This window comes from Allobosea sp. WAO (assembly GCF_001509835.1).
In the GTDB taxonomy this organism is placed as follows: domain Bacteria; phylum Pseudomonadota; class Alphaproteobacteria; order Rhizobiales; family Beijerinckiaceae; genus Allobosea.
This window is the reverse complement of sequence record NZ_JXTJ01000006.1, coordinates 552,098-727,190: the sequence shown is the minus strand read 5'-3', so window position 1 is coordinate 727,190 and position 175,093 is coordinate 552,098. Positions and strand designations below refer to the sequence as shown.

Below are 175,093 nucleotides of genomic sequence, written 5' to 3'. Positions count from 1 at the left end.
GGTCACGGTGATCACCCGAAAGGCCTTTGGCGGCGCCTATGACGTGATGGCGTCGAAGCATATCGGCGCCGACGTCAACTATGCCTGGCCCTCGGCCCAGATCGCGGTGATGGGCGCCAAGGGCGCGGTCGAGATCATCTTCCGGGGTGGCGAGCCTGAGACCATCGCGCGCCAGACCAAGGAATATGAAGACCGCTTCATGAGCCCCTTCGTCGCGGCCGAGCGCGGCTATATCGACGAGGTGATCATGCCGCACTCGACGAGGCGGCGCATCGCCCGCGCCCTCGCCATGCTCCGCACCAAGAGCCTCGAGCGACCCTGGCGCAAACACGACAATATCCCCCTGTGACAGGGGCTGACGCGGGCGGCCCGCCCGCGGCCATCTCTACCCAAGTATTTAATTAGAATATTTCTGAAGTAAAATCCTGCGCTTGCTGCGGCATTGCAGCACGCTTGCGCATTTCGACCATCGGCTTATTGAGCGTGGCGCACCCGAACATTGGCGCCATCAAGCATTGCCCCGTTTCACGACCATAGCCGTCTTTGCCGCCACGCTCGCTTTGTGGTGGCTCGCCAGCCGGCTCGGCTGGGTCAGCCCCTTCCTGCTGCCGGGGCCCGGCACGGTCGCCGAGACGATGGGCGAGCTGGCGGCTTCGGGCGAGCTTCTGCGCCACACCCTGGTCAGCCTGAAGCGCGTCCTGCTCGGCTACCTCTTCGCCATCGCCTTCGCAGTGCCGCTTGCGCTCGCCTTCGTCTTGAGCCGGCCGCTGCGCGCCACCTTCGAGCCGCTGCTCGAATTCCTGCGCCAGATTCCGCCGCTGGCGCTGATGCCGCTCTTGATGCTCTGGCTCGGCATCGGCGAGACGCAGAAGGTCGGGATCATCATCCTCTCCTGCTTCTTCCCGATCTTCCTCGGCGTGCGCGGTGGCTTCGACTCGGTCGACCGCAAGCTGATCGATGTCGGCACGGTCTGCGGCTTCTCGCGGCCGGAGATCATGCTGCGCATCGTCCTGCCCTCGGCCCTGCCGGCGATCGTCGTCGGCCTCCGGATCGGCCTCGGCTATAGCTGGCGCGCCCTGGTCGGCGCCGAGCTGATCGCCTCCTCGGCCGGGCTCGGCTACCTGATCGTCGACGCCGAGAACCTCGCCCGCACCGACATCGTGCTGGCCGGCATCCTGGTCATCGGCGTGCTCGGCCTTCTCGCAGACCATCTGCTGCGCTTCGCCATCCGCCGCAGCGCGCCCTGGCTCTCCGGCGATCTGGAGATGGCCCGTGCTTGAGCTTTCCGGCATCGGCCGGCGCTACCGCGTCGGCTCAGGCGAGGTCACGGCCCTCGCCGATATCGATCTTTCCTTTCCGACAGGCTCGTTCACGACGCTGGTTGGCCGCAGCGGCTGCGGCAAGACCACGCTGCTGCGCATCCTCGCCGGCCTCGAACGGCCGAGCGAGGGCGAGATCCGGCGTGGCGGCGACGGCAAGCTGCGCACGGCGGTCGTCTTCCAGGAGGCGAGGCTGATGCCCTGGCTCGACGTTGCCGGCAATGTCGGCTTCGGGCTGCGGGGCCGGGTCCCGCGCGCCGAAGCCGCCGAGCGCTGCGCCGCCACGATCGAGCTCGTCGGACTCTCGGCCTTCGCCGGCGCCATGCCGGCGCAGCTCTCCGGTGGCATGGCGCAGCGTGTCGCAATCGCGCGCGCCCTCGTGCAGGAGCCGGACCTGCTCCTGCTCGACGAGCCTTTCGCCGCGCTCGACGCCTTCACCCGCCGGACCATGCAGAACGAGCTCGTCTCGATCTGGCAGCGGCGGCGCCCGACCATCGTCTTCGTCACCCATGACGTCGAGGAGGCAGTGCTGCTCGGCGAGCGGGCGCTGGAGATGCAAGGCGGCCGCATCGTCGGCCGCGAGGCGATCGCCCTGCCCTATCCGCGCGATCCGACCGACCCCGAAGTCAACCTCCATCGCCGGGCGATCCTTTCCCGGCTGATGGCGACGCCCGCGCCTGTCCCGGCCTGAATTCCGACCCAGGAGACCACCATGAAGAAGTCCCTCGCCTCTTTGAGCCTCGCGCTCGCACTGCTGCTGCCGGCCGCTCACGCCCAGGCGCAGACGGCGGAAAAGCCCAAGACCGTCCGCATCACCTATGTGACCGCGCCGTTCAACGTCCCCTCCATCGTCATGCGCGAGAAGGGCTTCCTTGACGAGGCCTTCGCGGCGAAGGGCATCAAGGTCGAGAACCCTGTCATCACGTCCGGCGCGCAGCAGACCCAGGCGATCGCGGCCGGCGAGATCGACATCGCCAGCGTGCTCGGCGGCACTTCCGCCATCCTCGCTGCCGCGAACGGCGTGCCGCTCAAGGTCGTCGCCGCCTATGCGCGCTCGCCGAAGGCCTATTTCCTGATGACCCGCGCCGACGGCCCGGCCAAGCTCGCCGACCTCAAGGGCAAGAAGATCGCCGGTCCGAAGGGCACGGTGCTGAACCAGCTCCTCGTCGCCGCGCTCGCCTCGCAGAACCTGAAGCTCAGCGATGTCGAGTACATCAACATGGACCTGCCGGCCGCCCGCGCCGCGCTGCTCGCCGGCCAGGTCGACGTCGCGACGCTCGCCGGCGCCAACGTCACCCAGGTCGAGAAGGCCGGCGGCCGCGCTTTGACCAGCGGCGAGGGCCTGATCAAGCCGACGACCGTGATCGGCGCCAACGCCGCGTTCCTCGAGAAGCACCCGGACCTCGTCGCCGCCTACTTCGCCGCCCATCACAAGGCGCTCGACTTCATGGCGAAGAACCCGGAGGAGGCGCTGGCGATCGCCGCCAAGGAGCAGAAGATCACGATCGAGGACGCCCGCGCCCAGCTGCCGCTCTACGACTTCACCCCGGTGATGACCGAGGCCGACGTCGCCAACCTCACCGAGGACCAGGCCTTCATGATCGAAGCCGGCATGCTGCCCAAGGCCAAGGCGATCGACATCAAGGCGACGCTGATCGCCCCCTCCGCCTTCAAGCTCAACTGACAAGATATCGGAGCGCCGCCGCGCGGCGGCGCTCCGGCCAGCGGATATCGCCCCATGAAGCTCTCCCTCCTCGATCCTCTCGTCGTGCCCAAGGGCCAGACCTCCGGCGGCGCCCTGCGCACCGCCATGGCCATGGCGAAGGAGGTCGAGCGCCTCGGCTTCGTCCGTTACTGGATCGTCGAGCATCACGACGTCGCCTTCGAGGCCAACCCGGCGCCGGAGGTCTTCGCCGCCGCGCTCGCCGGCGCGACCTCCAGAATCCGCATCGGCGTCGGCGGCGTGCTGCTGAACCACTACAGCCCCTACAAGGTCGCCGAGGCGCTGCGGACGCTGGGCGCGCTCTTTCCCGGGCGCATCGATGTCGGTATCGGCCGCGCCACCGCCGGCCCGCTCGCCGACCGGGCGCTGAAGCGCCTGCGCGACGCCGAGATCCCGGACGATCACGCCGCGAATGTCGAAGAGCTGATCGGCTGGCTCGGCAACGACCTGCCTGACACCTCACCCTTCCACACGATCGGCATCATGCGCGACGAGCCGGCCGGGCCCCTGCCCTGGGTCCTCGCGGTCAGCGAAGGCAGCGCGCGCCGCGCCGCCGAGCTCGGCCTCGGCCTCGCCTGCAGCGCCTTCCACCAGCCCGAGCAGGCGCCGCACTCCTATGCCGCCTATCAATCGGCCTTCCGGCCCTCGCGCCATGCCGCCGGCATCGAAGCGCCGCAGGCCTTCATCGCCGTGCGCGCCATCATCGGCGAGACGCAGGAGGAGGCGGAACGCCTCGCCATGCCGGTCCGCGCCGTCTTCCGCCAGCGCCGCAAGCCGGAGCGGATCATGCTCGAGCGCCTGCCGGAGCTAGACGACGCTGTCGCGATCATGGGCGGCATGGTGCCGGCCGACGAGACCGATTGGCCGAACTTTATCGTCGGCACGCCGGAGCGCGTTGCCGGCAGGCTGCGCCGCATGGCGGCGATCACCGGCGCGGACGAGTTCATGATCCAGGACTTCCTCGACGATCCCGCTCTCAGGTTGCGCAATTACGAATTGCTGCTGCGCGCGTTGGCCTGAGCGCCCCGGACGCCCTCAGCTCCAGCGCCTGAACACCACGCTGGCATTGACACCGCCGAAGCCGAAGCCGTTCGAGATGGCGTGCTCCATCGGAAGCGGCCGGGCCGCCTTCGCAACGAGGTCGAGCCCGGACGCCGCCTCGTCCGGGTTCTCGAGATTGAGCGTCGGCGGCGCGATCTGGTCACGCAGTGCAAGGATCGTGAAGACCGCCTCCAACCCGCCGGCCGCGCCGAGCAGATGACCGGTCGCAGATTTCGTCGCGCTGATCGCGATGCCGCCCCCTTCGCCGAACACGGCCTTCACCGCTGCGAGCTCGCCGCGATCGCCGACCGGCGTCGAGGTCGAATGCGCGTTGAGGTGGCCGACATCGCCCGGATTCAGCCCGGCCTGCTTCAGCGCCGTCTCCATCGCACGGCGCGCGCCTGAGCCATCCTCGGGGCCGGAGGTGATGTGGTAGGCGTCGGCGCTGGTGCCGTAGCCGGTGAGCTCGGCGAGGATCGTCGCGCCGCGCGCCTGCGCATGTTCCAGCGCCTCGATCACCAGGATCCCGGCCCCCTCGCCCATGACGAAGCCGTCGCGATCGCGGTCGAACGGCCGCGAGGCCTTCGCCGGCTCGTCGTTGAAGCCGGTCGACAGCGCGCGCGCCGCAGCGAAGCCGCCGAGCGCCACGAGATCGACGCAGGCCTCGCTGCCGCCGCAGAGCGCGATATCGGCCTCGCCGGCCCGGATCATCCGCGCCGCATCGCCGATCGCCTGCACGCCGGCTGCGCAGGCCGTCACCGGCGCGCCGATCGGCCCCTTGAAGCCATGATCGATCGAGACATGGCCGGCGGCGAGATTGACCAGGAAGGACGGCACGGTGAAGGGTGAAAGTCGGCGCACGCCGCGCTGGTCGGTTATCCGCACCGCCTCGGCGATGGCCGGAAAGCCGCCGATGCCCGAGGCGATTACCGTCGCGGTGCGCTCGCGCCCGGCCTCGTCCTGCGGCTGCCAGCCGGCCTGCGCCAGCGCCTCCTTGGCGGCGACCAGCGCGAATTGGATGAAACGGTCCATCTTGCGCTGATCCTTCGGCGCAATCGCCACATCGGGATCAAAACCGCCCTCATTGTCCTCCGCCTTGCCAGGCACGAGCCCAGCGACCTTGGCCGGCAGGGTCTCGGCGATCGCGTCCGGCAGACGGCGCAGGCCCGATCGGCCCGCAAGCAGCCGCTGCCAGGCGAGTTCGGTGCCGCAGCCCAAGGGCGAGACCACGCCCAGTCCGGTGACGACGATGCGACGCATGGGAGGCTCCTAATTTGCTTTCGCACGCGCCGCGGTAGCGAGGCGCTCGCGCATGCCGGCACTGGCGCGCGGCCCGGCAATGATGTCGACATTGTCGACGGTGATCGGTTGCAAGGTCGCGGCGTCGACGACAGCCGGAATGACCGGCGCTCCGCTCCCGCGCTCTGCCAGCAGCAACGAGGCGCCTTCGGGCGCGAGATGCCGGTTGGCGTAGCCGATCAGCGCGGTGACGACGGGGAAGAAGTCCCGCCCCTTCTCGGTCAGGACGTATTCGTAGCGCTTCGGCCGCTCGCTATAGAGCCGCCGTTCGAACAGCCCGCTCTCGGCGAGATGCTTCAGCCGGCGCGCCAGCATGTTCGGCGCGATGCCGAGGCTGCGTTCGAACTCGTCGAAACGGGTCAGCCCCCGCAACAGCGCATCGCGCAGGATCAGGATGCTCCACCACTCGCCGACGGTCTCGACCGCGCGGGCGCAGGGGCATTCGGTGAGCGGAGCGAGCTTGGGCTGCATGGTCGAGGCTCGCTACAGAAGTTACTATCTTTTTGCAAGCTACAATTCCACGCAGAGCGTGTGCCCGCTTCAGTCCAGCGTGCTCCGGAACCGCATCAACGCAATCCCGGCATAGAGCGGCACGAAGGCAGTCAGCCAGAAAACCTCGGTACCGATGTCGCCGAGATCGGCGCCCTTCAGCATGATCGCACGGACCACGCGCAGGAAATGCGTCAGCGGAAAGATCTCTCCGAGCCCCTGGGCCCAGAGCGGCATGCCGGCGAAGGGGAACATGAAGCCGGAGAGCAGCAGCGAGGGCAGGAAGAAGAAGAAGGTCAGCTGCATCGCCTGCAGCTGCGTGCGCGCCATGGTCGAGATCGTGTAGCCGAGCAGCACCAGCGCCAGCACGAAAACGGTGACGCAGGCGAGCAGCAAAGTCAGGCTGCCGAGGAAGGGCACGCCGAAGAGCAGCTTCGCCGCCGAGAGCACGACCGCCACCTGGACGCTGCCGACCGCGAGATAGGGCAAAACCTTGCCGAGCATGATCTCGCCCGCCGTCGCCGGCATGGCGAGCAGGTTCTCCATGGTGCCGCGCTCGATCTCGCGGGTCAGCGCCATCGCCGTCATCATCACCATGGTCATCTGCAAGATGACGCCGAGCAGGCCGGGCACGATGTTGTACTGGGTGATGCCCTCGGGATTGTAGCGCCGGTGCACGACGAAGGAGAGCGCGCTCTCGCTCTGCTGCCGGGCCTGGTCCTCGGTGCCGAGCTCCCGTGTCAGCGCCCTGCCGGCGATGGTCTGCAGCGCTCCGACCGCATTGCTGGAGGCGGCGGGGTCTGTCGCATCGGCCTCGACCAGGATGCGCGGCTCGTCGCCGCGCTCGACCCGCATGCCGAAATCGCTGGGAATGGTGACGAGGAAGGAGATCGCGCCGCGCGCCATCAGGCTCTCGGCCTCGGCCGCGCTCTCAGGCCGCCTGCCGAAGCGGTAATAGCCGGAGACCTCCAGCGCCGCGACCACCGAGCGGGTGTAGCGATCCTGCCCCAGCGCCAGAACCGCCGCCGGCAAGCCTTTGGGATCGTTGTTGATCGCATACCCGAACAGCAGGAGCTGGATGATCGGCACCACCAGCATCATCGCGAAGGTGATACGGTCGCGCCGCATCTGCACGAATTCCTTGGCGAGGATGGCGCCGAGCCGCCCCGCGGAAAGCGCGAGGGCGCTCATGCCGCCCGCCCCTCGGCCTGGGCCTTGCCCATGAACTGGATGAAGACATCCTCCAGGCTGGTCTCGCCGGGCTCGATGCGAATGTCCGGGCGCTGCTTCAGCGGCGCCAGCGCCGCCTCGAGCTTGTCCCTGTCGGTGCCGACGACATGCAGCGTCGCCCCGAAGGGCGCGACCTGCTCGACGCCGTCGGTCTTCGCGAGGTCGGCGATCTCCGCCGGCTTCAGCACGCCATGGACGACATAGGTCGAAAGACCGGAGCCCTGCACCACCTCCTCGACCGTCCCAGTCGCCAGCATCCGGCCATAGGCGATGTAGCCGATGCGGTGGCAGCGCTCGGCCTCGTCCATGTAATGGGTGGAGACCAGCACGGTCAGGCCTTCGCCGGCGAGCCGGTGGATCTCGTCCCAGAACTCGCGCCGCGCCTTGGGGTCGACGCCGGCGGTCGGCTCGTCGAGCAGCAGCAGCTTCGGCTCGTGCATGATGCAGGCGGCGAGCGCGAGCCGCTGCTTCCAGCCGCCCGAGAGCGTGCCGGCGAGCTGGTCCTTGCGCGAGGTCAGGCCGAGACCGTCGAGCGTCTTCGCCACGGCTTCCCCGACCGGCTTCAGCCCGTAGAGCCGGGCGACGAAGCTCAGGTTCTCCTCGATCGTCAGGTCCTCGTAGAACGAGAACTTCTGGGTCATGTAGCCGACATGCAGCTTGATCTGCGCACTCTGGCTGCGCACGTCGAGACCGAGCACCGTGCCCTCGCCAGCATCGGGCGTCAGCAGCCCGCAGATCAGCCGGATCGTCGTGGTCTTGCCGGAGCCGTTCGGGCCGAGGAAGCCGACGATCTCGCCCTGGCGCACGGTGAGGTCGACATTGTCGACCACGGTGCGCGTGCCGAAGCGCTTGGTCAGCCCGCGCACGGCGATGACGTTCTCAGCGCTCATCGCCGGCCCTGCATGACGACGTCGACGATCTGGCCGGGCTGCAGCTTCGCCGCCGGCCCGCCCTCCGGCCGCGCCTCGACGAGATAGACCAGCTTCTGGCGCGTCTCGGCCGAGAAGATCACCGGCGGTGTAAACTCCGGCTCCTGCGAGACATAGGAGACGGTGGCGGCGAGTCCCGGTGGGCAGCCATTGCAGCGCACGTCGAGGCGGGTGCCGACCACCGTGCCTGACAGCAGCGCCTCCGGCACATAGAGCATCAGCTTGACCGCCCCGTCCGGCAGCAGGGTCAGCGCCGGCGCCGTCGGTCCGGCGAGCTCGCCGGGATGGCGCACGATATCGGTGACGATGCCGGCGGCCGGCGCGGTCAATGTCCGCTGCGACAGGCGCCATTTCGCCTGGTCGAGCGCAGCCTTCGCCTGCGCCACCTGGTTCTGCGCCGCCTTGATCTCCTCCTCGCGTGCCGCCAGCCGCGCCACCGCGAGATTGGCCGCGCTCTGGCGGACATTCGCCGCCGCGACATCGCGCGCCGTCTGGGCCTGGTCGAGATCGGCCTGGGTCGAGACGCCACGCCGGAAGAGGTCCTGCCTGCGTTCCAGCGCCCGGTCCGCCTCGCGATGCTGCGCCTGGGCGGAGGCCGCATTCGCCTCGATCACCGCGATCTCCTCGGGGCGCTTGCCGCTGAGCAGATTGGCGAGCTGCGCCTGCGCCTGCACCAGTCGCGCCTCACTCTCGGCGACGGCGTTCTGGGCATCGTCCTTCTGCAATTCAGCGACAACGGCGCCCGATGCCACCCGCTCGCCGCGGCGGACCGCGACGCTGTCGATCCGCGCGACATCGATCGGCCCGAGGCGGACATATTCGCCCTCGACATAGCCGGCGACCCGGACGGTCGGCGGCGCGCAGATACCGAGCGAGGCGGCCAGGGCGAAGGAGCAGATGAAGCCGAGGATCATGACGCCTCTCCCCTGCAGGCGAGGATGCTCGCCCGTACCGAACGCCGGATCGTCTCGCCGATGAGGCGTGCCTCATCGGGGCCGATCCCGCCCCAGCCGAGCCGCCGCGTCACCGCCGGCCGCGCAATGCGGAAATAGAAGACCTGGCCGATCGCCGCGAAGACCGCGAGCTTTGTGCCTGGCGCGTCCGGCTCCATGCCGGTCGCCGCGGCCCAAACCTGGCAGACCCGGCGATGCACCGGCTCGAACAGCCCGCCATAGAGCGTCTCGAAGGCAGGGCTCGGCGTCAGCATCTCGCGCACCACGAAACGGGCGACGACCTCGCTCTCCGGCACCGTCGTCAGGAACGCGACGACCCGGTCGATCAGGGCGAGCAACTGCTCGGCGGCGATATCTCTATCGCTCGCCTCGAGCGCCATCGAAACCGCCGGTGCCCCGCCCGCCAGCACGCCCTGCATCCGGGCGATGATCGCCTCGGCGCAGGCCTGCCGGAGTCCGTCCTTGCCGCCGAAATGATAGGCGATGCCGGCGCTGTTGACGCCGGCCGCCTGCGCGATCTCGCGTGTCGAGGTCGCGTCGAAGCCGTTGCGGCCGAACAGGTCGAGCCCGGCCCGGGCAAGAGCCTGCCGCGTGCCCTCAGCGTCCTTGAGGATGGATGCGCGTGCCATGCCGAGAGTGTAGCGCCATCCAATTAGTCAATCAATCGATTGATTGAATGACGCAATAAGTCGCAACGAGCGATGGCCATTCGAATGCGATCCGCTGGCGGCACAGGAGCGACACAGCCGGCTCTTTTGGGTCAGGCACCGCGCCGCTGGAGACATGAGGCAGGCCGCTCGGCCGCTCTGGCATGCCGGTTGCTAGCTCCCCCGGCAGATCCGCGCGAACCAACGCCGGGCTGCACAGGGGAGCATGATCATGTCGTCGAAGACTTTTACGCGCGCCGGACTGCTGGCGCTGGGGATTTCAACCGCACTCGGTACTGCAGCCCTCGCGCAGGAAAAGATCCTGCGCATCGGCATGACCGCCGCCGACATTCCGCGTACCCACGGCCAGCCGGACCAGGGCTTCGAGGGCAATCGCTTCACTGGCATCCCGATGTATGACGGGCTGACCAACTGGGACCTGTCCTCGGCCGATAAGGCGAGCGTCGTCATTCCCGGGCTCGCCACCGAATGGGCTGTCGACGCTGCCGACAAGACCAAATGGGTGTTCAAGCTGCGCCCCGGCGTGAAATTCCAGGACGGCTCGGCCTTCGATGCCGCAGCGGTAGTCTGGAACGTCGAAAAGGTGCTCAACAAAGAGGCAGCGCATTTCGCTGCCGATCAGGTGGGCGTTACGGTCTCGCGCATGCCGACGCTGAAGTCGGCGAAGGTCGTCGATCCTTTGACCGTCGAGCTCACCACCTCAGAGCCCGACGCCTTCCTGCCGATCAACCTGACCAATCTCTACATGGCCTCGCCAGCGCACTGGGCGGCCAAGCTCGCGGCGGTTCCGGCCTCGGTCACTGATGCCGGCGAGCGCGCCAAGCAGGCCTGGGCCGCCTTCTCGGCCGATCCTTCGGGCACGGGGCCGTTCAAGGGCGTGCGGCTCGTGCCGCGCGAGCGCTTCGAGATGGTCGCCAACAAGGACTACTGGGACAAGGCGCGCGTGCCGAAGGTCGACCGGGTCGTCCTGCTGCCGCTGCCGGAGGCGAATGCCCGGACCGCGGCGCTCCTCGCCGGCCAGGTCGACTGGATCGAGGCGCCGGCGCCGGACGCCGTGCCGCAGATCAAGCAGCGCGGCTTCTCCGTCTACACCAACGCCCAGCCGCATGTCTGGCCCTGGCAACTCTCCTTCGCCGAAGGCTCGATCTGGCTCGACAAGAAGGTCCGCCACGCGGCCAATCTCTGCATCAACCGGACCGAGCTCAAGGAACTGCTCGGTGGGCTGATGGAAATCCCGAAAGGGACCGTGCCGCCCGGCCATCCCTGGTGGGGCAATCCGAAGTTCGAGATCAAATACGACCTCGAAGCCGCCAAGAAGCTGATGACCGAGGCCGGTTTCTCCGCCGCCAAGCCGGCCAAGGTGAAGGTGCTGACCTCGGCCTCGGGCTCCGGCCAGATGCAGCCGCTGCCCATGAACGAGTTCATGCAGCAGGCGCTGAAGGACTGCTATTTCGACGTCGCGCTCGAGGTCGGTGAATGGAACGCGGTCTTCACCAACTGGCGCGAAGGCGCCAAGCACGCCAATGCCCGCGGCGCCAACGCCACCAACGTCACCTATGCGGCGATGGACCCGTTCTTCGCCATGGTCCGCTTCGTCTCGACCAAGACCTTCCCGCCAGTCTCCAACAACTGGGGCTATTTCGGCAATGACGAGTTCGACAAGCTGATCGCCGACGCACGCACCTCGTTCGACGGCACCGCGCGCGACGCGGCGCTGGCCAAGCTCCATGCCCGCATCGTCGAGGAAGCGCCCTTCGTCTGGGTGGCGCACGATGTCGGACCGCGCGCGATGAGCGCCAAGGTCAAGGGCGTGATCCAGCCGAAGAGCTGGTTTATCGACCTCGCGCCGATGTCGATGGAGTGACGCGGCCGTAGGCTTCACGCGCTCCGCGATGGTCGGGCTCGTCCCGACCATCCACGGCTTCGCTTCGCCAGCCAAAAGCCGTGTCCAGGACAATGCTCGCCACCAGGGCGAGCACGACGGCGAGGCTCCAAGACCCTTCCCCCCGGATCGCATGGCATGGCGCTTGCTACGCCGGATCAGGAACTCTTCCAGCTCAAAGGTGCACGATGGTCCGTTCCGCTCTCGCCTGGTCGCTCGCCGCCGGCGTCGCTCTCTTCGCCCAGCAGGCCTTCGCGCAGGGCACCTTGCGCATCGGCATGACCGCCTCGGACATTCCGCTGACGACAGGCCAGACCGACCAGGGCGGCGAAGGCATGCGCTTCATGGGCTATACGGTCTACGACGCGCTGATCAACTGGGACCTTTCCAGCGCCGACAAGCCCTCGGACCTGAAGCCCGGCCTCGCCACCGCCTGGACGGTCGACGCCAGCGACAAGACGAAATGGGTCTTCACCCTGCGCGAGGGCGTGAAGTTCCATGACGGCTCCGAATTCACCGCCGAGGCGGTGGTCTGGAACCTCGACAAGCTCCTGAAGAACGACAGCCCGCAATTCGACCAGCGTCAGGCGGCGCAGGGGCGTTCGCGCATTCCAGCCGTCGCCAGCTACAAGGCGCTCGACAAGTACAAGGTCGAGATCACCACCAAATCGCCCGACGCGACGCTGCCCTACCAGATCGCCTGGGTGATGATGTCCTCGCCCACGCAATGGGAGAAGCTCGGCAAGAGCTGGGAAGCCTTCGCCAAGACCCCGTCCGGCACCGGCCCCTGGCAGCTCACCGCCTTCCAGCCGCGCGAGCGGGCCGAGCTCGCGCCGTTCAAGGACTACTGGGACAAGGCGCGCGTGCCCAAGCTCGACAAGCTCGTGCTGCTGCCGCTGCCGGAGCCGAATGCGCGCGCCGCGGCGCTGCGCTCCGGCCAGGTCGACTGGATCGAGGCGCCGTCCCCGGACCTGCTGGCCTCGCTGAAGGGGGCCGGCTTCAAGATCGTCACCAACGCCTATCCGCACAACTGGACCTGGCATCTCTCGCGCATCGAGGGTTCGCCCTGGAACGACATCCGCGTACGCAAGGCCGCCAATCTCGCCATCGACCGCGAAGGCCTAAAGGAACTGCTCGGCGGCATGATGATCCCGGCCGAAGGCTTCTACCCGCCCGGCCATCAGTGGTTCGGCAATCCGAAGTTCAAGCTGAAGCTCGACCAGGCCGAGGCGAAGAAGCTGCTCGCCGAGGCCGGCTACTCGCCGGCGAAGCCGCTCCAGACCAGGATCCTGATCTCACCCTCCGGCTCGGGCCAGATGCAGCCGCTGCCGATGAACGAGTTCGTCCAGCAGAATCTCGCCGAGGTCGGCATCAAGGTCGATTTCGAAGTTGTCGAGTGGAACACGCTGATCAACATCTGGCGGGCCGGCGCGAACCACGACTCCTCCCGCAAAGGCACCGGGATGAACTACACCTACTTCATCCAGGACCCGTTCACCGGCTTCATCCGCCATCTGCAATGCGATCTGAAGCCGCCGGCAGGCACCAATTGGGGCATCTATTGCGACCCCGAGATGGACAAGCTCTTCGACCAGATCCGCACCACCTTCGATCCGGCCGAGCAGACCAAGATCCTGCAGAAGACACATGAGAAATACGTCGACGACGCGCTCTTCCTGATGGTGACACACGACGTCAACCCGCGCGCCATGTCGCCGAAGGTCAAGGGCTTCGTGCAGGCGCAGAACTGGTTCCAGGACTTCTCGCCGATCACGATGGACAAGTGAGGCTGAAGATGCGGGAACGGGCCGAGAGCACCCTTCTGCGGCCTCGCGGCGCCGAAGCCGCGATCGCGTCGCAGTCCTTGCCGTCATGGTCGGGCTTGTCCCGACCATCCACGCCTGCGCTGGTCGAGGACCGTGGCAAAGACGTGGATGCTCGCCACAAGGGCGAGCATGACGGCTTGGAGACCGCCGCAGCTCTCGCTTGGTCGACGCGGTCGAGGCTCGGATGCTGACCTATCTCGCCAAGCGTATCCTTTACGTCCTGCCGGTGGCGCTCGGCGTCAGCCTGTTCTGCTTCCTGCTCGTCCATATCGCGCCCGGCGACCCGCTGACCTCGGTGCTGCCTCCCGATGCTTCCCAGCAGATGCAGGAGGAGATCAGGAAGCTCTACGGCTTCGATCGCCCGCTGCCGGTGCAGTTCGGCCTCTGGCTGTGGAAGGCGGTCCAGGGCGATCTCGGCACCTCGATCGCGACCGGGCGGCCGGTCGCCGCCGAGGTCTGGCGCGCGGTCGGCAACACCTTGCTGATCGCCTGCCTCGCCACCGTGATCGGCTTCGTGCTCGGCTGCTTCTTCGGCTTCGTCGCCGGCTATTTCCGCGGCTCCTTCCTCGACAAGTTCGCTTCGATGCTGGCTGTGCTCGGCGTTTCCGTGCCGCATTACTGGCTCGGCATGGTGCTGGTCATCGTCTTCTCGGTGCAGCTCGGCTGGCTGCCGCCGGGCGGGGCCGGCCCTGGCGGCTCGGCCGCCTGGAAATGGGACTGGGAGCATGTCAGCCACATGATCCTGCCGGCGGTCACCATGTCGGTGATCCCGATGGGCATCATCTCGCGCACCGTGCGCGCACTCGTTGCCGACATCCTGAACCAGGAGTTCGTGCCGGCGCTCAGGGCCAAGGGCCTGATGGATTTCGGCGTCTTCCGCCATGTCGTGAAGAACGCCGCGCCGACCGCGCTGGCCGTGATGGGCCTCCAGCTCGGCTATTTGCTCGGCGGCTCGATCCTGATCGAGACGGTGTTCTCCTGGCCGGGCACCGGCTTCCTGCTCGGCAACGCCATCTTCCAACGCGACCTGCCGCTGCTGCAGGGCACGATCCTCGTGCTGGCGATGTTCTTCGTCGGCCTCAACGTGCTCGTCGACATCGTCCAGGGCCTGCTCGACCCACGTGTGAGGAGGCGCTGAGATGAGTGCGGTCACCGCGGCGAGCGTCCCCGCAACCACCAGCGCGCCGACGCCGGCGCGCTCGCCGGGCTACTGGTCGGGCGTCTTCAGGCGCTTCCGGCGCGACAAGGTCGCGGTCGGGGCCGGCATAGTCGTCCTGCTGATCATCCTGATGGCGATCTTCGCCGACCAGATCGCCCCGGCCGATCCTACCCGCTCCTCGATGCTCCGGCGCCTGCGCCCGATCGGCACGCCCGGCTACCCGCTCGGCGCCGACGAGCTCGGCCGCGACATGCTCTCGCGCCTGATCCACGGCGCCAGGCTCTCGCTGTTCATGGGCGTGGTGCCGGTCTTCATCGCCTTCGTGTTCGGCTCGCTGATCGGCGTCTCCGCCGGCTTCTTCGGCGGCAAGTACAACACGATCACGATGCGCACCGTCGACATCTTCTACGCCTTCCCCTCGGTACTGCTGGCGATCGCCCTCTCCGGGGCGCTGGGCGCCGGCATCTTCAACTCGCTGCTGTCGCTGACCATCGTCTTCATCCCGCCGATCGCGCGCATCGCCGAGAGCGTGACGACGCAGGTGCGCTCGATGGACTATGTCGAAGCGGCCAGGGCGAGCGGCGCAGGCCCGGGCACGATCATCCGCGTCCATGTCCTCGGCAATGTGCTCGGCCCGATCTTCGTCTACGCGACGAGCCTGATCTCGGTCTCGATGATCCTGGCCTCGGGCCTCTCCTTCCTCGGCCTCGGCACCAAGCCGCCGACCCCGGAATGGGGGCTGATGCTGAACACGCTGCGCACCGCGATCTATGTCCAGCCCTGGGTCGCGGCCCTGCCGGGCGTCGCGATCTTCATCACCTCGATCTCGTTCAACCTGCTCTCGGACGGGCTGCGCTCGGCCATGGATGTGAAAGGCTGACCATGTCGCTGGCACTCTACGTCGAGGACGGGTCGGATCGCGGCGGCGCCGGCACGCCATTGCTGGAAGCCCGCGCGCTGACGAAGCACTTCCCGCTCGGGCGCGGCGCCGTGGTGCGTGCCGTGGACGGCGTCGATTTCCAGGTGCTGAAGGGCGAGACGCTCGGCGTCGTCGGCGAATCCGGCTGCGGCAAGTCGACCACTGCTCGCGTTGTGATGCAGCTCATCCCGCAGGATGCCGGCCAGATGCTGTTCGATGGCGAGGCGGTCGGCAGCGCGGCGCTCTCGCTCAAGGACTATCGGCGCCAGGCGCAGATGGTCTTCCAGGACAGCTACGCCTCGCTCAACCCGCGACTGACCATCGAGGATTCGATCGCCTTCGGCCCGACCGTCCATGGCGTCGCAAAGACTGGCGCCATTGCCCGCGCTCGTGACCTGCTCGCCCGCGTCGGGCTCGATCCGGAGCGCTTCGCGGCGCGCTATCCGCATGAGCTCTCCGGCGGCCAGCGCCAGCGCGTCAACATCGCCCGCGCGCTCGCGCTCGGACCGCGCCTCGTCATCCTCGACGAGGCCGTCTCGGCGCTCGACAAATCGGTCGAGGCGCAGGTGCTCAACCTGCTGATGGATCTGCGCGAGGAGTTCGGGCTGACCTACATCTTCATCAGCCACGACCTCAACGTCGTCCGCTTCATCAGCGACCGCGTCATGGTGATGTATCTCGGCGAGGTCGTGGAGATCGGCCCGGTCGACGAACTCTACGAGGATCCGCGCCACCCCTATACCCGCGCGCTGCTCTCGGCGATGCCGTCCATGGACCCGGACAACCGAACGATGGAGGCCCCGCTCGCCGGCGACCCGCCGAACCCGATCAACCCGCCCGAGGGCTGCCGCTTCCACCCGCGCTGCCCGCAAGCGCAGACCGTCTGCGCCAAGGCGAAGCCGGCGCTGACCCCGACCGGCACGGGGGCGAGGCTCGCCGCCTGCCATATGGAGATTCCCGGCTCGGGCCATAGCCGCGCGCCGGCGCTGGAGGACGCGGCATGAACTCATCTTTACCAGGCGCGCCCCTCGTCGCGATGGAGAACGTCACGGTGCGCTTCCGCGGCGCCCAGACCGTCCATGCCGTCAACGGTGTGACGCTCACGCTGGAGCCCGGCAAGGTGCTCGGCATCCTCGGTGAATCCGGCTCGGGCAAGAGCGTGACGCTGAAGACGCTGCTCCGGCTGCTGCCGGAGAGTCGCACCGATATCGGCGGCTCCGTCATGGTCGACGGCAGGGACGTGCTGGCGCTCGGCCCGCAGAAGCTCGCCGATTATCGCGGCCGCGTCACCTCGATGATCTTCCAGGACCCGATGCTGGCGCTCGACCCGGTCTACACGGTCGGCGAGCAGATCGCCGAGGCGATCACGCGCCATGAGAAGATCGGCCGGCGCGAGGCGATGCAGCGCGCGCTCGAGCTGCTGCAGCTCGTCCGCATTCCCTCGCCGGTGCGGCGGCTCAAGGCTTATCCGCACGAAATGTCGGGCGGCATGCGCCAGCGCGCGATGATCGCGCTGGCGCTCGCGGCCCGGCCGAAGCTGCTGCTCGCCGACGAGCCGACGACCGCGCTCGACGCCACCGTGCAGATCCAGATCCTGCTGCTGCTGCGCCAGCTCCAGCGCGATCTCGGCATGGGCGTGATCTTCGTCACCCACGACATCGGCGTCGCAGTCGAGGTCTCGGACCGGCTCGCCGTGATGTATGCCGGCCAGATCGTCGAGACCGGGACGGTGCGGGAGCTGATCAGCAACCCGCAGCACCCCTATACCAAGGGGCTGCTCGCCGCGAACCTGCACGGCGCCAGGAAGGGCGAGCGGCTCGAGGCCATTCCCGGCGCGCCGCCGGCGCTGAACGAGGCGCCGTCCTCCTGCTCGTTCGCGCCGCGCTGCCGGCAGGCCGTCGAAGCCTGCCAGAACAGCTTGCCGCCGGCGGTGACGCTGGGCGAAGGTCGCATCGTGCGCTGCGTCCAGACCGAGGCTGCGCTGCAGCCGGCCTGAGCACGATCATCAGAGCCTCTCCGGGAGCTTCCTTGCGCATCCTCGTCCTCAATCCCAACACCAGCCCGGAGATGACCGCGCTGGTGATGCGCGTGCTCGCGCCCCTGACGCCGGCCGGTGTCGAGCTGCGCCCGGCGACCGGCCGCTTCGGCGCGCGCTACATCTCCAGCCGCAGCGCCGGCGCGATCGCCGGCCATGCGGCGCTCGACGCCTATGCCGAGAATGGCGGCGATTGCGACGCGGTCTATCTCGCCTGCTTCGGCGATCCCGGGCTGATGGCGCTCAAGGAACTGGCGAGCGTCCCGGTGGTCGGCATGGCCGAGGCGGCCTGCCGTCAGGCGACCGAGCGCGGCGGGCGCTTCTCGATCGTGACCGGGGGCGAGCGCTGGGGGCCGATCCTCACCGAGTTCGTTGCCTCGCTTCGCCTCGGCGCCAGCCTCGCCGCCGTCGAGACGGTGGCGCCGACCGGTGGCGACATCGCCAACGACCCGGAAGGCTCGATCGCGCTTCTGGCGCAGGCCTGCCGGCGCACCGCGGAGCGGGATGGCGCCGGCGCGGTCATCCTCGGCGGCGCCGGCCTCGCTGGGCTTGCGGAACGCGTGCAGCCCCATGTCGACGTCCCGGTGATCTGCTCGACGAAAGCCGGTTTTGCCGCCGTGCTCGAAGCCGCGCGGAACCCATCGCCGAAGCCATCTGCCGGGGATCTCGCGCTGCCGGCGCCCGTCACGAGCACCGGCCTCTCCGATGCCCTCGGCCGCCTTTTGGGATAGGGCGAACATCACCCCTCGCCATTTCACGACCGGAAGCAGAGATCGGACGAGCGCAGCGGCGCGCGCGCAGGCTACCGCGCTATCGCGCTCGAACTACTCCCGCAGCTTCGAAAATCAGTAGCCGAAGGCGGTCTCCAGCGGCCCTTTCGGCAGCGGGACCAGGAACCAAACCTCGAACATCATGAAATTCACGATCGCGAGGCCAAGCGAGACCGCAAGGGCCTTCCACACCGGGAACTTGCCGAAGAACACCATGAAGGTCCCGACATAGATCGCGGCCGAGACGTAGATGCCGATATAGTTCGTCGCGAACACGAAGAGGACGGCGGGGACGAAGATCGCCGCCATGCGCATGATGCCGGGGACGGTCGTCGCGGTCTTCTCGCCGCCCGGCGTCCGCGGCAGTGCCTGGGCCAGGTTGACGAGGGACGCGATGCCCATGGCGAGGACGATGTAGAAGGGAAAGAGACCCGGGCGCGGTCCCTCATTCGGCTTCCAGGTGATCCCGAGGCGAAGGCTGTCGACCATGACGATCGCGCAGACGACAAGGAAGAATAGCGCGACTGCGATATCCAGCGTGCGGTAACTGAAGAGCGGGCGACCTTCGGCTTCTTCGTTGCTGCTCATTGTGTTGCTCCTCGCTGGCTCCAGCCCCGGAACGTCAGCTCTGTGATGATTGGCCGATCGGAGCGCGATCGCTTGCGCCGCGCTCCGATGTTGTCGAACTTACTGCGTCGCGAGGAAGCCGTTCTTCTTCATCAGATCCGCATGCAGCGCTTCGGCGCTGGTCAGCCACTTTTCGAATTCAGGGCCGGTCATGAAGGTCTGGTTGAAGGCGCCCTTCTCCATGAACTCCTTCCAGTCCGGCGTCGCCATCACCTTCTGAAGCAGGTCGACATAGAAGGCGACCTGCTCGGGCTTGGCGTTCTTGGTGGTGAAGATGCCGCGCAGCATCTGGTACTCGACAGGCAGACCCGTTTCCTTGCAGGTCGGGATGTCGCTCCAGGCTTCCTTCTCGGTGACCTTGTTGGTGTAGGTCGAGCGCTTCGCATCGAAGATGCAGAGCGGGCGCAGCTGCCCGGCCCGCCATTGGCCGACAGCCTCGATGGGGTTGTTCACCGTCGAGTCGACGTGGTTGCCGACGAGCTGCACCGCGACTTGTCCGCCGCCGGCATAAGGTACGTAAGTGAACTTCTTGCCGCCGGTCTGCTCCTCGATCGCCGCCGTGACGATCTGGTCTTCCTGCTTCGAGCCAGTGCCGCCCATCTTGAACGAGCGGTCCTCGCCAGCCTTCACCGCGTCGACATAATCCTTCGTCGTCTTGTAGGGCTTCTCGCTGTTCGTCCACAGGATGAACTGGTCGAGCGCCAGCATCGCGACCGGCTTCATGTCCTTCCAGTTGAAGGGCGAACCGGTGCCGAGCGGGGTCGTGAACAGGTTCGACAGGGTGATGGTGATCTTGTGCGGATCGTTCGCGCTGGACTTCATCTCCAGGAAGCCTTCGGCGCCCGCGCCACCGGCCTTGTTGATCACGATCAGCGGCTGCTTCATCAGATTGTGCTTCTGGACGACGCCCTGGATGAAGCGCGCCATCTGGTCGGCGCCGCCGCCGGTGCCCGCCGGGATCACCAGCGTCACGGGCTTGGTCGGCTCCCACTTCTGCGCCCAGGCCGGCGCTGCCAGGCAGGCGCTTGCGGCCAGCGCTGCCGCTATTGTCTTAGGCTTCGACACTCCCCTCCGGATCATCACGCTTCCTCCCTTTATTGGCGGCTTTGGCGCCGCGTTGGTAAAGTCACGAAGGCGAATATGAATATGTTGTGAGAGCCGCGCCGGACGGCGTCAGGCCGTGCGGGCGACAGCGCCGTTGCCCGAGAACTTGGCGCGCAGGGCCTGCAGCGCCGGCCAGAAGGCCATCACCATGCCGAGCGTCATGATGCCGCCGCACAGCCAGTTCGACCAGAAGATGCCGACATGGCCCTGCGAGACCAGCATGGCCTGGCGGAAGGAGCTCTCCGCCTGATCTCCCAGGACCAGCGCGAGAACCAGCGGCGGCAGCGGGTAGCGCAGCTTGTTGAACAGGTAGCCCAGCACACCAAAGGCCAGCATCATCCAGACGTCGAACATCGCGTTGTTCACAGTGTAGGCACCGATGGCGCAGATGAAGACGATGGACGGCGCGATGATCGAGAAGGGCACGCGCAGGATCGCGGCGAACAGCGGCACGCAGGTCAGCACCATGACGAGGCCGACGACATTGCCGAGATACATCGAGGCGATCAGGCCCCAGACGAACTCCTTCTGCTCGACGAAGAGCAGCGGGCCAGGCTGCAGCCCCCAGATCAGGAGACCGCCGAGCAGCACGGCTGCGGTCGGCGAGCCGGGGATGCCGAGAGTCAGCATCGGCAGCAGCGCGCTGGTGCCGGCGGCATGGGCCGCGGTCTCCGGCGCGACCACGCCCTCTAGTTCGCCCTTGCCGAAATTGTCGCCGCGCTTCGACAGGCGCTTGGCGATGCCGTAGCCCATGAAGGAGGCTGGCGTCGCGCCGCCCGGCGTGATGCCCATCCAGCAGCCGACGATGCAGCTGCGCAGGAAGGTCAGCCACATCCTCGGCAATTGCTTCCAGGTACGGATCACCGCGTCCATGCGCAGTTTGGCGGCGGCGCCGTTGAATTTCAGGCCGTCCTCCATCGAGCAGAGGATCTCGCCGATACCGAACAGGCCGATGACGGCGACCAGGAACTTGAAGCCGTTCAGGAGTTCGTCCTGTCCAAATGTCATCCGCAGCGTGCCGGTCACGCCGTCGAGGCCGACGGTGGCCAGCGCGAAGCCGAGGCACATCGAGGCGACAGTCTTGAACGCTGAGCCACGCCCCATTCCGATGAAGCTGGCGAATGTCAGGAATTGAACCGCGAAGAACTCTGCTGGCCCGAATTTCAAGGCGAATTTCGCGACCACCGGCGCGAGAAACGTAATCAGCACGACGGCGAAGATCGCGCCGACGAAAGAGGCGGTGAAGGCACCGACCAGCGCTTCGTCGGCCTTGCCGTTCTGCGCCATCGGATGGCCGTCGAAGGTCGTCGCCACCGACCATGGCTCGCCCGGGATATTGAAGAGGATCGAGGTGATGGCGCCGCCGAACAGCGCGCCCCAGTAGATGCTCGTCAGCAGAATGATCGCCGCAGTCGGCGGCATGCTGAAGGTCAGCGGCAGAAGAATGGCGACACCGTTGGCCCCACCCAGCCCTGGCAGAACGCCGATGACGACACCGAGCGTGATGCCGATCACCATGAGCATGAGGTGGTAGGCGGAGAGGGCAACGGCGAATCCGCCGAACAAGGCGTTCAGTTCATCCATAGCGCTTCGTCCCCACAGATTGGCCGTGTTCTGGGACCGCGCAATGACCAACGCAGAACCGACTGGCCTTGTTTGAGTTAGCCTAGGATGAAACTTGGTGGCATGCAATATGCCATATTTGGATGCGCTGCAGCATAATAGTTGCGGGATTTGCGCCGTTGCGCGACCATTTCTTTCATTATATGGTATGCCAGAAACCACCGCTTCGGGTCGCACACTCTGCGTGACGGCGCCCGAGCAAGGCAGCACGGAAATCGACTTCGTCATGGTCAAGGCACAGCTTGAAATTCAGCCCATCGAGGAGGTGCAGAGCCTCAAGAGCCGCACCTATGAGGCGCTGAAAGCCGCGATCGGAGCGATGAAGATCTATGATGCCGGCGCCGAGCTGCGGCTCGACGAACGCGCGCTCTCGCTGCAGTTCGGCGTCAGCCGCACGCCGCTGCGCGAGGCCCTCGCCCAGCTCGAGCAGGAGGGCCTGGTCAGGATCGCCCCGCGCCGCGGCATCTTCATCGTGCGCAAGACCAAGGCCGAGATCCTCGAGATGATCACGGTCTGGGCCGCGCTCGAGAGCATGGCCGCGCGGCTCGCCACCGAAGTCGCCTCCGACGAGGAGATCTCGGGGCTGCACGGCCTCGTCGACACCTTTGACAGCGACGCGATCGAAGAGCACATGGGCGAGTATTCCGACGCCAATATCCGCTTTCACGCGGCGATCATCGCGCTCTCGGGCTGCAAGCTCATCGCCGAGATCACCAACGGCCTGTTCACGCATGTGCGCGCCATCCGCCAGCGCACGATCTTCGAGCGGGACCGGGCCCGCCGCTCCATCGTCGATCACAAGGAGATCATCGAGGCGCTGGAAACGCGCAACGGGGAACGCGCCGAGCGTCTCGTCCGCGAGCACACGCTCAAGCTGAGACAGCATGTCGAGCAATTCGTCCTGCTCGATTGAGCAGGACCGAGGCAACAGCAAAATATCCAATAAAAAACAATAGACTAGGGAGGAAGCGGGATGTCCGCAGTCGTACAAAGCATCTCTTCTGCCGCGCCTGAAGCAGCGCGCGAGCTGACCGACGGCTTCAATCTCATCATCGATGCGCTGAAGCTCAACGGCCTCGACACCATTTATGGCGTGCCGGGCATCCCGATCACCGATTTCGGCCGCATGGCGCAGGCGGCCGGCATCCGCGTGCTCTCGTTCCGCCATGAGCAGAACGCCGGCTACGCGGCCTCGATTGCCGGCTTCCTCACCAAGAAGCCTGGCATCTGCCTCACCGTCTCGGCCCCCGGCTTCCTCAACGGCCTGACCGCGCTCGCGCATGCGACGACGAACTGCTTCCCGATGATCCTGATCTCCGGCTCGTCGGAACGCGAGATCGTCGACCTGCAGCAGGGCGACTATGAGGAGATGGACCAGCTCGCCGTCGCCAAGCCCCTCTGCAAGGCGGCGTTCCGCGTCCTGCACGCGCAGGACATCGGCATCGGCCTCGCGCGAGCGATCCGCGCCGCGGTCTCAGGCCGGCCCGGCGGCGTCTATCTCGACCTGCCGGCCAAGCTGTTCGGCCAGGTGATGGACGCCGAAGAGGGCCGCAAATCGCTGGTCAAGGTGATCGACGCCGCTCCGGCGCAGTTGCCGGCGCCGGAATCGATCCAGCGCGCGCTCGCCGTGCTGAAGGGCGCCAAGCGGCCGCTGATCATTCTCGGCAAGGGCGCGGCCTACGCCCAGGCGGACGACGAGATCCGCCAGCTCGTCGAGAAGAGCGGCATTCCCTTCCTGCCGATGAGCATGGCCAAGGGGCTGTTGCCGGATCTCCACCCGCAATGCGCGGGTGCGGCGCGCTCGACCGTGCTGAAGGATTCCGACGTCGTCATGCTGATCGGCGCGCGGCTCAACTGGCTGCTGTCGCACGGCAAGGGCAAGAGCTGGGGCGATCAGCCCAAGAAGTTCATCCAGATCGACATCGAGCCCAAGGAAATGGACTCCAATGTCGAGATCGTCGCCCCCGTGGTCGGCGATATCGGCTCCTGCGTTTCGGCCCTGCTCGCGGGCATGGGCGGCACCTGGCAGGCGCCCCCAGCCGAGTGGACGCAGGCCGTCGCCAAGAAGCGCGACGAGAACGTCGCCAAGATGGCGCCGCGCCTGATGAACAACAACGTCCCGATGGACTATCACGGTGCGCTCGGCGTGCTGCGCACCATCATCGCGGAGCGCCCTGACGCGATTCTGATCAACGAAGGCGCCAACACGCTCGATCTCGCGCGCGGCGTCATCGACATGCACCAGCCGCGCAAGCGCCTCGACGTCGGCACCTGGGGCGTGATGGGCATCGGCATGGGCTACGCCATCGCCGCCGCCGTCGAGACCGGCAAGCCGGTGCTGGCGGTCGAGGGCGATTCGGCCTTCGGCTTCTCCGGCATGGAGGTGGAGACGATCTGCCGGTACAACCTGCCGGTCTGCGTCGTCATCTTCAACAATAACGGCATCTACCGCGGCACCGACGTCAACACAGCCGGCGACGACCCAGCCACGACCGTGTTCGTCAGGGATGCTCGCTACGACCGCATGATGGAGGCGTTCGGCGGTGTCGGCGTCAACGCGATCTCGCCCGACGAGCTGAAACGCGCCGTCAACGCCGCGATGGACAGCGGCAAGCCGACCTTGATCAACGCGGTGATCGACCCGACCGCCGGCAGCGAGAGCGGCCGCATCGGCAATCTCAATCCGCAAAGCGCACTCAAGAAGAAATAAGGGAGGGAGCAGACATGAAAGCGCTAGAAGGCGTCAAGGTTCTCGATTTCACCCATGTCCAGTCCGGGCCGACCTGCACGCAGCTCCTCGCCTGGTTCGGCGCCGACGTCATCAAGGTCGAAAGGCCGGGCACCGGTGACATCACGCGCGGCCAGCTCTGCGACGTGCCGGATGCGGACAGCCTCTACTTCACGATGCTGAACCACAACAAGCGCTCGATCACGCTCGACACCAAGAATCCCAGGGGCATGGAGGTGCTCTGGGAGATGGTGAAGGTCTGCGACGTCATGGTCGAGAACTTCGCCCCTGGCGTGCTCGACCGCATGGGCCTGACCTGGGCGAAGGTGCACGAGGTCAACCCACGCATGATCGTCGCCTCGATCAAGGGCTTCGGCGCGGGCCCCTATGAAGACTGCAAGGTCTACGAGAACGTCGCCCAGTGCGCCGGCGGCGCGGCCTCGACCACCGGCTTCCGCGATGGCGTACCGCTCGTCACAGGCGCCCAGATCGGCGATTCGGGAACCGGCCTGCATCTGGCGCTCGGCATCGTCACCGCGCTCTACCATCGCACCCATTCCGGCCTCGGCCAGAAGGTCGATTGTGCGATGCAAGATGGCGTGCTCAATCTCTGCCGCGTCAAGCTGCGCGACCAGCAGCGGCTCGATCACGGCCCGCTCAAGGAATACAGCCAGTTCGGCGAGGGCGTGCCCTTCGGCGACGCCGTGCCGCGCGCCGGCAATGATTCCGGCGGCGGCCAGCCCGGCCGCATCCTGAAATGCAAGGGCTGGGAGACCGACCCCAACGCCTACATCTATTTCATCACCCAGGCCCCGGTCTGGGAGAAGATCTGCGATGTCATCGGCGAGCCCACCTGGAAAACCGATCCGAACTACGCCAAGCCGCCGGCACGCCTGCCCAGGCTGAACGAGATCTTCGGGCGGATCGAAGAGTGGACCATGACCAAGACCAAGTTCGAGGCCATGGACATCCTCAACGAATACGACATCCCCTGCGGGCCGATCCTTTCGATGAAGGAGATCGCCGAGGAGAAGTCGTTGCGCGAGACCGGTACGGTGGTCGAGGTCGACCATCCCAAGCGCGGCAAGTACCTCTCGGTCGGCAACCCGATCAAGCTCTCCAATAGCCCGTCCGAGGTCAAGCGCTCGCCGCTGCTCGGCGAACACACCGACGAGGTGCTGCGCGACGTGCTGAAGCTCGACGAGGCTCGGATCGCGGCGATCGTCGAATCCGGCGCCACGGGGGCGGTGACGCGCGCCGCGGCGGAATAGTCCAGACCCAGATCAAATCGCGATAGGGGGGCGGCGCCTCGGCAACGAGGCCCGCCCCTTTTTCATGCGCGAAGCCTCGCCGCGGACGCAGCAACGGCGCAACTCGCGCCGCAGCGCCCGCACCTGATCGCGCCAAGCGCCAAAAGGAGAAAGGCGGCGGAGCTCCCTCCGCCGCCTTTCTCCGTTCTATTCATGCTTGTGCGAAGGGACGCCGCGCCGTGTCGCCAGCCCTCGGCTCAGCTCCGCCCGCCCCTACTCGGCCGCCGTGGTCAGTGCCTGATCGACCGGAAGCGCCCTGACCGCGCAGAACTTGAACTCGGGAATCTTCCCGAACGGGTCGAGCGCCGGATTGGTCAGGAGGTTCGCCGCCGCCTCGGCATAGCAGAACGGCAGGAAGACCATGTTCTGCGGCACGTCCCGGTCGGAGCGCACCTTGACCGCGACGGCGCCGCGGCGCGTCTCCAGCCTGACGAAGCCGCCGGGCACGATGCCGAGGCGCCCGAGATCGCGCGGCGACATCAGCGCCACCGCCTCCGGCTCGAGATCGTCGAGCACGCCGGCCCGCCGCGTCATCGAGCCGGTATGCCAGTGCTCGAGCACGCGCCCGGTGGACAGCACCATCGGATACTCGTCATCCGGCACTTCGTCCGGCGCGACGATCTTCGCCGGCACGATCCTGGCCCGCCCGCTCTCGGTCGGGAAGCCGCGGGCGAAGATGATCTCGTTGCCGGGCTGGTCGGGACCGTCGACCGGATAGGTCACCGCCCCCTCGCGCTCCAGCCGCTCCCAGGTGATGTTGCGGAAGGACGGCATGACCAGCGCCATCTCGGCGAAGACATCGGCTGGGCCATCATAGTTCCAGCCGCAGCCCATCCGGCGGGCGACTTCCTGGATGATCCACCAGTCCTGCCGGGCATCGCCCGGCGGGCGCAGGACCTGCCGGGCGATCTGGACCCGCCTGTCGGTGTTGGTGAAGGTACCGACCTTCTCGGCGAAGGCGGAGGCCGGCAGCACGACATCGGCGTGGAAGGCGGTCTCGGTCAGGAACAGGTCCTGCACGACGAGATGGTCGAGCATCGCCAGCGCCTCGCGGGCATGATTGAGGTCGGGATCCGACATGGCCGGGTTCTCGCCCTCGATATACATGCCGTTGATCTGCCCGGCATGGATCGCGTCCATGATCTCGACAACGGTGAGACCGCGCTTCGGATCGAGCGACTGGCCCCAGAGATCCTCGAAGATCGCGCGCACCGCATCCTTCTCGACCGATTGATAGTCCGGATAGACCATCGGGATCAGGCCGGCATCGGAGGCGCCCTGGACATTGTTCTGGCCGCGCAGCGGATGCAGGCCGGTGCCCGGCCGGCCGATCTGGCCGGTGACCATGGCAAGCGCGATCAGACAACGGGCATTGTCGGTGCCGTGGATGTGCTGGCTGACGCCCATCCCCCAGAAGATGATCGAGGCGCGCGAGCGGGCATAGGCGCGCGCGACCTCCTTCAGCGTCTCGGCGGGAATGCCGCAGACCGCCTCCATCTTCTCCGGCGGGAAAGCCTGGATGCTCTCCTTCAGCCGCTCATAGCCTTCGGTGTAGCCGGCGATGTACTGCTCGTCGGTCAATCCCTCGGTGATGATGGTGTGCAGCAGCGCGTTCAGCATCGCAACGTCGCTGCCCGGCTTGAAGGCGAGATGCTTCCAGGCATGGCGCGAGAGCGTCTGGCGCCGCGGGTCCATGACGACGAGCTTGGTGCCCTTCTTGGCGGCGTTCTTGATAAAGGTCGCCGCCACCGGATGGTTCACCGTCGGATTGGCGCCGATGACGATGATCACCTCGGCGTCGAGCGCCGCCGCGAACGGCGCGGTGACCGCGCCGGAATTGACGCCCTCCATCAGGGCCGCGACCGAGGAGGCGTGGCAGAGCCTGGTGCAATGGTCGACATTGTTGGAGCCGAAGCCGGTGCGCACCAGCTTCTGGAAGAGATAGGCCTCCTCGTTCGAGCCCTTGGCCGAGCCGAAGCCGGCGAGTGCCTTGCGGCCCTTCTCGTCGCGGATGCGGTTGAGCCCCTGCGCCGCGAGATCGAGCGCCTCCTCCCAGGAGGCCTCGCGGAAATGCGTCCAGGGATTGGCCGGATCGACCTGGTCGCGCGCATCCTTCGGCATGTTAGGCAGCCGCACCAGCGGCTTGGTCAGCCGGTGCGGATGGTGGATGTAGTCGAAGCCGAAGCGGCCCTTGACGCAGAGCCGGTTATGGTTGGCCGGCCCGTCGCGCCCTTCCGCGTAGACGATCTCCTCGTCCTTGACGTTGTAGGTCACCTGGCAGCCGACGCCGCAATAGGGGCAGAGCGAATCGACCTTCCTGTCGGGCCAGACGGTGCGCGTCTGGTTCGCGTCGAGGAAGGCCGCGGGCATCAGCGCCCCCGTCGGGCAGGCCTGCACGCATTCGCCGCAAGCGACGCAGCTCGACTGGCCCATCGGGTCGTCGAAATCGAAGACGATCTTGGCGCCGGCACTGCGATAGGCCATGCCGATCACGTCGTTGACCTGAACCTCGCGGCAGGCCCGCACGCACAGACCGCACTGGATGCAGGCGTCGAGATTGACGCTCATCGCGGTGTGGCTGACATCCGAGCTCCAGCGCGCCACGGCCGGGAAGCGGCTTTCGGTGACGCCGGTCCGCTCGGCCCAGTTCCAGAACTTCGAGGTCGGATCATGGGAGGTCTCGCGCGCCGGCTGGTCGGCCACGAGCAACTCCATCACCATCTTGCGGGCCTTCTCGGCCCGCTCGGTCCCGGTGTGGACCTTCATGCCGACGGTAGGCTTGCGCATGCAGGAGGCGGCGAGCACGCGCTCGCCCTCGATTTCGACCATGCAGGCGCGACAATTGCCGTCGGCCCGGTAATCGGGCTCCGGCGAATAGCAGAGATGCGGAATCGCGGTGCCGAGGCGCTGCGCCACCTGCCAGATCGTCTCGCCATAGGCGGCCTCGACGCGCTCGCCATTCAGTTCGAAGCTGATGCCTTGGGTCATTCTGCGGCATCCCTCGTCATGAATTCCTCGGGGAAGTAACGCATCACGCAGGACAGCGGGTTCGAGGCCGCCTGGCCGAGCCCGCAGATCGAGGCGTCGCGCATCGCTTGCGAAAGCTCGCCGAGCAGCTCCTGGTCCCAGACAGGGCGTTGCATCAGCATCACCGCCTTCTGCGTGCCGGCACGGCAGGGCGTGCACTGGCCGCAGCTCTCGTCCTCGAAGAAGCGCATCAGGTTGAGCGCGGCGCCGCGCATGTCGTCCTGGTCGGAAAGCACGACGACGGCGGCCGAGCCGATGAAGCAGCCATGCTTCTCCAGCGTGCCGAAATCGAGCGGGATGTCGTCCATCCGCGCCGGCAGGATGCCGCCGGAGGCGCCACCCGGCAGATAGGCGTGGAAGCGGTGGCCGTCCTGCATGCCGCCGCAGAACTCGTCGATCAGCTCGCGGATCGTCACGCCCGCCGGGGCGAGCTTGACGCCGGGCTCCTTGACCCTGCCGGAGACCGAATAGCTGCGCAGGCCGGTGCGGCCGTTGCGGCCATGGGAATTCCACCAGCCATTGCCCTTCTCGACGATGTCGCGGATCCAGTAGAGCGTCTCGACATTGTTGATCAGCGTCGGCTGGCCGAAGAGCCCGACCTGGAAGGGATAGGGCGGCTTGTGCCGCGGCAGCCCGCGCTTGCCCTCGATGCTCTCGAGCAAGGACGATTCCTCGCCGCAGATATAGGCCCCTGCCCCGCGGCGCATATGGATCGCCGGGCCGCCCGACGGCAGCTTGGCGATCTCGCGCGTCAAGATCTCGCGCGCCAGCGGGTATTCGTCGCGTAGGTAGATGTAGACGTCTGTGGCCGCGACGACATGGGCGCCGATCAGCATGCCCTCGAGGAAGCGGTGCGGATCGGTATTGAGATAGTGCCGGTCCTTGAAGGTGCCGGGCTCGCCCTCGTCGCCATTGATCGCCATCAGGCGCGGCCCCGGCTCACCGAGCACGGCGCGCCATTTGCGCCCCGTCGGGAAGCCCGCACCGCCGAGCCCGCGCAGCCCGGAATCGTCGAGGACGGCGAGGATCGAATCGACGCTGCGCTCGCCGGAGCGCAGGCTGTCGAGCAGCTGATAGCCGCCGCCCGAACGATAGGCGTCGTAGTCGACGTATTCGGCCATGTGCGGGTGGGTGTCGCCCGCCTCGATCGCGGCGAGGACGCTCTGCTTGGTCGCCGCATGCAGGAAATGATGGCCGACTTCCGCCACGGGAGCCTTGTCGCAGAGGCCGAGACAAGGCGCCCGGACGACCCGGAAGCTCGGCCCGGCGGCGTGGCTCAGGCTCGCGAGCAGCTCTTCCGAGCGATGCATTGCGCAGGTAAGGCTGTCGCAGACGCGCACCGTCAGCGGCGGGAGCGTCGGCTCGCCTTCCTTCACGATGTCGAAATGAGCGTAGAAGGTCGCGGTCTCGAAGACCTCGGCGAAGGACAGCCGCATCTCATCCGCCAGCGCCGCCAGATGCGCCGCCGAGATCTGGTGATAGCGGTCCTGGATCAGATGGAGGTGCTCGATCAGAAGGTCGCGCCGGCGCGGGCGCTCGCCGAGCAGTTCCGCGATCTCCTGCAGAGCGCGAGGCTCGACCTGCCGGCCCTTGGGCGTCGATCGGGCACGTTTCCGGCCGAGGCCGGGATGCTCGAAAGCATGGACATTGTGGCTATGCTGCCCGCTCATCGGCCGAACCGTCCTCCCACCGGGCACCAGGGCCCCGTTTTGCCCCGTGCCGTTGTCCCGGCACTTGCAGCAAAGCACGAGGTTATCTGAAAGATTCTAAGGTGCCAACCTCTGGCATGCATAATGCCAGATTAGAAATCGCTTCCCAGGAAGCATCCACGCTCACCTCCTCGTCTCACGGATTCCGGTCGCCGATCCCCTCTTGACAGCGACGCGAATTGGCATGCCAAATACCAATCAAGATCCCGAACCAGGCGGACGCACCGAAAAACGGGCAGCCCGACGAGGATCGGCAAAAGAAGATTCCAAGGGAGGAAGTGCATCATGGCGACGCAGGCTGCCCTCAAGATCAAACCCGGTGAAACAGCAGGAGACCAGGCGACCGTCCGCAAGGTCCTGGACGGGGTCAAGGCGGATGGCCGCACCGGCCTGACCGCCCCCGAGGCCAAGCTCGTCTGCGACGCCTACGATATCCCGCTGCCCAAGGAAGGCCTCGCCAAATCGGCCGACGACGCCGTCAAGCTCGCGAGCGGCATGGGCTACCCGGTCGTGATGAAGATCGTGTCCGCCGACATCCTGCACAAGACCGATGCCGGCGGCGTGATCGTCGGCGTCAAGAGCGACGCCGAAGCCCGCTCCGCCCATGACACGATCCTGGCCAATGCGAAGAAGTACAAGGCCGACGCCAAGATCGAGGGCATCCAGGTCCAGCAAATGCTGCCCTCGGGCGCAACCGAGACGCTGGTCGGCGCGATCACCGACCCCTCCTTCGGCAAGCTCGTGGCGTTCGGTCTTGGTGGCATCCTCGTCGAGGTGCTGAAAGACCTGACCTTCCGCCTGGCGCCGGTCAACGAGGCGCAGGCGCTCGACATGATCGGCTCGATCAAGGCCAAGGAAATGCTCGACGGCGTGCGCGGCGGCGATCCGGTCGACCGCAATGCCCTCGCCGCCATCCTCGTCCAGGTCTCGGCGCTGCTCGACGATTTCCCGGAGATCGAGGAACTCGACCTCAATCCCGTCTTCGCGACGAAATCCGGCGCGACCGCGGTCGATGCCCGCATCGTCTGCAATTTCGAGGCGCGCAAGGAGCGCTTCCGCCCGGACCAGGACGCCATCGTCACGGCGATGAACCGCATCTTCCATCCGAAGGCCGTGGCGGTGATCGGTGCTTCCAACGAAGCCGGCAAGATCGGCAATTCGGTGATGAAGAACCTGATCAATGGCGGCTACAAGGGCACCATCGTTCCGGTGCACCCGAAGGCCGACACGATCGAAGGCATCAAGGCCTACAAGTCGATCCTCGACTATGACGGGGTGGTCGACGTCGCGGTCTTCGCCGTGCCGGCGAAGCTCTGCAACGGCGCCATGGACGAAGTCGGCCGCAAGGGCGTGCCCGGCGCGGTGATGATCCCCTCCGGCTTTGCGGAATCCGGCGAGCCCGAGCTGCAGGAAGAGCTGCTGGCGACGGCCCGCAAGCACAATGTCCGGATCATGGGGCCGAACATCTACGGCTTCTACTATACGCCGGAGAACCTCTGCGCGACCTTCTGCACGGCCTTCGACGTCAAGGGCAAGGCGGCCCTGTCCTCGCAGTCCGGAGGCGTCGGTATGTCGATCATCGGTTTCGCCCGCTCGACCAAGATGGGCGTCTCCTCGATCGTCGGCCTCGGCAACAAGTCGGACCTCGACGAGGACGATCTCCTGACCTTCTTCGAGCAGGACCCGAACACCTCGGTCATCGCGATGCACTGCGAGGACCTGAAGGATGGCCGCGCCTTCTCCGAAGTCGCCGAGCGCGTCTCCAAGAAGAAGCCGGTGATCGTGCTGAAGGCGGGCCGCACCGCCTATGGCGCTAAGGCCGCCGCGTCCCATACCGGCGCGCTCGCCGGCAACGACAAGATCTATGACGACATCCTCAAGGCGTCCGGCGTCATCCGCGCGCCCTCGCTGCGCGGCATGCTCGAATATGCGCGCGGCGTGCAGGTCCTGCCGGCGCCGAAGGGCGAGAACGTCCTGATCATCACCGGCGCCGGCGGCTCCGGCGTGCTGCTCTCGGACGCCTGCTTCGACAACGGCCTGACGCTGATGAAGATGCCGGACGATCTCGACGCAGCCTTCCGCAAGTTCATCCCGCCCTTCGGCGCGGCCGGCAACCCGGTCGACATCACCGGCGGCGAGCCGCCGCTGACCTACCAGAACACTGTCCGGCTCGGCCTCAACGACGAGCGCATCCACGCGCTGATCCTCGGCTACTGGCACACGATCGTGACCCCGCCGCTGGTCTTCGCCGACAAGATGATCGAGGTCGTCACCGAGGCGCGCGCCAAAGGCATCGACAAGCCGATCGTCGCCTCGCTGGTCGGTGACGTCGAGGTCGAGAAGGCCTGCGAGAAGCTCTACGACCATGGCATCGTGGCCTATCCGTACACCACGGAAACGCCGGTCGAAGTGCTCGGCGCCAAGTACAAGTGGGCGCGCGCCGCCGGCCTGATCAAGGGCTGAGCGCCAGGCTCCCGCTTCCGCCGACGCCCGGACTCCGTCCGCCGCCGGCCGCACGCTCCGCGTGACCGCCGCTCCCTTCCCGCTGGAGGGGAGCGGCGCCCCATACAACGTTCAAGGCTTGTGTTCCGAATGGCCGGCGCCTCGGAAAGGCCCGGTCGCTCTCCCCGACATTCGAGAGAGATCGCGATGAACATCCATGAATACCAGGCGAAGGGGTTACTGAGGGAATTCGGCGTACCCGTCCCGGACGGCTTCCCGGTGCTCTCGGCCGAGGATGCCGAGACGGCTGCGAAGCGCCTGCGCGGGCCGGTCTGGGTGGTGAAGTCCCAGATCCATGCCGGCGGCCGCGGCAAGGGCAGTTTCAAGGAGCCGGAAGCCGGCGAAAAGGGCGGCGTGCGCCTGGCGAAGTCGATCGAGGAAGCGAAGACCTTCGTCCAGCAGATGCTCGGCAACACGCTGGTGACGGTGCAGACCGGCCCGGCCGGCAAGCAGGTCAACCGGCTCTATATCGAAGACGGCTCGCAGATCGACCGCGAATTCTACCTCTCCATGCTGGTCGACCGCGAGACCTCGCGCGTCTCCTTCGTCGTCTCGACCGAGGGCGGCATGGATATCGAGGCGGTCGCCCACGACACGCCCGAGAAGATCAAGACTTTCTCGGTCGACCCGGCCTCCGGCATCATGCCGCTGCACGGCCGCACCGTCGCCGAGGCGCTCGGCCTTTCCGGCGATCTCGCCAAGCAGGCCGAGGATCTGACGGCGAAGCTCTATGCGGCCTTCATCGCCAAGGACATGGCGATGCTCGAGATCAACCCGCTGATCGTCACCAAGGACGGCAAGCTGCGCTGCCTCGATGCCAAGATCTCCTTCGACGACAACGCGCTCTACCGCCACCCGGACGTCTACAACCTGCGTGACGAGACCGAGGAGGACGCCAAGGAGATCGAGGCGTCGAAGTATGACCTCGCCTATATCGCGCTCGACGGCACGATCGGCTGCATGGTCAACGGCGCCGGCCTCGCCATGGCGACGCTCGACATCATCCAGCTCTACGGCGAGAGCCCGGCGAACTTCCTGGATGTCGGCGGCGGCGCCTCGGAAGAGAAGGTCACGGCGGCCTTCAAGATCATCACCGCCGATCCCAATGTGAAGGGCATCCTGGTCAACATCTTCGGCGGCATCATGAAATGCGACGTCATCGCCCGCGGCGTGATCGCGGCGGTGAAGACGGTCGGGCTCGAAGTGCCCCTGGTCGTGCGGCTGGAGGGAACGAATGTCGAGGAAGGCAAGGCGATCATCCGCTCCTCCGGCCTCAACGTCATTCCGGCCGACGACCTCGACGATGCCGCCCAGAAGATCGTCGCCGCCGTGCGCAAGGCGTGAGGGGGAACAAGCATGTCCATCCTGATCGACAAGAACACCAAGGTCATCTGCCAGGGCTTCACCGGCAAGAACGGCACCTTCCACTCCGAGCAGGCGATGGCCTACGGCACCAAGATGGTGGGTGGCGTCGCCCCCGGAAAAGGCGGCCAGAACCATCTCGGCCTGCCGGTCTTCAACACTGTGGCGGAAGCCAGGGCCAGGACGGACGCGACGGCGTCCGTCATCTATGTGCCGCCGCCGGGCGCGGCCGACGCGATCTGCGAGGCGATCGACGCAGAGGTGCCGCTGATCGTCTGCATCACCGAGGGCATCCCGGTGATCGACATGATCAAGGTCAAGCGCATGCTGAGCGGCTCGAAGTCGCGGCTGATCGGGCCGAACTGCCCGGGCGTCGTCACCGCCGGCCAAAGCAAGATCGGCATCATGCCGGCGAACATCTTCAAGCCCGGCTCGGTCGGCATCGTCTCGCGCTCGGGCACGCTGACCTATGAGGCGGTGTTCCAGACCTCGTGCGAGGGGCTCGGCCAGACCACGGCCGTCGGCATCGGCGGCGACCCGGTCAAGGGCACCGAGTTCATCGACATGCTCGAAATGTTCCTCGCCGATCCCGCGACCGAGACGATCATCATGATCGGCGAGATCGGCGGCTCGGCCGAGGAGGACGCGGCCCAGTTCATCAGGGACGAAGCCAAGCGCGGGCGATCCAAGCCGATGGTCGGCTTCATCGCCGGCCGCACGGCGCCTCCGGGCCGCCGCATGGGCCATGCCGGCGCGATCATCTCCGGCGGCAAGGGCGGCGCGGAAGACAAGATCGCCGCCATGGAAGCCGCCGGCATCCGGGTCTCGCCCTCGCCGGCACGGCTCGGCAAGACGCTGGTGGAGCTGCTCAACGGCGAGGTCGGCGTCAAGAAGCGCTGCGCCGAGATCGAGTGGTCCTTCTGACTCTCGACGGCCTTCACCGCAGTCAAGGCAAACCGTCACAGCCGTCGGGCAGCCGGCGGATCCGGCCTCCTCCTGACTGAGAGCCCGTGTCCACTCAGGTGCGGGCCTCATTTTTGACTGCCGCAGCGGCAGCCAACCTCACCTCCTGCATGGACGTGGCGCGCCCACGGCGTTATGCGCTGCAGCGATGCAGGAGCCGCGACCGTGAAAGCCCCCAGCGCAAACACCAATCTCGCCGCCGCGACGCAGGGCCTCGCGCTCAAGCGCTTCGCGCCCGAGGAGACCTTCAAGACCAAGGTCTACACGGCGCTGAAGCAGGCGATCATCAACATGGACATCTACGCCTCGCCCGAGCCGACCTGGATCGACGAGCGCCAGCTCTCCGAGCAGCTCGGCGTCAGCCGCACACCGGTGCGCGAGGCCGTGGCCATGCTGGAGCAGGAAGGGCTGGTGAAGTCGATGCCGCGGCGCGGCATCATGGTCCTGAAGAAGACCAAGAACGAGATCGTCGAGATGATCCAGGCCTGGGCGGCGCTGGAGAGCATGGCCGCGCGCCTCGCCGTGGAGCGGGCCAGCGATGCCGAGATCGCGAAGCTCCGCACACTGTTCAAGGCGTTCGACGAGGCACACAGGCCGTCCGACCATGTCGGCGAGTACTCCTCGGCCAACATCGTCTTCCACCAGACCCTGATCGGCCTCAGCAAGTCGCAGCTTCTCGTCGAGATGACCGACAATCTGCTGCTGCATGTGCGCGGCATCCGCCAGATGACGATCGGGCGCGAAGACCGCGCCAGCCGCTCCATCGTCGACCATCTGCAGATCATCGAGGCGCTCGAACAGCGCGACGTCGCTCTCGCCGAACGCCTGTCGCGCGAGCACACGCTGGGCCTTGCGGCCTTCGTCGACCAGCACGCCGACATCTTCGACTAAGTGCGTTTTCGCGCGAAGTGGACGCCGGTTCGCGCGAAGAAAACGCGGCAAGATATGGGAATCGTCGGTCAGCCGCCCTGCACGAAGGTGTTGGTCAGCGTGCCAATGCCGTCGATCACCACCTCGACCCGGTTGACCGGGTCCTTCATGGTGCCGACGCCGAGCGAGGTGCCGCAGCAGATCAGGTCCCCCGGCAGCAGCGTCATGTCGTGGGAGAGCCGGCTGACCAGCTCGTGCGGCTGGAAGATCATGTCGGCGACCGGGTAGTTCTGGCGCTCCTGGCCGTTCAGCAGCGTGCGGACCGTCAGTTCGCGCGGGTCGAGACCGCTCGTCACCACCGGCCCGAAGGGGCCGAAACCATCGAAACTCTTGGCCCGTACCCATTGCGAGAAGGTCGGGTCGGCGGCGATCAGGTCGAGCGCCGTGACGTCGTTGACGCAGGTATAGCCGAAGATGAAGGCGCCGGCCTCCAGTGGGCTGACCGCGCTGCAGCGGCGGCCGATGACGATGCCGAGCTCGCCCTCATAAACCACCTTGCCCGCATAGGATGGCGGCCGCGCGATCGTCGCGCCCGGCGCCGCCACGCAGGACGGCGCCTTCATCAGATAAAGCGGCTCCGCCGGCACGGGATTGGACAGCTTGGCCGCGAGCGCGTGGAAGTTGTTCCAGAGCGCGATGATCTTGGACGGCACGGTCGGCGCCAGCAGCGCGACTTCGGCGAGCGGCACGGTCTCGCCCGTCGGCTGGGCGGCCGCGAACAGGTCGCCGCTGTGGATGGCGACCTCTTGCCCGTCCAGCCGGCCGAAGCCCTCGCGCCCGCTATGCGCGAAGCGCACCCACTGCACCGGCGCGATGCCGGGCCTTGCCTGCGCCGCCTGCCGTACTGCCGCGATCGTCGTCATCGCTTCCATCTCCCCTCGCCTCAGGACGCCGCCAGCTCGCGCTGCGGCATCGCCGGCATTTCCTGCGAGGCCGTCGACACACCGAAGGCCTCGGGCGGGAATGTCGGATAGAGCCCCTTCACGCTCGCCGCCTGCTGCACCAGCCCGAGCACGGCGTCGATATAGGGCGTCGGGATCTCGACCAGGCGCCCCATCTCCTGCACGGCACCGAGCAGGGCATCGATCTCGAGCGGGCGCCCCTTCTCCAGATCCTGGAGCATGGAGGTGCGATGGGCGCCGACGCCGGCCGCGCCGTCGATCCGGCGCTCAACATCGACACGGAAGCGGGCGCCGAGCCTTTCGCCGATCTGCTTGCCCTCCAGCATCATCTTGCGGGCGAGCGAGCGCGTGCCGGGATCGGTCGCCACGATGTCGAGCGTCGCGTGGGTCAGCGCCGAGATCGGGTTGAAGCAAAGATTGCCCCAGAGCTTGAGCCAGATATCGTCCCGGATATCAGTGAAGAGCCTCGGCTTCATGCCACCGGCGGCGAGCGCATCGGCGAAGCGCGTCAGCCGCTCGCTTTCCTGGCGGTTGGGCTCGCCGAGGCCGAACTGATCGCCATAGATGTGCCTGACCACGCCGGGCTCGGTGATCTCGGTCGCCGGGTAGACGGTGCAGCCGATGACGCGCTCCGGCCCGATCGCGTTCCATTGCCGGTCGCCGGGGTCGACGCTGCGCAGGCGCAGATCGGCATAGGGGCGGTCGAGCCCGTAGAAATACCACCACGGCACGCCGTTCTGGGCGGTAACGACGGCGGTGTCCGGACCGAGCAGCGGCGTCAGATCCTCCGCCGATTCCCAGGCCTGGTGAGCCTTGAGCGCGACGATCACGACGTCCTGAAGGCCGAGATCGCGCGGATCCCGGCTTGCCGGCATCCGCTCGGTGATCGTCTCGGTCTTGGTGACGAGGGTCAGGCCCCTGGCCTTGATCGCCTCCAGATGCGCGCCGCGCGCCACGAGCGAGACATCGAGCCCGCCGCGCTTCAGCATCACGCCCATATAGCCGCCGATCGCGCCGGCACCGTAGATGCAGATCTTCATGGGCCTCCCCTTCCTTGGCTATGAACTCGCGACCTCGTGGTTCGCCATGATCTCCAGCGCCCGCACCATGGCCGAATGGTCCCAGTCCTTGCCGCCATGGGCGGCGCAGGCGTTGAACAGCTCCTGGGCCGTCGCGGTGTTCGGCAACGACAGGCCGAGCGCGCGCGCGCTCTGCAGGGCGAGGTTCAGATCCTTCTGGTGCAGGCCGATGCGGAAGCCGGGGTTGAAGGTCCGCTTGATCATCCGCTCGCCGTGAACCTCCAGGATCCTCGACGAAGCGAACCCGCCCATCAGCGCCTGGCGCACCTTGGCCGGGTCGGCGCCGGCCTTGGACGCAAACAGCAGCGCCTCGCCGACCGCCTCGATGGTCAGCGCGACGATGATCTGGTTGGCGACCTTGGTGGTCTGGCCGTCGCCATTGCCGCCAACCAGCGTGATGTTCTTGCCCATCAGCTCGAAGAGGGGCTTCACCCGGGCGAAGGCCGCCTCCGGCCCGCCGACCATGATCGTCAGGCTGGCAGCCTTGGCGCCGACCTCGCCGCCGGAGACGGGTGCGTCGAGGTAAAGGCCCCCGGCCTTCTCGACGCGCTGCGCGAAGCCCTTGGTCGCCATCGGCGAGATCGAGCTCATGTCGACGACGATTGCGCCCTTGTTCAGGCCGCACGCGACGCCGTTGGCACCGAACAGCACCTCCTCGACCTCAGGGGTATCCGGCAGCATCAGGATGACGATCTCGCTTGCGGACGCGACCGCGTTCGGCGTCGGGTGGACCGTGATCGCCTTCGCCTGCAACGCAGCGTCCGGCGCCTTGTGATGGCTGGACAGGTGCAGCTTGTGCCCGCCCGCGAGCAGATGCTCCGCCATCGGGCGCCCCATGATCCCCAGCCCGATGAAGCCGATATCCGCCATCTCGCCACCTGCCGTTTCGCGCGTCGTTCGTCGGTGTTCTGGTCAGGCGGCGAGCGTCGTCGCGGGCAGCCAGGACAGGCCCTCGCGCGTCTCGCGCGCCGGCTTGTACTCGCAGCCGACCCAGCCGGCGTAGCCGATGGCGTCGAGATGCCGGTACAGGAAGGGGAAGTTGATCTCGCCGGTTCCGGGCTCGTTGCGGCCGGGGTTGTCGGCGATCTGGATATGGCCGATCCGGTCGAGATTGCTCTCGATCGTCCGGGCCAGATCGCCCTCCATGACCTGCATGTGATAGACGTCGTATTGCAGGAAGACGTTGGTGGAATCGACGTCGTCGAGCAGCTTCAGCCCCTGCGCGGTGCTGCTCAGGAAGAAGCCGGGCATGTCGCGCGTGTTGATCGGCTCGACCAGGAGCGCGATGCCCTCCTGCGCCAGTTCATGGGCGGCAAAGCGCAGATTGTTGACCAGTGTCTCGTGGAGCCGCGCGGTCTCGATGCCTTGCGGCGCGATGCCGGCGAGGCAATTGACCTGCCGGCAGCCAAGCTTGATGGCGTAGTCGATCGCCTGGAACAGGCCGTGCTGGAATTCGCTGACCCGGCCCGGCAGGATCGCGATGCCACGCTCCCCGGCGGCCCAGTCGCCGGCGGGCAGATTGTGCAGCACCTGCGTCAGCTGCCAGCGCTCCAGCCGATCGGCCAGCTCGTATTTGTCGTAGCCGTAGGGGAAAAGATACTCGACGCCGTGGAAGCCGGCTTCGGCCGCCGCCTGGAAGCGCTCCAGGAAGGGCAGCTCGTTGAAGAGCATCGTCAGATTGGCGGCGAAGCGAGGCATGGTTCTCTTCCCTGCTGGCGTGGACCGATCGGCCTATTGGGCCGGCTGCAGTTCGGGCTCGGGCAGAGGCAGGTCGAGCACCTCCTCGAACTCCACGACATTGTCGATCTCGGTGCCCATCGCGATGTTGGTGACGCGTTCGAGGATGAACTCCATCACCACCGGCACCCGATGCTCCGCGAGCCAGGCCCTGGCCTGGGCGAAGGCGGCCTTGAACTCGCTGGGGCTCTTCACGCGGATCGCCTTGCAGCCGAGCCCCTCAGCGACCGCGACATGGTCGACGCCATAGCCGTCGAGCTCGGGCGCGTTGATGTTCTCGAAGGCGAGCCCGACCTGGTAATCCATGTCGAAGCCGCGCTGGGCCTGGCGGATCAGGCCGAGATAGGAGTTGTTCACGACGATGTGGATGTAAGGCAGCTTGAACTGCGCCCCGACGGCCAGCTCCTCAATCAGGAACTGGAAGTCATAGTCGCCTGACAGCGCCACGATCTCGCGCTCGGGATCCGCCGCACGCACGCCGAGCGCCGCCGGCAAGGTCCAGCCAAGCGGCCCGGCCTGGCCGCAATTGATCCAGTGGCGCGGATTGTTGACCCGCAGGAACTGCGCGCCGGCAATCTGCGACAGGCCGATGGTCGAGACATAGCAGACATCGCGGCCGAAGGCCTCGTTCATAGCCTCGTAGACCCGCTGCGGCTTCAGCGGCACGGTATCGAAATCGCTTCGGCGCAGCATGGTCGCGCGCCTGTCGCGGCATTCCCGCGCCCAGCCAGTGCGGTTCTTCAAGAACCCCTTGCCTTCCCGCTCGCGCGCCACGTCGACGAAGAGCTCGAGCGCCGCCTTCGCATCGGAAACGATGCCGTAATCGGGATTGAAGACACGACCGATCTGGGTCGGCTCGATGTCGACATGCACGAATGTGCGGCCCTTGGTGTAGGTCTCGACCGAGCCCGTATGACGGTTGGCCCAGCGGTTGCCGATGCCGAGCACGAAGTCTGAGGCGAGCATCGTCGCATTGCCGTAGCGATGGCTGGTCTGCAGCCCGACCATGCCGGCCATCAGCGGGTGGTCGTCGGGAATGGCGCCCCAGCCCATCAGCGTCGGCACGACCGGAACGCCCGTCAGCTCGGCAAACTCGGCCAGAAGCTCGCAGGCATCGGCGTTGATGACGCCGCCGCCGGCGACGATCAGCGGCCGCTCCGCCCCGTCCAGCATCGCCATCGCCTTCTCGATCTGGCGGCGCGAGGCGGCCGGCTTGTAGACCGGGAGCGGCTCGTAGGTCTCGTCGTCGAACTCGATCTCGGCCATCTGGACATCGACCGGCAGGTCGATCAGCACCGGGCCAGGCCGGCCCGAGCGCATGATGTGGAAGGCCTGCTGAAAGACGCGCGGCACCAGAGCCGGCTCGCGCACCGTCACCGCCCATTTGGTCACCGGCTTGGCGATCGCCTCGATGTCGACGGCCTGGAAATCCTCCTTGTAGAGCCGGGCGCGCGGCGCCTGGCCGGTGATGCACAGGATCGGGATGGAATCGGCCCCGGCCGAATAGAGTCCGGTGATCATGTCGGTGCCGGCCGGGCCGGAGGTGCCGATGCAGACGCCGATATTGCCGGCTTTGGCCCGGGTGTAGCCCTCTGCCATATGCGAGGCGCCCTCTACATGGCGCGCCAGGATGTGATGGATCGAGCCCCGGCTCTTCAGCGCGGCATAGAGCGGGTTGATTGCCGCGCCGGGAACGCCGAAAGCCTGGGTCACGCCTTCGCACTCAAGAACCCTGACCGCTGCCTCGACAGCTCGCATTTTCGGCATGCCCGTTCTCCCGCGAGAAATCCGTTATTGGCATACCAAATGCCAGACACGCGCCTCCGTCAATTTATTTCAGAAATATTTTTCATACTGCCCTAAATAATATCTCTCTGTTTTATTTCCGTACCTTACCTTTATCCGATTCAGACATTCCGGCGGTTGCGCAAAATTATTCCGCTTTGAATTGGCAATAGCGATCATCCGTGTTCTGCTGCCTCGGCACGGCAGACACGGAGGGCGCATGGGCGCGATCGAGCAACGCAAGGGGCGCGGGCGGCCGCGCTCGCTGAAGGCGGCGATCACCGGCGGCGCGGTGCAGGCGCTCGATCGGGGGCTATCGCTGCTCGAGATCCTGGCCGAGGAGGACGGCCTCACGCTCAGCGAGCTCAGCCGGCGCTCGGGCGTCTCGGCCTCGACGGTGCATCGCATCCTGCTGACGCTGGAGAGCCGCGCCTACGTCCAGCACGACATGGAACGCGGCCTCTGGCTGGTCGGGGTCGGCGCCTTCAAGACTGGCTCGGCCTTCCTGCGCAACCGCCGCGTCGCGAACATGGGCCGCGCCACCATGCATGGGCTGATGGAGGCCAGCGGCGAAACCGTCAATCTCGGCATCGAGGACAATGGCGAGGTGGTCTTCATCTCGCAGGTCGAGAGTCACGACACCTTGAGGGCCTTCTTCCGCGCCGGCAGCCGAGGCGCGATGCATGCCTCGGGCGTCGGCAAGGCGCTGCTGGCCGAGTTCCCCGAGCATCGCGTGCGGCAGATCTGCGCCTTTCGGCGACTCGAGCGTTTCACCGAGCACACGATCACCGATCTCGGCGCGCTGCTGCAGGAACTCGCCGAGGGGCGCCGGAATGGCTGGGCGCTCGATGACGAGGAGCGTTCGCTGGGGATGCGCTGCGTCGCCGCGCCGATCTTCAACGAGCACGCCGAGGCGATCGCCGGCGTTTCGGTATCGGGGCCGACGGTGCGCGTGACGCCGCGCAAGCTCGACGATTTCGGCCCGATGGTGCGCCGCGCCGCCGACGAGATCACCCGCTCGATCGGCGGGAGGTTGCCGGGGCGGGATGGGGCTTGAGCCAGCGTGTTGCGGATCGCTGCGGCACAGGGGAAGGTGGTGACGCTGCCGGATGGACCCCGTCCCACAGGTCCGCCGAACCCGCTCCGATATCGGAGCCGTTCCTTCAAAAGAGGCCGGTATGAGCACCGATGAAAACAAGTTGCTGGTGCGCGATTTCGTCGGGCGGGTCATCAACGACCGGGACCTCGACGCGGCGCACACCTATGTCGCCGAGGATGTCGTCGAACAGGTACCGTTTCCGGGCCAAGGGCCCGGCCTTTCCGGGCTGAAGGACGTATTGCGCGGGCTGTTCGTCGCCTTCCCGGACATGCATTGGACCATCGACGAGCAGATGGCCGAAGCCGACAAGGTCCTGACGCGCTTCACGTGGACCGGCACCCATGATGGCGAGTTCTTCGGCGTTCCTGCCTCCGGCCGGACGGTATCGGTCTGGGGCATGGTGATCGATCGGATTGAGCACGGCCGGATAAAGGACACGCGGATCCTGATGGATGCGCTCGGGCTGATGCGGCAGGTCGGGGCCTGAGGCGAGGTCACCCTCGCCCCGCCAGCGCCTGCCTGACGGTCTCGCCGACGAGATGGGCGCTCGGCGCGATCCGCACGCCGGCCGCCTCCAGCGCCCTGATCTTGCCGGCGGCATCGCCCTTGCCGCTGAGCGCGAACGCACCGGCATGGCCCATGCGGCGCTCGATCGGCGCCTCGCGGCCGACGATCAGCGCGACGATTGGCTTCGAGGTCCGGACGTCGGCGAGATAGTCGGCGACCTCCTCCTCCTGCGTGCCGCCGATCTCGCCGATCAGCACGACACATTCGGTTTCGGCGTCCTCCAGCAGGAGCGCGAGGCATTCGCGCATGCCGATGCCATGGACCGGATCGCCCCCGACCCCGATCGTCGCCGACTGGCCGAGCCCCGCAGCGGTGACCTGCGCCACGACCTCGCTGGTCAGCGAGGCCGAGCGCGAGACGATGCCGACGCCGCCCGGGCGCTCGCTGCCGGTCGCCATCACGCCGAGCTTGCCGACGCCCGGCACCAGAATGCCCTGCGAATTCGCGCCGACCAGGGTGGTCCGCCCGCCCTTCAGGGCCGCCTTCACCCGCACCATGTCTAGCACCGGCACGCGCTCCGTCACGGTGACGACCAGCGGCATCTCGGCCTCGATCGCCTCGATCATCGCGGCGGCGGCATTGGCCGGCGGCACGAAGACGATGCTGGCATTGGCGCCGGTCTCGCGCCGCGCTTCTGCAACGCGCTCATGGACGGGCAAATTCAGGTGCGAGCGGCCGCCCTTGCCCGGCGTCACGCCGCCAACGACCTGGGTGCCGTATTCCATCATCCGCGCGACGTGATGAGTGCCGGCCCAACCGGTCATGCCCTGGCAGAGGACGCGGGTCTCACGGTTCAGAAAGACGGCCATGGCTCAGGCTCCCCTCTGCGCCAGCACGACAGCCTGCGAGGCGGCGGACCACATGTCGGGACAATCGATCACGGCGCAGCCGAAGTTCTGCAGGCGTGACCGGGCGAAATCGGCGTTGTTGCCGGCCAGCCGCACGACCAGCGGCAAGGACCGCCCGCTGCGCCGCAAGGCGATGCCGAGCCCTTCGGCGATGGTATCGCAGGGCTGCATGCCGCCGCCATGAACGTTGACCACGATCGCGCGTGTCGCCGGATTGTCGAGCAGCAGCCCGAAGCCATGGGCGATGTCGAGACTCTTCGCCGTGGTCCGGATATCCATGAAATTGGCCGGCCGGCCCTTGGCAGCGACGAGCATGTCGAGCGTCGCGAGGCCGAGCCCCGCCCCGTTCGCCACCATGCCGATATCGCCGTCGAGCTGGACATAGTTCAGCTGGTGGCGCTGCGCCTGCAATTCGGCGGCGCTGCCATCGTCTTCGTCGCGCAGCGCCGCCAACTCCGGATGCCGGAACAGCGCGTTGTCGTCGAGCACCATCTTGACGTCGAGAGCGACGAGAGCGCCCGCCGCCGTCACCGCCAGCGGGTTGATCTCGATCAGGCTGGCATCGAGCTCGAGGAATGCACGGCGCAGGCCATCGACGAGTGCGCAGCCCTGTTCGTGCATCGCGCCGTCGAGCCCGAGCGCCGCGACGAAGGCCGCGACCTCCTTGCCACGCGCCTCGCTGCCGTCGCCGAGGCTGAGCCAGTTGAGCCGGATGTCGCCGCGCGCCGCCTGCTCCTCGACATCGACGCCGCCCTTGGCGCTGCCCATAAGCATCAGCTCGCCGGAGGAGGCATCGATCAGCAAGGCGAGATGCAGCTCGCGCACCGCGGCGACCGCGGTCTCGACGAGGACGCGCCTGATCCTATGGCCGGCCGGCCCGGTCTGCGCGGTGACCAGCGAGGTACCGAGCAGGCCATCCGCAGCTGCTTCGGCGGCGGCAGGGTCGTCCGCCTGCCGGATGCCGCCGGCGCGCTGGCGCCCGCCGGCATGGATCTGCGCCTTGACCACCGTGGGGCTGCCGAGCCGCCGGGCGATCTCGCCGGCCTCGCGGCCCGCGATCGCGACGCTGCCGTCCGGCACTTTCAGCCCGTAGCCTGCCAAGAGACGCTTCGCCTGGAACTCATGGATTCGCATGACCCGGTTCCTCCGCCGGGGCGCAGTTCAGCGGCGCCCAATCTGGCATACGTTATGCCAGAACCAGAAAGGCGGCAACTGCTCGATGGCGAACAGCAGATTGCCGGGGCAGCAACGGTCGTTTCCGGAGCTGGAACGCCTTGTCTCCAGCGGACCTTGAAGGCTTCGTACAGCACGCCCGCCGGGTGGCGATCGACGCCGGCGCGCCTTACCGCCCCGCGAACCAGAGCGGTCGTGGCCGCCTCGCGCCGGTTCAGAGCTGGCGCAGGCCGATATGCTCGATCAGGGGCACGAGCTCGTCGCGCGCCGCCACGCGGTGGGCACGGGCGAGCCGGTGCGCCGCCTCGGTATCGCCGCCCCGCACGGCGGCGGCGATCAGGCGATGCGCCCCTGCCGAACCGGCCGGCCGCGCGCGCAGCTTCAGGGTCAGCATGCGGGCGCGATGGGCCTGGTCCGTCACGGTCTGGGCGATGCGGCGCAAGCGGCCATTGCCGCAGCGCTCGACCATCAGGCGGTGGAACAGCTCGTCAGCCTCGGCCCAGCCGGCAAGATCATCCGCCGCCAGCGCCTGCTCCATCGCCGCCGTCGCGGCCTCGAGCTCGTCTGCCACGGCCGCGCGATCCTTGTCCGGCAGCGCAGCCAGCAGCTCAGCGGCCATCGACTCGACCGCGATGACGACTTCATAGATCTCGCGAATGTCCTGCGGCGCCAGCGGGCAGATCAGCACGCCGCGCTTCGGCAGCACCCGCACCAGCCCGTCCTCCTGCAGGCGGATGATCGCCTCGTGCACCGGGGTCCGGCTCATGCCGAGACGCACCGCGATCTCCTGCTCCGAGCCCTGATAGCCCGGCGCGAAGACGGTATCGCGGATCGCCTGCTTCAAGGCGGCATAGGCCTCGTCGACCAGCGAACCGCGCCTGGCCCCATCCCCCGAAATTTCCGCCCGCGCAAGCTCGGCCATCGCCACCTCCAGCACCGATTGAGTATGCGGCGTTACTTCCATGCAAGCAAGAATGGAAGCTTGACAACGCGGGCTCGAGCGGGAACGCTACAAGCATGCAAACTTCCATGGAACATAAATGGGAGAGCAGTCGAGGCGCCGCATGACGGCGCCGGCACAGGGAGAGACGCAATGAAGCGAATGCTGTTGGCGCTGGCGCTCGGGCTGGCTGCGACGACCTCGGCGACGGCGCAGACCGGCTATCCGACGCGCTCGATCACCATGGTGGTGCCCTTTGCGGCCGGTGGCACCACCGACATCGTCGCCCGGATGATGGCGGACCATATGAGCCGGACGCTCGGCCAGTCGATCGTGGTCGAGAATGTCGCCGGTGCCGGCGGCACCACTGGCGCGACCCGCGTCGCCAAGGCGACGCCGGACGGCTACACGCTGCTGATGGGCAATCTCGGTACGCAGGCCGCCAGCGTCGGGCTCTATCCCAAGCTCGCCTATGACCCGCGCACCGATTTCGAGCCGATCATGAACTCGGCCTCGACGCCGATGCTGGTGGTCGCCAAGAAGGATCTGCCGGTCAAGGATTTCCGCGAGTTCGTCGCCTATCTCAAGGAGAACGCCGCGAAGATGAACTACGGCTCCGGCGGCGTCGGCTCGACCTCGCATCTGACCTGCCTTTACCTCGACTCGCTGCTCGGCACCAAGCCCTCGCATGTCCCCTTCCGCGGCTCGGGACCGGCGCTGAACGCGCTGCTCGGCGGCCAGGTCGACTATGTCTGCGACCAGACGGTCGCCATCGTCCCCACCGTGCAGGCGAAGGAGGGCAAGGGCCTCGTCGTCGCGGTCAAGGATCGTCTCGCCGTCATCCCCGACGTGCCGACCGCCGCCGAGCAAGGCTTGCCGCAGTTCCAGGCCACCGGCTGGAACGCGATGTTCGCGCCCAAGGGCACGCCGAAGGAGATCGTCGACCGGCTGAACACCGCCGCCCGCGCCGCCCTCAACGACCCGACCACGCGCAAGCGCTTCCTCGATCTCGGCGCCGAGCTGCCCGACGAGGCCGGCCAGACACCGGCAGCGCTCGGCGAGCTCGTGCGCAGCGAGATCGAGAAATGGGTGCCGGTCATCCGCAATGCCGGCGTGACGGCACAGTAACCACCAGGGCGGCGCCCACATCGGGCGTCGCCCCCTCACCACAGCAGCACCAGAGCATCGGACGAAGAGCATGCGCACGCACAGGATCGCCGCCATCGGAGGGGACGGCATCGGCCCCGAGGTCATCGCCGCCGGGCTCCAGGCCCTGGAGGTCTGCGCCGAGCGCGATGGCGGCTTCAGTCTCGATGTCCGCTCCTTCGACTGGGGCTCGGATTATTATCGCAAGCATGGCGTGATGATGCCGGCCGACGGTGCCGAGCAGCTGCGCGCCTTCGATGCGATCTATTTTGGAGCGGTCGGGGCGCCCGACATTCCCGACCATCTGACCCTCTGGGGCCTCAGGCTCGCGATCTGCCAGCCGCTCGACCAATACGCCAATGTCCGCCCGACGCGCATCCTTCCCGGGATCGTCAGCCCGCTGCGCCATGTCTCCGGCCCGGAGCTCGACTGGGTGATCGTGCGCGAGAACTCGGAGGGCGAATATGCCGGCGTCGGCGGGCGCGTGCACAAGGGCCTGCCCGAGGAGGTCGCGACCGATGTCTCGATGTTCACCCGCGCCGGCGTCACCCGCATCATCCGCTACGCCTTCGAGATCGCCCGCTCGCGGCCGCGCAAGCTCCTGACCGTCGTCACCAAGTCGAACGCCCAGCGTCACGGCATGGTGATGTGGGACGAGATCGCCGCCGAGGTCGCGGCAAACTTCCCGGACGTGACCTGGGACAAGATGCTGGTCGACGCGATGACCATGCGCATGACGCTGAAGCCGGAGACGCTCGACACCATCGTCGCGACCAATCTCCACGCCGATATCCTCTCCGACCTCGCCGCGGCGCTCGCCGGCTCGCTCGGCATCGCGCCCACCGCCAATCTCAATCCGGAGCGCAAGACGCCTTCGATGTTCGAGCCGATCCATGGCTCGGCCTTCGACATCACCGGCAAGGGTATCGCCAACCCAGTCGCGACCTTCTGGACGGGAGCGATGATGCTCGAGCATCTCGGCGAGAAGGCAGCGGCCGCCCGGCTGATGCGCGCCGTCGAGCGCGTCACCGCCGACCCTGCCCTGCACACGCCCGATCTCGGCGGCCAGGCGACGACGGCGCGGGTGACGCAGGCCGTCTGCGAGGCCCTGCGCGGCGACAATATCTGAAGTAAAGGGCGGGCTGCGACGCCGACGAGCCCACGCCCGCCCATGACAGCGCGACGATAATCGTCTAAGGCGGCCCTCTCCCGCCGCCCGCTCGCGCCCGATGCTGTTCAACTCCTTCGTCTTCCTGCTCGGTTTCCTGCCGCTCGCCCTCGCCCTGCATTGGCTGGTCGAGCGCTTCGCGCCGGCTTGGCGGCTACCGCTCCTGGCCGGACTGTCCTTCGCCTTCTACGGCTATTGGGACTGGCGCTTCGTGCCGCTGCTCGGCTTCTCGATCCTGCTCAACTGGCTGATCGCCGAGGCCTTCCAGAAGACCAAGGCGGGCGCGCTGATCACGCTCGCCATCGTCGGCAACCTCGCCGTGCTGGCGCTGTTCAAATACTTCAACTTCTTCGCCGATCTTGCTGGGATGATTCCGGGATTGTCGGCACCGAAGCTCGACATCGCCCTGCCGCTCGGCATTTCCTTCTTCACCTTCCACCATGTGATGTATCTGACCGATCTGCGCCGGGGCGAAGCGCCGCGCTACGATCTGGTGCGCTATGCGCTCTACATCGCCTTCTTCCCGCAGGTGCTGGCCGGGCCGCTGGTGCGCTGGCGCGAGATCATGCACCAGTTCGACGAGCGCCCCTATCTGCGCTCCGACGCCGCCGAACGCATCGCCCGCGGCCTGATCCTGCTGACCATCGGCCTCGCCAAGAAGGTCCTGCTCGGCGACCCGCTGGCGGAATACGCCAATCCGGTCTTCGCAGCGGCAGCGCAAGGCAATGCGATCGCTTTCGGCGAGGCCTGGCAGGCGACGCTCGCCTTCACCTTCCAGATCTATTTCGACTTTTCCGGCTACACCGACATGGCGCTCGGCCTCGCGCTGCTTTTCGGCGTGGTGCTGCCGCAGAACTTCGATACGCCCTACCGATCTGTCAGCCTGCAGGACTTCTGGCGGCGCTGGCACATGACGCTGTCGCGCTTCCTGCGCGACTATCTCTACATTCCGCTCGGCGGCTCGCGCCACGGCCTGCCGCTGCAGCTCTGGGCGCTCTTCGCCACCATGGCGCTCGGTGGCCTCTGGCATGGCGCCGGGCTCAACTTCGTCGCCTGGGGCGCCGCCCATGGCGTGGTGCTGGCGAGCGGCGTGCTCTGGCGCCGCGCCGGACTACCGATGCCGCAGCTGCTCGGCTGGGCCCTCACCTTCCTGTTCGTCGCCTTCTCCTGGGTGCTGTTCCGCGCCACCTCGTTCGATGCGGCACTCGCCATCTACAAGGGTCTGCTCGGCCTGAACCCCGGCGGCGCCGGCTTCAAATGGCGGGCGCTGCTGCCGGCCGCCGCCGTGGCGATCATCGGCCCGACAGCCTGGGCGCTGGCCTGGAAGCTGCCCCCGGCCCGCTGGCTCGCCGTCGCGACCGCGATCCTCTTCGTGCTGGTGCTGTTCAAGATCGGCGACGACGCCAATTATGAGTTCATCTACTTCCAGTTCTGAGGCGCGCTGGCGCGGCTTCACGGCCGCCTTCGCGCTGGCGGCGGCCGGGCTCGCCCTGGCGCTGCTGGCGCTCGCCTTTTTGATCGATCCCTATGACAGCGGTCGTTCGCCCCTGACGCTGAAGGCCGGCGTCAGTCCGCAGGGGCCGCGCACCGCCGCCGCCAGCCGCGGCCGCGATCCGGAGTTCCGCGGCGCGATCTTCGGCAACTCGCATATCCAACTCGTCTCGCCGGAGGCACTGAAGCAGCAGACCGGCATCCCCTTCGTCTCGCTGATCGCCCCGGCGACCGGCCCGCGCGAGAGCCTCGTCCTGCTCGACTGGTTCCTGCGCCATCGCAAGGAGCCGGCCGCCGCGCTCGTGGTCGGCATCGACGTGCGCTGGTGTACGCCCGACGCCGCCCTGCCGGTCGACAAGCCCTTCCCGTTCTGGCTGTTCGAGCGCTCGCCGACGGCCTATTTCGCCGGGCTGCTGCGCTTCGACGTGCTTGAGGAATTGCCACGCCGGCTGCGTTACCAGACGGCGAAGGCACCGCAGCGCGCCCGCCCGGACGGTTTCTGGAACTACGAGGAAGGCTACGAGGTCCAGGGCTTCCACAGCGATCCGGCCCGCCGTGCCCGCCTGCTGGAGCCGATCCAGACCGGCGGCGGCAACGCCACCGGTCCTTTCCCGGCGGCAGAGCAACTACGCGCCCTGCTCGCCCGCCTGGCTCCCGATGTGCCGGTCGTGCTGTTGCGCCCACCGAACTTCGTCAGCGCCCTGCCGGTCCCCGGCAGCGCCGATGCCGCGGCCGACGCCGCCTGCCGCAACGCCTTCGCCGAGCTCGCCGCGAGCCGCCCGCGCACCGCCCTGATCGACTGGCGCGTCGACCGCAAGGAGAATCGCGAGCCGGACAATTATTTCGACCACAGCCACTACAGGCTGGGGATAGCGCGGCTGGTCGAGGCCGACATCGCCGCCGCCATCGCCGGTTTTCTCTGACTTTACGGTTACTTGCCGCGCCGATCACGGCTACGCGAAAGCAGATTGTTACGAAGGAGACCAATCGCTATAAGGGCGCCAAATCGGCGGCCCCCACGGCAATGCCGGAGGGGGTCGTCGAGCAGCGTGAATTGAGAAAGCCTGCACATGTCGAAGCAGACCACCCTCGATCCCGACTACAAGCCGTCAGAAAAAGAACCGTTCATGAACGAACGGCAGCGTGAGTATTTCCGCAGCAAGCTGCTGGCCTGGAAGGAGGAGATCCTGAAGGAGGCCAAGGAAACCCTGGTCACCCTGCAGAGCGAAAGCGAAAACCACCCCGACATCGCCGATCGCGCCTCGTCCGAAACGGACCGTGCCATCGAGCTTCGGGCCCGCGACCGCCAGCGCAAGCTGATCTCCAAGATCGAATCGGCAGTCGCCCGCATCGATGACGGCACCTATGGCTTTTGCGAGGATACCGGCGAGCCGATCTCGTTGAAGCGCCTGGAAGCCCGTCCGATCGCGACGCTTTCGCTCGAAGCCCAGGAGCGCCACGAGCGCAACGAGCGCGTCTTCCGCGACGACTGAGACGCGGCAGCGATACCACCTCCACCGAAAAGGCCCCGCAGCGGCGCTGCGGGGCCTTTTTCGCATTCAGTGCGAAAGCCGTTCGGCCCGGCTGCCGCTGATCGCGGCGGCCGGGCAAACCCTTCATAATCAGGCGACGTCGAAGCGGTCGAGGTTCATCACCTTGGTCCAGGCTGCGACGAAGTCCTTGACGAACTTCCCCTTGGCGTCCTGGCTGGCATAGACCTCGGCCAGGGCGCGCAGGATCGAGTTCGAGCCGAAGACGAGGTCGACACGCGTGCCGGTCCACTTGGCGGCGCCGGTCTTGCGATCGGTGCCCTCGAACACGTCCTTGGCGTCGGAGATCGCCTTCCACTGCGTGCCCATGTCGAGCAGGTTGACGAAGAAGTCGTTCGTCAGCACACCCGGACGCTCGGTCAGGACACCGTGCTTGCTGCCATCGGCATTGATGTCGATGGCGCGCAGGCCACCGATCAGCACCGTGAGCTCCGGCGCGGTCAGGGTCAGCAGCTGCGCCCGGTCGATCAGCGCCACCTCGGCCGGCACCTTGGCGCCCGGCTTCTGGTAGTTGCGGAAGCCATCGGCCACCGGCTCCATCACGTCGAAGGAGTGGATGTCGGTCTGCTCCTGCTTGGCGTCGGTGCGGCCCGGCGTGAACGGCACGCTGACATCATGACCGGCAGCCTCGGCCGCCTGCTCGACGCCGACATTGCCGGCCAGCACGATCAGATCGGCCAGCGAGACCTTCTGGTCGCCATCGACCTCCTTGTTGAACTGGCGGCGAATGCCGTCCAGCGCCGCGATCACCTTGGCGAGCTGCGCCGGCTGGTTGACCTCCCAGTCCTTCTGGGGGGCGAGGCGAACGCGCGCGCCATTGGCGCCACCGCGCTTGTCGCCACCGCGGAACGTCGCGGCCGAGGCCCAGGCGGTGCCGACCAGCTCGGAGACAGCAAGGCCCGAAGCCTTGATCTTCTCCTTGAGCGCGGCGACGTCGGCAGCATTGACCAGCGGGTGGTCGACGGCCGGCACGACATCCTGCCAGATCAGCTCTTCCTTCGGCACTTCCGGGCCGAGATAGCGCGAGCGCGGCCCGAGATCGCGATGGGTCAGCTTGAACCAGGCGCGGGCGAAGGCCTCGGCGAAGGCCTGCGGGTTCTCGAGGAAGCGGCGCGAGATCTTCTCATAGGCCGGGTCCATGCGCAGCGACAGGTCGGTCGTCAGCATGGTCGGCTTGATCTTCTTCAAGGGATCATGAGCGTGCGGGATGACCGCCTCGGCGTCCTTCGCCTCCCACTGGATCGCGCCGCCGGGGCTGCGGCTCTGCACCCATTCGTATTTGAACAGGTTCTCGAAGAAGAAGTTGCTCCACTGCGCCGGTGTCTGCGTCCAGGTGACCTCGATGCCGCTGCCGACCGCATCGGCGCCATGGCCGGTGCCGAAATTGCTGGCCCAGCCGAGACCTTGCGCCTCCAGATCGGCCCCTTCCGGGTCCGCGCCCTTATGCGATTCCGGCGCCGCGCCATGGGTCTTGCCGAAGGTATGGCCGCCGCCGATCAGCGCGACCGTCTCCTCGTCGTTCATCGCCATGCGGGCGAAGGTCTCGCGGATGAAATGCGCCGCCGAGATCGGGTCGCCATTGGCGCCCGGCCCTTCCGGGTTGACGTAGATCAGGCCCATTTCGGTCGCGCTCAGCGGCGCGTCGAACTTGTCGAGCGGGCGATGGGTCAGCCATTCGGTCTCGGTGCCCCAGCTCACGTCATGGTCGGGTTCCCAGCTGTCCTCGCGGCCGGCGGCGAAGCCGAAGGTTCGGAAGCCCATGGTCTCCAGCGCGACGTTGCCGGTGAGGATCATCAGGTCGGCCCAGGAGATGGCCTGGCCGTATTTCTGCTTGATCGGCCAGAGCAGGCGGCGCGACTTGTCGATGTTGACATTGTCCGGCCAGCTGTTGAGCGGGGCGAAGCGCTGCTGGCCACGGCCGCCACCGCCGCGACCGTCGGCGAGACGATAGGTGCCGGCCGCATGCCAGGACATGCGCACGAACTGCGGGCCGTAATGGCCGAAATCCGCCGGCCACCAGTCCTGCGAGTCGGTCATCAGCTTGCGCAGGTCGTTCTTCAGCGCCTCGTAGTCGAGCTTCTCGAACGCCTCGCGGTAGCTGAAGCTCTGGTCCAGCGGGTCGGACTTGGCCGAGTGCTGGTTCAGCATGTCGACGGGCAGCTGCTTGGGCCACCAGTCGCGGTTCTGACGGGCGCCGCCACCATGGGCGACGGGGCACTTGCCCGTGCTGTCCTCAGTTTTCGCGTTCATCTCTCTCTCCGAGCTTGTCTGGTGGTTTGGCATGCGTCTTAGCAAAGCTGTTTCATTATTTTAATTCCGATTTTCTGATCACGACGATAAGTTGGGATTATGACAAATCTGACTTTCAAGCAGCTCCGCTATTTCGAGGCCCTGGCGCAGCACGGCCATTTCGGCCGGGCGGCGGAAGCCTGCGCCATCTCGCAGCCCGCACTGTCGCAGCAGATCAAGGCGCTGGAGGAGGAACTGGGTGCCGAGCTCTTCGAAAGGGACAGGCGCCAGGTCCGGCTGACCAGCTTCGGCGAGGAGATCGGGGCGCGGGCCTGGGACATCCTGCGCGCGCTCGACGAACTCGAAAGCTATGCGCACGCCTCCCGGGATGGGCAGCTGACGCGCCTGCGCATCGGCGTGATTCCGACGGTCGCGCCCTATCTGCTGCCAGGCCTGATCGGCGACCTGACCCGGATGCATGACGGCCTCGACCTCAATGTCCGCGAGACGCTGACCCCAAAACTGGTCCAGGAGCTGAACGAGGGCCGGCTCGACATGGCGATCGTCGCCCTGCCCGTCTCCGAACCCTCGCTCACCGAGGTCGCGCTGTTCACCGAGCGCTTCGTCCTGGTGCGGCCGCGCGAGGACGAAGGCAAGCCTCCCCCCGCTCCCGAGGCGCTCAGCGAGATGCGGCTGCTGCTGCTCGAAGAAGGCCACTGCTTTCGCGAGCAGGCGCTTTCGTTCTGCAATGCCAAGCCGCGCACGATAGCCTCGCGCGATCTTCTGGATGCCAGTTCCCTCTCGACGCTCGTGCAGATGGTCGATGCCGGACTAGGCGTCACGCTGATCCCGGAGATGGCCGTGTCGGTCGAGACGCGCTCGGCCTCGGTCTCGGTCACCCATTTCGGCACGCCGGAACCCTCGCGGACCATCGGTATGGTCTGGCGCAAGACCAGCCCGCTGGCGCGGCAACTGCTCGAGATCTCCGAGATGGTCCGCCAGTCCGCCGGCGCGCTGCGGCAGGCACGCGGAAACTCTGCTGCCATCACCGACATGGAGGCGTGAGGCGACGCTTCACCGGTCTTGGGCCTGCGAGCGCCGGCGTAGGCAGCCACGCTGCATGCCCTCCGCGGCGATTGAATCCGAGCGCCTGCACTCCCAAGTGAGCCCGGCTGCCCCGCCACGAGAACGGTCCCGATGAAGCAGGCTGAACGCAAACGCGCCCTTGTTCTGCGCAACCCGAAGGCGCGGCGCGGGCAGGAATCGCTCGACGGTCCCTTCAGGCAGCTGGAGCAGGCCGGGGTCGACGTCACGATCGAGACCTTCGAGGCCCTGCCGGAGATCGCGCGCGACATCGTGCGGCTGCGCAGCATCGCCGATCTGATCGTGATCTGCGGCGGCGACGGCTCGATCTCCTCCGGCGCGATGGCCGTGATGGAGAGCGGCCTGCCGCTCGGCATCATGCCGATGGGGACGGCGAACGACCTCGCCCGGACGCTTGCGATCCCGATGGATCTGACCGCGGCTGCGCGGGTGATCGCCGAAGGGCAGACGCGCCGCATCGACATGGGCACGGTCAACGGCCACGCCTTCTTCAACGTCGCCAGCATCGGCCTGAGCAGCGAGCTCGCGCAAGGCCTCGATCCGACGCTGAAGAAGCGCTTCGGGCGCCTCGGCTATGCGCTCGCCGCCTCGAAGGTGCTGACCAAGGCCTCGCGCTTTCACGCCACGATCACCGAGAAGGGCCGGACGACCGAGGTCGACACCTTCCAGATCGCGATCGGCAACGGCAGGCATTATGGCGGCGGAAATGTCGTCCGGGACGACGCCGAGATCGATGACGGCCATCTCGATCTCTACAGCCTCGAACTCAAGAACCTCTGGAAGCTGGCGCTGATGTTGCGGTCTTTCAGGTCGGGCACGCACGGAGCCTGGCAGGAAGTGCGCACCGCGCGCTGCGTCGAGTTCGACATCCTGACCAAGCGGCCGATGCCGGTGAACACCGACGGCGAGATCGTCACGGCGACGCCCGCCCATTTCAAGGTTCATCCGGGGGCCGTCGCGATCTTCGCGCCCGAGCCCGATCCTCGCGCGGGGCCAATTCCAATGCCCCTGTTCCACAGATGAGCTTGGATAGGGCGAGATGACCGCGAAAGGCGCGGCCATCTGTGCTAGCCACCGGGTCGGCCGTCGGGCAGTGCGTCGATGTCAGCGATAGGCGGGCGTCGGCATGAACGGGATTGTGCCGCCGAGCTTCTGCTTTCGACCCGTCGCGGACCTTTGAGGAGGCGAAACGAGCCGATGCCGCGCCACCGAGTCGACGGGTTCGGCCATAGGCCTGTGACGGCATGGAAGCCAACACTGATGCGGCCACAGCATTGCCATACCCTACGGAGGAAACTAAGAAGGGTCGCGTCTGTCTGAACGACGCATGGGAAGTGTCCATGTTAGAGCTTGTGAGAATCCGCTGACCGTCTCGAATTGACGAGACATGTCGAAGCATTCGGGAGGGATCTGCGCGCAGCGTAGAGCCCAATGCTGATGCTTGTCATGGATTCTATCACAGGCTCACCAGAATGAACATTTCGCGGAGCGAGCAGCGCGTGCTTCACGTGCTCGCCCAAGGCGGCTTCATCCGTCATCAACGTTGCGACAACGGCAGGATTTCTCATATCGAGTGCTTCACGCGAGACGGTCACCTGCTGACCGACTGCACGCTTGAGGTCTTCGCAAGACTGCATCGCAAACGCCTGATCGAGTCCCGAGCTTCCAGTCCTTACCGCGTCTCGCGGCGAGGCCGGGAAGCTGTGCGCTCGCAAACTGACAATCGCTGAACAACGATAGGAGACTTCCATGCAAATCCGTTTGGAGTGCCCAGAAGACACCGACACGATCCGAAGCCTGACAGCTGCCGCATTCAAGGACATGCTCCATAGCAGTCAGACCGAGGCCGCGATCGTCGAGGCTTTGCGGAAAGCAGGAGCGTTGACCGTTTCCCTCGTCGCCATCATGGACGGCGAGATCGTCGGCCATGTTGCGTTCTCGCCAGTTAAGGTCAACGGCACGGCGAAGGGCTGGTATGGCCTTGGCCCGGTCTCGATCTGGCCCAATCAGCAGCGGAAAGGCATCGGCCAGGCCTTAATCCGCGATGGCCTTGACCGACTTAGACGCTTGAACGCGCAAGGCTGCGTCGTCCTCGGCGACCCCGCCTACTACAGCCGCTTCGGGTTCATGAGTGATCCTGAACTCCGGTATGGTGACGTGCCGCCCGAGTATTTCCAGCGATTGGTGTTCACGGCCATTGCGCCAAAGGGCGAAGTCGCATTCCACGCCGGGTTCGACGCGACCTAAGAGAAGAGGGCGGTCTTTGCGATACGCGAAGACCGCTCTCCACCCAACTGAGACATTCGTCACATCAGGCGGCTTGTCGTGTCCTTGCGAACAAGAACTTCAACGGCTGAACGGGCGGCGGATTGTGATGTCGTCTCGGGGCCGATCAGATCGATCGCCCGAGGCCCGTCGGGCGGCCAAGTCTCGCCAGCCTGCCGAGCGCCCGCACCATGCCAATGGTCGGCGTGACGAAATCGGGACACCGCTGCGCTGGCAACGAGGGATGTCGGTCCCGTCGGATTGGCGAGGCGGTCGCCGTGTTGGTCCGCAGCAGCCGTCCGACGTTAGCAGGTCACGCCACGAGCGCACCTGCTGGCGCTACGTCGGGCGGGAGTTCTGAGGCAAGCACCATTCGCAGTCCGGCGCATACCCGGCCCGCATGCCTCGCGGACCTGCATGACAATCCCGTCCGGCTGTTGGAGTGGGGCCAGCGGCATCGCCTGCGCCGACGACGCCAAGACGAATGCGAAGGCAACGGCGAACAACTTGATCATTGTTACTCTCCTGTTGAAGTCGCCGAAAACAGAGTTGTTATTCTTGGGCGCGCATCAGCCCACATCTGGGCTCGGAGGTGCTTGATCCAGCTCGATGAGTATAGTCCTCCGCGTCGGGTTGTACAAACGGCCTACTGGCCGGAAAAGCCTCGCTCTATGCCCTGGGCTCGGATCGAACCGGTCCGAGGCACGATCTCGAGAGCGCCAGCGAGGCAAGCAAGTACGAGCAGTTGATTGGGTCGACAACCTCTTTCACGTACGTCCGCTTTCGGGCGAAGTCAGACGACCGCTATTCGCGCGCGCTCGTCAGGTTGTCCTTGTTTGATGAACGTCGGCTTTCGAGCCGTTGCGGGCACGTTCACGCAGTACGCTTGTTGACGACCGTGAGCGTGAGGCCCGTCAGCACGAGACCGACGCCGAAGATGAAGAGTGGCCCGAGCTGATCGCCGAACATCAGCGCGGAGACCGCAACGCCCACGATCGGCTGGAGATACTGGACGCTCGCAGCCACTCGGGCGGGAAGCGTTCGCAGCAAATAGAGCCAGAGAAACAGGCCGGCTACGGTCACCATCACGCCGAGGTACAGGGCGGAGCCGATGCCGACCGCCGTCAGGGCGAACGGGGTGTTCAATGCCTCCCAAACGGCGAATGGCGCCAGCGCCAGGAAACCGAACAAGGTGCTCCATGCCGCGACGACGACGGTCCCATAGCGTTCGGAAAGCTCGACGCTCCAGACATAGTAGAAGGCAATCGTCAGGGTCGAGAGCAGCACCAGGCCTGCACCAGCCAGGCTGGTTTGGGTTGCAGCCGAATTGCCGTCGCCGCGACCGGCGGCGACGAGAGCAATGCCTCCAAACGCGGCGACGATGCCGATGCCCTGGATCAGCGTGACGGGCTGGCGCAGGCGTATGGCGGCGAAGACGACGACGAAGGCGGGAATCGCAGCCGAGATCGTCGTTCCGATTGAAGCGGAGGTCCCGGCCACGCCGAAGCTCTGGGCCACCTGCCCGATGCCGATACCGAGGACGCCGAGCGCGGCGACCCGCGGGAAAGCCCTGAGCGGAAGGCCTTGCCTGCCCACGGCAAGCAGAAACATCAGCGGAACGGCGATCAGGAAGCGCAGTCCGGTCAAGGTGAGAGGCGGGATCGTCAGCAAGCCGAGCTTGGTGACGGGGATCGAAACGCCCCACATCACCGCAAGAAACAATGCAGCGGCAAAGTTCCCGACGGAAACGCCATTCGGTCCAGCAGTTTGGGTCATTGCGCCGCCATGATGAGCAGCGGCGAGCCTTAGATTACGCGCGCTGGCTCGACAACCTGCGTGTCCGCTGGCGGCCCAACCTGGGCATTTCGCCATCACTTCTCGCGTGAGAAAAGCCCCGCGCGGGAGGGCGCGGGGCTTCTGGCCGCCAGCCGGATAGCTTGGGGAGCGTGGCGGGCGGCCGGGAGGATCGGCGGCTCGGGAGAGACCGCCGGCCGGCGCGGGGCGTGGACGTGGGGAGCGTCGCCGTCGCGCCGGGAACTCGGATGGTTGTGCTTTTCGCTTATCCCGTCTCGGAGAGCCGGTTTCCACTTGTCCGGGAGAGGTCCTCAGAACGGCAGCAGGATATCCATCACCTGCTGGCCGTAGCGCGGCTGCTGCACATCGGTGATCTGGCCGCGGCCGCCATAGGCGATGCGGGCCTGGGCGATCTTGGCCGACTCGATGGTGTTGTCGGATTCGATGTCCTCCGGCCGGATCACGCCGGCGACGATCAGCTCGCGCACCTCGAAATTGACCCGGATCTCCTGCTTGCCCTCGACCACGAGATTGCCGTTCGGCAGCGTCTGCGTGACGACGGCGGCGACATTGGTGGCGAGCTGCTCGGCCCGGCGCACCGAGCCCGAGCCCTCGCTGGAGCCTTCGGAGTCGAGCTTGAGGAGTTCACCGGCGCTGGAGCCGTTGGGCAGGAACTTGTCGAGCTTGTTCTCGAACCCCATGATCCGGGCGGCGCCGAAATCCTCGCCGTTCTTCCGGCTGCGCTTGGTGGTGTTGTCGAGCTGGGCCCGGTCGGTGACCTTGACCTTGACGGTGACGAGGTCGCCGACCTGCCGGGCGCGCTGGTCCTTGAAGAAGGCGCGCGAGCCGGTCCGCCACAGCGAGTTCGGCGCATAGGAGGCGTGCTCCATCGCCGGCATCGGCATCTGCACCGGCTTATAGCCCTTGCTCGCCGTCGGGTCCTCGATCGGCGAGAGCGCGGGCGCCTGGCCAACATTGGCGAGCCTGTCGGCGGCGCCGCAGGCGCCGAGCAGCAGGCCGAGGCCAAGGACGGCAGGGAGAGCGATCGGGTTGTTCCGGGTCATGATCTTGATCCGCACTTTGAAATTCAGGGTTCAGCGCGCCGCGGCGACATGGCCGCCGCCGGGAGGGCTGACATTGATGCGGCCGGGCCCACTGACGGTCCCCTGCAGCACCCGCTTCGAATTGGGGTTGGTGACGGAGATCACGTCGCCCATCGCGCCGGCCTCGTTAGCCCGGCCGCGCATGCTGATCAGCACGCCGCCCGCCTCGTAGACCAGCGTCACCATCTCGCCGCGGCCGACGATCTCCTCGCGCTGGACGTCACCGCCGCGCAGCACGACGCCGGCGAGCAGCGAGCGTTTGGCGACCTTGCCGATCGCCGCCCGCATCTCGCTGATCTGGTCGTTCGTGCCGGCATCCCGCGGGCGCCGCTCGACCATGACGTCGCCGGCCGTGAGCGTCTCGCCGCGGGCGATCGGACGCATCGGCACCACCACGTCCACGGTCTCGACCAGGAGCCCGGAGACCCTGACCGGCTTCAGCCGCGTCGCGGCGCTCCCGGGTACGGCGAGCCGCCCGATCACCCGCCTGGCGCGGGCATCATAGGTCAGTTCGAGCGCCACCATCTCGCCGGATAGCTCGGGCTCGACCGCGACCGACGGCGCACCGCCGTCGAAGACCAGCGCGAAGGCGCGCGCATCGAAGCCGAAGCGCTCGAGCAGAGCTGTCTTCACCGCCGACTCGATGTCCTGCCCGGTGATCCGCCGCGCCGCGCGCGTCACCACGACCTGGGCCAGGCCCTGGCTGTCGAGGTCGAGCGCCTCGCGCAGAATGCCGTTCTTGAGGGCCGCCTCGAGAATGCGGGCGACCTGGATCGTGCCGGTCTCGCCGAGCGCCGGAGCGCGGAAGGCCGGCAGCGCACCATCCTGCGGCGACAGGCCGGCGATCAGGTCGCCGAAGCTGACGATATCGCGGCTGAGCGTCAGGTCGGGCCGCAGGCGCAGCTTGCCGGCCACGGCCTGCGGAGCGGCGGCGGGCGCGGCGGCCTGGGCGGCAGAGCCCTGCGCGGCGGGCTCGGCGTTCGCAAGTTCGACGCCGAAGCCGACGGCCGCAAGAAGGAGAATGGAGCGCATCATGGCGGCAATCCCTCGCGCTAGCGGATGATCTGGGTGGTGGACTGCATCATCTGGTCCGCCGCCGAGATAATCTTGGAGTTCATTTCGTAGGCGCGCTGCGCCGCGATCAGCGAGGAGAGCTCGGTTACCGCCTGGACGTTGCCTTCCTCGAGATAGTTCTGCTGCAGCGTGCCGAAGCCTTCGCCACCGCCGACGCCGTCGATCGCCGGACCGGAACCGGCGGTCTCGATGAACAGGTTGTCGCCCAGCGATTCCAGGCCGACCTTGTTGACGAAGCGGGCGAGCTGGAGCTGGCCGAGCTGCTGCGGCGCCGTCTGGCCGGGCATGGTCGCCTCGACGGTGCCCTGGGCGTTGATGCTGACGCTGGTCGCGTTGTTCGGAATGGTGATGCCCGGCTCGACCTGATAGCCGTCGCGGGTGACGAGCTGGCCCTGCGCATCGAGATCGAACGAGCCGTCGCGCGAATAGGCGGTGCGGCCGTCCGGCATGCGGATGCGGAAGAAGCCCTCGCCGCGGATCGCGACGTCGTACTGCTTCTCGGTCGGCGTCATGTTGCCCTGGGTCATCACCCGGCCGGTCGAGACCGTCTTGACACCCGAGCCGATCGAGATGCCGGCGGGAACCATGGTGTTCTGCTCGGAGGTCGCCGAGCCGGCGCGGCGGTGGTGCTCGTAGAGCAGGTCCTGGAAGTGCACGCGCTGGCGCTTGTAGCCGGTGGTGCGCACGTTTGCGATGTTGTTGGAGATGACCTGGACGTTGAGTTCCTGGGCCATCATGCCGGTGGCGGCGGTGTGAAGGGCGCGCATGGGCTTGTCTCCGTTCCGCGTCAGGCTTGCTGGTCGGCGAGGCGCGAGATCGCCTTGCCACGCAGTTCATCGGTCTTGGCGAGCAGGGCCGACATGTTCTGATAGGCGCGCTGGACCTCGACCAGGCGGGTCATCTCGGCGACCGCCTTGACGTTGGAGCGCTCGAACGCCCCCGTCTCGAGGCGGGCGAGCGGCCCGGCCGGCTGCGCCGCGGCGGTCGAGGAGAAGACGTTGTCGCCCTCGCTCTGCAGCGCGCGGGGATTGTCGAAACGCACCTGGCGGATCTTGCCGCGCTGGCCTTGGTCGGAGGAGACGGTGCCGTCGGCGGCGATGCGCGGATTGCTCTCGCTCTCGCCGAAGACGATCGGGCCGCCATCGCCGAGCACCGGCTGGCCGGACTGGGTGACGAGCTGGCCGCGGGCGTTGATGTCGAGCGAGCCGGCGCGGGTGTAGCGCTCGCCCTGCGGCGTCTGGACGACGAGGTAGTTGTCGGCCTGGAGCGCGATGTCGAGCGGGTTGCCGGTGCGCTCGAGCGCGCCGGTGGAGAGGTCGATCGGCGAGCCGCGGTCGATCACATAGGAGAGGCGGCGATCCGACGACGGAAAGGTGTCCGCGCGGGCGCCGGGCGAGATGAACTCGGCAAAGCGCGCCGAACGGACCTTGAAGCCGTTCGTTCCGACATTCGCCACGTTGTTGGCGATGACATCGAGCTCCCGCGCCAGAGCCATCTGGCGCGACAGGCCGACGAGAAGCGCGTTTTCCACGGCCCCTGCTCCCGATCTTTCCCGCGATCGCCTCGACGCTCCCCAGCGCGGCAATCGCAGCCAAGAGGTCAGCAACCGCCGTGCCAACATAGTTAACCGCGATCAAGTCATTGATATAATTTGAGTAATAGGATAGCGGCGACGCGCCGCGCGGCGGCATGAAACGGCCTGCGCGGCAGAAACGACCCGGCAGATTTTGCCTGTCTTAACGAGGTATTAACCGTAATTCGTCAGGTTGCTGGGAAGGGATCGGCCGCTGCGCGCGCCACCTTCCAAGCAGGCGGGCCGCAATGTCGAAGAAGCCGAAGAAGGGCGAAGAGCAAGGCGAGGCCGGAGCCGAAGGCGCGCCGAAGCCCGGCAAGAAGAAGCTCTTCATGATCGTCGGCGCCGTCGCGCTGCTGGCGCTCGGCGGCGGCGGCTGGTTCTTCTTCCTGAAGAAGCCTTCGGCAGAGCAGATCGCGGCAGCCGAAGCCGCGGCAGCCGCCAAGAAGCCCGTCGCCTTCGTCGATATGAAGGACATGATGATCGGCATCTCGGCCGGCGGCCAGCAGGACCGCCAGCCCATCGTCAAGATCAAGGTCGTGCTCGAAATCGCCGACGCCAAGGCCGCCGAGCAGATCAAGCCGCTGCTGCCGCGGGTCGAGGACGCCTTCCAGGTCTTCATGCGCGAGCTCCGGCCCTCCGATCTCGAAGGCTCGGCCGGCATGTACCGCCTCAAGGAAGAGCTGCTGCGGCGCGTCAACGTCACGGTCCACCCGGCCAAGATCGACGCCGTGCTCTTCAAGGAACTGCTGGTCCAGTAGCCCGCCCCTCGCGCAAGCACTCTGCAAAGCGACCTCGTACATGGCCTCCGACGATCTCGACCTCGACAACCCCGCCAAGGAAAACCTTCCGCTGACGCCTGAAGGCATGGCCGCGGAATGGGCGGCCATGCCCGACATCGCTCCCGACGAGAGCGAACCGGAAGCCCATATCGACCGCCTGATGTCTCAGGACGAGATCGATACGATGCTCGGTTTCTCCGCCGGCGAGGACGGCAAGGGTGGCCGCAACGGCATCCAGGCGATCGTCGATTCCGGTTCGGTCACCTATGAACGCCTGCCGATGCTCGAGATCATCTTCGAGCGTCTCGTCCGCCTGCTCTCCACCAGCCTGCGCAACCTGTTCAGCGACAATGTCGAGGTCACGCTGGAGGGTATCCGCTCGGTACGCTTCGGCGACTATATGAACTCGATCTCGCTGCCGGCGATGCTCGCTGTCTTCAAGGCCGAGGAATGGGACAATTTCGGCCTCGTCACCATCGAATCCGCCCTGACCTATTCCGTGCTCGACACCATGCTCGGCGGCAAGCGCGGCCAGGCGGCGGCGCGCGTCGACGGCCGGCCCTTCACCTCGATCGAGATGAGCCTGCTGCGGCGCGTGATCGCTGTCGTCCTGGGCGATGCCGAGGCTGCCTTCCGCCCGCTCTCGCCGGTGACCTTCAAGGTCGACCGGATCGAATCGAACCCGCGCTTCGTCTCGATCTCGCGTCCGGCCAACGCCGCGATCCGGGTCGAGCTGCGCTTCGACATGGAAGGGCGCGGCGGTTCGCTGCACGTGCTCCTGCCCTACGCCACCATCGAGCCGATCCGTGAGCTGCTCCTCGAGAGCTTCATGGGTGAGAAGCTCGGCCGCGACCCGATCTGGGAAAACCATCTCGCCACCGAGGTCTGGCAGGCGGACGTCGCGGTCAAATGCGTGCTGCACGAATGCACCATGCCGCTGAAGCGGGTGATGAAGCTCGAGATCGGCGACACGCTGATGTTCGACGCCCGTCCGGAATCGGTCGCCTCGCTGCGCTGCGGCGAGTTCATCGTCAGCGAGGGCCGGATCGGCCGCGTCGACGACAAGATTGCCGTCCAGGTCGTCAGCCCGCTGCGCCGCTCCAAGACCACGATGGCGGCCTTCGACACCAGCCATCTCAACCCGACAGCCTGAAGCGGGAGCCAGTCGCCATGACCCTGACCCTGATTGCCGACGCGCTGGTCGCCTGCCTGCTCGTCGCCACGATCATCACCTGCTACGTCCTCGCCAAGAGAATCGAACGCCTGAAGGCTGATGAAAGCTCGATGCGACAGACCATCGGCGCGCTGATCGCCGCCACCGACACTGCCGAGCGCGCCATCGCCGGGCTGAAGCTGACCCTCGGCGATTGCGACCGCACGCTTGCCGAGCGCCTGCGCACGGCCGAGCGCTATGCCGCCGACCTCGCCGCCCAGATCGAGGCCGGCCAGGGCGTGATGGACCGCATCGGCCAGATCGTCGGCGCCGCCACCCTGGTCGCGCCCAAGGCCGAGCCGCTTCCCGTCGAGAAGCCCGCCGTCTCGCGTATGGCGAGCGCGGCTGACGCCGCCGCCGCGATCCGTGCCCGCGCCGCGCGCCGGCTCGAAGGCCAGGCTGCGTGATCCAGTCGCCCCGCCTCATCCCTGCGGTCATCCTCGGCGCCATGGGTCTCCTGGCGCTGAAGGTGCTCGCCTGGACGGCGGAGCCATCTCCCGGTCATATTCCGGCCAGCGCCCCGCCTTTCGCGCAAGCGCCCCAGGCGCCGGCAGAGAAGGAGGTCTGGGGCCTCGCCAAGATCATCGCCCGCGCCCATGCGCCGGACACTTTCCTCGACCCGATGGTCACCGGCACGATCGATCCGCCGACGCCCAAGCTCTCCCCGGAGGAGCAGGCCAAGCGCGACGCGGCCGCGGCCGGCAACCCGAACAACAAGGCCGGGGTGATGAACGGCACGGCGCAGCCGATCTCGCCGGCGGAACGCGCCTTGCTGGAGCGTCTCGGCCAGCGTCGCGAAGAGATCGAGGCGCGCATGCGCGAGCTCGACATGCGCGAGAAGCTGCTCGACAACGCCGAGAAGAAGCTCGGTGGCCGCGTCGACGACCTCAAGGTGCTCGAGGAAAAGGTCGAGGGACCGAAGAAGAAGGATACCGAGGAGAGCCAGGCGATCAAGAACCTGGTGATCATGTACGAGACGATGAAGCCGAAGGATGCTGCCCGCGTCTTCGATCGGCTGTCGCTCGACGTTCTCGTCCCGGTGGTGCAGCAGATGAACCCGCGCAAGATGTCGGATGTGCTCGCCGCGATGTCGCCGGAGGCCGCCGAGCGCCTGACTGTCGCGCTCTCCCTGCGCGGCCGCGCCGCCAGCACCGAGCGCACTGCAGCCGTCGCGCCCGCCGGCCCGGCTGGCAACGAATTGCCGGCGATCGAGCCGGCCCGCCGGCGCTGAGCGCTAGGCTCGCCCCTCTGCCGAATGCAGCCCTCGACGCTGCTGCCTACTGCTGAACGGTAATCCCGTTCTCCTTGATGATCGTCGCATAGGTCGAGACATAGCGGTCGATCACGGCCTCGAATTCGGCCCCGGGCCGGGCCAGCACGGTGAAGCTCAGGGCCTGCAGTCGCTCCTTGACGTCCGGCCTCGCAAGCGTCGCGAGCCAGGCACGCTCCAACGCCGCGCGCGCCGCAGGAGGGGTATCGCGGCGCACGACGATGCCGAACCAGCTATCCGAGAGAAGATCGGGCAGGCCGAGCTCCGCGAAGGTCGGGACATCGGGAAGCTCGGGCACGCGCTTGTCGGCGGTGACGGCGAGCGCCGTGAGCTTGCCTTCCGCGATAGGCTGGACGACGTCAGGCAGATTGCTAAGCGCGAAGTCGATTCGGCCGGCATAGAGGTCGACGAAGAGCTGCGAGGTGCCGTTATAGGGAACATGGGCCGCCTTGCCGCCGGCGAGCCGCAGCAGATGCTCGGCGCCGAGATGCGGCGAGGTCCCGATTCCCGGCGAGCCATAGGTCACCGGGGTGCCGCCGTCGCGCAGGCGCTTGGCGAAGCCTTGCCAATCGACCTTCATCGATGGCGCCACCGTCAGCACGTGCGGCACCACGGTCGCCTGAACGAGGGGGGCGAAGGCGCGTTGCCAGTCGGCGGTCCGCGTCCGCAGGGTGATGTTTGCCGCAAAGCTGTTGGCGATCATCAGCATGGTGTGGCCGTCCGGCGGAGACTTCAGCGTCTCGGCGCCTGCGATTACGGTGGCCGCACCGGCGATGTTCTCGACGACGACGGTCTGGCCGAGCGCGTCCTTGAGCCCCTCCTGAGCCAGCCGCGCCACCGGATCCATCGAGGTACCCGCCGTGAACGGCAGGATCAGCCGCACCGGCTTCGTCGGCTTCCAGTCGGATTGCGCCCTGGCGATGGTCGGCAGGGCCAGCCCCGCCAGAAGAAGCGCACGTCGATCAAGCAACATCGGTTTTCTCCGGGCTGAGCCTCGTCAGGAAATGCGCCCCTGCGACCTCCCCTTCGGTCGCGCGGGGCATTTGATCCTGCGATGGCAAGGCGCGGTCGCCTCCCCCTCGCAGCAACCGCTCCGGCCGATGCGTTCCCGATCCGGCAACGCAGCTGGCCGGACCGGGTCTTCAGGCTTGCGTATCGATCACCACGTCCCGCGACAGGCCGCGCACATCCATCTCGTAGTCGAGCACGGCGACCGGCGGCCGCGAGAAGTGCCAGACCAGATCGGCGCCGTTCCCGGTGACCGGGGCCAGCACGTCCGCCAGGAGCGGGCGAATGTTCTGGACCGTGTAGACGTTCACCGTCGTGGCATCGCGCCAGTCGCGCCCGAGGCCGGCGAGCCGCCGCCCCATCTCGCCCATCACCCATTCCGCCTTGGCGCGGACGCCCTCGTCGGAGACATCGCCCAGCCGGATCGTGCCTTCCGCATAGCTCGCAGCGCCTTCCGGGGCCTCGCCGCTGCCGGCGACGATGAAGCTCGGGCGCGCCGAAGCATCGGCGACGGTGTAGCTGAAGGCGTGGAGCGACACGGTCTCAGGCTTGCCGAGCTCCGGGCAGATATTCGTCCGGGCGATCGGATTGATCTTGCCCTGGAGCAGCCCCCACTGCTCGAGCCGCGAAGCATAGACCTTGTTCAGCGCCGCAAAGCCGGCCTCGGAGAACGGCTCGGGCGAACGCAGCTCACAGGAGCAGAACGCGGTCAGCGGCCTGCCGATCCGCTTCAGATGGGCCTCGATCGCCGCAAGGCCCTGCTCCAGCGGAACCGGCGCGGACAGCCGCGCCCGCTCGATCTGGAAGCCCGGCTCGGCCACGACGCCGCCGGAATACTGGAAAACCGCCGGGATGAACCGGAAGCTGCCGTCTTGACTGAGTTGGGTCGCATACATCGGATCGGCTCCTCGCCACGTTCTGTCGATATTTTTAGAGGGCGCCTCGGCCGGGCAGCCAGATCGGAATCGCAGAACGAACGTTGCCGCTTTGGCAACACTGGGCTAGCTTTCGGAGCGGCCGACGGTCAGGCCGCGAGGCGCTTTCCGATGTCGCTTACCCGCTACAGGTACTTTGCCGCGGTCGCCGATCAGGGCTCGGTACGCGAGGCCGCGGACGCCCTGCGCGTCGCCCCATCGGCGATCAGCCGCCAGATCGCCGGGCTCGAAGAGGAGTACGGCACGGCCTTGTTCGAACGCAGGGCACGCGGCATGCGACTGACCACGGCCGGGGCTGCTGTGCTCGAGTCCGCGCGCACCATCCTCGACTGCGTCCAGCATGCGCGCTCCACCATCGAGGAGCTGCAAGGCGTGAAGCGCGGGCATGTCCGCGCCTGGACCGTCGAAGGTGCGATCGACGACTTCCTCTATCCTGCGCTCGCCGGCTTCTCGGCCGCCCATCCCGCGGTGAGCTTCGAGGTGATGATCGCCAGCTCCGACCAGCTCGTGCAGCGCCTGCTCGACGACGAGGCAGATGTGGCTGTGGCCTTCAACCCGATCCTCCACCGCAACATCCTGTCGCTGGCGGAAGTCCCCGACCCGCTCGTCGTCGTCGCGCATCCCGGCCACGGCTTCGCGACGCGGCAGTCGGCGACCATCGCCGAGCTCGCCGAGATGCAGCTCGCCCTGCCCGACCGGACCTTCGGCCTGCGGCGCCTCATCGACGATGTCGCGACGACGACAGGGGTCGCGCTCAAGCCGGCTGTGGTCACGAACTCGATCGCGTCACTGCGCTCCTTCGCGCGGGCCGGCATGGGCGTCAGCGTGTTGACCACCTTTGCGAGCCGGCGCGATGTCGCCGAAGGACACCTGATCGCGGTGCCGATGCTCGGCCGCAACCTGCAGAAGGCCTGCGTCAAGATCTGCGTGCGCAAGGACCGGCGCCTGTCGCCGGCGGCCGGCGCGCTCGCCCAGCATCTCGCCCGCAGCGCGCGCAAATATGGCTATACCCGCTACAAGGCCGCGACTAGCCCCTCTTAACGCGCTGTTATCCTTGACGGGCTAGCGTCCCCATGGATGGAAGCGGCGTCGTGCCGCCCGTCCTGTCGCGTCGGATTGAGTAGCGTCTTGCGTATCCTGCGATCCCTCAGCTTCGGCATCGGCCTGGCGGCGATGAGCCTGGCGCTCGGACATGCCCTGCCGGCCCTGGCCGCCAATGCCGAATTGCGCGGCGAAGCGATGCAGGCCGGCTTCGGCCGCCTCGCCTTCACCTTCGACGAGCCGGTGACGACACGGGTGCGCGTTTCCAATGGCGTGCTGGTCGTCGGCTTCAGCCAGCCGGTGAAGGTCGACCCGAGCCGCATTTCCCGGGAACTTCCCGCCTATGTCTCGCTGGCGCGGATCGACCCCGATGGCCGGGGCCTGCGCTTCGCGCTCGCCAAGACTTATCGCGCCAACCTGCTCGAAGCTGGCGACCGCGCCTTCGTCGACCTCTTGCCCGAGAACTGGGTCGGGCAGCTGCCGGGCCTGCCGCCCGAAGTCCTCGCCGAGTTGACCAAGCGCCTGCGCCTCGCCGAGTCGCGGGCTCGGGACATCGCCCGTGCCCCGGCGCCGGAGCCGAAGCCTCTCGGCTTCCGCAGCGTGCGCCTGCCGACGCTAGACCGGCTGATCTTCACGGCGCCCGCCGAGGCTCAACTGACTCCGAAGCTCGAAGACGACCGGCTGACGCTCGCCTTCGACCAGCCCATGCAGATCGAAGCGGGCAAGATCCGCTCGCTGCTGCCGGCGGACTTCACACTCGAAAGCGCCAAGAGCGAGGGCGATCGCACCGAGTTCGTCTTCACCGTGCCGAAGGAGCGCGAGCTGCGCAGCTTCCGCGACGAGTCCGGCTGGACCGTCGACCTCGCCCGCGCCACGAAAGCCGGAGCGCTGACGCTGGCAGGTCTCGAGGCCGGCCTAGCCCAGCCGGCATCGAAGCCGGCCGGAGCGCAGCCCGCGACAGCGGTGCCGAAGCCCGATTCAGCCGGTACGCCGGCAGCCGCCGTCCCGCAGGTGGCCGCGCCGACCGCGCAGGCCACGCCGGCACCGGTAGCAACGCCGGCCGTGATCGATCCGACGCCGAGGGACATCCTCGTCAGCTCTGTCGCCGACGGCGATGGCGGCCGCATCGACTTTCGCTTCCCACGCCCGACGGGGGCAGCCGCCTTCGCGGAGCCAGGCCTCGTCACGCTGGTCTTCGACACCCGCGACACGCTCGATCCCGACCGGCTGAAGGGCGTGCTGCCCGGGCTCGTCCAGGACGTTACCGTCATCCGCGAGACGAAAGTCACCGTGCTTCGCCTGAAGACCGGCCGACGGCAGGTCACGCGCCTTTCCGACGATGGTTCGACCTGGTCGCTCTCCTTCGGCGAAAAGCTCGGCAAGCCTGCCGCCGCATTGGCCCCGCGCCGTGACGCCGACGAGCGCGGCCAGACCGTGGTCGCCGTCCCCGTCTCCGCGATGACCGGGGTGCACTGGCTGGAGAACCTCGACGGCGGCGCGCCGATGGCCGTCGTGACCGCGCTCGGCCCGACCCGGGCCGTCTCCAAACCCTACCGCTTCGTCGAGTTCGGCCTGCCCCAGACCGCCCATGGCGTCGCCGTCACCGCCCTCGCCGACGATATCGTCGTGCGGGCCGGCACGGACGAGGCCCTGATCGGCCGCAGTGCCGGACTGGTCGTCAGCCTCGACGCCTCCAAACCGAACGAACCTGAGAAGACCGTCGGCGACAGCGCCGCCACACCGCTCATCGACGCGCAACGCTGGTCGAGCCTGCACACCGACGCCGTGCGGGAGCGGACTCAGGAGCTGCTGCGCGACGTCGCCGATGCCTCGCGCGGCCGCAAATCCGAGGCGCGGCTGGCCCTGGCCCGCTTCCTCGTCGCCAATGCGATGCTGCCGGAGGCGGCCGGACCGCTCAACGCCCTGCTCGCCGACGACCCCACCATGCGCGGCAACCGCCAGGCCCTGTTCCTGAAAGGCGTGATCGCCGCGCAGATGCATCGCCATGCCGAGGCGCTGAAGGCCTTCGAGGCCGCCCCGATCAAGGAGGAGGCCGAGATCGGGCTCTGGCGGGCGCTGGCCGAGCAGCGGCTCGGCCGCAACGCCCCGGCCCTCGCCGGCTTCCGGCGGGCCGAGACGGTGCTCGACCGCTACCCGCCGGACCTCCAGGCGCAGTTTCGCCCGGCCATGGCCCGCGCCGCGCTCGCCATGCAGGACACGCTGGTTGCCGAACGCCAGATCGCCCATCTCGCCGAGCTGCCGGCGAGCCTCGTCCCGGCAGAGGACCTCGCGCTGCTGAGCGCCATGCTCGACGATGCCAGCGGCCGGCCGGAAGTGGCGCTCAACGGCTACCGCCCGCTTTTCGACGCCGTCAGCCGGCCCGTCGCCGCCGAGGCGCAATTGCGCGCAGTCAAGCTCGCCCGCAACGAGAAGCGCAAGGAGCTCTCGATCGACGAGGCGGCGGCCCGGCTGGAAACCGTCTCGGCTATCTGGCGCGGCGGCGAGATCGAGATCTCGGCACTGGCCGAGCTCGGGCGCATCTATGCCCAGCAACAGCGCTGGCGCGACGCCTTCCAGGTCGCGCGGCGAGCGAACGAGAACTTCCCCGATCATCCCGCGACGCGCCTGCTGCATGACGAAACCGCCCAGCGCTTCGAGGCTCTGTTCAGCGATCCCGACCTCGAAAAGCTGCCGCGCCTCGAGGCGCTGGCGCTGTTCTACGATTTCAAGGAGTTCCTGCCGGTCGGCCGGCGCGGCGACGAGATCACCCGGCTTCTCGCCGACCGCTTGGTGGAGCTCGACCTGCTCGACCAGGGCGGCGACATCCTGCGCTATCAGATGGAGAAGCGGCTGACCGGCGCCGCCCGCTCCACCGTCGCGGCCCGCCTCGCCATGATCCAGCTGATGAACCGCAAGCCCGCCGACGCACTGCAGGCGCTGGTCTCGACGCGCCTCGCCGAGCTGCCGGGCGACGTCAAGCGGGCCCGGCTGCTGCTGGAGGCCAAGGCGCTCTCCGATCTCTCGCGCACCGACCAGGCGCTCGATCTGCTGGAAGGAGAGAGTGGGCCGGAGGTCGACCGGCTCCACGCCGACATCCTGTGGAACGGCCGCCGCTGGCGCGAGGCTGGCGAGGCGCTCGAACGCATCCTCGGCGAGAGCTGGCGTGGCGAGGCGCCGCTGCGCGACGGCGAGCGCAGCGACACGATGCGCGCCGCGATTGCCTATGCGATGTCGGACGAGGCACTCTCGCTCGACCGGCTGCGCACCAAATTCGCCGGCAAGATGGCCCAAAGCACCGATGCGCGCCTGTTCGCCTTCGTCACGGGCGCCAGCCGCGCCAGCGCCGCCGATATACGCGAGGTCGCACGCTCGGCCGCCGGCTCCGACACGATGCAGGACTTCCTCAACGCCTATCGCAAGCGCTATCCGGCCTTTTCCAGCGCGGTTCGCGAAAAGCCGCAGGCGGACGACCCGGACGCGCTGCCACCACCCCGACCGGGCCAGGGCTGAACGCGGCTCCACTGGAACGCCAGCGCGCGTCATTCCGGGACTTCGCGTCAGCGAAGGGCCCGGAACCCGTGAACACCGTGTTTCAACAAAGAGGCGCGTGACACCAAAGCGCATTCTGGGAGCCGTCGTGTTCATTCGTTCCGGGCTCGCCCTGCGGACGCCCCGGAATGACGGCATGGTTCGGGCGCGAATCGAAAGAGCGCCCGACCGAACCGATCAACTCCCGTAACTCTTCACCAGCGAGCCGGCGACCAACCCCCAGCCATCGACCAGCACGAAGAAGATCAGCTTGAAAGGCAACGCCACCGTCACCGGCGGCAGCATCATCATGCCGACCGACATCAGCACCGAGGCGACCACGAGGTCGATGATCAGGAACGGCACGAACAGCAGGAAGCCGATCTCGAAGGCGCGCCGGAGCTCGGAGATCATGAAGGCCGGGACCAGGACCTGAATCTGGATGTCTTCAGCCCTCTCCGGCCGCGGCTCGCGCGACATTTCCAGGAACAGGGTCAGGTCCTTCTCGCGGACATGCTTCAGCATGAATTCGCGGAACGGCACGATGCCTCGGTTGAAGGCCTCCTGCGGCTGGATCTGCCCAGCGATCAGCGGCGCTCCCGCGACGCGATAGGCCTCCTTCAGCGTCGGCGTCATCACGAAGCCGGTCAGGAACAGCGCGAGTCCGATGATCACCGCATTGGGCGGCGCGGTCTGGGTGCCGATCGCCGAGCGTAGCAGCGACAGCACCACCGCGATCCGGGTGAACGAGGTCACCATGATCAGGATCGACGGCGCCAGCGACAGCACCGTGATCACAGCGATCAGCTGCAGGGCCCGCTCGGTCGTGCCGCCGCCCTGGCCGAGATCGAGCGAGAGCGACTGCGCCAGTGCCGGCGCGGACAGGCCCAGGCCGAGCAACACGGTAGCGAGCAGTGCCGGGGCCAGCGCGGCCATGCCGGCCCGCCGCCATGCTCTCGACCTTCCAGGTTTCGTATCGTGCATGCGCCTTCCCTGCCCGAATCAAGGCGCGGGCCGGGAAAACGCTAGTGCATGCTCCGGGCCGCCGCGAAGCGCTTTCGGCCCGTCATCCCCTGCGGTTTGGCCGGCTCTCGCCGGCCGACCGCTCAGCCCTTCGATTTCGGGTCGCGCCCGAGCAGGCGCGCGAATTCCGCTTCGATCGCGTCGACGGAGAACGGATCGGCTTCGTCCGGCTTCGCTTCGGCAGGCTTAGGCTCGTTGGCCTTGGCCTCGTTCGGCTTAGCTTCCGCGCCCTTGGCCTCGGCGGGCTTGGATTCGCCAGCCCTGGCCTCGGCGGTGCCAAGCTGCTCGGCCTTGGTGGCTTCAGCCTTCGCTTCCGGCGCCTTGGGTCCGGCTTCCTTGGCTTCCGCGGGCTTGGACTCGGGCGCTTTGACTTCAGCCGGCTTCGCTTCCGAGGCCCCTGCACCGCCCTTCACTTCGCCGCCGAGCACCGCCTCGAAGCTCGGCACCGCGATCTCCTGCGGCTTGGCGGCCGGCTCGGGCTTGGATTCGGGCTGGCCGCCCGGCTGGCTGTCGGATGCCGGCTTCGGCGCCTCCATCCTGGCCGGCTCCGGCTTGACGGGCTCCGGCCTTGCCGGGACCGGCTGCGGCTTGCGTTCCGGCGCCGCGAACACCGGCGGCACCACCATCGGCGCCTCGGCCGGGCGAGCCGGGCCGGGCTTCAGACCCAAGGCCATTTCGAGCTCGGCCTCCATGTCCAGGGCCGGCAGCGCCGAGGCCGGGATGCCGGGGGCCGGCACCACGGGCTTCTGCTCATTGGCCGAGACCGGCGGCGCGACCCTGGCAGCCGGCGCCACCGGTGGGACCGGCGGCTTCACAGCCTCCGGCTCGGTACGGGCCCCGCCCGATGACGGACGCACGGCGGAGAACGGGCGCTTCAGCGCCTCCTCGAGCTGGCGCGCCATGTCGCCCAGCTCGACCTGGCTGGCAGCGGCGGCTTCGCGCGCGCTCTGGGCGACCGCGGCCGAGGCGGCGACGGCAGCAGCTGCAACCGGCGGCACCACGGGCTGCGGCGCGGGACGCACAGGCGGAGCCGGAGGCAGCGGCTGACCGGTCGGGCGCGGCGGCGGGGCGAGCGGCTGCTGGCGCGGAGGCGGCGCCGGCATGGAAGGCGCCGGAGCAGGCGGCACGGGCATGGGCGCGGTGATGGGAGCTGACACGGGCATCGACGCAGGCTCGGGCAGCGGGGGCACGCGACGCGGCTCTTCGACTGGCTCGGGGCGCAGCGGCAGATCGGGCAGCGCCGTCGGCTCGAAGGCCAGCGGCCGCTCGGGTGCGCCCTCGCTCGGAGCCGGCGCCGCGACGCGGGCTCCGCTGCGCATGATGTTGGTCTCGATCACGACGTCCGAGGCGCCGCCGATCATCACGAGATGTTCGACATTGTCGCGCCGCACCAGAATGAGCTGACGCTGCCGGTCGAGGTCGTGGATATCGACCACGCCGAGCCGCGGCTGGCGGGTCCTGCCGCTGCCCTGCCCCTTGAACTTGAGCCGCCCCCCAGAAATCCGCCGCAGGAAGAAGGCGAGGAGCGCCACCAGCACCAGCACGATCGCGAAGGCGATGATCCAGCGCAGGCCGGTCGAGAGTTCGAAGCCAAACAAAGTCTGCAAGGGGTTGCCTCATGAAGCGACGCGACAGCCACGCGCAGCCTCACTTTTAAAGGCTGCCCGGGGATGAACCTGCTGGCTATACCATAACGCCCGCGAATTCGGGAGACATGGTTACCGGATGGTTAACCGGATTGTCACCATTCGCCGATCTTAACGCGCCGTTAACCATGGACCCGGCAATAATTGCCCAGTTTCGCGCAGTTGCGGCGCGCCTCGGGAGCCGGAGATCGGAGCCATGTCGAACAACGGCCTGAACCTCATGAGCGCCCTCAAGACACGCATGCACTGGCACCAGAGCCGCCAGAAACTGCTGGCCGAGAATGTTTCCAATGCCGATACGCCGCGTTTCAAGCCGCACGACCTCAAGGCCCCCTCGCCCGCCGGCGGAAGCGTCGTGCTGGCCCAGACCTCGCCGCTCCATCTCGGCCCGGCCGGAAGCAGCAATGGCTTCGACCCGCGCGATCCCAAGCGATTCGAGACGACGCCGAGCGGCAACAGCGTCAATCTCGAGGACGAGATGCTGAAGGTCGCCCAGAACCAGTCCGACTATCAGCTCGCCGCCTCCCTCTACAGCAAGGGGCTCGGGCTGATGAAGATCGCCATCGGCAAGGGCCGCTGAGAACCGAGCCGCTGAGGAGACACCCCATGGACCTGCTCAAGAGCATCGCGGTTGCGGCATCGGGCCTGCGTGGCCAGGCCGGGCGCATGCGCGTCATCGCCGAGAACCTCGCCAACGCCGATTCGACGCCGGATCGCGCCGGCGTCGACCCCTATCGCCGCAAGATCGTCACCTTCCAGGGCCGGCTCGACCGCGAGCTCGACGCCCAGGTGGTCGAGCTCGGCCGGGTCGAACGCGATCGCGGCGCCTTCCGCACCAAGCTCGACCCCGGCCATCCGGCTGCCGACGCCGCCGGCCAGGTGCGGATGCCGAACGTCAATTCGCTGATCGAGAGCATGGACATGCGCGAGGCCCAGCGCAGCTACGAGGCCAACCTCAACGTGATCTCGTCGACGCGCCGCATGCTCCAGCGCACCATCGACATCCTGCGCGCCTGACCCCTTAGAGCCGAAGCGGAACGCCAGCCATGACCACGTCCAGTTTCGCCGCCGGAGCCTACGCCTCGATGCAGGGCATCGGCGGAGGCGGATTGCTGAAGAAGCCCGCCAGCGCCGGCCTTGCCGGCGGCGCCGCAACCGGTATGCCGGACTTCTCCTCGCTGCTCGGCAAGGCGCTCGATTCGACCACCCAGGCGGCCCGCGCCGCCGACGTGCAGACGGCCAGCGTCGCCGCCGGCCGCTCCGACATCGTCGATGTCGTGACCGCGGTCGCCGAAAGCGAGGCGGCTATCGAGACGCTGGTCGCGGTCCGCGACCGGGTCATCGCGGCCTATGAGGAAATCATGCGGATGCCGGTCTGACCGCAGCATCCCCATCCTGAAAGCACCTGCGGAACCTGCCCCATGACCTCCGGAGCCATCCTCGACGTCGCCCGCGACGGCATCGTCGTCTTCCTCAAGGCCGGTGCGCCGCTGATGCTGATCGCGCTCGCGGTCGGCCTCGTCGTCTCGCTCTTCCAGGCGCTGACCCAGATCCAGGAGCAGACCCTGGTCTACGTCCCGAAGATCCTCGCGGTCTTCGGCGCGCTGCTGCTGTTTTTGCCGTTCATGGGAGACGCGCTGGCAGGCTATATGGGCAGGGTCGCCGTCCGAATCGCCACGGGCGAATGATTCTCGCGCCTGCCTGCCGCGCCCTTCCCGGGCCGGACCAGGGCAGCCGCAATCTCTGGCGCGGGAAGCTGGACCGCCAGATGCAGATCGCCATCCTGCCGGAGATCAGCGCTCTGTTCGTGCTGGTCTTCGCGCGCGTCGGCACGCTGGTGATGCTGATGCCCGGCATCGGCGAGCGTTTCATCCTGTCCCGCGCGCGGCTTTCTTTGGCCTTCTTCGTTGCCCTCGTCATGCTGCCGATGGCCCGCGGCACGATCACCTTGCCGACCGACCCAGCCGTAATGGGCGGCCTTTTGATTAGTGAGATCCTGATCGGGCTCGCGCTCGGCTCCTGCGTGCGCCTGCTGATGGGTGCGCTGCAAACCGCCGGCCTGATCGTCGCCCAGACCATGGGCCTCGGCTTCGCCATGACCGTCGACCCGAGCGGCGGCATGCAGAACCCCTCGATCGGCAACTTTCTCTCGATGCTCGGCATCACCCTGATCCTCGCCTCCGACCTGCACCATGTTGCGCTGGTCGCGGTCCATGAGAGCTACCGGCTGCTGCCGCCCGGCGGCTTCCCCGAGGTCAGCGACGTGCTCGGGCTCGCGGTCAAGGCGATGTCCCGCGGCTTTGCGCTCGCGGTGCAGATCTCGGCGCCCTTCATCGTCTTCGGCCTGCTGTTCAATCTCGGCCTGGGCGTGCTCGCGCGCCTGATGCCACAGATGCAGGTGTTCTTCCTGGCGATCCCGGCCTCGATCCTCGGCGGCATGCTGGTGCTGCTCGCGGCGGTCGGCGTCATGATGGGCGTCTTCCTCGAAGACCTCGGCGCCTTCCTGCGCCAGCTCACCGGCATCTGAGCGGAGGCGTAAATGTCTGATGAACCGGACAAGGACGACCGCACAGAGGAGCCGACACAGCGAAAGCTCGAGCAGGCGGTCGAGAAGGGCGACGTCGCCCGTTCGCAGGAGATCGGCACCTTCTTCGTGCTCTGCGGCTTCACGCTCGCGCTGCTGATCGCCGCCGGCTCGTCCGCTCGCGAGGCGACGCTGCAATTGCGTTCCTTCCTGATGAACGCCCACCAGGTGCCCTCCGGTGGCGATGCACTCTTCCACGTCACCGCCAAGGGCGTGATGACCGGCTTTGCGGCGCTCGCCTTGCCGCTCGGCTTCATCCTCGTTGCAGCTCTCGCCGGCGCGCTGATCCAGCACAAGCCGCTCTGGACCACAGAGCCGCTGATGCCGAAGTTCAACCGGATTTCGCCCATGGCCGGCGCCAAGCGCATTTTCGGCAAGGAGGCCTGGGTCAATTTCGCCAAGGGCCTGGCCAAGATCATGCTGGTCGGCGTCGGCGTCTGGATGGTGCTCTGGGGCGAGCGCGACCGGCTGCAGAGCTTCGCGCAGATGGATGTCAGCGCCCTACTGCCGGCCGTGCTGGTGCTGACGATCAAGCTGATGGCCGGGGTACTTTCGATCTTCGCGGTCATCGCCATCGGCGATTTCGGCTACCAACGCTTCAGCTGGTACCAGCGCCAGCGCATGACCCGGCAGGAACTCAAGGACGAGTACAAGAACAGCGAAGGCAATCCCGAGGTGAAGGCCAAGCTGCGCCAGCTCCGGGCCCAGCGCGCCCGGTCGCGCATGATGGCGCAGGTCCCGAAAGCGACGGTGATCATCACCAACCCGACCCACTTCGCCGTCGCGCTGCAATACGAGAACGGCCAGGGCGCCCCGGTCTGCCTCGCCAAGGGCGTCGATGCCATCGCGCTGAAGATCCGCGAGGTCGCCGGCGCGCACGACATTCCGATCGTCGAGAACCCGCCACTGGCGCGCGCGCTCTATGCCACGGTAGAGATCGACGAAGAAATTCCTGTCGAACACTACCAGGCGGTGGCCGAAGTCGTCGGTTACGTCTTGCGCCTGAAGCGTCGGCGCGCCTAACTCGCGGGCTGGCGCGCGATTACAAGCCCATCGCGTCCACTGCCCGCATGGAGCGGGCGGATTGAAGGAAATGGACCTGCCGCAATGACCGCAAGCACGGCGACGACCGCGATCGATCGTTCCGACAGGCCGGGCCATGTCGGCATCATCCTCCTGGTGGCGGGGCTGCTCGTCGGCGCCGCGATCGCGCTCGGCTTCATCGCCAATGAATGGGCCCAGCCGCTGATTCTCGGCCTGCTGGCGCTGCTCTCGGTCGTCGGCGTGTTCTGCCTCTTCGCCTTCGCGATCGGCCTGCTGCAGTTCTCCGGCCGCGCCGCCCGCAACGATTTGACCAAGATCATCGTCGACGGGGCCGAGGACGGTGTCGTCGTCACCGAGGGCGACGACCGCATCGTCTATGCCAACGAGACCTATCTGACGCTCGCCGGCGCCCGCAACGCCAGCGAGATCGCCCCGGTCGAGCGCCTGTTCAAGGGCCGCGCCGAAGTCTCGGAAGCGATCTACCGGCTGGCGACCGCGGCGCGCGCCGGCCGGCGGCTCTCCGAGGAGATCCGGCTCGAGCCTGCCCTGAACGAACGCTCGGCGGTCGGCTGGTACCGCGTCCGCGTCACGCCGATCACCCGCGCCGGACGACCGGCCTCGCTCTGGACGGTGTCGGACGTGACGCCGGAGCGCGAGCGCCAGGAGAACGCCTTCCAGGAACTCCAGCACGCCATCGACTATCTCGACCACGCTCCGGCCGGCTTCCTCTCGATGAACGCCGATGGCGAAGTGCCCTATCTCAACGCCACCCTCTCCGGCTGGCTCGACTATGATCTCGCCCGCTTCGGCTCGGGCGGCCTGCATCTCGAGGACATCGCCTCGCCCAACGCCGCCGCCCTGATCCAGGCCATTCGCGGCCAGCCCGGCGATGTCCGCATCGAGGTGCTCGACGTCGACCTGCGCCGCCGCAACGGCCAGTCGCTGCCGGTCAGGCTCCATCATCAGGTCGCCTTCGGCCAGGACGGACGGGCCGGCGCCTCGCGTACCTTGGTGCTGAACCGCGCCGCCGGCGAGGCCGGTGCCGATGCGCGCAGCGATGCCGAGGCGCGTTTCGCCCGCTTCTTCCACTCGACGCCGATGGCGATCGCCACCGTCGACCGCAACGGCGCGATCCTGCGCTCCAACGCGGCCTTCACGCGCCTGACGCCGCAGGGCGTCCAGCCGGCGACGATCCAGGAAATGGTCAACGGCAACGGCGCCTTGGGCGAAGCCTTCGAGGCGGCGCTTGCCGGCAAGGGCGAGATCGCCCCGCTCGACCTGACGCTGGCGGGCGAGGACGGTCGCTCGGCGAGGCTCTACCTCTCCCCCGTCCCGGCGACCGAGGACACCGATGGCGAACGCGCCATCGTCTACGCGCTTGAGACCACGGCCGAGCGCAAGCTCAAGGACAATATGGACCAGGCCGGCAAGATGCAGGCGGTCGGGCAGCTCGCAGGCGGCATCGCGCACGACTTCAACAACGTGCTGCAGGTCATCATCAACGCCTCCGAGTTCCTGCTCGCCAGCCACAAGCCGACCGATCCGTCTTTCCCGGACATCATGCAAATCAAGCAGAACGCCTATCGGGCGGCTGCGCTGGTCCGGCAGCTGCTCGCCTTCTCGCGCCGGCAGACGCTGCGCCCGCAGGTTCTGGCGCTCGGCGACGTGCTCTCCGATCTCTCGCTGATGCTGAAGCGTGTCGTCGCCGACAAGATCGCGCTGGACGTCCGCCAGGGCCGCGACCTCTGGCCCGTCAAGGCCGATCTCGGCCAGCTCGAGCAGGTCGTCGTCAACCTAGCGGTCAATGCCCGCGACGCCATGCAGGACGGCGGCAAGCTCCAGGTCCGCACCCGCAATGTCGCGGCCGAGGAGGTTCCCGGGCTCGGCCACGCCGCCCTGCCCGCTGCCGATTACGTCTTGCTGGAAGTCGAGGACAGCGGCACCGGCATCCCGCAGGAGCACCTGGAGAAGATCTTCGAGCCCTTCTTCACCACCAAGGAGGTCGGCAAGGGCACCGGCCTCGGCCTCTCCATGGTCTACGGCATCGTCAAGCAGACCGGCGGCTTCGTCTTCTGCGACTCCGTCATGGGCCGCGGCACGAACTTCAAGATTTTCCTGCCGCGCTACATTCCGAGCGAGGAGGACCTCGCCGCCGAGGCTGCCGCCAAGGAAGCTCCGAAGAAGGCGGCCGCCGATCACACCGGCGCCGGCGTCATCCTGCTGGTCGAGGACGAGGACGCGGTGCGCGCCCTCAACGCCCGCATGCTGGTCTCGCGCGGCTACACCGTCCACGAGGCGGCTTCGGGCGTCGAGGCGCTCGACATCTTCCTGCGCCATGAGGGCAAGATCGATCTCGTCATCTCCGACGTCGTCATGCCGGAAATGGATGGCCCGACCCTGCTCGGCGAGCTGCGCCAGCGCAACCCCGAGACCAAGGTCGTCTTCGTCTCCGGCTACGCAGAGGAAGCCTTCCGCAAGAACCTGCCCGAGGGCGAGGAATTCCACTTCCTGCCCAAGCCCTTCACGATGAAGCAGCTCGTCGAGACGGTGAAGGCGACTATGGGTTGAACCGGCAGCGGCGCCCGACGATCTGGCGCCTTTGCGAAAAGCACCACAAACCTGCGGCTATTGCGGCTGTTCTGGAATTCGCCCAAGCGAGGTAGTCGAGATTCCCGCTAGCGAGCGTTGACCAAGCCCGTATACTGGCACTCCATCCTGGCTGGACTGGATGCCGAAAGTGCGGATTTCTTCGTGCTTCCTGCTTCGTCTGCTTGCGCTCGCACTGGTCTTCGCCGGTGCGCTCGGCATAGCTGCGGCCAATGAGCCGAAGGAGCGCCGCGTCGCGCTCGTTATCGGCAACGCCGCCTATCGCGCCGCCCCTGCCCTCCCGAACCCCGGCAATGACGCGCAGGACATGGCCGCGGCCCTCAAGGCACTCGGCTTCGAGGTGATCGACGGCAATGACCTCGACCGTCGTGGCATGGGCGAGGCGCTCGGCCGCTTCGCCCGCGCCGCCAACGGTGCCGATGCGGCCCTGGTCTTCTATGCCGGCCACGGCCTCCAGTTTCGCGGCGAGAACTTTCTGCTGCCCGTCGACGCCGCTCCGAGCGACGAGTTCGCCATCCCCTATGAGACGACCCGCGTCGCCGACGTCGTCGATGCCCTGCAGAACGCGAAGGGCATCCGCATCCTCATCCTCGACGCCTGCCGCAACAATCCGCTGGCGGACCGGATCGCCAGCTCCGGTCGCAGCCGCGACAGCTCGATCGGCCGCGGCCTCGCTCGCATGGCCCAGAGCTCAGGCATGGTCGTCGCCTATGCCACGCAGGCCAACGACGTGGCTGCGGACGGGACCGGCCGCAACAGCCCGTTCAGCGCGGCCATGCTCGAGCATCTCAGCGAACCCGGCCTCGAGATCGGGCAGATGTTCCGGCGCGTCGCGGTCAGCGTCAACCAGCGCACCAAGGGCCGGCAAACGCCGGAACTCTCCCTGTCCCTGCTCGGGGATTTTTACTTCAACCGCGCCGAGACCGATCTCCAGGCCTGGTCCAAGGTACGCGACAGCAACGAGGCTCCGGCCCTGCGCGGCTTCATCGAGCGCTTTCCGAGGAGCTATCTCGCCGATGCCGCAAGGGCCCGGATCGATGCGGTCGAGCGCGCCAAGCGCGAGGACACGCTGCGCCGACAGCTCGCGGGCTACGAGGAGGAGCGACGCCGGGCGGCGCAGGCGGCCGAGACGACCCGGCAGGCAGAAGCACAGCGTCTGGCAGCCGAAAGGACCGAGCGCGACCGCTTGGCGGCCGCCCAGGCCGAAACAAGGCGCAAGGCCGAGGAGGAAGCCGCGCGGCAGCAGGCCGAGCAGCGCCGCCGCCTCGACCAGCGCCTCGCCGAGCTCGAAGCCGAAAACCGCAAGGTCCAGGCCGAGCTCGCCTCCCGCGCCGAGGAGCAGGCTCGCCGCGCCCGTGACGACAGAGAGCGCGAAACCCAGGCCCGCGAGCGCGAGCGACTATCGGCTGCGCAGACCGACCGGCTGAAGACGGCCGAGGCCGAGGCAAACCGCCAGAAGCAAGAGGAGGAGCGCCGCATCGCCGAAAGGCTGGCGAAGCTGGAGGAGGAGAACCGTCGCGCTTCCGCCGACCTCGCGGAGCGCTTCAAGGCCGAAGCGGCCATTCGCCAGGCCGTCGAGCGGGACCGGTCACGGCTGGACGGCGAGCTCGAGGCCGAGCGCCGGCGCGCGGCGGAGGAATTGCAGCGCGTCCAGCGCGAGGCCGCTACCGCCCGGGAAAAGGCGGGCGCAGCCGCGGCTGGCGCGGTGCATGTCGCCAGCCTGCCGCAGGATGGCGCTGCGGCGCCCGTGCCACCGCCCGCCGCCAATCTCGACCTCGCCGGCCTGACCAAGACAATCAACATCGAGCTCGGGCGCATCGGCTGCTATCGCGGCAAGCCCGAGGGCGAATGGTCGAGCCGGCCGACCAGCCGCGCCGTCCAGGAGTTCGCACGACTCGCCCGGATCAGCCCACCGGACGCTCCGAGCACCGAGTTCCTCGACCTGCTGAAAGGCCAGAGCGGCCGGGTCTGCCCGCTGCAGTGCTCAGCCCGCCAGATCGAGCGCGACGGTGCCTGCGTCGCCAAGTCCTGCCCGAGCGGCCAGCGGCTCGATGCCGAGGGCGATTGCGTCGCACCGAAACCGAAGCGGCTCGCCCAGCCCGCCGCCGAGCCACGGCAGAAGCCGCGCCCGGCTCCGGCGGCGCCCCGCGGCGGCCGGTGTTTCAGCTTCAACGGCCAATCCTTCTGCGAGTGACCGTTACATAGATCAGCGACATTCGGAGCACAGCACTATGCGCCTTGCTAGCTCGCTTCTTCCGACATCGCTGCTCTCGGCCCTGTTGGTCCCGTCCGCAGCCGATGCGGAGGCCAGGTTTCGCGTCACGGCATCCTGGGTCGAGAATCAGATCGAGCCCGAAGAGCGGACGAGAAACATGCACTTCACCTATCTGATCACGCTCGGAAGCGACAAGAAGGTGCGTGAGATCAGTCAGATGCACCTGGAAAGGCGGCGCGCCGGCCCCGCCGATCAGTCCCGTGAAGCCCAGCTGGGCGAGACCGGCGGTGGCAGGGCGCTCACGCAATGGAAAGTCGTCAACGAGTCCACGCTGGTCCGACTGACCGGCTGGCCATCTCATACATTTGCGATCTGGCTCCGCACTCAGGGCGACCGATCATGCACCGCCTCACTCGAATGGCGCCTGAAACCGGGCTTCAACATCTACGAAAGCTGGTCGTCGATACGTGGCCAGTATCGCAAGTTCACCGAGCCGGCCTGGCCGCGCGCGACATGCGAAGTGCTGTGAACCTTGCCACACCTTCCATTGCTTCAGGGCGCCCGCCGCCGGCTCTCCGCGACCGGGACGGCGGATGGTTTGCCTGCCTGCCGCTGGTCGGAGCGCTGCTCCTTTCCGTGCCTTTCGCCTCGGCCGCGCATGCGGAGGCTCGGTTCCGCCTCTCGCTGGCCTGGGTGACGCCGATTGTCGAGCCGCGCCCGCACGACCGCGTGGTGCAGACGAGCTTCATCGTGACCCTCGCCGACAAGGGAAAGGTGACCGAAGCGGTGACCCGGACGACGGGCCGCCGGCGCCAGTCGGTCTCGATGCAGGAGCGGGAAGCCGATCTCGGGGACGAGCTCGGCGGCCGCTCCGGCGCCCAATGGCGGGTCCTCAACGAGAGCACGCTGGTGCGGGTGGCGGCCCGGCCTTCCCATACCTTCGCGATCTGGCTGCGCACCGATGGCAGCCGCTCCTGCACAGTCTCGCTGGAATGGCGCCTGAAGCCGGGCTTCACCGTCTTCGAAGGCAGGTCGCGGCGAGGCAGGGAGCCGAGATTCTTCACGCAGCCGAGAGTGGAGGCGGCCACCTGCGAAGTGCTCTGACCGGCAGAGCCCGGCTTGAGCCCCGAAGGTTCAGGCCCCTCTGGTCCGCAACCGGCTGGCGAACTCCAGCCCGAACACCGCCAGCGCGAACAACAGCCAGAGCGGGTCGGCCCGGTTCAGGAAGAACGATTCCAGCATGCCGACATAGGTCATGAAGATCACGATCATCAGGAACAGGTCGGCGAGCCTGCGCCGCGTCGGGTCGCGCTCGGCCCGCAGATAGTTCCGCAGCGGCAGGACCATCAGACAGAAGATCACCAGCACCGCGCCGGGAATCCCGAACATCAGCATGGCGTCGAGATAGCTGTTATGGCCCGAGCCGATGCCGCGGACGTCCCAGTTCGCCTCGAAATTCTCCTCCAGCGTGGTGACCACCGGCGTCTGCCAGAAGCTGAGATAGCCATAGCCCAGCCATGGCCGGTCAGCGATCCGCGCGCTGGCGAAGCGCCAGATGTCGTCACGGCCGGTGAAGGTCGGATCGGAGATCAGCCCGGTCACCAGGCCGCGCAAGGTCGGCGAAAGCACCGTGCCGACCGTCAGTGCCGCGATCAGCAGCACGAGCCCGCCATGCGCCATGAGGATCAGGCGCGGCCGGCCGATCGCCCGGCCGAGCAGGACGAGCCCGACCGCCACGGGCAGGAAGCCCATCGTCGTCTTCGAGCCGCTGTTGAGGACGAACAGCGTGCCGAGGCCGATGATCGCAAGGCCACGCAGCCGCAAGCCCATGCGCCAGCAATAGATGCCGAACATGGTGAGGATCGAGAACATGGGCGCGGCGAGGTTCTTGTGGGTGAGATGCCCGCGCCAGTCGCCGGCATGGCCGCCTTCGACGCCCTCCGAGCCATGGATCGCCAGTTGTGGCGCCAAGAGGAGCGCCGCGTAGACCAGGAGCAGCACAGCCAGCGTCGCCGTCGCCACTGCGCCGGCGAAGTCGCGCTCGCGCCGAGGCAGGACGAGGATGCCGACGACGACGACCATGGCGAAGCCGGTCAGCAGCAGCCCGCGCAGCGAGGCATCGGGCTCCTGCGCCCAGCCGGACGAGAGCGCGGCGACCATGAAGACGATGATCCAGCTGCTCGTGCGGAGTTGCGCCAGCACCGCGCGCTCGCTCAGGCGCAGCATCGCGGCGAGATAGACCATCGCCAGGCTGACATAGCCGATCTGGTTGACGAGGTTGCCGGTCGACCCTCCCGGTTCGGGAGTATCCGGCACGCCGGCGAAGGGTTGGAAGGTCAGCACGATGATGAACAGGCCGAAGCCGCCGAGCAGCGCGGCAGCCAGGCGCGCGCTGTCGACCGGGGCGCCCGCCGCCCCGGCGGCAGCGCCGCTCCCCGTCTCGCCGATGCCGACCGTCATGCCGTTCCTGACCAGATCCCGTTGCCCGGCCCGCAGAGCGGGCTGCGGTTCGCGCGGAGTATGGACCGGCAAGCTTAAGAGCCTGTAGCCAGCGGCGAGATGAATTGCAGCCTGAGACGGGAAGTCCCGCAGCGAAGGTTGGCTGCGAATGGCGGCCCAAGCCGGGTTGCGCGCGGGATCAGGGGCACGCCCGCCCCTCCATCACTTCGCCGCCGCGGCGCGCGACCAGGCGCCGGCATAGTTTGGCGCGCGCCGCGCCAGCCAGGCGTCGAGCCCCTGGCGCAGGTCGAAGGTCGGTGCCATCCGGGCGAACTGCTCGCTCTCGATCAGCAAGCCCTCGCCGATGCTGGCGTTTATGCCGCGCGTCACCGCCGTCAGGATGCTGGCCGCCGCGAGCGGCGAATGCCGCATGATCCGCTGCGCCAGCGCCCTTGCCGCCGGCAGCAGATCGTCATCTGGCACGATCTGATTGATCAGCCCCATCTCGAGCGCCCGCTCCGGCGTGAACGGGTCGCCGGTCAGCAGCAGTTCCAGCGCCCGCTTGCGTCCGGCAAGGCGCGGCAGGCGCTGCGTGCCGCCGAAGGTCGGCGGCATGCCGAGATTGATCTCCGGCTTGGCGAAGATCGCACGCTCGCTGGCGATCGCGAGATGGGCCGCTTCCGTGACCTCGCAGCCGCCGCCATAGGCGAGCCCGTTCACCGCCGCGATCACAGGCTTCGGGAAGGCCTCGATCCGCGCCGTCAGGGCCTGGCCGCGGCGCACGAAATCCCGCACCGCATAATCGGGCCCGGCGGCGACGCTGCGCGAGAATTCGGCGATGTCGCCGCCGGCCGAGAAGGCGCGCTCGCCCGCCCCGGTCAGGATCACGGCGCGAATGGCAGGATCGGTCTCGATCCGATCCAGCAGCAGAAGCAGGCGGTCGATCAGCGCATAGTTCAGCGCATTCAGCTTGGCGGGGCGGTTGAGCGTCAGCGTCGCGATGCCCTCCCGGCATTGCATGAGGACGGTGTCGATCTCGGACATGGCCATGGGCTCCAGCGGTTTGGGTGCCGCCACGCTGCCTCGCCAGTCCATTTACGTATACTACCTATACGGTATACATAACGGCATGACCGAACCCGAAAGCCCGACGCGCAAGCGCATCGTCGACGCCGCGAGCAAGCTCTTCTACGCCGAGGGCATCCGCGCGGTCAGCGTCGATGCCGTCGCCGAGAAGGCCGGCCTGACCAAGCGCACGCTCTACTACCATTTCGAGAGCAAGGACGAGCTCGTCGCCGCCTATCTCGAAGCGCGCGACCAGCCCAATCTCAAGCTGATGGCTGGCTGGTTCGATGCCGCCGGGGGCGGGCTGCCGGAGAAGGTCGAGGCGATCTTCCAGAATCTCGCGCGGGCCGCACGCAATCCGCGCTGGAAGGGCTGCGGCTTCCTGCGCACCGCCGCCGAACTCGCCGCCCTGCCCGGCCATCCCGCCATCAAGATCGGCGTCCGCCACAAGGCCGGCTTCGAGAGCTGGCTTGCCAGCGCCTGCGCGGCGCACGGCATTGCTGCCCCCAAGGAGCTGGCGCGCCAGATCGTGCTGCTGATGGACGGCGCCTTCGCTATCATGCTGATCCACCGCGACCCGGCCTATGTCGAGGCAGCCGGTCGCGCCGCCGCGGCGTTGGCAGGCGCGGCCTTGCGCGAAACCGCCGTTTGATCGCCTCCCGGCCAATGACTAGTTTGCCGCCATGACCGCACGGCCGCGCCTCGCCTATGGCATCCTGCTCCTGCTGCAGACCATCTGCGCCGCGCTGCTGCTCTTCTACATCCACATGGCGTTCCGGATCGTCACCGAGAAGCCCGGCGAGCTGCACAGCCTGCCGGCTTCGATCCTGCTGCAGGTCGTCATCGCCATCCTGATCGGCCAGAGCTGCTACTGGACGCGCCTGCGGCAGCTCCCGGTGCCTGACGGCATCTACAGCCCGGTGCTAGGCCATCTCCTCGCCTTTGCCGGCCGCCTCTCCTCGATTTTCGGCGGAGCGCTCTTCTCGATCTATTTCCTGCGCCAGTTGCCGGCGATCCAGCAGCTCAGCCTCGACGCCGGGCTGCTCTGGCGCTGCATCCTGGTCTTCATCATCCTGTTCTCGGTCTACTGTTACACGCTGGAGCTGGAACGCCTCGGCGCAGCCTGGCAGAAGGTACCGGAACCGGCCGGCCCGGAGCCGCCCGGGAAATCGGCGGGCTAGGCACCTCCCCTCGCCTCAGCCCGATTTCCCTCCCCTTTGCCGCCGGGCCCGCAGCCATCCGAGCCAGGAGCGCGCCCGCTCCCGCACCGCGTGGCCCAGCACCACGGCGCGTTGCCAGACCGCCGAGGCCTTGACCCGCTCGAAGACGATCTTCCTGATCCGGTCGAGCCATTCCATGCAGCGCGCGAACCAGCCGATCGTCAGCAATTGCGCGCGCCCGGCATGATAAACCCGCTCGACCAAAAGGAAGCTCGTGAGATGGCCGACCGCCATCAGCGCGATGCCGCCGAACCAGGCACCGCGCGCCAGCAGGAGGAGCGAGAGCAGCTTCAGCGGTTCGGCCACCGCGAAGGGCACCGCCAGCAGGGCGAGCACGCCATAGGGCGGCAGGCGCCCGATCGCCGCCTCGATCCGGGCGACGATCCGGAACGAGCTGAACCAGGCAAGCAGCGGCCGGTAGAGTGGCCGCGCCAGCTCGTCGAGCACGATGATCAGGCCGACGACGAGGTCGACCGGGATAAGCAGGAGGCGAAGAAGCCGGGTGCGCATGAAGGGCCCGATCCGCGGGGGAAGCACGGACGGCATAGCACGTCGCTGCTTCGATCGCCGTGCTGCAATGCCAACACCGCACCGTTCGACCCTTCGGCTCCCTTCTATGCCGGCGGCGCGCGATAGGGCCGCCGGCAAAGGGCGAAGATGCCGAAGGCGATCAGCTGGCCGGCGACGAGCACGAAGGACCAGGTGAAGCTCCCCGTCCGGCCGGCGACGATGGCAAAGAGCAGCGGCCCGCAGATCGAGCCTATGAAGCCGAACAGGCTGGCGCCGGAGGTCACCTCGCCGATCAGCGCGACCGGTGAAGCCCGCGCCAGCTCGGCCATGTGGACGCCGTTCCAGCCCATCGAGGTCGCGCCGACCAGCACCATGCAGCCATAAATCAGCCAGGGGCTGGCAGGTGCGGACCAGACCAGCAGCAGCACTGTCCCGCCCGCTCCCAATGCCAGCACGGAGAGCAGGGTGAGGCCCGAGCCCAGCCTGTCCGCCAGCCAGCCGAAGAAGATGCGGGCCACCGTGCTCGCCGCGAGCAGCATCGACATGTAGAGCCCGGCCTGCGCCAGGCTCTGCCCACGCTCGGTAACCATGTAGGTCGCCGTGAACGCAGTGATGCAGGCCTGCGTGATCGAAAACGCCACCCCCATCGCGGTCAGCATCGGCAGGCTCGGATGGGAATTGAGAACCCGCGCCGCCCTGGTCAGGGAGGATGGCGACAGGAACAGGCGCGGCCAGCCCGGGTTGCGCGGCCCCTTCTCCGCATCGAGCCGCCGCTGGAAGAGCTGGGCCAGCAGGGCGCAGACGAGCACGATGGCGACCAGCGCCGCGACCGCGCCGGTGAAGCCGAATGCCAGCACAAGCGGCGCGACCACGATGCCGGCGATCGCGCCTCCGAGCGGTACGCCCGCCTGCTTGACCGAGAAGATCAGCGTGCGGTGTTCTGGCGGCGAGGCACGCATCAGCACCTGGCTGCCGGCGGGCGTGTTCGGCGCCAGTCCCAGGCCGACGAGCAGCGCGCCGACGAGGCCGAGCGCGCCGAGCGGCTGCGCCAGCAGCGCAAGGCCAACGGCGACGAAGACCAGACCGAGCTGCAATGTACGGATCGGCCCGTAATGATCGAGCATCGGCCCGCCGCAGGCCAGGAACCAGCATATCCCGACCGAGACCACGGCCGAGACATAGCCGATATCCTCGGGCGCCAGGCCCCAGCGCAGTGTCAGGATCGGTCCCAGAAGCGGAATCGCGGCAGCGGCGAACGAGCTTGCGACTTGCACGAGGAGAGTCGCGCTGAGAGCGCTCCCCCACAATGGCAGCTTCACACCAGTTCCCCCCCGGGCCTCGCCGCCACCGGACCTCGTACTGTCCGGCATCGAGGCCGGGTCGATATGCGCTGTGGCGGCGTTGACCCGGTCTTCCTGCAACCCGCCTCCCCGGTCGAGGCCGGTCATGTGCGGACGGCCCTGCGCCGGGCGCATGCGATGCCAAAGACCGGTCGGCGGGCCTCGCCACGCGCCCTCCGACGCAGCCGGCGCGCGAGCCTGTCTGCGGCCTGAGGTCGGCGTCGAGCCCGGCCTGCTGGACCTAAGAAAGCGCCACTTCATCGAGAACAAAAAAAGAACTTGCACACGAGAACAAACAGTGACCATAGTTGGTGATCGGCGCGATTGAGATGTCCACGCGCCCCTGCCATAAGGAGCGCACGTCGTGAATCAGGCGAATCTCAAGCTCGTGGAAGGCTCTTCGATGGACAAGGCTAAGGCGCTCGACGCGGCGCTCTCGCAGATCGAACGGGCCTTCGGCAAGGGCTCGATCATGCGCCTGGGCAAGAACCAGCAGGCGATCGAGATCGAGACCATTTCGACCGGCTCGCTCGGCCTCGACATTGCGCTCGGCGTCGGCGGCCTGCCCAAGGGCCGCGTCATCGAGATCTACGGGCCGGAATCGTCCGGCAAGACCACGCTGGCGCTGCACACCATCGCCGAGGCCCAGAAGAAGGGCGGCGTCTGCGCCTTCGTCGATGCCGAGCATGCGCTCGACCCGGTCTATGCCCGCAAGCTCGGCGTCAATCTCGACGACCTCCTGATCTCGCAGCCCGACACCGGCGAGCAGGCGCTCGAGATCACCGATACGCTCGTCCGCTCCGGCGCCATCGACGTGCTCGTGGTCGACTCGGTCGCCGCGCTGACGCCGCGCGCCGAGATCGAGGGCGAGATGGGCGACGTGCAGCCCGGCCTGCAGGCCCGCCTGATGAGCCAGGCGCTGCGCAAGCTGACGGCGTCGATCTCGCGCTCGAACTGCATGGTCATCTTCATCAACCAGATCCGCATGAAGATCGGCGTGATGTACGGCTCGCCGGAGACCACCACCGGCGGCAACGCCCTGAAGTTCTATGCCTCGGTGCGCCTCGACATTCGCCGTGTCTCGACGCTGAAGGAGCGCGACGAGGCGACCGGCAACCAGGTTCGCGTCAAGGTCGTCAAGAACAAGGTCGCGCCGCCCTTCAAGCAGGTCGAGTTCGACATCATGTTCGGCGAAGGCATCTCGAAGGTCGGTGAACTCATCGATCTCGGCGTCAAGGCCGGCATGGTCGAGAAGTCGGGCTCCTGGTTCTCCTTCGACAGCCAGCGCCTCGGCCAGGGCCGCGAGAACGCCAAGGCCTTCCTCAAGGCCAATCCGGACGTGGCAGGCCGGATCGAGGCGACCATCCGCCAGAATTCCGGCCTCGTCGCCGACCGTATCCTCGATCAGGCCGATCCGACGGCCGAGGATCTCGACGAGGGCGAGGCCTGAGACGGCCGCTGCTCCGACGCGTTTGGCGGGACGATACGAGACGGGCGGCGCGAGCCGTCCGTTTCTTTTTGACTCCAACCCCTTATCGGGGGCATTGCCGGCGATGGCGTTTCTGGACAGTGACGACGGTGCTGACTAGAACCTTTCACCCTTTCCGGCTGCGCCGGTCCCTTGCCAGAGAACCAGAGCCAAGATTGCGATGAGCGGCGTCAACGAGATCCGGTCTACCTTCCTCGACTACTTCAAGGGCCAGGGCCATGAGGTCGTGCCGTCGAGCCCGCTCGTGCCGCGCAACGACCCGACGCTTATGTTCGCCAATTCCGGCATGGTGCAGTTCAAGAACGTCTTCACCGGCCAGGAGAAGCGTCCCTATGTCCGCGCCACCACCGCGCAGAAATGCGTGCGCGCCGGCGGCAAGCACAACGACCTCGACAATGTCGGCTACACCGCCCGCCATCACACCTTCTTCGAGATGCTGGGGAACTTCTCCTTCGGCGACTATTTCAAGGAACAGGCGATCAACCACGCCTGGACCCTGGTCACGCGCGAATTCGGCCTGCCCAAGGAGAAGCTGACGGTCACCGTCTACTCCGAGGACGACGAGGCCCACAGCCTCTGGAAGAAGATCGCCGGCCTGCCGGAGTCCCGGATCATCCGGATCTCGACCTCCGACAATTTCTGGCGCATGGGCGATACCGGCCCCTGCGGCCCCTGCTCCGAGATCTTCTACGACCATGGCGACCACATCCCCGGCGGCCCTCCGGGCTCGCCCGACGAGGATGGCGACCGCTTCATCGAGATCTGGAACCTCGTCTTCATGCAGTACGAAGAGGCGGCCGGCGGCATCAGGACGAACCTGCCGCGGCCCTCGATCGACACCGGCATGGGACTGGAGCGCATCGCCGCCGTGCTTCAGGGCACGCATGACAATTACTCGATCGATCTCTTCGCCGCGCTGATCCGCGCCGTTGCCGATCTGACCAACGTCCCGTCCGATGGGCCGATGGCCGCGAGCCACCGCGTCATCGCCGACCATCTGCGCTGCTCCGCCTTCCTGATCGCCGATGGCGTGCTGCCCTCGAACGAAGGCCGCGGCTATGTGCTGCGCCGCATCATGCGCCGCGGCATGCGCCATGCGCAGCTGCTCGGCGCCAAGGATCCGTTGCTGCACAAGCTGGTGCCGGTGCTGACCCGCGAGATGGGCCGGGCCTATCCCGAGCTCATCCGCGCCGAGGCGCTGATCACCGAGACGCTGAAGCTCGAGGAGACCCGTTTCCGCACCACCCTGGCGCGCGGCCTCTCGATCCTCGACCAGGAATCGCAGGGCCTCGGCTCCGGCGACAAGCTACGCGGTGATGTCGCCTTCACCCTCTACGACACCTATGGCTTCCCGCTCGACCTGACGCAGGACGCGCTCCGCGCCCGCGGCGTCGGCGTCGATGTCGAGGGCTTCGATGCTGCCATGCAGCAGCAGAAGGCCAAGGCCCGCGCGGCCTGGGCCGGCACCGGCGAGGCTGCGACCGAGAAGCTCTGGTTCCCGTTGCGCGAGCGCATCGGCGCCACCGAGTTCCTCGGCTACGACACCGAGAGCGCCGAGGGCGTCGTCACCGCCCTGGTCCGCGACAATGCCGAAGTCGAGGTGCTGAAGGCCGGCGAGAGCGGCCTCGTCGTCCTGAACCAGACCCCGTTCTACGGCGAGTCCGGCGGCCAGGTCGGCGATACCGGCACGATCTCCGGCCCCGGCTTCAGCGCCGAGGTCTCGGACGTCCAGAAGAAGCTGGGCGAGGTCTTCGCCCATGCCGTGAAGGTCACCTCCGGCGAGATCAAGCTCGGCGCGCCTGCCGAGCTGACCGTCGACCATGCCCGCCGCACCGCGATCCGTGCCAACCATTCGGCGACGCATCTGCTGCACGAGGCGTTGCGGCTCGTGCTCGGCGACCATGTCGCGCAGAAGGGCTCGCTCGTCTCGGCCGACCGGCTGCGCTTCGACTTTTCGCATCCCAAGCCGATCTCCGAGGAGGAGCTGGCACGGGTCGAGGAGCTCGCCAATGCCATCGTGCTGCGCAACGAGCCGGTGACGACGCGGCTGATGAGCGTAGACGAGGCGATCGCCTCGGGCGCCCGCGCGCTCTTCGGCGAGAAATATGGCGACGAGGTCCGTGTCGTCTCGATGGGCACCAATGAGGACGGCAAGGCCTATTCGGTCGAGCTCTGCGGCGGCACCCATGCCGCCCGCACCGGCGATATCGGCCTGGTCAGCGTCACCGGCGAGGGCGCGGTCGCGGCCGGCGTACGCCGGCTCGAGGCGATGACCGGGGCCGGCGCACGCCGCCAGCTCAATGCCGATTCCCGCCGCCTGCGCGATCTCGCCGGCCTGCTCAAAGTGCCGGCCGGCGAGGCGGAAGCCCGCCTTTCCGCCCTGATCGAGGAACGCCGCAAGCTCGAGCGCGAACTGACCGAGGCCCGCAAGAAGCTCGCAATGGGCGGCGGCGGCGAGGCCCAGGATCCGGCCCGTGAGGTCGCCGGCACCAAGCTCCTCGCGCGCGCCGTCACCGGCGTCGAGATGAAGGATCTGAAGAGCCTGGTCGACGAGGCCAAGACCAAGCTCGGCTCCGGCGTCGTTGCCATTGTCGGCGTCGCCGAGGACGGCAAGGCCGGCGTCGTCGTCGGCGTCACGCCCGACCTGACCGAGCGCTTCGACGCGGTCGCGCTCGTCCGCTCCGCCTCCGAGGCGCTGGGCGGCAAGGGCGGCGGCGGCCGCCGCGACATGGCCCAGGCCGGTGGCCCCGACGGAGCCCAGGCACAGGCGGCGCTCGAAGCCGTCGCCGCCGCGATGGGCTGAGGCGCAAGATGGCGCCCGTCCCGCAGCCTGGCATGAGCTGGCGGCGGCGGGCGCATCTGATCATCGACAAGGGCGCCGGAGACGATCTCTCCGTGCGCCTCGTCCATGGCGGGCTCGTCCTGCTGATCATCGTCAATGTCGCGGCGCTGGTGCTGGAGTCGGTACCGAGCCTCGCGGCCTCCCACGGCCGGCTGTTCTTCTGGATCGAGCTCGTCTCGGTCGTGATCTTCACCCTCGAATACGGCCTGCGCCTGTGGACCGCCCCGGAGCATGCCCGCTATCGCGGGCTGAGCGACGGCGCCGCACGCCGCGCCTATGCGCTTTCGGGCCCGGCCATCGTCGATTTCCTGGCGACCGTGCCGCTCTACACCGCGCTCCTCGGCTATAACGACCTCAAGATCCTGCTGCTGTTCAGGCTGCTGCGCTTCTTCAAGCTCGGCCGCTACTCGCCCGGCATGGCCTCGCTCGCCGCCGCGCTGGCAGCGGAGCGCAAGGCGCTGGTCGCCTGTTTCGTCATCCTGATCGGCGTGATGCTGCTGGCGGCGACCGCGATGCATTTCGCCGAGCACGACGTCCAGCCGGAGAAATTCGCCACCATCCCCGATGCGATGTGGTGGGCGATCATCACCCTGACCACGGTCGGCTATGGCGACGTCTTTCCGACGAGCCCGCTCGGCAAGGTCGTCGCCTCGTTCACCGCGGTGATGGGACTCGTCATGCTGGCGCTCCCGGTCGGCATCATCGCCACCGCCTTCGCGCAGGAGATCCACCGCCGCGAATTCGTAGTGACCTGGAGCATGATCGCCAGGGTGCCGCTGTTCAGCGGCCTCAATGCCGCCGAGATCGCCGAGATCATGCGGGTTCTGCGGGCACAGAGCGTGCGCGGCGGCGCCGTCATCCTGCGGCCCGAGGAACCGGCACAGGCGCTCTACTTCGTCGCCAGCGGCGAGGTCGAGGTCATGCGCGAGGAGGCGAGCGAGACCTTGGAAGAAGGCTGCCATTTCGGCGAACTGCCATTCGAGACGCCCGGCGCGCGCGCCCGGCTCGCCGCGCGCGCCAAGGTGCCGAGCAAACTCCTAGTGCTCGACCCCATCGATTTCCGGGCGCTGACCAGCCGCTATCCGGACCTCGCCGCGCATCTGCAGCGCCTCGCGCCATGATCCTGCACCGCCGTCACCTCCTGCTGGCCCTGGCCGGGCTCGCCGCGCCCGCCTTCGCCCAGCCGCCGAAATCGGCCCGCCCGGCCCAGGGCCCGTCCCTGTCGGCGCCGCGCTCGCTGATGGCGGGCGCGATGGCGAGCGCCTTCGTCAGCCGCGCCCCCGCCGGCGCCCGGCTCGCCATCGCGCGGCCGAGCGATCCGCCTGAGGCCGCCATCGTCGCCGCCCCGCTCGGTTCAGCCTCGGTGCTCGCCCTGCCCGCCCCCGGCGAGACCGGCAGCTTCGAGTTGCGCTTGCTCGGCGAGACCGATGGCAAGCCGGTGATCCTGCTGCGCCAGACACTGACCACGACGGTTCCGGAGGCGACGCTAGCCGCACCCCGCCGCGTCGGGCGTTCGCAGGCGCTGCCTATTCGCGGCATCGGCCCCAATGGCGACCGCGACCGGGTCGTGCTGGTCAAGCCCGGCGAACCGGCCGAAGCCGAGGGGCCGAGCTTCTACCCGGCCGAGAATGTCGAGGACACGCTCGAGGCACCGGCGGAGGCCGGCTTGTACGAGCTGCGCTACGTCATGAACGCGCCGCTCAGCGGGCCGCGCATCCTCGCCCGCCAGGAACTCGTCGTGGAGTGAGATCGTCGTGCAGTGAGGCAGCGCCTGCCGAATTTCCCGCGCAACATCGGGAACCTTAATTCGCCACATTGCGTTGCTAGATACGATGCGTCGACCAGAAGAGTTCGGCTGGCTCCAGTCCTCGAGATCGAGAGACGAGCCCTTTCGCCGCGGCAAACTCAGAAGTTTGATCGCTGCCTGGTGCAGCGAACCGCTCCTCCTGCGTTCGACTTTTCCACCCTGACTAACGCCCGGCCCAGCCGGGCGCCGATATGGATTCCAATGAAAAAGCACACTGAGATCAACACCAAGAATAACCAGACCCAGCACAACGCCACGATCGCCATGACGCCGCGTAGAGCCCATCCCGACTGGAAGCCGCAGCCCTGCGGCCTGAGCCGCGAGGAACTCCGCAAGATCGTCGCGGAGATCCTTGGATAAAGGAGGCAGCGATGAACGATCGCCGCCCGAGAACCCAGATGTCCCGCCCTGCCCCGCGGCCTCAGCGCGGCAGCCTCGGCCCGGCAGCCATGCGCCAGGCCTATGAGCGCTGCCTCACGCTGGCGCAGGCCGCGGCGCTGGCGGGCGACCGCATCGAAGCGGAACGCCATTACCAGCAGGCCGAGCATTACCTGCGTTCACTCGCCGAGGAACGCGCCGCCTGAGCGACGCCCCTCAGGTGTCGTGGTCGGGATGCTGGCGCGAGCGATACTCCGGCAGCCCCGGCGGAATATCGTCCTCAGTACGCGAGCCTTCGAGCCGGCAGAGTTCGTCGAACCAGGCCGGCCTGCCCTCGATGCTGTAGGCATGGCTCGGTTGGAACGCCGCGGCATCGTCGAGGCTTCCGACCGAGACCGAGAGCGAGCCTAGGCCCGGATAGCTGAAAGTCAGCGGCGTGCCGCAATCGCGGCAGAAGCCGCGTTCGGCGACCTCCGACGAGTTGAAGATCGCCGGCCGGCCGCGCGTCCACTCGACCTCGCCGATGCGCGAGCTGGCGAAGGCGCCGAAGTAGCTGCCGGCCGCCTTCTGGCACATCCGGCAGAAGCAGACCGAAACCTCATGCGGCGGCGTCTTCAGACGGTAGCGCACGGCGCCGCACTGACAGCCGCCGGTCAGGATGGTCGACATCGCGGACATGGCTTCCCTCGTTTGCGGGCGGTGACCATACATCCCTGCCACGACAGCAGGAGTCAGGAACGCGCCATCGAGATCGGGGACGGCCCGACAGCCAGACGCGGCAAGAACTGCGAACTGCATTCGCCGGCCATCAAAGGCACGACGGGGCGTTCTATTCGCGCGCGCTTCGCGCGACTGAACCGATCAGCAGCCCCGTCAGGATCAGGTGCAGAATGACCACCGGCCACAGGAATGGCCCCATCGCGGCGCCGGTGAAGCCGAGCCACGCGAGGTAGAGCGCGACGGCGGTGCTGTAGATCAGCATGCCGGCAGCGGGCGGGCCGGGCCAGCACGCCATCCCCAGGCCGATCAGGGCAAACCCCGCGACGCGGGCAACCGGCAGTGCGACATCGGGCATTGGCCCGCCGAGCAGCAGTGACGCGACGAAGGACGGCGCGAACAGCAGCGCGACGCCCGTCAGGATTTCGCCGAGCGCGGCGACAGTCAGCACGTGCCTCATCGCGGCCATGGCCGGCGCGTTCGCGCTCTTGCTGGGTCGACAGTCAACACGGGCCACAGCCACGACATCCCATCCGTCATTGCAGGGGCTCGAGCTTGAAGGTCAGCCTGTTGAGCTTGCCGGTGAACTTGAACGGCGGCTCGTAGCTGTGCTCCAGCAGGGCAACGCCGGTGCGCGTATCCTGGCCGACATCGAAGCTCTCATCCTCCGGGAAAGTGATCGGCGTCGTGTGCTCCAGCGTATTGCTGGCCACCTCCTTGCCGTCCACGGAAAGCACGCCCTTGCCGCCCTTGCCGAGACCGGGGCCGTCGGACCTGAAGTCGAAGACGATGCTATGCTTGCCCGGGCCGAGCTCCGGCCCTTCCCAGATTGTGCGCTTGAGATCGAGCAGGTTGTAGAGGAATACCGGCTTGCCGCGGCCGAAGCCGAATTCGCCCTTGCTGAGGAAGAGCGCGTAGCCGCCGAAGCGCCCGCCATCGGTGACGATCACGCCCTCGGCGCCGTCATCGGGGACCGTGACCTCGGCGGTGATCGTGTAGGACTTGTTCAGGATGCTGGGGGCTCCGCTATTGGGCACGCCGGTCAGGCCCCCGGTATAGGTGAAGAGCGTTCGCCCGGCCGTCAGGCTCGGGCGCTGGGTAGTGAACCGCGCGAGCGTCGAGTTGTCGAGCGGCAGCACGTCGTACTTCCTGGCTTCCGAATAGAAGAGATCCTGCAACTGCTTCAGCTTCGCCGGCTGCTGGCTGGCGAGATCGTTCGACTGGGTCGGATCGGCCACGACGTCATAGAGCTCCCAATTGTAGCCGGTGATCACGTCGGGCGGCGTCCCGGTGCTCGGCGCCCATGGCAGGTTCGCCGGCGTCGTCGCCGCGACCCAGCCCTCATGGTAGATCGCGCGATTGCCGAGCATCTCGAAATACTGCGTGCTCCGCCGCGACGGCGCAACGGCATTCGCCTTGTCCCAGCTGTATTTCATGCTGACGCCGTCCATCGGACGCTGCCTGATGCCGTCGATCGTCTCGGGCAGCGGGATGCCGGTGACTTCGAGGATCGTCGGCGCGATGTCGATGACATGGTGGAACTGGCGGCGGATGCCGCCGACATCGGTGATATGGCCCGGCCATGACATGGCCATGCCCTGCGCGGTCCCGCCGAAATGCGACGCCACCTGCTTCACCCATTTGAAGGGCGTGCTCATCGCCCAGGCCCAATTGGCCGAGAAGTGCGGGAAGGTCCGCTCCGAACCCCAGAACGGATACCAGAGAAACTGGTCCTTCACCGGCACCTGGACGCCGTTGAAGAAGGTGAACTCGTTCGGCGTGCCGTTGAGCATGCCCTCGGCGCTCGCGCCGTTGTCCCCGCTGATATAGATCACCAGCGTGTTGTCGAGCTGGCCGAGGTCTTCGACCGCCTGCACGACACGGCCGATCTCGTTGTCGGTATAGGCCAGATACGCCCCGTAGACGTCCATCTGCCTGATGAAGAGCTTCTTCTCCTCGAGGCCGAGCGACGTCCATTCCGGCAGCTCCTTCGGCCAAGGCGTTAGCCTGGCACCGGCCGGCATGATGCCGAGCCGCTTCTGGTTGGCGAAGATCGTCTCGCGCAGCGTGTTCCAGCCCTCGTCGAAGAGCCGCATCTCGCTGATCTTCTTGATCCATTCCGGCCGGGGGTGGTGCGGCGCATGCGTGCCGCCCGGGACGTAGTAGACGAGGAACGGCTTTTCCGGCGCGACCGCCTTGAGGTCCCGCATGTACTGGATCGCCTCGTCGGCCATGGCCGTCGTCAGGTTCCAGTCCGCCTTGCCCTCGAACGGATAGATCGCCGAGGTGTTGCGGTAGAGGTTCGGCTGCCATTGGCTGGCATCGCCGCCGACGAAGCCATAGAAGTACTCGAAGCCCATGCCGTTCGGCCATTGATCGAACGGGCCGGCCTGCGTCGCCTGGTAGAAGGGCGTGTTGTGGTTCTTGCCGAACCACGAGGTCGCGTAGCCATTCGCCTTCAGGATCGCCCCGATGGTTCCGTTCTCGCGGCGGATCACCGAGTCGTAGCCCGGAAAGCCGGTCGCCGCCTCCCCCACCACCCCGAAGCCGGCGACATGGTGGTTGCGCCCGGTGATCAGCGCCGCCCGCGTCGGCGAGCACAGCGAGGTCGAGTGGAAATTCGTGTAGCGCAGGCCGCTGTTCGCGATGCGGTCGAGCGCCGGGGTCGGAATGACCCCGCCGAAGGTCGAGGGCGCGCCGAAGCCGACATCGTCGGTCATGATCAGCAGGACATTGGGCGCGCCCTTCGGCGGCACGATGCGCGGCGCCCACCAGGGCTTCGACTCCGAAGCCTTCTGGTTGATCACGCCGCCAAAACTCGGATCGGGCGGCGGCAGCTGCTTGCCGGCAAGCGTCGTGGTCGCGCCGGGAGCGCCCGGCGCCTGCTGGGCCCCACACGGCAGACATGACAGTGCGAGAAAGGCGGTGCCTGCAAGCAGGCCGAGACCGGACTTTGCCATTTCAAGCTCCCGTGGCCAGCAAGGTGGATCGGTGCATCTTGGCGAAAGCGTATCGGCGAAGGACGCGCCCAAACGCGATGGCGGTCAAGCGCCAAGCCTGGGCGGGACCGGATTGCCCGCGGTGCAAATGGGTATGCGGGGCCGATCTGGCGCACTCGCCCTCGATCGCCGGAAGCTGGGGCTTTGAGCCGGTTATGGGCAGTCAAAGAAAAAGCCCGGCCAAAGCGGCCGGGCTTTCCGTTTGCGAACGGGGCTGAACCGCTTACGCGGCCATCGCCTTGCGCAGGTTCTCGCTGACCTTGTCGAGGAAGCCGGTGGTCGAGAGGAATTTCTGGTCGGGGCCGACCAGCAGCGCGAGGTCCTTGGTCATGTCGCCGGCCTCGACGGTGTCGACCGTGACCTTCTCGAGCAGGGCCGCGAACTTGGCGAGCTCGGCATTGTTGTCGAGCTTGGCGCGATGGGCGAGACCGCGGGTCCAGGCGAAGATCGAGGCGATCGAGTTGGTCGAGGTCTCCTTGCCCTTCTGGTGCTCGCGATAGTGGCGAGTCACCGTGCCGTGCGCGGCCTCGGCCTCGACTGTCTTGCCATCCGGCGTCATCAGCACCGAGGTCATCAGGCCGAGCGAGCCGAAGCCCTGCGCGACGGTGTCCGACTGCACGTCGCCGTCGTAGTTCTTGCAGGCCCAGACATAGCCACCCGACCACTTCATCGCCGAAGCGACCATGTCGTCGATCAGGCGGTGCTCATAAGTGATGCCGAGCTTCTCGAACTCCGCCTTGAACTCGGCCTCGTAGATCTCCTGGAAGATGTCCTTGAAGCGCCCGTCATAGGTCTTGAGGATGGTGTTCTTGGTCGAGAGATAGACCGGGTACTTGCGCATCAGGCCGTAGTTCAGCGAAGCGCGGGCGAAGTCCTTGATCGACTCGTCGAGGTTGTACATCGCCATGGCGACGCCGGCCTCAGGAGCCTTGAAGACCTCCTTCTCGATGACGTTGCCGTCCTCGCCGACGAACTTGATCGAGAGCGTGCCCTTGCCCGGGAACTTGAAATCGGTGGCGCGGTACTGGTCGCCGAAGGCATGGCGGCCGATGACGATCGGCTGGGTCCAGCCCGGCACCAGGCGCGGCACGTTCTTGCAGATGATCGGCTCGCGGAAGATCACGCCGCCGAGGATGTTGCGGATCGTGCCGTTCGGCGACTTCCACATCGACTTGAGATTGAATTCCTTCACGCGCGCCTCGTCCGGCGTGATCGTCGCGCACTTCACGGCGACGCCGTGCTTCTTGGTGGCGTTGGCGGCGTCGATCGTGACCTGGTCGTCGGTCTTGTCGCGGTTCTCGACCGAGAGGTCGTAATAGTCGAGTTCGAGGTCGAGATAGGGGAAGATCAGCGTGTCCTTGATCTTCTGCCAGATGATGCGGGTCATCTCGTCGCCGTCCATGTCGACGACCGGGTTGGCGACCTTGATCTTGCTCATGTGATACGACCCCTGCTTCTGGCCAGTCTGGAACGGTCCCGAACTGCGGCTTTGGCGCCGCAGCAGGCTCGCGCGCTTCCTAGCGGGTTACGGCCGCAGGGGGAAGCAGGCCTTTTGTGGCAGAGCGGCGGAATATCCGCGAAATGCCGTGCCGGCCGCACGAAGCCCGGCTCGATCCGCCTTATGTTGCACTGCCGCATTATGAGCACGATCGGCCGGCACAATGGCTTGCTTCGTCATCCGCTCCGCGATCCGATGCATTGACCAGCATATTCTCGACAGCCTCCGCCGGCCTGCTCTGCGCCTTCCTCTCCGTGCTCGCAGCCCCAGCGACTGCCCGCGAGCAGCCCTCCGGCGCCAGCGCGATAGCGATCCTCGCTCAATACGAGATGACCAGTCTGCCGAACGAGCCCTTCTGGGAAGACCCGGAGCAGGAGGAGGAGCAGGATCCCGTTCTCGCAATCCCGACCCTGCTCGCGCCGACACTGGACAAGAGCACTGCCTATCGCGAGCGGGCGCGGCGCTCGGGCCTCGCCCGGCCCGAGGTCGAGACCGCCACGATACGCCGAGGCCTGGGCACGGTTTCGCGCGGACCCTATACGCCGACGGAGCGCGCCGTCGGCTTCAGGATCGGTCCGCAGCCTCTTTCGTTCGAGACCGCTATCGTCAGCGGCACCGGAACCTGGCAGGGCTCGGATACGCGCCTCGACTGGTCGCTGGCGCGGCGCTCGACCACGGCGGGCGACGGGCTGCTCTGGCGCCTGTCCACCGGCGGCGGTTTCGGGATGGCCGGCAGCGGCAGCCACAACGTCAACGCCATGCTGGGCTATCGCTATTCCCTGTTCGACAACGTCACCCTGATCTCCGAGATCGCCCTCGCAAGCAACTACGCCTTCGCCAGCCAGGCCATGCCCGAGGCGACGCTGACGCCGCAGCTCCAGCTCGTCACCGATCTCGGCCTCGCGCCAGGCACACCCTGGAAGACGACGCTCGACGTCAAGATGAACCGCGAGCGGCAGCTGGGCGGCGGCGATATCAAGGGTGGCGGCTCGGCGATGCTGCGCTTCGAACTCGGGCCACGGTGACCGCTGGCGCTGCGGGCCAGACCCTCGGCGCAAGGCGATCAGGCGAAGGCAAGGGAGCCGGCCGCTTCCCCCGCAGCAGCGCTCCCGTCTAGATTACGCCCTTATTCGATTAGCCCATGGCCGACACGCCCAAGGGCCGCCAGCCTATGAAGAGCAGCCAGCCCATGACCGACACCCAGAAACTCGCACTCGTCACCGGCGGCACCCGCGGCATCGGCGCCGGCGCCGCGCTCGCCCTCGCCGAGGCCGGCTACCGCGTCCTCGCCACCGGCCTCACCGACGAGGAGGTCGCCGCCAAGCCGGCCCATGCCGCGATCCGCCATGCCAGGCTCGACGTCACCAAGGACGATCAGGTCGCCGCCATCATCGCCGGCTGCGAGCGGATCGACGCGCTGGTCAATTGTGCCGGCATGATCCAGCGCGGCGGCAAGGAGTTCGAGATCGAGGCCTTCCGCCTCACCGTCGAGGTCAACCTCACCGGGACCATGCGCATGTGCATCGCCGCCAGGGGCAAGCTCGCGGCGAGCCAGGGCGCCATCGTCAACACCGCCTCGATGCTGACCTTCCACGGCTCGCCCTTCGCACCCGGCTATGCCGCCTCGAAGGGTGGCGTCGGGCAGCTCACCAAGTCGCTCGCCGCCGCCTGGGCGACGGACGGCATTCGCGTCAATGCGGTCGCGCCGGGCTGGATCGCGACCGAGCTGACGCGGCCGCTGGTCGAGGATGCCGAGCGCTCGGCCCCGATCCTGGCGCGCACGCCGATGCAGCGCTGGGGCGAGCCGGCCGATGTCGGCGGCGCCATCGTCTTCCTGCTCTCGGATGCGGCACGCTTCGTCACCGGAACCGTCCTGCCCGTGGACGGCGGCTATCTCGCGATCTGAGCGCCAGCCCGCCGAGCGCTTCAGCCGGGCGACGAAACGCCGCCCGATCAATGACATGGCCCGCTTTCCGGATTCAGTCTAGGAAGGGCCTGAATCGAAAACTCAAGGATGGAAACGAGCCATGGACAAGGTCAGCCCGATCCCGGTCGCCGCCACGAACGCCGAGCGCTGGACCCCCTATCGCCATCCGCAGCCCAAGGAATCGCCGCCGGAGCTGGTGATCGCCAACGTCATCCCCGAGGATGAGCGCGTCTGGGTCCCGGTCGACGACAATGTCTGGTTCCGCCCGCTCTGCCTCTCGGCGACGCGCGGCTACTGGATGAACCTGCTCAAGGTCCGGCGCGCCGGCGTGCTCTCGCGCCATCGCCACCCCCAGCCGGTGCATGGCTACGTGCTCAAGGGCAAGTGGCGCTATCTCGAGCATGACTGGGTCGCGACCGAAGGCGGCTATGTCTACGAGGCGCCCGGCGAGACCCACACCCTGGTGGTCGATCCCGATGTCGAGGAGATGATCACCATGTTCCAGGTCAACGGCGCGATGATCTATGTCGACCCCGACGGCAAGTGCCTCGGCTATGACGACGTCTTCACCCGCATCGACAAGTGCCGGGCGCATTACGCCGCCAACGGACTCGGCGCCGACTTCGTCGACCAGTTCATCCGCTAAGGGCGTTCGCTCACCCGTTCCGGCCGCGCCCAAGCGGCTCGGCCGGACACCATTGCTGAACGATTTTCCGCGCAGTCTGCGGCCCGTGTCGTAGCGGCATGATGCTGCCGACCGGAGAACCGTCTATGCGCCTTGCTATTGCTCTCATCCTATCACTTTCGGCTGCCAGCTTGGCGCGGCCGGCGCATGCGCAATCAGGTTTCTACACGGCCCCGCCGGGCGAGATCGCCGCGGGCAAGCCGGGCTCGCTCATCCGGACGGAGCCGATGCACGGCGCACCGGGCAACGCCCGCGCCTATCGAATGCTCTATCGGTCGGTAGGCCTCGACGGAAAGCCGATCGCCGTTTCCGGCGTTGCGGTCGTTCCGGCCGGCACAGCCCCGCCAGGCGGGCGGCCGGTGGTGGCCTGGGCCCACCCCACCAGTGGGGTGCAACCGCAATGCGCTCCCTCTCTCTCCGGCGGCGTCTTCCAAACCGTCCAGGGCCTGAGCGACATGCTCGCCCGGGGCTATATCGTCACGGCGACGGATTATCCCGGCCTGGGAACGCCCGGCCCCCATCCCTACCTCGTCGGCGCCAGCGCCGGCCGCTCGGTCGTCGATTCCGTCAGGGCCGTCCAGCAACTTCCCGACGCCGCCGCGAGCCGCAGCTTCGCCGTCTGGGGTCACTCGCAGGGCGGCCACGCCGCGCTCTTCACAGGACTGCTCGCCAGGAGCATCGCGCCCGAGCTGAAGCTTGTCGGCGTCGCGGCGGCGGCCCCGGCGACCGAACTCGCCACACTGCTCGCCGACGACATCGACACCGATGGCGGCCGCAACCTGACGGCGATGACGCTCTGGTCCTGGTCGCGCGTCTACGGCGCACCGATGGCGCAGATCGTCAATGAACAGGCGACGCCGATCGTCAACGATCTCGCCGCCGATTGCGTCGAGAGCCTGCGGGACGTCGTGCTACGGCTGTGGCCGACGCGGCAGCTCGCGCGTCGCTTCCTGACGGATGAGAATTTCGGCGCGCGCGAGCCGTGGCGCACCCTGCTTGCACGCAACACACCCGGCGTGACGCCACGCGGCATGCCGGTCTACATCGCCCAGGGCACGAGCGACACGCTTGTGCGCCCGCAGGTCACCCGCGCCTATGCGCAGACGCTGTGCCGTGCCGGCCGTGCCGTCCAGTTCGATGCATTGCAAGGGATCGGCCATCTGCTCGCCGCACGCGACAGCGCCGCAACCGCCGTCGACTGGATGGACCAGCGCTTCCGGGGCGAGCCCGCGCCGAACAATTGCGCGTCGTTAAAGTAAGCGCGGCGGCGCCGGGACTTTCCCGTCCCGGCGCCATCGTCTGCCAGCACACGGCATCGGCGTTTAGATCCCTCATGAAAGCAGACTTGGATATCGGAACCGTGAGCTGGCGATCCGTTACCGCCCCCATCTGGGTTTTCGCGTGGCTTTGCCTGGCCTCGTTTGGCCCATGCCAGGCGGCGGAACTCGAGCAATTGCTACAGAAGGGCCACGTCCCCGGCCTCTCGTTCGCTGTCATCAGGGACGGAAAGATTGCCGAGCTCGGGGCGCTCGGCACCCGCGACAGCGCGACCGGGATGCCGGTCGACGAAAACACGGTCTTTGAAGCCGCGTCGCTATCGAAACCGGTTTTCGCATACGCCGTACTGCAACTCATAGACTCCGGCGTCCTGACGCTGGACACGCCACTGGCGAAACACGTTCCCGACTACGTCAGGAACGACCCGCTCGCTGCCTTGGTCACCGTGCGAGACGTCCTCGCCCAAACCTCCGGCTTGCCGAACTGGAGCGGCTGGACGACACCGCTGAAAGTGAATTTCCCGCCCGGCAGTCACTTCAGCTATTCTGGGGAAGGGTTTCTCTGGCTCCAGCGCGTGGTTGAGGCGACCACCGGCGAGAACTTGAACGCTGTTATGACCCGTCTGGTCTTCGACCCGCTCGGAATGAAGCGAACGAGCTACGTCTGGCGTGCTGATTTTGAAACAGACCATGCCGTTCCACATCAGGGAGCTGTGCCGCGCGCCAAATCGCGGCCGACGACCCCTGTGGCGGCTTACACCCTGCACACGACGGCAGCCGACTACGCAAGCTTCCTGCGGGCCGTCCTGACTGGAACGCGCCTCAAGCGCTCCACTGCGAAACAGTGGCTATCCCCACAGGTCGAGCTTTTCCAACGTTGTATCGAATGCTTGACCTCCCGCGCGACGAAAGTCGATCAGCACGTCGCCTGGGGTCTGGGCTGGGGACTTGAGCCCAAGCAAGGCGCTTTCTTTCACTGGGGCGACAATGGCGAATTCAAAGCATTCGCGACAGGCTCGTTCGCCAAGCGCTCTGCCGTCGTCGTCCTCACGAACGGCTCCAACGGAATGGCGATCATGCCGGAGATCATCGATCACCTGCTGCCGGGAGAACATCCAGCCTTCGCTTGGCTCAATTACGACCGCAGTACACCGTCCGGAGGCTGGTTGGATTGGATCAGACTGCGCTCTGACTGAACCGCCATTCCGGACAAGCCGCGGCTGCAGCGCCGCTCGGAAATCCATCATAGGGCGCGGCGCCCTGCGATGACTTCCGACATTAGGCGGCGCAGATCATCAACGCCCGAGCTTCGCCAGCTCCACCGCAGCCCGCAGCTCGATATGCGCCAGAACCTCGTCGAGGCGCGGATCGTCAGTGTTTTCACGCCGCGTCGACAGCATCGCCTTTAGCCGCTCCAGCTCGACGAGTTGCACCCGGCCGGAGAGCAGTGCCGCCTTCAGTCGGTCGAGCCCGTCGAGCAGATCGTGGCCGCGGCGCGCCTGGCGGCGACGGCGCTCCTGGCCGCCCTCCTCCTCCTGCACCAGCAGCAGGCCGTCGAGCGGGCCGGCATGGCTGACGGCGGAAGATTGCGTGCTCGTAGCCGCCTCGCGCCCCGGCAGGCTGAAGCTGGTGCCGCTCGCGGCCTTGCCGCGGCTTGCCGCTCCGGTCGAGGTGATGGCTGCGCGCTGGTCGATGCGGATCATGGCGCTCTCGGGATCGGTGAAAAATGGCGGCTCTTCGGCCCCGCCCGCCCCTGCCTCCTTCTTGCCGGCGGCATGGTTAACGAGCGGTAAACGACCCGGCAGGAATTGCCGCGCCCGGCAGGTTTGGACAGGTCCCTGCCCTGCCGGCGATCAAGCCGGAGATCTTTAAACTTCTGATTAAGAACGGTTTTTGCTTTTTCCGGAACTGGCACGCGGTTCGCAAGGGGTCTGTTGTCCGACGAAGATCGAAACCGGTGGCCGCATGTTCGCCCTCTTCCCCATCCGCCATTTGCTGACGCAGGCCGCCGCATCGCTGCTGCTCGTCGCGACGGCGTGGGCGGCCGACCTGGCGCCCGCACCGATGGCGCCAGGCCAGGCGCGCGGCGGCGCGGCGGCGAAGCTCGCCCCGGCCTCGTTCGGCGGCACGCATGGCACCTCCCCCGGCATCGGCGGCGCGCTCTCGCGCATCAAGGACCTCGCCTCGGTCGAAGGCGTCCGCTCCAACCAGATCCTCGGCTACGGCATCGTCGTCGGCCTCAACGGTACCGGCGACACGCTGAACAACGCCCCCTTCACCAAGCAGTCGCTGCAGGCGATGCTGGAACGGCTCGGCGTCAACACCCGCGGCGCCAATATGCGCACCGCCAACGTCGCCGCCGTGATGGTGACCGCGAACCTGCCGCCCTTCGCCACGCAGGGCACGCGGCTCGACGTCACCGTTTCGGCGCTGGGCGACGCCAAGTCGCTGCAGGGCGGCACGCTGCTCGCGACGCCGCTGCTCGGCGCCGATGGCGAGGTCTATGCGGTTTCGCAGGGGCCGGTCGCGATCTCCGGCTTCTCGGCCGAGGCCGAGGCCGCCAAGATCACCCGCGGCGTGCCGACCGTCGGGCGCATCGCCAATGGCGGCCTGGTCGAGCGCGAGATCGACTTCGCCCTCAACAAGCTCAAGACGCTGCGCCTCTCGCTGCGCAATCCCGATCTCACGACCGCTCGGCGCGTCGCGGCCGCGATCAACGACTTCATCGGCGGCGATTCCGCCGAGCCGACCGACCCTTCGACGATCGTGCTGCAGATCCCGCCGCGCTTCCAGGGCAACATGATCCGGCTGCTGACCGATATCGAGCAGCTGCGGGTCGAGCCCGACCAGGGCGCGAGGGTCATCATCGACGAGCGTTCGGGCATCATCGTGATGGGCCGCGACGTGCGGGTCTCCACCGTCGCCGTCGCCCAGGGCAACCTGACGGTGACGATCTCCGAGGAGCCCCAGGTCAGCCAGCCCAACGAGTTCGGCAACGGCCGCACGGTCGTCGTCCCGCGCAGCAACGTCAAGGTCGACACCGAAGGCACCAACAAGCTCGCCCTCGTCAAGGAGAGCGTCACGCTGCGCGAGCTCGTCGACGGCCTCAACGCGCTCGGCATTGGCCCGCGTGACCTGATCTCCATCCTGCAAGCCATCAAGGCAGCCGGCGCGCTGCAAGCTGAAATCGAGGTGATGTAATGAGTGCTGCCCTCGCCATCCCCGCCGCCAAGCTCGCGCTCGGCGCCGCCGCCAACATCGCCCATGGCATCGCCAGCGCCTTCGACGGCAGCAAGGCCGCCAAGGCCAAGAAGACGGCCGACGAATTCGAGACCGTATTCCTCGAGAACTTCACCAAGAGCGTGATGGATTCCGCCGGCACCGAGGGACCGCTCGGCGAGAACGGCACGGGCGGCGACGTCTATCGCTCGATGCTGACCCAGGAATATGCCCGCCACCTGCAGAAGGCCGGCGGGCTCGGCCTCTCCGACCAGATCATGCGCGACCTGATCCAGATCCAGGCCAAGACCTCGGGCACCAACGCCGGAGGCGGCAATGCTGGCTAGGCCGCCCGTCATAGACGAGCGCCCGCGCGTCGGCAACGCCATCGAGGCCGAAGGTCTGATCGAGGCGGTGATCGAGGCGCTCGGCTCGCTGTCGCATGTCGTCGGCGAGGAAACCGCGCTGGTCAAGGCCGGCAGGCTGAAGGACGCGATGGAACGCGAGCCGCGCAAATCCGAGCTCGCCGGCATCTATATGAAGGGCGTCGAGCAGATCAAATTGAATGCCGTGGCGCTCGCCCGCTTCGTGCCCGAGAAAGTCAAGCGCTTGAAGGCGGCGCATCTCGCCTTCCAGGAGCTGATCGAGACCAACCAAGCCGTGTTGGCGACGGCGCGGGCGGTGTCGGAATCGATCGTGCGGGACCTAGCAGCCGATGCCAACCGGCCGATGAAGGCTGCGGGCTACGGTCCGGCGGCGACGGTCGGTGCCGGCGTCTTCGCCCGGCCGAATTCCGGGCCGATGGTGATCTCGAAGAGCCTTTAGCGCTCAGGCGGGCCTGGCCGGTCGAATCCGCGCCGGGTCCGGGCCGAACCACCCGAAAATTCCTTAACCAAACGCGGCTCTTAGCAGCCAATCCTTCACAATTTACCAATTTCCCTAACGGCAGATTCAACTTTCCCCGCCATTCTCGCTACCATGAACTGAGTCCGTCTCAGGCAAGAGGAGTCCAGAATGGATTTCGGCGGGGCACCCAGAATGATCGCCACCGGCGCCGCACAGGCAACGGTTCGGACCGATATTGCGATTCAGCCAGACAGCGCGCCGGTCGAGCTTCCGGCCGAGAAGACCGTGCAGTCAGCCGCGGCTGGCGAGGCCGTGAAGCTCGACATCCGTGCCCGCGCCGACGAGAAGCGCCAGGAACAGGCGCAGCATCGCCAGAGCCAGGACGATGCCGTCAACCGCGAGCGCACCGAGGCGGCCTATCAGAAGCAGGAGCGGCGCGAGGCCGTCGACCGGCGCTTGGTGATCGACACGAAGACCCACAGCATCGTGCTCCAAAAGACGGATCCCGACACCGGCGAGACCGTCGAGCAATTGCCCGACGAGACCATGCTGAAGCTGCGGGCCCTCTCCCGCGACCTGATGGAGCGCGCGCGAGAGACGGCTGCTTCCTCCCCGCACGCCGTCGAACGCACGGCCTGAACCAGACCGCCGACCGCCAGGCTTCCCATCGCCCGCCGTCGCTCGCCCCAAGGCCGAGCCGGCGGGCGGTGGCGTTTCGGCCCCGCCACATCGGCGCTCTGGCCTTGCCCCAGCCGCTTCACCCGCAGTTAACCACGCGCCGGTTTTGCCCAATTCCCGGGCAATTCGCCGGGCTGAATTTACCGCTTGTTACGAGATGGCGCCCGATGGTCGCCCGGTCCTGGCCAGAACGGCCTGGGCGCCAGAAGGCATCATACCAGAAGGGTATTCTACGATGGCTACCGTCTCGCTTTCTTCCGGCGTGCGCAGCGCGCTCTCCTCGCTCGGCTCCACCAAGACCGACGCCCAGCAGGCCCAGTTCCGTCTCGCCACCGGCAAGAAGGTCAACTCGGCCGTCGACAACCCCGTCAACTTCTTCACCGCTTCGAGCCTGAACGACCGCGCCGGCCAGCTGACCGGCCTGCTCGACGGCATCTCGAACGGCATCCAGACCATCCAGGCCGCTTCGAAGGGCCTCGACTCGATCACCAACCTGGTCAAGTCGCTGCAGTCGACGGTCAAGCAGGCTCAGAACGATGCCGCCTCGAACCGTCCGAAAGTCGCCAGCACTGTCGATCTCGGCTCGGCCAACGCTGCCTTCCCCCCGACCGGCAGCAAGCTCGACATCGCCCTGAACAAGACCTTGGTCGGCGCTGCAGCCGTTGACGCCCGGGCCGACGATCCGTCGACGGGCGGCACCAATGAAGCCACCAACGGCAGCGTCGGCATTGCCGCCGGCACGCCGGGCACCAACACCAATGCGGTCCGGATTCAGGCTGGCAGCACCACCTATACCTTCGAGTTCAGCGCATCTGCGACTGTTCGCGACCTGGTCAACGGCATCAACGGCTCCGGCATTGCCACCGCCTCGGTCGGCAGCGACGGCAAGCTCACCGTGACCGGTACTGGCTCGGACGCTCTGACCATCGAGACCGGCCTGACTGACGACACCACCGGTGCGTTCACGGCCAACGCGACGACGGACGCGGCTCGCCTCTTCGGTACGGCCGACAATACCGCTGTCACCTCGGCCTCCAACTCCGCTGTCCGCTCGAATCTCGTCAAGCAGTTCAACGACCTGCGCGACCAGATCGACGGCCTTGCTCGCGACACCGGCTTCAACGGCATCAACCTGCTCGGCGGCGACAAGCTGTCGATCACCTTCAACGAGAAGACCGGCTCCAACAAGAACAAGCTCGACATCCAGGGCCAGACCATCACTTCGGCGAATCTGGGCATCGGCAGCGCCGTCGACGGCACCGCGACGACCGCTGGCGACTACAACATCCAGAACGACACCGACCTCGGCAAGGCCGCGGACGCCCTGACCAACGTGCTGACCTCGCTGCGTTCCACCGCTTCGCAGCTCGGCTCGCAGCTGTCGGTCGTCGAGACCCGTCAGAGCTTCACCAAGGACATGGTGAACACCCTGAGCCAGGGCGCCGACAACCTGGTCCTCGCCGACACCAACGAGGAAGGCGCCAAGCTGCTCGCCCTGCAGACCCGCCAGCAGCTGTCGCAGACGGCGCTGTCGCTGTCGAACCAGGCCGACCAGGCAGTCCTGCGTCTGTTCTGATCCTTCGTCCGCAGAAGCGGGCAAGCCCACAGGATGTGGGCCGAAGTCACGGAAACGGCGGGGCGAAAGCTCCGCCGTTTTCGCATTAATGGCCGGCGCCGGCCTTTAACCAATTCTTAGCCTTAACAAATCATGGTCGGTCGAAACCAAACCGAATAGCGCCGAATCGCGCTTTCAGGGGACCGAAGATGGCGAACACGATTCTCACGGCTGGCGTCCGGCAGAACCTCCTGACCCTGCAGCAGACCACTGCCGAGCAGGGCGCGATCCAGAACCGTCTCGCCACCGGCCGCAAGGTCAATTCGGCCATCGACAATCCCGTCAACTATTTCACCTCGCTCGGCCTGAACGATCGCGCCGGCCAGCTGACCGACCTGCTCGACGGCATCTCGAACGGCATCCAGACCATCCAGGCCGCCTCGAAGGGCGTCGACTCGATCACCAACCTGGTCAAGTCGCTCCAGTCGACGATCAAGCAGGCCCAGAACGATGCCGCGGCGAACCGTCCGAAGATCGCCGGCACGAACGATCTCGGCGCGGTGGACGCCGCTTTCCCGCCGAACGGCGGCAAGCTGGACATCGCCCTCAACAAGACCCTGATCGGTGGCGCGACAACGCCGGTCCCGGCGCGCGCGGACGATCCGAGCACAGCCGGAACGAACGAGGCGACGAACGGTCATCTCGGCGTCACGGCCGCCGCGGCCGGCTCAACCAAGGCGGTTCGGATCCAGGCCGGCAGCACCACCTACACGTTCGAGTTCAGCGCCACTGCCACGGTGCGCGACCTCGTTAACGGCATCAACGCCTCGGGCATCGCCAATGCCTCTGTCGGCAGCGACGGCAAGCTCACGGTGACCGGCACGGGCTCCGACGCCTTGACCCTGGAAGTCGGCTCGACGCTCGACACGACAGGCGCCTTCACGGCGTCGGCGGCCGCCACCGATACGACGAATCTCTTCGGCTCCGCCGACAACACCGATGTCTCCTCGGCCGGAAACTCGACCGTCCGCTCGAACCTGGTGAAGCAGTTCAACGACCTGCGCGATCAGATCGATGGTCTTGCCCGCGACGCCGGCTTCAATGGCATCAACCTGCTCGGCGGCGACATGCTGTCGATCACCTTCAACGAGAAGACCGGCGCCAACAAGAACAAGCTCGATATCCAGGGCCCGACGATCACCGCCGGCAACCTCGGTATCCTGACCGCCGTCGATCTCGCAACCCCGACGTCCAGCCAGTTCAACATCCAGAACGACAACGACCTGAACAAGGTCTCGGACGCCCTGACCAACGTGCTGACCTCGCTGCGCTCCACCGCCTCGCAGCTCGGCTCGCAGCTCTCAGTGGTCCAGACCCGTCAGGACTTCACCAAGAACATGGTCAACACGCTGACCGTCGGCGCCGACAAGCTGGTGCTCGCCGACTCCAACGAGGAAGGCGCCAAGCTGCTCGCGCTCAACACGCGCCAGCAGCTCTCGCAGACGGCGCTGTCGCTGGCCTCGCAGGCCGACCAGGGCGTGCTGCGTCTCTTCGGCTGATCCCGAAGGGCGCCGCCCTCCCCCCAGCCAGAAGGCAGGAACGACAATGGCCCTCAAGGTCGAGCTCAAGCCGAACGAGCGCATCATCATCGGCTCGGTCGTCATCCGCAACGACGAGCAGCGCACGCGCTTCTTCATCGAGGGCGACGCACCGATCCTGCGCGAGAAGGACATCCTCACCGCGGCCAGCGCCGACACTCCGGCCAAGAAGATCTATCTCGCGATCCAGCTGATGTATCTGGAGCAGGATCCGACGCACGAGCACGAGGTGTTCTTCGAGCTCGTGCGCGACTTCCTGCAGGCTGCGCCCAGCGCTCTGCCGCATGTTCACGAGATCAATAACTGCATCTTAAGCAGCGAGCTCTACAAAGCTCTGAAGGCAGCCAAGAAGCTGATCGCCTACGAAGCGGAACTCATCGAGAATGCAAAACGCGTATAATGCGTATGCCGCTGCCGCCAGATCGGCCCAGACTACCGCCTCCCCGCGCGAACTCGAAGCGTCCCTGCTGATCAAGGCAGCCACACGACTGCAGGGCGTCGCCGACGACTGGACCGGCCGACAGACCGAGCTCGACGGCGCGCTCACCTACAATCGCAAGCTCTGGACCTTGCTGGTCTCGGCGGTGATCAAGGAGGACAATCCTCTCCCGGTCGAGATCAAGCGCGGCGTGCTAGGCCTCGCCAACTTCGTCTTCAACCACACCTTCAAGGTCGCCGCAGCGCCGGCACCGGAGCAACTCGGGGTGCTGGTCAGTATCAATCGCGACCTCGCAGCGGGCTTGCGCGGGCGCTGAGCCCCGATCCGGGCCCCCCTCGCCCCCTGGCTTGACCGAACCAAAACGAAAACGCCGCCCGAGTTCCGGGCGGCGTTTTCGTTCGTGGCGCCCCAAAGGCAAGACAAAGGCGGCGCTGAGCGCCGCCTTTGTCGGTTACAGATAGTTGGTGAGGCTGAGCTTGGAGAGGATCGAGGTGGTCTGGTAGCTCGCCTGCAGCTGGTTCTGCAGCGCGAGGATCTGCACCGCCACCTCTTCGGTGGTGACGTTCTCGATACCGTCCAGCGTCGTAGTCAGATAGTTCTTGGTCGCGGTGTGGCGTTCCTTGGCCTGTGCCAAAGCCGTCTGCGCCGTGCCGAACTCGACGATGATCTCGGAAGGATTCTGGACGCCGGGCGGGAAGCCGAGCGCATCGCGGGCCCGCTCGGTCATCGCCTCGTAGCGCGCCTCGGAATTGGGGTCGCTCGCCGGGAAGGTCTCGGCTGCCAGCACCGCGAACTGCGCGAGACCGGTCCGGAAGGCCTCCTCGTTGGCCCGCGCGCCGGTCGCGACGAGCTGGCTCTGATCAGCCTGGACGCTGGAGGTGGCGCGCGCTGAGCCGGCCGCGTCGTCGCCCCTGTACCAGATCACCGTATTGGCGTCGGTTCCAGGCGCCGGCGCCGTGCTCGCGGCGTCGAAGGGCGGGCCGGGAACACGCAGCGGCGGATTGCTCAGGCTCGCGTTGAAGAAGTCATTGGCTGTCACCTGAGCCGAGGCCGCCGAAAGGGTGGTATTCGCCTCACGCTTCACCGCCTCGGCGATCGTGGCGCGCAGATTCGTTGCCGTAGCGTTGTTGTCCGCGCCGATCACGAAGCTGCCATATGCAGTGCCGTCCGTGCCCTCGGCACGCGCGGTCAGCGTGATCTCCTCCTTCGTGCCATCGGGCAGTTCGAGCTTGATCGTCAGCGTCTCGCCCGGCAGCGGCGTCCCGACCACGTTGACCGAGATGTCGGCCGGCGGGCCGGCAGTGTAACCCACAGTCAGCGCCGCCGAATTGGTCGAGGCACCGGTGAGGTCGAAGCCATAGGGCGGATCGCCCGCCTCCTTGGTGATCGTCGCCGTGGTGCCCGCTCCACCCGTCGTCAGCCGGCCGAGCCCGTTGGCGCCGAGATCCGCCTGGCGGCGCTCGGAGATCAGCTGCTTAAGCCCGGCCTTGTTGGCGCCGTCCCCGTTCATGATCAGCGAATAATCGACGACCGGCGCGGTATCGGCAGTGCGGCCGGAGAACAGATAGCGGCCGTTGACGTTGGTGTTGAGCAGGTCGAGCGTCTGCTTGAACTTCTCCTCGGCGAGGACCTGCGGCGCGGAGCGCCCGGTCGAGCTCGGCAGATAGCTGCCGGCGCGGGTGTCGCTCACCGTCTCGCGAGTCATCTTCGCGAAGTTCTCGACCGCCGTGGAAGCGAGCTTCAGGTTGACCTCGGAGCGCTGGATTCCGGTCAGATAGCCTTCGAGCGTCGAGAGCTTGTTGTTGAGGTCGAGGCTCCGGCTCCGGTCCATGCCGAGGCCGGCGAAGGTGTCGCTCTTCTTCTTGGTGGCGAGCTGGCGCTGCAGGTCGTCGAATTGCGCGCGGCTGGAGACGAACTGGTTCGGCTTGGCCGAGCGATAGGCGCCGGTGCCGGTGGCGGTGATGGTCATGGCGCGGTTTCCTTACAGTCTCAACAGCACGTCGAGCAGCTCCTTGACGGTCGAGATCACCCGCGCATTGGCGGCGTAAGCCGACTGGAGCTCGATCAGGGTCGACATTTCCTGGTCGACATTGACCTGTGAATCCTCGAGGAAGCGGCTCTGCACGGCCGCGAGCGCGACCTGCTGGCCCTCGTCCAGCCGCTTCGCCGCAGCGCTCGCCTGCCCCTGCCCGGCGACGACGCGCTGGACGAAGTTCGCCATCGTCATCGAAGACGTGGCGCCCGAGCCGTCGAAGCCGGTGGCGTTGGTGAAGCTGCGCTGGCTCGTGGTCAGGCGGTCGAGCAGGAATTGCGGCCGGGTGGTGTCGCCCTGCGGTGTCGTCGCGGTGAGGAGCACCAGGGACTTGGGGTCGCTCACGAGATTGGGGTTGACGGTAATCCGGGAGGCGAAGCCGACCGACTGGGCCCCCCCTTCGTAGGAACCGGTGTAGGGGGTGTTGTTGCGGCCGGGATCGACGAAGAAAGGCAGCTCGGCCGTGCCGCCGGTCAGCGAGTCCTGGGTCGGGCGTGCGGTCAGGCCGACGACGTCGCGGGTGCCGCCCGCCCCGTCATCGACGATGCGCAGCACCGAGCCGGTGTTCGAGATGGTGAAGCCTGGGCCGACGGCCGCCTGCATCTGCGCCGCGACCGAAGCCGGGCCACCGGAGAAATCGATGCCGATGACGCGGTTGTTGGCATCGCCCTGTGCCGAAGCCGGCAGCGGCAGCGAAGCGGCGGAATCGACACGCACGAAGGTGTAGCGCTGCGTCTGCCCGCCGGGCGTGACCTTGTAATCGAGCGTCACCGTATTGCCGGCCTTCAGGCCGTTGAGGTCGACGTCGAAGCCGGTCGCCGCGCCGGCAGTGGCAGCCGTCCCCGCGACTTCGCGATCGGACAGTGCGCTCGCAAGCTGGGCGGCGATCTCGTCGAGCTGCGCCTGCGCCTGTACGAGCGTCTTGTCGCGCAGCTCCAGCAGCGCGCCGATCTCGCCGGAGCGGAAGGTGTTGTTGGCGATGGCGTCGAAGCCGTTGCCGGAGAGATCCCGGGCGACGATCGTGCCGACGCCGCGCTGCGCCGGGTCCGTACTCCATTGCGAGTTCGGGCCGATAGCGCTGCGCTGGTCGAACTCGAATCGCACGGTCGGGCGGCCATCGAACAGCTGCGTCCCGGAGGCGGCGGTGATGGTGATGCCGCCGCTCGGCTGCTCCTGCGTCCGGATGTCGAGATATTGCGAGAGTTCCGAGACGATCCGGTCGCGCTGGTCGCGCAGATCGGCCGTGCCGGAGCTCGCCTCGCCATTGACGATGCGGGCGTTGACGTTGGTCAGCGAGTCCAGGAGTTCGTTGACCCGGCCCACCGCATTGCCGATGCCGGCCTCGGCCTGGTTGCGCAGGGTCTGCACGCCCTCGGAGACCGTGCGCAGCCTGTTGGCAAGCTGGCTCGCCGCATCGAGCACCGCCGTGCGGTTGGTATAGGAGGACGGGTCGTTCCGCAGCGCCTGCAGCGAGCTGGTGAAGCTGCTGAACATCGAATCGAGCGCGGTCTTGCTGCCCGGCGCGCCATAGAGCTGGTCGAGTCCGGCAAAGGCCTCGGCCCGCGTCGCCGTATAGGCGGCGCCGGAGGTCTCCTGCCAAAGCTGGTGCTGGACGATCCGGTCGAGCAGGCGCTGAACGTTCGGATTGCCCGCGCCGACATTGCGCCCGGCATTGGTATCGACATTCGAGACCGTGCGCCGGACATAGCCGGCGGTGCCGACATTGGCGACGTTCTGCGAGATGACGCCGATGCCGACCTGCGTGCCGCGCAGGCCGGAAATGGCGGTGTCGAGAGCGGTTCCGAGCCCCATCGTCAACTCCTGTCGTCTCGCCCCGGCCCTCCTGGACCGTCAGGCTCCGGCTGCCCGGTCGTCCTCAGCGGATGATATTGAAGACGTCGCGCAGCATCTCCTGCGCCGTCGAGATCACCTTGGTGTTGGCCGAATAGGCCTGCTGGGTGACGATCATCTTCGAGAACTCGTCGGCGATGTCGGTATTGGACTGTTCGACATTGCCACCGATCAGCGCCGCGGTGCCGAGGCCGACGATCGGCGCACCGGACTCGATCGTCTCCTCGAAGGCGCCGCCATCGAGACGCTTCAGCGCGTTGCCGGCGTTGAAGCGGGCGACCGCGATCTGCGCCAGCGCAACGACCTGACCGTTGCTGAAGGTGCCGATCACCTGGCCCTCGTTCGAGATCGAGACCCGGTCGAGCGTGCCGGCGGTGTAGCCGTTCTGGCGGATGCTGCGGGCGTCGATCTGGCCGCTGGTGTCGCCGTTCTGGGTCAGGCTGGTGCCGTTGGTGACGATCGTGATCGGAGCGGCTGCGGGCGAGATCGCAGTGCCACCGATCGTCATCGGCGGGATGACGATGTTGCCGTTGGCCGGCAGCGTCATCTTGCCGGTCGAGTCGAAGGTGATGTTCTGATTGATGTTCCGGTAGGCGACCGCCGCGCCGGTCGCGCCGGTATTCTCGGCGACGAACAGGTTCCAGGTGTCGGCGACGGCCGGCGGGCCTGCCGTCGCGTTGGAAATCTTGGCCCAGCGCAGCTCGACGCTCGTCGCCTTGCCGAGCGTGTCGTAGACCGTGACCGAACCGCCCGGGATCGAGCGGTTGAGGAAAGTGGTGAGGTCGCTGCCGACCACGGTGCCGGTACCGCCCGGCGTGATGCTGGGGTTGGTGCCGAAGCCCGTGCCGGCATTGAGCAGCTCGGATCCAAGTGTCGTCGAAACGGCGCTGTTGGTCTTCGGATAGGCCGGGATGTTGGCGCTGTATTCGATCTGCGTCGTCGCCTTGGCCGGGAACTGGTCCTTGGTGATGCGCAGCACATCGGGCTGGCTGCCGATCACCTGGCCGGTGACGGGGTCGATCTTCTGGCCCTTGAGATAGTAGCCGGCGCCGTTGACGAGATAGCCGTCGGCATCGAAATCGAAGTCGCCGCGGCGGGTGTAGAGATTGGTGTTGGCGAACTGGGTCGAGGCGCCGACACCGCTCTGGCGCTGGTCGACCACGAAGAAGCCGTCGCCATTGATGGCCGCATTGGTGTCGATGCGGGTCGCGTTGAGGTCGCCCTGGATCGTGTTGGTCGCACGGCTATAGGAAGCGACCGAGCCGGCGATCTGCCGGTTCAGCGCTGAATCCGGCACCAGGTCCGAGAAGCTGGTATCGACCCGCTTGAAGCCGGCGGTACGCGAGTTCGCAATGTTGCCGGAGATATTCTCGAGGGCATAGGACTGGGCCTGCATGCCCGTCACCGCCGTCGTCAGCGCACTGAAAACACCCATCGCAACCTCACCTGGTCATCAGACCCGGACAGCGCCCCCCATGGGCGGCATGTCGAACCGCAGGTGAGTTTGCACGGCCCGTGCCACAGCCAGGGCTGAGATATTTCAAGAGCTTGGATGGTTTTCAGAACCTTTCCCGACGCTTCCGACCGGGCAGATTCATCCAGCGCCGGCAAATTCTGCCGAGTGCGATCGTCATTGCAGGCGCGAAACGCAGTGCCGCCCGGACCGACGGGAAAGGCTCAACCGTCCTTGCCGCCCCAGCCCGAAAGATCGCCCGCCACGTCGGAAAGCCCCGGCGGCTGCGCCTCGACGAAGGGCAGAGGCCGGCAGACCGCGATCGCGGCAAGGCCGATACGGGCCGTCAGCAGCCCGTTCAGCACGCCCTCGCCGAGCTTGGCCGAAAGCCTCGCTGCCAGCCCCTGACCGAGCACCTGCTGGATCACCGCATCGCCGGCCGCGATGCCGCCGGTGACGACGAGATGGCCGAGCACCTGCCGCGCCAGCCTGAGCAGGCCGAGCGTCCCCGGCCGCCCGGCATAGACACCGGCGACCGCCCGCAGCAATCTTGCGCAGGCGACGAGCACGAAGACGACATCGATCAGCGCTCGGGGGCTGACGGCTGTAACCAGCGAGACCCGCCGCGCCGCCTGCGCAACTTGCGCCTGGGCCAGAGCATCGAGCGGGGCCATCAGGCTGCGCTCGGCAACGGTGAGGAGATCCCGCGCCGCCAGCAGTTGCGGCGTATGGGCGGCAAGCTCGGCCCGCCCCTTCGCCGTCTCCGCCCGCCCGGAATACAGCCGTTCGAGATCGGCAGTGACGGCGCGAGCCTTGGCAAGGTCGCTTTCGGCGAGCGCCGCGACGGCGCGCTCACGCAAGGCCTCGACCCGGCGCTCGCGCAGGATGTCGCGCAGCACGCGGGCGAGCATGACGAGGAGGGCCAGCGCCGCGAGGCCAGCGCAGACTAGCGCCGCGATGCCGACGGCCGGGTTGAGCGCCAGCAGCCACCTGATCGTCTGCTCGGCCCAGATCGCGGCGGACAGCGCCAACAGGCCCGAGAGCGCCGCGACGAACAGGCTACCCCAGCTGAAGCCGCGGCGACGCGGCACCGGTGCGGCGGGCCCCGCTTCCGGCTCGATCGGCTCGTGCTCCGGCACGACAGCGACATCGCCGCCAGCAAAGACCGGCTCGGACAGGTCGGCCTCGGCCCCGGGCTGGTCGAGACGGATCGCTCGTGGCGCCTTGCTCACCCTTGCCCTCCCCTCATGCCAGCCGGTCGCCGATCAGGAATTCGAGCGCACGGTCGAGGCGGATCTGCGGCGGTGGCGAAAGCCTGCCGCCGGCATCGGGCTTGACCAGCGGCGGCCGGAAGCGCGGCGCGCGCACCTGCCAGCGCGGCGTCGCCGGGTCGAAGATGGCTTCGGGACGCTGCGGCAACTCGCCGGGGAAGATCGCGGCCTCGGTCTGGCCGTCGAAGACCTCGCCGTCGACGACCTCGCCGGCCTCGGGTACCCCGGCGATCGCCGGCAGCTCCTCGCGCCCCTCGCGGATGCGGACCTCGCGCGTGGCGCGGATCGCGGCGAAGGCCATCGCCTCGACCTTCGCGCCGGCCCCTTGCGCCTTGCTCGCGGCACGCGCCACCAGATGCGACATCACATTGGCGAGCCGGTCATGGCTGGTGTGGTGGATATGGTCGGCCTTGGTCGCGGCGAAGAGCACTTTTTCGATGCGCGGCGCGAACAGGCTGGAGAGCCAGGAATTGCGGCCGACCGAGAAGGCCGAGAGCGCCTGGCCGAGCGCCGTCTCGAGATCGGCGAGCGCCGCCGGGCCGGCATCGAGCGCCGCCAGCGCATCGACCAGCACGATCTGCCGGTCGAGCCTGGCGAAATGCTCGCGAAAGAACGGCACGACCACGACCCGCTTATAGGCCTCGAAGCGCTCCGCCATCAGCCCGGCGAGCGTGCCCGGCGCCGGCTGGACACCGGGCGGAAGGTCGAGCGGCGCGAAGGTCAGCGCAGGCGAGCCATCGAGATCCCCCGGCATCAGGAAGCGACCGGGCGGCGTCACCGCGACCGCTTCCGGATCGGCCCGCAGTGCCGCGAGATAGGCCTTGAAGCGCTCGCTCGCCGCCTCCGCCGCCATTTCGTCAACCGGACCCGCCGGGTCGCGCCCCTTCAGGTCTTCGAGCCAGGGCGTCGCCACGGACAGGCGATGCGGCTTGCGCGCATCGGCGACCGCCTGGGCCGACCAGCCGGCATAGTCCTGATTGATCAGAGCAAGGTCGAGCAGCCATTCGCCGGGATAGTCGACGATGTCGAGCGTCAGCGTCGCCGGCCCCTTGAACCAGCCCTGCGCCCGCTCATAGTCGATCTCCAGCCGCAGCTCGGAAATCCGCCGGGTCGATTCCGGCCAGCGCCGGTCCGGCCCCGACAGCGCGGCGCGGTGCGCCTCATAGGGAAACCGCGGAATATCGGGATCGGGCTGCGGCACCAGCCGCACGCGGGCAATGCGCCCTTCCGCCGAAGCCTTCAGCACCGGCAGCCTGGCGCCCTCGACCAGGTTCTGGATCAGCGCCGTGGTGAAGACGGTCTTGCCCGAGCGCGACAGGCCGGTGACGCCGATGCGCAGCCGCGGCCGCGCCAGACCGAGCAGGCTATCGCCGAAAGCCAGCGCCGCATCGCGGGCCTCGTCGAGATAGGAGGCCGACGCCATCAGGCCGGGCGCCTCACTCGTCCGGCCCCTCGCCCAGCGAGGCGGGCGTGACGAAGCGGTCGAGCCGGCCGGAACGGGGCGCGAGGTCGCGCCAGTCCTCGATGTCGAAATCGATCACAGCGAGCCCGGCCGTCGGATACTTCTGAGACATGCGTGCCGCCGCATAGCGGTCGCCATGACTGGTGAGCTTTGAGGCGAGCTCCTCGAAGCCGGGATTGTGGCCGATCATCAGCAGGGTCCGGACCGACGGCTCGACCTCCTGCACCACCTTCAGCAAGCGCTCGGACGGCGATTCGTAGATCCGCGGCTCGAACTGCGTCGCCGGCTTTTCCGGCAGCATCGGCCGCACCAGCTCCCAGGTCTCGACCGTGCGCTTGGCCGGCGAGATCAGGACGAGGTCGGGAAACAGCAATTCCTCGGCAAGGTAGCGCCCCATCACCGGGGCGGCCTCGCGTCCGCGCACGGCGAGCGGCCGGTCGCGGTCGGCGGTGTTGGCGGGCCAGCTCGACTTGGCATGGCGCAGAAGCATCAGGCGGCGCATGGCCGCCATCTAACCATGCCCGCGGGGATTTGCGAGGGTCATGCGCCGATATCGCTCCGTCTCTGGCGCACGGCACTGACGAGCAGCTGCACGAGCTGCTCAGAATAGAGCTTGAGCAGGCGCTCGCGCCCGCCGGGCTGGGCCTCGAAAGGGCTAAGCTGCCCGTCGACCAGCATGGTCGAAAACCCATGCGTCAGCGACCAGACGAAGAGGATCGTGCCGAGATCGGCATCCGCAGAGAAACTGGATGGCAGCCGCGTCAGCAGGGCGCCCTCCTCCTGCCGCCCCAGCGCCAGCTTGGTCTCGCGCACCAGGATGCCGAAGGCCCGAACCGCGGCGCGTGCCAGCGCCTCGTCGCCGTGCTTGAGACCGAGACGACCGAAGATCACGCGGAAACGGCCCGGCCGCGCCAGGGCAACCGCTAGATAAGCATCCGCGATCGCCGCAAGACGATCGCCGCCAGTCGCGACAGCCTCCGCGACGGCTGCCTCCATCGCATTCGAAAGCTCGTCGAAGCCGAGCGTCGCCACGGCGGTCAGCAATCCCACCAGATTGCCGAAATGATGCGCCGGCGCTGCCGGCGAAACCCCGGCGCGCCGCGCGCATTCGCGCAGGGTGAAGCCGTCAACGCCCTTCTCGGCCAGCACCGCTTCGGCCGCCTCGATCATCGCCTGGCGCAAATCGCCATGATGATAACCGCCGCGCCCCGCTACCCCCATCGCCATTGCCGGCCTCACATCTTTACAGCGTCAAAATTGAACTTGACGGCGTCAAGATAGCGCAATAGGCCAAAGCGACAACTTAACAGCGTCAAGATCAGAGTTTGCGATGCCGAGCTTTTTCGATGACGCCTTCGCCCTTGCCGGCCGTCTCGCTATCATCGGCTGGCTTTCGCTGCTCCTGCTGCCGCGCTGGCGCGGGGTCTCGGCGGCACTCGCAGGGTGGATCATTCCGGCCTTGCTCTCCCTCGGATATCTCGTTCTGATCCTCGTCTACTGGCATGGTGCCGAAGGAGGCTTCGGCTCGCTCGATGCGGTCGCCAGCCTGTTCGCTTCAAAGCCGCTGCTGCTGGCTGGCTGGGTGCACTACCTCGCCTTCGACCTCTTCCTCGGGAACTGGATCCTCAGGCGTTCCCAGGAGGAGGCGATCCCGCACTGGCTGATGGTGCCGGTGCTGATCCTGACTTTTCTGTTCGGTCCTGCCGGCTATCTCGCCTGGCTGCTCATCTGCACGTCGTTCCGCCTTGCCAGCGAGGACCGGATCGCCCGCTTCCAGGCCCGGCTGCCGCGCTGGCTGCGCGATATCGAGATCGAACCGCGCCTCGCGGCAGTGGCCTTCGCCATGACCGCGCTGGCGCTGCCGACCATGCTCGCCCTGGGCCTCGACGAACGCCAATTCGGAGGCGTCGACACCTGGGTGAAGCCGCTGAAATTCGAACTCTCGGTCGCCTTCTACCTGCTGACGCTCGCGGCCTTCCTACCCCTGACCAGCGAGCGCTTCCGCGCCTCGCTCGCCGGGCGTTACATGATCTGGCCGGTGATCGTGCCGATCGTGCTCGAAGTGCTCTACATCGCCTGGCGCGCCTCCAGGCTAGAAGCCTCGCACTACAACGCCACCCCGCTCGGCACCGCGCTCTACGTGCTGATGGGCATCGGCGCCGTGATGTTCACGCTTGCACCGGGCTTCCTCGCCTATGGCCTCGCCCGGCGCGACGCCGCGCCGATGCCGCCGGTGCTGCGCTGGTCGCTGGTGATCGGCCTCGCCCTGACCTGCGTTCTCGGTTTGCTGAGCGGCATCGTGCTCGGCCGGAACCCCGGCGGCCACTTCGTCGGCACGCTTCCCGCGCTGCATCCGACGATCCCGCTTCTGGGCTGGTCGCTCAGCATCGGGGATCTGCGCCTTGCACATTTCCTCGGGCTGCACGCGCTGCAGATAATCCCTACCTTCGGGCTCCTGATCTGGCTGGCGATCCGCCGGACCGGGCCGGGCATGGTCACGCTCGGGGCCGTCTCGGCCGCCTATACCGGCCTCACCGTGATGGCGCTGCTGGCAGCGCTCGATGCCAGGCCGCTATTGGGCCTCGGTTGAGCCGCAGGCTCAGGCCTCGTCGCCCTCGCCCGCCATGATCGGCCCCTCCGGCCTCGGCTCGTAGCGCAGCAGGTCGCCGGGCTGGCAGTCGAGCACCGCGCAGATCCTGGTGAGCGTATCGAAGCGCATGCCCCGGACCTTGCCGGATTTCAGCTGGGAGACCTGCTGCTCGGTCAGGCCGATGCGCTGGGCCAGTTCCTTCGAGCGCATCTTGCGACGCGCCAGCATGACATCGAGTTCGACGATGATCGGCATCGCCAAGCTCCTACACGAAACTCTGATTCTCGTCCGCGAGGCGCACCGCTTCCTTGAGCACGAGCCCGAAAGCGACCAGCGCAGCCCCCGCCGCCAACGCGCCGAACATGCCCGGATCGAGCGTGATCGCCAGCTGCTTGTGACCTGACGGGTTGTCGAAGGTCAGCGCCACGCTCTGCAATCCGCGGGCGAGCGGCGTCGCCAGACCCATCGCCGTCAGCAGCCAGCCGACCCGTGTGAGGCGCTCCGCATTCGCCTCCTCCAGCACCTGACCGCGGCTGAAGCGGCCGAACAGGCCGGCGAGGCGCAGCATCGCCGCGACGAAGAGACCCGCCGGCACGAGGCCAACCGCAAGCGCGATCCAGTAGCCGCGCACAGAGAGCGGGCCGATCGGCGCACTCACCCCGACCGTACCGCGAGCATAGGCGGCGAGCTGCTCAGGATCGCGCCAGAGCCAAACAGCACCGAAGGCCATCAGGGCAGCCGCCGCGAAGCAGGCGAAACGGGCGATCATGCTGACGCGGCGCAGCCTCTTCATCGCGGCGAGGCCTTGGGGCGAGCTTAGAGAGGGCGTCATATTGCTTCGCTCCATGATTGACAAAATTAAACTAAGAGCTGAATTTCTGAATGTCAAAATCATTCAACCGAGAGCCACCATGCGCATCGCCCTGCCCGCCAAACTGCTGCTTGTCAGCGTCCTCGCCGGTTGCGGCCACGTTCCGCTGGCCTCTCTGCCGAAACTGTCGAAGGTCGATATCAAGACGACGAACCTCGCCGAACTGCGCGCCGGCATCAGCCTTCCCGCCGACATCCGCACGCTGCCCGGCGGCGTCACCATGACGCTCGTCGCCCTCCCGAAGGATGGCGGACGCCATGAGCGGAAGGTCGTGCTGGAGGAGGTTCGCGACGCGGCCGAACTCGCGAAGCTGCCGGCAATGGCGGCGCCCGGCCGGCGCTTCACGCTGTTCAAGCTGGGTACGCGCGATGCCGCCCGCCTCGGCGCCTTCCGCGAGGAGATGTTCGCCGGGCCGCAGAACAGCGGCAATCGCGGCAGCCTGTCGCTGGAGGCGAACAAGGCCTGCCGGCTCGGCGAACTCACGGGCAAGCCGATCGCGATGAGCGGCTACCTCAGAACGTCGGAAACGCAGGACTATGTCCTGCTGATGCGCGATTTCGATCTCAGGCAGGCCGTCCGCGAGATCGATCCGAAAGTCGATCTCGCAACTGCCATCCCGCCTTGCGACGAGGTCCCGCCGGTGAAGCTCAGCGGCTCTCGCGCCGAACCATGAAGGCGAGCTTCTCGAACAGCGAGACGTCCTGCTCGTTCTTCAGGAGCGCGCCGTGCAGCGGCGGGATCAGCTTGCGTGGATCGCGTTCGCGCAGCACCTCTGGGCCGATATCCTCGGAGACGAGCAGCTTCAGCCAGTCGAGCAATTCGGAGGTTGAGGGCTTCTTCTTGATCCCCGGCACCTCGCGGACCTCGAAGAACAGGCGCAGCGCCTCCTCCATCAGCCGCTTCTTGATGCCCGGGAAATGCACCTCGATGATCGCCTGCATCGTCTCGGCGTCGGGGAAGCGGATATAGTGGAAGAAGCAGCGGCGCAGGAAGGCGTCCGGCAGCTCCTTCTCATTGTTGGAGGTGATGATCATCACCGGGCGCTGCGCGGCGCGGATGGTCTCGCCGGTCTCGTAGACATGGAACTCCATGCGATCGAGCTCGAGCAGGAGGTCGTTCGGAAACTCGATATCGGCCTTGTCGATCTCGTCGATCAACAGCACCGGCCTGACCGGCGAGGCGAAGGCCTCCCAGAGCTTGCCGCGCTTGATGTAGTTCGCGATGTCGGAGACGCGGGCATCGCCGAGCTGGCTGTCGCGCAGGCGGCTGACCGCGTCGTATTCGTAGAGCCCTTGCTGCGCCTTGGTGGTCGACTTGACGTGCCAGGTGATCAAAGGCGCACCGAGCGCAGCGGCGATCTCCTCCGCCAGGACCGTCTTGCCCGTGCCGGGCTCGCCCTTGACCAGCAGCGGCCGCTCCAGCCGGATCGCGGCATTGACGGCGACGGTGAGATCCTCGGTGGCGACGTAAGAAGCGGTGCCGGTGAAGCGCATGCGTAACCCTTCGCGTGATCGGCGGCCGGAAAGCCGCTTCCTTCGGACCCGCATCGCCGCGAGCTTGACCGAGGTCTAGTCGGCCACTTCCGGGCGAGCAAGTTTTCGCGAGGTAGCCTCTTGATTTTGTTGTGCTGCCGCGGCGCAGCACGCAAAATTCGACATCAGCTGAATCGCCTGTTCGCTTCGAGGGGCATGTGGCCGCAACGATCGACCCCTCCACCTATCGAGACGCCGTGGTCGTGCTGGCGACGGCCGGCGTCATCGTGCCTTTCGCCAAGCGCTTCCGCGTCAACTCGGTCGTCGCCTTCATCGCCTGCGGCGCCTTGCTGGGACCGTTCGGGCTCGGCGGCCTCGTCGCCCAGGTACCACTCCTGCGCACCATCACGGTCTCCAATGCCGAGGCGCTGGCCGGCCCGGCAGAGCTCGGCATCGCCTTCCTGCTCTTCGTCATCGGGCTCGAGCTCTCCTATGACCGGTTGATGACGATGCGCCGGCTGGTCTTCGGGCTCGGCCTCGGCCAGATCGGCTTCTCCGCAGGCGTCATCGGCGCGGTCGCCTACGCTTTCGGCCAGCCTGCGACAGCGGCGCTGATCATCGGCACGGCGCTGGCGCTGTCCTCGACGGCGATGGTGGTGGAACTGCTCTCGGCCCACCGCCGCATCACCTCCTCGGCCGGCCGCGCCAGTTTCGCGATCCTGCTCTGCCAGGACCTTGCCGTCATTCCCTTGCTCTTCCTGATCAGCGTGCTCGGCTCGCAGGAGAACGGCTCGCTGCTCGCGGGCCTCGCCCAGGCCCTGCTGCAGGCGGCCGCCGCGATCGCGGCGATCATCGTCATCGGGCGCTTCGCCATGCGTCCCCTGTTCCGGCTCGTCGCCTCGACCGATTCCTCCGAAAGCTTCCTGGCGGCGACTCTTCTGGTCGCGCTCGGCACCGGGCTGATCGCCGCCGCCGCCGGCCTTTCCATGGGGCTCGGCGCCTTCATCGCCGGGCTGCTCCTGGCCGAAACCGAGTATCGCCGCGCCATCGAGGTCACGATCGAGCCGTTCAAGGCACTGCTGATCGGCGTGTTCTTCCTCACCGTCGGGATGAGCGTGAACCCGGCGGCACTTGCCGCCCAGCCTCTGGCGATCGTCGCGATTGCGGCGGGGCTTTTTCTCGCCAAGGCGACGATCACCTATCTGCTGGCGCGCTTCTTCCGGCTCGGGCGGGCGACCGCGCTGGAGAGCGCGATCATGATCGGCCCCGGCGGAGAGTTCGCCTTCGTCCTGCTCAGCGCCTCGGTCGCCGCCGGGCTCGTCGAGCGCCCGGCTTCGAGCCTCGTTCTGGCGGCGGTGTCATTAACCATGATCTCCCTGCCGCTGGCCGCCCGGCTGGCGCGCACGCTGGCGACGCGTTTCGCGCCGACAGTGCAGCTGCCGGACGAGGCGCACATCCTGCCGCCGGCCGATCATGCCGCCCGCGCCCTCGTCGTCGGCTGCGGCCGCGTCGGCCGCCTGGTCGGCGAGATGCTGGAGCAGCACAAGGCTCCCTTCCTGGTGGTCGATGCCGATCCCGCCCTGGTCGCGAGCCAGCGCCGGGCCGGGCGCCCCGCCTTCTACGGCGATGCCACCAAGCCGGAATTCCTGCGCCTCTGCGGCTTGCAGGAGGCGACCGCGCTGATCGTGACGATCGACAATCAGCGGGCCGTCGACGAGATCGTCAGGGTCGCGCGCGCGATGCGGCCCGAGCTCGTGATCGTCGCCCGCGCCCGCGACGCCAAGCATGCCCGCCATCTCTACGAGATCGGCGTCAACGACGCCGTGCCCGAGACGATCGAGGCCAGCCTGCAATTGTCGGAAGCCGCCCTCGTCGGGCTCGGCGTGCCGATGGGCCTCGTCATCGCCTCGGTACATCAGCGCCGCGACGATTTCCGCAGCGAGCTTAAGCCGGCGAGCGCGCCCGCCCGCTCGCTTCCGCGCCACGCGCGCTCGCGAAGGCTGTGACGTTCTGCACTGGCACCGGCCGCGCTGCCGCCTCCTGCGCCGCCCGGCGGATATGACCGTAGAACTGTTCGGCGCTGCTCTGCCAGCTATGGTGCGCCGCGAGCTCCGGTCCGGCCTCGCGTGACAGCCTGAGCGCCGAGAGCGCCGCCTGTCGCAGATCCTCGTGCAGCACCGCCGCATGGCTGCCGGCGAAGACGTCGCTCGGCCCCTGCACCGGGAAGGCTGCGACCGGCAGGCCGCTCGCCGCCGCCTCGAGCAGGACGATGCCGAAGGTGTCGGTCAGGCTCGGGAAGACGAAGACGTCCGAGGAGGCATAGATCGCCGCGAGGTCCTCGCCCTCGCGCGAGCCCAGGAAATGGGCCTCCGGAAAGGCCCGCTTCAGGTCTGCCAGTGCCGGGCCGTCACCGACCACGACCTTGCTGCCCGGCAGGCGCAGCGACAGGAACGCCTCGAGGTTCTTCTCGACCGCGACCCGGCCGACGCTGAGGAAGATCGGCCGCGGCAGGTCGAGCACGCTCGTGGCCCGCGGATGAAACAGGGAAAGATCGACGCCGCGGCCCCAGCGCAGGATGTGCTCGAAGCCATGCTCGCGCAGCTCGGCCTCGACCGTCGCCGTCGAGACCATCACCCCCGCCGCCGGTGCGTGGAATCGGCGCAGGAAACGGTAGCTCCAGCTTTCGGGGATCGGCCAGCGGGCCGCGACATATTGCGGGAAGCGGGTGTGGTAGCTCGTCGTGAAGGTCCGCTTCTGAGCGAGGCAGACCGCGCGGGTCAGCCAGCCGATCGGCCCCTCGGTCGCGATGTGGATATGGTCGGGGCCGAATTCCGCGATGCGCCTTGCGACCTGCTGCTGGCTGGCGAGGGCGATGCGAATATCCGGATAGGACGGCAGGCCGACCTGCCGAAAACCCTCCGGCGTCAGCATCTGCGCCGTCACGCCGAAATCGGGTGCGGCCTCGAACATCCGCTCCAGCGAGCGCACGACGCCGTTGATCTGCGGCCGCCAGGCGTCGGTGGCGATCAGGACACGCATCAGGCAGCCTCACCGACCAGAACCGGCGCCGGCCGCTGCGGGGCGGACACGGCCAACAGGCCCGGATTCTCGCCCCTGAAGCGGTGCTGCGGCCAGCGGATGATCTCGAAGCGGCCGTCGTCATGCTCGACGACCGCCGTGCAGCTCTCAACCCAGTCGCCGGTGTTGATGTAGGTCAGCCCGTCGATCTGGCGCTGCGTCGCATGGTGGATATGGCCGCAGATCACGCCGTCAGCCTTGTGCCGCCGCGCCTCGTCGGCCAGGCACTGCTCGAACTCGCCGATATAGTTGACCGCGTTCTTGACCTTGTGCTTCGCCCAGGCCGAGAGCGACCAGTGCGGCAGGCGCAGGGTCCGGCGCACCTTGTTGATCCCGTGGTTCAGGACGAGGGCGACGGTGTAGGCCCAGTCGCCGAGCAGCGCGAGCCATTTGGCGTTGCGCACGACGAGGTCGAACAGGTCGCCATGGATCACCAGCATCCGCCGGCCATCGGCGGCCTCGTGGATGATCTCGTCGACCAGCGTGATGCCTCCGAACTGCAGCCCGGTGTAGTCGCGCAGGAAGTCGTCGTGATTGCCGGTGACGTAGACCAGCTTCGAGCCCTTGCGCACCTTGCGCAGCAGCTTCTGCACGACGTCGTTATGGGCCTGCGGGAAGTACCAGCCGTTCTTCAGCCGCCAGCCGTCGATAATGTCGCCGACCAGATAGATCTGCGGCGCATCATAGGCCCGCAGGAACTCCAGAACGAGGTCCGCCTGCGCCCCGCGCGTACCCAGATGCAGGTCGGAGATGAAGATGCTGCGAACCTGCTTGGCGTCGCTGTCGTCGCTCATGTGCCGCCAGCCCATCCTGTTGCAATGCGAGAGCCGGTCCGCTCGGATTGGAACAATCTGGGCGGTGAATCCGTCTCTCAACCCAAGTTCGAGACCACATTTCCGACCGGTTGCTTTGCAGCCGGTCGGAGCGGGCTCACCGGCGTTTCCCTGATTTGCGCTACGCTTTGATGACGCGGCGGGAAAACCGTGCTTTGGCTGCGGCACTGGAAATTCGGAGGAACACCATGGATCTGGGAATCGCCGGCCGCACCGCCATCGTCTGCGCCTCGAGCAAGGGGCTCGGCCGCGGCTGCGCTCAGGCACTGGCCGAGGCCGGCTGCACCGTCGTCGTCAACGGGCGCGACGCCAAGACCCTGGAAGAGACCGCGAGCGCGATCCGCGCCAGCACCGGCGCGACGATCATCGCAGTCGTCGCCGACGTCTCGACCAGGGCCGGCCAGGACGCGCTGCTCGCCGCATCGCCCGAGGTCGACATCCTCGTCAACAACAATGGCGGTCCGCCGCCGAAGCCCTTCCGCGAGGTGACGCGCGAGGCGCTGCTCGAGGGCGTCGCGCAGAACATGGCGACGCCGCTCGAGCTGACCCAACGCGTGGTCGACGGCATGATCGAGCGCGGCTTCGGCCGCATCGTCAACATCACCTCAGCGAGCGTGCTGACGCCGCTGACCGGGCTCGACGTCTCCTCCGCCGCCCGCGCCGGCCTCACCGCCTTCCTCGCCGGCGTGGCGCGCGAGATCGCCCATGCCAACGTCACCATCAACAACATCCTGCCCGGCGTCTTCGCCACCGACCGCCTGACCACCTCGACCAAGCGCGTCGCGGCGATGAAAGGCATTTCGGAAGAGGAAGTGATGAAGCTGCGCCGCGCCGAGATCCCAGCCGGCCGCTTCGGCGAGGCCGAGGAGTTCGGCAAGCTCTGCGCCTTCCTCGCCAGCGCCCATGCCGGCTACATCACCGGCCAGAACTTCCTGATGGACGGCGGCTCGTTCCGGACCAATTTCTGACGCCAGGAATACGACCCTCATCCTGAGGAGCCATGTCGTACGACATGGCGTCTCGAAGGATGCTCCAGGAGGCTCCGGAACCATCTGGAGCATCCTTCGAGACGGCCCTTTCGGGCCTCCTCAGGATGAGGTCGAGAACCTCCGTATAGCACCGCATGCCAACTCGGCCGCCATGACGATCACCTATCGAAAAGCCGTCCCCGAAGACACGCCCGACTGCATCGTCCTGCGCGGCATGACGCGTGAGAACGCCTTCTCGGTTGCGGAACTTAGGGAGCGCGGCATCACGCTGGAGAGCTGGCGCGACGCCATCGCCGATGGCAGCCTGCCCGGCCATGTCGCGACCGAAGACGGCAAGATCGTCGGCTACTGCTTCGGGCATGCCGACAGCGGCGAGATCGCCGTCCTCGCTCTGCTGCCGGGCCAGGAAGGCAAGGGCATCGGCAAGAAGCTGCTTTCGCTGATGGTCGAGGAACTCGGGAAGTTCGGCTTCGAGCGGCTCTTCCTCGGCTGCTCCACCGATCCCGAGGTGCGCTCCTACGGCTTCTATCGGCATCTCGGCTGGCGCTCGACCGGCAGCTTCGACGAGGCCGGCGACGAGGTGCTGGAATACGCGCTTCGTTGAAGCCGCCTGCGAGGAAATGCGCCTTGCCGATGGCTGCCGCGTCCCGCGCCCTGCCGGTCGGCCCTGCAAGATCGACGCTTTGAACGACTCCAGGCTCGTGGTCTAAGGGGGTGGTCCTCTACAAGACTCCTCCCCCGCGCCCCGAACTTCGCTTTGTCCCCTCTTCTCGGCATCAGCTTCAAGCTGCTCTCGGCTTTGTCCTTCACGCTGATGTCGGCGGCGATCAAACTGCTCGCCGCGCGCTATCCGACGGGCGAGCTGGTATTCTTCCGCTCCTTCTTCGCCCTGATCCCGCTGGTGATCTGGCTTTCCTGGCGCAGCGAGTTCCCGAGCGCCCTCAAGACCAGCAATCTGCGCGGCCACATGAAGCGCGGCATCATCGGCTCGACCGGCATGTTCCTCGGCTTCGCCGCCCTGCATCTGCTGCCGCTCTCGGATGCGGTCGCGATCGGCTATGCCGCCCCATTGATCCTGGTGGCGCTGGCAGCGCTGATCCTGAAGGAAAAGGTCCGGGTCTATCGCTGGACCGCCGTCTGCATCGGCTTCCTAGGCGTGCTCCTGATGCTCTCCCCGCATATGAAGCCGGATGCGTTCGCGCAGGGCCTGTCGGGAGGCCCCGCCATTGGCGCACTGCTGGCGCTCGGCGGCGCCTTCTGCTCCGCCTTCGCCTCGGTCGAGGTGCGCATGCTCACCCGCACCGAGAAGACCGGCGCCATCGTCTTCTACTTCATGTCGCTGACCTCGCTGCTCGGTCTGCTGACCATTTTCCTCGGCTGGACCATGCCGAACTGGCAGGAATTCCTGCTGCTGGTGACGATCGGCGTGCTCGGCGGCCTCGGCCAGATCCTGCTGGTCCAGGCCTATCGCTATGGTGATGCCTCGCTGGTCGCGCCCTTCGAGTATTCGACCATGATCTGGGCGACTGCGCTCGGCTGGTTCGTCTTCGGCGAATGGCCGGCCATGGCGGTCGTCGCCGGTTCGCTGATCGTCATCGCCTCGGGGATCTATGTGATCCTGCGCGAGAAGCAGCTCGGCCTGCTGAAGCGCGAAACCCGGGAAGTCGGCCCCTCGCGCTCCACCTGACGCGCAAGCCTTTGCTTGCCGCTTGGAGCAATCCGAGGCATTGTCCGCCAATACAAACGATCGTTCGCTTTCCCAAACGAGCGGTAAAGCGATGAGGCAAGGACCTATGGGCATCGAAACCAGAGAACGTGGCGGCCGCGAGATGGAATCGGGCGCGCAGGTGATCTCCGGTCAGCTCGGCAAGACGATCCAGCGGCTGCGCAAGGCCTATAATCTCTCGCTCTCGGAACTCGCCGAGCAGTCCGGCGTCGCCAAGTCGATCATCAGCCAGATCGAGCGCAACGAGACCAATCCGACGCTCGCGACGATCTGGCGGCTGTCGCAGGCGCTCGACGTCTCGATCGAGCGCGTGCTCTCTTCGAATGAGGAAGAGGCCTTCATCGAGAAGATCGCCCGCCCGGACACGCCGATCCTCGTCTCGGAGGACGGCAAGCTCCGCCTCGCCATCATCGGCTGGATCAAGACCGTCGAATGGCTGCAATGGTACGAGGTCAGCGCCGAGCCGGGCGGCGAGCTCGATTCAGAAGGTCACCAGCGCGGCTCGATCGAGTCGCTCTCGGTCAGCGCCGGCGAATTCGAGGTCGAGGTCGGCGGCGTCACCCAGCGCGCCAAGGCCGGCGAGACCCTGCGCTATCGCTGCGACCGCCAGCATGTCGTGCGCTGCGTCGGCGACAAGCCGGGCACCGCCCTGATGGTCTGCATCCTCAAAGCGGCGGTGATGGACTAGCGCATTTCCGCGATCCTATGAATCGCGGAAATGCTCTATCTCTTTGTTTTATCGCATTTTCTTCACACGAACCGGTATCCACTTCGCTCGAAAATGCTCTGGCGCGGACCATCCCGCCCGATCAGGCCACCTGCCCGACTCCAGCCGGCCTCGCCAGCGCGAAGCGTATCGCGGCGCCGCACGATGGACTACGGCCAGAGAAGCCGCGACTTCGTTGAACCATGAGGCTTTCTCACATGCCGTCTTCAGCCGTTTCGGCTCGCCTGGCGATGCTCGCCGCCCTGGCCCTGCCGATGACACTCGCGCCGCTGCGCATCGAAGCCGCTGAAACGAGGACCTTCAACGCGCAGGACGGAAGCTACAGCTTCGAATACCCGCTGGACTTCTCCCTGGATCATCTCTTCGCGGATGGAACAGGCGATGTGGCGGGCGTCAAGGCGTCTTCGCCGACCAATGGTGATGTGCGTATCACCTTCCTGGGGCCCCGCGATGCCGGCGAACTCCAGGAGGTGAGCGAGCGGACGCGTCAATCCATCGCCAACGCCTTCACCAAGGCAATCGCGGTTCGCCCCTCGATCGAGCTCAAATCGGCGACCATGACGACCCTGCTCGGCCGGCCGGCCGTCGACATGGTCTTCTCCAACGGGCGGCTGCCTTTCAGCAAGGAGCATCCCCAGATCAAGCGCTATGTTTTCACGGCGATCGGCGAGAAGGCCTATAATTTCGAGTGCATTTATCGCGCAGACAAGGCCGAGCAATTCGCGCCGGCCTGCGATCTGGCCGTTTCGACCGTAAGATTGCGCGATCCCGCGGCGAAGGCGGGCGCCCCTGCAAGCACCGGTGACGACAAGGCGGCAACAGGATCTGCAGGCCGCTGCACCAAGCTGGAGCTGAACAGGCGCGCCGGGCTGGTCAGGGACATGACATCTAGCTTGCTGATGAAGGACCAATCCCCCGCGACGATCGAACGGCTGAGGAAGGCCCATGCGGCGATGCAGGCGGTCGACGATCGGGCGGGCGACAAACCGTCCGAGCGGGACTGCAAGGACATCGACGCTATCGGCGCGTCCCTGAAATAGCTCCCGGCTGACGGAAAAGACGCCGCGGTCCCGTGCCTCAGCCGCCCGCTGCGGGCTTGGGCGGCCGCGGCGGGCCCTGCACTGCCGGCAGCGACTTCAGATATTCCGCCATCGCCAGCCGGTCGGCCTCCGGGAGCTGCGCGGTATTGCGCACCACTGCCGCCATCGAGCCGCCGACGCTGTCGAACTCCGGGGTGAAGCCCGATTTCAGCAGTTCCGCGATCTCGGACTTGGACCACTTGCCGAGCCCGTCCTCGGACTGCGTGATGTTCGGCACCCAGCCCTTGCCCTCCGGGTCCGGTCCGCCGGCATAACGCGTCGCCTGGACGATCGCGCCGAGGCTGTTGCGCGCGGAATGGCATTCGGCGCAATGGCCGGGCCCCTGCACCAGATAGGCACCACGGTTCCATTCGTCGCTTTTCGTCGGATCGGGCTTGAACGGCGCCCCGTCGAAGAAGAGCAGCTTCCAGCCGCCGACCATGCGCCGGATGTTGAAGGGGAACGGCAGCTCATGCGGCGGCGCCCTGCCCTCGACTGCCGGCAAGGTGCGGATATAGGCCAAGAGGTCGGCCAGCGCCTTCGGCGTCATCAGCCGATAGGAGGTGTAGGGGAAGGACGGATAGAGATGCTGCCCTGCGGGCGAGACGCCGGCCGCCATCGCCTGGATGAAATCGGCCGTGCCCCAGTTGCCGATGCCGTCGCGCGTATGCGGCGAGATGTTCGGGACGTGGAACTTGCCGAAGGGCGAGCCGAGTTCGAGCCCGCCGCCGAGCCGCGTCTTGTCGTCCTGTCCCGGCGTCGCATGGCAGGAGGCGCAGCCGCCCGCGGCGAAGAGCAGCTTGCCGTTCTCGACATCGGGCTGCGGCAGCGTGCCGATTTCGGGTCCCGGCGAGACCACGCGCGGATCGGTGAGGACGAAGAAGCCGGCGATACCCGCCAAAGCGAAGACCAGGAGGGTTATCAGCAGGCGGCGCATCGGTTCCTCATCTGTGGCCCGTCATGTCCAAGGCAGTTTCGGCCAAGAACGTGCGGCCGAAAAGCCCGTCGGACAAAGAGGCCGCCATATCGCATGGCAAACGCCGTCATTCCGGCCGCAGCGACGCGGAGCGCCGGAATGACGGGTGAAGGGATCTGGTGGCCTGTTCGGCTCACTTCTTGATGCGGTAGACCTCGTGGCAGCTGCCGCAATTCTTGGTGGCATCGCCGAAGGCCGCGCGGAAGGAAGCGAGGTCAGTCGCGGCAGCACCCTTGGCCGCATCGGCCTCGAACTTGGCGAAGGCGGTCTTGAAGCCGGCTTGGTCATCCCAGACCTTCGGGGCGGCCGTGGTTTCGCCGCCGGTCTTGGAATTGTCCGGGAACAGGGCCGGGACCTTCTTGGCCGCGTCGCTGTAGACCTTGAAGATGCCCTGCACCTTGGCCGCATCGAACGGCGCCTCGCCCTTGGCGATGGCCGCGCCTTCACGGGTCGCCGCACCGACGCTCTTCATCGCGTCCTTGCGCTCTGCGATCGGGTTCGACTGAGCGACGACGGCAGAGACGCCGATGGCGAGGCCAAGGGCGACGAGAACGGGACGGATCATACGCTGTATCCTCTGGAAGGCTGGCGCCGGAACCGGCGCTGTTTGGAACACTTCCAGATCAACCGATGACGATGACGCCGCCAAGTCGCATTCGCGTGAAATTGTTTGCGCGAATGCAAACCCGATCTTGCATCAACCGCCGTACCCGGCGCCCTTCAGCGCCGCGAACACCTTGACCGGCGTCGCCGGCATGTCGATCGCCTTGATGCCCGCAGCGCGGTTGAGCGCATCGACCATGGCGTTCATCACCGCAGGGCAGGCACCGATCGCCCCGGCCTCACCCGCGCCCTTCACGCCGAGCGCGTTGGTGACGCACGGCACGTTGCGCGTCTCGAAATGGAAGTTCGGGATGTCGATCGCACGCGGCAGGGCGTAGTCCATGAAGGTCGCGGTCAGCAGCTGGCCGGACGAGTCGAAGCGGATCTCCTCCATCAGCGCCTGGCCGATGCCTTGCGCCGCACCGCCATGGACCTGGCCCTGCAGCATGATCGGGTTCAACGTCACGCCGAAATCGTCGACCACGACATAGTTCTGGATCTCCGTGCCGCCAGTCGCCGGATCGACTTCCAGTTCCACGACATGGGTGCCGTTCGGATAGGTCGCTTCCGGCGGCGTCCAACTTTGATGAACGCTGAGCTGCTCGGCCTTGGCGCCGGGCAGATTGGCGATCGCCTTGAGGTCGAGCTTCTTGTCGGTGCCGACGATGCGCACGGCGCCGTCGACGATCTCGAGATCGGCCGAGGCGGCTTCGAGCACGTCCGAGGCAAGGCTCTTGAGATTGTCGGCAAGGATGCCGGTCGCCGCGTTCAGCGCCGCACCGCCGACCGGGATCGAGCGCGAGCCGCCAGTGCCGGAGCCGGTCGCGACCTTGTCGGTGTCGCCCTGGACCACCTTGATGCGGTCGAGCGGGATGTCGAGATGCTGGGCGACCAGCTGCGAATAGGCGGTCTCGTGGCCCTGCCCGTTCGACTGGGTGCCGATCAGGACGGTTACCGTGCCGTCCTTCTCCAGGATCACGGTCGAGCTCTCCGGCCCGCCGCCGCCGCAGGCCTCGATATAGCAGGCGAGGCCGATGCCGCGGATCTTGCCAGCCTTCTGCGAGGCCTTCAGGCGCCCCTTGAAGCCCTTCCAGTCCGCCACCTCCATGGCGCGGCGCATATGGCCCTCGAACTCGCCGGAATCATAGACCGGGCCGGTCTGCGTCTTGTGCGGCATCTCGCTCGGCTTGACGAAGTTGAGGGCGCGCACCGCATCCGGCGTCTTTCCGGTCTCGCGCGCGATCGCATCGACCAGCCGCTCGATCAGATAGGCCGCCTCGGGCCGCCCGGCGCCGCGATAGGCATCGACCGGCGTGGTGTTGGTGAAGACGCCGCGGAAACGGACATGCACCGCCGGGATGCTGTAGCAGCCCGGCGTCATCGTCGTGCCGACCCAGGGGATGAAGGGCCCATACTGCGAGAGATAGGCGCCCATATCGGCAGCGAGATCGACCTTGAGGCCGATGAACTTGCCGCGCTTGTCGAGCGCCATCGTCGCCGTCGTCAGATTGGCGCGGCCATGGGTGTCGGCGAGGAAATGCTCGGTCCGGTCGGCGACCCAGCGCACCGGCCGCTTCAACTTCTCGGCCGCGACCATGGTCAGCGGGTATTCGCGGTACATGAAGATCTTGGTGCCGAAGCCGCCGCCGACATCGGGGGTGATCACCCGGATGCGGGACTGCGGGACCTTGAGGATGTAGTCGGCGAGGATCTCGCGCGTGCCATGGCTGCCCTGGCTGCCGAGCGTCAGGGTCCAGCGCTTGCTCGCCTTGTCGTATTCGGCGATGCAGGCGCGCGTCTCCATATAGTTGGAGGCGAGGCGGTTGTTGACGATTGTGACCGAGACCGTCCGGTCGGCCTTGGCGAAGGCGTCTTCCGTTTTCTTGCGATTGCCCTGCTCGGCCTCGAAGGCGACATTGCCGTCGCGATCCGGCCAGACCTGCGGCGCGTCCGGCTCGAGCGATGCGGCGATGCCGGTGGTCGAGGGCAGCGTCTCGAACGCGATCTCGATCGCCTCGGCAGCATTCCGCGCCTGGTCGAGCGTCTCGGCGACGACGAAGGCGATCGCCTCGCCGACATGGCGCACCGTGTCGACCGGCAGAACCGGCACCGGGTTGGGCTGCACGTCCTCGCCCGAGATTTCCTTGATCAGTCCCTTGCAGGGGATGTCGCCGAGATGGGCGACGTCCTCGCCGGTCAGGATCAGCTTGACGCCCTTGAGCTTCAGCGCCGCCTGCTTGTCGACGATCCTGAACGTCGCGTGCGCATGCGGCGAGCGCAGCACATAGGCGTGCAGCGCGCCCTCGACGGCGGTGTCGTCGGTATAGCGGCCCGTACCGGTGGTCAGGCGCTGATCCTCGACCCGGCGAACCGGCTGGCCTACTCCGAACTTCATGGGTCGCATGGCGGTGTCCTCGGAATTATTCGAAGTCGAGTCTGGAACAGGGCCGGCTTGCAGTCAGCCCCCGGCTGGAGGCCTTCCGCATTGCACGCAGCGCAGGCCGGTCGCGCCCTTGCGGGGAAGACCGGCCGTGGCTCGTCAGCGTGCCATCCGCACCGCGGTGTCGGCGAGCGAAACCATCGTATTATAGTTGGTGATCAGCCAGTTGGCGTCATTGGCCGCGCCCTTGCGGACATCGCCTTTCGACGTGCCGAGCTTCTCGCGGAAGTCCCTGACCTTGCCGAGCCAGGAGCTCGCCTGCGATTCGATGAAGGGCACGCCCTTGGGCTCGCGCTCCTTGAAATTGTCCATCTCGCGCACCGCCGCGGCATAGCCGGCAACCGCGACGTCGAACGCCTTGAGATCGACGATCGGGCTTTCATTGCTAGGCATCAGGTCGACGATGGCGCGGGCGTTGATCATGATGTTGCGAACCTGCCAGCGAGCCGACTTGCCTTCGCGCGCCTCGATCGCCGCCAGCTCCTTGGCGTCGAGATCGCGCTTGAAGACGCGCATCTGCTGATCGAGCGTCGCTCGCTCCTGCAGGAAGGTTTTCGCGGCCGGCACCATCTGCTCGTGCAGCTTGCGCCCTTCCGCAGCGCCGTCGTCGCGATAGTCCTTGCGCTCGTAGTAGCGCTCGGCCCGGGTGATCAGCGGCGCCAGCGCCTGATAGGCCGCGATATAGCGCCGGATCGTCTGGTCGATCTCGGGCAGCGCCGGCTCGCGCACCGTCGCCTGCTCGGCGGCCGCGATCTCGCTGTTGACGTCGTAGAGACTGTAGAGCCCGTAGGTGATGTAGCGCTCCTTGCCGGTCGGGCCCTTCTTCATGTCGACCCAGCTCGCATAGCGCTCCCAGGACTGGTTGGCGCGCAGCGTCCGGTTCATCAGGGCCGTATAGGCGTTCGATTTCGAGATCGCGGCCTGGAGGCCGGCATCGCCCGCCGGGGTCGCGGCCGGAGCGGCGGCGCCCTGAGCCAGGGCGGGTGCGGGGGCAAGGGCCATCAACCCGGGCGTCATCAGCGCGAGCGCCATGGCGGCGGAGCGAAGGTAGGCTTTAGGCGGCATTCTGCGTCCCTGATCGTGCCGACCGGCATCGCAGCCGGCGGAGATTGAACTCACTTGGTCCAGAGGGCGGCTCAGCGCTCGACCGGCTCCCCATGCATGACCCAGTCCTTGAAGCCGCCAATATAATGGCTGTCGACATCGAGGCCAGCCGATTGGGCGAATTCCATGGCCCGCAGCGAGCGCACGCCGGCTGCACAGGACAGGACGAGGCGCTTGCCCGGCTCGTTCGGCAGGTTGGCCGGGTTGAACTGCGAGAGCGGGCGCGACACAGAGCCCGGAATATGGCCGGCCGCGAATTCATGCGGCTCGCGCACATCGACGATCAGGATCGAATTCGCGGCGAGCCCCGCCTTGATGTCGTCGATGTCGAGGTCGTTCACGATCATGCCCGTCGCTCCGGCAGCTTGAAGCATTTTCGAGCGAAGTGGATACCGGTTCGCGTGAAGAAAATGCGATAGAACAAAGAGCTGGAGCATCTGCGCGATTCAGGGAATCGCGGAAATGCGCTAGTTCAGGAGCTTCACCAGATAGAGCGTCAGGGCCGGGAATGCCACGATGATGCCGAGACGGATGAGGTCGGAGGCGACGAAGGGCAAGACGCCGCGATAAATTCGTGTGATCGGCACGTCGCGCGCCAGCGAGGCGACAACGAAGACGTTGAGGCCGATCGGCGGGCAGGTCATGCCGATGCCGACGACGATCAGGACGAGAATGCCGAACCAGATCGCGATGTCGTCGGTCGGCATGCCGAAATCGAGCGCCGTGACGATCGGGAAGAACACCGGCAGTGTGAGCAGGATCATGGCGAGCTCGTCCATGACACCGCCGAGCACGATGTAGAACAGCAGGAGCCCGACCAGCACCGTATAGGGCTGCCAGCCCGAGGCCGCGATCAACTCGGCCGCTGCAGTCGGCACCTGCGTCAGGGCGAGGAAGGCGTTGAAGACCTCGGCCCCGAGCAGGATCGCGAAGATCATCGCGGAGGTTTCGGCCGTCTGGATGATCGCCTGCTTGATACCTTCGAGGCCGAGCGTGCGGCGGAACAGGCCGATCGCCAGCATGATGAAGGCCCCCACCGAGGCGCCCTCGGTCGGCGTGAAGACGCCGCCATAGATGCCGCCGACCACGATCACCGCGACCGCCAGCGCCGGGATCACACCGATGAGCAGCGGCCAGCGCGCACGCCAGGGCGTGCGCTCATGCGCCGGGCCGAGCGTGCCGTCGCGCCGCGTCATGATCCAGATGGTCAGGCAGTAGAACGCCGTCGCCATCAGCCCGGGGATCAGCGCCGCCTGGAACAGCTTGGCGATGTTCTGCTCAGTCGAGATCGCATAGACGACGAGGATCACCGAGGGCGGAATCAGGATGCCGAGCGTGCCGCCGACCGCGGTGACGCCGCAAGCGAAGCCCGGATCATAGCGATAACCGCGCAATTGCGGCAGCGCCGCGCGGGCGAAGGTCGCGGTGGTCGCGACCGAGGAGCCGCAGATCGCGCCAAAACCGGTGCAGGCGCCGATCATCGCCATGCCGAGGCCGCCGCGGCGGTGGCCGATGAAGGCCGAGGCCGCCTTGAACAGGTCGCCGGCCAGCCCCGAGCGTTCGGCGAAGGCGCCCATCAGCACGAAGAGCGGGATCACCGAGAGCGTATAATTGGCGAAGATCTGGTAGGGCGTCGTGCGGATATAGTTCAGGAACGGGTCGAGCCCGTTGAGCTGGACATAGCCGGCGCTGCCGACGACCAGCATGGCGAGCCCGATCGGCAGGCGCAGCGCCATCAGCGCCAGCATCACGCCGAACCCGGTCAGTGCGAGCGAAAAGCCGCTCATCGCGGCTGCCTCACGAGACGGCTCGCACTGACGAAGGCGGCGACGGCGACGAACCCCGCGAGCACCGCACAGATCGCGATCGGCAGATAGCTCGGCAGCTGCAGCACCATGGTGTTCTCGCCGCTGGCGAAGGCGGAGCGCGCGCCGACGCCGAGCCGCCAGGCGATCAGCGCCATGGCGAGCCCGTAGACCACGTCCCAGAGCGCATCGAGCCCGTCGCGCCAGCGTTGCGGCAGCTTCAGAGTGAAGGTGTCGACGAAGATGTTGCCGCGCCGGAGCTGGCAGAGCGGCAGGAAGCAGAAGGCGGCTACGGCGGTCGCCATCTGCACGAGTTCGAAATCGCCGGGCACGCCGGCACCGCCGATGAGATCGCTGCGCAGGGTGACGCTGACCACAACCATGGTCGCCAGCCCGACCAGCAGCGCTCCACCGATGAGCGCCACCGCCTCCGCCACCGCGTCGATCCGCGATGGCGGTCTATCGCCCACCCCGTCCGCCATCCCTCAGGTCAGGCCGCGTTCTGATGCTTGGCGAGGGCGGCGCGGGCGGCGGCGAGCAGCTTGTCCCCGTCGAGCCCCTTCTCCTTCGCCGTCTTCAGCCAGCCCTCGATCACCGGCTCGGTGGTCTTGCGCCAGCGCGCCGCCTCGGCCTCCTCGATCGTGATGATGTTGTTGCCGCGCTTCTTCACCATCTCGGCGACGACGACGGCCTGCTCGTCCCAGACCTTGCCGGCCATCGCCGCCGCGGCGGCACCGGCGTTCTTGTCGATGATCGCCTTCAGGTCGGGCGCGAGCCCGTCATATTTGGCGCGGTTCATCGCCAGCACGAAGGTCGCGACATAGAAGGTCGGCGAGCCCGGGATCTCGGTGTGGTTCTTGACCAGCTCCTGCACCTTGATCGAGGGCACGACCTCCCAGGGCACGACGCAGCCGTCGATGACGCGCTGGGCCAGCGATTCCGGCACCTGCGGGATCGGCATGCCGATCGCGTTGGCGCCGAGCGCCCGCAGCGCCTCGCCGGCGAGCCGGGTCGGGAAGCGCAGCTTCAGACCCTTCAGGTCCTCCATCGTCTTCACCGGCTTGTTGGCGTGGATCAGCCCGTGATCATGCGCCCAGAAGCAGATCGGCTTGATGTCTTTGAATTCGTCCTTGAGGTTCTGCTCGGCATAGTCGGTCAGCGCCAGCGAGTTCACCAAGGCGCGCTTGTTCGCCACGAAAGGCAGCTCGAACGCCTCGATGCCGGTGAAGCGGCCGGGCGTGTTGCCGGGCAGGGTCCAGACGATGTCGACGACGCCGTCGCGCGCCTGGTCGAAGAGCTGCGGCGGCGTGCCGCCGAGCTGCATCGACGGGAAGATGTCGATCTTGATGCGGCCGTTCGATTCGGCACCGACCTTGTCGGCCCAGGGCTTCAGGAACTTGGCATGCCCGTTCGAAACCGGCGGCAGGAAGTGGTGCATGCGCAGCGTCACTTCCTGGGCGTTCGCCCGCGTGGCACGCAGCACCGCCGGCGCGGCCACGGCCGAACCGGTCAGCATCAAGAACTTGCGACGGTCAAAATTCATCGGTCCCCTCCCCGGGATCGCGCTCGTTTCGTCTGCCCCTCGCGGGGCTTTTCCGCGCCCATGCCGGCCGCGTGCCCCGTCTCGTCCTGTCACATGACGGCCAAATCCGACGCGAAGCAAGCCCGGTCCCGTAGGGAACCAGGCGTGCTCGACCAATTGGCTATGAAGCTGCTCAGGCCTGCGGCGGGATACGCAGCACCCAGCCCGGCATGATCAGGTCGGGATCCTTGACCGGCGGCGTATTGGCCTTGACGATCTCGGTGTACTTGGCGCCCTGGCCCTTGCCGTAATGCACCTCGGCGATCTTCCAGAGTGTGTCGCCCTTCTTCACCGTGTAGAACACGGCGGCGGGCGCCTCCTTGTTGACGATCAGCTCCGATTCCACGGAGGCGACGCCGGTGGTGTTGCCGAGCGCCAGGATGATCTTCTCGGCCTCCTCGGTCGAGACCGCGTTGCCGCTGACCTTGACCTTGTCGCCCTCGACCTTGACCTCGACGCCGGCCGGCAGGCCATGGCTCGCGAGCTCCTTTTGCAGCTCCTCGGAGGTCGCCGCCTTGGCTGGGCTCGAACCGAAAATCTTCGATCCGGCTTCCTTGATGAAACTGAACAGACCCATGGGGCATCCTCCTGTGGCTGGATGCCCATGAAGCCCCCTCAGCGTCACAAGTTCAAGACGGAACTCTCGACCTCGCTCCAATCGGGGGAGCGCTTCCGCACGGCGCAGAAGACTGGCAGAAGCGTTGGAGGTGCCGGACCGGCGCCGGAGCGCGCTCGCCCTCGCGAGCCCTCCGTCCACAGGGGATACGCTATGACCATGCTCACTCTCGATCAGGCCCGCACCATCGTCGACGGCGCGCTGAAGCATGCGCGCGAGCAGGGCTTCAAGCCGCTCGCCATCGCCGTACTTGATGCCCGCGGCGCCCAGAAGCTCTTCCTGGCGCAGGACGGCACCAGCCTGAAGCGTGGCGAGATCGCGCTCGGCAAGGCCAATGGCGCGGTCGCGCTCGGCGTCGGGCCGCGCACCCTCAACAAGATGGCGCTGGAGCGCCCGCATTTCATTAACGGCGCGTCGCTCGCCATCGGCGGCTCGCTCGTGCCGGTCCCCGGCGGCGCGCTGATCCGCGATACGGAGGGCGCCCTGCTCGGCGTCATCGGCATTTCCGGCGACACCTCCGACAATGACGAGGCCGCGGCGCTGGCCGGCATCGCCGCCGCCGGCCTTGTCGGCGACACCGGCGCCTGAATCGCGCCGCTTCGGCGGGGAGCCATGCAGCGGTGCGACGGCCGGGCTACGGCGTGTCGCATTGCCTTGCCGCCGATTTTGCGGCAACGGAGGGCGCCTGAGGCGAGGGCGCGCCTCCGCCAGCCTCTACAGGGATTGCATCATGACCGCCGCGACCGCCAACGAGAACCTGCCCGCCAGCGAGATCATCGAGACCGATGCGCTGATCATCGGCGCCGGCCCCTGCGGCCTGTTCACCGTGTTCGAGCTCGGCCTGCTCGACATCAAGGCCCATCTCGTCGACATCCTGCCGAAGGTCGGCGGGCAGTGCGCGGAACTCTATCCCGAGAAGCCGATCTACGACATTCCCGGCTTCCCGCTCGTCACCGGCCAGCAGCTGGTCGACAATCTGATGGAACAGATTCGGCCGTTCGGGCCGACCTTCCATCTCAACCAGATGATCGAGGCGGTCGAGGTCCTGGGCACGCCCGAGGCCCCGCGCTTCCGCCTGCGCACCGACGCCGGCACGGTCTTCGACGCCAAGACTGTGCTGATCGCCGCCGGCGGCGGCTCGTTCCTGCCGAAGAAGCCGCCGATCCCCGGCATCGAGGCCTATGAGAACCGCAGCGACGGCAGCGGCGTCTACTACGCCGTGCGCAGGATGGAGATGTTCCGCGACCGCGAGATACTGATCGTCGGTGGCGGCGATTCGGCCCTCGACTGGACGCTGAACCTGCAGCCGATTGCCAAGCGCGTCACGCTGATGCACCGCCGCGACGATTTCCGCGCCGCGCCGCACTCTGTCGAGCAGATGCGCGCCCTCGTCGCCTCCGGCGCCATGGACCTGAAGATCGGCCAGATCACCGGGCTGCGTGGCGATGGCACGACGCTCGAGGCCGCGATCTGCCGCGACAACGCCAATGCCAGCTTCGAGGTTTCCTGCGGAACGTTGCTGCCCTTCTTCGGCCTGACCATGAAGCTCGGGCCGATCGCCGATTGGGGCCTGAACCTCCACGAGAATCTGATCCCGGTCGACACCGAGAAGTTCGAGACCAACGTCCCCGGCATCTTCGCCGTCGGCGACATCAACAGCTATCCGGGCAAGCTGAAGCTGATCCTCTCCGGCTTCCACGAGGCTGCCCTCGCCGCCCAGAAGGTCCACCGCTACGTCTATCCGGAGAAGCGGCTGACCTTCCAGTACACGACCTCGTCGAGCTCGCTGCAGAAGAAGCTCGGCGTCGCCTGAAGGCCGCTTGGCGGCGGAGCCGGCACCGCCGGCTTCACGCCGTCCGTGGATCGGGCAGCCCCAGCTCACGGCTGGTGACCACATGCCTGAAATGGTGGCGCCATAGCCGCACGCCGAGTTCGCCCGAGCGATCCAGCGAGGAGCCGACGGTCAGATCGCTGATCAGCGTCGGCGTCAGCCCGGCATCGAACAGCGCGAAGCCGGCGGCAAGCACGCAGGTATCGGTCTGGATGCCGCAGACCAGCACACGCTCCGGCTTGAGCCCCTTCAGATAGCTCAGCGTCTCGGCAGCCGGGACATAGCCGTGCTTCACATGGACGAGGTCCGCGGCAATCAGGCTGTCCTCGTCCGGAGCCGGTGCCCAGCCGAGCTGGCGCCGGAACGGCGTGACGGCTTCATCATGACGCTCGACCGTGGCGACCGAAGGCATGGTCCCGACCAGTCTGCCGATCCCCTCGACCAGCCATTGCGGCGGATCGAAACCGGGTTGAACGTCGATGATCAGGAGCGCCTGTCGCATCGCGCTTCATAGCGGCCGGCCGGGAGGAAGGCGAGCTTCCGGCCGTTCTTGCGAGCGGTCCGGCGGCGCGCCTAGTGCGCCGATGACGAGGCGGTGAGATCGGGCGACGGACGCACCGGCCGGCGCGGCTGCTGCGGCAGGCTCGCCGGCGCGACGGGCACGGTTTCCGGCACCTGCTCGGCCACCGCACTCTCCTCCTCCGGCTCGCTTACACGGTCGCGCAGCTCGGCGATCGCACCTTCCAGCGGCCTGAAGACGAAACGGACCTTGTGCTTGCCGGCGGGAACCTTGACCGCCCGGAACAGGACATTGGCCTTGAGGATCTCGACCTCGGTGCCGTCGAGCTCGGCGCGCCACCACGGGTGCCAGATGTCGTTGAGCACGACGAAGCCGGCCTGCGAGCTCTCGACCTCGATCTCGATCTCGGTATTACCGTAGCGCTTCAGCTTGACCTCGCCCTGGGCGCGGCTCGGCCCCTCCGTCACGCCCTCGCCGGGCTCGCTGTCGAGCAGGACGACACGCTGCGGATCGGCCTCCGGCCATTTGCCGGCGGTCTTCATCCCCTCGAAATCGGCGAGCTGCCAGCCGCCGACGAACTGCACGCGCGGCAATGCGCGCGGGTTTTCGTAGATGAAGCCGTCCTTGGTGTAGGCGACGAGCTTGAGGTCGCCCGGCAGCAGGGTGCGGTCAACCTGGCCAATCGGCACGCGCGAGGCGATGTAGCGCAGGCCGAGGAAGTCGGCGAGCCGGCAGCGATAGGACGGGAACAGCGGGGTGAAGACGCGCTGGTCGGGCCCGGCGATCGAATCGCGCGTACCGACGGCGTCGGAGAAATCGGCCAGCCGCAGCGGGTTGTAGCCCAGCGTATGGTCGAAGCCGTGGATCATGCCGGCATTGGGCCATTCGAAGCCGAGGCCGAGCAGCTCGACCCGGTCGCGCCGCGGTGAATCGGCGGGCTGCGCCGTCAGCCGCTTGAGCACGGCGACAGTCTCGTTCTTCGTGTCCGGCCGCAGCACATCGTAGAGCTCGGGCGCCAGCGCCGTCGACTCGTTTGGACCGTTGTTGAAGGCAAGATCGGCGCCGACCGCAGCCGTGACGATCAGGCACGCCGCCAGCGGGCCGATCGCCGCGCGCCAGCGCGTCAGTGCAAGGACGATCACCGCGGCGAGCGCGAACCAGAGGCCCGCAATGGCGCTCGGCCACCAGGCATCGCCGAGATGCCCTTCCCGCTGCGCGACGAACAGTGCCCCGCCAATCAGCAGAGCCAGCACCGCCCCGGCAATGCCGAGATCGCGCCAGGGAGCCGTCGCCTTCTCCTCCGTCAGCAGGCGATGCAGCAGATAGCCCGAGAGCACGGCGCCGAGCGCCCCGATCAGGAAGGTCGCATCGGCCGGCCGGCGGAACGCCTTGACGCCCGGCAGGTACTCATAGGCGAGATGGAAGAACGGCGTGTAGCGCCCGAGCGAGAACAGCACCATCATCACGAACAGGATGGTGAAGGGCCGGATCGCCTTGTCCCAGAGCCAGCCGCGGCTGATTCCGGGCGCGATCAGCAGCAGGAAGGGCAGCGCCCCCGCATAGACCTGCCCCATGTTCTGCGACAGGAACAGCTCCTTGGCGTCCCATTGCGGGCTGTACGGCCCCCAGAAATCGACGGCCGGGTCGCTGGCGCCGAACAAATCGCCGATGAAGGCGGTCAGCAGCGAGGCCGGGTGCAGCGAGCCCCTGCCCGCCTCGACGAAATCAACGGCCGGACGCGTCGTCGCCTCGGCGAACAGCCAGGTCCAGAGCAGCGGCACGGCGATGGTCGCGACGCCTGCCACGGAAGCCGCGGCGATCGGCCCGAGACTGGCGCGGAAACCGGCCTTGCCCTCGGCGATCCAGTAGGAAACCACCATGCCGACGAGAACATAGGCGCCGAGCAGCGCGACCTGGTCGGGATCGAGTACCATCATCCCGGAGGCCAGCCCGGCCAGGAAACCGTAGAGCAGCGAGGAACGCTGCAGCATGCGCGCCGTCAGCCAGAAAGCGAGCGCGAAGAAGGCGAGGCTCGAGATCTGCCCGACATGCTGCACGCGCCAGGCTGCCGAAGCGCCGAAAGCGAAGACCAGCGCCGCGAGGACGCCAGCTGCCGGATGCCAGCCGCGATCGCGGAAGAACATCAGCAGAGCGAGTCCGCCGACCAGGAGATGCGCCAGCACATAGGCATCGACCGCGCGGAAGCTCGGCGACGGGTTGATCAGCGCCAGCAGGATCGCCGGCGAGAAGATCAGCGATTGCGGATCGGCGATCTGCGGCGAGCCGCCGAAGACGTTATGGGTCCAGAACGGCGATTGGCCGGAATGCAGCGCCTGGGCGAGGAACTGGATCTGCGCCTGGAAATGGGCCTTGGCGTCGAACGGAATCGTCACGGCCCCCGACAGCCAGGGCCAGCACAACAGCGCCCAGGCGCAAAGGAACAGCACGGCCGCCAGCCTGTAGCTGACGCCCTTCGTCGATGCGTGGTCCAAGCGGACCCCCCGGTCCCAGGGCGTGCCCACCTCCCGTTTGCCGGGGGTTGTTCACGCCGATTTGATCAGGCAGCCAAAATGCGGCCAGCGACGTGAACCGAAACTGAATGAAACCGGTGCGCCGTTCAGATTCGTAAGGCAGCGTCAACGCGCCGCTACCGGGACTGCGGAAGCGCGTTCGCGGCCCCGCTCAGAGTCAGCGCTTCTGCGCCACCCAGGCGGCGAGCTGGCGCCGCTCCTCCACCGTCATGCCCGAGAGATTGTTCGGCGGCATGGCATGGGTCATCACCGCCTGCACGCCGATCGCATGGCGTTGGCGCGCGATCAGCTCCGGCTCGTGCAGGTAGACGCCCTTGGGAGCGATCAGGATGCCGGGCCAGGACGGCTCCGGCGCATGGCACATGGCGCAGCGCCCTGTGACGATGTTGGCGACCTCGGCCGGCGGCGGCACCAGACCGGCCAGCATGATCGGTTTGGCCTCCGGCAACGGCTTCAGGCCGAGCCGCTCGCGCCCGCCGGGCGACGACGCCATCGCCACCCAGAAGGCGAGCCAGAGCGCCAGCGCAGCCACCGCCCAGGTCCACCAGGGCGATTTTGCGTGGTCGGCATGGCGGACATTGTAAAAGTGCCGGATCAGCGCACCGGCGACGATGACGAGGGCGACCAGGACCGGGATCGCCGCCGAATTGGCGTAGGTCACCGGATAATGGTTCGCCAGCATCAGGAAGAGCACCGGCAGGGTGATGTAGTTGTTGTGCAGCGAGCGCTGCTTGGCCTGCTTGCCGTACTTCGGATCGGGCACCTCGCCGGCGACCATCGCAGCGATGGTCTTGCGCTGGTTCGGCATGATCACGAAGAAGACGTTGGCCGACATGATCGTCGCCATCAGTGCGCCCGTATGAATCAGCGCGCCCCTGCCAGAGAACACGCTGGAGAAGGCCCAGCTCGCTGCGATGACATAGCCGAAGCCGAGCAGGCCGAGCACGACGTCGTTCCTTCCCAGCGGCGACCTGCACAGCAGGTCGTAGAACAGCCAGCCGCCGGCGAGCGCCGCGATGCCGATCGCCCCCGCCGCGAAGGGCGAGAGCGCCATCACCGCCGGGTCGATCAGATAGAGCTCCGACTGCGCGTAGTAGACCCAGACCAGGAGGAAGAAGCCGGAGATCCAGGTCCAGTAGGCCTGCCATTTGTGCCAGGTCAGCTCCTTCGGCAGCACCTCCGGCGCGACCAGATATTTCCGCATCGCGTAGAAGCCGCCGCCATGCACCTGCCAGGCCAGGAACTGCGTCGGCTGGCCGGCCGCGTTGACCGGCGCATCGGGCGCCGCTCTGAGCGAGGCGTCGAGATGGATGAAGAAGAAGGACGAGCCGATCCAGGCGATGGCCGCGATCACATGCAGCCAGCGCAGCAGCATGCCGCCCCATTCCATGAGATAGGCCTCAAGCATGCGGTGTCTCCGCGAAGGCGCCTCGGCGCGCGAATTGACAGGGCAGATTCGGGGATGGAACTTGCATGCGGCTTCCAGACTAGGTTCGGCCTTTTCCGGAACGCAAGCGTCATTCCCGCCGCGCCCGCGCGGCACCATCGGCGAAAGGATCAGGCATGGGGCGGTTGTCGACGCATGTGCTCGACACGGTGAATGGCAGGCCGGCTGCGGGAGTGCGCCTCACGCTCGACTGGATCTCCCCGGACGGCTCGCGCAACCGCGTCACGGAAACGCAGACCAATGCCGATGGCCGCACCGATGCCCCCTTGCTGACCGGCACGCTGACCACCGGTAGCTACGAGCTAACCTTCCGCATCGGCGACTATTTCCGAGGCCTCGGCACCGCCTTGCCCGAGCCGGCCTTCCTAGACCATGTACCGATCCGCTTTTCCATCGCCGAGCCCGAAGGGCACTACCACGTGCCGCTCCTCGCCTCACCCTGGAGCTACTCGACCTATCGCGGCAGCTGAGGTGAAACCAGCCGGTTTTCAACGCCTTACGCGCCGCTCCTGAATCACCGCCCCATGGACTTGAATCAAGCTATGAGCCCCTCATCCTACCCGCGCGACCTCGTCGGCTATGGTCGCGACGCGCCCCATCCGCACTGGCCGGGCGAGGCGCGCATCGCCGTCCAGTTCGTGATCAACTACGAGGAAGGCGGCGAGAACTGCACGCTCCATGGCGACGCCGCTTCGGAGGCCTTCCTCTCCGAGATCGTCGGCGCCGCGCCCTGGCCCGGCCAGCGCCACATGAACATGGAGTCGATCTACGAATACGGTTCGCGCGCCGGCTATTGGCGGCTCTGGCGCATGTTCACTGAGCGCAAGCTGCCGGTCACCGTATTCGCCGTCGCCTCGGCGCTCCAGCGCTACCCCGAGATTGTTTCCTCGATGCAGGAGGCGGGCTGGGAGATCGCCACCCACGGGCTGAAATGGATCGACTATCGCGACGCCCCGGCGGAGACCGAGCGCGCCCATATCGAGGAAGCGATCCGCATCCAGACCGACCTCGCCGGGTCGCGCCCGCTCGGCTTCTATCAGGGGCGGACCTCCGTCAACACCATTCCCCTGACCATGGCGGAGGGCGGCTTCCTCTACACCGCCGACGTCTATGCCGACGAGCTACCCTACTGGCTGAAAGGCCCGCATGGCCCGCAGCTCGCCGTGCCCTACACCCTAGACGCCAACGACATGCGCTTCGCCACGCCGCAGGGCTTCAACAGCGGCGACCAGTTTTTCGCCTACCTCAAGGACTCGTTCGACACACTCTACGCCGAGGGCGAGACCGCCCCCAAGATGATGTCGGTCGGCCTGCATTGCCGCCTCGTCGGCCGGCCCGGCCGCGCCGCGGCGCTCGCCCGCTTCCTCGACTATGTCCAGAGCCATGACAGGGTCTGGGTCGCGACGAGGCTCGACATCGCCCGCCATTGGGTGAGGACGCATCCGCCCGCCGGCGGCTATCGCCCCTCGACCGTGCCGAAGGCGCTGTTCATCGAGGTCTTCGGCCGCATCTGGGAGCATTCGCCCTGGATCGCAGAGGCGACCCATGCTGCCGGCCCCGGACCGCACCATGACGGCGCCGAGGCGCTGCACCGGGCGATGGTCGCGGTGATGCGCGCCGCCCCGCGCGAGCGACAGAAGGCGCTGCTCCTCGCCCATCCCGACCTCGCCGGCAAGATCGCCGCAGCCGGCGAACTGACGCCGGAATCGGCCGGTGAGCAGGGCTCGGCCGGGCTCGACCGGCTGACCTCGGACGAGCGCGCCCGCTTCACCGCGCTGAACGAGGCTTACAAGGCCAGATTCGGCATCCCCTTCATCCTCGCGGTGAAGGGGCTGACGAAGGCGGACATCCTCGCCTCCTTCGAGGCGCGCCTGAAGAGCACGCCGGAGCAGGAATTCGAGACGGCTCTCGCGCAGGTCGAGAAGATCGCCCTGATCAGGCTGAAGGACCTGCTGCCGGCCAGCTAGAACGCGCTGCGCTCCTTCCGGGGCAGGTCACAGGTCTGAGCCCGGAACCCATGAACACCGCCCTTTCCGTCATGGTCGGGCTTGTCCCGACCATCCACGCCTTCGCTGGTCGAGACCAGTGTTCAAGACGTGGATGCTCGCCACAAGGGCGAGCATGACGAGCTGGAGCAGCGTCGTGACCTGGCTTCCGGCACTCCGCTTCGCTGCAGCCGGAATGACGGCGAGGCGAAACCGCTACAGCCCGCTGACCAGATGCCCGCCATCGGCGGCGACGACCGCGCCGGTCATGTAGCGACCGGCCTCGGAGCAGAGCAGCAGGAACGGCCCGTCCAGATCCTCCAGCTCGCCGGCCCGGCGCATCGGAATGCGCTTCTTCAGCGCCTCGCCGGCCTCGCTGGCAAAGAACTCGCGGTTGATGTCGGTGACGATGTAGCCGGGCGCCAGCGCGTTGACCCTGATCGCGTGGCGCGCCCATTCCAGCGCCAGCGCCTTGGTCATCTGGATCAGCCCGGCCTTGGAGATCGCATAGGGCGCGACCCGGCCGGCGACACGCTCGCCGAGGATCGAGGCGATGTTGACGATGGCGCCGCTGCTGGCCTGATCCACCATGATTTTCGCCGCCGCCTGCGCCGCGAAGAAGCAGCCCTTCAGGTTGACGTCGAGCTGGGCGTCCCATTGCGCCTCGCTCACCGAAAGCGCCTGCTCGGTCTCGCCGACGCCGGCATTGTTGACGAGAACGTCGAGCCCGCCAAGCAGGCTGGCAGCCGCCGCAATGCCGCTCTCGATCGCCGCGACCGAGCCGACATCGAGCGAGACCGGCACGATCTTCCCAGGCAGGCCGGCCGCAGCCTGCGCCAGTGCCGCGAGCCGGTCGGTGCGCCGCGCCGCGGCGGCGACATGGGCGCCGCGTTCCGCCAGCAGCCGGGCGAAATGCGCCCCGAGCCCGGAAGAGGCGCCGGTCACCAGCACGCGCTTTCCCTTGAGATCCTCGAACATCGCCAACCCTCGTCGCAACAAGCCGCCGGAGGGGACAATGCCGCGCCATGCCGGTCAAGCCCGGTTCAGGCAGCTCGCGGCTGGCCGAGCGTAGGCACCCTTTCGAGGATGCTCGCGAGATCGGCAACGAAACGGGCGGTCTCGCGCGCCCTCACCGCCTCGTCCGGCAGCCGCAGCAGATAGGAGGGATGGACGGTGGCCAGCAGCGGCGTCCCGTCAGGCAAGGCCAGCTTGCGCCCCCGCGCCTCAGCGAGCGAGCCCGTCTCGCCGGTCAGCGCCTTGAGCGCGGTCGCGCCCAGCGCCACCACCAGCTGCGGCCTGACGAAGCCGAGCTCGAGATCGAGCCAGAAGCGGCAGGCCTTCACCTCGCCGGCATTCGGCTTCTCGTGGATGCGCCGCTTGCCGCGTAGCTGGAATTTGAAATGCTTCACCGCATTGGTGACATAGGCTTGGGTGCGGTCGAGCCCGGCATCGGCCATGGCGCGGTCGAAGACCTTGCCTGCGGGGCCGACGAAAGGCTTGCCGGCAAGGTCCTCTTGGTCGCCGGGCTGTTCGCCGACGAAGATCACCGGCGCGTTGCGTGGGCCTTCGCCGAACACCGTTTGGGTCGCATCGCACCAGAGATCGCAGCGCCGGCAGGAGCGCGCGGCGGCAGCCGCGTCTTCCAAGCTCTCGATCGCGGAAAGGTCGGAAGCGGCCGGCTTGGGGGCGGTGGCGGGCCGCCGCTTCTGCGGTGAAGTCGGAGCGCTCATGATCATCGCCTGCGTTCGCCGGGCAGCGTCGGCGATCAGGGGAGAAATCAGTTCGGCCTCCGGCAAGTTCCGCCAGTACTTCACCGGCATCTCCGCCCTCATCGCCTTCGGCTTCAGCCGGGCCGGATTGAAGATGCTGGCGTAATAGGTCCGCCACCACTCCTCCATCGCGTCGCTGGCCGGGGCCTGCGCCCGCGTCGCCGCCTCGCCGAGCTTGAGCTCGCGCCCGTCCCAGAGCAGCGTCCCGCGTGGCGTCAGGATCGTCCAGCGCATCGTGGCGAAGCGCTCGACGAAGAAGGGCGCGACCTTCTCCAGGATGTGGTGCTCCGGCTCGAACCAAGCGACGAAGGCCTCGCCGCCCTCCCCGTCATCGGCTTCGCGGAAGCGCACGAAAGCGGTCATCTTGTGCATGTCGCGCCGGACCGAGCGGGCCAGCGCTTCGGCGCGGTGGACATCGTGGTCGGAAGTGATCTGGAGCAGCTCGCGCTCCTCCTGCAGGCGCCAGAGCAGGCGGTAGAGCAGATCGAAGCGCGCGGGATCGCTGTGGCAGATCACCTCCTGCGCCAGCGCGATGAAGGCGCGCGGCACGCTCAAGCCCCTGCCCTCGCCGCTCTCGACCACGTCCTCGCCGAACAGGCCGATATCGTGATCGCCGACGCGCCAGTCGATCGCCGACGGAGCGACCAGCGCTTGCGCGAAGCGTCGGGCAAAACCGCGCCAGCCCTCGAAATCGGTGGGATGGGAGAGACGCGCGACGAACATCAGAGCAGTGCCAGTTGCTGCGGCTTCGGCGCCAGTTGCGCCTTCAACCTCTCGCCGTCGAGCGCCGCGCCCGGTCGCCAGTCGGCGGTGACGATGAACTGCCGGAGCACGCGCAGGGAACGCACCAGCCGCCCGACATCCTCCAGCCGTAACCGCCGGAAGCGGCGCATGGCGAGGATACGGTCGACGCTGCGTGTGCCGAGCCCGGGAATGCGCAGCAGCAATTCGCGCTCGGCACGATTGACGTCGACCGGGAAGCGGCCGCGATGACGCAGGGCCCAGGCGAGCTTGGGATCGACGGAAAGATCGAGCATGCCGCCCGGCGCCGCATCCATGATCTCGTCGACCTCGAAGCCGTAGAAGCGCGTCAGCCAGTCCGCCTGGTAGAGCCGGTGCTCGCGCAACAACGGTGGCTCCGACAGCGGCAAGTGCTTCGACGAGTCGGGGATCGGGCTGAAGGCGGAATAATAGACCCGGCGCAGGCCATAGGCGCCATAGAGCTGGGCGCTGCGCTGCAGGATGGTGGCATCGCTGGCATCGTCGGCGCCGACGATCATCTGCGTGCTCTGCCCCGCCGGCGAGAAGGCCGGCGCCCGCTTGGAGCGCTCGCGCTCGGCCGCCGCCTCGTCGATCCTGAGCTTGAGGCCGCCCATGGCGCTGCGGATGTCGAGCGGCTGCTTTTCCGGTGCGAAGCGCTTGAGCGAGGTCTCGCTCGGCAATTCGACATTGATCGAGACCCGGTCGGCGAAGAGCGCGGCGCGGTCGATCAGCTCCTGGCTCGCGCTCGGGATCAGCTTGAGATGGATATAGCCGCGGAAATCGTGCTCCAGCCGCAGGCTCTCGGCGACGCGCACCAGCTCGCTCATGGTGTAGTCCGGCGAGCGAATCATGCCGGAGGAGAGAAACAGACCCTCGATATAATTGCGCTTGTAGAAGTTCAGGGTCAGCGCCACGACCTCCTCGACCGAAAAGCGCGCGCGCCGGACATTGCTCGAACTGCGGTTGATGCAGAAGACGCAGTCGTAAGAGCAGAAATTGGTCAGCAGGATCTTCAGCAGCGAGATGCAGCGCCCGTCGGGCGCATAGGAATGGCAGATGCCCGAGCCCGTGGTCGAGCCGACGCCCTTGCCGCCGAGCGAATTGCGCTCGGCCGTGGCCGAGGACGCACAGGAGGCATCGTATTTCGCGGCGTCGCTGAGAATTTCGAGCTTCTGAAGCGTGGTGAGCTGCGCCAAGCGCGCCTCCATGTTCACTATATGTTCTATATTGAACCAAACGCCCGCCACCCGCCAGAGGTTCCAGCCTGCATGATCGTCGCACCGGACACGGCACGACGGATCGGAACCGGGCTTGGGCCACCGCGTTCCCTTGCGAGGATAAATTTGGACGGGGGAACCCATGTTTCGCATTCTGCTGGTGATCGCGGTCGTCGCGGTCGGCTATGACGCCGTGGTCCATCAGGGCGCCTATACCCGCGACCTCTGGTACAAGGCCGTCGGCGCGACCGAGCGCGTGGTCGACGAAGCCAAGCGGGTCAGTGAGCGGGCGCCGGACACGCCGCGCACGCAGATGAATTGAGCGACGCCATCATGCTCGCCCTTGTGGCGAGCATCCACGTCCTGGACACCGAGGTTGTTAGGCGAAGCCCAAGACGTGGATGGGCAGGACAAGCCCGACCATGACGGAATCGGCGGCGGCTAAGCCGCCTCCCGCGCCAATGCCGCCTGCTCGATCTCGCCGGCGATCGCCTCGATCAATGCCGTCTCGTCGCCGGCGAGGCCCTCCATCGCCGCCATGCGGGCAAGCACGGTCGCGGCGACCTTCTCTTCCACCGTGTCCTCGGCATAGGCATAGAAGATCGTCGCGTGCTGGCCGTCGCGGTGGCAGCGGCCTTCGATCTGCTGCAGCTGGATCGCGCTATGCCGCAGATCATGCACGACGAGCGCGCGCTCGCGCTCGCCGCCCGGCATCTCGCCCTTATGCAGCGAGATCGACTCGGTCACGGTGAAGATCACGGCATCGAGCTTGCCGGTCTGGAAGGCGATCCGCGTCGCCTCATTGGCTTCGCCGGAATGCTCGCCGGTGATCGAACCGACGCGCCACCCCCTGCCGGACAGCTTCTCGGCCAGCATCGCGCCGGTTTCGAGGAAGGCGACGGAGATCGCGACCTGCTCATCGTTTTCCAGCAGGTCCTGGCAGAAATCCGCCGTGCCAGCGGTCCTGAGCAGGCTCGCCTTCTGGCGAAAGCGCAGATCCGCGGCCCAGCCGGCGGGCTTGCGGGTCGAGCCACCGGCAAGGCCGAGCTCGCGCCGGAATTCGCGCCAGGTCGCGTCGTAGAGCTTGCGTTCGCTCGCATCGAGAGCGACGGGAGCGAGTTCGCGCTGCACCTCGGGCCAGCCGGCGATCTCCTCGGGCCGGCGTCGCAGGCCGATGGCGTTGCGGCCGCGATAGAGCAGCTCGGCCATCACCTTGCGGTCGGCCTCGTTCGGCTCCCAGCTCCAGTTCTTCCAGCGCCCCTTGGCCCTGCCGATCTTCAGTCGCTTCATCAGCTGCCTGAAGCCGTCGAGATCGGCGTCCGCCATTCCGGCCGCCCCGCTCAGGAGCCGCGCGAGATAGGACAGCTCGTGCGGCGCCTGTCCGGCGGTCGCGCTCATGTAGATCGTGAACTGCGCGGCCGCCGCCATCTGCCGGCAGACCAGCCCCTGCTGCGAATTCGGATTGCGAATGCGGTGCGCCTCGTCGATCACCACCAGCGGCCAGATCCGCTTCGGCGTGCCATGCTTGGCGAGCTCATTGTTCTTCGCCCGGGTCGAGCGCTTGTTCGAGGCCGGCGGCGGTGCGAGCAGCGACTTCGTCCGCTCGAAATTCATCAAGGTGAGCTTCTTCGCCGGCAGGCCGGAACGGGCGATGGTGCGCCGCCATTGCGGGATCGCGCCCTTCGGGCAGATCACCAGCACCTCCTGCTCCGGCATCGCCGCAATCGCGAGCCAGGCCGAGAGCGTCTTGCCGAGGCCGGTGAGGTCGCCGAGCAGGAAGCCCGGCTTGCCGGCGGCTCGCGCCGCGAAGATCGCGTCACGCGCCACGAGCTGGTGCGGATGCGGCACCATGATCTCGGGCGCGGCGCCCTGCCCCGCAGCGGTCATGCCTGGTAGCCCTCGACCGTCGCGGGCGGCTCGGTCGCCATCGCCGCGAGCACGTCTGCCTGCCGCAATTCCTCGATCAGCGTGCCGATGAAGTTCGTCACCACCTTGGGCAGCGCACGGCCCGACATGGTCTGGATCTGCAGGCTGCGCGGCGGCAATTCGCCGTCCTTCAGCGGCAGCGCCACCACCGAGCCATCGCGGATCGAGGCCCCAAAGGAGATCGAGCTGGCGAACATCACGGCGCCGCCGAGTTTGCAGAAATGGCGCAGGCTCGCGACATTGGTCGAGGTCAGCACGGGATCGACGGTCAGCCCGCGCGCCGAGAAATAGATGTCGACGATCTTGCGCACGGTCGCCTCGCTGTCGAGCACCGCGACCGGATGGGCGAAGATGTCCTCGATTCGCACGGTTTCCTGCTGCGCCAGCGGATGATGCGGCGCGACGAACGCGTAGGTCCGCGTCGCGCATTGCCAGTTGATGGTGACGCCGCGCTCCTGCTGCAGCACGAAGGTCAGCCCGAGATCGATCGCACCGGTACGGACCTGCTCGGTCACGACCTGCGGCGACATCACCTTCATGTCGAAGGCGACATCGGGATGTCGCTGGCGAAAGGCATAGATCGTCTCAGGGATGAAGGAGACGGCAAAGCCCTCGGTGACGCCCATGCGGATCAGCCCGCGGCCGGCGCCGTGCAGTTCGCGGATTTCGTTGACGACCTGCTCCGCCTCCAATTCGAGGCGCTGGGCATAGGCCGCGAGCGTCTGGCCGGCCTGGGTCACGATCATGCCGTGCGAGCGCCGCTCGAACAGGTCGGCGTCGAGCTCCTTTTCGAGATTGGCGATCTGGCGGCTGACCGCCGAGGCCGCCACCCGCAGGCGCTGCGCCGCGGCGCTGACCGAGCCGGTCCGCGCCACCGCCAGGAAATATCGGAGGGCCGCTGTCTGCATCGCGCGGCTTTAGAGAAGCTTTGCCGGTTCGGCAACGATCCCTTCGATTCATTCTTATGGCGGCAAGCTCAATCCTTGGGCAGATTTCGAATAAAGCAAAACTGCGGCAGTCCAGCCGTGGCGGAGCTTTGTCAGCACGCTCGATGAAGCCGTGAGGGGATAAGAATGCGAATCTCGATGAAGACGCTGGCCGTCGCGCTGGCGGGTACCGCAATGGCGGCCCTGACCAGCATGCCGGCCGCCGCCCAGAAGGCCGCCAACACGGTCCGCTTCGCCTATGACCAGGCGCCCGAGAACGTCGACCCGTTCTTCAACAATGTCCGTATCGGCGTGATCATCGGCGCGAATGTCTGGGATACGCTGGTCTACCGCGACCCGAACACCAACGAGTACAAGGGCCAGCTCGCCAAGAGCTGGAAGCAGGTCGACGACAAGACCATCGAGTTCGAGCTGCGCGAAGGCGTGAAGTTCCACAATGGCGAGGAATTCGACGCCGACGACGTCGTCTACACGCTGAACTTCATCTCCAAGCCCGAGAACAAGGTCGTCACTCAGGGCAACGTCAACTGGATCGAGAAGGCCGAGAAGCTCGACAAGTACAAGGTCCGCCTGACGACCAAGGAGGTCTTCCCGGCCGCGATCGAGTATCTCGCCGGCCCGGTGGTGATCCATCCGAACGAGTACTACGAGAAGGTCGGCCCCAAGGGCCAGAACGAGAAGCCGGTCGGCTCGGGCCCCTACAAGGTCTCGAACTATGTCCCGGGTAAGTCGATCACGCTCGAGCTCAACAAGGACTATTTCAAGGATTCGCCGAAGCCGCAGCCGAAGATCGGCAAGATCGACATCCGCTTCATCCCGGATCGCCAGACCCAGATGGCCGAGATGCTCTCGGGCGGCGGCGACCTGATCATGCACGTCCCCAAGGACCAGGCCGATCAGCTCAAGACCGTGCCGACCCTGCAGGTCGTCTCCGGCGAGACGATGCGCATCGTCTTCATGCAGATGAACGTGCAGGACGGCACCCCGGCGCCGGCCCTCAAGGATGAACGCGTCCGCAAGGCGATCATCCACGCCATCGACCGCGAGGCGATGGTCAAGAACATCGTCGGCGACGGCTCGCGCGTCATCAACACGATCTGCTTCCCCTCGCAGTTCGGCTGCACCGACGAGGGCGCGACGCGCTACAACTACGATCCCGCCAAAGCCAAGGCCCTGCTGGCCGAAGCCGGCGTCAAGGACCTGACGCTCGACATCGTCGCCTATCGCGAGCGCAACCAGACCGAGGCGCTGATCGGCTATCTCCAGGCCGTCGGCATCAAGACCAATCTGCGCTTCCTGCAATACGCCGCGATGCGCGAGCAGATCGCCACCAACAAGGCGATGCTGACGCACCAGACCTGGGGCTCGTTCTCGGTGAACGACGTCTCGGCCGCGACGCCGAACTACTTTGCCTTCCGCAGCGAGGACGTCACCCGCGATCCGGAGGTCCGCGACCTCCTGAACAAGGGCAACAACTCGGTCGATCCGGCGGTCCGCAAGGAAGCCTACAAGGGCGCGCTCAAGATCATCGCCGACAAGGCCTATGCGACGCCGCTCTACTCGCTGCCGGTCTACTACGTCGCCAACAAGGACCTGAACTTCAAGGCCTATCCGGACGAGCTCGTCCGCTTCTGGGAGATGGGCTGGAAGTAGGTCCAGCCGCCTTCCTTGCCGTCCTCGCCCGCGCGGCGAAGCGATCCCCCTCGGTTCCTTCGCCGCACCCTGGCGCGGCGTGACGGCCTGCCTTTGCCTACCTGCTACCGAGCGGCTGCCATGCAGCCGCCCGGGCCTATTTCAGCATCCTGCGAAAGCATCTTATGCTCGGGTTTATCCTCAAACGCCTTGGCCTGGCGCTGCTGGTCGCGCTCGCGGTCTCGGCCATCGCCTTCTTCCTGCTGCGGCTCTCCGGCGACGTCGCCGTCGCGATCGCCGGCGAAGGCGCGCAGCAGGCGGACATCGACGTCATCCGCAAGACCTATGGGCTCGATCGCCCCCTTCTCGTCCAGTATCTCGACTGGCTCTGGAAGACGCTGCGCGGCGATTTCGGCACCTCGATCTACTTCAAGACCGACGTTTCCGAGCTGGTTCTGGCCAAGATGCCGGTGACGCTGATCCTCGGCCTGACCTCGCTCGCCTTCGCGCTGCTGATCTCGATCCCGCTCGGCGTGCTCGCCGCGATCTACGCCAATAGCTGGATCGACCGGGTCGCTCTGGCGATCGCCGTCTTCGGCCAGGCCATGCCGAACTTCTTCTTCGCGCTGATCCTGGTGATGCTGTTCTCGATCACCTTGCGCTGGCTGCCGGTTTCCGGCTCCGCGACCTGGCTGCACTACATCATGCCGACGGTGGCGCTCGGCTACTACGCCGCGCCGGCCTTCATGCGCCTGATCCGCGCCGGCATGATCGAGGTGCTCTCGGCCGACTATATCCGCACCGCCCGGGCCAAGGGCCTGCCCTCCGGCAAGATCATCTTCAAGCATGCGCTGCGCAACGCCGTCGTTCCCGTCGTGGCGCTGGCTGCGGTGCAGCTCGGCTTCCTGCTCGGCGGCTCCGTGGTGATCGAGACGATCTTCGCGCTCGATGGCCTCGGCTACCTCGCTTACCAGAGCATCACCTACAAGGATTTCCCGGTCATGCAGGTCGTCGTCCTGCTGCTTTCCGTCGTCTACGTGCTGCTGACGCTCACCGCCGACATCGCCAATGCCTGGCTCGATCCGCGCATCCGGGTGGCCTGAAGATGAGCGAAACATCCCTCTCCGTCGCCGAGGCGCCCGAGCTCTCCGAAGGTCGCAAGCTGCTGCGCCGCTTCCTCGCCCAGAAGGCCTTCGTCTTCGGCTTCGGCCTGTTGCTGCTCTTCATAGCGATCGCGCTGCTCGCGCCCGTGCTCGCGCCGCACGATCCCTATCTGCAGAACCTGACGGCCCGCAACGTGCCGCCCTTCTGGTACGAGAAGGGCAACTGGGTGCACCCGCTCGGCACCGATCCGCTCGGGCGCGACTATCTCTCGCGCCTGCTCTACGGCACCCGCATCTCGCTGCTGATCGGCATCAGCGTGGTCATCATCTCGGGCGTGATCGGCACGACGATGGGCCTGCTCGCCGGCTATTTCGGCGGCCGCATCGACATGGTGATGACGTTCCTCGTCACCACCCGGCTCTCGATGCCGGTGATCCTGGTCGCGCTCGCGGTGGTCGCCATCGTCGGCTCCTCGCTCTGGATCGTCATCCTCGTGCTCGGCCTGCTGAAATGGGACCGTTTCGCGGTGGTGATGCGCAGCGCGACCCAGCAGGTCCGCTCGCTCGACTATGTCGCCGCCGCCCAGGCCGCCGGCGCTTCGACCAGCCGCATCATCCTTGGTGAGGTTCTGCCCAACATCGCCCCGCAACTCATCGTCGTCGCGACGCTCGAGGCGGCCAGCGCCATCCTGCTCGAGGCGTCGCTGTCCTTCCTCGGGCTCGGCGTGCAGCCGCCGCTGCCCTCCTGGGGGCTGATGATCTCGGAGGCCAAGGCCTACATGTTCTTCTCGTTCTGGCTGATCGCCCTGCCCGGCAGCGCCCTCGGTCTGCTGATCTTCGCCATCAATCTCGCCGGCGACGGCCTGCGCGACGTGATCTCGCCGGAAGGACGCGCCTGATGAGCGACGCCATCCTCCAGATCGACGGTCTCACCGTCGACATCGCGACGCCGCGCGGCCCGCTCCATGCGGTGCGCGACCTCTCCTTCAAGGTCGAGAAGGGCAAGACGCTCTGCCTCGTCGGCGAGTCCGGCTGCGGCAAGTCGATGACCTCGCTCGCGATCATGGATCTCCTGCCCAAGGCTGCGAAGAAGAGCGCCAAGCGCCTCTCCTTTGCCGGCGAGGACCTTGCGAAGGCGACGCCGAAGCGGATCAACGCCCTGCGCGGCGACCGGATGGCGATGATCTTCCAGGAACCGATGACGGCGCTGAACCCGGCCTACACCATCGGCGACCAGATGACCGAGGCCTACAAGCTGCACCGCAAGGCGAGCGAGGCGGAAGCCCGCGAGCGGGCGATCCAGCTGCTCGGCAAGGTCGGCATCGCGAATGCCGCCCAGCGGCTCGGCCAGTATCCGCACCAGCTCTCGGGCGGCCTGCGCCAGCGCGTCATGATCGCCATGGCGCTGATGTGCTCGCCCGACCTCTTGATCGCCGACGAGCCGACCACCGCGCTCGACGTCACCATCCAGGCCCAGATCCTGCGCCTGCTCGCCGATCTCCAGAAGGAGCTCGGCATCGCCATGGTGCTGATCACCCATGATCTCGGCATCGTCGCCCGCATCGCCGACTGGGTCGGCGTGATGTATGCCGGCCAGATCGTCGAGGAGGGTCCGACCGAGGCGATCTTTCGCAATCCGCGCCACCCCTACACGCAGGGGCTGATCGACTGCATCCCGGTCCCCGGCCGCACCGAGCCCGGCGGCAAGCTCGGCGTCATTCCCGGCGTCGTCCCTTCCCTCGTCGGCGAGATCAGGGGCTGCAGCTTCCGCGACCGCTGCAAGCACGCCAGGCCCGCCTGCGCCGAGGCGCCCCCGCTGCGGCAGCGGCCTGACGGCCATAGCTGGCGCTGCATCCTGGAGGACGCGGCATGAGCGCGACCAATCCGATCCTGCTCGAGGCCCGTGACCTCACCCGTTCCTTCTCGGTCAGCCAGGGCCTGTTCAAGGGTAAGCGCAAGCTCCACGCCGTCAACGGCGTCTCGCTCGCCATCGCCAAGGGCGAGGTGCTCGGCATCGTCGGCGAATCCGGCTGCGGCAAGTCCACCTTGGCGCGCATGCTGCTCGGCCTGCTGCCGCCCTCGACCGGTGAGATCGCGCTCGCCGGGGAGAATGTCGGCAAGCTCGGCCGCCTCGGTATGGCCAAGCGCGTCCAGCCGGTGTTCCAGGACCCCTATTCCTCGCTGAACCCGCGCCGGACCATCGCCTCGATCGTGGCGCTGCCGCTCGCCGTCCAGGGCATCGGCACGGCCAAAGAGCGCCGCGAGCGCGCCATCGCCATCCTGGAGAAGGTCGGCCTGCCCCGTCGCTTCGCCGACCGCTATCCGCGCGAACTCTCCGGCGGGCAGCGCCAGCGCGTCGCCATCGCCCGCGCCCTGATCCTCAATCCGGAGATGGTGGTCTGCGACGAGCCGACCTCGGCGCTCGACGTCTCCGTGCAGTCGCAGATCCTCAACCTGCTCAACGATCTGCGCCGCGAGCTCGGGCTGACCTATGTCTTCATCAGCCACAACCTCGTCGTCGTCGAGCATATCGCGACGCGGGTGGCGGTGATGTATCTCGGCCGCGTCGTCGAGCTCGCCGATACCGCGACGCTGTTCAAGGCGCCGCGCCACCCCTACACCAAGGCGCTGCTCGCTTCGGTCCTCACGCCGGAACCCGGCAAGGGCATCCCGGAGACTGGGCTCGGCCTCGCCTTCCCCGACCCGCTCAACCCGCCGACCGGCTGCCCGTTCCACCCGCGCTGCCCGGCGCGGACCGAGCGCTGCGCCAGCGTCGAGCCGAAGCTGCGGGCCGACACGGCCGGCCTCGTCGCCTGCCATCTCTATGACGAACCGGCGAGCACTGCCGCCTGACATGTCCACTTTCCCCTCGGTCCTCATCCTGAGGAGCGATCGCAGATCGCGTCTCGAAGGATGTTTCCAGCGAGCTCTGGAACATCCTTCGAGAGGCCGCTGCGCGGCTTTTCAGGATGAGGCCGGGACAAGTTAGAATTCCCAGCGAGGAGACGTTTCCATGACCCGCGCCCAGGCCGTCGCGCACGCCCAGGACTACTTCGATTCCGGCAGCCTCAAGCGCGACCTCTCGCGCCTCATCGCCATGCCGACGGAGAGCCAGAATCCCGAGCGCGCCCCGGTGCTCAGCGACTATCTCGAAAACGAGATGCGCCCGCTGCTCGAAGGCCTCGGCTTCACCTGCAAGACGCTGACCCATCCGCGCGCCAAGGGGCCCTTCCTCTTCGCCGAGCGCATCGAAGACCCGTCCTTGCCGACGATCTTCGGCTACGGCCATGGCGACGTGATCCGCGGCCTCGATGCTCAGTGGAGCGAGGGGTTGTCACCTTGGACTCTCACCGAGCGCGGCGACCGCTGGTACGGTCGCGGCGTGGTCGACAACAAGGGCCAGCACGTCATCAACATCAATGCCCTGCGGGCGGTGCTCGAGACCCGCGGCAAGCTCGGCTTCAACGCCAAGTATCTGATCGAGATGGGCGAGGAATGCGGCTCGCCCGGCCTGCGCGAGCTCTGCACCGAGCAGAAGGAGCTGTTCAAGTCGGACGTGCTGATCGGCTCCGACGGGCCGCGCCTCAACGCCGAGCGGCCGACCGTCTTCCTCGGCTCGCGCGGCGGCGTCACCTTCGATCTTTCGATCAATGCCCGCGACGGCGGCCACCATTCCGGCAACTGGGGCGGCATCCTCTCCGACCCGGCGATCCAGCTCGCCCATGCCATCGCCTCGATCGCCGGCCCGACCGGCCAGATCCGCATCCATGAATGGGTTCCGAAGGAGCTGCCGGAGCCGGTTCGCAAGGCGCTCGCCGATTGCGAGGTCGATGGCGGCCCCGACGGCCCGACCATCGATCCGAACTGGGGCGAGCCCGGCCTGTCGCCGGCCGAGCAGGTCTTCGGCTGGTGCTCCTTCGACGTGCTGGCGATGAAGTCGGGCGTGCCGGAGACCCCGGTCAACGCCGTGCCGCCGAGCGCCTGGGCCCGCTGCCAGCTGCGCTTCGTCGTCGGCATCGACCCGAACGAGGTGCTGCCGGCGCTGCGTCGCCATCTGAAGCGCCAGGGCCTCGACATGGTCGAGGTCACGCTCGCCCGCGACGAGATCTTCAACGCGACCCGCCTCGACCCCGAGGACGCCTGGGTGCATTGGGCACTCGCCTCGATCGCCAGGACGACCAACAAGAAGCCGGCGCTGCTGCCCAATCTCGGCGGCTCGCTGCCGAACGACATCTTCTCGGAAATCCTCGGCCTGCGCACGATCTGGGTGCCGCATTCCTATCCGGGCTGCTCGCAGCACGCTCCCGACGAGCACCTGCCGGTCGCGATCGCCCGCGAAGCGCTCGGCATGATGGCCGGTCTCTATTGGGATCTCGGCGACGGCAACACGCCGGCGCTCTGAGCCGAGTTGAGCTGCCGGGCATGGCCAACGGCCTGCTCGGCAGCCCCTTCTCGCTCTTTCGAGAAGCTGGTCGCGAGCAACACGTCAGCCGGGCAGCCTCTGAAGCGGCCTACCGGCATCGTGCAGGCCGCCACCATGCAATCCGTAGTCGAAATAGCCGGGCTCGCCCTGTCGCTGCACGATATAAGCTGCGACTCCGGAGAACCACGCCGACAGCTCATCCGCCGAGCAGGTGACGATGAAGGCATTGAAGACGCGCGGGTCGTAGAAGCGGAACTGCACGATCATTCCATCGGGCAGGCGCGCCTGGAGAAAATGCCGCAAGCGCCTGGCAAGCTGTTCGATTGGTAGGCCGGAGCGGATAAAAATGCCCCAGTTCCGATCCGAGCCCTCCTCAACCCACGCCTTGTAGAGCGGCTCCTGCCGATCGATCCTCACCAGATAGGGGGCCGCCCGATTCAGCGGCTCGGCGACGTTGCCGAAGAACAGGCACATGGCCTGCGAACAGCTCTGCACCAATCCATACAGTCTGGGATTTTGAGCCGTATCGACGACGGCATAGATCGGTTCCGCTGCTTGCGTATCGTTCACCGGCAGCGCTCGCAGAACGGCTTTCCGGCCTGCGCTGCGGCGATCAGCGCGTCAGCCTGGGCCTTGGCTGCCTGAAAGCCCGGGCCGCTCGACAGCGCCGCCGACAGGTCACTCGCCCCGCCGCCTGCGCCGCCTCCGCCCAGATCACCGATGATGACGTTCAACTGGCCGGTGACGATCACCCCGCCATGAGCCGTCATGTCTCCGATGCGCGCCGCCGGCATGCCGCAGATGATGACGCTCGCCGAGCCCTTCACGATGACGTCTGGCGGACCGGCACAGGTCGCCATATCGCTGACGCGCGCCGCAGGAAGTCCGCCGATCAGCACGGTCGGCGCGCAAGGCGGCAGGATGGGACCGCCGACATGCGGCACCACGCCTGTCACCATCGGACAAGTGTGCATATCGGTCACGCGCGCTGCGGGGGGCATTTCGATCAAACCCCTTCAGTTCCGAGTGGTTCGAACAAGGCCAATTCGACGAGATCTTGTACCGGACGACGCGACGGGTCGGATGAAGTCGTGTCTCCGGCCTCGTATCACCTAACCGGCGGCCAGCGCCCGGCCTCGCGAAGCGCTTTGACCTCTGGCGGTGTCGCAGGCGGCCAAGGATACCCCGCCTTCTGAAGCAAGGAAATGAACTGTCGAAGCGCCCGGCCTTCTTCGCTGTCCGGGCGCAACCGGCTGTATTGCGCGAAGATCGCGGGTGTGAAGCCAAGCCGGTCGGCGAACCAGATGTTCGCACCGTGTGCGACGAGAAGATTGGCCATGCGGTACTGGTCGGTAGCGGTGGCCAGCGTCAAAGCGCTCTGCCCGCGTTCGTCTGCGCTGTCGGGCGGGGCGCCCACGGCAAGCAGTTTCTCGACCAGCGCAAGATCGCGGTTGACAACGGCTTGCGCAAGCGGCGTGGAACCGGGGCGGGGTGTGATCATGCTTCTCGCTCATACACAGGGTACAGCCGTCATAGAAGCGGAGCCATGCTTGGCTCGCCCGCCCCTCCCCCGCACAACTTCGCCACGTTGGTGCGCGCATCTTGGATCGCTCGATCCAGGCTTTCCCGGATGACCGGGCAAGTATGCAAAACACCCGAACGAATGGCCATGGCACCGAGCAGCCCTCCCAGCACGCCGATCGCCGGAACTACGCCGCCGAGCAGCGCGCCAGCGGCGAGGAGCAACGCCTTGCCGATCCCGGAGGGTGGATCGAGAAGATGCGGAGTGCCATGGGCCTCGGGCAGCCCCGGGATGGTGGACTGCACCGAGGTGAGCATCTCTCCCTTGATCCGCACCGCCGAGACCGGAGCCCCCCCTTCCATACGGTTGCTAACGGTTTCCGAGTGGAGGCCGGCTGCATTGAATGTGGTGGCGGGGCTCCCACTCGCTGCCGCCGCGGCGCTGGCAAGGCCGCCGCCAAGCGAGTGACCGACGAAAGTCGGCGGCGCGGCTCCGGATACCCGACGCATGATCTCCATTTTGTTGGCGATATGCTGAGCGCGAGCGTAGTAGTCAGTCGGCATCCCGTCAGATCTGATGTTCAAAGCCTGCTCGGCATTGGCGATCATGTCGGCGCCCAGCCATTCCTCAGTACCCTGAAAGCCAACAGTGTATTGCGGCGGCTCCCCTTGCTTGTAGACGACAGCCTGAAAATTCGTTCCAGTGATCGTCAGGTCGCTCGACTCGAGCCCTACGTCCTCCAGATTGTCCACCCGTGTGCTGACGCTTCCATCCTTGTGAAATATCTTCTCAGGCGGGGGGTCGCCGTAGGCAGCATCGGCAACCTCGAAGTCCTTGAGGAAGCGCTGGAGTTCCGCGAGTTTTTCCCTCGCCTGTTGGCATTCCATCGCCTGCGACATGCATTGGGCGACCGGCGAGTCATCCATTCGGGCGGGCTTTGATCGCGAGCAGCGTGCGAGCCAGATCCGTCGGTCCGTCGAAGACCGCATCGAGCGCGAGCAGATATTGCGGTCCCGTCATCTCCGGCATCAACGCCTTGGCGAGCGCGTAAGCGAAGAGGCGCGATTGGGTGTCGATTCCCGCCGCGTCCGCTTCACTCCGGGCCGCAGCCAAGGCCTGCAGCGCAACCTCCTCCGGCATCGTGCCGATCAGGCTTGCATGCTGCACGATCCAGGCGATGAACTGTTGCGCCTGTTGCTGCCGCACCAGCTGCCGCAACGCGGAGACCTGATCGCTCGAGACGATCAACACAGTCGCGGCCTCCGAAAAGCGCCCATGACGTGTATCTTAGTAAGGTCATGATGCGCCATCAAGCCATTGATGACGTAGAGTTCGTAGCGCTTCCTAGACTGCGATTACCATTCCACCGGCTGGAGAGACGAAGGCTGTTCCGCTATCGACCACGCTCCTGCGGCTGGCGTGGATCGCGCGCCGGCGGCAAGTCGATCGGTGTCGCCGGCGGTCTTTCCGGCGGCGCGTTGGGCGGTAGCTCCGGCGGCGGGTCTGTCGGAATACCGATTGGCTCCGCATCCGGCGGCGTCTCGATCGGCGGTGCCGGCGGCACCTCGCCCGGCTTCAGCGGTGGCAATTCGGGCGGCGGCATTGGCGGCATCGGATCGCCGCCGGGCTCGCCTGCGGCCTGATGAAACATCGTCATCTCGTACTCCCTTTGCCTGACGCAACGCGGCGCCCCCGCGAAAGTTCGGAGCAAGCTCGGCCCCGCGGAACAATGCCGCGGCTCGTTGCTTGGTTCGGCAACAGGCCAGCCAGGGAGAGCCGCCATGTCAGACAGCCCCAAGCCGCGCGAGAATCCGGCGCTGCTCGACGAGCGCATCGGGAACGATGCAGTCCGCCCGGAAGATGCCTCGGTCCGCCCCGATCCCGATCTTGCGGGCCGCGACCGCCGGCGGGTCAGCGACGAGACCAATGTCCATGATGCCGGCAGCGACGCCAACGACACGATCGACGGCCTGACCGAGCAGGAGGAAGCCGCAAGGCATGCCGCCGAGGACATTCCGACCGGTCAGGACCCGGCTGGGCCGACCGAGGCGACACCGGTCTTCGACCGTGGCTCATCGCCGCCTAGGGTCTGACACACAGGACACCACGATCCGGCTCGCCAAGCTCTGGCTTCCCCTGCGTCATGCGGGCTAAGCTGACGGATGAGCTTCGCGATCCACCCGAGCCGTCGCCGCTGGCTGTGCCCGGCCATCCTCGCAGCGCCGGCACTGCCCTTGGTCATGACGCCGGCCGCTGCGCAGCCCATCGCGCCCATCGCCTGTATCGGCCCCTTCGCCCGCAACGCGGACGAAGCGACGCTGATCCGGGCCTTCGGCAAGGACAATGTCCGGCGGGCTCGGATCGAGGTCGGCGAAGGCGAAAAGCAGCCGGGCGCCATCATCTTCCCCGGCGATGGCAAGCGGCGCATCGAGCTGGTCTGGCGGGACGGCGCAAAGCGTCGCCGCCCGGCGACGATTTATGTCCGCGAGGACTCGAGCCAGTCGGTCGAGGGCCCGGACGGCTCGCGCATCGCGATCGGCACGCCGCTAGCGGCGGTCGAAAGGGCCAATGGCGGCCCCTTCACCATTCTCGGCTTCGGCTGGGACTATGCTGGCACCGCGACCGATTGGCGTGGCGGGAAGCTGGCCAAGGCGGGCGGCGGCTGCCGGCTCCTCCTGCGTTTTCATGACACGCCGGGCGCCGACGGCGCGGCGCTCGATCGCGTATCGGGCGACAGCGAGTTTTCATCGGGCGATGCCGACATCAGGGCGGTGAAGCCGGTCGTCGGCGAGGTTCTGCTGTCCTGGACGGATTAGCGGCGCCGGCCTCAGGCCCCGACCTTGGCCAGCACGTCGGCGCGCAGGAAGCGCTCGATGAACAGCATGAACAGCACCGAGGGTACGAGCAGGATCAGCGCCGTGATCGAGGCAACCTGATAATTGCCACCCATCGCCGCGTTGTAGAGCAGGAGCGGCAGGGTGGTGACCTGCGGCACGCCGACGAAGAAGGTGCCGGTGAACTCGTCGAGCGATTCCAGGAAGACGAAGATGCCGCTGGCGATGATGCCCGGCATCGCCAGTGGCAGCGTCACCGTGAAGAAGGTGCGCAGCGGCGAGGCCCCGATATTGCGCGCGGCGAGTTCGAGGTCCTTGTCGACCGCCGCGAAGGCCGCTGCCGCGATCCAGACCGAATAGACCAGCCCGTGCGCGGCATGCACCAGCACCACGCCCAGCACCGTGCCGTTGATGCCGAGCTGGTAGAAGACTCTTGCGACGTTGATGTAGATCGCGACCGAGGGAAAGGCCTGCGGCAGCAGGAAGAGCACCATGAAGGCCGCCCGCATCGGCAGCTTCAGCCGCGCCAGCGCGTAGCCGGCGGGAATCGACAAGGCGAGTGCGACGATGACCGTCAGCACCGCGATCCAGACGCTGGTGCCGAGCGAGGCCATGGCGTCGCCGGTCGGCCGGAAGACCTGCTCCCAATAGCGCGTGCCATAGGTCACCGGCAGCTTGTAGGGCGTGTACCAGCGCTCGGCCACCGACCATAGCGCCAGATTGGCGAGCGGGCCGATCAGCACGAAGGCGAAGGCGGTGAGGACGGCCGCGGCGAAGGTCGCCCTGGCAGCGGAGGCGAGCCGCATCATGGCGCGCCCTCCTTGGCCAACCCGCGTTTCAGGTAGAGGATCGCGGCGCCGGCGCTGATCAGATAGGTGATGACGCCGAGCGCATTGGCTGTCGCGTAGTCGCCATAGGCGTTGATCCTGAAGGCCATGTCGACGGTCAGCATGGTCGGCTGCGAGCCGGCGACCATCATCGGCACTGAAAGCACAGAGAGCATCGTCACGAAGGACAGGACGAGCGCGACCAGCAGTGTCGGCATCACCTGTGGCAAAGCGAGCTCGAAGAGCACGCGCGGGCGCGAGGCGCCGAGATTGCGGCCTGCTTCCAGCGTCGCCCGGTCGATCGAGGCGAGCGCACCGGCGAGCAGCAGGGCGACGAAGGGCGTCTGCTTCCAGACGAAAGTGGCGATGATGCCGCGCCAGTCGAGGAAGCTCGTTGCGCTCAGCGGGTCCATCAGGCCGAGCGAGACGAAGGTGTTGTTCATCAGCCCGTTCTTGGCGAGGAAGGTGCGCATGCACTGCGCCGCGACGATGAACGGGATGAACAGCGGCCAGCGATAGAGTGCCCGCAGCGTGCCGACGACCCAGCGGTTCTCGCCGAGCGTCAGCGTGCCCGCGATCGCGATGGCGGCGAGCCCGGTCAGCACGCAGGAGGTCACCACGATGATGATGGTGAAGAGGATGTCGCCCGAATAGAGCTCGAAGGCCTTGGCAAACCATTCCAGCGTCAGCGAACCGTCCGACCGGGTGAAGGCCGAGACCAGCGAGAAGCCGAGCGGATAGAGAAACAGCGCCGCGACGAGGAATAGGCCGGGAGCGATCAGGATCAGCGCCAGTTGGCGTTGAGACAGCATGTTGGGCGCCATCGGGAAAAATGCGGCCCGGCGGGAGCCGGGCCGCGATTGAGGGGACGGCTCAGTTCGCGACCTTCTTCTCGTAGCTTTCGAGAATGTCGTTGAAGTAGGGCGCGATCGGGAAGGGCTTCGCCTTGGCGCTGAGATCGGCCGGGGTGATGTCGGTGAAGAGCTTGTTCCAGGCGGCCTGGTCAAGCTTGCCCTCGAGGTTCTTGGCGTCGATGCCAGGATACCAGTTGAAGCGCTTGACGATGCCGTCGGCCTGGACCTGCGGGCTGGTGGCGAGCGCGATGAACGCCTCGGCCAGCTTGCGATGGGCGGTCTTCTCCGGCACGGCGTAGTACATGGGCTGGCCCGGCATGCCGGGCGCGGCCAGCTTCAGCTTCATGTTCGGCGGCAGCTTGCCGTCGGCCTGCCAAGAATAGAACATGTCGACCCAAACCGGCCCCATGGCGATCTCGCCGCGGTTCAGCATGTCGAGGGTGCCGGCATTGCCGGGCGTGATGACCGCGTTCTTGTTGAAGGTCTTGAGATCGGCGAGCGCGCCTTCCCAGCCCGCCTTCACCGCCGGGTCATACGGCCCCTTGACCAGTTTGTCGGCATCGCCGCCGAAGGCGTAGACCCAGCCCGTGACGAAGGCGACGCCGGACATGCCGCCCTTGATGCCGTTGTAGCCGAACTGCTTCGGGTTCTTGCTCACCCAGTCCTTCAGCTCAGCGAAGCTGTTCGGCGGCGTCTTCAGGAGATCGGCATTGTAGGCCAGCGCCGTCTGCGACTGGAACATCGGCAGGACGTAGCCGGAGACGTCGGAGCCGAGCGAGTTCTTCGCCGCCTCGCTGGAGACCAGCTTCGCGGTGTCGACCCCGTCGGTGTACTTGGCGAGGAGCCCTTCCTTGACCATCGTGCCGGCGGCCTTCTGGTGGATGACGACGACGTCGAAATCCGTGGCGGCCGAGCCCTTCTGGGCGTCGAGCTTCTCGTAGATCTTCTGCGAGCCGGAATCGCCCGGCCCGGTGCCGACCGAGACGACCTTCACCCCGGGATGGGCCTTCTCGAACATCGGCCCGAGATAGTCCTTCACATAGTCGACCATGTTCTGGTCGCCCGCAGTGGCGACGTTGAGTGTCTGCGCCGAGAGCGGCGTTGCCGCCATCAGCGCTGCGATCGAACAGGCAATCGTGAGCGTGCGCATGTGATCAACCCCTGTCAGGCAGCAAGCCCGGCCTCGGATACCGGGAAGATGTGAAGGCGCTGCACGGGAATGCGCAGCCCGACCTTCGCTCCGAGTTCGTGACGGGTGGCGTCGTCGACCGTGACCTCGCAATCGTCGGTCTTGACGCGATAGCGATAGACCCCACCCGGGTAGGCACGGGCCGCGACGCGGCCCGTCATCACCAGATCCCCCGCCGACGGCGTCTCCGCCGCGTCGAGGCGCGCGACATCGTCGCGGAAATAGGCCGTTGCCCGGCCGGCAGGCAGGGCGTCTCGCAGGGCCGGCGGCAGCTCGGCTGTGGCATCGCCGGCGAAAAGCGAGGCGCCGCCCGCAGCGTGCTCGACGCGCAGCGGCAGGATGTTCTCCGCCCCCATGAAATTGGCGACGAAGGCGCTGGCCGGGCGGTCATAGACCTCTTCCGGCGTGCCGACCTGGGCGATCCGGCCGGCCTCCATGATGACCAGCCGGTCGGCCATGGTCATCGCCTCCTCGCGGTCATGCGTGACATGGACGGCGGTCACGCCGAGGCGCTGCTGGATCGCCCTGATCTCGTGCCGCATGGTCATGCGGATCTTGGCGTCGAGATTGGAGAGCGGCTCGTCGAGCAGGAGGATGCCGGGATCGATGGCGAGCGCCCGGCCGAGCGCGACGCGCTGGCGCTGGCCGCCAGAAAGTGCCGTGACCTTGCGGCTCTCGTAGCCGGAGAGGCCGAGGAAGGCGAGCATCGAGGCGACCTTGGCGGCGATCTCGGCCTTCGGCACGCCGCGCAGCTTCAGCCCGTAGCCGATGTTCTGCAGCACGGTCATGTGCGGCCAGAGCGCATAGGACTGGAATACCATCGCCATGCCGCGCTTCTCCGGCGGCAGGCCGGCGACATCGCGCCCGCCGACGATGATCGAGCCGGACTGCACCGGCACAAAGCCGCTCAGCGAGCGCAAGAGCGTGGTCTTGCCGCAGCCCGACGAGCCGAGCAGCGCGGTGAAACTTCCGGGAGAGAAATCGAGATCGATGCCGTGAAGGACGCGCGTGTTGCCGTAGCCAACGTGCAGACCGC

Annotated in this window: 165 protein-coding genes (1 of these 165 only partly in view); 88 read left to right on the top strand and 77 right to left on the bottom strand. The window is 67.1% G+C overall.

What is annotated here, in order from left to right:
- From DK26_RS12590 to DK26_RS12570, 5 genes are all read left to right on the top strand, one after another.
- A partial coding sequence (locus DK26_RS12590; protein ID WP_282568032.1) for a carboxyl transferase domain-containing protein occupies positions 1-349 on the top strand: 349 nt, incomplete at its 5' end.
- 166 nt (positions 350-515) lie between these two features.
- Positions 516-1,280 (top strand): ABC transporter permease, encoded by a 765-nt coding sequence (locus DK26_RS12585; RefSeq protein WP_066472508.1) that lies wholly within the window; start codon positions 516-518, stop codon positions 1,278-1,280.
- The gene (locus DK26_RS12580; protein ID WP_066472506.1) at positions 1,273-2,010 is read left to right on the top strand and encodes an ABC transporter ATP-binding protein; all 738 of its coding nucleotides are present in this window, start codon (positions 1,273-1,275) and stop codon (positions 2,008-2,010) included. Before DK26_RS12585 ends, DK26_RS12580 begins: the two co-directional genes overlap by 8 nt.
- Before the next feature lie 21 nt (positions 2,011-2,031).
- Positions 2,032-3,003, top strand: coding sequence for an NrtA/SsuA/CpmA family ABC transporter substrate-binding protein (locus tag DK26_RS12575; protein WP_066472503.1), 972 nt, complete (start codon positions 2,032-2,034; stop codon positions 3,001-3,003).
- Between the two features lie 54 nt (positions 3,004-3,057).
- The gene (locus tag DK26_RS12570; RefSeq protein WP_066472501.1) at positions 3,058-4,062 is read left to right on the top strand and encodes an MsnO8 family LLM class oxidoreductase; all 1,005 of its coding nucleotides are present in this window, start codon (positions 3,058-3,060) and stop codon (positions 4,060-4,062) included.
- 15 nt (positions 4,063-4,077) lie between these two features.
- Here the strand turns inward: DK26_RS12570 and fabF are convergent, their stop codons facing one another.
- The 6 genes from fabF to DK26_RS12540 form a co-directional block, all read right to left on the bottom strand.
- Entirely contained in the window at positions 4,078-5,343 is a 1,266-nt protein-coding gene (gene fabF, locus DK26_RS12565) for a beta-ketoacyl-ACP synthase II (RefSeq protein WP_066472498.1), read from the bottom strand.
- 9 nt (positions 5,344-5,352) lie between these two features.
- Positions 5,353-5,853 (bottom strand): helix-turn-helix domain-containing protein, encoded by a 501-nt coding sequence (locus tag DK26_RS12560; RefSeq protein ID WP_066472496.1) that lies wholly within the window; start codon positions 5,851-5,853, stop codon positions 5,353-5,355.
- A gap of 69 nt (positions 5,854-5,922) precedes the next feature.
- A complete protein-coding gene (locus DK26_RS12555; protein ID WP_066472492.1) occupies positions 5,923-7,062 on the bottom strand; it encodes an ABC transporter permease in 1,140 nt (379 codons plus the stop codon).
- The gene (locus tag DK26_RS12550) at positions 7,059-7,991 is read right to left on the bottom strand and encodes an ABC transporter ATP-binding protein (RefSeq protein ID WP_066472489.1); all 933 of its coding nucleotides are present in this window, start codon (positions 7,989-7,991) and stop codon (positions 7,059-7,061) included. Before DK26_RS12550 ends, DK26_RS12555 begins: the two co-directional genes overlap by 4 nt.
- Positions 7,988-8,944: an HlyD family efflux transporter periplasmic adaptor subunit gene (locus DK26_RS12545; RefSeq protein WP_066472486.1), complete on the bottom strand. Its 957-nt coding sequence runs from the start codon at positions 8,942-8,944 to the stop codon at positions 7,988-7,990. Before DK26_RS12545 ends, DK26_RS12550 begins: the two co-directional genes overlap by 4 nt.
- Positions 8,941-9,612: a CerR family C-terminal domain-containing protein gene (locus DK26_RS12540; protein ID WP_066472484.1), complete on the bottom strand. Its 672-nt coding sequence runs from the start codon at positions 9,610-9,612 to the stop codon at positions 8,941-8,943. Before DK26_RS12540 ends, DK26_RS12545 begins: the two co-directional genes overlap by 4 nt.
- 250 nt (positions 9,613-9,862) lie before the next feature.
- Here DK26_RS12540 and DK26_RS12535 point away from each other — a divergent pair, with 250 nt between their 5' ends.
- The 7 genes from DK26_RS12535 to DK26_RS12505 all read left to right on the top strand — a co-directional run bounded on the left by DK26_RS12535 (position 9,863) and on the right by DK26_RS12505 (position 18,203).
- Positions 9,863-11,515, top strand: a complete 1,653-nt coding sequence (locus DK26_RS12535; RefSeq protein WP_248309940.1) for an ABC transporter substrate-binding protein — start codon at positions 9,863-9,865, stop codon at positions 11,513-11,515.
- Between the two features lie 206 nt (positions 11,516-11,721).
- Entirely contained in the window at positions 11,722-13,320 is a 1,599-nt protein-coding gene (locus tag DK26_RS12530; protein WP_066472482.1) for an ABC transporter substrate-binding protein, read from the top strand.
- 223 nt (positions 13,321-13,543) lie between these two features.
- A complete protein-coding gene (locus DK26_RS12525; RefSeq protein ID WP_066472666.1) occupies positions 13,544-14,497 on the top strand; it encodes an ABC transporter permease in 954 nt (317 codons plus the stop codon).
- A gap of 1 nt (position 14,498) precedes the next feature.
- On the top strand, positions 14,499-15,398 hold the full coding sequence (locus DK26_RS12520) for an ABC transporter permease (protein ID WP_066472479.1): 900 nt from the start codon (positions 14,499-14,501) through the stop codon (positions 15,396-15,398).
- 2 nt (positions 15,399-15,400) lie between these two features.
- Positions 15,401-16,441, top strand: coding sequence for an ABC transporter ATP-binding protein (locus DK26_RS12515; RefSeq protein ID WP_066472476.1), 1,041 nt, complete (start codon positions 15,401-15,403; stop codon positions 16,439-16,441).
- Positions 16,438-17,433: an ABC transporter ATP-binding protein gene (locus DK26_RS12510; protein WP_066472473.1), complete on the top strand. Its 996-nt coding sequence runs from the start codon at positions 16,438-16,440 to the stop codon at positions 17,431-17,433. Before DK26_RS12515 ends, DK26_RS12510 begins: the two co-directional genes overlap by 4 nt.
- A gap of 32 nt (positions 17,434-17,465) precedes the next feature.
- Positions 17,466-18,203: an aspartate/glutamate racemase family protein gene (locus tag DK26_RS12505; protein WP_066472470.1), complete on the top strand. Its 738-nt coding sequence runs from the start codon at positions 17,466-17,468 to the stop codon at positions 18,201-18,203.
- Between the two features lie 114 nt (positions 18,204-18,317).
- Here the strand turns inward: DK26_RS12505 and DK26_RS12500 are convergent, their stop codons facing one another.
- From DK26_RS12500 to DK26_RS12490, 3 genes are all read right to left on the bottom strand, one after another.
- Positions 18,318-18,830 (bottom strand): tripartite tricarboxylate transporter TctB family protein, encoded by a 513-nt coding sequence (locus tag DK26_RS12500; RefSeq protein WP_066472468.1) that lies wholly within the window; start codon positions 18,828-18,830, stop codon positions 18,318-18,320.
- Positions 18,831-18,929: 99 nt separating this feature from the next.
- The gene (locus tag DK26_RS12495) at positions 18,930-19,916 is read right to left on the bottom strand and encodes a tripartite tricarboxylate transporter substrate binding protein (protein WP_248309952.1); all 987 of its coding nucleotides are present in this window, start codon (positions 19,914-19,916) and stop codon (positions 18,930-18,932) included.
- Between the two features lie 126 nt (positions 19,917-20,042).
- The gene (locus DK26_RS12490; protein ID WP_066472464.1) at positions 20,043-21,557 is read right to left on the bottom strand and encodes a tripartite tricarboxylate transporter permease; all 1,515 of its coding nucleotides are present in this window, start codon (positions 21,555-21,557) and stop codon (positions 20,043-20,045) included.
- 265 nt (positions 21,558-21,822) lie between these two features.
- Here DK26_RS12490 and DK26_RS12485 point away from each other — a divergent pair, with 265 nt between their 5' ends.
- The 3 genes from DK26_RS12485 to frc are packed head-to-tail and all read left to right on the top strand — an operon-like array spanning position 21,823 to position 25,595.
- Positions 21,823-22,509, top strand: coding sequence for a GntR family transcriptional regulator (locus DK26_RS12485; protein ID WP_066472461.1), 687 nt, complete (start codon positions 21,823-21,825; stop codon positions 22,507-22,509).
- Between the two features lie 60 nt (positions 22,510-22,569).
- Positions 22,570-24,306, top strand: coding sequence for an oxalyl-CoA decarboxylase (gene oxc, locus DK26_RS12480; RefSeq protein ID WP_066472460.1), 1,737 nt, complete (start codon positions 22,570-22,572; stop codon positions 24,304-24,306).
- 14 nt (positions 24,307-24,320) lie between these two features.
- Positions 24,321-25,595 carry a formyl-CoA transferase gene (gene frc / locus DK26_RS12475; RefSeq protein WP_066472459.1) on the top strand — a complete coding sequence of 425 codons (1,275 nt, stop codon included), beginning with the start codon at positions 24,321-24,323 and terminating at the stop codon, positions 25,593-25,595.
- A 252-nt stretch (positions 25,596-25,847) separates the two neighbouring features.
- Here the strand turns inward: frc and fdhF are convergent, their stop codons facing one another.
- Both fdhF and DK26_RS12465 read right to left on the bottom strand, forming a co-directional pair.
- Positions 25,848-28,622 carry a formate dehydrogenase subunit alpha gene (gene fdhF / locus DK26_RS12470; protein WP_066472456.1) on the bottom strand — a complete coding sequence of 925 codons (2,775 nt, stop codon included), beginning with the start codon at positions 28,620-28,622 and terminating at the stop codon, positions 25,848-25,850.
- Entirely contained in the window at positions 28,619-30,331 is a 1,713-nt protein-coding gene (locus tag DK26_RS12465; protein WP_066472454.1) for an NAD(P)H-dependent oxidoreductase subunit E, read from the bottom strand. The genes fdhF and DK26_RS12465 overlap by 4 nt, the downstream gene beginning before the upstream one ends.
- A 324-nt stretch (positions 30,332-30,655) precedes the next feature.
- Between DK26_RS12465 and DK26_RS12460 the strand changes: the two genes are divergently transcribed.
- The 4 genes from DK26_RS12460 to DK26_RS12445 all read left to right on the top strand — a co-directional run bounded on the left by DK26_RS12460 (position 30,656) and on the right by DK26_RS12445 (position 36,088).
- Positions 30,656-32,833, top strand: a complete 2,178-nt coding sequence (locus DK26_RS12460; protein WP_066472451.1) for an acetate--CoA ligase family protein — start codon at positions 30,656-30,658, stop codon at positions 32,831-32,833.
- A 186-nt stretch (positions 32,834-33,019) separates the two neighbouring features.
- A complete protein-coding gene (gene sucC, locus DK26_RS12455; RefSeq protein ID WP_066472448.1) occupies positions 33,020-34,216 on the top strand; it encodes an ADP-forming succinate--CoA ligase subunit beta in 1,197 nt (398 codons plus the stop codon).
- Between the two features lie 12 nt (positions 34,217-34,228).
- Positions 34,229-35,158, top strand: coding sequence for a succinate--CoA ligase subunit alpha (sucD, locus tag DK26_RS12450; RefSeq protein ID WP_066472445.1), 930 nt, complete (start codon positions 34,229-34,231; stop codon positions 35,156-35,158).
- A gap of 204 nt (positions 35,159-35,362) precedes the next feature.
- Positions 35,363-36,088 carry a GntR family transcriptional regulator gene (locus tag DK26_RS12445; RefSeq protein ID WP_248309939.1) on the top strand — a complete coding sequence of 242 codons (726 nt, stop codon included), beginning with the start codon at positions 35,363-35,365 and terminating at the stop codon, positions 36,086-36,088.
- A gap of 68 nt (positions 36,089-36,156) precedes the next feature.
- Here DK26_RS12445 and DK26_RS12440 read toward each other — a convergent pair whose 3' ends face one another.
- From DK26_RS12440 to gcl, 5 genes are read right to left on the bottom strand one after another with little or no spacing between them, the layout of a single operon-like run.
- A complete protein-coding gene (locus DK26_RS12440) occupies positions 36,157-36,990 on the bottom strand; it encodes a fumarylacetoacetate hydrolase family protein (RefSeq protein ID WP_066472664.1) in 834 nt (277 codons plus the stop codon).
- A 20-nt stretch (positions 36,991-37,010) separates the two neighbouring features.
- Positions 37,011-38,069: a 2-dehydropantoate 2-reductase gene (locus DK26_RS12435; protein ID WP_066472439.1), complete on the bottom strand. Its 1,059-nt coding sequence runs from the start codon at positions 38,067-38,069 to the stop codon at positions 37,011-37,013.
- Between the two features lie 18 nt (positions 38,070-38,087).
- The gene (glxR, locus tag DK26_RS12430; protein ID WP_066472436.1) at positions 38,088-38,978 is read right to left on the bottom strand and encodes a 2-hydroxy-3-oxopropionate reductase; all 891 of its coding nucleotides are present in this window, start codon (positions 38,976-38,978) and stop codon (positions 38,088-38,090) included.
- 42 nt (positions 38,979-39,020) lie between these two features.
- Positions 39,021-39,806 (bottom strand): hydroxypyruvate isomerase, encoded by a 786-nt coding sequence (gene hyi / locus DK26_RS12425; RefSeq protein WP_066472433.1) that lies wholly within the window; start codon positions 39,804-39,806, stop codon positions 39,021-39,023.
- A gap of 33 nt (positions 39,807-39,839) precedes the next feature.
- On the bottom strand, positions 39,840-41,612 hold the full coding sequence (gene gcl / locus DK26_RS12420; protein ID WP_066472430.1) for a glyoxylate carboligase: 1,773 nt from the start codon (positions 41,610-41,612) through the stop codon (positions 39,840-39,842).
- A 238-nt stretch (positions 41,613-41,850) separates the two neighbouring features.
- On the opposite strand from gcl, the gene bhcR reads away from it, so the two are divergent.
- Entirely contained in the window at positions 41,851-42,687 is an 837-nt protein-coding gene (gene bhcR, locus DK26_RS12415) for an HTH-type transcriptional regulator BhcR (RefSeq protein WP_066472423.1), read from the top strand.
- 121 nt (positions 42,688-42,808) lie between these two features.
- The gene (locus DK26_RS12410) at positions 42,809-43,216 is read left to right on the top strand and encodes an ester cyclase (protein WP_066472421.1); all 408 of its coding nucleotides are present in this window, start codon (positions 42,809-42,811) and stop codon (positions 43,214-43,216) included.
- Positions 43,217-43,223: 7 nt separating this feature from the next.
- Here the strand turns inward: DK26_RS12410 and DK26_RS12405 are convergent, their stop codons facing one another.
- From DK26_RS12405 to DK26_RS12395, 3 genes are all read right to left on the bottom strand, one after another.
- Positions 43,224-44,105, bottom strand: coding sequence for a hypothetical protein (locus DK26_RS12405; protein ID WP_066472420.1), 882 nt, complete (start codon positions 44,103-44,105; stop codon positions 43,224-43,226).
- 3 nt (positions 44,106-44,108) lie between these two features.
- Complete coding sequence (gene sucC, locus DK26_RS12400) at positions 44,109-45,278, bottom strand: ADP-forming succinate--CoA ligase subunit beta (RefSeq protein WP_066472419.1); 1,170 nt, start codon at positions 45,276-45,278, stop codon at positions 44,109-44,111.
- Between the two features lie 253 nt (positions 45,279-45,531).
- Positions 45,532-46,239 carry a GntR family transcriptional regulator gene (locus DK26_RS12395; protein WP_066472417.1) on the bottom strand — a complete coding sequence of 236 codons (708 nt, stop codon included), beginning with the start codon at positions 46,237-46,239 and terminating at the stop codon, positions 45,532-45,534.
- Between the two features lie 171 nt (positions 46,240-46,410).
- On the opposite strand from DK26_RS12395, the gene DK26_RS12390 reads away from it, so the two are divergent.
- From DK26_RS12390 to dksA, 5 genes are all read left to right on the top strand, one after another.
- Positions 46,411-47,385, top strand: a complete 975-nt coding sequence (locus DK26_RS12390; protein WP_066472415.1) for a tripartite tricarboxylate transporter substrate-binding protein — start codon at positions 46,411-46,413, stop codon at positions 47,383-47,385.
- Positions 47,386-47,455: 70 nt separating this feature from the next.
- Positions 47,456-48,532 carry a tartrate dehydrogenase gene (locus DK26_RS12385; protein ID WP_066472413.1) on the top strand — a complete coding sequence of 359 codons (1,077 nt, stop codon included), beginning with the start codon at positions 47,456-47,458 and terminating at the stop codon, positions 48,530-48,532.
- A gap of 100 nt (positions 48,533-48,632) precedes the next feature.
- Positions 48,633-50,006 carry an MBOAT family O-acyltransferase gene (locus tag DK26_RS12380; protein WP_066472412.1) on the top strand — a complete coding sequence of 458 codons (1,374 nt, stop codon included), beginning with the start codon at positions 48,633-48,635 and terminating at the stop codon, positions 50,004-50,006.
- The gene (locus DK26_RS12375; RefSeq protein ID WP_066472411.1) at positions 49,981-50,985 is read left to right on the top strand and encodes a hypothetical protein; all 1,005 of its coding nucleotides are present in this window, start codon (positions 49,981-49,983) and stop codon (positions 50,983-50,985) included. Before DK26_RS12380 ends, DK26_RS12375 begins: the two co-directional genes overlap by 26 nt.
- Before the next feature lie 147 nt (positions 50,986-51,132).
- A complete protein-coding gene (dksA, locus tag DK26_RS12370) occupies positions 51,133-51,555 on the top strand; it encodes an RNA polymerase-binding protein DksA (RefSeq protein WP_066472409.1) in 423 nt (140 codons plus the stop codon).
- Positions 51,556-51,684: 129 nt separating this feature from the next.
- Here the strand turns inward: dksA and katG are convergent, their stop codons facing one another.
- Positions 51,685-53,862: a catalase/peroxidase HPI gene (katG, locus tag DK26_RS12365; RefSeq protein WP_066472406.1), complete on the bottom strand. Its 2,178-nt coding sequence runs from the start codon at positions 53,860-53,862 to the stop codon at positions 51,685-51,687.
- A 99-nt stretch (positions 53,863-53,961) separates the two neighbouring features.
- On the opposite strand from katG, the gene DK26_RS12360 reads away from it, so the two are divergent.
- From DK26_RS12360 to DK26_RS12350, 4 genes are all read left to right on the top strand, one after another.
- Complete coding sequence (locus DK26_RS12360; protein WP_066472404.1) at positions 53,962-54,906, top strand: hydrogen peroxide-inducible genes activator; 945 nt, start codon at positions 53,962-53,964, stop codon at positions 54,904-54,906.
- Positions 54,907-55,038: 132 nt separating this feature from the next.
- Positions 55,039-55,968: a lipid kinase gene (locus DK26_RS12355; protein WP_066472401.1), complete on the top strand. Its 930-nt coding sequence runs from the start codon at positions 55,039-55,041 to the stop codon at positions 55,966-55,968.
- 449 nt (positions 55,969-56,417) lie between these two features.
- Positions 56,418-56,675: a YjhX family toxin gene (locus DK26_RS28515; protein ID WP_083533162.1), complete on the top strand. Its 258-nt coding sequence runs from the start codon at positions 56,418-56,420 to the stop codon at positions 56,673-56,675.
- Between the two features lie 19 nt (positions 56,676-56,694).
- Positions 56,695-57,192 (top strand): N-acetyltransferase, encoded by a 498-nt coding sequence (locus DK26_RS12350; protein ID WP_066472398.1) that lies wholly within the window; start codon positions 56,695-56,697, stop codon positions 57,190-57,192.
- Positions 57,193-58,083: 891 nt separating this feature from the next.
- Here the strand turns inward: DK26_RS12350 and DK26_RS12340 are convergent.
- The 5 genes from DK26_RS12340 to flgF all read right to left on the bottom strand — a co-directional run bounded on the left by DK26_RS12340 (position 58,084) and on the right by flgF (position 62,712).
- Entirely contained in the window at positions 58,084-58,986 is a 903-nt protein-coding gene (locus tag DK26_RS12340) for a DMT family transporter (protein WP_066472394.1), read from the bottom strand.
- A gap of 329 nt (positions 58,987-59,315) precedes the next feature.
- Entirely contained in the window at positions 59,316-60,068 is a 753-nt protein-coding gene (gene flgH / locus DK26_RS12335) for a flagellar basal body L-ring protein FlgH (RefSeq protein WP_066472663.1), read from the bottom strand.
- A gap of 30 nt (positions 60,069-60,098) precedes the next feature.
- Positions 60,099-61,142 carry a flagellar basal body P-ring formation chaperone FlgA gene (gene flgA, locus DK26_RS12330; protein WP_066472391.1) on the bottom strand — a complete coding sequence of 348 codons (1,044 nt, stop codon included), beginning with the start codon at positions 61,140-61,142 and terminating at the stop codon, positions 60,099-60,101.
- A 17-nt stretch (positions 61,143-61,159) separates the two neighbouring features.
- Positions 61,160-61,948: a flagellar basal-body rod protein FlgG gene (gene flgG / locus DK26_RS12325; RefSeq protein WP_066472390.1), complete on the bottom strand. Its 789-nt coding sequence runs from the start codon at positions 61,946-61,948 to the stop codon at positions 61,160-61,162.
- A gap of 20 nt (positions 61,949-61,968) precedes the next feature.
- Positions 61,969-62,712, bottom strand: coding sequence for a flagellar basal-body rod protein FlgF (gene flgF, locus DK26_RS12320; protein WP_066472388.1), 744 nt, complete (start codon positions 62,710-62,712; stop codon positions 61,969-61,971).
- A 290-nt stretch (positions 62,713-63,002) separates the two neighbouring features.
- Between flgF and fliL the strand changes: the two genes are divergently transcribed.
- The 4 genes from fliL to DK26_RS12300 are packed head-to-tail and all read left to right on the top strand — an operon-like array spanning position 63,003 to position 65,980.
- Positions 63,003-63,515 (top strand): flagellar basal body-associated protein FliL, encoded by a 513-nt coding sequence (gene fliL, locus DK26_RS12315; RefSeq protein ID WP_066472386.1) that lies wholly within the window; start codon positions 63,003-63,005, stop codon positions 63,513-63,515.
- A 40-nt stretch (positions 63,516-63,555) separates the two neighbouring features.
- Positions 63,556-64,689: a flagellar motor switch protein FliM gene (gene fliM / locus DK26_RS12310; protein ID WP_066472383.1), complete on the top strand. Its 1,134-nt coding sequence runs from the start codon at positions 63,556-63,558 to the stop codon at positions 64,687-64,689.
- 17 nt (positions 64,690-64,706) lie between these two features.
- Positions 64,707-65,156, top strand: a complete 450-nt coding sequence (locus tag DK26_RS12305; protein WP_066472380.1) for a DUF6468 domain-containing protein — start codon at positions 64,707-64,709, stop codon at positions 65,154-65,156.
- Entirely contained in the window at positions 65,153-65,980 is an 828-nt protein-coding gene (locus DK26_RS12300; RefSeq protein WP_066472378.1) for a hypothetical protein, read from the top strand. The genes DK26_RS12305 and DK26_RS12300 overlap by 4 nt, the downstream gene beginning before the upstream one ends.
- A 46-nt stretch (positions 65,981-66,026) precedes the next feature.
- On the opposite strand, the gene DK26_RS12295 is transcribed toward DK26_RS12300, so the two are convergent.
- Entirely contained in the window at positions 66,027-66,992 is a 966-nt protein-coding gene (locus DK26_RS12295) for a tripartite tricarboxylate transporter substrate binding protein (protein WP_066472375.1), read from the bottom strand.
- Positions 66,993-67,161: 169 nt separating this feature from the next.
- Positions 67,162-67,923 (bottom strand): hypothetical protein, encoded by a 762-nt coding sequence (locus DK26_RS12290; RefSeq protein WP_066472373.1) that lies wholly within the window; start codon positions 67,921-67,923, stop codon positions 67,162-67,164.
- 150 nt (positions 67,924-68,073) lie between these two features.
- Here DK26_RS12290 and DK26_RS12285 point away from each other — a divergent pair, with 150 nt between their 5' ends.
- Positions 68,074-69,003 (top strand): LysR family transcriptional regulator, encoded by a 930-nt coding sequence (locus DK26_RS12285; protein ID WP_066472372.1) that lies wholly within the window; start codon positions 68,074-68,076, stop codon positions 69,001-69,003.
- Between the two features lie 87 nt (positions 69,004-69,090).
- Entirely contained in the window at positions 69,091-72,513 is a 3,423-nt protein-coding gene (locus DK26_RS12280; protein ID WP_066472370.1) for a hypothetical protein, read from the top strand.
- A gap of 216 nt (positions 72,514-72,729) precedes the next feature.
- Here the strand turns inward: DK26_RS12280 and fliP are convergent, their stop codons facing one another.
- Both fliP and DK26_RS12270 read right to left on the bottom strand, forming a co-directional pair.
- On the bottom strand, positions 72,730-73,467 hold the full coding sequence (gene fliP / locus DK26_RS12275; protein WP_066472368.1) for a flagellar type III secretion system pore protein FliP: 738 nt from the start codon (positions 73,465-73,467) through the stop codon (positions 72,730-72,732).
- A gap of 170 nt (positions 73,468-73,637) precedes the next feature.
- Positions 73,638-75,161 carry a flagellar biosynthetic protein FliO gene (locus tag DK26_RS12270; protein ID WP_066472365.1) on the bottom strand — a complete coding sequence of 508 codons (1,524 nt, stop codon included), beginning with the start codon at positions 75,159-75,161 and terminating at the stop codon, positions 73,638-73,640.
- Positions 75,162-75,396: 235 nt separating this feature from the next.
- Here DK26_RS12270 and flgB point away from each other — a divergent pair, with 235 nt between their 5' ends.
- The 10 genes from flgB to DK26_RS12220 all read left to right on the top strand — a co-directional run bounded on the left by flgB (position 75,397) and on the right by DK26_RS12220 (position 84,754).
- Complete coding sequence (flgB, locus tag DK26_RS12265) at positions 75,397-75,780, top strand: flagellar basal body rod protein FlgB (protein ID WP_066472359.1); 384 nt, start codon at positions 75,397-75,399, stop codon at positions 75,778-75,780.
- A 26-nt stretch (positions 75,781-75,806) separates the two neighbouring features.
- Positions 75,807-76,217, top strand: a complete 411-nt coding sequence (flgC, locus tag DK26_RS12260; RefSeq protein WP_066472358.1) for a flagellar basal body rod protein FlgC — start codon at positions 75,807-75,809, stop codon at positions 76,215-76,217.
- 29 nt (positions 76,218-76,246) lie between these two features.
- Positions 76,247-76,579 (top strand): flagellar hook-basal body complex protein FliE, encoded by a 333-nt coding sequence (locus DK26_RS12255; RefSeq protein ID WP_066472357.1) that lies wholly within the window; start codon positions 76,247-76,249, stop codon positions 76,577-76,579.
- Positions 76,580-76,621: 42 nt separating this feature from the next.
- On the top strand, positions 76,622-76,888 hold the full coding sequence (fliQ, locus tag DK26_RS12250; RefSeq protein WP_066472354.1) for a flagellar biosynthesis protein FliQ: 267 nt from the start codon (positions 76,622-76,624) through the stop codon (positions 76,886-76,888).
- Positions 76,889-76,968: 80 nt separating this feature from the next.
- On the top strand, positions 76,969-77,727 hold the full coding sequence (fliR, locus tag DK26_RS12245) for a flagellar biosynthetic protein FliR (protein ID WP_066472661.1): 759 nt from the start codon (positions 76,969-76,971) through the stop codon (positions 77,725-77,727).
- A 12-nt stretch (positions 77,728-77,739) separates the two neighbouring features.
- Positions 77,740-78,807, top strand: coding sequence for a flagellar biosynthesis protein FlhB (gene flhB / locus DK26_RS12240; protein WP_066472351.1), 1,068 nt, complete (start codon positions 77,740-77,742; stop codon positions 78,805-78,807).
- 84 nt (positions 78,808-78,891) lie between these two features.
- Positions 78,892-81,396, top strand: a complete 2,505-nt coding sequence (locus DK26_RS12235; RefSeq protein WP_066472347.1) for a cell cycle histidine kinase CckA — start codon at positions 78,892-78,894, stop codon at positions 81,394-81,396.
- A gap of 169 nt (positions 81,397-81,565) precedes the next feature.
- Positions 81,566-83,629 (top strand): caspase domain-containing protein, encoded by a 2,064-nt coding sequence (locus tag DK26_RS12230; RefSeq protein WP_066472344.1) that lies wholly within the window; start codon positions 81,566-81,568, stop codon positions 83,627-83,629.
- Between the two features lie 37 nt (positions 83,630-83,666).
- Positions 83,667-84,179 (top strand): hypothetical protein, encoded by a 513-nt coding sequence (locus tag DK26_RS12225; RefSeq protein ID WP_066472343.1) that lies wholly within the window; start codon positions 83,667-83,669, stop codon positions 84,177-84,179.
- A gap of 107 nt (positions 84,180-84,286) precedes the next feature.
- Entirely contained in the window at positions 84,287-84,754 is a 468-nt protein-coding gene (locus DK26_RS12220) for a hypothetical protein (protein ID WP_066472341.1), read from the top strand.
- A gap of 30 nt (positions 84,755-84,784) precedes the next feature.
- On the opposite strand, the gene DK26_RS12215 is transcribed toward DK26_RS12220, so the two are convergent.
- Positions 84,785-86,110 (bottom strand): O-antigen ligase, encoded by a 1,326-nt coding sequence (locus DK26_RS12215; protein WP_066472338.1) that lies wholly within the window; start codon positions 86,108-86,110, stop codon positions 84,785-84,787.
- 201 nt (positions 86,111-86,311) lie between these two features.
- Positions 86,312-87,133 carry a crotonase/enoyl-CoA hydratase family protein gene (locus DK26_RS12210; RefSeq protein WP_066472335.1) on the bottom strand — a complete coding sequence of 274 codons (822 nt, stop codon included), beginning with the start codon at positions 87,131-87,133 and terminating at the stop codon, positions 86,312-86,314.
- 85 nt (positions 87,134-87,218) lie between these two features.
- Here DK26_RS12210 and DK26_RS12205 point away from each other — a divergent pair, with 85 nt between their 5' ends.
- On the top strand, positions 87,219-87,806 hold the full coding sequence (locus tag DK26_RS12205; RefSeq protein WP_066472333.1) for a TetR/AcrR family transcriptional regulator: 588 nt from the start codon (positions 87,219-87,221) through the stop codon (positions 87,804-87,806).
- A 31-nt stretch (positions 87,807-87,837) separates the two neighbouring features.
- Positions 87,838-88,335, top strand: a complete 498-nt coding sequence (locus DK26_RS12200; protein ID WP_066472330.1) for a hypothetical protein — start codon at positions 87,838-87,840, stop codon at positions 88,333-88,335.
- Positions 88,336-88,350: 15 nt separating this feature from the next.
- Here DK26_RS12200 and DK26_RS12195 read toward each other — a convergent pair whose 3' ends face one another.
- Complete coding sequence (locus DK26_RS12195; protein ID WP_157089628.1) at positions 88,351-88,884, bottom strand: hypothetical protein; 534 nt, start codon at positions 88,882-88,884, stop codon at positions 88,351-88,353.
- Between the two features lie 104 nt (positions 88,885-88,988).
- The gene (locus DK26_RS12190) at positions 88,989-90,158 is read right to left on the bottom strand and encodes an MFS transporter (protein WP_066472325.1); all 1,170 of its coding nucleotides are present in this window, start codon (positions 90,156-90,158) and stop codon (positions 88,989-88,991) included.
- Positions 90,159-90,588: 430 nt separating this feature from the next.
- Between DK26_RS12190 and recA the strand changes: the two genes are divergently transcribed.
- The 6 genes from recA to DK26_RS12165 all read left to right on the top strand — a co-directional run bounded on the left by recA (position 90,589) and on the right by DK26_RS12165 (position 96,946).
- The gene (gene recA / locus DK26_RS12185; protein WP_066472324.1) at positions 90,589-91,674 is read left to right on the top strand and encodes a recombinase RecA; all 1,086 of its coding nucleotides are present in this window, start codon (positions 90,589-90,591) and stop codon (positions 91,672-91,674) included.
- A gap of 199 nt (positions 91,675-91,873) precedes the next feature.
- On the top strand, positions 91,874-94,516 hold the full coding sequence (gene alaS / locus DK26_RS12180; protein ID WP_066472315.1) for an alanine--tRNA ligase: 2,643 nt from the start codon (positions 91,874-91,876) through the stop codon (positions 94,514-94,516).
- 8 nt (positions 94,517-94,524) lie between these two features.
- Entirely contained in the window at positions 94,525-95,676 is a 1,152-nt protein-coding gene (locus tag DK26_RS12175; protein WP_066472312.1) for a cyclic nucleotide-gated ion channel, read from the top strand.
- Entirely contained in the window at positions 95,673-96,302 is a 630-nt protein-coding gene (locus tag DK26_RS12170) for a hypothetical protein (RefSeq protein ID WP_066472309.1), read from the top strand. Before DK26_RS12175 ends, DK26_RS12170 begins: the two co-directional genes overlap by 4 nt.
- A 261-nt stretch (positions 96,303-96,563) precedes the next feature.
- Entirely contained in the window at positions 96,564-96,722 is a 159-nt protein-coding gene (locus tag DK26_RS28980) for a hypothetical protein (RefSeq protein ID WP_157089626.1), read from the top strand.
- Between the two features lie 38 nt (positions 96,723-96,760).
- Positions 96,761-96,946, top strand: a complete 186-nt coding sequence (locus DK26_RS12165) for a DUF4167 domain-containing protein (protein WP_184231640.1) — start codon at positions 96,761-96,763, stop codon at positions 96,944-96,946.
- Positions 96,947-96,956: 10 nt separating this feature from the next.
- Here DK26_RS12165 and DK26_RS12160 read toward each other — a convergent pair whose 3' ends face one another.
- The 4 genes from DK26_RS12160 to DK26_RS12145 all read right to left on the bottom strand — a co-directional run bounded on the left by DK26_RS12160 (position 96,957) and on the right by DK26_RS12145 (position 101,894).
- The gene (locus DK26_RS12160) at positions 96,957-97,418 is read right to left on the bottom strand and encodes a GFA family protein (protein WP_066472304.1); all 462 of its coding nucleotides are present in this window, start codon (positions 97,416-97,418) and stop codon (positions 96,957-96,959) included.
- Positions 97,419-97,569: 151 nt separating this feature from the next.
- A complete protein-coding gene (locus tag DK26_RS12155; protein ID WP_066472658.1) occupies positions 97,570-97,917 on the bottom strand; it encodes a hypothetical protein in 348 nt (115 codons plus the stop codon).
- A 76-nt stretch (positions 97,918-97,993) separates the two neighbouring features.
- Positions 97,994-100,417 carry an arylsulfatase gene (locus DK26_RS12150; RefSeq protein ID WP_066472302.1) on the bottom strand — a complete coding sequence of 808 codons (2,424 nt, stop codon included), beginning with the start codon at positions 100,415-100,417 and terminating at the stop codon, positions 97,994-97,996.
- A 262-nt stretch (positions 100,418-100,679) separates the two neighbouring features.
- Positions 100,680-101,894, bottom strand: coding sequence for an NADP-dependent isocitrate dehydrogenase (locus tag DK26_RS12145; RefSeq protein ID WP_066472300.1), 1,215 nt, complete (start codon positions 101,892-101,894; stop codon positions 100,680-100,682).
- Positions 101,895-102,154: 260 nt separating this feature from the next.
- Between DK26_RS12145 and DK26_RS12140 the strand changes: the two genes are divergently transcribed.
- The 5 genes from DK26_RS12140 to DK26_RS12120 all read left to right on the top strand — a co-directional run bounded on the left by DK26_RS12140 (position 102,155) and on the right by DK26_RS12120 (position 107,039).
- Entirely contained in the window at positions 102,155-102,979 is an 825-nt protein-coding gene (locus DK26_RS12140) for a hypothetical protein (protein ID WP_066472293.1), read from the top strand.
- A 164-nt stretch (positions 102,980-103,143) separates the two neighbouring features.
- Positions 103,144-103,860: an SDR family oxidoreductase gene (locus DK26_RS12135; protein WP_066472657.1), complete on the top strand. Its 717-nt coding sequence runs from the start codon at positions 103,144-103,146 to the stop codon at positions 103,858-103,860.
- A 121-nt stretch (positions 103,861-103,981) separates the two neighbouring features.
- Positions 103,982-104,527 (top strand): 2,4'-dihydroxyacetophenone dioxygenase family protein, encoded by a 546-nt coding sequence (locus DK26_RS12130; protein WP_066472290.1) that lies wholly within the window; start codon positions 103,982-103,984, stop codon positions 104,525-104,527.
- Positions 104,528-104,652: 125 nt separating this feature from the next.
- Positions 104,653-105,825: an alpha/beta fold hydrolase gene (locus DK26_RS12125; protein ID WP_083533159.1), complete on the top strand. Its 1,173-nt coding sequence runs from the start codon at positions 104,653-104,655 to the stop codon at positions 105,823-105,825.
- Between the two features lie 86 nt (positions 105,826-105,911).
- Positions 105,912-107,039, top strand: a complete 1,128-nt coding sequence (locus tag DK26_RS12120; protein ID WP_066472287.1) for a serine hydrolase domain-containing protein — start codon at positions 105,912-105,914, stop codon at positions 107,037-107,039.
- Positions 107,040-107,138: 99 nt separating this feature from the next.
- On the opposite strand, the gene DK26_RS12115 is transcribed toward DK26_RS12120, so the two are convergent.
- Positions 107,139-107,546, bottom strand: a complete 408-nt coding sequence (locus DK26_RS12115; protein WP_157089625.1) for a flagellar assembly protein FliX — start codon at positions 107,544-107,546, stop codon at positions 107,139-107,141.
- 262 nt (positions 107,547-107,808) lie between these two features.
- Here DK26_RS12115 and DK26_RS12110 point away from each other — a divergent pair, with 262 nt between their 5' ends.
- From DK26_RS12110 to flaF, 8 genes are all read left to right on the top strand, one after another.
- Positions 107,809-109,044, top strand: a complete 1,236-nt coding sequence (locus DK26_RS12110; protein WP_248309938.1) for a flagellar basal body P-ring protein FlgI — start codon at positions 107,809-107,811, stop codon at positions 109,042-109,044.
- Complete coding sequence (locus DK26_RS12105; RefSeq protein ID WP_066472282.1) at positions 109,044-109,409, top strand: rod-binding protein; 366 nt, start codon at positions 109,044-109,046, stop codon at positions 109,407-109,409. Before DK26_RS12110 ends, DK26_RS12105 begins: the two co-directional genes overlap by 1 nt.
- Positions 109,399-109,887, top strand: coding sequence for a hypothetical protein (locus DK26_RS12100; protein WP_066472278.1), 489 nt, complete (start codon positions 109,399-109,401; stop codon positions 109,885-109,887). Before DK26_RS12105 ends, DK26_RS12100 begins: the two co-directional genes overlap by 11 nt.
- A gap of 213 nt (positions 109,888-110,100) precedes the next feature.
- A complete protein-coding gene (locus DK26_RS12095; RefSeq protein WP_066472275.1) occupies positions 110,101-110,547 on the top strand; it encodes a flagellar protein FlaG in 447 nt (148 codons plus the stop codon).
- A gap of 274 nt (positions 110,548-110,821) precedes the next feature.
- Positions 110,822-112,162: a flagellin gene (locus DK26_RS12090; protein WP_066472273.1), complete on the top strand. Its 1,341-nt coding sequence runs from the start codon at positions 110,822-110,824 to the stop codon at positions 112,160-112,162.
- A gap of 188 nt (positions 112,163-112,350) precedes the next feature.
- The gene (locus tag DK26_RS12085) at positions 112,351-113,700 is read left to right on the top strand and encodes a flagellin (protein ID WP_066472272.1); all 1,350 of its coding nucleotides are present in this window, start codon (positions 112,351-112,353) and stop codon (positions 113,698-113,700) included.
- Between the two features lie 46 nt (positions 113,701-113,746).
- The gene (flbT, locus tag DK26_RS12080) at positions 113,747-114,139 is read left to right on the top strand and encodes a flagellar biosynthesis repressor FlbT (protein ID WP_066472270.1); all 393 of its coding nucleotides are present in this window, start codon (positions 113,747-113,749) and stop codon (positions 114,137-114,139) included.
- Positions 114,123-114,494 carry a flagellar biosynthesis regulator FlaF gene (gene flaF / locus DK26_RS12075; RefSeq protein ID WP_066472267.1) on the top strand — a complete coding sequence of 124 codons (372 nt, stop codon included), beginning with the start codon at positions 114,123-114,125 and terminating at the stop codon, positions 114,492-114,494. The genes flbT and flaF overlap by 17 nt, the downstream gene beginning before the upstream one ends.
- Positions 114,495-114,629: 135 nt before the next feature.
- On the opposite strand, the gene DK26_RS12070 is transcribed toward flaF, so the two are convergent.
- The 7 genes from DK26_RS12070 to DK26_RS12040 all read right to left on the bottom strand — a co-directional run bounded on the left by DK26_RS12070 (position 114,630) and on the right by DK26_RS12040 (position 123,474).
- Positions 114,630-116,147, bottom strand: coding sequence for a hypothetical protein (locus DK26_RS12070; protein WP_066472264.1), 1,518 nt, complete (start codon positions 116,145-116,147; stop codon positions 114,630-114,632).
- A gap of 12 nt (positions 116,148-116,159) precedes the next feature.
- Entirely contained in the window at positions 116,160-118,022 is a 1,863-nt protein-coding gene (gene flgK / locus DK26_RS12065; RefSeq protein ID WP_066472261.1) for a flagellar hook-associated protein FlgK, read from the bottom strand.
- A gap of 64 nt (positions 118,023-118,086) precedes the next feature.
- Positions 118,087-119,496 (bottom strand): flagellar hook-basal body complex protein, encoded by a 1,410-nt coding sequence (locus DK26_RS12060; protein WP_066472258.1) that lies wholly within the window; start codon positions 119,494-119,496, stop codon positions 118,087-118,089.
- 242 nt (positions 119,497-119,738) lie between these two features.
- The gene (locus tag DK26_RS12055; RefSeq protein WP_066472256.1) at positions 119,739-120,746 is read right to left on the bottom strand and encodes a TIGR01620 family protein; all 1,008 of its coding nucleotides are present in this window, start codon (positions 120,744-120,746) and stop codon (positions 119,739-119,741) included.
- A 13-nt stretch (positions 120,747-120,759) separates the two neighbouring features.
- A complete protein-coding gene (locus DK26_RS12050; RefSeq protein ID WP_066472253.1) occupies positions 120,760-122,208 on the bottom strand; it encodes a YcjX family protein in 1,449 nt (482 codons plus the stop codon).
- Positions 122,209-122,221: 13 nt separating this feature from the next.
- Positions 122,222-122,749 (bottom strand): histidine phosphatase family protein, encoded by a 528-nt coding sequence (locus DK26_RS12045; RefSeq protein WP_083533181.1) that lies wholly within the window; start codon positions 122,747-122,749, stop codon positions 122,222-122,224.
- A 38-nt stretch (positions 122,750-122,787) separates the two neighbouring features.
- The gene (locus tag DK26_RS12040) at positions 122,788-123,474 is read right to left on the bottom strand and encodes a TetR/AcrR family transcriptional regulator (protein WP_066472244.1); all 687 of its coding nucleotides are present in this window, start codon (positions 123,472-123,474) and stop codon (positions 122,788-122,790) included.
- A gap of 103 nt (positions 123,475-123,577) precedes the next feature.
- On the opposite strand from DK26_RS12040, the gene DK26_RS29345 reads away from it, so the two are divergent.
- A complete protein-coding gene (locus DK26_RS29345) occupies positions 123,578-124,837 on the top strand; it encodes an ABA4-like family protein (RefSeq protein WP_066472241.1) in 1,260 nt (419 codons plus the stop codon).
- A gap of 9 nt (positions 124,838-124,846) precedes the next feature.
- Here the strand turns inward: DK26_RS29345 and DK26_RS12030 are convergent, their stop codons facing one another.
- Both DK26_RS12030 and DK26_RS12025 read right to left on the bottom strand, forming a co-directional pair.
- Entirely contained in the window at positions 124,847-125,092 is a 246-nt protein-coding gene (locus tag DK26_RS12030; RefSeq protein WP_066472239.1) for a helix-turn-helix transcriptional regulator, read from the bottom strand.
- A gap of 10 nt (positions 125,093-125,102) precedes the next feature.
- The gene (locus DK26_RS12025) at positions 125,103-125,606 is read right to left on the bottom strand and encodes a DUF2975 domain-containing protein (RefSeq protein WP_198162314.1); all 504 of its coding nucleotides are present in this window, start codon (positions 125,604-125,606) and stop codon (positions 125,103-125,105) included.
- On the opposite strand from DK26_RS12025, the gene DK26_RS12020 reads away from it, so the two are divergent.
- Positions 125,605-126,381 carry a hypothetical protein gene (locus DK26_RS12020; RefSeq protein WP_184231642.1) on the top strand — a complete coding sequence of 259 codons (777 nt, stop codon included), beginning with the start codon at positions 125,605-125,607 and terminating at the stop codon, positions 126,379-126,381. The genes DK26_RS12025 and DK26_RS12020 overlap by 2 nt on opposite strands.
- Here the strand turns inward: DK26_RS12020 and DK26_RS12015 are convergent.
- On the bottom strand, positions 126,356-127,201 hold the full coding sequence (locus tag DK26_RS12015; protein WP_066472233.1) for a MoxR family ATPase: 846 nt from the start codon (positions 127,199-127,201) through the stop codon (positions 126,356-126,358). The two genes, DK26_RS12020 and DK26_RS12015, sit on opposite strands and share 26 nt — an antisense overlap.
- 197 nt (positions 127,202-127,398) lie before the next feature.
- On the opposite strand from DK26_RS12015, the gene DK26_RS12010 reads away from it, so the two are divergent.
- The gene (locus DK26_RS12010) at positions 127,399-129,186 is read left to right on the top strand and encodes a cation:proton antiporter (RefSeq protein ID WP_066472231.1); all 1,788 of its coding nucleotides are present in this window, start codon (positions 127,399-127,401) and stop codon (positions 129,184-129,186) included.
- Here DK26_RS12010 and DK26_RS12005 read toward each other — a convergent pair.
- Together DK26_RS12005 and DK26_RS12000 are read right to left on the bottom strand one after the other, a co-directional pair.
- Positions 129,125-130,219, bottom strand: a complete 1,095-nt coding sequence (locus tag DK26_RS12005) for a glycosyltransferase family 1 protein (RefSeq protein ID WP_083533156.1) — start codon at positions 130,217-130,219, stop codon at positions 129,125-129,127. The two genes, DK26_RS12010 and DK26_RS12005, sit on opposite strands and share 62 nt — an antisense overlap.
- Positions 130,219-131,052: a UDP-2,3-diacylglucosamine diphosphatase gene (locus tag DK26_RS12000; RefSeq protein ID WP_083533155.1), complete on the bottom strand. Its 834-nt coding sequence runs from the start codon at positions 131,050-131,052 to the stop codon at positions 130,219-130,221. Before DK26_RS12000 ends, DK26_RS12005 begins: the two co-directional genes overlap by 1 nt.
- Positions 131,053-131,279: 227 nt before the next feature.
- Here DK26_RS12000 and DK26_RS11995 point away from each other — a divergent pair, with 227 nt between their 5' ends.
- From DK26_RS11995 to DK26_RS11975, 5 genes are all read left to right on the top strand, one after another.
- Positions 131,280-132,059 (top strand): SDR family oxidoreductase, encoded by a 780-nt coding sequence (locus DK26_RS11995; protein ID WP_066472229.1) that lies wholly within the window; start codon positions 131,280-131,282, stop codon positions 132,057-132,059.
- Between the two features lie 172 nt (positions 132,060-132,231).
- On the top strand, positions 132,232-132,684 hold the full coding sequence (locus DK26_RS11990; RefSeq protein ID WP_066472228.1) for a GNAT family N-acetyltransferase: 453 nt from the start codon (positions 132,232-132,234) through the stop codon (positions 132,682-132,684).
- 153 nt (positions 132,685-132,837) lie between these two features.
- Positions 132,838-133,767: a DMT family transporter gene (locus DK26_RS11985; protein ID WP_066472227.1), complete on the top strand. Its 930-nt coding sequence runs from the start codon at positions 132,838-132,840 to the stop codon at positions 133,765-133,767.
- Positions 133,768-133,873: 106 nt separating this feature from the next.
- Complete coding sequence (locus tag DK26_RS11980; protein ID WP_066472225.1) at positions 133,874-134,494, top strand: XRE family transcriptional regulator; 621 nt, start codon at positions 133,874-133,876, stop codon at positions 134,492-134,494.
- 269 nt (positions 134,495-134,763) lie between these two features.
- Complete coding sequence (locus DK26_RS11975; RefSeq protein ID WP_157089624.1) at positions 134,764-135,573, top strand: hypothetical protein; 810 nt, start codon at positions 134,764-134,766, stop codon at positions 135,571-135,573.
- A 37-nt stretch (positions 135,574-135,610) separates the two neighbouring features.
- Here the strand turns inward: DK26_RS11975 and DK26_RS11970 are convergent, their stop codons facing one another.
- The 9 genes from DK26_RS11970 to lysM form a co-directional block, all read right to left on the bottom strand.
- The gene (locus DK26_RS11970) at positions 135,611-136,549 is read right to left on the bottom strand and encodes a cytochrome c (RefSeq protein ID WP_066472221.1); all 939 of its coding nucleotides are present in this window, start codon (positions 136,547-136,549) and stop codon (positions 135,611-135,613) included.
- Between the two features lie 172 nt (positions 136,550-136,721).
- A complete protein-coding gene (locus tag DK26_RS11965; protein WP_066472219.1) occupies positions 136,722-137,153 on the bottom strand; it encodes a cytochrome c in 432 nt (143 codons plus the stop codon).
- Between the two features lie 132 nt (positions 137,154-137,285).
- The gene (locus DK26_RS11960; RefSeq protein WP_066472217.1) at positions 137,286-139,595 is read right to left on the bottom strand and encodes a xanthine dehydrogenase family protein molybdopterin-binding subunit; all 2,310 of its coding nucleotides are present in this window, start codon (positions 139,593-139,595) and stop codon (positions 137,286-137,288) included.
- A 135-nt stretch (positions 139,596-139,730) separates the two neighbouring features.
- Complete coding sequence (locus tag DK26_RS11955) at positions 139,731-140,696, bottom strand: YiiG family protein (protein WP_248309937.1); 966 nt, start codon at positions 140,694-140,696, stop codon at positions 139,731-139,733.
- Positions 140,697-140,767: 71 nt separating this feature from the next.
- Positions 140,768-141,082 (bottom strand): rhodanese-like domain-containing protein, encoded by a 315-nt coding sequence (locus DK26_RS11950; protein ID WP_066472215.1) that lies wholly within the window; start codon positions 141,080-141,082, stop codon positions 140,768-140,770.
- 120 nt (positions 141,083-141,202) lie between these two features.
- Complete coding sequence (locus DK26_RS11945; protein WP_066472212.1) at positions 141,203-142,522, bottom strand: TRAP transporter large permease; 1,320 nt, start codon at positions 142,520-142,522, stop codon at positions 141,203-141,205.
- The gene (locus tag DK26_RS11940) at positions 142,519-143,010 is read right to left on the bottom strand and encodes a TRAP transporter small permease (RefSeq protein ID WP_184231643.1); all 492 of its coding nucleotides are present in this window, start codon (positions 143,008-143,010) and stop codon (positions 142,519-142,521) included. Before DK26_RS11940 ends, DK26_RS11945 begins: the two co-directional genes overlap by 4 nt.
- A 20-nt stretch (positions 143,011-143,030) precedes the next feature.
- Positions 143,031-144,083, bottom strand: coding sequence for a TRAP transporter substrate-binding protein (locus DK26_RS11935; protein ID WP_066472203.1), 1,053 nt, complete (start codon positions 144,081-144,083; stop codon positions 143,031-143,033).
- Positions 144,084-144,255: 172 nt separating this feature from the next.
- Entirely contained in the window at positions 144,256-144,699 is a 444-nt protein-coding gene (lysM, locus tag DK26_RS11930; RefSeq protein ID WP_066472202.1) for a peptidoglycan-binding protein LysM, read from the bottom strand.
- 192 nt (positions 144,700-144,891) lie between these two features.
- Between lysM and DK26_RS11925 the strand changes: the two genes are divergently transcribed.
- Positions 144,892-145,326 carry a heme-binding protein gene (locus DK26_RS11925; RefSeq protein ID WP_066472200.1) on the top strand — a complete coding sequence of 145 codons (435 nt, stop codon included), beginning with the start codon at positions 144,892-144,894 and terminating at the stop codon, positions 145,324-145,326.
- Positions 145,327-145,468: 142 nt separating this feature from the next.
- Complete coding sequence (locus tag DK26_RS11920; RefSeq protein WP_066472197.1) at positions 145,469-146,551, top strand: NAD(P)/FAD-dependent oxidoreductase; 1,083 nt, start codon at positions 145,469-145,471, stop codon at positions 146,549-146,551.
- 34 nt (positions 146,552-146,585) lie between these two features.
- Here the strand turns inward: DK26_RS11920 and DK26_RS11915 are convergent, their stop codons facing one another.
- From DK26_RS11915 to DK26_RS11905, 3 genes are all read right to left on the bottom strand, one after another.
- Complete coding sequence (locus DK26_RS11915; protein ID WP_066472193.1) at positions 146,586-147,071, bottom strand: cysteine hydrolase family protein; 486 nt, start codon at positions 147,069-147,071, stop codon at positions 146,586-146,588.
- A gap of 71 nt (positions 147,072-147,142) precedes the next feature.
- Entirely contained in the window at positions 147,143-149,581 is a 2,439-nt protein-coding gene (locus tag DK26_RS11910; protein WP_066472190.1) for a hypothetical protein, read from the bottom strand.
- Positions 149,582-149,777: 196 nt separating this feature from the next.
- On the bottom strand, positions 149,778-151,028 hold the full coding sequence (locus tag DK26_RS11905) for a urate hydroxylase PuuD (RefSeq protein WP_066472187.1): 1,251 nt from the start codon (positions 151,026-151,028) through the stop codon (positions 149,778-149,780).
- Between the two features lie 155 nt (positions 151,029-151,183).
- Between DK26_RS11905 and uraH the strand changes: the two genes are divergently transcribed.
- Together uraH and puuE are read left to right on the top strand one after the other, a co-directional pair.
- The gene (uraH, locus tag DK26_RS11900; protein WP_066472185.1) at positions 151,184-151,537 is read left to right on the top strand and encodes a hydroxyisourate hydrolase; all 354 of its coding nucleotides are present in this window, start codon (positions 151,184-151,186) and stop codon (positions 151,535-151,537) included.
- A 72-nt stretch (positions 151,538-151,609) separates the two neighbouring features.
- A complete protein-coding gene (puuE, locus tag DK26_RS11895; protein WP_066472178.1) occupies positions 151,610-153,034 on the top strand; it encodes an allantoinase PuuE in 1,425 nt (474 codons plus the stop codon).
- A gap of 234 nt (positions 153,035-153,268) precedes the next feature.
- On the opposite strand, the gene DK26_RS11890 is transcribed toward puuE, so the two are convergent.
- From DK26_RS11890 to DK26_RS11880, 3 genes are all read right to left on the bottom strand, one after another.
- Positions 153,269-154,030, bottom strand: a complete 762-nt coding sequence (locus DK26_RS11890; RefSeq protein WP_184231644.1) for an SDR family oxidoreductase — start codon at positions 154,028-154,030, stop codon at positions 153,269-153,271.
- Positions 154,031-154,095: 65 nt separating this feature from the next.
- The gene (locus tag DK26_RS11885) at positions 154,096-155,544 is read right to left on the bottom strand and encodes a UdgX family uracil-DNA binding protein (RefSeq protein WP_066472174.1); all 1,449 of its coding nucleotides are present in this window, start codon (positions 155,542-155,544) and stop codon (positions 154,096-154,098) included.
- Positions 155,544-156,791 carry a putative DNA modification/repair radical SAM protein gene (locus tag DK26_RS11880; protein ID WP_066472172.1) on the bottom strand — a complete coding sequence of 416 codons (1,248 nt, stop codon included), beginning with the start codon at positions 156,789-156,791 and terminating at the stop codon, positions 155,544-155,546. Before DK26_RS11880 ends, DK26_RS11885 begins: the two co-directional genes overlap by 1 nt.
- A 151-nt stretch (positions 156,792-156,942) precedes the next feature.
- Here DK26_RS11880 and DK26_RS11875 point away from each other — a divergent pair, with 151 nt between their 5' ends.
- Entirely contained in the window at positions 156,943-157,122 is a 180-nt protein-coding gene (locus tag DK26_RS11875; protein WP_066472170.1) for a hypothetical protein, read from the top strand.
- A gap of 119 nt (positions 157,123-157,241) precedes the next feature.
- On the opposite strand, the gene DK26_RS11870 is transcribed toward DK26_RS11875, so the two are convergent.
- A complete protein-coding gene (locus DK26_RS11870) occupies positions 157,242-158,687 on the bottom strand; it encodes an SNF2-related protein (RefSeq protein ID WP_066472167.1) in 1,446 nt (481 codons plus the stop codon).
- On the bottom strand, positions 158,684-159,634 hold the full coding sequence (locus DK26_RS11865; RefSeq protein WP_066472164.1) for a LysR family transcriptional regulator: 951 nt from the start codon (positions 159,632-159,634) through the stop codon (positions 158,684-158,686). Before DK26_RS11865 ends, DK26_RS11870 begins: the two co-directional genes overlap by 4 nt.
- 177 nt (positions 159,635-159,811) lie before the next feature.
- Here DK26_RS11865 and DK26_RS11860 point away from each other — a divergent pair, with 177 nt between their 5' ends.
- The 6 genes from DK26_RS11860 to DK26_RS11835 all read left to right on the top strand — a co-directional run bounded on the left by DK26_RS11860 (position 159,812) and on the right by DK26_RS11835 (position 166,810).
- Entirely contained in the window at positions 159,812-161,326 is a 1,515-nt protein-coding gene (locus tag DK26_RS11860) for an ABC transporter substrate-binding protein (RefSeq protein ID WP_248309936.1), read from the top strand.
- A 164-nt stretch (positions 161,327-161,490) separates the two neighbouring features.
- The gene (locus tag DK26_RS11855; protein ID WP_066472157.1) at positions 161,491-162,408 is read left to right on the top strand and encodes an ABC transporter permease; all 918 of its coding nucleotides are present in this window, start codon (positions 161,491-161,493) and stop codon (positions 162,406-162,408) included.
- Positions 162,409-162,410: 2 nt separating this feature from the next.
- The gene (locus DK26_RS11850; RefSeq protein WP_066472156.1) at positions 162,411-163,307 is read left to right on the top strand and encodes an ABC transporter permease; all 897 of its coding nucleotides are present in this window, start codon (positions 162,411-162,413) and stop codon (positions 163,305-163,307) included.
- Positions 163,307-164,281, top strand: coding sequence for an ABC transporter ATP-binding protein (locus tag DK26_RS11845; protein ID WP_066472154.1), 975 nt, complete (start codon positions 163,307-163,309; stop codon positions 164,279-164,281). Before DK26_RS11850 ends, DK26_RS11845 begins: the two co-directional genes overlap by 1 nt.
- Entirely contained in the window at positions 164,278-165,261 is a 984-nt protein-coding gene (locus DK26_RS11840) for an oligopeptide/dipeptide ABC transporter ATP-binding protein (RefSeq protein WP_066472152.1), read from the top strand. Before DK26_RS11845 ends, DK26_RS11840 begins: the two co-directional genes overlap by 4 nt.
- A 160-nt stretch (positions 165,262-165,421) precedes the next feature.
- Positions 165,422-166,810: a M20 family metallopeptidase gene (locus tag DK26_RS11835; RefSeq protein WP_066472149.1), complete on the top strand. Its 1,389-nt coding sequence runs from the start codon at positions 165,422-165,424 to the stop codon at positions 166,808-166,810.
- Between the two features lie 84 nt (positions 166,811-166,894).
- Here the strand turns inward: DK26_RS11835 and DK26_RS11830 are convergent, their stop codons facing one another.
- From DK26_RS11830 to DK26_RS29845, 6 genes are all read right to left on the bottom strand, one after another.
- Positions 166,895-167,401, bottom strand: coding sequence for a DUF4123 domain-containing protein (locus tag DK26_RS11830; protein ID WP_066472147.1), 507 nt, complete (start codon positions 167,399-167,401; stop codon positions 166,895-166,897).
- The gene (locus DK26_RS28510) at positions 167,398-167,805 is read right to left on the bottom strand and encodes a PAAR domain-containing protein (protein WP_248309951.1); all 408 of its coding nucleotides are present in this window, start codon (positions 167,803-167,805) and stop codon (positions 167,398-167,400) included. The genes DK26_RS11830 and DK26_RS28510 overlap by 4 nt, the downstream gene beginning before the upstream one ends.
- Positions 167,806-167,939: 134 nt before the next feature.
- Complete coding sequence (locus DK26_RS11820) at positions 167,940-168,332, bottom strand: ankyrin repeat domain-containing protein (protein WP_066472146.1); 393 nt, start codon at positions 168,330-168,332, stop codon at positions 167,940-167,942.
- Between the two features lie 29 nt (positions 168,333-168,361).
- Entirely contained in the window at positions 168,362-169,279 is a 918-nt protein-coding gene (locus tag DK26_RS11815; protein WP_066472144.1) for a hypothetical protein, read from the bottom strand.
- Positions 169,272-169,601 carry a hypothetical protein gene (locus DK26_RS11810; protein ID WP_066472141.1) on the bottom strand — a complete coding sequence of 110 codons (330 nt, stop codon included), beginning with the start codon at positions 169,599-169,601 and terminating at the stop codon, positions 169,272-169,274. The genes DK26_RS11815 and DK26_RS11810 overlap by 8 nt, the downstream gene beginning before the upstream one ends.
- Positions 169,602-169,746: 145 nt before the next feature.
- The gene (locus DK26_RS29845; protein WP_157089622.1) at positions 169,747-170,010 is read right to left on the bottom strand and encodes a hypothetical protein; all 264 of its coding nucleotides are present in this window, start codon (positions 170,008-170,010) and stop codon (positions 169,747-169,749) included.
- Between the two features lie 124 nt (positions 170,011-170,134).
- On the opposite strand from DK26_RS29845, the gene DK26_RS11800 reads away from it, so the two are divergent.
- Both DK26_RS11800 and DK26_RS11795 read left to right on the top strand, forming a co-directional pair.
- A complete protein-coding gene (locus tag DK26_RS11800) occupies positions 170,135-170,446 on the top strand; it encodes a hypothetical protein (RefSeq protein ID WP_066472138.1) in 312 nt (103 codons plus the stop codon).
- A gap of 69 nt (positions 170,447-170,515) precedes the next feature.
- Positions 170,516-171,169 carry a hypothetical protein gene (locus DK26_RS11795; protein WP_066472136.1) on the top strand — a complete coding sequence of 218 codons (654 nt, stop codon included), beginning with the start codon at positions 170,516-170,518 and terminating at the stop codon, positions 171,167-171,169.
- Between the two features lie 11 nt (positions 171,170-171,180).
- Here DK26_RS11795 and DK26_RS11790 read toward each other — a convergent pair whose 3' ends face one another.
- The 4 genes from DK26_RS11790 to DK26_RS11775 all read right to left on the bottom strand — a co-directional run.
- Positions 171,181-171,993 (bottom strand): ABC transporter permease subunit, encoded by an 813-nt coding sequence (locus DK26_RS11790; protein WP_066472647.1) that lies wholly within the window; start codon positions 171,991-171,993, stop codon positions 171,181-171,183.
- On the bottom strand, positions 171,993-172,826 hold the full coding sequence (locus DK26_RS11785) for a sugar ABC transporter permease (protein ID WP_066472644.1): 834 nt from the start codon (positions 172,824-172,826) through the stop codon (positions 171,993-171,995). The genes DK26_RS11790 and DK26_RS11785 overlap by 1 nt, the downstream gene beginning before the upstream one ends.
- A 61-nt stretch (positions 172,827-172,887) precedes the next feature.
- Entirely contained in the window at positions 172,888-174,018 is a 1,131-nt protein-coding gene (locus DK26_RS11780) for an extracellular solute-binding protein (protein WP_066472134.1), read from the bottom strand.
- Between the two features lie 14 nt (positions 174,019-174,032).
- On the bottom strand, positions 174,033-175,093 hold the 3' portion of the coding sequence (locus DK26_RS11775) for an ABC transporter ATP-binding protein (protein WP_083533152.1). The gene runs 67 nt beyond the window's last position; only the last 1,061 of its 1,128 coding nucleotides appear in the window; its start codon lies off the right edge, out of view; its stop codon occupies positions 174,033-174,035.

Excerpts from the sequence above, each read along its gene's own strand:
- DK26_RS12575 (WP_066472503.1), top strand. The coding sequence starts at position 2,032 with ATGAAGAAGTCCCTCGCCTCTTTGAGCCTCGCGCTCGCACTGCTGCTG.
- DK26_RS12570 (WP_066472501.1), top strand. The coding sequence starts at position 3,058 with ATGAAGCTCTCCCTCCTCGATCCTCTCGTCGTGCCCAAGGGCCAGACC.
- fabF (WP_066472498.1), bottom strand. The coding sequence starts at position 5,343 with ATGCGTCGCATCGTCGTCACCGGACTGGGCGTGGTCTCGCCCTTGGGC.
- DK26_RS12560 (WP_066472496.1), bottom strand. The coding sequence starts at position 5,853 with ATGCAGCCCAAGCTCGCTCCGCTCACCGAATGCCCCTGCGCCCGCGCG.
- DK26_RS12555 (WP_066472492.1), bottom strand. The coding sequence starts at position 7,062 with ATGAGCGCCCTCGCGCTTTCCGCGGGGCGGCTCGGCGCCATCCTCGCC.
- DK26_RS12550 (WP_066472489.1), bottom strand. The coding sequence starts at position 7,991 with ATGAGCGCTGAGAACGTCATCGCCGTGCGCGGGCTGACCAAGCGCTTC.
- DK26_RS12545 (WP_066472486.1), bottom strand. The coding sequence starts at position 8,944 with ATGATCCTCGGCTTCATCTGCTCCTTCGCCCTGGCCGCCTCGCTCGGT.
- DK26_RS12540 (WP_066472484.1), bottom strand. The coding sequence starts at position 9,612 with ATGGCACGCGCATCCATCCTCAAGGACGCTGAGGGCACGCGGCAGGCT.
- DK26_RS12535 (WP_248309940.1), top strand. The coding sequence starts at position 9,863 with ATGTCGTCGAAGACTTTTACGCGCGCCGGACTGCTGGCGCTGGGGATT.
- DK26_RS12530 (WP_066472482.1), top strand. The coding sequence starts at position 11,722 with ATGGTCCGTTCCGCTCTCGCCTGGTCGCTCGCCGCCGGCGTCGCTCTC.
- DK26_RS12525 (WP_066472666.1), top strand. The coding sequence starts at position 13,544 with ATGCTGACCTATCTCGCCAAGCGTATCCTTTACGTCCTGCCGGTGGCG.
- DK26_RS12520 (WP_066472479.1), top strand. The coding sequence starts at position 14,499 with ATGAGTGCGGTCACCGCGGCGAGCGTCCCCGCAACCACCAGCGCGCCG.
- DK26_RS12515 (WP_066472476.1), top strand. The coding sequence starts at position 15,401 with ATGTCGCTGGCACTCTACGTCGAGGACGGGTCGGATCGCGGCGGCGCC.
- DK26_RS12510 (WP_066472473.1), top strand. The coding sequence starts at position 16,438 with ATGAACTCATCTTTACCAGGCGCGCCCCTCGTCGCGATGGAGAACGTC.
- DK26_RS12500 (WP_066472468.1), bottom strand. The coding sequence starts at position 18,830 with ATGAGCAGCAACGAAGAAGCCGAAGGTCGCCCGCTCTTCAGTTACCGC.
- DK26_RS12490 (WP_066472464.1), bottom strand. The coding sequence starts at position 21,557 with ATGGATGAACTGAACGCCTTGTTCGGCGGATTCGCCGTTGCCCTCTCC.
- DK26_RS12485 (WP_066472461.1), top strand. The coding sequence starts at position 21,823 with ATGGTCAAGGCACAGCTTGAAATTCAGCCCATCGAGGAGGTGCAGAGC.
- oxc (WP_066472460.1), top strand. The coding sequence starts at position 22,570 with ATGTCCGCAGTCGTACAAAGCATCTCTTCTGCCGCGCCTGAAGCAGCG.
- frc (WP_066472459.1), top strand. The coding sequence starts at position 24,321 with ATGAAAGCGCTAGAAGGCGTCAAGGTTCTCGATTTCACCCATGTCCAG.
- fdhF (WP_066472456.1), bottom strand. The coding sequence starts at position 28,622 with ATGACCCAAGGCATCAGCTTCGAACTGAATGGCGAGCGCGTCGAGGCC.
- DK26_RS12465 (WP_066472454.1), bottom strand. The coding sequence starts at position 30,331 with ATGAGCGGGCAGCATAGCCACAATGTCCATGCTTTCGAGCATCCCGGC.
- DK26_RS12460 (WP_066472451.1), top strand. The coding sequence starts at position 30,656 with ATGGCGACGCAGGCTGCCCTCAAGATCAAACCCGGTGAAACAGCAGGA.
- sucC (WP_066472448.1), top strand. The coding sequence starts at position 33,020 with ATGAACATCCATGAATACCAGGCGAAGGGGTTACTGAGGGAATTCGGC.
- sucD (WP_066472445.1), top strand. The coding sequence starts at position 34,229 with ATGTCCATCCTGATCGACAAGAACACCAAGGTCATCTGCCAGGGCTTC.
- DK26_RS12440 (WP_066472664.1), bottom strand. The coding sequence starts at position 36,990 with ATGACGACGATCGCGGCAGTACGGCAGGCGGCGCAGGCAAGGCCCGGC.
- DK26_RS12435 (WP_066472439.1), bottom strand. The coding sequence starts at position 38,069 with ATGAAGATCTGCATCTACGGTGCCGGCGCGATCGGCGGCTATATGGGC.
- glxR (WP_066472436.1), bottom strand. The coding sequence starts at position 38,978 with ATGGCGGATATCGGCTTCATCGGGCTGGGGATCATGGGGCGCCCGATG.
- hyi (WP_066472433.1), bottom strand. The coding sequence starts at position 39,806 with ATGCCTCGCTTCGCCGCCAATCTGACGATGCTCTTCAACGAGCTGCCC.
- gcl (WP_066472430.1), bottom strand. The coding sequence starts at position 41,612 with ATGCCGAAAATGCGAGCTGTCGAGGCAGCGGTCAGGGTTCTTGAGTGC.
- bhcR (WP_066472423.1), top strand. The coding sequence starts at position 41,851 with ATGGGCGCGATCGAGCAACGCAAGGGGCGCGGGCGGCCGCGCTCGCTG.
- DK26_RS12410 (WP_066472421.1), top strand. The coding sequence starts at position 42,809 with ATGAGCACCGATGAAAACAAGTTGCTGGTGCGCGATTTCGTCGGGCGG.
- DK26_RS12405 (WP_066472420.1), bottom strand. The coding sequence starts at position 44,105 with ATGGCCGTCTTTCTGAACCGTGAGACCCGCGTCCTCTGCCAGGGCATG.
- sucC (WP_066472419.1), bottom strand. The coding sequence starts at position 45,278 with ATGCGAATCCATGAGTTCCAGGCGAAGCGTCTCTTGGCAGGCTACGGG.
- DK26_RS12395 (WP_066472417.1), bottom strand. The coding sequence starts at position 46,239 with ATGGCCGAGCTTGCGCGGGCGGAAATTTCGGGGGATGGGGCCAGGCGC.
- DK26_RS12390 (WP_066472415.1), top strand. The coding sequence starts at position 46,411 with ATGAAGCGAATGCTGTTGGCGCTGGCGCTCGGGCTGGCTGCGACGACC.
- DK26_RS12385 (WP_066472413.1), top strand. The coding sequence starts at position 47,456 with ATGCGCACGCACAGGATCGCCGCCATCGGAGGGGACGGCATCGGCCCC.
- DK26_RS12380 (WP_066472412.1), top strand. The coding sequence starts at position 48,633 with ATGCTGTTCAACTCCTTCGTCTTCCTGCTCGGTTTCCTGCCGCTCGCC.
- DK26_RS12375 (WP_066472411.1), top strand. The coding sequence starts at position 49,981 with ATGAGTTCATCTACTTCCAGTTCTGAGGCGCGCTGGCGCGGCTTCACG.
- dksA (WP_066472409.1), top strand. The coding sequence starts at position 51,133 with ATGTCGAAGCAGACCACCCTCGATCCCGACTACAAGCCGTCAGAAAAA.
- katG (WP_066472406.1), bottom strand. The coding sequence starts at position 53,862 with ATGAACGCGAAAACTGAGGACAGCACGGGCAAGTGCCCCGTCGCCCAT.
- DK26_RS12360 (WP_066472404.1), top strand. The coding sequence starts at position 53,962 with ATGACAAATCTGACTTTCAAGCAGCTCCGCTATTTCGAGGCCCTGGCG.
- DK26_RS12355 (WP_066472401.1), top strand. The coding sequence starts at position 55,039 with ATGAAGCAGGCTGAACGCAAACGCGCCCTTGTTCTGCGCAACCCGAAG.
- DK26_RS28515 (WP_083533162.1), top strand. The coding sequence starts at position 56,418 with ATGAACATTTCGCGGAGCGAGCAGCGCGTGCTTCACGTGCTCGCCCAA.
- DK26_RS12350 (WP_066472398.1), top strand. The coding sequence starts at position 56,695 with ATGCAAATCCGTTTGGAGTGCCCAGAAGACACCGACACGATCCGAAGC.
- DK26_RS12340 (WP_066472394.1), bottom strand. The coding sequence starts at position 58,986 with ATGACCCAAACTGCTGGACCGAATGGCGTTTCCGTCGGGAACTTTGCC.
- flgH (WP_066472663.1), bottom strand. The coding sequence starts at position 60,068 with ATGACCCGGAACAACCCGATCGCTCTCCCTGCCGTCCTTGGCCTCGGC.
- flgA (WP_066472391.1), bottom strand. The coding sequence starts at position 61,142 with ATGATGCGCTCCATTCTCCTTCTTGCGGCCGTCGGCTTCGGCGTCGAA.
- flgG (WP_066472390.1), bottom strand. The coding sequence starts at position 61,948 with ATGCGCGCCCTTCACACCGCCGCCACCGGCATGATGGCCCAGGAACTC.
- fliL (WP_066472386.1), top strand. The coding sequence starts at position 63,003 with ATGTCGAAGAAGCCGAAGAAGGGCGAAGAGCAAGGCGAGGCCGGAGCC.
- fliM (WP_066472383.1), top strand. The coding sequence starts at position 63,556 with ATGGCCTCCGACGATCTCGACCTCGACAACCCCGCCAAGGAAAACCTT.
- DK26_RS12305 (WP_066472380.1), top strand. The coding sequence starts at position 64,707 with ATGACCCTGACCCTGATTGCCGACGCGCTGGTCGCCTGCCTGCTCGTC.
- DK26_RS12295 (WP_066472375.1), bottom strand. The coding sequence starts at position 66,992 with ATGTTGCTTGATCGACGTGCGCTTCTTCTGGCGGGGCTGGCCCTGCCG.
- DK26_RS12290 (WP_066472373.1), bottom strand. The coding sequence starts at position 67,923 with ATGTATGCGACCCAACTCAGTCAAGACGGCAGCTTCCGGTTCATCCCG.
- DK26_RS12285 (WP_066472372.1), top strand. The coding sequence starts at position 68,074 with ATGTCGCTTACCCGCTACAGGTACTTTGCCGCGGTCGCCGATCAGGGC.
- fliP (WP_066472368.1), bottom strand. The coding sequence starts at position 73,467 with ATGGCCGCGCTGGCCCCGGCACTGCTCGCTACCGTGTTGCTCGGCCTG.
- flgB (WP_066472359.1), top strand. The coding sequence starts at position 75,397 with ATGTCGAACAACGGCCTGAACCTCATGAGCGCCCTCAAGACACGCATG.
- flgC (WP_066472358.1), top strand. The coding sequence starts at position 75,807 with ATGGACCTGCTCAAGAGCATCGCGGTTGCGGCATCGGGCCTGCGTGGC.
- DK26_RS12255 (WP_066472357.1), top strand. The coding sequence starts at position 76,247 with ATGACCACGTCCAGTTTCGCCGCCGGAGCCTACGCCTCGATGCAGGGC.
- fliQ (WP_066472354.1), top strand. The coding sequence starts at position 76,622 with ATGACCTCCGGAGCCATCCTCGACGTCGCCCGCGACGGCATCGTCGTC.
- fliR (WP_066472661.1), top strand. The coding sequence starts at position 76,969 with ATGCAGATCGCCATCCTGCCGGAGATCAGCGCTCTGTTCGTGCTGGTC.
- flhB (WP_066472351.1), top strand. The coding sequence starts at position 77,740 with ATGTCTGATGAACCGGACAAGGACGACCGCACAGAGGAGCCGACACAG.
- DK26_RS12235 (WP_066472347.1), top strand. The coding sequence starts at position 78,892 with ATGACCGCAAGCACGGCGACGACCGCGATCGATCGTTCCGACAGGCCG.
- DK26_RS12225 (WP_066472343.1), top strand. The coding sequence starts at position 83,667 with ATGCGCCTTGCTAGCTCGCTTCTTCCGACATCGCTGCTCTCGGCCCTG.
- DK26_RS12215 (WP_066472338.1), bottom strand. The coding sequence starts at position 86,110 with ATGACGGTCGGCATCGGCGAGACGGGGAGCGGCGCTGCCGCCGGGGCG.
- DK26_RS12210 (WP_066472335.1), bottom strand. The coding sequence starts at position 87,133 with ATGTCCGAGATCGACACCGTCCTCATGCAATGCCGGGAGGGCATCGCG.
- DK26_RS12205 (WP_066472333.1), top strand. The coding sequence starts at position 87,219 with ATGACCGAACCCGAAAGCCCGACGCGCAAGCGCATCGTCGACGCCGCG.
- DK26_RS12200 (WP_066472330.1), top strand. The coding sequence starts at position 87,838 with ATGACCGCACGGCCGCGCCTCGCCTATGGCATCCTGCTCCTGCTGCAG.
- DK26_RS12195 (WP_157089628.1), bottom strand. The coding sequence starts at position 88,884 with ATGCGCACCCGGCTTCTTCGCCTCCTGCTTATCCCGGTCGACCTCGTC.
- alaS (WP_066472315.1), top strand. The coding sequence starts at position 91,874 with ATGAGCGGCGTCAACGAGATCCGGTCTACCTTCCTCGACTACTTCAAG.
- DK26_RS12175 (WP_066472312.1), top strand. The coding sequence starts at position 94,525 with ATGGCGCCCGTCCCGCAGCCTGGCATGAGCTGGCGGCGGCGGGCGCAT.
- DK26_RS12170 (WP_066472309.1), top strand. The coding sequence starts at position 95,673 with ATGATCCTGCACCGCCGTCACCTCCTGCTGGCCCTGGCCGGGCTCGCC.
- DK26_RS28980 (WP_157089626.1), top strand. The coding sequence starts at position 96,564 with ATGAAAAAGCACACTGAGATCAACACCAAGAATAACCAGACCCAGCAC.
- DK26_RS12165 (WP_184231640.1), top strand. The coding sequence starts at position 96,761 with ATGTCCCGCCCTGCCCCGCGGCCTCAGCGCGGCAGCCTCGGCCCGGCA.
- DK26_RS12160 (WP_066472304.1), bottom strand. The coding sequence starts at position 97,418 with ATGTCCGCGATGTCGACCATCCTGACCGGCGGCTGTCAGTGCGGCGCC.
- DK26_RS12155 (WP_066472658.1), bottom strand. The coding sequence starts at position 97,917 with ATGAGGCACGTGCTGACTGTCGCCGCGCTCGGCGAAATCCTGACGGGC.
- DK26_RS12150 (WP_066472302.1), bottom strand. The coding sequence starts at position 100,417 with ATGGCAAAGTCCGGTCTCGGCCTGCTTGCAGGCACCGCCTTTCTCGCA.
- DK26_RS12145 (WP_066472300.1), bottom strand. The coding sequence starts at position 101,894 with ATGAGCAAGATCAAGGTCGCCAACCCGGTCGTCGACATGGACGGCGAC.
- DK26_RS12135 (WP_066472657.1), top strand. The coding sequence starts at position 103,144 with ATGACCGACACCCAGAAACTCGCACTCGTCACCGGCGGCACCCGCGGC.
- DK26_RS12130 (WP_066472290.1), top strand. The coding sequence starts at position 103,982 with ATGGACAAGGTCAGCCCGATCCCGGTCGCCGCCACGAACGCCGAGCGC.
- DK26_RS12125 (WP_083533159.1), top strand. The coding sequence starts at position 104,653 with ATGCGCCTTGCTATTGCTCTCATCCTATCACTTTCGGCTGCCAGCTTG.
- DK26_RS12115 (WP_157089625.1), bottom strand. The coding sequence starts at position 107,546 with ATGATCCGCATCGACCAGCGCGCAGCCATCACCTCGACCGGAGCGGCA.
- DK26_RS12110 (WP_248309938.1), top strand. The coding sequence starts at position 107,809 with ATGTTCGCCCTCTTCCCCATCCGCCATTTGCTGACGCAGGCCGCCGCA.
- DK26_RS12105 (WP_066472282.1), top strand. The coding sequence starts at position 109,044 with ATGAGTGCTGCCCTCGCCATCCCCGCCGCCAAGCTCGCGCTCGGCGCC.
- DK26_RS12100 (WP_066472278.1), top strand. The coding sequence starts at position 109,399 with ATGCTGGCTAGGCCGCCCGTCATAGACGAGCGCCCGCGCGTCGGCAAC.
- DK26_RS12095 (WP_066472275.1), top strand. The coding sequence starts at position 110,101 with ATGATCGCCACCGGCGCCGCACAGGCAACGGTTCGGACCGATATTGCG.
- DK26_RS12090 (WP_066472273.1), top strand. The coding sequence starts at position 110,822 with ATGGCTACCGTCTCGCTTTCTTCCGGCGTGCGCAGCGCGCTCTCCTCG.
- DK26_RS12085 (WP_066472272.1), top strand. The coding sequence starts at position 112,351 with ATGGCGAACACGATTCTCACGGCTGGCGTCCGGCAGAACCTCCTGACC.
- flbT (WP_066472270.1), top strand. The coding sequence starts at position 113,747 with ATGGCCCTCAAGGTCGAGCTCAAGCCGAACGAGCGCATCATCATCGGC.
- flaF (WP_066472267.1), top strand. The coding sequence starts at position 114,123 with ATGCAAAACGCGTATAATGCGTATGCCGCTGCCGCCAGATCGGCCCAG.
- DK26_RS12070 (WP_066472264.1), bottom strand. The coding sequence starts at position 116,147 with ATGACCATCACCGCCACCGGCACCGGCGCCTATCGCTCGGCCAAGCCG.
- flgK (WP_066472261.1), bottom strand. The coding sequence starts at position 118,022 with ATGGGGCTCGGAACCGCTCTCGACACCGCCATTTCCGGCCTGCGCGGC.
- DK26_RS12060 (WP_066472258.1), bottom strand. The coding sequence starts at position 119,496 with ATGGGTGTTTTCAGTGCGCTGACGACGGCGGTGACGGGCATGCAGGCC.
- DK26_RS12050 (WP_066472253.1), bottom strand. The coding sequence starts at position 122,208 with ATGGCGTCGGCCTCCTATCTCGACGAGGCCCGCGATGCGGCGCTGGCT.
- DK26_RS12045 (WP_083533181.1), bottom strand. The coding sequence starts at position 122,749 with ATGCGCCGCCTGATGCTTCTGCGCCATGCCAAGTCGAGCTGGCCCGCC.
- DK26_RS12040 (WP_066472244.1), bottom strand. The coding sequence starts at position 123,474 with ATGGCGATGGGGGTAGCGGGGCGCGGCGGTTATCATCATGGCGATTTG.
- DK26_RS29345 (WP_066472241.1), top strand. The coding sequence starts at position 123,578 with ATGCCGAGCTTTTTCGATGACGCCTTCGCCCTTGCCGGCCGTCTCGCT.
- DK26_RS12030 (WP_066472239.1), bottom strand. The coding sequence starts at position 125,092 with ATGCCGATCATCGTCGAACTCGATGTCATGCTGGCGCGTCGCAAGATG.
- DK26_RS12020 (WP_184231642.1), top strand. The coding sequence starts at position 125,605 with ATGCTGACGCGGCGCAGCCTCTTCATCGCGGCGAGGCCTTGGGGCGAG.
- DK26_RS12025 (WP_198162314.1), bottom strand. The coding sequence starts at position 125,606 with ATGATCGCCCGTTTCGCCTGCTTCGCGGCGGCTGCCCTGATGGCCTTC.
- DK26_RS12015 (WP_066472233.1), bottom strand. The coding sequence starts at position 127,201 with ATGCGCTTCACCGGCACCGCTTCTTACGTCGCCACCGAGGATCTCACC.
- DK26_RS12005 (WP_083533156.1), bottom strand. The coding sequence starts at position 130,219 with ATGCGTGTCCTGATCGCCACCGACGCCTGGCGGCCGCAGATCAACGGC.
- DK26_RS12000 (WP_083533155.1), bottom strand. The coding sequence starts at position 131,052 with ATGAGCGACGACAGCGACGCCAAGCAGGTTCGCAGCATCTTCATCTCC.
- DK26_RS11995 (WP_066472229.1), top strand. The coding sequence starts at position 131,280 with ATGGATCTGGGAATCGCCGGCCGCACCGCCATCGTCTGCGCCTCGAGC.
- DK26_RS11990 (WP_066472228.1), top strand. The coding sequence starts at position 132,232 with ATGACGATCACCTATCGAAAAGCCGTCCCCGAAGACACGCCCGACTGC.
- DK26_RS11980 (WP_066472225.1), top strand. The coding sequence starts at position 133,874 with ATGGGCATCGAAACCAGAGAACGTGGCGGCCGCGAGATGGAATCGGGC.
- DK26_RS11975 (WP_157089624.1), top strand. The coding sequence starts at position 134,764 with ATGCTCGCCGCCCTGGCCCTGCCGATGACACTCGCGCCGCTGCGCATC.
- DK26_RS11970 (WP_066472221.1), bottom strand. The coding sequence starts at position 136,549 with ATGCGCCGCCTGCTGATAACCCTCCTGGTCTTCGCTTTGGCGGGTATC.
- DK26_RS11965 (WP_066472219.1), bottom strand. The coding sequence starts at position 137,153 with ATGATCCGTCCCGTTCTCGTCGCCCTTGGCCTCGCCATCGGCGTCTCT.
- DK26_RS11960 (WP_066472217.1), bottom strand. The coding sequence starts at position 139,595 with ATGCGACCCATGAAGTTCGGAGTAGGCCAGCCGGTTCGCCGGGTCGAG.
- DK26_RS11955 (WP_248309937.1), bottom strand. The coding sequence starts at position 140,696 with ATGCCGCCTAAAGCCTACCTTCGCTCCGCCGCCATGGCGCTCGCGCTG.
- DK26_RS11950 (WP_066472215.1), bottom strand. The coding sequence starts at position 141,082 with ATGATCGTGAACGACCTCGACATCGACGACATCAAGGCGGGGCTCGCC.
- DK26_RS11945 (WP_066472212.1), bottom strand. The coding sequence starts at position 142,522 with ATGAGCGGCTTTTCGCTCGCACTGACCGGGTTCGGCGTGATGCTGGCG.
- DK26_RS11935 (WP_066472203.1), bottom strand. The coding sequence starts at position 144,083 with ATGAATTTTGACCGTCGCAAGTTCTTGATGCTGACCGGTTCGGCCGTG.
- lysM (WP_066472202.1), bottom strand. The coding sequence starts at position 144,699 with ATGGGTCTGTTCAGTTTCATCAAGGAAGCCGGATCGAAGATTTTCGGT.
- DK26_RS11925 (WP_066472200.1), top strand. The coding sequence starts at position 144,892 with ATGACCATGCTCACTCTCGATCAGGCCCGCACCATCGTCGACGGCGCG.
- DK26_RS11920 (WP_066472197.1), top strand. The coding sequence starts at position 145,469 with ATGACCGCCGCGACCGCCAACGAGAACCTGCCCGCCAGCGAGATCATC.
- DK26_RS11915 (WP_066472193.1), bottom strand. The coding sequence starts at position 147,071 with ATGCGACAGGCGCTCCTGATCATCGACGTTCAACCCGGTTTCGATCCG.
- DK26_RS11905 (WP_066472187.1), bottom strand. The coding sequence starts at position 151,028 with ATGCTTGAGGCCTATCTCATGGAATGGGGCGGCATGCTGCTGCGCTGG.
- uraH (WP_066472185.1), top strand. The coding sequence starts at position 151,184 with ATGGGGCGGTTGTCGACGCATGTGCTCGACACGGTGAATGGCAGGCCG.
- puuE (WP_066472178.1), top strand. The coding sequence starts at position 151,610 with ATGAGCCCCTCATCCTACCCGCGCGACCTCGTCGGCTATGGTCGCGAC.
- DK26_RS11890 (WP_184231644.1), bottom strand. The coding sequence starts at position 154,030 with ATGTTCGAGGATCTCAAGGGAAAGCGCGTGCTGGTGACCGGCGCCTCT.
- DK26_RS11885 (WP_066472174.1), bottom strand. The coding sequence starts at position 155,544 with ATGTTCGTCGCGCGTCTCTCCCATCCCACCGATTTCGAGGGCTGGCGC.
- DK26_RS11880 (WP_066472172.1), bottom strand. The coding sequence starts at position 156,791 with ATGGAGGCGCGCTTGGCGCAGCTCACCACGCTTCAGAAGCTCGAAATT.
- DK26_RS11875 (WP_066472170.1), top strand. The coding sequence starts at position 156,943 with ATGTTTCGCATTCTGCTGGTGATCGCGGTCGTCGCGGTCGGCTATGAC.
- DK26_RS11870 (WP_066472167.1), bottom strand. The coding sequence starts at position 158,687 with ATGACCGCTGCGGGGCAGGGCGCCGCGCCCGAGATCATGGTGCCGCAT.
- DK26_RS11865 (WP_066472164.1), bottom strand. The coding sequence starts at position 159,634 with ATGCAGACAGCGGCCCTCCGATATTTCCTGGCGGTGGCGCGGACCGGC.
- DK26_RS11860 (WP_248309936.1), top strand. The coding sequence starts at position 159,812 with ATGAAGACGCTGGCCGTCGCGCTGGCGGGTACCGCAATGGCGGCCCTG.
- DK26_RS11855 (WP_066472157.1), top strand. The coding sequence starts at position 161,491 with ATGCTCGGGTTTATCCTCAAACGCCTTGGCCTGGCGCTGCTGGTCGCG.
- DK26_RS11850 (WP_066472156.1), top strand. The coding sequence starts at position 162,411 with ATGAGCGAAACATCCCTCTCCGTCGCCGAGGCGCCCGAGCTCTCCGAA.
- DK26_RS11845 (WP_066472154.1), top strand. The coding sequence starts at position 163,307 with ATGAGCGACGCCATCCTCCAGATCGACGGTCTCACCGTCGACATCGCG.
- DK26_RS11840 (WP_066472152.1), top strand. The coding sequence starts at position 164,278 with ATGAGCGCGACCAATCCGATCCTGCTCGAGGCCCGTGACCTCACCCGT.
- DK26_RS11835 (WP_066472149.1), top strand. The coding sequence starts at position 165,422 with ATGACCCGCGCCCAGGCCGTCGCGCACGCCCAGGACTACTTCGATTCC.
- DK26_RS28510 (WP_248309951.1), bottom strand. The coding sequence starts at position 167,805 with ATGCACACTTGTCCGATGGTGACAGGCGTGGTGCCGCATGTCGGCGGT.
- DK26_RS11820 (WP_066472146.1), bottom strand. The coding sequence starts at position 168,332 with ATGATCACACCCCGCCCCGGTTCCACGCCGCTTGCGCAAGCCGTTGTC.
- DK26_RS11815 (WP_066472144.1), bottom strand. The coding sequence starts at position 169,279 with ATGGATGACTCGCCGGTCGCCCAATGCATGTCGCAGGCGATGGAATGC.
- DK26_RS29845 (WP_157089622.1), bottom strand. The coding sequence starts at position 170,010 with ATGACGATGTTTCATCAGGCCGCAGGCGAGCCCGGCGGCGATCCGATG.
- DK26_RS11800 (WP_066472138.1), top strand. The coding sequence starts at position 170,135 with ATGTCAGACAGCCCCAAGCCGCGCGAGAATCCGGCGCTGCTCGACGAG.
- DK26_RS11795 (WP_066472136.1), top strand. The coding sequence starts at position 170,516 with ATGAGCTTCGCGATCCACCCGAGCCGTCGCCGCTGGCTGTGCCCGGCC.
- DK26_RS11790 (WP_066472647.1), bottom strand. The coding sequence starts at position 171,993 with ATGCGGCTCGCCTCCGCTGCCAGGGCGACCTTCGCCGCGGCCGTCCTC.
- DK26_RS11785 (WP_066472644.1), bottom strand. The coding sequence starts at position 172,826 with ATGCTGTCTCAACGCCAACTGGCGCTGATCCTGATCGCTCCCGGCCTA.
- DK26_RS11780 (WP_066472134.1), bottom strand. The coding sequence starts at position 174,018 with ATGCGCACGCTCACGATTGCCTGTTCGATCGCAGCGCTGATGGCGGCA.